Origin of the sequence: Cellvibrio japonicus Ueda107, assembly GCF_000019225.1 — a bacterium.
GTDB classification, from domain to species: domain Bacteria; phylum Pseudomonadota; class Gammaproteobacteria; order Pseudomonadales; family Cellvibrionaceae; genus Cellvibrio; species Cellvibrio japonicus.
In genome coordinates, this window is sequence record NC_010995.1 from 1,235,515 (window position 1) to 1,466,200 (window position 230,686).

Annotated in this window: 194 protein-coding genes, 1 tRNA gene, 1 other RNA gene and 6 pseudogenes (2 of these 202 running past the window's edge); 117 read left to right on the forward strand and 85 right to left on the reverse strand. The window is 51.8% G+C overall.

Translation table 11 applies throughout. The annotated features are described in order from the left end of the window. The 3 genes from CJA_RS05155 to CJA_RS05165 all read right to left on the reverse strand — a co-directional run. A protein-coding gene (locus CJA_RS05155) for a TonB-dependent receptor (RefSeq protein WP_012486698.1) crosses the window boundary here: on the reverse strand, nt 1-1,054 show its start. Its footprint begins 1,673 nt before the window's first position; 1,054 of the gene's 2,727 nt are visible here — the first part of the coding sequence; its start codon is at nt 1,052-1,054; its stop codon lies beyond the left edge, outside the window. Between the two features lie 283 nt (nt 1,055-1,337). Next, on the reverse strand, nt 1,338-2,786 hold the full coding sequence (locus CJA_RS05160) for an APC family permease (protein ID WP_012486699.1): 1,449 nt from the start codon (nt 2,784-2,786) through the stop codon (nt 1,338-1,340). A 312-nt stretch (nt 2,787-3,098) separates the two neighbouring features. Continuing rightward, a complete protein-coding gene (locus CJA_RS05165; RefSeq protein ID WP_012486700.1) occupies nt 3,099-4,529 on the reverse strand; it encodes a tetratricopeptide repeat protein in 1,431 nt (476 codons plus the stop codon). A gap of 341 nt (nt 4,530-4,870) precedes the next feature. Between CJA_RS05165 and CJA_RS05170 the strand changes: the two genes are divergently transcribed. From CJA_RS05170 to CJA_RS05195, 6 genes are read left to right on the forward strand one after another with little or no spacing between them, the layout of a single operon-like run. After that, complete coding sequence (locus tag CJA_RS05170) at nt 4,871-7,348, forward strand: DUF1592 domain-containing protein (protein ID WP_012486702.1); 2,478 nt, start codon at nt 4,871-4,873, stop codon at nt 7,346-7,348. After that, on the forward strand, nt 7,320-8,675 hold the full coding sequence (locus tag CJA_RS05175) for a DUF1552 domain-containing protein (RefSeq protein WP_012486703.1): 1,356 nt from the start codon (nt 7,320-7,322) through the stop codon (nt 8,673-8,675). The genes CJA_RS05170 and CJA_RS05175 overlap by 29 nt, the downstream gene beginning before the upstream one ends. Before the next feature lie 42 nt (nt 8,676-8,717). Continuing rightward, nucleotides 8,718-10,052, forward strand: a complete 1,335-nt coding sequence (locus CJA_RS05180) for an ankyrin repeat domain-containing protein (protein WP_238526824.1) — start codon at nt 8,718-8,720, stop codon at nt 10,050-10,052. Nucleotides 10,053-10,072: 20 nt separating this feature from the next. Continuing rightward, a complete protein-coding gene (locus CJA_RS05185) occupies nt 10,073-10,546 on the forward strand; it encodes a c-type cytochrome (RefSeq protein WP_238526825.1) in 474 nt (157 codons plus the stop codon). Between the two features lie 3 nt (nt 10,547-10,549). Next, nucleotides 10,550-11,227: a cytochrome b/b6 domain-containing protein gene (locus CJA_RS05190; RefSeq protein ID WP_012486706.1), complete on the forward strand. Its 678-nt coding sequence runs from the start codon at nt 10,550-10,552 to the stop codon at nt 11,225-11,227. Between the two features lie 15 nt (nt 11,228-11,242). Continuing rightward, nucleotides 11,243-12,121: a dienelactone hydrolase family protein gene (locus tag CJA_RS05195; protein ID WP_012486707.1), complete on the forward strand. Its 879-nt coding sequence runs from the start codon at nt 11,243-11,245 to the stop codon at nt 12,119-12,121. A 101-nt stretch (nt 12,122-12,222) separates the two neighbouring features. Here the strand turns inward: CJA_RS05195 and fusA are convergent, their stop codons facing one another. Both fusA and gcvP read right to left on the reverse strand, forming a co-directional pair. Continuing rightward, a complete protein-coding gene (fusA, locus tag CJA_RS05200; RefSeq protein WP_012486708.1) occupies nt 12,223-14,316 on the reverse strand; it encodes an elongation factor G in 2,094 nt (697 codons plus the stop codon). Nucleotides 14,317-14,553: 237 nt separating this feature from the next. Beyond that, entirely contained in the window at nt 14,554-17,463 is a 2,910-nt protein-coding gene (gene gcvP, locus CJA_RS05205; RefSeq protein WP_012486709.1) for an aminomethyl-transferring glycine dehydrogenase, read from the reverse strand. A gap of 199 nt (nt 17,464-17,662) precedes the next feature. Between gcvP and CJA_RS05210 the strand changes: the two genes are divergently transcribed. The 3 genes from CJA_RS05210 (at nt 17,663) to CJA_RS05220 (ending at nt 21,514) form a co-directional block, all read left to right on the forward strand. Then, nucleotides 17,663-18,847 (forward strand): MFS transporter, encoded by a 1,185-nt coding sequence (locus CJA_RS05210; RefSeq protein WP_012486710.1) that lies wholly within the window; start codon nt 17,663-17,665, stop codon nt 18,845-18,847. An 82-nt stretch (nt 18,848-18,929) separates the two neighbouring features. Next, entirely contained in the window at nt 18,930-20,648 is a 1,719-nt protein-coding gene (locus tag CJA_RS05215; RefSeq protein ID WP_041551135.1) for an ExeA family protein, read from the forward strand. After that, complete coding sequence (locus tag CJA_RS05220; protein ID WP_012486712.1) at nt 20,648-21,514, forward strand: general secretion pathway protein GspB; 867 nt, start codon at nt 20,648-20,650, stop codon at nt 21,512-21,514. The genes CJA_RS05215 and CJA_RS05220 overlap by 1 nt, the downstream gene beginning before the upstream one ends. A gap of 29 nt (nt 21,515-21,543) precedes the next feature. Here the strand turns inward: CJA_RS05220 and bfr are convergent, their stop codons facing one another. Continuing rightward, nucleotides 21,544-22,020 (reverse strand): bacterioferritin, encoded by a 477-nt coding sequence (bfr, locus tag CJA_RS05225; RefSeq protein WP_012486713.1) that lies wholly within the window; start codon nt 22,018-22,020, stop codon nt 21,544-21,546. Between the two features lie 153 nt (nt 22,021-22,173). Further along, nucleotides 22,174-22,383, reverse strand: a complete 210-nt coding sequence (locus CJA_RS05230) for a bacterioferritin-associated ferredoxin (protein ID WP_041551136.1) — start codon at nt 22,381-22,383, stop codon at nt 22,174-22,176. A 351-nt stretch (nt 22,384-22,734) separates the two neighbouring features. Here CJA_RS05230 and CJA_RS05235 point away from each other — a divergent pair, with 351 nt between their 5' ends. The 12 genes from CJA_RS05235 to CJA_RS05290 all read left to right on the forward strand — a co-directional run bounded on the left by CJA_RS05235 (nt 22,735) and on the right by CJA_RS05290 (nt 37,604). Continuing rightward, nucleotides 22,735-23,337: a peroxiredoxin gene (locus CJA_RS05235; RefSeq protein WP_012486715.1), complete on the forward strand. Its 603-nt coding sequence runs from the start codon at nt 22,735-22,737 to the stop codon at nt 23,335-23,337. A gap of 180 nt (nt 23,338-23,517) precedes the next feature. Beyond that, a complete protein-coding gene (ung, locus tag CJA_RS05240) occupies nt 23,518-24,126 on the forward strand; it encodes a uracil-DNA glycosylase (RefSeq protein ID WP_012486716.1) in 609 nt (202 codons plus the stop codon). A gap of 320 nt (nt 24,127-24,446) precedes the next feature. Then, entirely contained in the window at nt 24,447-27,566 is a 3,120-nt protein-coding gene (locus CJA_RS05245) for a TonB-dependent receptor domain-containing protein (RefSeq protein WP_012486717.1), read from the forward strand. A gap of 85 nt (nt 27,567-27,651) precedes the next feature. Further along, nucleotides 27,652-29,151, forward strand: a complete 1,500-nt coding sequence (locus tag CJA_RS05250; RefSeq protein ID WP_012486718.1) for a tryptophan halogenase family protein — start codon at nt 27,652-27,654, stop codon at nt 29,149-29,151. A gap of 498 nt (nt 29,152-29,649) precedes the next feature. Next, nucleotides 29,650-30,780 (forward strand): phosphoserine transaminase, encoded by a 1,131-nt coding sequence (locus CJA_RS05255; RefSeq protein ID WP_012486719.1) that lies wholly within the window; start codon nt 29,650-29,652, stop codon nt 30,778-30,780. 105 nt (nt 30,781-30,885) lie between these two features. Beyond that, on the forward strand, nt 30,886-32,061 hold the full coding sequence (locus CJA_RS05260; RefSeq protein ID WP_012486720.1) for a phosphoglycerate dehydrogenase: 1,176 nt from the start codon (nt 30,886-30,888) through the stop codon (nt 32,059-32,061). A gap of 4 nt (nt 32,062-32,065) precedes the next feature. Continuing rightward, the gene (locus CJA_RS05265; protein WP_012486721.1) at nt 32,066-32,380 is read left to right on the forward strand and encodes a YqfO family protein; all 315 of its coding nucleotides are present in this window, start codon (nt 32,066-32,068) and stop codon (nt 32,378-32,380) included. A 19-nt stretch (nt 32,381-32,399) separates the two neighbouring features. Then, nucleotides 32,400-32,993 (forward strand): NUDIX hydrolase, encoded by a 594-nt coding sequence (locus CJA_RS05270; RefSeq protein ID WP_041551140.1) that lies wholly within the window; start codon nt 32,400-32,402, stop codon nt 32,991-32,993. 330 nt (nt 32,994-33,323) lie between these two features. Then, nucleotides 33,324-34,952: an AMP-binding protein gene (locus CJA_RS05275; RefSeq protein WP_012486723.1), complete on the forward strand. Its 1,629-nt coding sequence runs from the start codon at nt 33,324-33,326 to the stop codon at nt 34,950-34,952. A gap of 85 nt (nt 34,953-35,037) precedes the next feature. Beyond that, nucleotides 35,038-35,967, forward strand: a complete 930-nt coding sequence (locus tag CJA_RS05280) for an SPFH domain-containing protein (RefSeq protein ID WP_012486724.1) — start codon at nt 35,038-35,040, stop codon at nt 35,965-35,967. Between the two features lie 8 nt (nt 35,968-35,975). Next, nucleotides 35,976-36,452 (forward strand): NfeD family protein, encoded by a 477-nt coding sequence (locus CJA_RS05285; RefSeq protein WP_012486725.1) that lies wholly within the window; start codon nt 35,976-35,978, stop codon nt 36,450-36,452. 12 nt (nt 36,453-36,464) lie between these two features. After that, nucleotides 36,465-37,604 carry a patatin-like phospholipase family protein gene (locus CJA_RS05290; protein ID WP_012486726.1) on the forward strand — a complete coding sequence of 380 codons (1,140 nt, stop codon included), beginning with the start codon at nt 36,465-36,467 and terminating at the stop codon, nt 37,602-37,604. 68 nt (nt 37,605-37,672) lie between these two features. On the opposite strand, the gene CJA_RS05295 is transcribed toward CJA_RS05290, so the two are convergent. Beyond that, on the reverse strand, nt 37,673-38,176 hold the full coding sequence (locus CJA_RS05295; RefSeq protein ID WP_012486727.1) for a DUF934 domain-containing protein: 504 nt from the start codon (nt 38,174-38,176) through the stop codon (nt 37,673-37,675). Next, entirely contained in the window at nt 38,160-39,824 is a 1,665-nt protein-coding gene (locus tag CJA_RS05300; RefSeq protein ID WP_041551143.1) for a nitrite/sulfite reductase, read from the reverse strand. The genes CJA_RS05295 and CJA_RS05300 overlap by 17 nt, the downstream gene beginning before the upstream one ends. Before the next feature lie 268 nt (nt 39,825-40,092). On the opposite strand from CJA_RS05300, the gene CJA_RS05305 reads away from it, so the two are divergent. Beyond that, on the forward strand, nt 40,093-40,758 hold the full coding sequence (locus CJA_RS05305; RefSeq protein WP_012486730.1) for an RluA family pseudouridine synthase: 666 nt from the start codon (nt 40,093-40,095) through the stop codon (nt 40,756-40,758). Between the two features lie 196 nt (nt 40,759-40,954). Continuing rightward, nucleotides 40,955-41,953 carry a glycoside hydrolase family 16 protein gene (locus CJA_RS05310; protein WP_238526826.1) on the forward strand — a complete coding sequence of 333 codons (999 nt, stop codon included), beginning with the start codon at nt 40,955-40,957 and terminating at the stop codon, nt 41,951-41,953. Between the two features lie 63 nt (nt 41,954-42,016). Here the strand turns inward: CJA_RS05310 and CJA_RS05315 are convergent, their stop codons facing one another. The 5 genes from CJA_RS05315 to CJA_RS05335 form a co-directional block, all read right to left on the reverse strand. Then, nucleotides 42,017-42,877 carry a DMT family transporter gene (locus CJA_RS05315; RefSeq protein WP_012486732.1) on the reverse strand — a complete coding sequence of 287 codons (861 nt, stop codon included), beginning with the start codon at nt 42,875-42,877 and terminating at the stop codon, nt 42,017-42,019. A gap of 232 nt (nt 42,878-43,109) precedes the next feature. Next, nucleotides 43,110-44,762 carry a cation acetate symporter gene (locus CJA_RS05320; RefSeq protein ID WP_012486733.1) on the reverse strand — a complete coding sequence of 551 codons (1,653 nt, stop codon included), beginning with the start codon at nt 44,760-44,762 and terminating at the stop codon, nt 43,110-43,112. Continuing rightward, entirely contained in the window at nt 44,762-45,082 is a 321-nt protein-coding gene (locus tag CJA_RS05325; RefSeq protein WP_012486734.1) for a DUF485 domain-containing protein, read from the reverse strand. The genes CJA_RS05320 and CJA_RS05325 overlap by 1 nt, the downstream gene beginning before the upstream one ends. Nucleotides 45,083-45,265: 183 nt before the next feature. Beyond that, the gene (locus CJA_RS05330) at nt 45,266-45,862 is read right to left on the reverse strand and encodes a response regulator transcription factor (RefSeq protein WP_012486735.1); all 597 of its coding nucleotides are present in this window, start codon (nt 45,860-45,862) and stop codon (nt 45,266-45,268) included. Between the two features lie 9 nt (nt 45,863-45,871). Then, the gene (locus CJA_RS05335; protein ID WP_238526827.1) at nt 45,872-47,011 is read right to left on the reverse strand and encodes a sensor histidine kinase; all 1,140 of its coding nucleotides are present in this window, start codon (nt 47,009-47,011) and stop codon (nt 45,872-45,874) included. 159 nt (nt 47,012-47,170) lie between these two features. Here CJA_RS05335 and CJA_RS05340 point away from each other — a divergent pair, with 159 nt between their 5' ends. Next, nucleotides 47,171-47,683, forward strand: coding sequence for a TIGR00645 family protein (locus tag CJA_RS05340; RefSeq protein ID WP_012486737.1), 513 nt, complete (start codon nt 47,171-47,173; stop codon nt 47,681-47,683). Between the two features lie 79 nt (nt 47,684-47,762). Here the strand turns inward: CJA_RS05340 and CJA_RS05345 are convergent, their stop codons facing one another. From CJA_RS05345 to CJA_RS05360, 4 genes are all read right to left on the reverse strand, one after another. After that, nucleotides 47,763-49,460 (reverse strand): FAD-binding oxidoreductase, encoded by a 1,698-nt coding sequence (locus CJA_RS05345; RefSeq protein ID WP_041551146.1) that lies wholly within the window; start codon nt 49,458-49,460, stop codon nt 47,763-47,765. Nucleotides 49,461-49,837: 377 nt separating this feature from the next. Further along, nucleotides 49,838-50,986, reverse strand: a complete 1,149-nt coding sequence (dapE, locus tag CJA_RS05350; RefSeq protein ID WP_041552017.1) for a succinyl-diaminopimelate desuccinylase — start codon at nt 50,984-50,986, stop codon at nt 49,838-49,840. A gap of 157 nt (nt 50,987-51,143) precedes the next feature. Further along, nucleotides 51,144-51,734 (reverse strand): Hsp20/alpha crystallin family protein, encoded by a 591-nt coding sequence (locus tag CJA_RS05355; RefSeq protein ID WP_012486740.1) that lies wholly within the window; start codon nt 51,732-51,734, stop codon nt 51,144-51,146. Between the two features lie 99 nt (nt 51,735-51,833). After that, complete coding sequence (locus tag CJA_RS05360) at nt 51,834-52,301, reverse strand: Hsp20 family protein (RefSeq protein WP_012486741.1); 468 nt, start codon at nt 52,299-52,301, stop codon at nt 51,834-51,836. A 482-nt stretch (nt 52,302-52,783) separates the two neighbouring features. Here CJA_RS05360 and CJA_RS05365 point away from each other — a divergent pair, with 482 nt between their 5' ends. From CJA_RS05365 to CJA_RS05375, 3 genes are read left to right on the forward strand one after another with little or no spacing between them, the layout of a single operon-like run. Continuing rightward, a complete protein-coding gene (locus tag CJA_RS05365; RefSeq protein ID WP_012486742.1) occupies nt 52,784-53,740 on the forward strand; it encodes an ABC transporter ATP-binding protein in 957 nt (318 codons plus the stop codon). After that, complete coding sequence (locus CJA_RS05370; RefSeq protein WP_012486743.1) at nt 53,730-56,621, forward strand: Gldg family protein; 2,892 nt, start codon at nt 53,730-53,732, stop codon at nt 56,619-56,621. The genes CJA_RS05365 and CJA_RS05370 overlap by 11 nt, the downstream gene beginning before the upstream one ends. A gap of 15 nt (nt 56,622-56,636) precedes the next feature. Then, nucleotides 56,637-57,635, forward strand: a complete 999-nt coding sequence (locus CJA_RS05375) for a DUF4340 domain-containing protein (RefSeq protein WP_012486744.1) — start codon at nt 56,637-56,639, stop codon at nt 57,633-57,635. 48 nt (nt 57,636-57,683) lie between these two features. Here CJA_RS05375 and CJA_RS05380 read toward each other — a convergent pair whose 3' ends face one another. From CJA_RS05380 to map, 9 genes are all read right to left on the reverse strand, one after another. Beyond that, nucleotides 57,684-57,920, reverse strand: coding sequence for a toxin-antitoxin system HicB family antitoxin (locus tag CJA_RS05380; protein WP_012486745.1), 237 nt, complete (start codon nt 57,918-57,920; stop codon nt 57,684-57,686). Continuing rightward, nucleotides 57,917-58,297 carry a PIN domain-containing protein gene (locus CJA_RS05385; protein WP_012486746.1) on the reverse strand — a complete coding sequence of 127 codons (381 nt, stop codon included), beginning with the start codon at nt 58,295-58,297 and terminating at the stop codon, nt 57,917-57,919. The genes CJA_RS05380 and CJA_RS05385 overlap by 4 nt, the downstream gene beginning before the upstream one ends. A 184-nt stretch (nt 58,298-58,481) precedes the next feature. Next, nucleotides 58,482-59,183: a YebC/PmpR family DNA-binding transcriptional regulator gene (locus CJA_RS05390; protein ID WP_012486747.1), complete on the reverse strand. Its 702-nt coding sequence runs from the start codon at nt 59,181-59,183 to the stop codon at nt 58,482-58,484. A 64-nt stretch (nt 59,184-59,247) separates the two neighbouring features. After that, nucleotides 59,248-60,279: a 2,3,4,5-tetrahydropyridine-2,6-dicarboxylate N-succinyltransferase gene (gene dapD / locus CJA_RS05395; RefSeq protein ID WP_012486748.1), complete on the reverse strand. Its 1,032-nt coding sequence runs from the start codon at nt 60,277-60,279 to the stop codon at nt 59,248-59,250. A gap of 38 nt (nt 60,280-60,317) precedes the next feature. Then, the gene (locus CJA_RS05400; protein ID WP_012486749.1) at nt 60,318-60,662 is read right to left on the reverse strand and encodes an ArsC family reductase; all 345 of its coding nucleotides are present in this window, start codon (nt 60,660-60,662) and stop codon (nt 60,318-60,320) included. Then, complete coding sequence (gene nth, locus CJA_RS05405; protein WP_041551148.1) at nt 60,659-61,330, reverse strand: endonuclease III; 672 nt, start codon at nt 61,328-61,330, stop codon at nt 60,659-60,661. Before nth ends, CJA_RS05400 begins: the two co-directional genes overlap by 4 nt. Next, on the reverse strand, nt 61,327-62,526 hold the full coding sequence (gene dapC / locus CJA_RS05410) for a succinyldiaminopimelate transaminase (RefSeq protein ID WP_012486751.1): 1,200 nt from the start codon (nt 62,524-62,526) through the stop codon (nt 61,327-61,329). The genes nth and dapC overlap by 4 nt, the downstream gene beginning before the upstream one ends. A 30-nt stretch (nt 62,527-62,556) precedes the next feature. Beyond that, nucleotides 62,557-65,244 carry a [protein-PII] uridylyltransferase gene (locus tag CJA_RS05415; protein ID WP_049765403.1) on the reverse strand — a complete coding sequence of 896 codons (2,688 nt, stop codon included), beginning with the start codon at nt 65,242-65,244 and terminating at the stop codon, nt 62,557-62,559. A gap of 102 nt (nt 65,245-65,346) precedes the next feature. After that, complete coding sequence (gene map / locus CJA_RS05420; RefSeq protein ID WP_041551152.1) at nt 65,347-66,117, reverse strand: type I methionyl aminopeptidase; 771 nt, start codon at nt 66,115-66,117, stop codon at nt 65,347-65,349. Nucleotides 66,118-66,428: 311 nt separating this feature from the next. On the opposite strand from map, the gene CJA_RS18555 reads away from it, so the two are divergent. The 3 genes from CJA_RS18555 to CJA_RS05435 are packed head-to-tail and all read left to right on the forward strand — an operon-like array spanning nt 66,429 to nt 68,515. Further along, nucleotides 66,429-66,917 (forward strand): hypothetical protein, encoded by a 489-nt coding sequence (locus CJA_RS18555; protein WP_012486754.1) that lies wholly within the window; start codon nt 66,429-66,431, stop codon nt 66,915-66,917. A 51-nt stretch (nt 66,918-66,968) separates the two neighbouring features. Continuing rightward, nucleotides 66,969-67,595: a superoxide dismutase gene (locus CJA_RS05430; protein ID WP_012486755.1), complete on the forward strand. Its 627-nt coding sequence runs from the start codon at nt 66,969-66,971 to the stop codon at nt 67,593-67,595. Continuing rightward, nucleotides 67,595-68,515, forward strand: a complete 921-nt coding sequence (locus tag CJA_RS05435) for a ZIP family metal transporter (protein ID WP_012486756.1) — start codon at nt 67,595-67,597, stop codon at nt 68,513-68,515. The genes CJA_RS05430 and CJA_RS05435 overlap by 1 nt, the downstream gene beginning before the upstream one ends. 96 nt (nt 68,516-68,611) lie before the next feature. Here the strand turns inward: CJA_RS05435 and uxuA are convergent. Beyond that, nucleotides 68,612-69,800, reverse strand: a pseudogene (uxuA, locus tag CJA_RS05440) (mannonate dehydratase). 384 nt (nt 69,801-70,184) lie between these two features. On the opposite strand from uxuA, the gene rpsB reads away from it, so the two are divergent. The 20 genes and pseudogenes from rpsB (at nt 70,185) to CJA_RS05540 (ending at nt 92,886) form a co-directional block, all read left to right on the forward strand. Further along, complete coding sequence (gene rpsB / locus CJA_RS05445; protein WP_012486758.1) at nt 70,185-70,925, forward strand: 30S ribosomal protein S2; 741 nt, start codon at nt 70,185-70,187, stop codon at nt 70,923-70,925. Between the two features lie 124 nt (nt 70,926-71,049). Further along, on the forward strand, nt 71,050-71,922 hold the full coding sequence (gene tsf / locus CJA_RS05450) for a translation elongation factor Ts (protein WP_012486759.1): 873 nt from the start codon (nt 71,050-71,052) through the stop codon (nt 71,920-71,922). Nucleotides 71,923-72,056: 134 nt separating this feature from the next. Continuing rightward, nucleotides 72,057-73,580 (forward strand): hypothetical protein, encoded by a 1,524-nt coding sequence (locus CJA_RS05455; protein WP_012486760.1) that lies wholly within the window; start codon nt 72,057-72,059, stop codon nt 73,578-73,580. Nucleotides 73,581-73,636: 56 nt separating this feature from the next. Next, a complete protein-coding gene (locus tag CJA_RS05460; RefSeq protein WP_012486761.1) occupies nt 73,637-74,176 on the forward strand; it encodes a type III secretion system chaperone family protein in 540 nt (179 codons plus the stop codon). A 122-nt stretch (nt 74,177-74,298) separates the two neighbouring features. Further along, nucleotides 74,299-75,033: a UMP kinase gene (gene pyrH, locus CJA_RS05465; protein ID WP_012486762.1), complete on the forward strand. Its 735-nt coding sequence runs from the start codon at nt 74,299-74,301 to the stop codon at nt 75,031-75,033. Further along, nucleotides 75,033-75,590: pseudogene (frr, locus tag CJA_RS05470) on the forward strand (ribosome recycling factor). The gene pyrH and the pseudogene frr overlap by 1 nt, the downstream one beginning before the upstream one ends. Before the next feature lie 118 nt (nt 75,591-75,708). Then, nucleotides 75,709-76,458, forward strand: coding sequence for a polyprenyl diphosphate synthase (uppS, locus tag CJA_RS05475; RefSeq protein ID WP_012486764.1), 750 nt, complete (start codon nt 75,709-75,711; stop codon nt 76,456-76,458). Continuing rightward, the gene (locus CJA_RS05480) at nt 76,451-77,290 is read left to right on the forward strand and encodes a phosphatidate cytidylyltransferase (RefSeq protein ID WP_012486765.1); all 840 of its coding nucleotides are present in this window, start codon (nt 76,451-76,453) and stop codon (nt 77,288-77,290) included. The genes uppS and CJA_RS05480 overlap by 8 nt, the downstream gene beginning before the upstream one ends. A gap of 8 nt (nt 77,291-77,298) precedes the next feature. Next, a complete protein-coding gene (gene ispC / locus CJA_RS05485; RefSeq protein WP_012486766.1) occupies nt 77,299-78,495 on the forward strand; it encodes a 1-deoxy-D-xylulose-5-phosphate reductoisomerase in 1,197 nt (398 codons plus the stop codon). Nucleotides 78,496-78,521: 26 nt separating this feature from the next. After that, nucleotides 78,522-79,895 (forward strand): sigma E protease regulator RseP, encoded by a 1,374-nt coding sequence (gene rseP / locus CJA_RS05490; protein WP_012486767.1) that lies wholly within the window; start codon nt 78,522-78,524, stop codon nt 79,893-79,895. Nucleotides 79,896-79,965: 70 nt separating this feature from the next. Next, complete coding sequence (gene bamA / locus CJA_RS05495; protein ID WP_012486768.1) at nt 79,966-82,608, forward strand: outer membrane protein assembly factor BamA; 2,643 nt, start codon at nt 79,966-79,968, stop codon at nt 82,606-82,608. Between the two features lie 116 nt (nt 82,609-82,724). After that, nucleotides 82,725-83,195 (forward strand): OmpH/Skp family outer membrane protein, encoded by a 471-nt coding sequence (locus CJA_RS05500; RefSeq protein WP_012486769.1) that lies wholly within the window; start codon nt 82,725-82,727, stop codon nt 83,193-83,195. Nucleotides 83,196-83,213: 18 nt separating this feature from the next. Beyond that, nucleotides 83,214-84,239 (forward strand): UDP-3-O-(3-hydroxymyristoyl)glucosamine N-acyltransferase, encoded by a 1,026-nt coding sequence (gene lpxD / locus CJA_RS05505; protein WP_012486770.1) that lies wholly within the window; start codon nt 83,214-83,216, stop codon nt 84,237-84,239. Between the two features lie 34 nt (nt 84,240-84,273). Next, nucleotides 84,274-84,711, forward strand: coding sequence for a 3-hydroxyacyl-ACP dehydratase FabZ (fabZ, locus tag CJA_RS05510; RefSeq protein WP_012486771.1), 438 nt, complete (start codon nt 84,274-84,276; stop codon nt 84,709-84,711). 74 nt (nt 84,712-84,785) lie between these two features. Continuing rightward, on the forward strand, nt 84,786-85,556 hold the full coding sequence (gene lpxA, locus CJA_RS05515; protein WP_012486772.1) for an acyl-ACP--UDP-N-acetylglucosamine O-acyltransferase: 771 nt from the start codon (nt 84,786-84,788) through the stop codon (nt 85,554-85,556). 67 nt (nt 85,557-85,623) lie between these two features. Continuing rightward, nucleotides 85,624-86,778, forward strand: a complete 1,155-nt coding sequence (lpxB, locus tag CJA_RS05520) for a lipid-A-disaccharide synthase (protein ID WP_012486773.1) — start codon at nt 85,624-85,626, stop codon at nt 86,776-86,778. Beyond that, nucleotides 86,775-87,389, forward strand: a complete 615-nt coding sequence (gene rnhB, locus CJA_RS05525; protein WP_012486774.1) for a ribonuclease HII — start codon at nt 86,775-86,777, stop codon at nt 87,387-87,389. The genes lpxB and rnhB overlap by 4 nt, the downstream gene beginning before the upstream one ends. 26 nt (nt 87,390-87,415) lie before the next feature. Continuing rightward, nucleotides 87,416-90,949, forward strand: a complete 3,534-nt coding sequence (dnaE, locus tag CJA_RS05530) for a DNA polymerase III subunit alpha (protein WP_012486775.1) — start codon at nt 87,416-87,418, stop codon at nt 90,947-90,949. A 167-nt stretch (nt 90,950-91,116) separates the two neighbouring features. After that, on the forward strand, nt 91,117-91,572 hold the full coding sequence (locus CJA_RS05535; protein ID WP_012486776.1) for a CBS domain-containing protein: 456 nt from the start codon (nt 91,117-91,119) through the stop codon (nt 91,570-91,572). A 366-nt stretch (nt 91,573-91,938) separates the two neighbouring features. Then, entirely contained in the window at nt 91,939-92,886 is a 948-nt protein-coding gene (locus tag CJA_RS05540; RefSeq protein WP_012486777.1) for an acetyl-CoA carboxylase carboxyltransferase subunit alpha, read from the forward strand. A 464-nt stretch (nt 92,887-93,350) separates the two neighbouring features. On the opposite strand, the gene CJA_RS05545 is transcribed toward CJA_RS05540, so the two are convergent. Beyond that, nucleotides 93,351-94,493 carry an L-lactate dehydrogenase gene (locus CJA_RS05545; RefSeq protein ID WP_041551156.1) on the reverse strand — a complete coding sequence of 381 codons (1,143 nt, stop codon included), beginning with the start codon at nt 94,491-94,493 and terminating at the stop codon, nt 93,351-93,353. Nucleotides 94,494-94,719: 226 nt separating this feature from the next. On the opposite strand from CJA_RS05545, the gene fucP reads away from it, so the two are divergent. The 11 genes from fucP to CJA_RS05600 all read left to right on the forward strand — a co-directional run bounded on the left by fucP (nt 94,720) and on the right by CJA_RS05600 (nt 108,266). Further along, nucleotides 94,720-96,030, forward strand: coding sequence for an L-fucose:H+ symporter permease (gene fucP, locus CJA_RS05550; protein ID WP_012486780.1), 1,311 nt, complete (start codon nt 94,720-94,722; stop codon nt 96,028-96,030). After that, nucleotides 96,027-96,905, forward strand: coding sequence for an amidohydrolase family protein (locus CJA_RS05555; protein WP_012486781.1), 879 nt, complete (start codon nt 96,027-96,029; stop codon nt 96,903-96,905). Before fucP ends, CJA_RS05555 begins: the two co-directional genes overlap by 4 nt. 97 nt (nt 96,906-97,002) lie before the next feature. Next, complete coding sequence (locus CJA_RS05560) at nt 97,003-97,827, forward strand: IclR family transcriptional regulator (RefSeq protein ID WP_012486782.1); 825 nt, start codon at nt 97,003-97,005, stop codon at nt 97,825-97,827. Nucleotides 97,828-98,022: 195 nt separating this feature from the next. After that, entirely contained in the window at nt 98,023-99,135 is a 1,113-nt protein-coding gene (locus tag CJA_RS05565; protein WP_012486783.1) for an aldo/keto reductase, read from the forward strand. Beyond that, nucleotides 99,132-99,479, forward strand: coding sequence for a UxaA family hydrolase (locus tag CJA_RS05570; RefSeq protein WP_012486784.1), 348 nt, complete (start codon nt 99,132-99,134; stop codon nt 99,477-99,479). The genes CJA_RS05565 and CJA_RS05570 overlap by 4 nt, the downstream gene beginning before the upstream one ends. Beyond that, nucleotides 99,476-100,693, forward strand: coding sequence for a UxaA family hydrolase (locus tag CJA_RS05575; RefSeq protein WP_012486785.1), 1,218 nt, complete (start codon nt 99,476-99,478; stop codon nt 100,691-100,693). Before CJA_RS05570 ends, CJA_RS05575 begins: the two co-directional genes overlap by 4 nt. A gap of 73 nt (nt 100,694-100,766) precedes the next feature. Continuing rightward, nucleotides 100,767-101,495, forward strand: a complete 729-nt coding sequence (locus CJA_RS05580; protein WP_012486786.1) for an SDR family oxidoreductase — start codon at nt 100,767-100,769, stop codon at nt 101,493-101,495. 24 nt (nt 101,496-101,519) lie between these two features. Then, nucleotides 101,520-102,365 (forward strand): fumarylacetoacetate hydrolase family protein, encoded by an 846-nt coding sequence (locus CJA_RS05585; protein WP_012486787.1) that lies wholly within the window; start codon nt 101,520-101,522, stop codon nt 102,363-102,365. Nucleotides 102,366-102,410: 45 nt separating this feature from the next. Continuing rightward, nucleotides 102,411-105,620, forward strand: coding sequence for a beta-glucosidase Cel3D (gene cel3D / locus CJA_RS05590; protein WP_012486788.1), 3,210 nt, complete (start codon nt 102,411-102,413; stop codon nt 105,618-105,620). Nucleotides 105,621-105,774: 154 nt separating this feature from the next. Next, complete coding sequence (locus tag CJA_RS05595; RefSeq protein WP_083766830.1) at nt 105,775-106,395, forward strand: DUF3617 domain-containing protein; 621 nt, start codon at nt 105,775-105,777, stop codon at nt 106,393-106,395. A gap of 140 nt (nt 106,396-106,535) precedes the next feature. Then, nucleotides 106,536-108,266, forward strand: coding sequence for a phosphate ABC transporter substrate-binding/OmpA family protein (locus CJA_RS05600; RefSeq protein WP_012486790.1), 1,731 nt, complete (start codon nt 106,536-106,538; stop codon nt 108,264-108,266). 44 nt (nt 108,267-108,310) lie between these two features. On the opposite strand, the gene CJA_RS05605 is transcribed toward CJA_RS05600, so the two are convergent. From CJA_RS05605 to CJA_RS05620, 4 genes are all read right to left on the reverse strand, one after another. After that, on the reverse strand, nt 108,311-108,682 hold the full coding sequence (locus CJA_RS05605) for a hypothetical protein (RefSeq protein ID WP_012486791.1): 372 nt from the start codon (nt 108,680-108,682) through the stop codon (nt 108,311-108,313). Nucleotides 108,683-108,721: 39 nt separating this feature from the next. Next, nucleotides 108,722-109,795: a 5-(carboxyamino)imidazole ribonucleotide synthase gene (gene purK / locus CJA_RS05610; protein WP_012486792.1), complete on the reverse strand. Its 1,074-nt coding sequence runs from the start codon at nt 109,793-109,795 to the stop codon at nt 108,722-108,724. Nucleotides 109,796-109,821: 26 nt separating this feature from the next. Beyond that, nucleotides 109,822-110,313, reverse strand: coding sequence for a 5-(carboxyamino)imidazole ribonucleotide mutase (gene purE, locus CJA_RS05615; RefSeq protein WP_012486793.1), 492 nt, complete (start codon nt 110,311-110,313; stop codon nt 109,822-109,824). A 181-nt stretch (nt 110,314-110,494) separates the two neighbouring features. Continuing rightward, the gene (locus tag CJA_RS05620) at nt 110,495-111,433 is read right to left on the reverse strand and encodes a sodium-dependent bicarbonate transport family permease (protein ID WP_012486794.1); all 939 of its coding nucleotides are present in this window, start codon (nt 111,431-111,433) and stop codon (nt 110,495-110,497) included. A gap of 115 nt (nt 111,434-111,548) precedes the next feature. On the opposite strand from CJA_RS05620, the gene CJA_RS05625 reads away from it, so the two are divergent. Next, nucleotides 111,549-112,502, forward strand: coding sequence for a LysR family transcriptional regulator (locus CJA_RS05625; protein WP_041552027.1), 954 nt, complete (start codon nt 111,549-111,551; stop codon nt 112,500-112,502). A gap of 13 nt (nt 112,503-112,515) precedes the next feature. On the opposite strand, the gene CJA_RS05630 is transcribed toward CJA_RS05625, so the two are convergent. Further along, entirely contained in the window at nt 112,516-113,541 is a 1,026-nt protein-coding gene (locus tag CJA_RS05630) for an FAD:protein FMN transferase (RefSeq protein WP_238526829.1), read from the reverse strand. A gap of 176 nt (nt 113,542-113,717) precedes the next feature. Here CJA_RS05630 and dauA point away from each other — a divergent pair, with 176 nt between their 5' ends. Continuing rightward, nucleotides 113,718-115,445, forward strand: coding sequence for a C4-dicarboxylic acid transporter DauA (gene dauA / locus CJA_RS05635; RefSeq protein ID WP_012486797.1), 1,728 nt, complete (start codon nt 113,718-113,720; stop codon nt 115,443-115,445). Between the two features lie 2 nt (nt 115,446-115,447). On the opposite strand, the gene rdgC is transcribed toward dauA, so the two are convergent. From rdgC to CJA_RS05650, 3 genes are all read right to left on the reverse strand, one after another. Beyond that, nucleotides 115,448-116,356, reverse strand: coding sequence for a recombination-associated protein RdgC (gene rdgC, locus CJA_RS05640; RefSeq protein ID WP_041551160.1), 909 nt, complete (start codon nt 116,354-116,356; stop codon nt 115,448-115,450). Nucleotides 116,357-116,536: 180 nt separating this feature from the next. Beyond that, nucleotides 116,537-117,157 (reverse strand): BamJ family beta-barrel-assembly machinery protein, encoded by a 621-nt coding sequence (locus CJA_RS05645; protein WP_012486799.1) that lies wholly within the window; start codon nt 117,155-117,157, stop codon nt 116,537-116,539. Between the two features lie 60 nt (nt 117,158-117,217). After that, nucleotides 117,218-118,381, reverse strand: coding sequence for an AI-2E family transporter (locus CJA_RS05650; RefSeq protein ID WP_012486800.1), 1,164 nt, complete (start codon nt 118,379-118,381; stop codon nt 117,218-117,220). A 218-nt stretch (nt 118,382-118,599) separates the two neighbouring features. Here CJA_RS05650 and CJA_RS05655 point away from each other — a divergent pair, with 218 nt between their 5' ends. Next, nucleotides 118,600-119,430, forward strand: coding sequence for a type 2 periplasmic-binding domain-containing protein (locus CJA_RS05655; RefSeq protein ID WP_148208808.1), 831 nt, complete (start codon nt 118,600-118,602; stop codon nt 119,428-119,430). A gap of 183 nt (nt 119,431-119,613) precedes the next feature. Here the strand turns inward: CJA_RS05655 and feoB are convergent, their stop codons facing one another. After that, on the reverse strand, nt 119,614-121,470 hold the full coding sequence (feoB, locus tag CJA_RS05660) for a ferrous iron transporter B (protein WP_012486802.1): 1,857 nt from the start codon (nt 121,468-121,470) through the stop codon (nt 119,614-119,616). Between the two features lie 48 nt (nt 121,471-121,518). Beyond that, entirely contained in the window at nt 121,519-121,812 is a 294-nt protein-coding gene (locus CJA_RS05665) for a FeoA family protein (RefSeq protein WP_049765404.1), read from the reverse strand. 264 nt (nt 121,813-122,076) lie between these two features. On the opposite strand from CJA_RS05665, the gene CJA_RS05670 reads away from it, so the two are divergent. From CJA_RS05670 to CJA_RS05680, 3 genes are all read left to right on the forward strand, one after another. Beyond that, a complete protein-coding gene (locus CJA_RS05670) occupies nt 122,077-122,925 on the forward strand; it encodes a DUF3014 domain-containing protein (protein ID WP_012486804.1) in 849 nt (282 codons plus the stop codon). Nucleotides 122,926-123,262: 337 nt separating this feature from the next. Beyond that, complete coding sequence (locus tag CJA_RS05675; protein WP_012486805.1) at nt 123,263-125,890, forward strand: TonB-dependent receptor; 2,628 nt, start codon at nt 123,263-123,265, stop codon at nt 125,888-125,890. 79 nt (nt 125,891-125,969) lie between these two features. Further along, on the forward strand, nt 125,970-127,499 hold the full coding sequence (locus CJA_RS05680; protein WP_012486806.1) for a tryptophan halogenase family protein: 1,530 nt from the start codon (nt 125,970-125,972) through the stop codon (nt 127,497-127,499). Here the strand turns inward: CJA_RS05680 and CJA_RS05685 are convergent. Continuing rightward, the gene (locus tag CJA_RS05685) at nt 127,496-128,209 is read right to left on the reverse strand and encodes a DUF6445 family protein (protein WP_083766831.1); all 714 of its coding nucleotides are present in this window, start codon (nt 128,207-128,209) and stop codon (nt 127,496-127,498) included. The genes CJA_RS05680 and CJA_RS05685 overlap by 4 nt on opposite strands. 419 nt (nt 128,210-128,628) lie before the next feature. Here CJA_RS05685 and nagK point away from each other — a divergent pair, with 419 nt between their 5' ends. The 5 genes from nagK to nagB all read left to right on the forward strand — a co-directional run bounded on the left by nagK (nt 128,629) and on the right by nagB (nt 134,149). Beyond that, a complete protein-coding gene (nagK, locus tag CJA_RS05690; protein WP_012486808.1) occupies nt 128,629-129,552 on the forward strand; it encodes an N-acetylglucosamine kinase in 924 nt (307 codons plus the stop codon). Nucleotides 129,553-129,653: 101 nt separating this feature from the next. Then, on the forward strand, nt 129,654-130,985 hold the full coding sequence (locus CJA_RS05695; RefSeq protein ID WP_012486809.1) for a sugar MFS transporter: 1,332 nt from the start codon (nt 129,654-129,656) through the stop codon (nt 130,983-130,985). Between the two features lie 61 nt (nt 130,986-131,046). Next, nucleotides 131,047-132,147 carry an acyltransferase family protein gene (locus tag CJA_RS05700; RefSeq protein WP_041551163.1) on the forward strand — a complete coding sequence of 367 codons (1,101 nt, stop codon included), beginning with the start codon at nt 131,047-131,049 and terminating at the stop codon, nt 132,145-132,147. A gap of 30 nt (nt 132,148-132,177) precedes the next feature. Further along, a complete protein-coding gene (nagA, locus tag CJA_RS05705) occupies nt 132,178-133,323 on the forward strand; it encodes an N-acetylglucosamine-6-phosphate deacetylase (protein ID WP_012486811.1) in 1,146 nt (381 codons plus the stop codon). A 34-nt stretch (nt 133,324-133,357) separates the two neighbouring features. Continuing rightward, nucleotides 133,358-134,149, forward strand: a complete 792-nt coding sequence (nagB, locus tag CJA_RS05710) for a glucosamine-6-phosphate deaminase (protein ID WP_012486812.1) — start codon at nt 133,358-133,360, stop codon at nt 134,147-134,149. 184 nt (nt 134,150-134,333) lie between these two features. Here nagB and CJA_RS05715 read toward each other — a convergent pair whose 3' ends face one another. Continuing rightward, nucleotides 134,334-135,407, reverse strand: coding sequence for a LacI family DNA-binding transcriptional regulator (locus CJA_RS05715; RefSeq protein ID WP_049765405.1), 1,074 nt, complete (start codon nt 135,405-135,407; stop codon nt 134,334-134,336). A 282-nt stretch (nt 135,408-135,689) separates the two neighbouring features. Here CJA_RS05715 and CJA_RS05720 point away from each other — a divergent pair, with 282 nt between their 5' ends. Further along, the gene (locus CJA_RS05720; RefSeq protein WP_012486814.1) at nt 135,690-136,559 is read left to right on the forward strand and encodes an SMP-30/gluconolactonase/LRE family protein; all 870 of its coding nucleotides are present in this window, start codon (nt 135,690-135,692) and stop codon (nt 136,557-136,559) included. Between the two features lie 71 nt (nt 136,560-136,630). Here CJA_RS05720 and CJA_RS05725 read toward each other — a convergent pair whose 3' ends face one another. Genes CJA_RS05725 through CJA_RS05735 form a run of 3 tightly spaced genes read right to left on the reverse strand, consistent with a single transcriptional unit; the run spans nt 136,631 to nt 139,914 of the window. After that, complete coding sequence (locus CJA_RS05725) at nt 136,631-136,948, reverse strand: DUF1244 domain-containing protein (RefSeq protein ID WP_012486815.1); 318 nt, start codon at nt 136,946-136,948, stop codon at nt 136,631-136,633. A 17-nt stretch (nt 136,949-136,965) separates the two neighbouring features. Next, on the reverse strand, nt 136,966-138,225 hold the full coding sequence (locus tag CJA_RS05730; RefSeq protein ID WP_012486816.1) for an RDD family protein: 1,260 nt from the start codon (nt 138,223-138,225) through the stop codon (nt 136,966-136,968). After that, nucleotides 138,226-139,914 (reverse strand): Hsp70 family protein, encoded by a 1,689-nt coding sequence (locus tag CJA_RS05735; RefSeq protein WP_012486817.1) that lies wholly within the window; start codon nt 139,912-139,914, stop codon nt 138,226-138,228. Between the two features lie 299 nt (nt 139,915-140,213). Between CJA_RS05735 and motA the strand changes: the two genes are divergently transcribed. From motA to CJA_RS05750, 3 genes are all read left to right on the forward strand, one after another. Continuing rightward, nucleotides 140,214-141,071, forward strand: a complete 858-nt coding sequence (gene motA / locus CJA_RS05740; RefSeq protein WP_012486818.1) for a flagellar motor stator protein MotA — start codon at nt 140,214-140,216, stop codon at nt 141,069-141,071. Nucleotides 141,072-141,084: 13 nt separating this feature from the next. After that, a complete protein-coding gene (gene motB, locus CJA_RS05745) occupies nt 141,085-142,086 on the forward strand; it encodes a flagellar motor protein MotB (RefSeq protein ID WP_012486819.1) in 1,002 nt (333 codons plus the stop codon). A 164-nt stretch (nt 142,087-142,250) separates the two neighbouring features. Then, nucleotides 142,251-142,763, forward strand: coding sequence for a DUF1993 domain-containing protein (locus CJA_RS05750; protein WP_041551166.1), 513 nt, complete (start codon nt 142,251-142,253; stop codon nt 142,761-142,763). 78 nt (nt 142,764-142,841) lie between these two features. Here the strand turns inward: CJA_RS05750 and CJA_RS05755 are convergent, their stop codons facing one another. The 9 genes from CJA_RS05755 to CJA_RS05795 all read right to left on the reverse strand — a co-directional run bounded on the left by CJA_RS05755 (nt 142,842) and on the right by CJA_RS05795 (nt 154,050). After that, nucleotides 142,842-144,575, reverse strand: coding sequence for a cation:proton antiporter domain-containing protein (locus CJA_RS05755; protein ID WP_012486821.1), 1,734 nt, complete (start codon nt 144,573-144,575; stop codon nt 142,842-142,844). Between the two features lie 227 nt (nt 144,576-144,802). After that, nucleotides 144,803-146,827: a vWA domain-containing protein gene (locus CJA_RS05760; RefSeq protein WP_012486822.1), complete on the reverse strand. Its 2,025-nt coding sequence runs from the start codon at nt 146,825-146,827 to the stop codon at nt 144,803-144,805. Further along, on the reverse strand, nt 146,824-147,405 hold the full coding sequence (locus CJA_RS05765) for an RNA polymerase sigma factor (protein WP_238526830.1): 582 nt from the start codon (nt 147,403-147,405) through the stop codon (nt 146,824-146,826). The genes CJA_RS05760 and CJA_RS05765 overlap by 4 nt, the downstream gene beginning before the upstream one ends. A gap of 44 nt (nt 147,406-147,449) precedes the next feature. Continuing rightward, nucleotides 147,450-149,405: a transglutaminase TgpA family protein gene (locus CJA_RS05770; protein WP_012486824.1), complete on the reverse strand. Its 1,956-nt coding sequence runs from the start codon at nt 149,403-149,405 to the stop codon at nt 147,450-147,452. Then, complete coding sequence (locus CJA_RS20055) at nt 149,402-150,394, reverse strand: DUF58 domain-containing protein (protein ID WP_012486825.1); 993 nt, start codon at nt 150,392-150,394, stop codon at nt 149,402-149,404. Before CJA_RS20055 ends, CJA_RS05770 begins: the two co-directional genes overlap by 4 nt. Before the next feature lie 4 nt (nt 150,395-150,398). Then, nucleotides 150,399-151,313, reverse strand: a complete 915-nt coding sequence (locus tag CJA_RS05780; protein WP_012486826.1) for an AAA family ATPase — start codon at nt 151,311-151,313, stop codon at nt 150,399-150,401. Nucleotides 151,314-151,364: 51 nt separating this feature from the next. Beyond that, nucleotides 151,365-152,624, reverse strand: coding sequence for a CapA family protein (locus CJA_RS05785; RefSeq protein ID WP_012486827.1), 1,260 nt, complete (start codon nt 152,622-152,624; stop codon nt 151,365-151,367). A gap of 123 nt (nt 152,625-152,747) precedes the next feature. After that, a complete protein-coding gene (locus tag CJA_RS05790; RefSeq protein ID WP_012486828.1) occupies nt 152,748-153,725 on the reverse strand; it encodes a GGDEF domain-containing protein in 978 nt (325 codons plus the stop codon). Between the two features lie 248 nt (nt 153,726-153,973). Then, nucleotides 153,974-154,050 (reverse strand) — tRNA-Pro (locus CJA_RS05795). 91 nt (nt 154,051-154,141) lie between these two features. Between CJA_RS05795 and CJA_RS05800 the strand changes: the two genes are divergently transcribed. Continuing rightward, nucleotides 154,142-154,945 (forward strand): TatD family hydrolase, encoded by an 804-nt coding sequence (locus CJA_RS05800; protein WP_012486829.1) that lies wholly within the window; start codon nt 154,142-154,144, stop codon nt 154,943-154,945. Here the strand turns inward: CJA_RS05800 and CJA_RS05805 are convergent. Further along, nucleotides 154,942-156,240 carry a glycoside hydrolase family 18 protein gene (locus tag CJA_RS05805; RefSeq protein ID WP_012486830.1) on the reverse strand — a complete coding sequence of 433 codons (1,299 nt, stop codon included), beginning with the start codon at nt 156,238-156,240 and terminating at the stop codon, nt 154,942-154,944. The genes CJA_RS05800 and CJA_RS05805 overlap by 4 nt on opposite strands. Before the next feature lie 183 nt (nt 156,241-156,423). Here CJA_RS05805 and CJA_RS05810 point away from each other — a divergent pair, with 183 nt between their 5' ends. After that, nucleotides 156,424-156,828, forward strand: a complete 405-nt coding sequence (locus tag CJA_RS05810) for a SufE family protein (RefSeq protein ID WP_392397693.1) — start codon at nt 156,424-156,426, stop codon at nt 156,826-156,828. Between the two features lie 44 nt (nt 156,829-156,872). Here the strand turns inward: CJA_RS05810 and tcdA are convergent, their stop codons facing one another. Continuing rightward, a complete protein-coding gene (tcdA, locus tag CJA_RS05815; RefSeq protein WP_012486832.1) occupies nt 156,873-157,706 on the reverse strand; it encodes a tRNA cyclic N6-threonylcarbamoyladenosine(37) synthase TcdA in 834 nt (277 codons plus the stop codon). A 200-nt stretch (nt 157,707-157,906) separates the two neighbouring features. On the opposite strand from tcdA, the gene CJA_RS05820 reads away from it, so the two are divergent. The 5 genes from CJA_RS05820 (at nt 157,907) to CJA_RS18560 (ending at nt 165,915) form a co-directional block, all read left to right on the forward strand. Beyond that, entirely contained in the window at nt 157,907-158,536 is a 630-nt protein-coding gene (locus CJA_RS05820) for a response regulator transcription factor (RefSeq protein ID WP_012486833.1), read from the forward strand. Between the two features lie 376 nt (nt 158,537-158,912). Beyond that, a complete protein-coding gene (locus tag CJA_RS05825; protein WP_085953164.1) occupies nt 158,913-160,553 on the forward strand; it encodes a methyl-accepting chemotaxis protein in 1,641 nt (546 codons plus the stop codon). 43 nt (nt 160,554-160,596) lie between these two features. Next, nucleotides 160,597-161,460, forward strand: coding sequence for a CheR family methyltransferase (locus CJA_RS05830; protein ID WP_012486835.1), 864 nt, complete (start codon nt 160,597-160,599; stop codon nt 161,458-161,460). A 13-nt stretch (nt 161,461-161,473) separates the two neighbouring features. Beyond that, entirely contained in the window at nt 161,474-162,775 is a 1,302-nt protein-coding gene (locus CJA_RS05835; RefSeq protein WP_012486836.1) for an EAL domain-containing response regulator, read from the forward strand. Continuing rightward, on the forward strand, nt 162,730-165,915 hold the full coding sequence (locus CJA_RS18560) for a response regulator (RefSeq protein ID WP_012486837.1): 3,186 nt from the start codon (nt 162,730-162,732) through the stop codon (nt 165,913-165,915). Before CJA_RS05835 ends, CJA_RS18560 begins: the two co-directional genes overlap by 46 nt. A gap of 31 nt (nt 165,916-165,946) precedes the next feature. On the opposite strand, the gene CJA_RS18565 is transcribed toward CJA_RS18560, so the two are convergent. After that, complete coding sequence (locus tag CJA_RS18565) at nt 165,947-167,530, reverse strand: carbohydrate-binding protein (protein WP_012486838.1); 1,584 nt, start codon at nt 167,528-167,530, stop codon at nt 165,947-165,949. A gap of 325 nt (nt 167,531-167,855) precedes the next feature. Beyond that, nucleotides 167,856-169,259, reverse strand: a complete 1,404-nt coding sequence (locus CJA_RS05850) for an aminotransferase-like domain-containing protein (RefSeq protein ID WP_012486839.1) — start codon at nt 169,257-169,259, stop codon at nt 167,856-167,858. 265 nt (nt 169,260-169,524) lie between these two features. On the opposite strand from CJA_RS05850, the gene CJA_RS05855 reads away from it, so the two are divergent. Continuing rightward, a complete protein-coding gene (locus CJA_RS05855; protein WP_012486840.1) occupies nt 169,525-170,121 on the forward strand; it encodes a LysE family translocator in 597 nt (198 codons plus the stop codon). A 67-nt stretch (nt 170,122-170,188) separates the two neighbouring features. On the opposite strand, the gene CJA_RS05860 is transcribed toward CJA_RS05855, so the two are convergent. Continuing rightward, nucleotides 170,189-171,043 carry a YciI family protein gene (locus tag CJA_RS05860; protein WP_238526831.1) on the reverse strand — a complete coding sequence of 285 codons (855 nt, stop codon included), beginning with the start codon at nt 171,041-171,043 and terminating at the stop codon, nt 170,189-170,191. 286 nt (nt 171,044-171,329) lie between these two features. Between CJA_RS05860 and CJA_RS05865 the strand changes: the two genes are divergently transcribed. The 3 genes from CJA_RS05865 (at nt 171,330) to CJA_RS05875 (ending at nt 175,636) form a co-directional block, all read left to right on the forward strand. After that, nucleotides 171,330-172,133 (forward strand): DUF4198 domain-containing protein, encoded by an 804-nt coding sequence (locus CJA_RS05865; protein ID WP_041551168.1) that lies wholly within the window; start codon nt 171,330-171,332, stop codon nt 172,131-172,133. Nucleotides 172,134-172,154: 21 nt separating this feature from the next. Continuing rightward, entirely contained in the window at nt 172,155-173,084 is a 930-nt protein-coding gene (locus tag CJA_RS18570) for an EF-hand domain-containing protein (RefSeq protein WP_049765407.1), read from the forward strand. Between the two features lie 251 nt (nt 173,085-173,335). Beyond that, nucleotides 173,336-175,636 (forward strand): TonB-dependent hemoglobin/transferrin/lactoferrin family receptor, encoded by a 2,301-nt coding sequence (locus CJA_RS05875; RefSeq protein ID WP_158304054.1) that lies wholly within the window; start codon nt 173,336-173,338, stop codon nt 175,634-175,636. A gap of 181 nt (nt 175,637-175,817) precedes the next feature. Here CJA_RS05875 and azu read toward each other — a convergent pair whose 3' ends face one another. From azu to CJA_RS05890, 3 genes are all read right to left on the reverse strand, one after another. Next, nucleotides 175,818-176,267, reverse strand: a complete 450-nt coding sequence (gene azu, locus CJA_RS05880; protein ID WP_012486845.1) for an azurin — start codon at nt 176,265-176,267, stop codon at nt 175,818-175,820. A gap of 363 nt (nt 176,268-176,630) precedes the next feature. Continuing rightward, nucleotides 176,631-177,617 (reverse strand): NAD(P)H-dependent flavin oxidoreductase, encoded by a 987-nt coding sequence (locus CJA_RS05885; protein WP_041551171.1) that lies wholly within the window; start codon nt 177,615-177,617, stop codon nt 176,631-176,633. Nucleotides 177,618-177,638: 21 nt separating this feature from the next. Then, nucleotides 177,639-177,965, reverse strand: coding sequence for a DsrE family protein (locus CJA_RS05890; RefSeq protein ID WP_012486847.1), 327 nt, complete (start codon nt 177,963-177,965; stop codon nt 177,639-177,641). A 181-nt stretch (nt 177,966-178,146) separates the two neighbouring features. Between CJA_RS05890 and CJA_RS05895 the strand changes: the two genes are divergently transcribed. The 5 genes from CJA_RS05895 to CJA_RS05915 all read left to right on the forward strand — a co-directional run bounded on the left by CJA_RS05895 (nt 178,147) and on the right by CJA_RS05915 (nt 183,023). Then, a complete protein-coding gene (locus CJA_RS05895; RefSeq protein ID WP_012486848.1) occupies nt 178,147-178,986 on the forward strand; it encodes a LysR family transcriptional regulator in 840 nt (279 codons plus the stop codon). Between the two features lie 173 nt (nt 178,987-179,159). Continuing rightward, nucleotides 179,160-179,528, forward strand: coding sequence for a DUF488 domain-containing protein (locus CJA_RS05900; protein ID WP_085953154.1), 369 nt, complete (start codon nt 179,160-179,162; stop codon nt 179,526-179,528). A 148-nt stretch (nt 179,529-179,676) separates the two neighbouring features. Beyond that, a complete protein-coding gene (locus CJA_RS05905; RefSeq protein WP_012486850.1) occupies nt 179,677-180,840 on the forward strand; it encodes a GGDEF domain-containing protein in 1,164 nt (387 codons plus the stop codon). Between the two features lie 417 nt (nt 180,841-181,257). Beyond that, nucleotides 181,258-181,713 carry a plasmid mobilization relaxosome protein MobC gene (mobC, locus tag CJA_RS05910; RefSeq protein ID WP_012486852.1) on the forward strand — a complete coding sequence of 152 codons (456 nt, stop codon included), beginning with the start codon at nt 181,258-181,260 and terminating at the stop codon, nt 181,711-181,713. Then, a complete protein-coding gene (locus CJA_RS05915; protein WP_041551173.1) occupies nt 181,710-183,023 on the forward strand; it encodes a relaxase/mobilization nuclease domain-containing protein in 1,314 nt (437 codons plus the stop codon). The genes mobC and CJA_RS05915 overlap by 4 nt, the downstream gene beginning before the upstream one ends. Before the next feature lie 51 nt (nt 183,024-183,074). Here CJA_RS05915 and CJA_RS05920 read toward each other — a convergent pair whose 3' ends face one another. Both CJA_RS05920 and CJA_RS05925 read right to left on the reverse strand, forming a co-directional pair. Then, nucleotides 183,075-183,902 (reverse strand): ImmA/IrrE family metallo-endopeptidase, encoded by an 828-nt coding sequence (locus CJA_RS05920; protein WP_041551175.1) that lies wholly within the window; start codon nt 183,900-183,902, stop codon nt 183,075-183,077. After that, nucleotides 183,899-184,222, reverse strand: a complete 324-nt coding sequence (locus CJA_RS05925) for a helix-turn-helix domain-containing protein (RefSeq protein WP_012486855.1) — start codon at nt 184,220-184,222, stop codon at nt 183,899-183,901. The genes CJA_RS05920 and CJA_RS05925 overlap by 4 nt, the downstream gene beginning before the upstream one ends. 423 nt (nt 184,223-184,645) lie before the next feature. On the opposite strand from CJA_RS05925, the gene CJA_RS05930 reads away from it, so the two are divergent. Further along, on the forward strand, nt 184,646-184,942 hold the full coding sequence (locus tag CJA_RS05930; protein WP_041551177.1) for a hypothetical protein: 297 nt from the start codon (nt 184,646-184,648) through the stop codon (nt 184,940-184,942). Here CJA_RS05930 and CJA_RS05935 read toward each other — a convergent pair. The 4 genes from CJA_RS05935 to CJA_RS05950 form a co-directional block, all read right to left on the reverse strand. Then, the gene (locus CJA_RS05935) at nt 184,935-185,894 is read right to left on the reverse strand and encodes a nucleotidyl transferase AbiEii/AbiGii toxin family protein (RefSeq protein ID WP_012486856.1); all 960 of its coding nucleotides are present in this window, start codon (nt 185,892-185,894) and stop codon (nt 184,935-184,937) included. The two genes, CJA_RS05930 and CJA_RS05935, sit on opposite strands and share 8 nt — an antisense overlap. After that, nucleotides 185,894-186,619: a DUF6088 family protein gene (locus CJA_RS05940; protein WP_012486857.1), complete on the reverse strand. Its 726-nt coding sequence runs from the start codon at nt 186,617-186,619 to the stop codon at nt 185,894-185,896. The genes CJA_RS05935 and CJA_RS05940 overlap by 1 nt, the downstream gene beginning before the upstream one ends. Nucleotides 186,620-187,160: 541 nt before the next feature. Continuing rightward, the gene (locus tag CJA_RS05945) at nt 187,161-187,763 is read right to left on the reverse strand and encodes a mobile mystery protein B (RefSeq protein WP_012486858.1); all 603 of its coding nucleotides are present in this window, start codon (nt 187,761-187,763) and stop codon (nt 187,161-187,163) included. Continuing rightward, nucleotides 187,763-188,224 carry a mobile mystery protein A gene (locus tag CJA_RS05950; protein WP_012486859.1) on the reverse strand — a complete coding sequence of 154 codons (462 nt, stop codon included), beginning with the start codon at nt 188,222-188,224 and terminating at the stop codon, nt 187,763-187,765. The genes CJA_RS05945 and CJA_RS05950 overlap by 1 nt, the downstream gene beginning before the upstream one ends. A 306-nt stretch (nt 188,225-188,530) precedes the next feature. On the opposite strand from CJA_RS05950, the gene CJA_RS05955 reads away from it, so the two are divergent. From CJA_RS05955 to CJA_RS05965, 3 genes are all read left to right on the forward strand, one after another. Beyond that, nucleotides 188,531-188,881 (forward strand): type II toxin-antitoxin system RelE/ParE family toxin, encoded by a 351-nt coding sequence (locus CJA_RS05955; RefSeq protein WP_012486860.1) that lies wholly within the window; start codon nt 188,531-188,533, stop codon nt 188,879-188,881. Further along, complete coding sequence (locus CJA_RS05960) at nt 188,878-189,198, forward strand: helix-turn-helix domain-containing protein (protein WP_012486861.1); 321 nt, start codon at nt 188,878-188,880, stop codon at nt 189,196-189,198. The genes CJA_RS05955 and CJA_RS05960 overlap by 4 nt, the downstream gene beginning before the upstream one ends. 99 nt (nt 189,199-189,297) lie before the next feature. Next, entirely contained in the window at nt 189,298-190,881 is a 1,584-nt protein-coding gene (locus tag CJA_RS05965) for an LA2681 family HEPN domain-containing protein (RefSeq protein WP_012486862.1), read from the forward strand. 120 nt (nt 190,882-191,001) lie between these two features. Here CJA_RS05965 and CJA_RS05970 read toward each other — a convergent pair whose 3' ends face one another. After that, the gene (locus CJA_RS05970; protein ID WP_041551179.1) at nt 191,002-191,514 is read right to left on the reverse strand and encodes an antirestriction protein ArdA; all 513 of its coding nucleotides are present in this window, start codon (nt 191,512-191,514) and stop codon (nt 191,002-191,004) included. Nucleotides 191,515-192,147: 633 nt separating this feature from the next. Here CJA_RS05970 and CJA_RS05975 point away from each other — a divergent pair. The 6 genes from CJA_RS05975 (at nt 192,148) to CJA_RS06000 (ending at nt 197,319) form a co-directional block, all read left to right on the forward strand. Next, complete coding sequence (locus CJA_RS05975; protein ID WP_012486865.1) at nt 192,148-193,341, forward strand: tetratricopeptide repeat protein; 1,194 nt, start codon at nt 192,148-192,150, stop codon at nt 193,339-193,341. Between the two features lie 12 nt (nt 193,342-193,353). Beyond that, nucleotides 193,354-195,057, forward strand: coding sequence for a hypothetical protein (locus CJA_RS05980; protein ID WP_041551181.1), 1,704 nt, complete (start codon nt 193,354-193,356; stop codon nt 195,055-195,057). A gap of 48 nt (nt 195,058-195,105) precedes the next feature. After that, a complete protein-coding gene (locus CJA_RS19580; RefSeq protein WP_049765409.1) occupies nt 195,106-195,738 on the forward strand; it encodes a hypothetical protein in 633 nt (210 codons plus the stop codon). Nucleotides 195,739-195,749: 11 nt separating this feature from the next. Then, the gene (locus CJA_RS05990; RefSeq protein ID WP_041551183.1) at nt 195,750-196,100 is read left to right on the forward strand and encodes a hypothetical protein; all 351 of its coding nucleotides are present in this window, start codon (nt 195,750-195,752) and stop codon (nt 196,098-196,100) included. Between the two features lie 292 nt (nt 196,101-196,392). After that, on the forward strand, nt 196,393-196,971 hold the full coding sequence (locus CJA_RS19585) for a hypothetical protein (protein WP_202944181.1): 579 nt from the start codon (nt 196,393-196,395) through the stop codon (nt 196,969-196,971). 9 nt (nt 196,972-196,980) lie between these two features. Further along, nucleotides 196,981-197,319: a hypothetical protein gene (locus tag CJA_RS06000; protein WP_012486867.1), complete on the forward strand. Its 339-nt coding sequence runs from the start codon at nt 196,981-196,983 to the stop codon at nt 197,317-197,319. Nucleotides 197,320-197,537: 218 nt separating this feature from the next. Here the strand turns inward: CJA_RS06000 and CJA_RS18580 are convergent, their stop codons facing one another. From CJA_RS18580 to CJA_RS18595, 3 genes are all read right to left on the reverse strand, one after another. Next, the gene (locus CJA_RS18580) at nt 197,538-198,107 is read right to left on the reverse strand and encodes an Lcl C-terminal domain-containing protein (protein ID WP_012486868.1); all 570 of its coding nucleotides are present in this window, start codon (nt 198,105-198,107) and stop codon (nt 197,538-197,540) included. 59 nt (nt 198,108-198,166) lie between these two features. Next, nucleotides 198,167-199,165: an Lcl C-terminal domain-containing protein gene (locus CJA_RS18585; protein WP_083766834.1), complete on the reverse strand. Its 999-nt coding sequence runs from the start codon at nt 199,163-199,165 to the stop codon at nt 198,167-198,169. A 224-nt stretch (nt 199,166-199,389) separates the two neighbouring features. Continuing rightward, nucleotides 199,390-199,773, reverse strand: a complete 384-nt coding sequence (locus tag CJA_RS18595; RefSeq protein WP_012486870.1) for a hypothetical protein — start codon at nt 199,771-199,773, stop codon at nt 199,390-199,392. A 325-nt stretch (nt 199,774-200,098) separates the two neighbouring features. On the opposite strand from CJA_RS18595, the gene CJA_RS06020 reads away from it, so the two are divergent. After that, nucleotides 200,099-200,689: a recombinase family protein gene (locus CJA_RS06020; protein ID WP_012486871.1), complete on the forward strand. Its 591-nt coding sequence runs from the start codon at nt 200,099-200,101 to the stop codon at nt 200,687-200,689. 33 nt (nt 200,690-200,722) lie between these two features. On the opposite strand, the gene CJA_RS06025 is transcribed toward CJA_RS06020, so the two are convergent. The 4 genes from CJA_RS06025 to CJA_RS06040 all read right to left on the reverse strand — a co-directional run bounded on the left by CJA_RS06025 (nt 200,723) and on the right by CJA_RS06040 (nt 204,164). Beyond that, nucleotides 200,723-201,040 carry a hypothetical protein gene (locus CJA_RS06025; protein WP_041551185.1) on the reverse strand — a complete coding sequence of 106 codons (318 nt, stop codon included), beginning with the start codon at nt 201,038-201,040 and terminating at the stop codon, nt 200,723-200,725. Between the two features lie 35 nt (nt 201,041-201,075). Further along, nucleotides 201,076-202,647 (reverse strand): hypothetical protein, encoded by a 1,572-nt coding sequence (locus CJA_RS06030; protein ID WP_148208811.1) that lies wholly within the window; start codon nt 202,645-202,647, stop codon nt 201,076-201,078. Between the two features lie 150 nt (nt 202,648-202,797). Continuing rightward, nucleotides 202,798-203,514, reverse strand: coding sequence for a helix-turn-helix transcriptional regulator (locus tag CJA_RS06035; RefSeq protein ID WP_012486874.1), 717 nt, complete (start codon nt 203,512-203,514; stop codon nt 202,798-202,800). An 89-nt stretch (nt 203,515-203,603) separates the two neighbouring features. Then, complete coding sequence (locus tag CJA_RS06040) at nt 203,604-204,164, reverse strand: hypothetical protein (protein WP_041551189.1); 561 nt, start codon at nt 204,162-204,164, stop codon at nt 203,604-203,606. Nucleotides 204,165-204,321: 157 nt separating this feature from the next. Here CJA_RS06040 and CJA_RS06045 point away from each other — a divergent pair, with 157 nt between their 5' ends. The 4 genes and pseudogenes from CJA_RS06045 to CJA_RS19980 form a co-directional block, all read left to right on the forward strand. Next, a complete protein-coding gene (locus CJA_RS06045) occupies nt 204,322-204,618 on the forward strand; it encodes a hypothetical protein (RefSeq protein WP_012486876.1) in 297 nt (98 codons plus the stop codon). A 15-nt stretch (nt 204,619-204,633) separates the two neighbouring features. Next, the gene (locus tag CJA_RS06050) at nt 204,634-206,319 is read left to right on the forward strand and encodes a type IV secretory system conjugative DNA transfer family protein (protein ID WP_012486877.1); all 1,686 of its coding nucleotides are present in this window, start codon (nt 204,634-204,636) and stop codon (nt 206,317-206,319) included. 185 nt (nt 206,320-206,504) lie between these two features. Continuing rightward, nucleotides 206,505-206,846, forward strand: a complete 342-nt coding sequence (locus CJA_RS06055) for a hypothetical protein (RefSeq protein WP_012486878.1) — start codon at nt 206,505-206,507, stop codon at nt 206,844-206,846. Next, nucleotides 206,843-207,853, forward strand: a pseudogene (locus CJA_RS19980) (recombinase family protein); the annotation flags it as partial. The gene CJA_RS06055 and the pseudogene CJA_RS19980, both read left to right, overlap by 4 nt. Before the next feature lie 502 nt (nt 207,854-208,355). Here CJA_RS19980 and ssrA read toward each other — a convergent pair. From ssrA to atzF, 9 genes are all read right to left on the reverse strand, one after another. Continuing rightward, nucleotides 208,356-208,709: a transfer-messenger RNA gene (gene ssrA, locus CJA_RS18895) on the reverse strand. 135 nt (nt 208,710-208,844) lie between these two features. Next, complete coding sequence (gene urtE / locus CJA_RS06065) at nt 208,845-209,540, reverse strand: urea ABC transporter ATP-binding subunit UrtE (protein ID WP_012486880.1); 696 nt, start codon at nt 209,538-209,540, stop codon at nt 208,845-208,847. A 3-nt stretch (nt 209,541-209,543) separates the two neighbouring features. Further along, complete coding sequence (urtD, locus tag CJA_RS06070; protein ID WP_012486881.1) at nt 209,544-210,356, reverse strand: urea ABC transporter ATP-binding protein UrtD; 813 nt, start codon at nt 210,354-210,356, stop codon at nt 209,544-209,546. 3 nt (nt 210,357-210,359) lie between these two features. Next, nucleotides 210,360-211,511: an urea ABC transporter permease subunit UrtC gene (urtC, locus tag CJA_RS06075; RefSeq protein WP_012486882.1), complete on the reverse strand. Its 1,152-nt coding sequence runs from the start codon at nt 211,509-211,511 to the stop codon at nt 210,360-210,362. A gap of 20 nt (nt 211,512-211,531) precedes the next feature. Further along, complete coding sequence (gene urtB / locus CJA_RS06080; RefSeq protein WP_083766910.1) at nt 211,532-213,250, reverse strand: urea ABC transporter permease subunit UrtB; 1,719 nt, start codon at nt 213,248-213,250, stop codon at nt 211,532-211,534. Between the two features lie 126 nt (nt 213,251-213,376). After that, on the reverse strand, nt 213,377-214,675 hold the full coding sequence (gene urtA, locus CJA_RS06085) for an urea ABC transporter substrate-binding protein (protein WP_012486884.1): 1,299 nt from the start codon (nt 214,673-214,675) through the stop codon (nt 213,377-213,379). A gap of 166 nt (nt 214,676-214,841) precedes the next feature. Then, the gene (locus CJA_RS06090) at nt 214,842-215,561 is read right to left on the reverse strand and encodes a GntR family transcriptional regulator (protein ID WP_012486885.1); all 720 of its coding nucleotides are present in this window, start codon (nt 215,559-215,561) and stop codon (nt 214,842-214,844) included. A 29-nt stretch (nt 215,562-215,590) separates the two neighbouring features. Beyond that, nucleotides 215,591-219,229 (reverse strand): urea carboxylase, encoded by a 3,639-nt coding sequence (gene uca, locus CJA_RS06095; RefSeq protein WP_012486886.1) that lies wholly within the window; start codon nt 219,227-219,229, stop codon nt 215,591-215,593. Nucleotides 219,230-219,346: 117 nt separating this feature from the next. After that, complete coding sequence (gene atzF / locus CJA_RS06100; RefSeq protein ID WP_012486887.1) at nt 219,347-221,152, reverse strand: allophanate hydrolase; 1,806 nt, start codon at nt 221,150-221,152, stop codon at nt 219,347-219,349. A gap of 331 nt (nt 221,153-221,483) precedes the next feature. Here atzF and CJA_RS06105 point away from each other — a divergent pair, with 331 nt between their 5' ends. From CJA_RS06105 to CJA_RS06115, 3 genes are all read left to right on the forward strand, one after another. Continuing rightward, on the forward strand, nt 221,484-222,851 hold the full coding sequence (locus CJA_RS06105; RefSeq protein ID WP_012486888.1) for a Fic family protein: 1,368 nt from the start codon (nt 221,484-221,486) through the stop codon (nt 222,849-222,851). Between the two features lie 17 nt (nt 222,852-222,868). Next, nucleotides 222,869-224,236, forward strand: coding sequence for a deoxyguanosinetriphosphate triphosphohydrolase (locus CJA_RS06110; protein WP_012486889.1), 1,368 nt, complete (start codon nt 222,869-222,871; stop codon nt 224,234-224,236). 80 nt (nt 224,237-224,316) lie between these two features. Beyond that, nucleotides 224,317-225,237, forward strand: a complete 921-nt coding sequence (locus CJA_RS06115) for a hypothetical protein (RefSeq protein WP_012486890.1) — start codon at nt 224,317-224,319, stop codon at nt 225,235-225,237. Nucleotides 225,238-225,378: 141 nt separating this feature from the next. Here CJA_RS06115 and CJA_RS06120 read toward each other — a convergent pair whose 3' ends face one another. Further along, on the reverse strand, nt 225,379-225,582 hold the full coding sequence (locus CJA_RS06120; RefSeq protein WP_012486891.1) for a PA3496 family putative envelope integrity protein: 204 nt from the start codon (nt 225,580-225,582) through the stop codon (nt 225,379-225,381). 218 nt (nt 225,583-225,800) lie between these two features. Here CJA_RS06120 and CJA_RS06125 point away from each other — a divergent pair, with 218 nt between their 5' ends. The 7 genes and pseudogenes from CJA_RS06125 to CJA_RS06160 all read left to right on the forward strand — a co-directional run. Continuing rightward, entirely contained in the window at nt 225,801-226,268 is a 468-nt protein-coding gene (locus CJA_RS06125) for an ATP-dependent zinc protease family protein (RefSeq protein WP_012486892.1), read from the forward strand. Nucleotides 226,269-226,299: 31 nt separating this feature from the next. Beyond that, nucleotides 226,300-227,205 (forward strand): 30S ribosomal protein S6--L-glutamate ligase, encoded by a 906-nt coding sequence (rimK, locus tag CJA_RS06130; protein ID WP_012486893.1) that lies wholly within the window; start codon nt 226,300-226,302, stop codon nt 227,203-227,205. A gap of 91 nt (nt 227,206-227,296) precedes the next feature. Further along, nucleotides 227,297-227,611: an IS66 family insertion sequence element accessory protein TnpA gene (gene tnpA, locus CJA_RS18600; protein ID WP_012485813.1), complete on the forward strand. Its 315-nt coding sequence runs from the start codon at nt 227,297-227,299 to the stop codon at nt 227,609-227,611. Then, nucleotides 227,608-227,956: pseudogene (gene tnpB / locus CJA_RS19985) on the forward strand (IS66 family insertion sequence element accessory protein TnpB). Before tnpA ends, tnpB begins: the two are co-directional and overlap by 4 nt. A gap of 32 nt (nt 227,957-227,988) precedes the next feature. Then, nucleotides 227,989-229,374, forward strand: a pseudogene (tnpC, locus tag CJA_RS06145) (IS66 family transposase); the annotation flags it as partial. Between the two features lie 58 nt (nt 229,375-229,432). After that, a protein-coding gene (locus CJA_RS06155; protein WP_085953148.1) for an IS3-like element ISPa20 family transposase occupies nt 229,433-230,589 on the forward strand; the annotation gives its coding sequence in 2 pieces (ribosomal slippage) (nt 229,433-229,691 and nt 229,691-230,589; 1,158 coding nt in all). A 31-nt stretch (nt 230,590-230,620) separates the two neighbouring features. Next, nucleotides 230,621-230,686, forward strand: a pseudogene (locus tag CJA_RS06160) (transposase domain-containing protein) (its annotated part continues 120 nt past the right edge of the window); the annotation flags it as partial.

The window sequence follows — 230,686 nt, forward strand, 5'->3', positions numbered from 1 at the left end:
CGACCTCGATACCACTGCTGATACCCACTTCCTGGGTTACCGGGTTGTTGACGAAGAAATCCAGGCCGGCATCGGTTACGGTGCGATGGATGATGGTGCCATTGCTGTCTATCGCATAGGTCTCGTTGTTGCCATAGCCGTACCAGGCCGCACTTTCGTATTCCATACCTTCCTGTTGCAGGTCGGAGTATTGGGTGTCGACGGTAATAGACAGATTGTCTACAGGCTTGTATTGCAGTACCAGGCTACCGTTCAGGCGCTCACGGCTGAACTCCTGGCGCTTAACGGCGGTTTGGGTGGGGTAGAAATCGGTATTCACTGTGCCGCCATTGCCATCGGGTAACTCCAGGTAGCTGCCCAGGGTTGCCGGGCGGCGTGAGCGCCAGTCCCAGCGGCGCACTTCAACAGAGTCAGTGCGGTAATCGCGCTCCTGGTAACTAACCGCAGCCAGAATACCGAAGTTATCGTTCAGGGTGGTGCTGAACAAACCGGAAACAGAAGGTGTTATATCGTTAAGATTGGTTTCATTCAGGCCTTTCACCGAGCCGGCCACTTTGTGGCCCAGGTCGAGGGGCTTGGCAGTTTGTACGTTGACAGTAGCGCCTATGCCACCGGATTGTGTGGTTGCGGTAGAGGTTTTGTATACCTCTACACCGCTGACCATTTCGGCAGCGATAGTATCGAAGTTAAAGCCGCGGCTGGCGTTGGCGTTGGGCATCTGGCGACCGTTTAACAGCACGGTGTTGAACTGTGGGCCCAGGCCGCGAACGGTAATCTGGCGACCTTCACCGCCACTGCGGTCAATGGAAACACCGGTAATACGCTGCAGGGATTCCGCCAGGTTGGTATCGGGGAACTTACCGATATCTTCGGAGCTGATCGCATCAACAACACCATTGGAATCGCGTTTGGTATCCATTGCTGTTTTCAGGCTGGCCTTATAGCCAGTTACAACAATTTCCTCCAGCGCCTGATCTTGCGCCTGCGCTGTCGCCGCAACAGCCAGGCTGAGTAAGCTGATTTTAAAAAAGGGGTGAGAAAGCTTTGTGTTCATAGGAAGTTCTCGTGTTGATTTATTCATTATGGATATCTAAAAAGCTGTTAAATCCAGGTTATAAAGTGCTGAGCCTTTATGCTTTTAGGTGATTTTGTGTACTTGTATACATGGATTGGGGCTAATGGTATTTCTTGTATACAAGTGTGTCAATGCGTGTTGGCGGACAAATTACGCGGGTGAAGATTTTGATGCCTGATGGCAGAAAGGCGTTGAAAATGAAGATAAACCCGGATATGAAAAACGCCCATTGAAGGGCGTTTTTTCGATGTGCTGCGAGGCGTTATTTGCGCAGGCGACTGTGGCGCCAGCCATAACAGGCGTAAATCACCACGCCCACCAATAACCAATAAATAAAACGTTCGTGGGTGTGTGGTGGCAGGAAGGCAATCAGTGCTCCGCAGCTGATGACACCCATTACCGGTAACATAATTCCACCGGGGGCTTTGAAGGGGCGCGGCAAATCCGGTTTGGTTTTGCGCAAAATAATCACGCCGATACACACCATTACAAAGGCGGCGAGTGTGCCAATATTCACCAGTTCGGCGAGCGCGCCCAACGGCACAAAACCTGCCATGGCTGCCATCACCAGGCCGCAAATCACGGTGTTTTTTATCGGTGTATGGGTTTTATCGTTAACATCGGAAAAGAAACCGGGCAGTAAGCCATCGCGCGACATGGCGACCAGCACGCGTGTCAATGCGTAATACAGTACCAGCATCACGGTGGTTAAACCGGTAATCACGCCGGTGGCCACCAGGGCCGATGCCCAATTAACACCAATCCGCTCCAATCCAAACGCGACAGGTGAAGAGACATTCAATTCGGTGTAGTACACGATGCCGGTGAGCAGACCGGATACCGCGATATAAATCAGGGTGCAGAAAACCAGGGAGGAAATCAGTCCGATGGGCACATCGCGCTGCGGGTTGCGCGCTTCGTCAACGGCGGTGGATACCGCATCAAAACCTATGTAGGCAAAAAATACGATGGAGGCGCCAGCCAGTACGCCCAGCGGTTTACCCACCTGGTCGAACGAGAGCCAGCCATAGGGCATAAAGGGGCTCCAGTTGTCCGGGTTCACATGGAAAATGGCTACCGCCAGGAAAACAGCAATGGTGAGTATTTTGATAAAAACCATGGCGCGGTTGAGGGCTGCACTTTGGCGCACCCCGGAAATCAGCAGCACCATCAGCGCAAGGACCACAATTACCGCTGGCAGGTTAACCAGGCCACCGTCCGCTTCACCGGTGACGGGATGCACGGCCAATGGGCCTTTGGTGAGCTGTTCCGGTAATCCCAATCCAATCGCGGCCAGCGCGTTATTAAAGTAGCCCGCCCAGCCATTGGCTACGGCGGCTACGGCAACACCGTATTCGAGAATCAAATCCCAGCCAATAATCCAGGCCAGGAATTCACCGAAAGCTGCATAGGAATAACCATAGGCGCTACCGCTGCCGCCGACACTGGCGGCCAGTTCGGCGTAGGCCAATGCCGCAAAGGCGCAGGCGGCGCCGGCAACCATAAACGACAAGACCACTGCCGGGCCCGATGTGGTGGCAGCGGCAACACCAGTCAATACAAAAATACCTGTACCAATAATGGCGCCTACACCCAGCATAGCCAGATCAAACGCACTCAGGCAGCGTTTAAGCCCATAACTGTTGCCGTCGTTGACGATAGGTTTTTTGCGCAGAAGCTGTTGGAAAAAAGACGGCTGTGCAGATGACATGCAGTTCTCCCGATTCTTGTCCTGGGGTTCAGGTTATTCTTAAAAGTACTCAGGGGTTAAAGCGAAATCCTTGCCAGATCTCTCGCTTTTTCAGGTGGTCGCCAGCCTAACATGAATACTGTGCTGCATCACAGTTCCTGCGCACAGAACCAGTACAGATTCTGCGGGCAAGGCCAATATTGCCGTTATGGGGGAGTGCCCGCTTTTGGTTCGAAACAGGGGTGTGTGCGCTACGTATGAGCGGGAAATACCATGGTGCCTGGTTATGGCCAGGCCGTACCCTATGGGCCGTTTTTTTTCGTCGATCCTCCTTTATTCACTCTGTTCAACCTCTTTCAACCTGGCTTGGGTGAACTCGCACAGTTTGCTGTCCAGTTCACAGGCTCTGTTGAGGTGCAGGCGCGCTGAAGCGTAGTCTTTTTTCTCTATAAAACGGGTTCCCATGACGGTGTTGATAGCCGCGTTATCCGGTTCCAGCCGGTAATACTCTTTGATATGCACAAAGGCTTGTTCCCGATTGCCCTGGCTTTGGTACGCAAAGCGCAAGAGGATATGCATTTCCTTGTTGTCGGGGTTAATAGCCAGGGCGCGCTCTGCATAGTCAATGGCGCTGCTGGTATTTGATTTTTTGTCGTTCCATCTTGAGGTTTTTTTTGCGGTTTCCCAATAGTGATTGGCGATCAAGGCGAGTGAATGTTCATCGTCGTCGTTTTGCTTGAGGGATTTCTCCGCTGCTTTCAGGGCTTGTCGCGAGGCTTCATATTGTTGATAACGATGTTGTAGTTGGATGGATTGGGGCGAGCCTTTACTGATTTTTTTGAAATATTTTCTGGCGTAATCGTATTGGCCGTGGTCGATCAGCAAGCGAGCCATCAAATAGTTGAGTTCGTCGTTACCCAGCTGGCGCTGGTGAATACTGGTTGTTTTGTTGATGAGGTGAATGGCCACGGCTTTCAGGTTAGGTTCTTGCAGATAACGTTCGTAAGAGGTCTGCAGTGTCGCCAGTGGTTGGCCCATGGCCTGCTCAAAATCCTCGCGGGATGATTGCGGCGCAGCAGATGACAAATAGTTGGCGAGTTTAGTGCGGTAATCGGGGTAGCCATTCACCGAGCCGAATAACAGGTAATGCACATAGGCATTCGCGTTAGGGCGATAGATAGGGTTATTTAGGGCACTCAGATTAAACATCAGGTCGTGGAGGTCCATGGGTTTTACTGCCGGATCACTCGTAAAACGGCCCGTGATATTGGTGTTGATGATGGCTTTGTCGTCGTGGAGCTCGATATTGGTAAAAAGGCTGGCGGCTCCCAGGTGGAACCAGGCTGGATAGCCGGTCAGGGTCCAATGCATATATGAGGGATTAAATAAGCTCAGTATCAGGCGCTTATGCTGTTCGGGAGGGTAGGGCCTGAGTTGGCGCCCTACAATCAGGTAGGTATTGTCATCCTGTGTGTAGGTGAAACCGCTGGAAAAATTGTTGGGTTTAAGCGTGTGGTACAGGCCATAGTCGCTTATCACAATGACCTTGTACGGGGAGGGGGAGGCAGGGGATGGGTGAGCAGCGGGTATCAGGTTTGCGAAAGCGTCCAGGGTGGTTACCCAATCTTCTGCTACGGCCGTTGATGCATTGGTATAGAGCTGGAAATGGGGAGTTGAGTATTCAACCCAGGTGCTAGCGGAGGTGGGCAGGGTGTAAGTGAGGAGTACAAACAGCAAGTTGACTAATGACAGGCGTATTTTCACTATTGTTTATTCCATTAAGTAAGGGGCCGGCGGCATTCTATTTGAAAATGATTATCAGGTATAGCTTGCGCGTTTTTGGTTCGAACCAGTGCTTTATGCGCCAGTCCTGTGCATGGGGGTTCCACTTGCCGGTAAATATTTATTGTTTACATGGATAGCAAATATTAATTTTTAAGTTATTGATATATAAAAAATAAAATATATAAAAAACAAAAATTGACTATGTGGTCATAAAATTGGACTGGCTTTTGCTATCACTCCGGCTGAGTGTAAATCCCGCATGGGCATAAATTGATAAGCCTGCCAGAGCAGGCAGATTCACCTTGGCCGAAGACGATATGATGCAAATACCCCCTTGTGTGATGCGGTGGTTGAAACCATCGCCCGGATGTTTCTTATTGCGCTGCCAGCCGCTGGCTACGCTGGCGTTGATTCTGGTATTGGGTGTACCAGGCACAAGGGTACTTGCCAATCCACCGGGCAGCCTTGAAGAAGCAGAAGCCTTCCTGGAAAAACACTGCGCGCGCTGCCACAACGATGAGCGCATGGCGGGTAATTGGACGCTGTCGGATGTCAGCATGGATGATGTGGCCCGGGGCGTGAACCTGAACGATTGGGAGGCGGTACTGCGTGTAACCCAGCGCGGTGAAATGCCCCCTGCCAGTCGCCCTAAACCCGGCCATGAAGAATTAGCAGGTTTTCTGGATTGGTTACAGGGTTCGCTCGACAGCTATGCCCAGGCCAATCCCAATCCGGGCCGCGCCACCTTGCGGCGCTTGAATCGCAGTGAGTACAGCAATGCGGTGCGCGACCTGCTCAAGGTGGATTTGGATCTGCGCGAGTCCCTGCCCGCGGATGATTCTGGCTACGGTTTTGACAACATTGCCGATGTGCTGTCGGTATCGCCGGTACTCATGGATCGCTATATGGCGGTGGCGGGCAAGGTGAGCCGCCTGGCTGTGGGGTTGGGCTCCAGCCAGCCTTACACGACTACCTATTCACTGCCGAAAGATGGTTCTATCCTCAACCAGGGTGTCCCTGCCTACGATGAACGGGTGAGCAGCGACCTGCCGCTGGATTCTCGCGGTGGCGGCGTGTTCCGTTATTACGCGCCCCATGATGGCGAGTATGAAATCAGCGGTTACCTCAACGCCAACACCAACAACGAAGTGGATCGCCTGGAGGAAAACCGCGTAAGCCTGCGTGTGCCCTTGAGCGCAGGTATGCACCGGGTCGGTATCAGCTTTCGCAAAAACCTGGTGCTGGATGAGCGGGTGCAAGTGCTGCGCAACACCACCGAGGAAGTGCCCCTGCCCACAGAAGCGCCAGTGGATCTCACCCTGGATTTTGTGGTGGATGGCGCCCGTGTGGGCAGCACCCAGGTACCTTCCTACTACATGTCACCGCGCTATGCGCAGCACAACTTTCCGCGCGATCTGCTGGAAATTAATGTGGCCGGCCCCTACACCGTGACCGGACCCGGTAATACCCCCAGTCGCACCGCTATTTTTCACTGCAAGCCGCTGTTTTGGCCGCTGGATGAAAACTACTGCGCGAAAAAAATCATCGGTAAACTGGCGCACCAGGCCTACCGCCGTCCGCTCAGCAACAGCGACACCGAACGCTTGATGAAGGTGTACCGCCAGGCACAGGCAGCCGAGGGTTATGAGGCGGGCATCGCCGCTGCGATTCAGGCGATCCTGGTCTCGCCCAGTTTCCTGTTTTTCTACGAGCAAGACCCGGTAGATGCCGCGCCCGGTGTGGTTCATGCCATTAGCGATACTGAATACGCCGCGCGTATGGCGCTGTTTTTGTGGAGCAGCCTGCCTGACGAGGAGTTATTAACCCTCGCCGAAAAAGGCCGGTTGCGCGAGCCCGGGGTATTGCGCCAACAACTGGTGCGCATGCTGGTCGATGATCGCGCCCTGGCATTGGAGCAAAACTTTGCCGGCCAGTGGTTGTACCTGCGCAACCTGGAATTCCACCGCGCCGATGTCAAAGAGTTCCCCGAGTTCGATGTGCCCCTGCGCCAGGCGATGAAGCGCGAGAGCGAACTTTTTTTCAGCCACATACTGCGCAGCAACGCCAGCATCCTCGATTTTATTAAAAGCGATTACACCTTCCTCAACGAACGTTTAGCGCAACACTACGGCATTGCCGGGGTGCAGGGGCCGGAGCTGCGCCTGGTGCAGTTGGCGCCGGATTCCATGCGCGGCGGCCTCCTGGGGCAGGCCAGTATCCTGACTGTCACCTCCTACGCTAACCACACATCGGTGGTGCGTCGCGGACAGTGGGTGCTGGCCAATTTAATGGCGGCGCCACCGCCGGCCGCGCCGCCCGATGTGCCCGCGTTGAAAACCGAAACTGCCAGCGGTAAAGCCTTGAATGCGCGCGAGCAGCTGGAAGCGCACAGCAAAGATCCGGCCTGTCACTCCTGCCATGTGCGTATGGATCCCATAGGCCTGTCACTGGAGAAATACGATGCGATTGGCCGCCTGCGCGAATGGGATGCCGGTCGTCCCATCGACGTGACCACCGCCATGCCCGACGGTCGCCAGTTTGAAGGCCTGTACGGCCTGCAAGAGGTGTTAATGGAAAGCCGCCAGCAATTTGCCGGGGCCTTTACCGAGCGCTTGATGACCTATGCGCTGGGCCGTGGTTTGGAAGCCACAGACCAACCCCAGGTGCGCAGGATTATTCGCGCCGCCGAAGCCAACCATTACCCCATGCACGAGATTATCTGGGGCATTTTAACCAGCGAACCCTTCAACGACAGAATGGTGCCACACGATGAAAAAACGACCGCTGCTCTCCACTGATGGTGTGTTATCGCGCAGGAGTTTATTGCGCGGCCTGGGTGCCGCTATCAGTTTGCCGGTGATGGAATCACTGATTCCCTCAGCGCTGGCGAATACCGCCCTGGAAAATCGCCCGAAAAAATTGAGTGTGTTTTACATCCCCAACGGTTTACGCATGCCCAAGTTCACGCCGGCAACGGCGGGCAGCCACTATGAAATGACGCCGATTCTGGAGCCCATTGCGCGCCATCGCGCCAGCTTTTCGGTGATCACCGGCCTGGCGCATTACAACGCCAATGCCCTGGGTGATGGCCCCGGCAGCCACGGGCGCAGCTGTGGTGCCTACCTCACCGGTGCCCACCCCAGGCGCACCGAAGGCGCGGACATTTTGTGCGGTATTTCCATGGACCAGGTGATCGCCAATCACCTTGGCCAGCACACCCAATTGGCATCGCTGGAGTTGGGTATAGAGCCGCCCAGTTTGCTCGGCAGTTGCGATGTGGGTTACAGCTGCACCTACACCAATACGCTGTCCTGGCGCAGTCCCACAGCGCCCATGCCGGTGGCGGTCAAGCCCGGCGATGTATTTGAGCGTTTGTTTGGTGACACCTCGGCGCTGGACGAAAAAAGTCGCCAGGCGCGCCTGGCGACCAAAGCCAGTATTCTCGATTTTGTGTTGGAGGATGCCGCGCGTCTGTCGCCACGCCTGGGCATGAACGACCGCCGCAAATTGGAGGAGTATCTGGATTCCATTCGCACGGTGGAGCAGCGCATCCAAAAAGCTACCCTGCAAACCAGCGACGTCGACACCAGCCAAATCAATTTACCCGCGGGTATTCCCCAGGATTTTGTCGAGCACGTGCGCATCATGATCGACCTGCAAGTGCTGGCGCTGCAAAGCGATATGACACGCGTCAGCACCTTTATGCTGGGGCGCGAGCTGAGCAACCGCTCCTATGTGGAAATCGGTGTGCCCGATTCGCACCACAGCCTGAGCCACCACGGCGGCGATGAAGCGAAAATCGACAAGCTGGTCAAGATTAACCAGCACCACATCGCCCAGTTTGGCTATCTGCTCGATCGCTTGGGCAACACTGCCGATGGCGAGCGCACACTGCTCGACAGCACCCTGGTGATGGCCGGTGCCAGCCTGGGCGAACCCAATGTGCACGACAATATGGACCTGCCCGCGATGGTGGCTGGTGCCGGCCTGCGCGGCGGTCGCCATATCCAGGAGCCAAAGGACACACCCATGTGCAACCTGTTGCTGTCGCTGATTCAGGAAATGGGGGTGCCGGTGGACAGCTTTGGCGACAGCACCGGGCCCTTGCGTGCGCTCTATGCCTAGCGTGGGCCTGGTGTGGTTTGAACGATGAACGAAAAGAGGTGAATGGTGAACCTAACATCCTTTGTGGCCGCCGCCATGTTACTCCTGGCCCAGGCAGCGGCCGCCAGCCCAGCGCAACAGGCCTTGATGCAGGCGATACACCAGGGCGATCCGGCAGGCATCAATCGGGCATTAACGGCGGGGGCTGTGCTGAACCAACCCCTGGCCGATGGTTCCCTGCCGCTTGCCTGGGCGGTGGAAAGCCAAAACCCGGCGCTGGTAAAACTCCTGCTCGACAAGGGCGCCAGGCCTGACCTGGGCGACAGCCATCTACAGAGCTTTAGTCCCCTGGTGGTGGCCTGCCAGCGCGGCGAGCCCGCGATAGTGGCGGCGCTGTTGGAGGCCGGTGCCCAGGCAAACAACACCACAGTCACTGGTGTTTCACCCCTGGCACTGTGCGCCGGGAACTCCACCGCTGCCACCGTTAAAAAATTGCTCGATCAGGGGGCGAACCTGGAGGCGGCCGATAACACTGGCCAAACGCCACTGATGTGGGCGGCAGCTAAAGGCCAGGTATTTAACCTGCAATTGCTGCTCAGCCAAGGCGCTGAGGTAAACCGCAAAACCGCCAAGGGATTAACGCCGTTATTTTTTGCGTTGCGCAGCGGCAATCCTGAAGCAGCTGAGCTTTTGCTGGATGCGGGCGCCGATGCTGACTACATTGCGCCCGATGGCACCAGCGCTGTGCAAATGGCGATGTATTGGAAACAATTTGCGATTGCCGAACGGTTGGTACAACGCGGGGTGGATTTGACCGCTTACGACCGCAACGGCAACCAATTGCTGCACGCCGCCATCATTCATAATCAACCGCAATTAGTCGCTGCCTTACTGGCAAAAGGCGCCAATCCCAATAGCCTGACAGGCACCTCCACAGTGGTGTGGCGCTACGAGGTTAACTTTACCAGCGCGCCCTATGTCAGCTATGCCAGATCGCCCTTGTTATTAGCCGCGGCCCATGGCTCGGCTGCCATGATGCGCACCCTGATTGCCGCCGGTGCCGATATAAAATTCCGCGCAGGCGATGGCACCAATGTGGTGTTGGCCGCAGCACAAAATAATCCGGATGCCCTGGCCTTTGCCCTGTCATTGGCCCCCGATGCCAACGTCACCAATAAATACGGCCAGACACCGTTACATTTATTGATGGGCTATTCCAATACCTTAAGCAATGAGCAAACCGGTGAGTTGTTCAGGTTGCTCGCAAGCCGTGGGGCGCGCATTGATATTGCCAACAAATGGGGGCAAACTCCGCTCGATTTAGCAACCGAAGAGCAATTCAGGGCAAGAGCTGAATTCGCCGAGATATTCAAACCCTCGCAGAAGGTAAAATTATGATACACCCCAAGGCTGTTGTTTTGCTTTCATCTAAAATCCGCTCACCTAAGGTGTTGTTAAGTGCAGCTTGTCTGGTGCTGGGACAACTGGCCTGGGTAGCACCGGTGGCAGCGCAACAAGATATTATTGACGAGCGCCAGGACGGTTTTAAGGAAATGGGCACTGCCATGAAAACCCTGCGCGATGAATTAAAGCGCGGCAAACCCGATGCTGCCAAGCTGAGTGCAGCGGCTGAACAATTATCAGTACTGGCTGAAAAAATTCCCGCCTGGTTTCCCGAAGGCAGTGGCCCCGCCGCAGGATTAAAAACCGATGCGCGTGATTATATTTGGGAAAACCGTGAAAAATTTGATGCTATTAGTCAGGCACTGATCGCTGAGAGTAAAAAAATGAGCGCGTTAGGCAGCAGTGGCGATGCCTCTGCGTTGCAAAAACAATTAATCGTTATTCGCGATAATTGTGCATCCTGCCACGATAGCTATCGCGTGGATTAATCCATGGAAACGATGTCTGAGCCGGCAAAGCAGCCGCTGTGGGATTGGCAAGTGCGGGTGTGTCATTGGCTAATGGTATTGTTGGTGGCTGCCTGCTGGTGGACGGCAGACATTCATGAAATCGTTTATCACAGCTACTGTGCCTATGCGCTGCTGGGGGTGGTGTTATTTCGTATTTACTGGGGATTTTGGGGTAGCAGCACAGCGCGCTTCAGTCATTTTTTACGCCGACCGGCCGCGGTGTGGCGCTATCTGGAAGCCTTGCCACAGCGCAATGTCAAACCCTCAGCCGGGCATAGCCCGCTGGGTGGCTACAGTGTACTGGCGCTGTTATTTTTGTTGCTGTTGCAGATTGTGCTGGGACTTTTTTCCATTGATGTCGACGGTTTTGATGGCGGCCCTTTGGCGGATTACCTCAGTTTCAAAACCAGCAGGATGGTAGCGGGCTGGCATGAAATCACCTTTAACCTGTTGTTGGGGTTTATCGCACTGCATATTGTTGCGGTGCTGTATTACGGATTGTGGCGACGCCAGAACCTCACTGCAGCGATGTTCCATGGCAAGGCGGCTGCCACATCGGCAATGAAACCCGCAAGCCTGTTGCGGTTTGTGATAGGCGTGTTGATTGCCGGTGTTATTGTATGGCTGGTAATGTACGCTGATACTTTGCTGAACCTGTAAACGAGGAGGATGCCCATGTGTGATGATCTGACGCTGGAAGATAATGAGCGCTATGTTAAACATCCCGGGCAGTTCAGCCGTCGCCAGTTTGTAACCGGTGTGGTCGGTGCAGGCCTGGCCCTGTATCTCCCGGTCACTGCCAACGCTTTCAGCGTGACGGAAACCCGTGTCAGTGTGCCGACACCGGACGGTAATGCCGATGGTTATTTTGTCTATCCTTCCAGTGGAAAATACCCGGCTGTTGTACTCTGGCCGGATATCCTCGGTTTGCGCCCCGCCTTTGAATTAATGGGTAAGCGCCTTGCGCAATCCGGTTACGCGGTATTGGTCGTCAATCCGTTTTATCGCAGCCAAAAAGCGCCGGTGGTTGCCGAAGGGGCCAGCTTTGACGATGAAGCGACACGCAATATTGTCATTCCCCTGGCAAAAAGCTTAAGTCCTGCGACCCATCGCCTGGATGCCAAGGCATTTATCCAATTCCTTGATAAGCAAGCTGCAGTGGATACCCGTAAAAAAGTGGGCACCATGGGCTATTGCATGAGTGGTGCTATCGCCTTTCGCGCGGCGGCGACAGTACCGGAGCGGGTGGGTGCTGTTGCCAGCTTCCATGGCGGTGGCCTGGTGAATGACACGGCGGACAGCCCACATTTATTAATTCCCAACACCAGCGCACAATTCCTGGTGGCAATTGCAGAAAATGATGACCAGCGCGACCCCGATGCAAAAACTGTATTGCGTAAAAGTTTTGCCGAGGCACATATCAACGCCGAGGTAGACGTTTATGAGGGCGCTCTGCATGGCTGGTGTCCGCCGGACTCCCGCGTGTACAACCAGGAGCAGGCAGAGCGTGCCTGGAGCCGGTTGCTGGCATTGCTGGGTGAGGCCCTGGTGTGAGTCTCCCGAATAGCGCCCGGGTACAACAGTAGTTACCTGGGCAATAAAAAAAGCCCCGCTGGCGCAAGCCAGCGGGGCTTTGGTTTAGCAACGGCTAAAGCTTATTTAGCGGCTGCTGCTTTCTTTTCTTTCTCCTTGGCGATCACTGCTTCTGCCACGTTGGTGGGGCAGGGTGAGTAGTGAGCAAATTCCATGGAGAATTGGCCGCGACCGGAGGTCATGGTGCGCAGGTGGCTGATGTAGCCAAACATTTCTGACAGCGGAACTTCTGCCTTGATACGCACACCGGTTATACCGGCTTCCTGGCCATTGATCATACCGCGACGACGGTTCAGGTCACCGATAACATCACCTACGTGATCTTCCGGAGTGAACACGTCTACTTTCATGATCGGCTCAAGCAGTTGTGGGCCGGCTTTGGGCATGGATTGACGGAAAGCACCTTTGGCGGCGATTTCGAACGCGATTGCAGACGAGTCCACGGCGTGGAAGCCACCGTCGAACAGCTCTATTTCCACGTCCAGTACAGGGAAACCGGCCAATGGGCCAGTGCCCATCATAGACTCGAAGCCTTTTTCAATGGCTGGGAAGAATTCCTTCGGAACGCTGCCACCCACCACGCTGGAAATAAACTTGAAGCCAGAGTTTGGAGCGCCCGGACGGATGCGGTAGTCGATTTTACCGTACTGGCCGGAACCACCGGATTGCTTCTTGTGGGTATAGGAGTCTTCAATTTCACGCGTGATGGTTTCACGGTAAGCCACTTGTGGTTGACCCACGTTCAGCTCAACACCGTAGGTGCGCTTCATGATGTCGACTTTGATATCCAGGTGCAGTTCACCCATACCTTTGAGGATGGTTTCGCCGGAGTCCTGGTCGGTTTCCACGCGGAAGGTTGGGTCTTCGGATACCAGCTTGCCGATGGCGGTAGCCATCTTCTCGATCATGCTCTTGTCTTTGGGTGTTACGGCAATGGAAATTACCGGCTCAGGGAAGATCATGGGTTCGAGGGTACAGGGGTTTTTCGGGTCGCACAGGGTGTGACCGGTTTGCACGTTCTTCAAGCCTACCAGCGCCACAATGTCACCGGCCTGCGCGGTGGTCAGGTCGGTGCGCTCGTTCGCCATCATCTCCACCATGCGGCCAACACGCTCGGTTTTGCCGGTGAAGGAGTTGAGGATGGTGTCACCCTTGTTGAGCACACCGGAGTAAATGCGTACGAAGGTCAGGGCGCCGAAACGGTCGTCCATGATCTTGAACGCCAGGCCGCGGAAAGGCTCGTCGGGCGAAACGGTGGCGTATTGGCCGGTTTCGTTACCTTCTTCGTCAGTCAGTGGCTGTGGGTTAACTTCGGTTGGGTCGGGCAGGTAGTCCACTACGCCGTCCAGCAGCAGTTGCATACCTTTGTTTTTAAAGGCAGAACCACAGAAGGTGGGGAAGAAGGCCAGGTCGCGGGTACCGATACGGATGCAGCGCTTCAGGTCTTCGATAGAAGGTTCTTCACCTTCCATATAGGCCATCAGCAGGTCGTCATCCATTTCCACGGCAGTTTCAACCAGTTGGCTGCGGTACAGCTCAACATCGTCAGCCATGTCAGCGGGGATTTCTTCGATTTTGAAGTTTTCAGGAATACCTGAGTCGTCCCATACAAAGGCCTGGCGGTTAAGCAGGTCAACCACGCCTTTAAAGGTGTCTTCACGGCCGATAGGCAGGGTCATGATCAGCGGTTTGGCGCCCAGCACGTCTTTCACTTGCTCGGTAACGCGCAGGAAGTCAGCGCCAATACGGTCCAGCTTGTTAACGAAAATCAAGCGGGATACTTTGGAATCGTTAGCATAGCGCCAGTTGGTTTCAGACTGGGGTTCTACACCGCCAGAGCCGCAGAATACGCCGATACCGCCGTCCAGTACTTTCAGTGAACGGTACACTTCTACGGTGAAGTCAACGTGTCCGGGGGTATCAATAACGTTAAAGCGGTTGCCTTTCCAGAAGCAGCTGACGGCTGCTGACTGGATGGTAATACCCCGCTCGGCTTCTTGCACCATGAAGTCGGTAGTGGATTCACCTTCGTGGACCTCACCGAGCTTGTGGATACGACCGGTGAGTTTGAGGATACGCTCGGTAGTGGTGGTTTTACCGGCGTCCACGTGGGCGAAGATACCGATGTTTCTGTATTTAGATAAGTCAGCAGCCATAGGACTCTCTTTAAAGGTTAAGCAGGGTTGAAAATAGCCGGGTTAGAAAATAGCGGCGTACTATACAGGAAGTTCTTCCAAAAAGCCCAAAGAAAAAGGAGTCCGGGCCTTTGTTTTACGATCGTGTGCCGGCGCTGCCCAAATGGGCCTTAATCCGGTGGTGGGTAATTGGGCGGCGGTGATACGAAAAAGGCGCAGGTGAGTGCGCCTTTTTCGCCAGGGGGAATTGCCCGCGACTTACTCCATGTAGTTGTCAATGCTCGGGCAGGAACACACCAGGTTGCGGTCGCCGTAGACGTTGTCGATACGGTTTACGCTGGGCCATACCTTGTGCTGTTTCAACCAGGGGGCCGGACGGCTGGCGATGTCGCGACTATAGGCGCGGCTCCAGTTTTCATCCAGCACGTCGTCCTGGGTGTGGGGCGCGTTGTGCAGGGGACTGGCGTCGGCACTGATCTCACCCTTGATTACCTGGTCGATCTCCGCACGGATGGTCAACATGGCCTGGACGAACTTATCCAGTTCCACCTTGGATTCGGACTCGGTCGGTTCGATCATCAGTGTCCCTGCCACCGGGAAGGACATGGTGGGGGCGTGGAAGCCAAAGTCCATCAGGCGCTTGGCAATGTCTTCTTCACTGATACCGCTGGCCTCTTTGAGGGGGCGCAGGTCCAGCAGGCATTCGTGGGCGACAAAGCCATGGGTTCCCTTATAAAGGATGGGATAGGCCCCTTCGAGCTTCCTGGCCACATAGTTGGCGTTGACGATAGCCATTTCAGTGGCCTGGCGCATACCGGCGGCACCCATCATTTTGATGTACATCCAACTGATGGGCAGGATACTGGCAGAGCCCCAGGGCGCGGCCGAGATGGTGCCGTTTTCCACGCTGGTACCGGGAACCGCCTGCACCGGGTGCGCAGCGAGGAATGGTTCCAGATGTTTGCCGACACCGATAGGGCCCATGCCGGGGCCGCCACCGCCGTGGGGAATACAGAAGGTTTTGTGCAGGTTGAGGTGGGAAACATCGCCGCCGAATTTACCGGGGGCAGCAACGCCGACCAGGGCATTCATGTTGGCGCCATCGATATACACCTGGCCGCCGATGGCATGGATCATGTCACACAGTTGGGTGATGCCTTCCTCGAATACACCGTGGGTGGAGGGGTAGGTCACCATGATGCAGGCGATCTGATCGCCATAGGTGGCAATTTTGTCGCGCAGGTCATCCAGGTCGACGTTGCCTTTGTTGTCGCAGGCAACCACCACCACCTTGTAGCTCACCATTTGCGCCGAAGCCGGGTTGGTGCCGTGGGCGGAGGCGGGAATCAAACAAATATCACGCTGGGTTTCGCCTTTGCTTTCGAAGTATTTCTTGATGGTGACCAGGCCGGCGTATTCCCCCTGGGAACCCGCATTGGGTTGCAGGCTGATAGCGTCGTAGCCGGTGCAGGCCTTGAGCATGTCCTGCAATTGTTCAAACAGGATTTTGTAGCCTTCGGCCTGATCAATCGGTGCGAAGGGGTGCAATTTGCCAAACTCAGGCCAGGTGACGGGGATCATCTCGGCGGTGGCGTTGAGTTTCATGGTGCAGGAGCCGAGCGGAATCATGGCATTGTTGAGTGCGATGTCTTTGGATTCCAGGCGCTTCAGGTAGCGCAGCATTTCAGTTTCGCTGTGGTAACTGTTAAATACCGGATGGGTGAGTACAGCATCGCTGCGCAGCAGTTCGGCGGGAATAGCGTTGCGGGCGACCAGGTTTTTGCCCTCGCGCACCTGGGCATCCAGTGCTTCCAGTTCAATGCCGGTTACCCCGAACACTGCCAGTAGTTGTTCCAGGTCGGCCGCGCTGGTGGTTTCGTTCAGGCTGATACCCAGGGAGTCGCTAGCCACCAGGCGCAGGTTGATCTGTGCATTCAGGGCCGCCTGGTAAATCGCTTTTTGGTTATCGCCTGCATTCACAGTAATGGTGTCAAAGAACTGGCTATTGCCAATACCAAAGCCTTTGGCTTTCAGGGCCGAAGCGGCAATAGCGGTTAAGCGGTGAATGCGGTTGGCGATACGCGTCAAGCCTTCCGGGCCGTGGTAAATCGCGTAGAACACGCTCATGACGGCAAGCAGTACCTGGGAGGTGCAAATATTGGAGTTGGCTTTTTCACGGCGAATGTGCTGTTCGCGGGTTTGCATGGCCATGCGCAGCGCTTGCTTGCCGCGCGCATCGATAGACACACCGATAATACGGCCGGGAGCCGAGCGCTTGTAGGCATCGCGGAATGCGAAGAAACCGGCGTGGGGGCCGCCGAAACCCATGGGAATCCCAAAGCGCTGGTTAGTGCCGATCACCACATCGGCACCCATGGCACCGGGGGATTTGAGCAGCATCAGTGCCATCAGGTCAGAGGCAACTGTCACCAGGGCATTGCGGTGATGGGCAGCTTCAATAATAGATGTAAGGTCACGCACCTGGCCGCTGGAACCAGGGTAGGAGAGCAGGGCTCCGAAGTAGTCGCCTTGTTCAAGTTGTTCGATGGGGGCTACGACCACTTCAAAACCAAAATGCTCGGCGCGGGTTTTCACGATGGCAATGGTCTGTGGGTGAGTGTCGGCATCCACAAAGAACACATCGGACTTGCTCTTTTTGTTTTGGCGCTTGCACATGGCCATGGCTTCCGCCGCTGCTGTGCCCTCATCCAGCATGGAGGCGTTGGCCATTTCCATGCCGGTCAGGTCGATGATCATTTGTTGGTAGTTGAGCAGGGCTTCCAAACGCCCCTGGGCAATTTCTGGCTGGTAAGGGGTATAAGCGGTATACCAGCCCGGATTTTCCAGCACATTGCGCAAGACGACATTAGGGACATGGGTATCGTGGTAGCCCATGCCGATATAGCTTTTGAAGACTTTGTTCTTGCTGGCAATGGCCTTGAGCTGGGCCAGGGCATCCGCTTCAGTAACTGCATCGCCGAGGTTGAGTTCGCCCTTGAGGCGAATGGCTTCCGGCACTGTTTTATCGATCAGCTCCTTAACAGAGGCAACACCCAGACTGGCCAGAATAGCGGCGGTTTGCTGGGTATCCGGGCCTATATGACGCTGTACAAACTCGTCGTGGTAAGCCAAAGCGGAGAGGGAAGCTGAACGAAAATCAACGGACATAGATACTCTCTTTAAAGATCGGACTTTAGAACGGAAATTGGCCAACAGGGTGGGGGAGACAAACGGGCTTGGCCGGAGCCTGTTCAAAAAGGCGGCAATGGTACCAATTCAGGGCACCGGCAGCAATTTTTAACTGGTGTTTAGCCCCGGATTGGCGGTAAAAAGGCGGGCCATCGCTGAGCCTCCCAAGGATTGCCCCATGACATTGATTTCAACTTTCTGGATATACCGTAATGCGGTTTTATTGGGGCTATGCCAGTTTCTGTTAATGGCATCGGCGGCAGTAGGCATCTCCTATAACGGGTTGGTGGGGCAGCAGCTGGCACAGAGTACGGCACTGGCGACTTTTCCGTTCCTGAGCATGACGGCCACGACTGCCTTGCTGACACTGTACCTGCCTGCCATCCTGAGCCGCCTGGGTTACCAGCGCCTTTTCCTGATGGGGGCGATCCTGGGTGTACTGGGGAGTTTGCTGGCGGCGCTGGCAGTATGGCAGGGGTCGTTTGTACTGTTTTGTACGGCGGGGTTGCTGCTGGGGTCTTTCCAGGCATCCGCGCTCTACTACCGCTTTGCGGCCGCCGACTCGGTTGCACCACCCCATAAAAGTACGGCTATTGCCTGGGTTTTGAATGGCGGCATCCTTGCTGCCCTGTTAGGGCCCATAATGGCGAGCCATAGCCTGCATTGGTTTGCGGTCGACTACCTGGGTTCATACCTGGCTGTGGCATTGTTGGTGCTGCTGGCCCTGCCTGTTTTGGCATGGGTAGGTTTGCCGGCGCGGCAACAGATAGCGGGTGGCGACCTGCCTTCACTGGCGCAGGTATTTGCTTATCCCTATGCCCGTGCGGCGATTATCTTTTGTGCGGGCAGCTACGCCATGATGATGCTGGTGATGCTTGCCAGCCCCCTGGCTATGAGTCACTGCGGTTTTGAAGCGCGCGATGCCGCCAGCGTCATCCAGTGGCATTTGCTGGGTATGTTTGCCCCTTCGCTCCTCACCGGGAAGCTGATTGCCCGCTATGGTGCCTTGGTGGTCGCTTTTGTGGGCGCGGCCATACTGATTCTCGGCTGTATAGTCGCTTTGCTGGGGCTGGCCCTGACCCATTTCCATTGGGCGCTGATGCTGGTGGGGGTGGGCTGGAACCTGATGTATATGGGGGGAAGCACCCTGGTAACCCAGGTGCCGGAGGTGAGCCTGCGCGCCCGGCTCCAGTCGATTAACGAGTTTGTCACCTTTGCTGTGATGACATTAACGGCGGGGACGGCGGGCGTTCTCTACCAGGAATTGGGATGGGCCCTGTTGTTGCAGTTTACGATCCTGGTGGTTGTGATATTCAGTCTCTGGGCATGGCTGACCCCGCGACATTTTTCCCGAGTTTCCTGAGCGCCGTTTCACCGGTGTCTGTTATGATTCGGCCAGTTTGACTTGCCATGATTCGATAATAACCCCTGACTTGATAACAACCATGTATCACGAGTTTTTTGGCTTAAAAGAACCTGCCTTTTCCATTGCGGTTAACCCGCGCTATCTCTATATGAGTGCGCAGCATCGCGAGGCCCTGGCGCATCTGGTCTATGGCATCCAGAACGGTGGTTTTGTGATGCTGACGGGGGAAGTTGGTACCGGTAAGACGACCATCATTCGCTGCTTGCTGGAACAACTGCCACCCAATACTGACATGGCGATTATCCTCAATCCTATGGCGAGTGCGCCCGAGTTACTCTCTACCATTTGCGATGAGCTGGGCGTGAGTTATATCGATGATGACCTGAGCATCAAGGGGCTTACTGACGCGCTCAATATTTTTCTGTTGGAAAACCACCGCAAGGGTCGCAAAACAGTTTTGCTGATTGATGAGGCTCAGTTGCTCAAGGTGCCTGTGCTGGAACAAATCCGCCTGCTTACCAACCTGGAAACCACCACTGAAAAATTGCTGCAAATTATCCTGGTGGGGCAACCGGAGTTAAAAAAATTGCTGGCATTGCCGGCTTTGCGCCAGCTCTCGCAGCGTATTACGGCGCGATTTCACCTGGAAGCGCTCACCCTGGAAGAGACCCAGGCCTATATTTCCCATCGTCTGTCGGTGGCGGGGCTTAATCCGGCCCTGAGTCCTTTTTCATTGCCGATCATTAAAAAAATCCATCGCTTCAGCGGCGGTATTCCACGCCTGATCAATGTGCTCTGCGAACGATTGATGCTGGGCGCTTATGCCAAACACCAGCACCATATCGATAATGATGTTTTTCGTCAGGCAGTCAGGGAAGTATCTGGAGCCAGCCATGGTTCAGTGGAGGAGAGCGCATCGGTACGAAAACAACCCTATTACGCTGCTTTTGCCAGTGTGTTGTTGATACTTGTTGTGCTTATTTGGTGGTTTGTGCCTGGTAAACCCCATGATGCCAAAACCATTGTACCTATCGACTTGCCGCCGGTATCAGAACTAAAACTGGTGGGCGAGGGTAGTTTACAACCCCGTGATCAAGCAGCGATTGCTGCTACCCAGGCCTCCGCAAATAACCTGTCATCAACGGCCAGTGTCTTTGAGCGTGGTTGGCGCGAGCTTACCCTCGCGCAACAGGCATTGATGGAATACAACGGTGTTGCGGAGTATCCCGCCAGCAATCCCTGCGATAGCACCGCCGGGCGCTTGAGTGTGTGTGAAAAACAAAAAGCCAGTAGCTGGAATGAATTGCGCGAAATCAATCGCCCGGCATTGCTGACATTGGTAACACCCGATAAAAAGTGGATTTATGTATTAATGGTAGGATTGGGTGAAAACGACGTATTGATTAATTACCTGGGGCAGGAAACGGTCGTCCATTGGTCGCAGTTGATTGATCTATGGAATGGTGATGTGTTGTATGTCTGGTCGCGCCCGGCAGATTTTCCCGGCGTTTTACAACTGGGTGACCAGGGGCCTTTGGTCACCTGGGTTGCTGAGCAGTTTGCGCGCCTTGATAAGCAGCCCGCACCGCTAACGCGCCAATACTACACCGATAAACTCAAAACCCGTGTGGAACTGTTTCAGGCCAGCCACAAAATGGTTCCCGATGGGATCTTTGGGGTCCAGACTTTGCGTCGTTTAAATGAGGCCCTGGGGATTGATAAAACCCTGCGCAATCCCGATCCGATATTGCCCGCTGTGCAGTCTGTCCAAACCAGTAGTACAGGGGGAATCAACTGATGTCCCTGATTCTGGAAGCGCTGAACCGCGCAGAACAAGAGCGCAAGCATCAGGATCAAATTCCTGATATCCATACCATTCACGCTACGCCGGCAGCGCCTGTCAATCATCGCAGACCCTGGTGGCTGATATTAATAGTGTTATTGCTCGTGATAGTGGCGGGTTTAATGGGCGGTTGGCTATGGCAGGTGTCGCGTTTGAATACCGCTACTCCAACTGCACAGCCTGCTTCTGTGAAAACAGAGCCTGGTGCAGACACACCTGTTGTGGAAACACCTCCGCCAGTATCTGCGCCGGTTACCAGTGTGCCTGCTGTTGACCGTGCATCGGTTGTTGAGGTTGCTCCCGCGCAGCCAGTTGTTAACCAGGGGGAATCCTCGACTGCCCAGAGCCAGTCAGGGACGGCCGTTAATGACCTCTACACCCAGGCGGCCAACGAGCCCAATGCGCTGGCTCCCGTCCAGGTGGAAATGCTGTATCAGGGCGAAGAAACTCCTGCCGCAACGTCGGTTTCCGAATCGGTGGTTGCGCCTTTTACAGAACGGCAATCACCACCAGCTGCCACTTCTCTGCCTGAGCGCCTGGCATTGGAACCACGCTATCTGAGCAGTATCCCGGGTGTTCCCTATTTCAATGATCTACCCTGGAGCCAGAAGCAGGAAATTCCAACGATCAGCTATTCCCGCCATGACTATCTTGCCAATGGTGTCAGCAGCGTCGTGATCAACGGCGAGACCCGCGGTATAGGCAACCTGGTATCTTCCGGGCAATTTATCGTCGAAGAGATAATGGCGGATGGCGTGGTCTTACGTTATCGTGACAAGCGCTTCAAGCTCAACGCGCTGAATGGTTGGGTCAACATGTAATAGTCGAGGAGGCGTAGAACAGGCGGGGCTTAGGAGCCACCGCCCATTTTGGACTGCAGGTAATTCTGGATACCGACCTTATCAATCAGGCTGAGTTGGGTTTCCAACCAATCCACATGTTCTTCCTCGGATTCCAGGATCGATTTCAGCAGGTCGCGACTGACAAAATCCTTCACGCCTTCACACAGGATAATGCCTTCACGCAAGTCGGGGATGGCTTTGAGTTCCAGCTTGAGGTCGGATTTCAGCATTTCTTCCGTATCTTCACCGATATGTAGCTTGCCCAGGTCTTGCAGGTTGGGCAGCCCCTCCAGAAACAGGATGCGCTCTACCAGGGCATCGGCATGTTTCATTTCATCAATAGACTCATGGTATTCATGGTCTGCCAGTTCTTTCAGCCCCCAGTCTTTATACATACGGGCATGGAGGAAATATTGGTTAATCGCCACCAGTTCGTTACCCAGAACCTTGTTGAGTGTGGCAATAACCTGAGGGTCACCTTTCATGGATATCTCCTTGAGGGAATGAAATAGACAGAGAGTCTGGCCCTCAAGACAGGCAGGTGTCAAGCGCTAAGTTATTGATGAGAAAGGGAAATAATTGTTAATTTAGTGCCGAGCGAAATGCGAGTTATTGCGATTTTTATCTACCTGAGGGTATCAGGCAACAGCATAGAACTGAGGTAGGCCATTTAGCATCGCGGCTTCGGCTTTACTTTCGGCCAACAATTCACGGGTACTGGCAGAGCATTTACCGCATTGGGTTGCCACTCCCAGTGTCTTGCGCAGCTTGCCCATGGAGCAAGCGCCATCATCGATAGCCGTTTTGATTTGGCGATCAGTAATACCTTTGCACAAGCACACGTACATATGAAGCGAGTCTCTTACAGAGCGATTTTTAACCGGAAATTGGTACAAATGCTAAATCTAATGAGAATATCTGTCAAATGATTGTGATCAGTATTTGTATTACATCTGGCATTACAGGTATGGTAAAGAGATCATAGCCAGAGGTTTGGCGTTGCCATATAGAAAATCAATAGGACTATCGACCCTCCCTGTGTATGATAGCCCGGCACTATCAGTGGCTTTGTCGCAATCAATTGCTGGCCATAAAAACGCCACAATGAAGGAATATCCTCCTGCGTGGTTGCTCATGGCGCGGTAATCATGATTCACAGCCATAGGTCATTCCCAACAATCTGAAATAGGAGAATTGAAATGGGCGTATTAGTAGGCAAAAAAGCACCGGACTTTACCGCTGCTGCGGTATTGGCAAGTGGTGAGATCGTTGACGGTTTCAACTTTGCGGCTGCCACCAAAGGCAAAAAAGCAGTTGTGTTCTTCTATCCACTGGACTTCACCTTTGTGTGCCCCTCCGAGCTGCTGGCGTTTGACCACCGCGTGGAAGAGTTCAAAAAGCGCAATGTAGAGGTGATTGGTGTGTCTATTGACTCCCAATTTACCCACAATGCATGGCGTAACACTCCGGTGAACGAAGGCGGTATCGGCCCGGTGAAATACACCCTGGTTGCCGATGTGAAGCACGAAATTGCCAAGGCTTACGATGTAGAATCGGCTGATGGCGTTGCCTTCCGCGGTACTTTCATCATCGATGAGCAGGGCGTTGTGCGCTCACAAATCGTTAACGACCTGCCAATTGGCCGCAACATCGACGAAACCATCCGCACGGTTGATGCGTTGATTTTCCACCAGGAGCACGGCGAAGTATGCCCCGCCGGTTGGAAAGACGGTGACAAGGGTATGGATGCCTCTCCCGCCGGAGTTGCCAAGTACCTGGCTGAAAACGCTGACAAGCTCTAAGCAGCGTTACCAGTAAAATCGGTAACGGTTTTACTTTTGGCGTCAAGTCTTGTAAAAAGCCCGACACTTTTGTCGGGCTTTTTCGTTAATGGCGGCGTGATTTATGGCAGAGACTACACGGAAAATTAATCTTGATCCCAGTGGCTAAACTACCTGCAAGCAGAGTTTGAGCAACCTTATATGCAGCAACTGCGGGCATTTCTGGTGGCCGAAAAACAGATGGGAAAGGTTATTTATCCCGCCTCAAAAAATATCTTTAACGCGTTTAACAGTACTCCGCTGGATAACGTCAAGGTCGTTATCCTCGGGCAGGATCCCTACCATGGTCCAAACCAGGCCCACGGTTTGTGCTTTTCGGTACAGCCGGGGATTCCTGCGCCACCATCATTGCTAAATATGTTTAAAGAGCTTGAACGGGACTTGGGGATACCGGCACCCAATCATGGTTGTTTACAGTCCTGGGCGAATCAGGGCGTGCTGCTGCTAAATGCCACCCTTACCGTTGAACAGGCTCGGGCAGGTTCCCACCAGGGTAGGGGGTGGGAGGAGTTCACAGATCGAGCCATTCAACTGGTTAACCAGCAATGTAATCAGGTGGTATTCCTGCTTTGGGGCAGTTATGCCCAGAAAAAAGGTGCTTTTATTGACAGGAACAGGCATCTGATCCTAAAGGCTCCTCATCCATCTCCGCTTTCCGCACACCGGGGGTTTATCGGTTGCGGTCATTTCTCCGCTGCGAATCGCTACTTGCTGGATCACGGCAAAGCAGCGATTGATTGGCGCCTCTAATCACAAAATAGCCCCTTCTTATGATCAAATAGTCATTGTGATCATAAGAAGGTGTCAAAAATAGTACAGAAATCACTGTGAAACCGTTTTCTGTACGATTGACAGCGCTGTCACATGGTAGTAATTTTAGCCGCATATGGCGTCAGCGACCGCCCAAAATGGCTGCACGCCTGTTTGTGGGGCATAGCGATAAGAACCCCTCGCAACAGAATTCGCTCTCTCCCATATGGGGAGCGAAGTGGCCTGGCTTTCGTTATCTCAAATGAAGCCCGGCATAAGTACCGGAAAATAAACCCTGACGATGATTAAAGGAGAGCTCCATGTACAAAGCGATAACTTTTAAGAAGAAGTTGCTGGCAACGGCCGTTGCCTCTGTAGCTATTTCTGGTGTTAGCAGTATTGCTTATGCACAAAGTAATGCGGTTGAAGAAGTTGTAGTAACGGGTATCAAGAGCTCGCTGGAGCGTTCTGTTGATATCAAGCGCACTTCGAGCCAAATTGTTGAAGCAATTACTGCTGATGATATCGGCAAAATGCCTGATCAAAACGTTGCCGATTCGTTGCAGCGTGTTCCCGGCGTGCAAATTGACCGCGCTGGTGGCGAAGGCACCAAAGTGCGTATTCGTGGCCTGGGTAATAACCTGACCCTGTTAAATGGTGAGGCCTTTGTTAGCGGTATGGAGTACTACCAGGCGGGTGAAGGCCGTACCGAGTTTGATGGCTCTCTTGAAGGCGTACCCTCTGAATTGCTGGGTGGCGTAGAAGTCATCAAAACTGCCCGCGCTTCGGATATCGAAGGTGCAGTAGGTGGTATCGTTAACCTCAAAACCCGCAGTCCTCTGACATTAAAAGAGCCTGTTATTGCGGGTAACATTAAAGCAGACATCGGCGATGTATCGGATGATGCCCAGCCAAGCGCAACCCTGGTGTTGGGAAACAGCTGGGATAATTTTGGTGCCATTTTCTCAATCAGTGCTGCCAAAAAGACTGTCCAGGTTGATGAAGCACAGAACCTGAACCGCAACAGTTTCGGCTGGCATGGTACTGACGTAGATCTGACTGGTAGTGGCACTGTAGGTGATGATAACCAGTGGTACGTTGTACCAGGCATGCAGTATGAAACTGACAAACAGTTTGAGCGCGAGCGTGTAGGTACCTCTTTGGCATTGGCCTGGGCGCCAAGTGACAATAGTGAAATCACTCTTGATTGGTTCCACTCATCCCTGGATATCGATGATCGCTCCTATTCAATGAAGTACACACTGAATACCGATGGTGGAGCCTTGTTGCAAAACATGCCTTACACCATTGATAGAAATGGTGTTATTACTTCAGGCAGTTTTTCTACTTCAGGTGAGAATAACTCCTATCGCGATATTACAGAAATCACTACGGATAACCTCAAGCTTGGTTTCAAAGTTGATGCCAGTGAGCAGTGGAGCTTTGATGGTGCCCTGTCATATGCCAGTGCAGATCTGAAAAAAGATGCAGCGTTTGCCGATGCTCGCTACCAGCCCTATAGTGTGCGCCGCTTGGTCGATGACGCATGGGAAGGTTCTGCGCCTAATATCAGTTCGACTGTTGGTCAGGGTGATCGTTACATCAGCATTAGCCAGGGCTCATCTGGCACGCCAAATTGGTCTTTGAGCCCCAATGCCTATGCTGCATTACAGGATCCGGAGAGCTTTCTCTATAAGTCTAATTGGGCTTATGGCGACCGCTCTACCAACGACTCTTTTGCTCTGGCTTTAAATGCTACCTACAACATTGAGTTTGGTGATGTAAAAAATATCAAGTTTGGTATTCGCCAATCCAACAATGAAGTGGATTTTGTTGAAGGGCATTATCAGGTTGACCTGAGCTGTTCTAATCCTTATGACCCCTCCTCTGGAACATTGGCCACAGATGGCAGTGTCCAAGGGGTAGGTGCTTGTATTCCGGATGGCCATAATCTGGGAGATGTTGATGGTGATGGCATCTCTGATAATCAGTTGTGGGGGCCAACTACTCGTTATGTTGATGCCAATATTGACAACCCCCTTTATGGGTCATTGACTTCTAATGGTAGTGATTTAGGGTTTTTGCTTACGGGGATAAATGCTAGTCGCTGGGATGGTACTTCACCAGGCATTATTCCTTGGCATACTTTTGTCGATAATCCCACTACGGGTGCTGTTGGTAAGCCTGGTTACTATGTGCGTTTAAATGATTTCTTCCCCTCTGGCGGCGCAATTTCATCGGGCTTGTTTGTTGATCCTTCTAAGATGAGCAATCCGGCTGCCTGGTTGTCGAGTATGGCGGCGGGCGCACCAACCCGATGGTATGAAGACAAGGTCCAATCATGGAATGTTGATCGCGATGTAACGGCTATATATACCGAAGCAAACCTGGAAGGTGATACCGTTCCCTATACCCTGAATGTGGGGGTGCGTGTTGTGCGTACGGAAACCACGACTACCGGTGGACAGACTACACCTGATGATATTTATTCAGGTACTGACTCCTGGAATGGTCCGGTTTTGGTGCAGGGAACCTTCTCGGTCAAGAAAACCTATACCGATATCCTGCCCAGCCTGAACTTCAGCCTCGATACCGCGGATAATCAAAAAGTACGTTTCGCTATGGCGCGTGTGATGTCCCAGCCGAACGCTCAGGATCTTGGTCATGGCGCTAACTATAACTTTACGCGTAATGATGCGCGTGGTGGTTATGAATTCGTAAACGGTACCGTGGGCAACCCTCGTTTGGATCCTTTCCGTGCTACCCAAGCAGATTTGTCTTATGAGGTATACCTTGATAGCTTGAGCTATTTGTCTGTAGGTACCTTCATTAAAGCGGTTGACTCCTTCCCGGCAGGTATTTCCACACCAACGGAAGTTGCTGACTCTACCAATGAAGGCTCAACTGTCGGTCAGGTGAACAGCACCATCAATGGTTCTGGCGGTATTGTGAAGGGCTTTGAAATTGCCTACCAAATGGGCTTTGATAATGGCTTAGGCTTTGCTGTCAACTACACCTACTCTGATTCAAAAACAGATCTTGAGTCAGAAACCAACAAGGCTCTCCCATTACCGGGCGTTTCAGAAAACACCTTCAACATTGTGGGTTTCTATGAAATGGATCGTATCCAGGCCCGTATCGCGTACACATGGCGCGATGAGTATTTGTCGCCAGATTACACATTGGAGCAAATCGCAGGTGTGGACGCAGCGGATGGGACAGTGTTGAAACCAATATCCCAATTTGCCAGTTTCTATGATGCCTATGGTCAGCTAGACCTGTCGTTGAGCTATGATGTAACGGAAAACTTTGCCTTGACGGCGGAAGGTATTAACCTGACCTCGGAAGAGCAAAGACGTTATATTGAGTACACTAACTTCTTCCGTAGCAATACTGCTGCTGAGCGTCGTTTTGTACTGGGTGCCAAATACAAGTTCTAATAAACGTTATTAGAACCTGATTGAGAAAGGGCAATATGAGAATATTGCCCTTTTTTTATTCGATGATATTGGGAGGGAGAAAATAATGAAAAAAATTCTCATATTAGGTGGTGGAACATCCGGATGGATGGCGGCAGCCTGTTTTGCCAAGGTATTAAGGCCACTGGGTATTGATGTTGTTTTAGTCGAGTCTACAGAGATAGGTACAGTCGGGGTTGGTGAAGCGACTATTCCATCAATACTGAGTTTTATTCAGCTCCTGGGGATAGACGAGCGCGAATTTATTCAAGCTACACAAGCCAGTTTTAAACTGGGTATTCACTTTGTCGATTGGCGCAACCTGGGTGAAGCTTATTGGCATCAATTTGGAACAGTTGGAGCCAATATTGATGGTGTTGAGTTTTATCAGCATTGGCTAAAAAGCCAGCGGCGTGGAAATGCAGCAGCGTTCACCGATTATGCTCCCGCTGTTGTTATGGCACAGAAAAATAAGTTCTCACGTGTTGGTGATGATCCCAGGCACACGTTGCATGGAGCCAAATATGCACTGCATTTTGATGCGACATTAGTGGCTGCTTACTTGCGCCGTTATGCGGAAGAGCGAGGGGTAGTCAGAATAGATGCCAAGGTGGAGAGCGTTATTTTACGTGATGGTGGCAATGTCAAATCCATTATATTGAATGACGGTTGTGAAATCGATGCTGATTTTTTTATCGATTGTTCCGGTTTTAAGGGCGTTATTATTGAAAAGGCATTGCAGACGGGTTACGAAGATTGGTCTGCTTATCTGCCTTGTGACAGCGCGGTAGTGGCACAAACGACGAACGTCGGAGCACCTGCGCCCTACACACAATCAACCGCGCTTACTAGCGGCTGGCAATGGCGAATTCCACTCCAGCATCGCACCGGTAATGGTTATGTGTTTTGCAGCAAATATTCTGATCGGGATACAGCAAAGGAATTGTTTTGCCGGAATTTGCAGGGTAGCCTGATTACCGAACCACGGTTTTTAAGTTTTATAACGGGCAAGCGTAAAAAATTATGGAACAAAAATTGTGTTGCAGTGGGCTTGGCATCGGGTTTTTTGGAGCCACTGGAATCTACCAGCATTCATTTGGCAATGAAGGCTGTGCTCAAGTTTATAGAAATGTTGCCTGCGGGAAACTCCACCCAGGCTACACAAGATGAATACAACCGAGTGATGGATGCCGAGTATTTAAGTATCCGTGATTTTATTATCTTGCACTATTGCACTACCCAGCGCCGGGATACGGATTTTTGGAAATATTGTGCTGCTATGGCGATTCCGGATACGTTGCAAAACAAATTGGAATTGTTCCGAGCCCAGGGGCGTTTGTACCGCGATGAGTTCGATCTTTTTACCCGCAATAGCTGGTATGCCGTTCTGGAAGGGATGGGGGTTCGGCCTGAGGCCCATGATCCATTGGTTGACCTTTCCCATGTGGATGAGGTGGCCAATATGATGAACAGGGCTTTGCGTTTAATGGAGCAAGCAGCAGACGGTTTGCCTGATCACCAGCAGTTTATGATGGAGAATTGCAGGGCACCTGATCCATCGAATTAGCGGTACAAGAATACGTATAAAACACCTGGAAACTGTATTTTTTGCATTGCCTCTCAATTTTATCAATTTTGTTTGACAGCGCTGTCATTTGAGCGTAGATTAACACGTGTTGATTGAGTGCATCTCTTGATTGGGTGGCACTTGGTTAGTGTGATTTTTGGTCTCTCACCGTCGATGTCTGGTTGATGCATCGACGTCTCCCTCTTACCTTCCGGGGTTTCTCGGAAGGTTTTTTTTTGCCAGGAATTTGGCTTATGAGGGGGATAGGCGCCATTTTACAGCCGGGCAGGGTGGTTGACGGGGAGCGATCGCCTTGGATTGTCGGGTTTGGCTAGGTTATTTGCGTGTCTGCTGGCATAATCGTCGCCCCTGATTTTCCTGAGTTGTCGAGCAGGACGGGTTTTTGGGTTTGTACCGGGCAGATGCCGGCGGGTACTTGCCCCGGTCGCCTTGCTGGCCAGCCGCCAGCGGCACGTCTCTGTCATCTAGAGGACTAACATGCAGCCACAAGTCTCTCCACCGCAAGTGAAACCCCGCAATCCTAATTTTTCATCTGGCCCCTGTAGCAAGCGTCCGGGTTACAGCCTGGATCAGCTGGATATTTCCACCCTTGGCCGCTCTCACCGCTCCACCATTGGCAAGGCTGCGCTGCAGCGCGCCTGCGAAGATACTGCTGCCATTCTGGGTTTACCGGCAGGCTATCGCGTTGGTGTGGTGCCCGGTTCGGATACCGGTGCTGTGGAAATGGCGATGTGGTCGCTGTTGGGTGCGCGCGGCGTGGATATTCTGCAGTGGGAATCCTTCGGTAAAGGCTGGTTGAGCGACGCCACCAAAGAATTGAAACTGACGGTTAATGCCCATGAGGCGGACTACGGTTATCTGCCTGACCTGGGCAAGGTTAATTTTGATAACGACGTGATCTTTACCTGGAATGGCACTACCTCCGGTGTGAAAGTACCCGATGGCAATTGGATTCCGGATGATCGTAAGGGCCTGACGATTTGTGATGCTACCTCGGCGGTGTTTGCTATGGACATGCCCTGGGAAAAACTGGATGTGGTGACTTACAGCTGGCAGAAAGTGCTCGGTGGTGAAGGTGCCCATGGTATGTTGATCCTCAGCCCGCGTGCAGTAGAGCGCCTGGAAACCTACAAACCCTCCTGGCCAATGCCCAAACTGTTCCGTATGACCAGTGGCGGTAAGTTGCAGGAAGGTATCTTCAAAGGCGATACCATCAATACGCCTTCCATGCTGGCAGTGGCTGATTACCTGGATGCGCTTGATTGGGTCAAATCCATCGGTGGCCTGCAAGAGCTTATCGCCCGCTCCAACGCCAACCTGGCAGTGTTGGAAAAGTTTGTGGCTGAGAATGATTGGATCGACTTCCTCGCCAAGACACCCGAAACCCTGTCCAATACCAGTGTCTGCTTCACCCTCAAGGCGACTCCGGATCAGGTGAAAGCCATGATCAAATTATTGGATAAAGAAGGTGTGGCCTACGATATCGGGGCCTATCGCGATGCGCCGCCCGGCCTGCGTATTTGGTGTGGTGCCACAGTGGATGCCAGCGATCTTGAAGCACTTTGTCCCTGGTTGACCTGGGCTTACCAACGAGCTACCGCAGCCTGATTAATCCGGATTCTCGAAAGGGCTGTGTTAACACAGCCCTTTTTACTTGCAGACAGCTTATAACCCGGCGCGTTGGGGGCCGGGGTTAAACAGAAGGAAAATCCCATGTTCAAAATCAAAACCTATAACACTATTTCGGTAAAAGGCCTTAACCGTTTTGCTCGCGAAAAATACGAAATCGCCAGCGATATTGGCCAACCCGATGCCTATATCCTGCGCAGCCACAAGTTACACGGTGAGCCATTGCCAGAGAGTGTCAAGGCAGTAGCGCGTGCCGGTGCAGGTACCAATAACGTACCGGTTGATGAGTACACCAAAAAAGGCGTGGTGGTATTCAATTCGCCAGGCGCCAATGCCAATGCGGTAAAGGAACTGGTGCTGGCAGGTATGTTGCTGGGTTCGCGCGGTATTCTATCGGGCATGGAGTATGTGCAAACCCTGACACACATGACCGACGCTGACGAGATGTCCAAGCTGCTGGAAAAAGAAAAATCCAATTTTGCCGGTTATGAATTGCAGGGTAAAACCCTGGGGATTGTAGGGTTGGGGGCTATTGGTTCATTGATTGCGGATGCTGCGTTGGCACTGGGTATGAACGTTGTCGGTTTTGATCCGGCGCTGTCTGTAGAGGCTGCCTGGAGATTACCGAGCCAGGTGGGGCGTATGGAAAACCTGCAATCGCTGCTGGCGCGCTCTGATTACATCACCTTGCACGTGCCTGCCATTCCTGCCACCAGGCATATGATCAATGCCGATACCCTAAAGGTTGTGAAAAAGGGGGCAACCCTGCTCAACTTTGCGCGTGAAGCCATTGTGGATGCCCATGCAGTTGTGGAAAGCCTGGATGCAGGCCATTTGGGCCGGTATATTTGCGATTTCCCTGAGCCGATTTTGCTCAAGCGCAAAGATGTCTATGCCATGCCGCACATAGGCGCCAGCACAGAAGAAGCGGAAGAAAACTGTGCGATCATGGCCGCTGACCAGCTGATGGATTACCTGGAGAACGGTAATATCAAAAATTCAGTCAACTTCCCGGCTGTCTCCATGGATCGCGGCCCCGGCATAGGTGCGCGTATTACGTTTTCTAACGAGAACGTGTCCGGTGTATTGGGCCATGTGTTATCGATCCTGGCCGATAACAAGGTCAACGTGGTTGATATGGTGAACAAAAGCCGCGGTGACGTAGCCTATAACATTATTGATGTTGCGGGGGCTCCTGATGCGTCGGTTATTGACGCTATCGCCAAGGTAGACCATGTCATTGCGGTACGGGTGATTTAAGCCTGTGTATAAGCTGGTGTTCTTTGTGCCTGAAACCCATCTCGACGCGGTAAAAGCAGCGGTGTTTGCGGCGGGTGCAGGGCGCATTGGCAAGTATGCAGAGTGCTGCTGGCAAGTGCCTGGGCAAGGGCAATTTCGCCCCTTGCCCGGCAGCCAGCCGTTTCTGGGTTGTGAAAATCAGCTTGAGCAAATACCTGAGTTTCGGGTAGAAATGGTCTGTGAGGACGCCTGCATTCGCGCTGCGGTCATTGCCCTGCGCGAGGCTCATCCCTATGAAGAGCCTGCGTTTGATGTGTGGCGTTTGGAGGATCTGTTTTAATCATCCCTCGCGAGGTTTCATGAAAAACGCGTTGCTTGAACCTTTGCGCCAACAGCTTTTACCTTTGCCTGACAAGCTACTGCCAGGTGAATCCCTCTACGGCCAGGCGGCTGTGCTGGTACTGATCAGCCGCACCCCGGAACCCAGTCTCCTTTACACCAAACGAGCCGATCACCTGCGCTCACACGCGGGGGAGGTCTGCTTTCCCGGCGGTCACTGGGAGCCTGGGGATCTCCATCTGGCGGATACCGCCTTGCGCGAAACCTGGGAGGAGATAGGGTTATCCTCTTACTCCATAGAATTACTGGGGTGCCTTGAGCCAGGACATACCCGTGCAGGAACTCCTGTACAGCCGGTGGTGGGCACCTATGATCCCCATGTGCCTTTGGTGGCTAATCCGGCGGAGCTGGATGTTATTTTCCAGGTTCCTTTGGCGGATTTTCGGCGTGGTATTCAGGTTCGTACGGATCGTATTTTACGGCAGGGGATTGAGTATCGGGTTCCGGCCTACCGCTATCAGCATTATGAGATATGGGGGTTTACCGCGGCGATAACCGCCCGTTTGTTGAAATATCTGGACAATTCGGCTGACGTACCTGTAGGGGTTCTATAGCGTCAGGTGTATGTCAGGGAGAGGTTGTGATTAACAAGATGATGAGGGATAACATGGGGAATTTATCCAATAACCCGTGTCTATCCTGAGCCGTGTCCGGCAGGCGCTTTACTGCGTCCTGGTGAAATCGCTACGGCATCGGTAGATTATCTCATCCATTCGGGCTATCTTTTGATGGCTCATGATGGAAACCGTCACTATTTGACGCAGTTTTTTACGATTCCGGTTGACCACTTCACCGTATCAACTGCCATCTACACAGGTGGTGAACCCGGTAATAAGACTGCCTGCGAAAATTTTTGAAAAACACAATAACAAGGGAGGCCTAGCATGCCATTGAATTACAACAGAACAATTGCTGACGTATTTGCGGAATCTTGCAGGGAATTTGCCAGTGCTCCCGCATTTACCTGTATGGGGCGTACGCTCAGCTATGCGGATCTGGATCGACTATCGGGTGCCTTTGCGGCGTATCTGCAGCAGCATACCTCCCTCAAACCGGGAGATCGTGTTGCGGTTCAATTACCTAATATTTTGCAATATCCAGTAGCAGTATTTGGCATCCTGCGTGCCGGTATGGTGGTCGTCAATACCAATCCACTCTACACAGCCCATGAAATCAAACACCAGCTCAATGATTCCGGTGCAAAAGCACTGGTTGTATTGGCGAATATTGCCAAAAATGCGGCTGCGGTTATTGCGGAAACCAATGTCGAGCAGGTTATCGTTACAGAACTTGCTGATTTACACACCCCTTTTAAACGTGTACTGCTGAATTTTGCAGTGAAATACGTAAAAAAAATGGTGCCACCTTTCCAGTTTCCTCACCAGGTTCCTTTTAATGAAGCGCTTGCCAAAGCCAGTGTGTCTTTCACGCCAGTAACACGCGACCACGAAGATATTGCAGTGTTGCAATATACGGGGGGGACTACAGGTGTTGCCAAAGGGGCCATGTTGTCCAATCGCAACCTGGTTGCCAATATGCTGCAAGTCAACGATCACATGAAAACCGTGTTTCGTCCCCAGCAGGAATTTTATGTGGCGCCGCTGCCGCTTTATCATATCTATTCGTTTACCATCCATTGCACATCGGCCATGGCATTGGGGAATCACAGTTTATTGATCCCCAATCCGCGCGATATTCCCGGATTTGTGAAAGCCCTGAAGCAGGTTCCGTTCACTTTTTTCGTGGGACTTAACACGCTTTTTAACGCCTTGTTACGCAACCCGGATTTCCAAAAATTGGATTTTAGTCATCTTCGCTTATCATCGTCTGGCGGCATGGCATTAACGACCGAAACTGCCCATCATTGGGTGGAATTAACCAAGGCACCCTTGACGGAGGGATATGGCCTGACAGAAACCTCACCGGTACTGTGTATTAATCCGGTGGATAATGTGCAGTTAGGAACCGTTGGTATTCCGGTAATGGATACAGAGTGTAAGGTCATTGATGAGCATGGAAACAGTTTGCCAACCGGAGAGGCTGGTGAATTGTGTGTGCGAGGTCCCCAGGTTATGAAAGGTTACTGGCAGCGCCCTGACGCTACGGCTGAAGTGCTGGATGCCGATGGTTGGTTTAAAACCGGTGATATTGCGATTATCCAGGCGGATGGTTTTGTCAAAATTGTGGATCGCAAGAAAGACATGATTAACGTGTCCGGCTTTAAGGTGTTTCCCAACGAAGTCGAGGATGTTCTTTGCAGCCACCCGGATATTATTGAGGCTGCTGTTGTGGGTATTCCCGATGGTGACGGCAGCGAACAGGTCAAAGCCTTTATTGTGACCTCCAATCCTGAGTTGAGCCTCGAACAAGTACGTAAATATGCCAAGGAGCAACTGACTCCCTATAAGGTGCCCCACCTGGTGGAGTTTCGCAAAGAATTACCCAAAACCAATGTGGGTAAAATTTTGCGCAGGGAATTGCGCGATCAGGAAGTCGCTGCGAAAAAGGCGTGATCAGCATTTATCTGACTGCACAAACCCGCGCGTGGTAATTCACGGGCGGGTTGTTTTTTCTGAATAACGGTTAAAAGGAGTCGCTATGTTTGACGTAATTGATAGTTCTGTCATTATTTTTGTTGCACTTGCCATCTTTCTGATTATGAAAGTGGTAAAGAGTGTACCCCAGGGGCATAACTGGACAGTAGAGCGTTTCGGAAAATTCACCCGCCTGTTGCATCCCGGCCTGAATTTAATTGTGCCCTTTATCGATAACGTTGGCCGCAAGGTGATCGTTATGGAGCAGGTACTGGATATCCAGCCCCAGGAAGTGATCAGTGCGGATAACGCTATGGTTACTGCAGATGCCGTGTGTTTTTTCCAGATAATGGATGCGGCAAAAGCCTCTTATGAAGTCAATAACCTGCATCACGCCATGCAAAACCTGGTAATGACCAATATTCGTGCAGTCCTGGGTTCTATGGAGCTGGACCAGATCCTGTCAAATCGCGATAGCATTAATACCAGCCTGTTGTTGAAGGTCGATGAAGCGACATCGCCCTGGGGTATTAAGGTCACGCGTATTGAAATTAAAGACATTACCCCGCCGCGCGATCTGGTCGATGCAATGGCAAACCAAATGAAAGCCGAGCGTGAAAAGCGGGCGCAAATCCTGCGTGCAGAAGGTGAGCGCGAGGCAGCCATTAAAGTGGCAGAGGGGGAGAAACGCGCACAGATACTCAAGGCGGAGGGCGCCAGGGAAGCAGCATTCCTGGAAGCTGAGGCGCGTGAGCGCGAGGCCCAGGCAGAAGCCAAAGCCACCCAGTTTGTCAGCGACGCCATTGCGGCAGGCAATCCCCAGGCGATCAATTACTTTATTGCACAAAAATACGTGGATGCCCTGGGTACATTGGCGGCTTCGGATAATGGAAAAGTTATTTTAATGCCGCTCGAAGCCTCCAGTGTGATTGGTTCAATCGGCGGTATTAATGAGCTTATTAAATCAGCGGTTGATTCCTCGGCTAAAAAATAGGTGTAGCCATGATCGATTTTTTTCTGAACCTGCAGGCCTGGCATTGGCTGACACTTGGCATTTTTGTGTTGATCCTTGAGCTGTTGGGCGCGGGGGGATTTTTGCTGGGGATCGGTATTGCCTCATTGGTTGTAGCGAGTGTGTTGGCGCTGGTTCCCGGACTGGGATGGCATTGGCAGTTCGTTATTTTTGCTGTGTTGTCTGTCGTTGTAACACTGGTGTATTGGAAACGCTTCCGTCGCTTTAATGAAAAAACAGAGCAGCCATTACTCAATTCACGTGTACAGAGACTGATTGGCCGCAAGGTGCCTTTATTAACGCCTATTACCAATGGTCGCGGTAAAGTCCAGATTGAAGATGCCTTATGGACGGTTTCGGCAACACGGGAGCTTGCACAGGGGACGGCCGTTGTGGTTACCGGTGCAGAAGGCATGACGCTTTTGGTGGAAGCCGTAGAAACTGTGGCAGATGAGAGTAGTACTTAACGATAAGAACCCATGAAACGAGCTTTGGTTTTATCGGGCGGTGGTGCCCGCGCTGCCTATCAGGTAGGTGTGTTGCAGGCACTGGCTGAATTAATTCCCGATTCGCTGGAAAATCCATTTCCGATTATTTGCGGCACTTCTGCAGGGGCGATCAATGCACTGGCATTGGCTGCACATTCCGGTGGGTTTAAGTCGGCGGTTAACTCCCTTGCCGGTATTTGGCAAAGCCTGGAAGTTGGCCAGGTCTATAAATACGATTGGTGGGATATTGTCAAAGGTGTAGGTTATGTCGGTATGTCGCTGTTCAACCAGGGGGTTGGCAGTGGCAGGCCATTATCGCTATTGGATAATGCGCCACTGTGGACCCTCCTTGGCAACACCATCAATTTTGAAAACCTGGATAAGGTGATCGCAGATCGAAAACTCTGGGCAGTCAGTGTCTCGGCAACCGGGTATACCTCCGGGCACTCGGTGAGCTTTTTCCAGGGGCAGCCGGAAATTGAAGCCTGGGCGCGTTATCGCCGACTGGGAATGCGCACCCAGTTGCGTCTGGAACACTTGATTGCATCCTCCGCCATTCCCACGATTTTTCCGGCAGTCAGGATTGACCGTGAATATTTTGGTGATGGAGCCCTGCGTCAGTTAGCACCGATCAGCCCGGCATTGCACCTGGGGGCGGATGCGCTGTTTGTGATTGGTGTCAGCGGCAATCGCCGTGCAAGCAAGGCGAACCGCCGTGTGCCTCTGCGCCATTCTCCCTCGATGGGACAAATTATCGGCCACCTGTTTAACAGTGCCTTTGTGGATGCGCTGGATAGCGACCTTGAGCATTTGGAGCGAATGAACGAGCTGCTTCACTTTATTCCTGAGCAGCAGCGCCTGGATGCCGGTATCCAGCTTCGCCCGGTGGACAATATGGTGATTTCTCCCACGGCGCCGCTGGATGTTATCGCTGGCCGCAATATTCGCTATTTGCCCAATAGCCTGCGTTTTTTCCTGCGCGCCATAGGGGCGACGGCTCGCGGTGGCGGTGCAACTGCTGCCAGTTATTTATTGTTTTCTAATGAGTTCATTACTGACCTGATGGAGTTGGGACGGCAGGATGCGTTGGCGGATGCCGAAAACATCAAGGCGTTTTTTGCAGAGCGTTAAGTCCCTGATTGTGAACCCTAAAAAACGCCGCGGTTGCGGCGTTTTTTAGGGTCGGTGTGCACACACTATCAGGCGCGACGGCGGAACAGCGGCAGTGGCTGATCAACAGACGCCTGATAATATTCCTGGAAGTCGTTCAGGGATTTTACGGCTTCTTCCAAACTGGTTTCACTATTGGCAAATGCAAAGGCGTTGACACCGCAGCGGCGCAAATAACACAGTTGGTCGCGGATAAAGTTGCCAATCGCGCGCAACTCGCCGGTAAAACCATAGCGTTCGCGCAGCAGGCGCGCACTGGAAAAAGCCCGGCCATCCATAAAGAGCGGGAAGTTAACGGCAATCACCGGGAAGCGTTTGGCGTCTTCACCAATCTGCTCTGCGCTTTCATCGCTGTCCAGCCACACACCTATATCGGTGCGCGCCTGCAGGCTGTCTTTCTGTGCATTCCACACGGAGAGGGGCACAATCACCTGGCCAGCAGGTACTTCTGCACTGATGGCATCCGCTTCGGGTTTGGCGAGCAGTGTCCAGGTATCATCGACGATAGCGCCATCTTTAATGAGCTTTGACATAAACTTTCTCCTTGAAGGGAGCAGCACCTATACGGCGGTAGGTGTCGATAAACAATTCTTCATCGGTGCGGTTGGCAACATAAACGTCGACAATTTTTTGAATAACCGATGGCATTTCCTCGGCGCTGAACGATGGGCCAAGTACATCGCCCAGTGACGCATCGTTACTGGCGTTACCGCCCAGTTGCACCTGATAGAACTCACGTCCGCCCTTGTCCACACCCAGGATGCCGATGTGACCCACATGGTGATGGCCGCAGGCATTCATGCAGCCGGAGATATTCAAATCGAGGTCGCCCAGGTCGTATACATAATCCAGGTCTTCAAACTGGCGCTGGATGGCTTCGGCAATAGGAATGGATTTGGCATTGGCGAGTGAACAAAAATCGCCGCCGGGGCAGCAGATAATATCGGTGATGGTGCCGATGTTGGGGGTCGCGAAGCCGGCAGCTTTGGCTTTTTGCCAGAGGCTGAACAACTCGGTTTTCTTCACATCGGCCAGCACCACATTTTGCTCATGGGTGGTACGCGCTTCGCTGAAGCTGAATTCATCGGCCAGGTCGGCAATGATTTCCAGCTGGGTATCGGTGATATCACCCGGCGCCACACCGGTGGGCTTGAGTGACAGGGTGACGGCGGCATAGCCGGGCACCTTGTGGCTGCGCACATTGCGCTGCAACCATTTGCTAAAGGCGAGGTTGTCAGCGGCTTGCGCTTCCAATGCAGCCTGGGCGGCATTGTCATCAATCGTGTCGTAGGCGGGGGCGGTGAAGAAGCCCTTGGCGCGCTCGATTTCTTCACGTGTCAACTTGTTGTAGCCGTCTTTCAGGTGCTGCCATTCATCTTCGACTTTTTGTGCGAAGACTTCCGGAGTCAGGGCGCGTACCAGGATTTTGATGCGGGCCTTGTATTTGTTATCGCGGCGACCGTAGAGGTTATACACGCGCAGGATGGCTTCCAAATAGGAGAGCAGGTCCGCTTCCGGCAGGAAATCGCGTATGACGGCACCTATACAGGGGGTGCGGCCCAAACCGCCACCCACATAGACCTGGAAGCCTACATCGCCCTTATCGCTGAGCAGGATCTGCAGGCCGATATCGTGTACCTGTACGGCGGCGCGATCCCGGGTGGAACCGGTCACGGCAATTTTGAATTTACGCGGCAGGAAGGCGAACTCCGGATGGAAGCTGGACCATTGGCGAATAATTTCACAGTAGGGGCGAGGATCGACGCTTTCGTCGGGCGCTATACCGGCAAACTGATCCGAGGTGGTGTTGCGAATACAGTTACCGCTCGACTGGGTACCGTGCATTCCCACTTCAGCCAACTCGGCGAGGATATCGGGTACTTCGGTCAGGTCGGGCCAGTTGTACTGGATGTTCTGGCGAGTACTGACATGGCAATAGCCTTTATCGTAGTGGCGTGCGATATGCGCCAACTTGCGCAATTGGGTGGAGTTGATCATGCCGTAGGGCACATTAATGCGTAGCATAGGCGCCAGGCGCTGGACATAGAGGCCATTTTGTAAACGCAGCGGCAGGAACTGTTCCGGCGGAAGCTCACCCGCCAGAAAACGGGTAGTCTGATCGCGAAACTGGGCGATACGCTGACGCAAAATGCTGTGGTCGTATTCGTCGTAGATATACATCGGGGTACCGGTTGCTTGGGTCTTAAAATAAGGCGCGCAGGATACAGGAAAAGAGCCCTTCCCGCGAGTTTTGGGGCCGAAAAATAGCAGTCCTGGCGACAAATGTGAACAAACCTTTGGCGCTAAGCATGTTCCTGAAAGTTATCCATCTGCACAGTGTTTTACGCTTATCGACTGCACTGATAAGAAGCCTCCTGGTATCGATCGATGAAGCCGGTGTATAGCGGGGCTGGTATCATGGCACTCCCTGTTAATTGCATAAAATACTATGGCCAGTCCAATCGATCAGTTGATTGTCCTTCCCCCTTGTCAGGAGGACATTGAGTTGTTGCGTGAAGATGAGGATTTCCTGCTGATCCACAAACCCACACGCTTGCTCAGCGTGCCCGGTCGCCATCCGCAAAACCGCGATTCCGTCATTGCCCGCCTGCTACCGGATTATCCGGGGGCGACCATCGTCCATCGCCTGGATTTTGATACCTCCGGGGTCATGGTCATTCCTCTGAACAAGCCGGCCTTATCCCATATCAGCAAGCAGTTCCAGGCCCGAAGTGTCAGCAAACACTACACCGCAGTGGTCGCTGGCCTGGTCGGGCAGGAGCAAGGTGTGATTGACCTGCCCATAGCATCGGGAGAGGGGCCTACCTATAAAATTTGCAGGACAAGCGGCAAGCCATCAGTGACGGAGTTTCGTGTACTGGCGCGCGATCAGGCGGCTAACACCAGCCGTTTGGTGTTGCACCCGATTACCGGGCGCTCCCACCAGCTGCGTTTGCATTTGCAGGCCATAGGTCATCCTATCCTGGGGTGTGAGTTCTATGGTGGTACCTATGCCAGTGCTGCACCGCGTTTGTTGTTACATGCCACGGATCTGGGGTTTCGGCACCCATCAACTGGTGCGTCGGTCTTTATTGAGCGGATGCCGGATTTTTAGGGGATTTTATTGGGTAAGTGTCAATTCGACACTTACAGATTTGATTAATTAAGGTTAACCCTTGTTAAGTTTCCCCGGTTTTTCCTGTTACCTGTGGACAACGTTGTCAAATGTGAAAACAATGGGCGGGCCGGGTATTGCTTTGTTAAGTGGATATCCGGGTATTCCTGTATTTTTTCACAATAAGAGAGCAATTATGAGCAACGATCTGACACATCAGCGGCTTGGGTATTGGGGCGGGTTGGCATTGATGGTGAGTGTATTGATGGGCTGCGGCTCTTCTTCCGAACCGGGCGCGCCCAGTGCATCCTCATCCGCCTCTTCAGCTAATGAAGCGACGGCTATCTTTTTCGACGATTTTAATTACGCTGACTATGCCGCTTTTGAAGCGAATGGGTGGCGGACACGTACTGAAACCGGGCATCCGGGCATACCGGGAGCGACCTGGTCAGGACAGGGGCTGAGTTTCCACCATGATATTGCGGATACCCACCAGGGCGCAGTGCGCATGAGTTCTGTCACCGATGGCACAGGCGCGAATACTCGCCATACCCAGTTCTGCCATGCGCGCAAATACCGTGAGGGAACCTATGCCGCGCGCGTCTTCTTCCGCGATGAACCGACTTACGGCCCGGATGGCGATGAGGTTATCCAAACCTTCTACGCGATCAGTCCGCTGAAAGCCCCCATGGATAAGGATTACAGTGAAACCGACTTCGAATACCTGCCTAACGGTGGATGGGGTCACCCGGAAAAGCCGGCCATGTGGGTAACCTCCTGGGATACTTTCCAGTTGGAGCCCTGGACCAAGGTTAATGAGTTCACCCGTAAAGAGGGCAGCTATGCCGGTTGGCGCACGCTGGTATTAACGGTGATGGATAACCAGGTTCGCTATTACGTGGATGGAGCGCTGTTTGCGACACATTCCAGCCAGGTTTACCCGGAAGATTTTATGTCGATTAATTTCAACCTCTGGTTTGTTCCCAAGGGCGCCGATGGTTCAGAGGGTGCGCTGGATTCAACCGGGTTGCGTGAATACCAGGAAGATGTGGATTGGGTATTTCACCAAGCCGGTGTGGCCCTGAGTACACAGGACGTGGAGTCCCTGGTCGTAGAGTTCCGCCGCCAGGGTGTTGCGTATACCGATGCGGTACCAGAGCAAAATCCGCCCCTGCCGTCGCCTTGTGGTCTTTAGTTCCGGTCTGTATGGCTTGTGTACCACCAAGGGGTTGCCCTTGGTGGTTCGACGGGTTGATTCCTAGCGTGCGCCCAGCCAGGCACCGGTACTGGTTGCCAGTAAACCGGCTATCAACCAGGCATTCAGTGTTTCGCCGAGGATCAATGAAGCTCCAATTCCCGCTATTGCAGGCACCAGGGCCATACAGGCGCCGGTCCTGGCCGGCCCGAGCCGGGTGATGGCGGCCATGTAAAACAGCATGGCGATAATCACTACAATGATGCCCTGGTAAATACCTTGTACAAGAATATCGTTTGTCGATGCCAACCCAATGGCCTTGGGCAGCAGTAACAGGTAAATCGGTAAAAAAATCATGGCGGATAAGAGCGCACCGCCAATTGCCATTTCCCAGGGGCCCAGGCCGGAGCGTTTAGCCAAAATCGTATAGGCAGCCCAAATCAGCGATGAGGTAATCATTAACAAATCACCCGGCAGGGTATTTTCACTGCGGGAAAAAATATCGATACCCAGGCAGATAATACCTATCGCGATAACAGGTAATGCCAGGTACAGGTGACGGCGCAGGGGTTCCTTTAAAAAGGCATAGGCCATCAGGGGAACAAAAAATGGCAAGAGTCCGGAAATTAATACCGCCCCATGGGCAGCCGGTGCATATTTGAAGGCGGAATAGACCACCAGCGAATAGCCGATTCCTCCAGTCAGTGCCAGCGAGAGCATGGTTTTATTCAATAGTGGAACGGGCTTCCAGAATAGCCATAGCGGCAACAACACAATGGCGGCTACCCCAAAACGTAACGCGGTAATATCGAAGGCATTTAACACACTGGTTCCACCCATACGGGCAACCAGTACAAAACCGGACCAAATTAAAATCGTACCAGCGACAAAAAAATAGCCGCTTTTTGACGGGGAAACTTGCATGGGGGCTCCGCAAAAAACCTCAGGGAGTCGGGTCACCGTAAACCGGTGAGTGCTGTGAAGGGCGCTGCCAGTATATACCCGATAGCGGGAATTGCGGGGGTAGATAATCTGTAAATGTTTGGCTCAGCAGTGCAACAAAAGTGATTGCCTTGCCAGTCTGTATTGCCAGGGTATTGGTCACAAGCTCACTCGGAGCTTGTGACCAATAGGTTGTTATCCAGGCAGGTTTATCTTAGTGGTCAGATGCTTCGGCGGCGCCTATGCCGGTTTGTGAGCGCACAAATTGGGCATCGAAGGCGGCTTGCTCCTGTTTGGCCGTGGCAGAGTTATCCAGCAGTGAGAATACCCAGATGCCGATAAAGGCAACGCTGATCGAGAAGATCGCCGGATACTTGTAGGGGAAGATAGCCTCTTTAAAACCGAAGGCATCCACCCAAACGGTGGGGCCGATAAAGACCAGCACTACGGCGGTGAGCAGGCCCAAGGCACCGCCAATCACTGCACCGCGGGTCGTCAGGCGACGCCAGTACATGCTTAATAACAGGATGGGGAAGTTGGCGCTGGCCGCGACACAGAAAGCCAGTCCCACCATAAAGGCAACGTTTTGGTTTTCAAACACAATGCCCAGCAGCACCGCCACAATCCCGAGGATAATGGTTGCGATACGCGATGCGCGGATTTCCTTTTGCTCATCGCGCTTATCCTTGAGGATCAGGGTGGCATAGAGATCGTGGGAGATCGCGCTCGAACCGGCCAGGGTTAAACCTGAAACCACTGCCAGGATAGTGGCGAATGCCACGGCGGAAATAAAACCCAGCAGCATATCTCCACCCAGCGCGTGGGACAGGTGAATTGCTGCCATATTGGCGCCGCCGGAGAGCACCCCATTGGTGAAGTAGTCCGGGTTTTTCAGCAGCAACACAATGGCACCAAAACCGATAATAAACGTGAGTATGTAGAAGTAGCCGATAAATCCGGTGGCATAAAACACGGAGCGGCGCGCCTGTACGGCATCGCGCACCGTGAAAAAGCGCATCAGGATATGCGGCAAACCGGCTGTACCAAACATCAATGCCATGCCCAGTGAAATCGCCGAAATGGGATCAGACACCAGTGTGCCGGGGGCCATAATTGCCGTGCCTTTGGCGTGTACCTGGGTGGCTTCAACAAACAGGGTTTCCATGCTGAAACCAAACTGCGCCAGTACCAATACGGCCATCAGGGTAGCACCGGACAGCAGCAGTACCGCCTTGATCAGTTGCACCCAGGTTGTCGCCAGCATGCCGCCGAAGGTCACATACAGGGTCATGAGTACCCCCACGATCACGACTGCCCACTCATAGCGCATATCGAACAGCAGCTCGATTAATTTACCCGCACCCACCATTTGCGCAATCAGGTAGAAAATAACCGTTACCAGCGAGCCGCTGGCTGCCAGTATGCGGATAGGCTTTTGTTGCAGGCGGAAGGAGGCCACATCGGCAAAGGTATATTTGCCGAGGTTGCGCAGGGGTTCTGCAATGAGCAGCAATACGATCGGCCAGCCGACCAGGAAACCAATCGCGTAAATCAGGCCATCAAAACCCGAGGTGTACACCAGGCCGGCAATCCCCAGGAACGAGGCTGCAGACATGTAGTCTCCGGCAATCGCCAGGCCATTCTGGAAGCCGGTAATGCCACCGCCCGCGGCATAAAAATCTTTAGCGGTTTTGGTACGCCGTGCCGCCCAATAGGTGATCACCAGGGTAACAGCCACAAAGGTGACGAAGGTGGCAATGGAGGTAAGGTTGACTTCGCCCCTGGCTCCAGCGCTGGCCCAGGCGGCAGAGGCAGTGATCAGGGCGAGCAATGCAGCAAAGGCGCTGAAGAGTGAAAGCAACTTCATTATTTGTCCCCCGCCTTGGTGCGTATGGCTTGCGCTAGGGGCTCAAGTACCTTGTTGGCATAGCGTACATAGATGCCGGTAATAACCAGGCAAAACAGGATAATGCCGAGGCCCAAGACAACACCCAGTGACGTGACACCCTTGCCAATGGGCTCACCCAGGGCCTGCGGGAAAAAGGCAATCGCCAGGATCAGCGCAAAGTAGGCGAGGATAGTTACGCTGGCCAGCGGCCAAAGAATACGGTGGCGCGCCCGGGTGAGGGCAGTGTATTCGGGAAGCCGTTGCAAATCGTCGAGGGTCAGGGATTCATTGGCGGACATGATGATTCCTTAATAATTGTTATTGTGGCGCGAGTCGGATACGTCGCTCTGCGTCGCTGAAACAGGCTGCTGCGGACAGCGGCGCCTGATGCCGATGAGTTGATCAGCGCAAGGATAATAGCCTGATTGTCCTGCTAAAAACTAGCGTCTAAAGCCCGCTTGCATACAAGCTGGCGGGGCGGGTCAGATCCAGCCTTTTTGGCGTGCAATACGCGCGGCGTCCACCCGGTTGGCGGCGTTAAGTTTGGCGATGGCCTCGGACAGGTAATTGCGCACCGTACCTTCGGACAAGTGCAGGGTATTGGATATTTCGGCGGTGGTTTTGCCCTCGGCGGCCAGGCGCAATGCACGGCGCTCCTTATCATTCAGTGGGTCGGTTTCCCCCAGTGCCATCATGGCCAGTTCACCATCGATCACACGCTTGCCTTCCATGATTTTATAGATAGCGTCGATCAGCTGGTCGGAGGGGGCATCTTTGAGCAAAAAGCCGGAAACGCCCATATCAATCGCGCGGCGGATATAACCTGAGCGGCCAAAGGTGGTGATGATAATGATTTTGGTGGGCAGTTTTTGCTGCAACACCCATTGGGCCAGCTCCAGGCCGGAGCGGCCGGGCATTTCGATATCGGTGAGCAGAATATCGAAGCTCTGCTGCTTCATCATCAGCCAGGCGCGGTCGCCATCTTCCGCCTGGGTAATTTCAAAACCTTCCTCCATCCCAAGCAGGGCGGCAAGTGCACCGCGCACCATGGATTGATCTTCGGCTAATAAAATTTTCATGGCGATGGCCTATTGCTGTTGAAGTTCATGGGCAGGCAGGGAGATTAAAAATTCGCAACCGCGATGGACACTGGCATGGAGATCGCCCGCCAGGGCTTGCAGGCGCTCCTTGATACCGGTTAATCCGTTGCCGGGGACCAGCTTTTCTACCGCGCCGTTATCGCGCATGCACACCAGCAGCTGGTCATGGTTGCGAGAAAACTCGATCTGGCAGTGATTGCCTTTACTGTGGCGCAGGATATTAGTGGTCAATTCGGTCAGGGCAAGGATCACAGCGGTTTCGGCGCGCGGGGACAGCTGGGGAATTTCACCCGCCAGTTCAACCACAAAGCCGTTCTGGCGCAACTTGTCACAGAGCTCCATGACTTCGCCGGAGAGTCCGCGATGCTTGTAGCCGGAGACTGTCTGGCGCACCAGGCTCAAACTGTTGCGCGCTATCTGGTGCAGCTCCGACAAATGCTGTTCGGCCTGCTCTTGCTTGCTTTGTTTGAGCAGCTTTTCTGCCAGCTCGGCCTTGAGCGCAATGCTGGAGAGGGTGTGTCCCAGGATGTCGTGCAGATCGCGTGCAATGCGCTCCCGCTCGGCGATGATCGCCAGTTGTTCTATCTCCTGCCGACTTTGTATCCAGCGCACTCGTGCATCAAAACGCAATCTTTCAATATAGCCCCAGGCGCTGATGGTGATTACCCCGGAAATGGCAGGGAATGAAAAGAAGGGCACGGGGTAATCAAAATGGAGTTGCAGGGCGAGGATCAGGGCTATCACCAGGGCCAGGATACCCAGGTAAATCCGTGTGCTGTAACAGTAACCAATCAGGAAGCCGACATAGGTAAAAAAAGTACTGGAGCCGGGGGTGTGGGGCGTAATGGCCAGGGCGAGCAGGATAATGGCCAGGATGGGCATCCACACCTGGTGGCGCCCCAGGGTGCTGGCCCAAAGGAACAGGCCGATAAAAATAAAGTAAGCCCCTACCAACAGCGCATATCCGATCAGGTTAAAGGACATGTAATAGAGCGGTACAAAATAATAGAGGCTGAAAATTAGCCAGATCCAGGACTTATCCGAATAGGGAGAGCTGGAACAGTATTGGTAGGAGCTTTTGTCATTCATAGCCTGTGTGCCGGGTGAAGCCTTGGTATTAGTCTGCATGACTCCAGGCGACAGTGCCAGTCGCAGGCGTCACAGGCTGGTTATGACAAATGTCAGCCTGGTGGATAGGGAAGACTCTTTCTGTCACTTGAAAGTCGCTATACTGCGCCCCATTTTGCGCCAACCGCTCTTCCTGTTTCTTTAGACCTTGAGGCCACCATGGAAAAACTGATCGAAAAAACGCTCTACCGTTCGCGCTGGGTCCTGGCGCCTATTTACCTGGGATTGAGCCTGGCAGTGGTTGCCCTGGCCATTAAATTCTTCCAGGAGGTCTTTCACCTGCTGGGACATGTGTTTACCGCTACCGAATCCGATCTGATCCTGACCATCCTGACCCTGATTGATATTGCCATGGTGGGCGGGCTGTTAATTATGGTGATGATGAGTGGCTACGAAAACTTTGTCTCCCAACTGGATGTGGGAGATGGCGAGGAAAAGCTGGGTTGGCTGGGTAAGATGGACTCGGCATCGCTCAAGGCCAAGATTGCTGCAAGCATCGTCGCTATTTCCTCTATCCATTTGCTCAAGCAATTTATGGCCATCAATGTAAATACCCCCAAGGAGCAATTCCCTAACGAAGCCTTGTTCTGGTATGTGGTTATTCACCTGACGTTTGTGTTCTCGGCATTTTTGATGGGGTATCTGGATACGAAAGTGGCTAAGAGCCATTGAGCCCTGAAGTAATATGGGGTATCCCTGTTAATAAAAAACCCGACAGAGCATTGTGTCGGGTTTTTTATTGGAAGGTTTTTTAAGCCTGGTTGCTAGCGGCTTCAATCTGCCGTTTTTCGATGAATGTATTTCGCGAAAACAATTCTTCCAATACAGGTTCCGTCGTCGATATGTCCTCGGCTACCAAGGGTTTGGCATGTTCATACCGGCCACTGGCAATAATGTTGTTGCTGTCCAGGGCCTGTTTTAGCAGGCGCTGCACCTGGGCGCTGGGCGACTCTGCCGGGCAGGCGATCAGCTCCATATAGTCCACGCCCAGGCGGTAGGGGGGCCAGCCGTTTTCCAGGCCCAGCTTCACCAGGGCACGGTAGCAATGTTTGGCGCGTGTGACTGCTTCGGGGTTGTGGCGATCGAACAGCAAGGGAATGGTGCCGGACAGGACGCGCGAGTTGCGTGAAGTCACTGCCAGCAGTGGATCGAAGCCGTGCTCCAGCAGGCAATTGCTCATTACCTGGCGGTATCGCTCCACCTCTTCGCCGGTGAAGGGAACCAGCGGGGCATACCAGAGGATACCTGCACCGTCTTTAGCGGGGTGGGAATGGACATCAAGTTGTTTGGCGCGTGGATCCAGTGCATAGGCAATTTTCAGGAAGGCGACAATCGGATAGCCCTCTACTGTACCCAGGGTATTGACCAGTGCGCCCAGGTGGCGACGCAGGGCGGTGAATCCCCAGGTTGGTAAATAGGATTCGATTTTTTGCAGGGTTTTTATTTGCGCCGGTGTAAAACTCCATACGCGGCACAGACGTAAACGGCGACGTATATCGCGCACGGCACCGGCCACGCTGGCGCGCGAGCCGTAGAGTGTACCCAACCCGGTCCAGGGGGAAATCTTTCGCTCTTTGGCAAGGCGCTGCAGATAATCCTGTCGCGCTTTACCGCGCAGGTTGGATGCCAGCGGTGTATCCACCTGGGTGGAAAGGATTCGGCAGTCGTTCATCATGATAATACCGCCGATGCCGGGTATATCTTCCGTGAGAGAATTCAGCAACGGTTGGCTGGCAATAAAATCAGCCTGGTTGCGCCATTCAAATACAAGGATGCGTGTTGCTTCCGGTGCCCGCGCCAGTTGGACGCGCGCGCGCGTCACAATGCCCATATTGCCCTGGCGCAATAGGCCTGCCCAGGCCGTCCCCGTACCTGCACTCCAGCGCTTGGCCATTTCCCCGCAGTGGAGATCGCGATAGCCATGACGGAATTCGGTGCCATTACCCCAATACCCTTCCAATTCGCTGAGCGCATTAAAGTGATCGGTAAAGGGGGTTAAACCATAGCCGCCATCCAGTGCATTTCCCAGGATATTGCCGTTCGGCCCGACACCGGTTGTCGGCACCAACAGCTTGGCGCCACTGCGTGCAATGGCTGAGTGTAAATCGGCCTGGGTGACACCGGGCTCAATCAGGGCGGTGGCAGAATTGACATCGATATGCACGCGGCGCAATTGTGATAAATCCAGAACCACACTGCGGCTATCGACTGGCAAGGCTGTACCGTAACCAAAGTTGCGGCCACCGCTAATTGGCCAGAGCGGTACCTTGTGGCGATTTGCCAGTGCCAGGATTTGGGGGATGGCATCCACCTCTTTTACCAGCAGTGCGCCTGAGGGACGGCGATCACTGGCGCCAGTGTCTGCGCCATAAATAACCGCTGCTTCATCGCGGCTGATAATTTTCACGCCAGCAACACTGAGCATATCGGAGAAAAATACGGGGTTCATGTTTAAGTTCCTTTCATTCAGGGTGGGATAAAGCGCCAGGTTGAAAACTATATGGCGCGAGCATTTGCCTAGGACCCCAACGTGGGTCTCCAGCAAAACAGTTGCGTACCGCAAGGGGTAGATTCGAACCTCGGCCAGACACTTGATGCGCCATAGCGGCCATGGGGAGCCGAGCAAAAATTATGACAATCCAAAATTTCCGAGATTTTTCAAATGACTAGTGGTTGATTTTTGTTCGGTTGATAATGTGGGTGACGGATTTTTGGCGAGAAAAATACAACGAAGCAATCAATACTGCTGTGTATTAAATAATGCGTATAGAAAAAATAATAACGGAAAATTAAGCCAGGCCTCCATGCCTGTCCTGGTAATGTGATTTACGCCAACAAGATTTCCAGGGTTCGCTCATAAATCGCTGTGAGCTTATTTAAATCTTCGGCACTGATACATTCATTGACTTTGTGGATGGTGGCATTGATAGGGCCAAGCTCTACAACTTGCGCGCCAGTGGGGGCGATAAAACGGCCATCGGAAGTACCGCCAGAGGTGGATAGCTCTGCGTCCAATCCAGTTGCAGTGTTGATGGCATCGACAACAGCATTAACCAGGTCACCGCGTGGTGTCAGGAACGGCTGGCCACTCAGTATCCATTCAAGCTCGTACTTCAGCTCGTGCTTGTCGAGGATGGCCTGGGTGCGCTCGCGCAATATGGCATCGGTCAATTCCGTGGAGAAGCGGAAATTGAATACCACAGTGACCTCACCGGGGATCACATTGGTAGCGCCAGTTCCACCATTGATATTAGATACCTGGAAACTGGTGGCAGGGAAAAATTCGTTGCCGTTATCCCAGTGCTCAGCCGCCAGTTCGGCCAGGGCGGGGGCCAGGGTGTGAATCGGGTTGTCAGCCAGGTGTGGGTAGGCCACATGGCCCTGGATACCCTTGACCTTGAGTACCCCCCCCAGGGAACCGCGACGACCGTTTTTAATCACATCGCCCACCCGTGTTGTGCTCGAAGGCTCACCTACAATGCACCAGGTCATTTTGGTATGGCGCGCTTCCAGCCACTCCACCACCTTGACGGTACCGTTAATCGATGGGCCCTCCTCATCGCTGGTAATCAAAAAAGCGATGCGACCTTTGTGGTTGGGGTGCCTGGCCACAAAGTTTTCGCAGGCGACCACCATGCTGGCGAGGGAGCCTTTCATATCGGCGGCGCCACGGCCATGCAGCATGCCATCGATGATAGTGGGCTCAAAGGGCGGGTTATTCCAATGGGTTTCCGGGCCGGTTGGCACCACATCGGTATGGCCGGCAAACGCCAGTATGGGGCCATCACCACCGCGTATTGCCCAAAAGTTATCTACCTCGCCAAAACGCAGGCGTTCGGTTTTAAAGCCTATCGCTTCCAGACGGCGAATCATCAGTTCCTGGCAACCATCGTCCTCGGGGGTAACCGAGCGGCAGCGAATCAGGTCATGGGCTAATTGCAGGGTGGGGGTGAGCGGTGTTGCAGGGGGCGTCATATCAATGTCCATTACAAACCATCAATCGGAATTGGCGCCGATTCTACCTTGGTTTTCCGGGGACAGCGATGTCCAATCCATCTTTGGCCACAACCGATTAGCGAAAAAAGCCCCGCACCTGCCACGGGGGCAGGGCGAGGCAGGTGCATTAAACCGGTTAATTGATCGGGATACGTTTGCCGCTGTTACCGGCTACCGGTTTGCGCGGGATACGGATGTCCAGCACACCGTTTTCCATCGCGGCGGTAATGGCGTCCTGGTCGCAGTCTTCAGGAAGGGTGAGCGTGCGCTGAAAACTGCCGTAACTGCGCTCTATGCGGTAGTAATGCCGATCGCTGGTTTCGCTTTCCTCTTTCTTCTCCCCGCGAATGCTGAGTACACCTTGATGTAACTCCAGCGTGATGTCTTTGTCGGTCAAGCCCGGGGCTTCAAGGCTGATGTGGTATTGCTTGTCATCGCTGGCCACATTCAATTTGGCCTGGAAACCAACGCGGTTAACGACGCTGTCATTGAGCCAGTCGCTGTACACAGAGGGTAAACCAAAACCGCGCAATGCCTGTTCGAACAGGTGATCAATATCGCGTTGCAATTGCAGCATGGGCCAGTGGCTGCGATAAACCGGTGGCCTGCTATCCGGTTCCGCCGGTGCGTTGGCAGCGGGTTCACTGCGTTTTACGGGGATTGTCGCGTCGTTGCGATTTTCCTCGTGTTTAAACCAGTTCCAGGGATTAAGTTGTTGCAGGTTCATAGATGCTCCTCGCGCCGGTGCGCCCTTAATCATCAATCAACATGACCGTGACCTGTTGCTCAGAAAGGCGAGGGCAATCGCTGCCCTCGCACAGACAACTTAGGCTGCTTTACTCTCTTCAGCCTTGTGCTGGATCAAATTCCCACTGCTGCTGATAGCAATGTTTTTGGGCTTCATCGCCTCGGGAATTTCCTTCACCAGACTGATGGTGAGCAAGCCGTTGTTGAGTTGGGCACCGGTCACTTCCACGTAGTCAGCCAGGCTGAATTTACGCTCGAAGGTACGGGTGGCAATGCCTTGGTGCAGATACTTGCGCTCTTTGCCTTCGTCGGTTTTTTTGCCGCGCACGGTCAGCACGCCGCGCTCAACCTGGATATCCAGTTCACCTTCCTCGAAGCCGGCGACCGCCAGGGTAATGCCGTAGCGGTTGTCGCCGACCACCTCGATATTGTAAGGCGGATAGCCGGCAGAGCTTTGGTCGGCGCGGAGCGCTGTATCCAAGAGTGAACCCAGTCGGTCAAAGCCGATGGTGCTGCGATAGAGAGGGGAAAGATCAATTGTGTTCATAAAATATCCTCCATAAAGAAGCGATAGAAAATTGACAACAATTAATAGTGTGACGGCTCTACAGGAGACGCCGGTCACGTTCGATAAATTAGAGGCAACTTTGCCGTTTTCAAGTGTTGGCTGTGCGCAGGTTTCATATCATTTTTTTCTTTAACGCCGGCCTTGTATAAAATTTGGATGTTAAGGGCTTGAACTTTTTTGGAGCGGCCCTATCTAAGCGCGCATCTTCGTCTTCTACGATTGTTTTGTGGGAATACTCCCGTTATTGAGGAAAAAACAATGTATAACGCGACCTCTCTAGTGTGTATGGCTTTCCCGCTGGGGCGACATCCCCCTCCATTTCCCAAGCCCTGATTCCTTATTGCCGATCGGATACCTGAGCGGTATCTATCCCTGTTGCTGCCATTGGCTCAGTGTGCAGTGGCGTATTGTTTTGTGACTATTGATTGGGTCATTTTTTAAATCATCCTAAGGAGGTCCTTATGCTGGAAGTAAACCGGCTCAAGCGAGCCTATGGCGAGGTTGTTGCCGTCGATTCGGTGAGTTTCTCAATTGCCAACAATGGGATAGTGGGATTGCTGGGCCATAATGGTGCCGGTAAAACCACGGTGATGAAGATGCTCAGCGGTTACCTGGAGCCCAGTGCCGGCACCATTTATTTCGATGGCCTGTCGCTGGCGGATAACACTAAGGCCTTGCAGCAAAAAATTGGTTACCTGCCGGAGAGTTTGCCTGTCTATCCGGAAATGAGTGTGGCGGAATATCTGGAGTACGCCGCCGAACTGAAGGGATTGCGCGACGCACAAAAAGCGGCAGAGGTGAAGCGTGTCATACTCGCCACCGATATTGCCAGTAAATTACTTGCGCCGATTGCAACTCTGTCGCGCGGTTACAAGCAGCGGGTCGGTGTTGCCCAGGCGTTACTGGGCAAGCCCAGCCTGCTTATCCTGGATGAACCCACCAATGGCCTGGATCCCACCCAAACCCTGCAAATGCGTGAATTAATCCGTTCCATTGCCAAGGAGGCGACCATCATTCTGTCCACTCACATCATGCAGGAAGTAGAAGCCCTCTGCGATCGTGTGTTGATGATGCGGGCTGGCAAGTTGGTGATTGATGCCACGCTCAGTCAACTGCGCCAGAGCCAGGGTATTGTGTTGCACACCAATCTTTCTTCTCATGAAATGGAACAGTACCTGGACGCAATCGACGGCATCCAGGCGATCACTGCGCTTGGCGCAGGGCAGTGGCGCTTACAATTAATGGAGGGCGCTGATGCGCGCCTACTCAGTGCAACCCTGGCAAAAACCCTGGTTGCACAGGGTGCCGAGCTTTACCAATTGCAGGCTGAACGTCGCGATCTGGAGAGCCTGTTCCGCGATGTGAACGAAGGCCGTGGTCTCGACCTGGTACAGGAGGCTATGGAACATGCAGCCTAAACACAGTATCAGCCGCATTGCGCGCAAAGAAATCGCGCTGTTTTTTTCAGCGCCGATTGCCTATTTATTCCTGGCGGCTTTTGCCGGCATCACCTTGTTTACCTTTTTTTGGGGCGAAGCTTTTTTTGCACGCAATATCGCCGATGTACGCCCGTTGTTCGAGTGGATGCCGCTGCTGTTAATTTTTCTGGCCAGCACTCTCACTATGCGTTTGTGGAGTGAGGAGCGCCGCACCGGAACACTGGAACATATACTCACCCAACCAGTGCCGCTGTGGCATTTTGTGGTGGGCAAATTTCTCGGTTGCCTCACACTGCTGGTAATCGCACTGCTGATGACGTTGCCACTGCCCATTACCGTGTCCATCCTTGGCGACCTGGATTGGGGGCCGGTGTGGGCCGGGTATCTCGCCACCTTATTATTGGGTGCGGCTTACCTGAGCATCGGTTTGTTTGTTTCGTCGCGCAGCGATAACCAGATTGTCAGCCTGATCAGCGCTGTGGCCCTGAGCGGTATTTTTTACTTACTGGGCAGCAAGGCGATTACCGACTTTTTTGGTAACAGCGCAGGTGAGTGGTTGCGCTTGCTGGGAACCGGCTCGCGCTTCGAATCCATCACCCGCGGCGTAATCGACCTGCGCGACCTGTATTACTACATCAGCCTGATCCTGGTATTTCTTGCGCTGAACACCTTCTCGCTGGAGCGTGAGCGCTGGGCTGCCAGCGGTGATAAACAACATCACCAGCACTGGCGGCTGGTTACCGCCTTGCTGTTGGTAAATGCCCTGGGTGCCAACCTGTGGTTGGGGCAAATCAACAGCCTGCGTGTTGATGCTACCGAAGGTAAACAATATTCGATCTCGCCGGCCACCCAACAATACCTGGCGCAATTGCAGGAACCCTTGTTGATACGCGGTTATTTCAGCGGCAAGACCCATCCGCTGCTGTCGCCGCTGGTACCGCAACTGCGCGACCTGATGAAAGAATATGAAATTGAAAGCAGGGGAAAGGTACGCGTTGAATTTATCGATCCGGTCGCCCATCCCGAACTGGAGGAGGAAGCCAACCAGAAATACGCGATCCAGCCCGTGCCCTTCCAGGTGGCGGATCGCTACCAGGCGGCGGTGGTCAACTCCTACTTTAATGTGCTGGTGCAGTATGGCGATGAATACCAGGTATTGGGCTTCCGCGACCTGATTGAGGTGAAATCCTCTGCGGATATGGATATTGACGTAAAGCTGCGCAATCCCGAACACGATCTGACCCGCGCTATCAAAAAGGTCTTACACAGCTATCAGGCGGGCGGCAATTTGTTCGATACCGTCAAGGGCGAACTGGTCTTCAATGCCTATGTATCGGCCGATGAGGCACTGCCGCAACAATTGCGCGACTTCAAAAATATCCTGCGCAGCGAAACCGAAAAACAACAGCAAAAGGCCAATGGCCGCCTGCAGGTTAACTTCCTCGACCCCGATGCCGAGGGTGGCAAACTGGGTGAGCAGATTGCCAATGATTATGGTTTTAAACCCATGGCAACCAGCCTGCTAAGCAATGAGCGCTTTTACTTCTATATGACGCTCGCGCAGGGCGACCAGATTGTGCAAATCCCGCTGGATGATTTGAGTAGCGCCAGTTTTGAGCGCAACCTGGCGGCAGCGGTTAAACGCTTTGCCACCGGCTTTACCAAAACGCTTGCCTGGGTTGGATCGGCACCCGCTTACGATCCGCACGGTATGGGCCATGGCGGTACGCAGTTCAATCAACTGGAGCAATTCCTCAGTGCCGAATTAAATATCCAGCGCGAGGATTTATCCGATGGCCGTGTCAGCGGCCAGGCCGATATTCTTTTCCTGGCCGCCCCTAAAGCCCTGGATGAAAAACAACTGTTTGCAGTTGATCAATTCCTGATGCAGGGCGGTACTGTCATCGCAGCAACCTCACCCTATGCCGTCAACATGAGCCAGCGCAGCCTCAGCTTACAGCGCCAGGAGTCAGGTCTGGACGACTGGCTGAAACACCATGGCATCGGCATTGAGTCCAAACTGGTGATGGATAAGCAAAATGTACCCTTCCCGGTGCCTGTAACACGCAACCTCGGCGGTTTCAGCGTGCAGGAAATGCGCATGCTGGATTATCCCTATTTTGTCGATGTGCGCGGTGCCGGTTTGAATGCCGATAACGCCATTACCGCCAACTTGCCGCAAATAACCCTGGCCTGGGCGTCGCCGATCCTTATCGATGCCGAGAAACAAAAAACACGCACTGTGATCGAGTTATTGCGCAGCTCGGATAAATCCTGGCTGAGCAGCAGCATGAATATCGTTCCGCAGATTACCGAAGGCAGTTTAACCCGTTACCTGCCCGAGGGGGAGCAAAAAAAACATCTGCTGGGCGCAGTGGTGCAAGGCCGGTTTGAATCCTTCTTTGCCGGTAAGGAATCCCCACTGCTGAAAAAAGCCGAGGACAGTAGCGCACCGGATAGTGAACACGCTGAGCAAAACGCGAGTGAAAGCCGCGCAACCATCAGCAGTGTCATCGCCCACTCGCCGGATTCTGCGCGGATTATTTTGTTCAGCTCCAACGACTTTATCGGCGATCCGGTTGTCAGCATGGCGGGCGCCGCCAGCGGTGGCCAGTACCTGGGCAGCTTGCAATTGATGGCCAATACTTTTGACTGGGCACTGGAGGATGAAGGGCTATTGAGTATCCGCGCGCGCAGCAATTTCAATCGAACCCTGCCTGCGATGGAGGAGAGTACACGCGTATTCTGGGAATACCTCAATTACGGCCTGGCGTTATTGGCGCTCTTGCTGGTTGGCCTGGTGCAGCACCAGTTCAAGCGCGCGCGCGAAAAACGTTATCAGCAGTGGATGGCTACCTGATTGGAGAAACCGTTTATGAATGCATCAATACAACCCCAGTCTACCCCGGTATACCGTGAAAACGTTATCACCACAAAGCATGGCTGGTCGCGCCAGCTATTGTTATTGCTGGTGGTCCAGGTGTTATTGGTGATCGGCATTTATGCTTACCAACACCAGGCACAACCGCAACTGGAGGCGCAGGCGTTGCTGGACATGAACATCGACAGTGTTGATAAATGGGTGATCAGCGATGCCAGCAACAGTGTAACCCTGGTGAAGTCCGCCAATGTCTGGCAGTTACCGGAGTTACACCAGTTGCCGGTAGAAGCACAAAAACTGGATAGCCTGCTCGATAAACTCAAGGGCACCAAGCTCACCTGGCCGGTGGCCACCACCGAGTCCAGCCATGAGCGCTTTGAGGTTGCGGAGAGTAAATTCCAGCGGCGTATCAGCTTGTTTGCGGGTGATAAAAAGCTGGGTGATATATTCTTCGGCACTTCACCCGGTTTTAAAAAAGTGCATCTGCGCCGCGCCGGTGAAAAAGCGGTTTATGCGGTAGAGCTGTCCAGCTTTGAGTTTTCCACAACTGACAAGGACTGGCTGGAAACAGAATTACTGGCAGCCAAACAGCCCCGCCAAATCCGCGGCAGTGACTATCAACTGCAGCAAGAGGGCGATAACTGGCGCTTTGCCGATGACGCCAGTGCCAAGGTGGACAATAACAAAGCCAGGGCGCTGGTCGATGCCCTGTCTGGTTTTATGGTCCAGGAAGTGGCAGTCGGCAAGCCGGAGGGCGAAGCCATTCGCCTGGAGGTGAACACCGCAGCAGGAGAATGGCAGTACGAATTTATCAAGGCCGGTGATGACTACTTCGTGAGGCGCAACGATAGGGATTTGTTTTTCAAGGTCAGTGCGTATGAATTTGAGCGTATAGCGCAGATCAAAAAAGCTGACCTGCTGGAACCTGTTACACCAGCAGAAGAAGGCGCCGTTGCAGGACAAGAGACTGTTACAGAAGAAAACGCGGACTAACCTATTGGCGACGCTAACAAAACGGGCGCGTGGTGCGCCCGTTTTGTTTTACAGTTTATCCTGAGGATCAGCCGATACATCAGGCACTTTATCCATGAGTTGTAAAAAAGCTGATCGATCGGCGTTGGCTGCACGCTCTTTTAGATATTCTTCTGTCAGGTAGGCTGCCATTTTTTCCGCGATAGCGGAGGCTGCGAATTGGTTAATTGAAATTCCATCTTTTTTGGCCAGAATTTTGATCTGCTCGTGCAGAGAGTCTGGCAAGCGTAAACTTAATGTGCTCATAACAACCCCTGCTCTTTGAGAAATATTTGTGGCGTCACTACGTTGATACCGAAATATTTTTCCGTACCGGAAAAATCCCGTTCGTTAAATGTCACTATGTAATCGCTTTTTGAGGCTACAGCCGCTTCCAATACGAGATCGTCTTTGGGATCTTTCAGAAAAGGACGCCATAGAAAAAAGATCTGTGCTATTTGTGCTTCACTCAGAAAATAATCCAGTAGTACATCCACATCTTTGGTATTCAGATGAGGCAATAGTCCTGTGCGCTTTAGTACGGCTTCGTATTCGATAAAAAGTGGTACAGAAACGCAAGGTCGGTAGCTGCCATCGCCCAGATGGCGCAGTAACCTGTAGGCGCTTCCTTGGCGTGAACGCAATGCAGAACCAGCACATTGGTATCAATAACGATTGATAGCCCATTTTTTGGTATTGTAGGTGATACCATTTTTACCTGCCATGGCGTCTTATTTTGTTTTTATTAATTGGTTTTTTTATTTTTCATAGCCACTAAATATAAAGTGCCAGCAAGGCTGGCACGTTGATTTGACGAGACCGGGTCAGTTATCCCGCCAATCCCACATAAACCTCATGCACATCGTCATCATTGTCGATGGCAGCGAGGAAGGCTTCGACTTCGTTGAGTGCTTCGCCATCGAGGCTTACCGGGTTTTTGGGTTTGTAGCCCAGTTTGGCGGAGACAACGGTAAAGCCTTGGCCGGGCAGGGCTTTTTGTACCAGGTCCAGGTCGGTCAGGTCGGTGTAGAAGGTGGCGGTGCCGTCTTCGTCCACTTCAAAGTCCTGGGCACCGGCTTCGATAGCGGCCATTTCGACGTCCGCGTCTTTGCTGGCAGGTGTTGCTTCGATGATACCCAGATGATCAAAGTCCCAGGATACTGAACCGGATGTACCCAGTTGGCCTTTGCGGAATAGGCCGCGGATATTGGAGATGGTGCGGTTGACGTTGTCGGTCAGGCACTCAACAATCACCGGCACCTGGTGCGGTGCAAAACCTTCGTAGACCACTTTTTCGTAGTTGATGTTGCCATCGAGTTGGCCTGAGCCTTTTTTAATCGCGCGTTCCAGGGTTTCACGCGTCATGGAGGCTTTTTTGGCCGCTTCTACCGCGAGACGCAGGCGCGGATTCATGTCCGGGTCGGCGCCATTGCGCGCGGCAACCATGATTTCCTTGGTGAGTTTGGTAAACAGTTTACCCTTGGCGTTGGCCGCCTCTTCTTTGTGTTTGGCTTTCCACTGAGCACCCATGATTGGCTCCTCTGTTATTGGTCGTGCGGGCTGGCGTGAAGCACAACCTGCACTGTGATCACGATTAGTTAGCGTGCAAGGCCGCGTTTAGTTGCAGCGCGCTTTTATTGCTGACGGCCTCGACACGGCCATTGAGCGAGTTGCGACGGAATACCAGGTCAGCAACACCAGCCAGTTCGCGCGCTTTCACGGTTTTCACTTCCTGGCCCTGGTCGTCCAGGATCACCACCTTGGTGCCGGCAGTGATATAGAGGCCGGATTCTACTTTGCAGCGGTCGCCCAGGGGAATACCTATACCGGCGTTGGCACCGATCAGGGATTCCTTGCCGACAGAGATCACAATGTTACCGCCACCGGACAGGGTACCCATGGTGGAGCTGCCGCCGCCCAGGTCGGAACCGGCGCCGACAAATACACCGGCAGAAATACGGCCTTCGATCATCGCCGGGCCTTCAGTGCCCGCATTAAAGTTCACAAAACCTTCGTGCATGATGGTGGTGCCTTCGCCGATATAGGCACCCAGGCGCACGCGCGCGGTGTGGGCGATACGCACACCGCTGGGCACGACATAATTGGTCATCTTGGGGAATTTATCCACGCAGGACACTTCCAGTTCCTCGCCACTCAGGCGCGCCTGCAATTGGCGCTCGGGCAATTCATTAATGTCGATAGCGCCCTGGCTGGTCCAGGCCACATTGGGCAGTACACCAAAAATACCGGCCAATACGGTGCCATGGGGTTTTACTAACCGATGTGATAGCAGGTGCAGTTTCAAATAAGCTTCGGGTACTGAGGTGGGGTTAGTGTCGGTTTCAAGCAGGGTGGCCACCAACGGGCGGGTACTGCTGGTGAGGTGAGTGGCCAGGGCGGCGAGACTGGTTTCGCCTGCTTCCTCCAGTGCAGTGGCAATGGCATCGGCTTGCTCGTGGTTAATGGCGATGGCCTGGTTGCCACCGCTGTAGCCGAGGATGTTACCGATGGCGCGCGCGCTGGCTTCCGCGGGCTTTAGCGCTGGCTGTGCGTAAAAGACTTCCAGCCATTCGCCTTTGGAGTTTTGCGTGCCTATACCCAGGCCGAGTGCATAAAGTTGAGTCATGATGCTTTCCTATCGTCTTTAAAACGTCAAAGGGTGAATTATGAAAATAACTGTTGGTACTCGGCCTCTTTAAAACCGAGCTGCTTGTGGCTACCGGTGTCCAGCAACGGGCGCTTAATCAGGGTTGGATTGGCCGCAATAATTTTGGGTGCTGTGGATTCGCTGAATGCCGCTTTGCTGGCATCGTCCAGTGCTTTCCAGGTGGTGCTGCGCTTGTTAACCAACTGCTCCAACCCAAGTTCGCGAATCCAGTGATTGATTTGGGTTTCACTCAGTCCGTCAGTGCGGAAATCGTGGAATTGGTAGTCAATACCATGTTGCTCCAGCCAGTTACGCGCTTTTTTGACGGTGTCACAATTTTTAATGCCGTAGAGGATTGTCATGGTTTTAATACGATCTTGGGTTTTTTACGATTGGGGTAACAGGTTCTGCAGATCTCGCACACAGTGCCATCACAGCCCCGTGCACTGCAGTGTTCGCGCCCGTAATAAATAATTTGCAGGTGCAGGTCGTTCCAGCGTTCTTGGGGAAACAGGCGTTTTAAATCCTTTTCGGTTTGCACCACGTTTTTGCCGTTGGTTAAACCCCAGCGCTGCGCCAGGCGATGAATATGGGTATCTACCGGGAAGGCCGGATGGCCAAAGCCCTGGCTCATCACCACACTCGCTGTTTTATGGCCCACACCGGGGAGTCGCTCCAGCGCTTCCCAATCTTCCGGTACCTGGCCATTGTGCTCATCCATCAGCATGCTGGATAACACCGAAATCGCCCTGGATTTTTGCGGTGATAGCCCACAGGGGCGAATGATTTCCTGGATTTTTTCCACCGGGACTTTGGCCATATCCGCCGGGTTATCGGCCAGGGCAAACAGTGCCGGCGTTACTGTGTTGACGCGTTCGTCGGTGCATTGTGCGGAAAGCAGTACGGCAATCAACAGGGTATAGGCGTCTTCGTGCTGCAATGGAATGGGTGGCTGCGGGTAGAGTTCCTGCAGTCTGCGCAGAATAAACGCGATCCGCTGGGATTTGCTAAGTGGTTTTAATTCGCTCATAGGTTTTGCAAAAAAGTTTTGATTCGTTCTGCGGCTTCCACACATTCCTCCAGCGAGGCCACCAGCGCCATACGCACATAGTCCTCACCGGGGTTGATGCCATTGGTTGCGCGCGCCAGGAAACTGCCGGGCAGTACTGTGACGCGCTGTTGCGCGAAAAGCTGCTGCGCAAATAGCTCGCCTTTTAGCGGGGTTTTGGGCCAGAGGTAAAAACTGGCATCGGGTTTGTGTACGTCCAGCAGGTTGCCGAGTATACCGAGTACCGCATCGAACTTTTGGCGATAGGCGGTGCGATTGGCAATGACATGTTGCTCGTCACCCCAGGCGGCAATGCTGGCTAATTGGGTCGGCACCGGCAAGGCGCAGCCGTGGTAGGTGCGGTATAACAGGAACTTTTCCAGGATACGCGCGTCGCCACCGACAAAGCCCGAGCGCAATCCCGGCAGGTTGGAGCGCTTGGACAAACTGTGGAATACCACACAGCGGGCAAAATCATCGCGTCCCAGTTCTGCGCAGGCCTGCAATAAACCGGCAGGTGGCTTGCCTTCATCAAAATACAGTTCTGAATAGCACTCGTCGGAGGCGATGACAAAATCGTATTCGTCGGCCAGGGCAATCAGTTGCTTGAGTTGCGCAAGACCCATCACGGCGCCGGTAGGGTTGCCGGGTGAGCAGATAAATAACAATTGACAGCGGCTCCACACCTCGGCAGGCACTGCAGCAAAGTCGGGAATAAAATGATTTTCGGGGGTGCAATTTAAAAAATAGGGTTCAGCACCGGCAAGAATCGCGGCGCCTTCGTAAATCTGGTAGAACGGGTTGGGTGATATCACCAGCGGTGCAGGCTTGTTGCGATCAACGATAACCTGGGTAAAGGAGAACAGGGCTTCGCGGGTCCCACTAACGGGCAGTACATTAGCATTGGCAGTAAAGCTGCCGGGCTGTAAATGAAAACGTGCGCTGGCCCAATTAGCAATCGCCGTGCGCAATTCCGGCAGGCCTTTGGTGCTGGGATATTGCGACAACTTGCCCAGGTTTTCAGCCAGGGTTTGCAACACAAAAGCGGGTGGAGTGTGTTTGGGTTCGCCAATCGACAGGAAGATGTCGTTGAGTGATGCCGGTGCCGCCACGGCAGCCTTTAGTGCTGCGAGTTTTTCGAAAGGGTAGGCGTGCAGGCGCTGTAAATCCGGATTCATGGTACCAATTCTATATAAATGTTAATAAGTTCAGTGTTTATCAACGCGCTTGTCCAGCTGCTCGCAGATTTCCTGCTGGAGTTTTTCGCACAGCACCGGATCACCCAGGGGTTTTCCCTGGCTGTCGACAATAAAGAAAATATCCTCAACCCGCTCGCCCAGGGTGGCAATTTTGGCGTTGAGTAGCTGGATATCAAAATCCATAAAAATCCTCCCGATACAGGCCAGCAGGCCGGGGCGGTCGGGGCTGATAACTTCCAGCACACTGCAATTGCGGATCATATCGGTGTTGAGTGAAGTGCGCGTTGGCGACGCAAAATATTTCAGGCGGCGCGGTGTGCGTCGGCCAATGACATCGCGGTAGTTATCGACCAGGCCCAATTCATCAATCAGCGTTTGCTGGATTTTTTTCAGCAGTGTCGGATTGTTGCCCAAAGGTTCACCGTCCTCGTTGAGCACAAAGAAGGTATCAATGGTATGGCCGGAATTAGAACTGTAAATCTTGGCATCCTGGATGCTCAGGTTAAGTTGCGCCAGGGCGGTGGCAACAGCGACAAAAACGTTTTTTTGATCCTTGCTGTACACAAAGATTTGCGTGGCGCCCGCCAATTCCTTATTGGCGGTTTTTTTGATCAGGACCAGTGGCTGGTCATCGGTCCTCGCCGCTATCGCATGGGTATGCCAGGCAATATCGGTAAAGTTTTCACGCAGGAAATAGTCGTCGCCCATATCACCCCAGATGGCGAGAACCTGCGGCTCACTCAACCCCTTGCGCGCCAGCTTGCGAATAGCGGCTTGCTGGGTTTCCTCAATTAGATCCTGCCTGTCGACGGTATTTTCCAGGCCGCGGCGCAGGGCGCGACGGGTATCCAGATAAAGCTGGCGCATCAGGCTGGCGCGCCAGGTATTCCACAGTTCCTTGTTGGTGCCGTTAATATCGGCCACGGTAAGGCAGTAGAGATAATCCAGGTGCAACTGGTCGCCCACGGTCAGTGCAAATTTATGGATGACTTCCGGGTCGGAAATATCCTGCTTTTGTGAGACGTGTGACATCAGCAGGTGCTTTTCCACCAGCCAGCACACCAGGCGGGTTTCGCGCGGCGAGATGCCGTGGCGAACACAAAACTCCTCGGCATCGACAGCGCCCAGGGTGGAATGGTCACCACCGCGGCCTTTGCCAATATCGTGATAGAGACCGGCGATATACAGCAGTTCCAGTTTGGGCAGGCGCGTCATGATATGTGCGGCTACCGGGAAGTCATCTTTGGCCGATGGCAACAAAAAGTTACACATGTTCTGCACTACTTTCAGGGTGTGTGCATCCACGGTGTAAATATGGAAAAGGTCGTGCTGCATCTGCCCGGTGACCAGTCCGAATTCAGGTAGATAGAGGCCGAGGATACCGTAGCGCGACATAAGTCTGAGCTGTTCTACCAGCCCGGCAGGCTGCTGCAACAATTTGATAAACAGCTGGGTGTTTTTGGAGTTGCTGCGAAAGTTGTCATCGATCAGATGGCGGCTTTCACGTATCCAGCGAATAGTGGAGGCGCGCACTCCTTCGATGTGCGGGTCCTGTGCCATCAATACAAAAATTTCCAGCAGTGCAGAGGGTGTCTCCTCAAACACATAGGTGTGGGTCGCTTCAATGTAATTATCGCGCAGTTGGAAGCGCTCATTGATCGACACGACATTCCTGGTTTTGCCTTTTTGCAGGATGGCTTCCGATAAAAATTGCAGTACCACATCATTGAGTTCGCGCAGCGCCAACACGGTGCGATAGTACTTGTGCATAAACTGTTCGACTGCCAGCCCTTCATGGCTGTCGACATAGCCAAACAATTTGGCGATTTCGCGCTGGTAATCAAAGATCAGCCGCTCTTCCGGGCGTTTGGCGACCATATGCAGTGCGTAGCGTACACGCCACAAATATTCCTCACCGGAGTTGAGCTGCGAAAACTCCTCGTCGGTAAAAAAGCCCTTGCCTTCAAGTTGCTTGAGGGTGCGCACACCAAAGAAGCGCTTGGTGACCCAACTGATGGTTTGTATATCGCGCAATCCGCCGGGGGCATTTTTGATATTGGGTTCGAGGTTGTATTCGGTATCGTTGTATTTTTTGTGGCGCTCTATTTGCTCATCGTATTTGGCACGGAAGAAATCTTCGGCGGACCAAATTTTATCTGGCGTAGATTCCTGCATGAGTTCGTAGCGCAGCGATACATCACCCACCAGGGTGCGCGACTCCATGATATTGGTGGCGACGGTAATATCGGTGCGTGCAATGTCAATGGTCTGCTTGATGGTACGCACACTGCTGCCGATTTCCAGGCCGATGTCCCACAACAGGGTGAGGAAGCGCTCGATATTGTCCTTGCACTCATCAAAGACCTCGGCGCGATGCAGGATTAACAGATCAATATCCGAAGCCGGGTGCAGTTCGCCGCGACCATAACCGCCAACCGCTTCCAGGCTGATACGCTGTGGCCAGGTGAATTGATGCCAGGCGTAATGGAGGATACAGTCGATAAACAGTGCGCGCTCATAAACCAGCGTGCGAATATCCTCGCCTTCTACAAAGCGCCGGTTGAATTGGATACCGGCAGCACTGAGGGCATCCTTGAAGACCGTGATAACCGGTTGTTCACCCAGGGCGCGGCGAAATCGGCTTTGATCAAAAAAGAACAGCGGACGTTCGAAGTAGGGCACCATGGATATCGGCATAAACTGGATGTCTTCCTCTCGGAAACTCAAATCGGCTGATGAGTGTGATTAGGGTGAATCAAGTTGTGGAGGGGCTGTTGCACCCTCCGCAAAACATCCCGGTCAGAATACTTCGTCGCTGCGCCTGGTCAGGATTTCCACCCCGTCTTTGGTAACCACCATGGTGTGTTCCCACTGTGCAGAGAGACGGCCGTCTTTGGTTTCCACAGTCCAGCCGTCAGCTTTGAGCTTGGTGTTCGGCTTGCCGGCATTGATCATGGGCTCGATGGTAAAGCACATGCCTTCTTTTAATTCCATGCCGGTGCCGGGGCGACCGTAGTGAAGGATTTGCGGATCTTCGTGGAAGACCTTGCCGATACCGTGCCCGCAGTATTCGCGCACGACCGAGTAGTAATTGGCCTCAGCATGCTGCTGGATTACATGACCGATATCGCCCAGACGGCAACCGGGCTTGACCAGCTTGATGGCTTTGTACATGCACTCCTGGGTGACATTGACCAGGCGCTCGGCATGGGGGGCCGGTGTTCCCACAAAATACATAGCGCTGGTATCGCCGTGGTAGCCCTCGTAAATCACCGTGACATCAATATTGATAATGTCACCGCTCTTGAGGATTTTTTTCTCGGAGGGGATTCCGTGGCAGACAACCTGGTTAACCGAGGTGCAGATGGATTTGGGAAAACCGCGATAGCCCAGGCAGGCGGGAATCGCTTTTTGCACATTAACGATATGGTCGTGGCAGAGCTTGTCCAGCTCAGCGGTGCTAACCCCCGGCTGCACATGGGGGCCAATCATTTCGAGCACTTCTGCCGCCATACGACCGGCAATGCGCATTTTCTCGATTTCTTCCGGGGTTTTAATAGTCACTGACATGGGTTCGGGCAATCTCGGCATCTATGGCCCCTGGCTTGGAAAATGGCCTTAGGGCGTGGCGAAAATGCCGCATTCTATACGATTCAGGCCTTTTTGGACCAAAATCAAAAGCAATTATCCCGCTTAACCATGACTATCTATATCTATTGCCTAAAATTGTTGCCATAAGCTATCAAATGGAAAAATTATTCTTTTGTTATTGATAATCACTTGTATTTGTGGGTGAGTGACGCTACCTTTGTCAAGGATGTGCTTTGACCAAAGTGGGTTTTGATCCAAGTAACGGTTCGCTATGACAGTAAGGGCCCGCCATGTATGACCACGTTGAATCGCCTGGAGATCACCAACTCGCTTTGAGTGCGTGGAAGCAGGCTATTCAACTGGGGAATCAGGCACTCACCGACAAGCTTATGGAAAAAGCGCGAATTAACTATCAGGTTGCCCTGCACATGGCACGCGCCATGGCGAGAGCGACCAGCGATTGGGGCACAGGGATTTCCGTGCTGCAGACCGACAGGATCATGGCTGCATGGGTAGTGACCCAGCATAACCTGGCGGATTTGTATGTGCAGATCGGGTTATTGGGCCGTGCCGCTGAACATCTGTGTGACGCGCACGAATTTATCTTTGGTCTACGCAATCATCCGATGGATGCAGTGGCTGATCTGGCGTTGCGGCATTTGCGCATTACCGGTATGGAGCTGATGGTATTTCTCCAAAAGTATGGCGATTATCCCCGGATTAGCCAAACGCTCTGGGCGACCCAAATACCCTTCTCCCCATTGTCACCAACGCAGTGAACCAATCCTTTATCGATACAGTTTTTATTGGGTGCAGGAATCCTGAATATTATGACTTATACACTTCCCCCGCTTGATTACGCCTACGATGCCCTTGAGCCTCACATCGACACTAAAACGATGGAGATTCACCATACCAAGCATCATCAGACTTATATCAACAACCTGAATGCGGCCATTGAAAATACCGATTACCAGTCGCTCAGCCTGGAACAATTGCTTACCGGCATCCCGTCATTGCCGGAAAAGTTGCGCGATGCGATTCGCAACCATGGCGGCGGCCATGCTAACCACAGCCTGTTCTGGAAGGTGATGTCCCCTGCGGGCGGCGGCGAGCCCGGCGGCGCGCTGGCGGCGGCAATCCAAACTGAGCTGGGTGGGTTGGAGGCGTTCAAGCAAGCCTTCACGGCAGCGGCGCTGACCCGTTTTGGCAGTGGTTGGGCGTGGTTGTCGGTTACCCCGGCCAAAACCCTGGTTGTTGAAAGCACGGGCAATCAGGATAGTCCCTTGATGCAGGGAAATATCCCGATCCTCGGGTTGGATGTGTGGGAGCATGCCTATTACCTGCGCTATCAAAACCGTCGCCCCGAGTACATTGCCGCTTTTTACAACGTGGTTAACTGGCCTGAAGTTGAGCAGCGCTACCAAGCTGCACTTGCACAAGGATCGGCAACTTAATGAGTAAGGCGACCTCTGGTGGGCATACTGGTTCAGCTGCTGCTTTTCTTGATTGGATCAAGGCATCGTTATTCCGCCGCACATTGGGTTTACTCATCAACCTGATTGGATTGGTGGTATTGGTTTATACCTGTTGGGGCAAATTGCAGGTTATGCCCAATGTGCCGGAAGCATTGGTCGGTGGATTGATTGCGGCGGGATGTACAGCATTGGGAGCCGCATCGATTGTGTTTTTTCGCAATCTATCTGCCAGGATTCTGGATAGTTTGCTGGGCTTTGGGGCGGGCGTGATGCTGGCCGCATCGGTTTTTTCATTAATATTGCCCGGCCTGGATGCCGCCAGGGGATTAGGCATGGGCAGTTGGCAGGCCGCGTGCACCCTGGGGGTAAGTGTGCTGTTCGGCAGTTGCCTGATGTTGTTTATCGACAGCCGTTTGCCCCATGAGCATTTCATCAAGGGCGTGGAGGGGCCTGTATCAATCATCAGGCGCACCTGGCTTTTTGTATTTGCCATTACCCTGCACAACCTGCCTGAAGGGCTTGCCATTGGCGTTGCTTACGCCAGCGGCCCGGAGGTTGGCAAGCCATTGATGACGGGTATTTCCATTCAGGATATTCCCGAGGGGTTGGTCGTTGCGATTGCGTTGGTTGCGGCGGGATATTCGCGTACCAAAGCCATGTTAATTGGCGCTGCATCGGGTTTGGTTGAGCCCCTGGGGGCGGCCCTGGGCGCAGGAATTGTCAGTCATTCAGTGCTCTTGCTGCCCTGGGGGTTAGGGTTTGCTGCGGGGGCAATGCTGTTTGTTGTCAGCCATGAAATCATTCCCGAGTCCCACCGCAAAGGCCATGAGATCCATGCCACCAGCGGCTTAACTATCGGGTTTATTTTGATGATGATCCTCGACAATGCCTTTCAATAAACTGCCGATCAATACATTGATCGGCAGTTTATTCAGGGCGCGCTCCTTCACGAAATAAATACGCCCTTTATGGTCGATGGTTTAATACCATTATGATTATGCCCTGCGGCGGCGCAGGCTGGTCAGTGCGTGAATAACACCGCGCAATTCCGCCAGCCCCTTCATGCGGCCGGCATAGGAATAGCCGGGGTTGATACCCGGTTTGCCTATTTCGTCGCCCATCAGGTGGCCGTGGTCGGGGCGCATGGCGATAGGCGGTAGTTGCGCCCTGTTGGCGGCGGCGGTCTTCCTCGTCCAGCAGGGCCTCCACCAGGCCAACCATGTCGTTATCGCCATCCAGGTGGTCAGATTCGTAGAAAGAGCCATCGTCCTCTCGCTTGATATTGCGCAGGTGCACAAAGTAGATGCGGTCGCCAAATTCGCGCGCCATGGCCACCAGGTCGTTGTCGCAGCGGGCGCCGTAGGAGCCGGCGCAGAGGGTCAGGCCATTGGCGGGGCTGGGTGCGGCCTGGAGCAGGGCGCGGGCGTCATCGGCGGTGGATACCACCCGCGGCAGGCCAAACAGCGAAAAGGGCGGGTCATCGGGGTGGATCGCCATGCGAATCCCCACTTCCTCCGCCACCGGGATAATCTCGCGCAGAAAGGCAAACAGGTTGGCGCGCATGCCCTCGTTGCCCAACCGGATAAACTGGTCGATAGCGGCGCGTATGCCTTCGCGATTATAGGAGCCCTCGCCCCCGGGCAGGCCGGCAATGATGTTCTTTTCCAGTAACTGCTTTTCCTCATCGCCCATGGCATCCAGGCGAGCCTTGGCCTTGGCCAGCACCTCGGGTTGGTAATCCGCTTCGGCGCCGGGGCGCTGGAGGATGTAAGCGTCATAGGCGGCAAAGTCGCTCATTTCAAAGCGCAGCGCCTGGCTCTTGTTGGGCAGGGTGTAGCTCAGGTTGGTGCGGGTCCAGTCGACTACCGGCATAAAGTTGTAACAGACATCGTAAACACCAGCGGCAGCCAGGTTGCGCAGGCTGGTTTTGTAATTCTCTATGTAGGAATGATAGTTGCCGGTGCGGGTTTTAATGTCGTTGTGCAGCGGCACACTTTCCACCACTGCCCATTCCAGTCCGTGATCCTCGATCATCTTTTTGCGCGCTTGTATATCGGCCAGGGGCCAGGCTGCGCCCGTGGGGATATGGTGCAGGGAGGTCACTATGCCGCTCGCACCGGCCTGGGCAATATGTTGCAGGGAGACGGAATCATTGGGGCCAAACCAGCGCCAGGTTTCTTTCATACTGCGGTAATCTCGTGAAAATGGTGGAAACGGCAAATGAGCAGTTGTTTAGCTACTAGTATACAAGATGCTCATTGTATGGCCTAGTATCCAAAGGGTTAGATATTAAAGAAGTATGATGACCGCCAGATAGCAGATTCCTTGGGTTCAGGGATAATTTTTGATGTATTTGTCGGTTGATTTGTGGTATAAAGCGCGCCTCTTTTCGCCCGGCCTACTTAAACGGTGGGATAAACGGTGTGAAAAGACCCCAAATCCGTCCTTGGGCGGTATCACTGAACGTCACACATGCACCGACACGCGAAACCTGGGTGCCCCCGCTGCGGCTGGGGTTGGTGAGCGGGGTGTGTGGAGGCCTAACCCGTAATAGATAGGAACTTTGCTATGCCACAAGTAAGCATGCGCGATATGCTGTCCGCCGGTGTCCACTTTGGTCACCAAACCCGTTACTGGAACCCCAAGATGGGCAAATACATCTTCGGCGCCCGTAACAAGATTCACATCATTAACCTTGAGCACACTGTACCAGCGTTCAATGAAGCCCTGAACCTGATCACCCAAATGGCAGCTCAAAAGAAAAAAATCCTGTTTGTGGGTACCAAGCGCGCTGCGCAAAAGACCATCAAAGAGCAAGCAGAACGCGCTGGCCAGCCGTTTGTTAGCCATCGCTGGTTGGGCGGTATGCTCACCAACTACAAAACCATCCGCGCCTCTATCCGTCGCCTGAGCGATTTGACTACCCAAAGTCAGGACGGCACTTTTGCCAAACTGACCAAGAAAGAAGCCCTGATGCGTTCCCGTGACATGGAGAAGCTTGAGCGCTCCATCGGCGGTATCAAGGGTATGGGCGGTCTGCCCGATGCCATGTTCGTGATCGATGTGGAACACGAGCGCATTGCCATTCAGGAAGCTAACAAGTTGGGTATCCCTGTTATTGGTGTTGTTGATACCAACAGCAGCCCTGAAGGTATCGACTATGTCATTCCCGGCAATGATGACGCCATTCGCGCTATCAAGCTCTATGCAACGGCTATCGCCGATGCCTGCCTGGAAGGCTCCAAGTCCTCTGCATCTGTACCTAACAAAGATGAGTACGTTGCTGCTGAAGATGGCGCTGCTGAATAAGTTCAGGCGTCATTAAACGACCATAAAGTTCCCGCACACTTCGTGTTCGGGAGTTGTCGGAAGAGGGGGCTAGGCCCCCTTTTTTCAACCGGTTTTTTGAACATATTTGATTGAGGAATACACCATGAGCGCTGTTACCCCCGCACTGGTAAAAGAACTGCGTGACCGCACTGGCCTGGGCATGATGGAATGTAAAAAAGCCCTGGGTGATGCCAATGGCGATATCGAGCTGGCGATTGAAAACCTGCGCAAGGTTTCCGGTTTGAAAGCGGCCAAGAAAGAAGGCCGCACCGCAGCTGACGGTGTTGTTGCTGTGAAAGTGGCTGCTGATAACAGCTACGGTGTAGCAGTAGAAGTTAACTCTGAAACTGACTTCGTTGCGCGCGATGCCGGCTTCCTGGCGTTCGTGAACAGTGTGGTGGAAAAAGCCTTTGCCGCCAAGCAAACCGATGTTGCTGCGGTTATGGCTGGCGAGCTGGAAATTGCCCGCGAAGCCTTAGTGCAAAAAATTGGTGAAAAAATCAGTGTGCGCCGTATTAACCTGGTAGAAGGTGGTGTGGTTGGCGGTTATGTCCACCTGAACAACCGTATTGCGGTGTTGGTGCAACTGGAAGGTGGCAGCGAAGACGTTGCTAAAGATGTTGCTATGCACGTAGCTGCTGTTAATCCACAAGTGGTTAGCGCTGACCAAATGCCAGCCGACGTTGTTGAGAAAGAAAAAGAAATCATCCGCGCTCAACCGGACATGGCCGGCAAGCCCGCTGAGATCGTTGAGAAGATGATTGTTGGCCGTATCAGCAAGTTCCTGAAGGAAGCCAGCCTGGTTGACCAGCCTTTCGTTAAGAATCCGGAGCAAACCGTTGCCCAGTTTGCCAAAGCGGGCGGTGCAACCGTTAAGAGCTTTGTGCGCCTGGAAGTGGGCGAAGGCATCGAAGTGGCTGTTGTGGACTTCGCTGCTGAAGTGGCTGCGCAAGTGGCTGCCTCTGCCAAGTCGTAATTTCTCCCGGTGAGATAAAAAAGCCCTGTATTGCAGAATGCAGGGCTTTTTTATTCTGGCTATACTCTGCGATACCACCCGCGGCGCGCTTTATCGCCTCTTAACCTGTTAGATGGTCGAAAGGATTTAGCAATATGCAAACCCAAGCGCACGCCCCCGCAGAATCATCCGGACAACATCTACCTCATCAGCAATCCACTCCATTATCGACCCAACCGCAAGCCAGCTTCGACGATGCCCGCCCATTAATATCACAACTCAAGGCCGCCCAGGCCGGTATGGGCGCCAGCCTCCATAACCGTGGATTGCAGTCCCTGCAGGCAAAAATGGTGTCCGGTTCATCCCTGCAAATGAAAAAGGCTGCAGCTACCGGATCGTCATCCCCGGTTGTACAAATGGGCGGCTGGGAATGGCCGTCCTGGCTGCCGTGGGGCAAGAAAAAGGAAGATCCTTATAAAGATCTTTCGCCCCAGGACAGGCGTTTGGCACAGATTACTGATTCGATACACGAGGATGAGCGGGCAGCAGACCAGCTGCGCAGACATGGCCAGCATGTGGATCATGAAGGATTAAGTAATGTCGGGCGGCTCCATGCCCATAGGGCGCGTGTGCGCGATGCTGCCGATACACCCACGAGTCGAACCCTGCTTGAAAAAGTCGATAGTGTGGGCGGTGCGGGTTCTTTTGTCGGTGGGCAGGCCGTTACCCTGGGGAATCTGCTGGGCGATGACAAGCTTGGATTTGGCGGCGCGGTTACCAAGGCGTCGGGTGAGGGAGTCGGTGTTGTTGGTTCGCTGATCAATGCGGGCATAGGCATTCATGACATAGCCACCTCAAAAGAGCAACGAGGTGATAAGGCTATAAAAGGGGTTGGGGTGGCAGGTTCCCTGGCCAGTGCAGCCCAGTCTGGTGCCAGTGGCCTGGGTACCGTTTCCGGGCTGTTGCCAAATGTTGGTGGGCTGTCCAGTGTGGCTGGGGCGGCAAGCTCTGTTATTGCGCCGGCCGCGATTGCCAAGAGCGGTGCGGATGTGATTACCGGATTGGCAACCGGAGGTCTGGCCCATTACCGGAGTAATAAATTGGCTGCCATGCAAAATGATTATGGCAACAGTCAGCATGGTATTGCCAAATATGCCAGTGATAACCAATGGACCAAGGCCAAAGCCAATTATGGCAAAGCCTTCGGTGGTGCCCTGGGGGTAGCGGGTGGCGCTGTGCTCTTGGCGGCGGGACTGTCGAATCCTATCGGCTGGGGCCTGTTGGGTGGCGCTGCTGTGGTTGGACTGGGATTGGCTGCCTACAAGGCCTACAAAAAACACCAGATGGGCAAAAAACTGAAAGAGGATGGGAATTATCGCGGCATGCTGGCCGGAAACCATATTGTGGTTCCCGACCAGGTTCCCCGGCAGGGATTTGGCGATTACTTTAAAACAGAATCGATGCGCAGGAATGAAAATGTCAGGGGGCAAATTGCCACGCACCTTGCGCAAAGTGAAGGCAGGAGGTATTCGGATGATGAGCCAAATGAGTCCGCTCAAATTGTCAATTATCTCGGTGTAAAGGAAGCACGTAAAGCCAGTGCGTTCGACAGGCTTCTGTCAGGGGGAGATGATGAGCAGCAGCGCGCCAAGGCAATTGCGAAAGGGCTGGATTTCTAAGCTGCGATAAGCGGTAGTGATAAACGTGGTGCTGATAATAGAGCAGGATTATCCCAATGGCAGTAACAACCGATTATGGCGCGCAATTAGCGCATTTTGCACAAGCCCTGGAGGGAGAGTCCTTTGCAAGTCGCCTGGTTCCGGAAACAGCGGACGGGCCTGCAACCCTGTTGGTAGCCCTGGCAATGGAGGGGCATCCGCAAGGCGGGTTGCAACTGGAGCTGTCGTTCCTTCCCGCTATGGAGTCCCAGTTGGCCGGCTTATCCCTGCTGCAATGTTTTGTCGCTATTGCGGGTGTCACCCATGAGGGTAAACCTGAATTGCGCCGCGCCCTGGCCAGTATTAACCGGTTTAGCCCTATCAATGGATTTGGTCTCCTGGAGCATCAGGGGATTTTGTATTTCCGGCATACCCTCATGCTGCTCCCCGGGCAGCAGCTCAATGTCCCTTTGGTAATCCAGACTGCCTGGCTGATCAGCTATCTGTTGGAGTTGTTTGGCCCGGGACTCAGCCAGTTAGCTGGGCAGGGCGGCTCACTGGAAGATGCCTTCAAGGGGCATGAGTTTGCGCATCTGATCCTGGGTGATCTGGCGTAACCAGATCACCCACCGGGCTTTTCTGTCATCCCCTCCTTTCCGATTTCTGCTACACTGCACCGATTTTTTGCGCCCTGGCTTACGCGGCGTCACGCGCCTAACCTTTTGTTTGGAGAGGAAATATGTCTGGCCCACGAGATAAGAAGTACAAACGCATTCTGTTGAAGTTAAGCGGCGAGGAGCTGATGGGCACAGAGGGTTTCGGTATAGATCCGAAAGTCCTCGACAAGATGGCATTGGAAATCGGTCAGTTAGTCGGTATAGGCGTACAGGTGGGCCTGGTTATCGGTGGCGGTAACCTTTTTCGCGGCGCAGCACTGAGTGCGGCAGGACTGGATCGTGTGACCGGCGACCATATGGGCATGTTGGCAACCGTAATGAATGCCCTGGCCATGCGCGATGCCCTGGAGCGCTCCAATATATCTTCCCGGGTGATGTCGGCGATTCCCATGAGCGGTATTGTTGAACACTATGATCGTCGCCGCGCTATTCGCTTTTTGAGCAGTGGTGAGGTGGTGATTTTCTCTGCCGGCACGGGTAATCCCTTCTTTACCACAGATTCTGCCGCCTGTTTGCGCGGCATTGAGGTTGAGGCTGATATCGTCCTCAAGGCCACCAAGGTCGATGGTGTGTATACTGCCGACCCCAAAAAAGATCCGACGGCTACCAAGTATGATCGCCTGTCCTATGATGAGGTGCTCGACAAAAAACTGGGGGTGATGGATCTGACGGCCATTTGCCTGTGCCGCGACCATGATATGCCTGTGCGCGTATTCCGCATGAACAAAACCGGTGCCCTGCTCAACATTGTGGTGGGCGGTGATGAGGGCACACTGATCGAAGAGGAAAAAAAGTAATGATTAATGACATCAAGAAAGACGCAGAGCACCGCATGAAAAAGGCGATTGAAGCCTTGGGTACCAACTTTAAATAAATCCGTACCGGCCGCGCTCACCCGAGCTTGCTGGACGGTGTTCGCGTCAACTACTACGGCACCGAAACTCCCTTAAGCCAGGTAGCCAATATTAATGTGGAAGATGCCCGTACCCTGTCGGTGAGCCCTTGGGAGCGCAACCTGGTGCCCGATATTGAAAAGGCGATCATGAAGTCTGACCTGGGCTTGAATCCCTCTACCAATAACGGTTTGATTCGCATTCCCCTGCCGATGCTGACCGAGGAAACGCGCAAGAATTTCATCAAACAAGCCAGGGCAGAAGCGGAAAATGCCCGGGTGGCGGTGCGCAATGTGCGCCGCGATGTGCTGGCAGATGTCAAAGCCCTGCTGAAAGACAAGGCGATCAGTGAAGACGACGAGCGCCGTGCCCAGGACGATATCCAGAAAATCACTGACAAGTTCATTGCCGAGGTAGACAAGGCCTTGTCTGCCAAAGAAACCGACTTGATGGCAATCTAACCTCCGTTGCCCGGACATGATGTCCGGGCTCCTGATTCACAGACCTTACCTGTGACCAGCCGATAACAATCACAACAGGCTTTCTATCCCTGACCTCATTCGCTGCCGGGAGACATGCGTGACCCATAACAAGCTTCGTCATGTGGCCATCATCATGGATGGCAACAACCGCTGGGCCAAGCAGCGGGGTATGCCGGGTGTATCCGGTCACAAGGTTGGTGTTGAACGCATTCGCGATGTCATGGCGGCCTGCCAGGAGCTTGAGGTTGAAGTACTCACGGTATTTGCCTTCAGCAGTGAAAATTGGCGGCGCCCCCCCAAAGAGGTGGACGCCTTGATGTCACTGTTCCAGTTGTACCTCAAGAACGAAGCCAAGGCGCTAAAAAAGAAGGACGTCGCCTTGCGTGTTATCGGTAATCGCAGCCGTTTTTCTCCCTCTATCCAGCAGGCCATTGCCAGTGCGGAAGCGGTAACCCGGGGCGGCTCAACCACCCTGGTGATTGCTGCCGATTACGGTGGCCGCTGGGATATTGCCCAGGCGGCACAACACTTGGCAGGGCAGGTAGCCAGAGGTGAGTTGTCGGTAGATGAAATTGATGAACACAAGCTGGACTCCCTGACCAGCCTTGCTGATCTCCCGCCCCTGGATTTGTTGATTCGCACCGGAGGGGAATTGCGTATCAGCAATTTCCTCCTCTGGCAGGCCGCCTATGCAGAGCTTTATTTCAGCGATAAATTGTGGCCGGACTTCGATGGCAGTGAACTTAAGCGGGCCGCAGAAAGTTTCTACAGTCGCCAGCGCCGTTTTGGGATGACGGGAGATCAAATCCTGGCGGCTGATACTTCTGTGGGGGCCGTAGATGCTTAAGCAGCGCCTGATTACTGCCTTGGTACTGGCAATCATTTTCCTGGCCAGTCTGTTTGTGCTGCCAGCGGGTTACTTTTCGTTTTTTATTGGCGCCGTGTTATTAATCGGTGCCTGGGAATGGTCATCCATGTCCGGTTTCCAGGCCATATGGCAGCGGTGCCTTTATGCTGTGGTATTGCTGGGGTTAATGCTGGCGGCGGCGACCTATTTCGGTTTTAGTGGCGAAGCCCGTCCGACCCTCGATGAAACCTCAATCCGCGATTTGCTGGTGGCGGGATGTGTGTGGTGGGCCCTGGCCCTGCTACTGGTGCAGGGCTACCCAAGTAGCGCCATCCTGTGGGGCAACCCCTGGGTGCGCCTGCTGATGGGAATCCCCGTATTGTTGCCTGCCTGGGTTGCTTTGGTATATCTGCGCCAGCAAGACTATGGCGCCTGGCTGGTATTGCTGTTGATTCTGGTGGTTGCCCTGGCAGATAGCGGTGGTTATTTCGCTGGTCGTCGGTTTGGCAAACACAAGCTTGCGCCTCATGTCAGTCCGGGAAAAACCTGGGAGGGATTTGCAGGAGGGCTGGTGGCTAACCTATTGTTGGTCCTGGTATTAGCATTGGTATCATCCTGGCAGTGGCTGCTATTGCTGGTTGTCATAGTGCCGACCAGCCTGGTATCGGTCCTGGGGGATTTGCTGGAGAGTATGGTGAAACGCCATGCCGGATTGAAAGACAGCGGCAATATCCTTCCCGGCCATGGCGGTATCCTGGACCGTATTGATGGCATCACGGCCGGCGCCCCGGTATTTGCACTCGCACTGCTTGCCTCGGGCATGGTGGCCTAGAGGTTTTTATGGGCAGACCGGAATCCATCACGGTTTTAGGCGCTACTGGCTCCATTGGAGTTAGTACCCTGGATGTGATCTCGCGCCATCCCGAGCGCTACCAGGTCTATGCCTTGACTGCAGAGCGGCGCTGGCAACTCCTGGCGACCCAATGCCTGGAACATCAACCGCGTTATGCGGTGATTCGCGATGCGGATTCTGCCGGCCTGCTGGAACAGGAATTGCGCAAGCAGGGGTGTTTGACAGAGGTACTCTATGGTGCCGACGCCCTGGCGTCGGTTGCCGGGGCGTCTGAAGTGGATATGGTTATGGCCGCCATTGTGGGCGCCGCTGGTCTGTTGCCAACCCTGGCGGCCGTTAAGGCTGGCAAAAAGGTGCTGTTGGCGAATAAGGAAGTGCTGGTGATGGCGGGTGGGTTATTTACCCAGGCTGTTGCCGAACACGGGGCGCAATTGCTGCCTATCGATAGTGAGCACAATGCAATCTTCCAGTGCTTACCCAATCACCGCCCCGATTATTTACAGCAGGGATTGATATCCAGTGGGGTCCGTAAAATCCTGTTGACGGCTTCCGGCGGCCCCTTCCGTAATACCCCGATACACGAATTAGCCCGGGTGACTCCGGAGCAGGCCTGTGCCCATCCTAATTGGTCGATGGGGCAAAAGATCTCGGTTGATTCTGCCAGCATGATGAATAAAGGGCTTGAGCTGATTGAAGCCTGTTGGCTGTTTAATACGTCCCCGCGCCAGGTTGAGGTGGTTATCCACCCGCAGAGTGTTATCCATTCCATGGTGGAATACATTGATGGCTCGGTATTGGCCCAGTTGGGTAATCCGGATATGCGCACGCCCATTGCCCATGCCCTGGCATGGCCCGAGCGTATTGAATCCGGCGTAGCGAGCCTGGATTTGATCATGACCGCACGCCTGGATTTTTCTGCTCCGGATGTGCAGCGCTTCCCGTGCTTGCGTTTGGCGCAGGAGGCGGTGGTTAGCGGAGGGAATGCACCTGTCCTGTTAAATGCCGCTAATGAAATAGCGGTTGCGGCGTTCCTGGAGCGTCGATTGGGGTTTGATCAGATTCCACGCCTGATCTCTTCCGTTATGGACGCGATTCCCTTTAGCGAACCGGAAACCCTTGAGCTTGTCCAAGCCGCCGATGCTGAAGCCAGAGCCGTGGCTATGCAGCTGTTGGCCCGTTGGTAATCGCCTATGCCTGTTGAGGTGAGTTAATGTCACTAGAGAGTCTTCTTTCCTTTATTCAGACCCTGGCTTCCTTTCTGGTTGCCTTGTTGGTGCTGGTGACGGTACATGAGTTCGGGCATTTTTATGTGGCGCGCCGCTGTGGTGTCAAAGTACTTCGATTTTCTATCGGTTTTGGGCGGGTTCTCTGGCGTCGTTATGACAGCCAGGGGACAGAGTATGCTTTTGCGGCCCTGCCTCTTGGCGGTTACGTCAAAATGCTCGATGAGCGTGAGGCACCGGTTGCCCCGGAAGAGCGACATTTAACCTTTAACCAAAAAAATGTCTGGCAGCGCATTGCCATAGTGGCCGCAGGGCCCATCGCCAACATTATTCTGGCGGTGTTGCTGTTTTGGGTGCTGCTGGTTCCCGGTTACAAGGATATGATCCCGGTCATTGATTCTGTTGAGCCCGGTTCTGTTGCTGCCGCCGCTGGCCTGGAAACAGGGCAGGAGATCCTCGCTATTGACGGTAAGCCGACACCGACCTGGCAGGCGTTAAACCAGGTATTACTGGCCAGACTCGGGGAGACCGGCCCCATCAGCTTTCGTGTGGCTTATCGCGACTCCCATTTTCAGTATGACTCCGAAACCCAGCTGCAGGATTGGTTAAAAGGCGCTACTGCCCCCGATCCGGTGGCCGGGTTGGGGATTACGCTTTACTTGCCAAAAATACCGCCTATAGTGGGCGAGGTTTTGTCGGACAGCCCTGCCCAGTTGGCGGGTTTTCAAGCTGGTGACTCTATTCAGTCCGTTGATGGCCAGGTGATTGACGATTGGCAGGCGTGGGTAAGCTATGTACGCCTGCATCCCGGGGTACCATTGCAAGTGCAGGTTCTGCGTGCGGGTGAGCCCTTGGCTATCAGCCTTATTCCCGGCTCAGTAGACGAAAGGGGTAAGAAGATTGGACGTGTAGGTATGGGAGTTCAGCCCTATACCATGCCGGATGAGTTAATCCGCCAGTATGAATATGGGGTTGGCGGTGCATTTATCGCCGGGGTGAGCAAAACCTGGGACACCGCAGGGTTTGTACTGCTGTCCATCAAAAAGCTGATACTGGGAGAAATCTCCACGAAAAACTTGAGTGGCCCCATCACCATTGCTAAGGTGGCGGGCTCTTCAGCTGAGTCCGGCCTCAAGACATTTGTTGGCTTCCTGGCATTATTAAGCGTATTCCTGGCCGTGTTCAATTTATTGCCCATACCGGTTTTGGATGGCGGCCATTTATTTTATTACTTCATTGAAGTAATTAAGGGAAAACCGGTGTCCGAAAGGGTTCAGATGCTGGGGTATCAGCTTGGGCTCTTTGTAGTCATCAGCCTTACCCTGCTGGCGCTCTATAACGATATTACGCAGTTGGGATAAAACACCTGCCTGTTTGAGCTGAGACCAACCTTCATTGATGATTAGAACAGAATATATGATGCGAGTTTTGATGCGTTTTTTTTGCTGCCTGCTGGCGTTTTTTTTATCGGTTGCTGCTCAGGCTCAAAGTTTTCGGGTTAGCGACATTCGCGTTGAGGGCCTGCAACGGGTTTCTGCAGGGACTGTCTTTAGCGCCCTGCCGATCCGGGTCGGCGACACCATCACCCAATCCGATATTCAAAGTGCTACCCGCGAGTTGTTCAAGGTTGGTTACTTTTCCGACGTCGCTGTAAAGCGTGATGGCGATGTATTGGTGTTGGTGATCAAGGAGCGCCCCGCCATCAACAAGATTGAGCTGGAAGGTAACAAGGCGATTAAAACGGAAAACCTGATGGACAGCCTGAAGGACAATAATTTGTCTGAAGGACAGATTTTCCAGCGCGCCACCCTTGAGGGGATCACCCAGGCACTCCAGCGCGAGTATGTGAACCAGGGGCGTTATGGTGCCAGCGTTAAAATAGAAATTGAGGAGATGCCGCGCAATCAGGTTAAAGTCCTGGTGAAAATTGACGAAGGCAGTCCCTCGCGCATCAAGCAAATCAATATTGTCGGCAACCAGGCATACAGTGATGAAGAACTGGTGGATTTGTTCGAGTTGAAATCGACCGGTATGTGGTCCTGGCTTAATGGTAACGACAAGTACAATCGCGAAAAGCTTAAGGGGGACCTGGAGCGTCTGGAATCCTGGTATCTGGATCGAGGCTACCTGAAATTTAAAATTGATTCATCACAGATATCGTTAAGCCCGGATAAGTCCAAAATATTTATCACTGTAAATATCACCGAAGGCGATATCTACAAAATCAGCGGTGTTGATCTGGCTGGCGATCCAGCGATCGATGAGCGAATTATCCGCGCCATGATTTTAATGCGCGAAGGACAAACCTTTTCGCAAATCCTGATGACCACTTCGGAAGAGTACATCACCAAACGCCTGGGTAATGAAGGTTATACCTTTGCCAAAGTGGAGGGTATGCCAGAGCGTAATGACGAAGAAAAAACGGTAAAAATCACCTTCTTTATCGATCCGGGCAAGCGTGCTTACGTCAACCGTATCAATTTCCGTGGCAACACCAAAACCGTTGATGAAGTGTTGCGTCGTGAGATGCGTCAAATGGAAGGGGGATCAGCTTCTACCGCACAAATTGAGCATTCCAAGGTTCGCCTTGAGCGCCTTGGCTTCTTTAAGGAAGTCAAGGTTGAAAACAAAGAAGTTCCCGGAACCTCGGATCAAATCGATGTTGAATATACTGTTGAGGAACAGCCATCCGGTAGTATGGGGTTGCAGATAGGTTATGCCCAATATTCCGGGCTGCTGTTCTCCGCCAGCATCCAGCAGAACAACTGGTTTGGTACCGGTAAGCAGGTAGGTTTCAGCTTCAGTAAAAACCGTTATCAAACTGCCTACAACTTTAACTACAACGATCCTTATTTTACGCCGGATGGGGTGAGTCGCGGATTCAGTGTTTACTATACATCCAGTGATTATGGTGAATACAACATTACGCCATACAGTACTAACGTCTATGGCGCCAAGGTTAATTTCGGATACCCTATTTCCGATATCCAGCGAATTGGATTTGACTTCGGCCTGCGCAGCCTTGAGGTTGTGCCAACCCGTTATTCGTCACAGGAGATTATTCGCTCACCCGTATGGGATGAAAGCGTTGGTTATATCTCGCAAAGTGACAACTACACATTGCTGGAGAAGTATGCTGCGGGGTATGACTTCCCCAGCGGTACCTATGAGTCGCAGGCATTTACCGAAGACATGCTTAATGCCCCAGGCTTTATCGACCTGTATGGTGATACTTTCAATGATGCACAGTTCAGTGTCTATTGGCTGAGGTCCACACTCAACCGCGGTATATTGGCTAACCGGGGTGCATCGCAAAACCTGTCCCTGGAAGTATCACTACCCGGCGGTGACCTTGAATATTACAAAATTAATTACAGTGGCCAATTGTTTGTCCCGCTGACTCGTGCACTGACATTGCGTTTACATACTCGCCTGGGGTATGCGGCAGCCTATGGTGATTTAAACGAACTCCCCTTTTTCGAGAATTACTATGCCGGTGGCTTTGGTTCTGTAAGGGGCTTCGAACGCAATACCCTTGGTCCGCGCAGTACACCGCAGCGCACCTATGTCACCACAGCGACCACCTGGGATGATATTAATGTCGATGGTATAGCCCAGCAGAACGAGATTTCTGACATGGCTTATGTCCTCTGTGAAGATCCGGATGCACCTGGTTCCGGCAGTAGTAATGCGGCCCAGGTGTGTGAGCCGGGCAAATTGATGACCGAAATCACCGGCAATACCTACATTGGCCGTAACCGTGGTGCGTTTGGCGGTAACGTACTTATCCAGGGGGGGGCCGAGGTTCTGTTCCCGCTGCCATTCATCAAGGACCAGCGCTCACTCCAGACGACTTTCTTTGTGGATGCCGGTAATGTTTTTGATACGAGTTGCGGTGCTGGCCAGTTAAACTGCTATGATATCGCCGCTGAACGTCTCAATGTCTCGGTCGGTTTCGGTCTAACCTGGATTTCTGCGTTTGGTCCTATGACATTCAGTATCGCTGAGCCAATCCGTGAAAATGAATATGATCGTAGCGAAGTATTCCAATTCTCCCTGGGACAAACATTCTAGGAAAACACAAAGCCCGGCCTCCCCGGGCTTTGGTGTAGTTAATAACCACTGTTAATTTTTATAGAGGGTAGTGTTGTGCTTATAACAAAAAAGTATTCGCAGTACTGGCGCTGACTATGATGCCGGTATTTGCCTGGGCCCAAGGCAAGGTTGTAGCGCTTGACCCGCGCGGTGCCGTTATGGCGACCGCTGTGGCTAAAACCAAGATTGAAAAAATGCAGAAGAATCCCGAGTACGCGGCAGCCAAGGCAAAGCTGGAGGGGTTAGCGGCAGATATCAAGGCACTTCAGGCAACCTTCCAGAAAGATGGCATGACCTGGAGCGAAGAAAAGCGCGCTGAATCTGAAAAGAAAATGCAAAGTATGGGTGCTGACTACCAGTTCCAGGGTAAAAAGTTGCAAGCTGAACAACAGGCTGTTGTGCAGGAAGTGATGCAGGAATTGGCTCCCAAGCTGGATGTGGTCATCAAGCAATTGATCGAAGCTGAGAACATTGCATTGATCGTTGATGCCAATGCCATTATTGCGGTTAAGCCAGAAGCTAATATCACTGCAAAAGTTACTGAACTGCTTAACAAAGCCAAATAATCGATAGCAGGTATTGGTTTGAAGCGCTCTTATTCCCTGGCCGAACTGGCTCGTTATCTGGATGCTGAACTAAAGGGCGATCCGGACTACGAAATAAGGGCGCTTGCCACCCTGCAATCAGCGAGTGCTCACCAGCTTGGTTTTATCGCCAATCCTGTCTACCAAAAGTACCTGGCTACCACCCAGGCGGGTGCTTTGCTCTTGCGTCCGGATTTTTCCGAGTACTATTCCGGTCATCAGCTACTGGTAGCAAATCCCTACCAGGCCTATGCACACGTATCGGCATTGTTCGATCCCAGTGTTGAATTTTCGCCAGGCATACACCCCACCGCAGTGATAGGTGATGGCTGCCACCTGGGGCATGGTGTGTCCATCGCAGCCCATGTGGTGCTTGGGGCCAATGTCAGTTTGGGCGATGGTGCCGCCTTGGGGCCAGGCACAGTGATTGGCGATGATTGTCACATAGGTGCCAGGACTCGCCTTGCCGCCAATGTCACCCTTTACCAGGGGGTCAGCCTGGGGGATGACTGTATTCTCCATGCCGGTTGTGTATTGGGTGCAGACGGTTTTGGTTTTGCGCCTTCAGCCGGGGGCTGGATTAAGATCCACCAGCTTGGCAGTGTCGTGGTGGGTAATCGTGTAGAGATAGGTGCATCTACCTGCATTGATCGCGGTGCACTGGATGATACCCGTATTGAAGACGGTGTTATTATCGATAATCTGGTGCAAATCGCTCATAATGTCCGGATTGGCAAAAACACCGCAATCGCCGGGCATACGGCAATCGCGGGCAGTACCCAAATCGGTGCCAACTGTACGATTGCAGGAGCGGTTGGCATTGTTGGGCATTTGCACATCACCGACGGTGTTCATATCACGGCGATGACCCTGGTAACGCATTCAATTGATAAACCGGGTTCCTACTCATCGGGTACCCCCATGAGTCAGACCCGGGAATGGCGGAAAAACGCAGCGCGATTCCGTCAACTGGACGGACTGGCAAATCGTCTGATTAAAATCGAGCGCGATCAAAGCGCCGAATAAACTATTTTTATTCATTGGCTTGGGGTCTTGGACCATGATGGATGTAAACGAAATTCGCGAATATCTTCCACACCGTTATCCGTTTCTGCTGGTAGATCGTGTGGTGGAATTGGTCGAAGGTGAGTCCATAATTGCGTACAAAAATATCACCGTTAATGAAGAAGTATTTAACGGGCACTTTCCACAAAACCCGGTATTTCCCGGTGTCATGATCCTAGAAGCTATGGCTCAGGCGTCGGGCATTCTGGGGTTTAAAACCATGGGCAAGAAACCGGAAGACGGATCTATTTATCTGTTTGCCGGTGTTGACGATGTGCGCTTCAAACGCCAGGTTGTTCCCGGCGATCGTCTGCAGCTTGAGTCGCGTGTTATTTCTGAAAAGCGCGGCATTTGGAAATTTGAATGCAAAGCAACCGTTGATGGCGTATTGGCGGCATCGGCAACTATTTTGTGTGCAGACCGTAAGGTTTAACTGTTTCCGATTCCCATCTCCACCGTGTTTCACCGGTTAGGTTTGTTGCTTCCAAAGACAGAGAGTTTTTCATCTTGATCGATCCCCACGCTATTATTGATCCTCGCGCCCGCCTTGCTCCCAATGTGCAGGTGGGGCCATGGACTTATATAGGCCCCGATGTGGAAATAGATGAAGGAACGGTGATTGCCTCTCATGTGGTAATCAAGGGGCCGACACGGATTGGTAAACATAACCGCATATACCAGTTTTCTACGGTGGGTGAGGATACTCCCGACCTGAAATACAAGGGTGAGCCAACACGGCTGGTTATTGGCGATCACAATATTATTCGCGAAGGGGTAACCATCCATCGCGGTACAATCCAGGATCGTCATGAGACAACGATTGGCAATCACAACTTACTGATGGCATATGTGCATGTGGGACATGACAGTGTCATTGGCAACCATTGTATCCTCGTCAATAACGTGGCCCTGGCGGGGCATGTGCATATTGATGATTGGGCGATCCTCAGTGGATACACATTGGTTCACCAGTTTTGCAAAATCGGTGCGCACAGTTTCTCCGGTATGGGCAGTGCTATAGGTAAGGATGTACCTGCTTATGTGATGGTCAATGGAAGCCCGGCAGAAGCTAAAAATATCAATGCGGAAGGATTGCGCCGGCGCGGGTTTAGTAAAGAAGATATTGCAACGCTGACACGTGCCTATAAAGTTATTTATCGCCGCGGTTTGACCCTGGATGAAGCTTTGCAGGAGCTGGAATCTTTAGTGGCGAGTTGTGCGCCTCTGCAAATTCTGCTGGATTCTTTGAAGCAATCTACCCGCGGTATCGTAAGATAAGTTCCCGCTGGCAGCGCAGCCGCCAGTATCGCTGTTATTAATCGACTGATAAATTCCGGAGGCTCTGGTGTCTGGACACCTGCATATTGGTATTGTTGTCGGCGAAGCGTCAGGCGATATTCTGGGGGCTGCCTTGATGACGGAACTGCGCCGTCATTTTCCCAATGCGGAGTTCTCTGGCATCGGTGGCCCGCGCATGCTGGAACTGGGGTTCCATTCCTATTTTCCACAAGACCGTTTAGCGGTGATGGGATTAATTGAACCGCTGAAGCGCCTGCCCGAGCTGCTGCGTATTCGCAAGTTTTTACGCGAGCATTTCACTGCTAATCCGCCCTCCGTATTTATTGGCATAGACTCTCCCGATTTCACCATTCCGCTGGAGGGGGCCCTTAAGGAAAAAGGTATTAAGACGGTCCATTATGTCAGCCCTTCGGTGTGGGCCTGGCGGCAAAAGCGCATTATCAACATTGCACGCAGTGTTGATTTGATGTTGACACTCTTGCCATTTGAAGCCAGGTTTTATGAAGAGCATGGTGTTCCGGTAGAGTTTGTAGGCCATCATCTGGCAGATGCCATTCCCGACAATGTCGATAAAACCGCTGCGCGCCAGTTATTAGGGCTGCCGGGGCAGGGGCGTATAGTCGCACTCTTGCCCGGTAGTCGCAGCAGTGAAGTAGAGCGTATGGCGGAATTGTTTTTCCGTACCGCCGTGTTTTGCATAGAACAAGACCCCAGTCTGCATTTTGTTGTCCCTGCGGCAAATTCCGATCGTTATCGTCAGTTGCATATTGAACTTAATGATTTTGTGGATTTTCCCATCCATCTGGTAAATGGGCATTCGCAGGATGCTATGGCGGCTGCCGATGTACTGTTAGTTGCTTCAGGTACCGTTACCCTGGAAGCCCTGCTACTGAAAAAACCGATGGTTGTTGCCTATAAGATGGCGCCTTTGACGTACCGGATTCTATCATGGCTGGTGAAAACACCTTTTGTGTCCCTGCCCAATTTACTGGCGCAGAAAATGCTGGTGCCTGAGTTATTGCAAGATAAGGCAACACCTGAGGCCCTGAGTGCCGCAGTGATGAATTATTTTGAGAATCCGGAGCAATCCATGGCTGTTAGCCAGACATTCGCCGATATGCATCGCGAATTAAAATGTAATGCCAGCGCCCGCGCTGCTGACGCTATTGCCCGTTTGATTAAACCCGCGGAGGCATCATGAGCCAGTTTGAGCCTTTTATCAGTGTGTATCAGGGCCATTTGCTGGCAGGTTGCGATGAGGTTGGACGGGGCCCTTTGGCCGGTGATGTCGTTGCGGCAGCAGTTATTCTTGATCCTGGACAATCGATCATCGGCCTGGATGACTCCAAGAAACTGACGGAAAAGAAACGTGAGCAACTATTTGATGAGATCCGTGCAAAGGCACTCAGCTGGTGTATCGCCCGCGCCAGTGTTGAAGAGATAGATCGCCTTAATATCCTGCAAGCCAGCTTGCTGGCAATGACCCGTGCTGTACAAGGCTTGGCGATACAACCGGAACATGTGTTGGTGGATGGGAATAAATTGCCCAAATGGCATTATTCCGCAGAAGCGGTGGTGAAAGGGGATAGCCGGGTGGCGGCGATCAGTGCTGCATCCATATTGGCCAAAGTCACGCGCGATCGGGAAATGGTGGAAATGGATAGCTATTACCCCGGTTATGGCTTCGCGGGACACAAGGGGTATCCAACCAAGGTGCATCTGGATGCACTGGAGCGGTTGGGGGTGTCGCCTATCCATCGCAGCTCTTATGCCCCTGTAAAAGCCCGCTTGGAACAGATGAATTTACTTTAATTTCTATTATTGACGTATAAACGCCTATGCCCGCCGCCAATTTTGTTCATTTGCGCCTACATACCGAGTTTTCGCTCAGCGATAGTTTGGTGCGTATAAAACCGCTGATCAAACGCGTAGCGGAACTCAATATGCCCGCCTGTGCGATTACTGATCAAACCAATTTTTATGGGTTAATCAAATTTTATAAAGCCGCCCAGGGGACGGGTATCAAACCCATTGCCGGCAGTGATTTCCTGATGGCCAGCCATGAAACAGATGGCAAACCGACGCTGCTTACCTTGCTGGCGATGAATAATCAGGGTTATAAAAATATTATTGAGTTGATTTCACGCGCGTGGCGTTCCGGGCAACAGCAGGGTATTGCCTATATACAGCGCGAATGGATCAGTGAATACAGCGAAGGTGTCATAGCGCTGTCCGGCGGTAAGTTTGGCGATGTGGGTATGGCGCTACTCGGAGGGCGACAGGCGCAAGCCCAGGAATTATTGCAGGGCTGGATGCGCGACTTTCCGAATCGTTTTTACCTGGAGTTGCAGCGTACCGGGCGTGAAAACGACGAAAACTATCTCCATGCAGCCGTTGACCTTGCCGCACAGATGCAGTGCCCGGTGGTGGCAACCAACGACGTTCGCTTTTTAAAAACCAGTGAGTTTGAAGTTCACGAGGCCCGTGTTTGCATTGGTGAAGGCCGCACGCTGGATGATCCGCGCCGTGAGCGACGTTACAGCGACCAGCAGTATCTGCGCTCGGCCGAAGAGATGGTTGAGTTATTCAGTGATATTCCCGAAGCGATTGCCAACAGCGTTGAAATTGCCAAGCGCTGTACCATCACGATCCAAATGGGTAAATACTTTTTGCCCGAATATCCTGTTCCGGAAGGTCTAACCGAAGCGGAGTTTTTTCGCAAAATTTCACTTGAAGGGCTTGATTGGCGCCTCGAAAAAATCCTGGATAAATCACTGCCGGATTACGCCGAGCGCCGCAAGGTTTATGAAGAGCGCTTGAACTTCGAGTTGGATATTATTATCCAGATGGGGTTTCCCGGTTACTTCCTGATTGTGATGGACTTTATCCAGTGGGCTAAGGACCATGATATTCCGGTGGGACCGGGGCGCGGTTCCGGTGCCGGCTCACTGGTGGCCTATGCGCTGAAAATTACCGATCTCGACCCCCTGCAATACGATTTGCTGTTCGAACGTTTCCTGAACCCCGAGCGGGTTTCCATGCCTGACTTTGATATCGATTTCTGCATGGACAACCGCGACAAGGTGATTGCCTACGTTGCCGAAAACTATGGTCGCGATGCCGTTAGCCAGATTATTACCTTCGGTACCATGGCAGCCAAGGCGGTGGTGCGCGATGTGGCGCGCGTGCAAGGTAAATCCTACGGTCTGGCCGACAAACTGTCCAAAATGATCCCGCCCACACCGGGCATGACGCTGGCCCAGGCGTTGGAGGAGGAGCCGCAATTAAAGGAATTCCTGGCGCAGGATGGCGATGCGCAGGAAATCTGGGAAATGGCGGTGCAATTGGAAGGGTTGACACGCAACGTCGGTAAGCATGCGGGGGGGGTAGTGATCGCACCCACTAAACTCACTGATTTTGCCCCGTTGTTTTGCGACGAAACCGGCAGTGGCCTGGTAACCCAATTTGATAAGGGGGATGTGGAAGAAGCGGGACTGGTGAAGTTTGACTTCCTCGGGTTGCGCACGCTCACCATTATCGATTGGGCGCGTATCATGATCGATAAGCAGCGGCGTAAACGCGGCGAGTCGCCACTGGATATTAACGCTATTCCCCTCGATGATGCCAAAACCTTTGGCCTGTTAAAGCGCGCAGAAACTACCGCGGTGTTCCAGTTGGAATCCCGCGGTATGAAAGATCTGATCAAGCGTTTACAGCCGGATAACATCGAAGACTTGATCGCCCTGGTAGCGCTTTTCCGTCCCGGCCCATTGGAGTCGGGCATGGTGGATGACTTTATCAACCGCAAACACGGTCGCGCCGAAGTCGCTTATCCCGATGCAAAATTCCAGCATGCCTCGCTCAAACCTGTGCTTGAACCTACCTATGGCGTTATCGTCTACCAGGAGCAGGTAATGCAGATCGCCCAGGTCCTGGCCGGTTATACCCTGGGTGGTGCGGACATGCTGCGCCGTGCTATGGGTAAAAAGAAACCGGAGGAAATGGCCAAACAGCGCTCGGTGTTTGAAGAGGGCGCTAAAAAGCAGGGCGTTGATCCCGACCTGGCGATCAAGATCTTCGACCTGGTGGAAAAATTTGCCGGTTACGGTTTTAACAAATCCCACTCGGCTGCCTATGCGATAGTCTCCTACCAAACAGCCTGGCTAAAAGCACATTACCCGGCGCACTTTATGGCGGCGACCATGTCGTCGGATATGGATAAAACCGACAAGGTGGTGACCTTTATCGAAGAGTGTCGCACCATGAAATTGAAACTCCTGCCGCCGGATGTAAATTCCGGGGAGTTTCATTTTACCGTTGATGATGCAGGGCGCATTATTTACGGTCTGGGCGCGATTAAAGGTTTGGGTGAAGGGCCGGTAGAGTCGATTATCGCGGCGCGCAATGACGGTGGTCCCTTTAAGGATTTATTTGATTTTTGTGCGCGTGTGGATGCGCGCAAAGTGAACAAGCGCGCACTCGAAGCCATTATCCGCTCCGGTGCTGCAGATAGCCTGGGGCCGACCTACGATACGCCCGAATACAATATTGACCATGATCGTGCGGTGATGTTCTCGGCGATGGCCGAGGCGGTGAAAACGGCTGAACAGGCAACGGCCAACAGCAATGCCGGCATGATGGATTTGTTCGGTGCTGTGATGGCGTCAGAGGAATCCACCAACGATGTGTACGCCGATTTCCGCCGTGTGCGCACCTGGACGATCAAGGAGCGTTTGCATGCCGAAAAAGAAACCCTGGGTTTATATCTGACCGGCCATCCTATCGATGAGTATGAATCGGAGTTGAGTCATTTTGTCAGCTCGCGTATTGCCAACCTGAAGCCGGAAAAAGGTAACCAGACCATTGCCGGTTTGATCATTTCGCAACGGATTGTGAAAACCAAGCGCGGCGACAATATGGCTATCCTGACGTTGGATGATCGTACCGGTCGCATGGACATCACCTTGTTTGCGGAAGCTTACAATAATGCCCGCGATTTATTGTTGAAAGACGGCTTGCTGGTCATTAGTGGGCAGGTACGTTACGACGATTTTAGCGGCATGCTGAAGATGAGTGCTGAAACTGTGCGCTTGCTGGCTGATGTGCGCCAGGAAAAAGCGCGCGAATTATACCTGCACCTGGATTCCGGAGCCCTGCCTGCCAATTTCGCGCGGGAACTGGGCGAGCTGCTGGACCCCTATCGCCAGTCACCGCAACAGGAGGCGCGCTGTGCCCTGGTAATTGACTACCAACGCAGTGATGCCCGTGCCCAGTTGCGCCTGGGCGATGCCTGGCGTATTCGCCCGGAAGATGAATTACTCCAGCGTTTGCGCGACCTCTATGGCAATAAATGCCTGAATTTGGTGTATTGATATTCTGTCGCTGTTTAAAAAGATTTGCATTAAATAAAATTCGCGATAGATAAACTCGATCTAAAAACCAATCACTAATCGATGAATCCTGTGCACATCGCTGTCGTCATAGGGCTACACTGTAATATGGAAATCGCTGATTGACGCTAATAATGTAGAGGTGCCTTATGTCGTCCATTCTGGTGAAAGACTATATGCAGTCCAGTGTCCAGGCAGTCAAAGCAAATGCCAGTGTGCGTGAACTGGTTGAGTATTTGTTGAAATGGAATGTGACGGGACTTCCGGTTATTGATGAGCATATGCGAGTTATCGGCTTTATATCCGAGCAGGATTGCATCAAGGAAATGCTCAATAGCGCCTTTTATGCGGAGGATTCTGCACAGGTTCGCAGCATTATGCGCAGTGATGTGCTCACCGTCACACCGGATACCAGTATTCTTGAAATTGCGGAAACCATGCTGGGTAACAAACCGAAAAATTATCCGGTCATAGAGCAAGGTAAATTGGTGGGATTGATTAGCCGCCGCATGATCCTGCAAGCATTGCGCGATAATAACGTTGCTTATTTTTCTCCGCACAATAAACCATTATCTACTGTACAGGTGCGTACGCCGTTCAATTAGATGCCTTGGTTTTTGATAGTTCTGTATACCGCTGATGAGAGGTCTGCGGTGGATGTTTTTTACTAATATTTCCTTTATCAATCTGCTTTATCTAATAGTTTATTTGCTGTTGTTGACACAAATTTCCACTGATCATTTACAGGCTTATCTCGGATATTGTTTTCTCCCTCAGTTAACAAACCCGGATAAGTTATTCGAATTGCAGTGAAAAGATCGACTAAGCCGCCCTTTTCGCGTAAGGTAGCCACCCAATTGTGCCGCTGCTGCCTGGCTGTTTATGTCTTGTCCAAGACTGCTGCTTTCGGGAGTTGGAGCGCATCAACCATAAGACATCCGGTAGTGTCCTACCCCTAGTAAGAGCCTGATATGAATCTGAATTATCTGGATTTTGAGCAGCCTATTGCCGAACTGGAAGGCAAAATCGAAGAACTCCAACTTGTTGGTAACAGCTCTGATGTCAATCTTGCCGATGAAGTCGCCAAGTTGCGCGAAAAAAGTACCAAGCTGACTGAGACTATCTACAGCAAGTTGACTGCCTGGGATATTGTTAAGGTGGCACGCCATCCCCAGCGCCCCTATGCATCTGATTACATCTCCCGTGTTTTCACCGAGTTTGATGAGCTCCATGGCGATCGCCATTTTGGGGACGACAAGGCGATTATCGGCGGTGTAGGGCGCCTGGATGGCAAGCCCGTGATGGTCATCGGGGAAGAGAAGGGGCGTAGCGTTCACGAAAAGGTCATGCGTAATTTCGGCATGCCGCGCCCGGAAGGTTATCGCAAAGCCCTGCGCCTGATGGAAATGGCGGAGCGGTTCAAGCTACCGGTATTGACCCTGATTGATACTCCCGGCGCCTATCCGGGCATAGATTCTGAAGAGCGCGGGATTTCTGAATCCATCGCACAGAATCTGGCGGTGATGTCCCGCCTGCGCACCCCGATTGTGTGTACGGTAATTGGTGAAGGCTCTTCCGGCGGTGCCCTGGCTATCGGGGTGGGCGATCACCTCAATATGCTGCAGTATTCGACCTACTTTGTTATTTCACCGGAAGGCTGCGCCAACATTATCTGGAAAACGGTCGCCAAGGCACCTGAAGCGGCTCAAGCCATGGGGGTAACCTCTAAAGTCCTGCAGGACTTGGGTATCGTGGATGAAACCATTCCCGAGCCCTTGGGCGGTGCCCATCGCAATGTCGATGAAATGGCCAGGAAACTCCAGGAGCGCCTGGTTGAACAGGTGGAGCAATTAAGCCGCGAGCCTATAGATGCCCTGCTGGAGCGCCGCTACCAACGTCTGATGAGTTATGGCAACTAACCCTGGGGGCTGCCGCTCTTCACAAAAAAACCGCCGTTAGGGCGGTTTTTTTATGGGTATAAAAAACGCCGCTGGAGGGGCATCCAGCGGCGGCACAAGGCACTGGTTGTTTAGGCCGGTGCAGGGAGAGTTCCTAAAACCCCTGACGATGGGACGACACTTTAGGAATTCGATGAGAAACCGGGTACAGGAATGGATAAACCATTGAAGTCTTCACAATTGTTTTTGTCATTTTGACTAAAAGCTATACCAGGGATGGGGGTTCGTCAAATAAAAAACATGATATTTGTATTTTTTCCGGGTTTTTATTGGGATTTTTTTGCTGATTTTGTATTTTTTCTGCAATTAATATCCTTCTTACCGGTTTTTGATGTTCACATGTATACTAGCTTGATGTCGAGTTTGTGGATGATAGTTGCTTTTCAACGTTAAGGTGGATTGCGGCGACAGCTGTGATCGGAAGGCTATGAGGCCAGGATGGCCGGTGTTATATCTTCCAGGCGGGTACAACCGGATAAGGCCATGGCAACCCGGAGTTCCCTGGCAAAAATATCCAGGATTTCCTCGACCCCTTTTTTCTGGCGGGCTGCCAGTGCGTAAACCCAGGGGCGGCCGATCATGACCATACGCGCGCCCAATGCCAATGCCCGCACTATGTCCAGGCCTGAGCGTATGCCGGAGTCCAGGATCAGTGATAAGTCGTTGCCCACCGCATCGGCAATGGCAGGTAGGGCTTTGATGGAAGACAGGGCACCGTCCAGCTGGCGGCCGCCATGGTTGGAGACAATCAGGCCATCACAGCCGATCGATTTGGCCTGGCGCGCATCCTCCGCATCGAGGATACCCTTGATAACAAAATGTCCGTCCCACTCACTGCGGATACGATCAATATCCGCCCAGGTGACACGCGGATCAAAGTTGTTACCCAGCCAGGCCCAGAATTCATCAATACCGGCCTGTTCGCCCAGGATAGGGGCAATGTTTCCCAGTGAATGGGGGCGTCCCATCAAGCCGACATCCCAGGCCCAGCGAGGCCGGCGCAATACCTGTCCGACCCGGGTAAGCTTGCGTTGCCAGAGATGGCCGCTGGATAGACCGGAGCGCATATCGCGGTAGCGTGTGGCGGGAACGGGCATATCCACGGTGAATAACAGTGTGCTGGTTCCTGCGGCCTTGGCACGATTGAGCATTTCATGCAAGAAACCGCGGTCGCGGATCATGTACAACTGAAACCAGACCGGGTGGTTAACACCGGCGCGCACTTCATCAATAGAGCAGGCCGATACGGTGGACAGGCAGAAGGGAACACCCGCTGCTTCTGCCGCCTGTGCGGCCTGTACTTCACCACGGCGCGCATTGAGGCCTGCAATACCGACGGGAGAGAGGCCTAAGGGTAGTTTGAATTCCTGGCCAAAAAGACGGGTTGTGGTGGTGATATTCGATACATCGCGCAGTACCCGCTGGCGCAGGGCAATGTGTTGCAGATCCCGCTGGTTGTTGCGCAGCGTAGTTTCGCTGAAGGCGCCGCCGTCAATATATTCAAATAAAAAGTGGGGTAAGCGCTTGCGGGCGAGGGTGCGGTAGTCCTCAATGCTGGCCAGAATCATAGATGCCTCAAATTGCACGTGATAAAGTGTTATAGTTAAAATTACCTTATGTTATTCTATTTCATGCGTAAAATAAATTTTACGCATGAGTGGCGACTAACTGGATTGCGTATAAGTACAACATTGCGTTGGATAAGTGCAAAGAGCTCGCCAGGGAGCTGTTGGTTGTCGCTATAAACCGCTGTTAATAACGATAAATGCGGCCAAAAGGCCACGCGGAGTCACTATGACGGATTCGCCCGGGACAGGTAAAAACCTGTTATTGCCCCTGATATTGATCACCAGTCTCTTTTTTTTATGGGGGCTGGCTAATCACTTGAACGATATTTTGTTAACCCAGTTTAAAAAAGTCTTTTCGCTGACTGACCTGAAAGCGGGATTGGTCCAATCGGCGTTTTATCTGGGGTATTTTCTGTTGGCCATACCGGCTGCCTTGTGGATGAAGCGTTTTGGTTACCGGGCCGGTGTGGTTTTCGGGTTGTTACTTTACGGCTTGGGGGCTTTGCTGTTTTATCCCGCTGCCCAGGTACGCGAATACAGTGTGTTTTTGATGGCATTGTTTGTCATTGCATCGGGTTTGGCCTTCCTGGAAACCTCGGCCAATCCATTGATCATCGCCATGGGCGATCCGGCAACGGCTGAGCGCCGGTTGAATTTTGCCCAATCCTTTAACCCCCTGGGGGCGATTACCGGTGTGCTTATCGGGCGCGAGTTTATCCTGTCCGGCAATGAGCCCAGTGCAGAAGAGTTGGCAGCCATGTCGGCGTCGCAACTGGAGCAGTTTTACCAGGCGGAATCCCATGCAGTGCAGGGGCCTTATATGGTGCTGGCCGCAGTAGTCCTGTGCGGCGCACTCCTGGTGTGGTTGGCGCGTTTCCCCCGCGTGGCGACCCAGCCGGCGGTGGATGGGGGGGCTGGCAGCTGGTCAGATTATCGCTGGCTACTGGCTAACGGGCGTTTTATGGCGGGCGTGATGGCCCAGTTCTTTTATGTGGGTGCCCAGGTGTGTATCTGGGCTTTTATGATCCGCTACGGCCAGGAGGCCATGCCCGGTACAGGAGAAAAGACCCTGGCCGTGTATGTCCTCGCTTCCCTGGTGGTGTTTATGTTGGGGCGTTTTGTGGCCACCGCATTGATGGCGCGAGTGCGTGCGAGCTGGTTGATGGGCGTCTATGCCGCGATCAATATGGGACTTTGTGCAATTGCACTGCTCTGGCCCAGCCATAGTGGATTGCTTGCCCTGGTGGCCAGCTGCTTCTTTATGTCGTTAATGTTTCCCACGATTTTTGCCCTGAGTGTCAAGGGTTTGGGCGAGCGCACCAAAGCGGGTTCCTCCTTGCTCATCATGGCTATTGTTGGCGGTGCGGTGTTGAGTGCCCTGATGGGCTGGGTGTCGGATTTGACCAGTATCCACACCGCCCTGGTGGTTCCCCTGGCCTGTTTTGCGGTAGTGGCGGCCTATGCGCGTTCGGCGGATCGCCACCTGGTGGCGCAGCAACCTGTAATACAGCGTCGGTCCATGGAGACCAGCCTGTGATCGATGGGCACGTGCATCTGTGGCAACTGGGGCAGCATGGTTGTACCTGGCCTACGCCAGCAGAGGCACCGATTTACCGCAGCTATGGCCTGGACGATTTGGCTCCATTGGCGCAGGCGGCCGGTATCGAAGGGGTGGTATTGGTACAGTCCCAGCAACAGGATGCGGATACCGATTACCTGCTGTCAGTGGCAGCTCATCCGCTGGTTAAGGCGGTGGTCGGTTGGGTGGATCTGCTTGATCGCGCCGCGCCGCAGCGTATCCGGGCGCTGGCGAGTGATCCCAAGCTGCGCAGTATCCGGCCCATGTTGCAGTGCCTGCCCGATGATGACTGGATCTGCCAGGCGGAGCTGGCCCCTGCTATTGCGGCACTGGAGGATAAGGGCCTGGTGTTTGATGCCTTGGTATTTCCGCGCCATTTACCGTACCTGGCCCGTTTTGCGCGCCGCTATCCCGGTTTGCCTGTGGTGATAGACCATGCTGCCAAGCCTCCGCTGGCGACAGGCAATAAACAGGGGTTTAACGCCTGGTGTGCAGCTATGGCACCGCTGGCCGATATGGCCCAGGTCTATTGCAAACTCTCCGGTTTACTGACGGAGGCGGCCGCTGACCAGGGAGAAGAAGCCCTGTATCCCTATGTGGATTGGCTATTGGCCAACATTGGCGCAGAGCGCCTGTTGTGGGGCAGTGACTGGCCTGTGGTGGAGTTGGCTCCCGCAAAACACCTGGCCGGTTATAGGGCCTGGCAGCAATTGACCCTGGCGTTGCTGGCATCCTGTAGTCCGGTCGAGCGCCAGGCCATTATGGGGGGAACCGCTCGCCAGTTTTATCAGTTTTCAGAAAGTGGCGCCTTTGCGGGCAGGGCTGCCACCTAAAATAATGATGCCCGATCGGCAACCTGGATACCTCTGGCAACCAGGACGTTACAGCAACAACAGCGGGGCCATAAGCCCGTAATAACGAGAACAAACTATGACATCCCTACATACCCATACCCTTGATGACAACGGACAGGAAACACAGGACGAGGCCCATGAAGCCGAGCGTAAATATCGCGCACCGGCATTGGAAAAAGGCCTGGATATTCTGGAATTGCTGGCGCGCAGTGAGTCGCCCATGACGACTTCGCAGATGGCAGCTACCTTGGGGCGTTCGGTCAGTGAGCTGTTCCGCATGGTGTTGGCGCTGGAGTATCGCGGCTATATTTCCCAGGTACCCGATGGGCGCGATGGCTACATCCTGACCAATAAGCTCTTCACCCTGGGTATTTCCCAGGGATCGGCCAAAACCCTGTTGGAAGCTGCCTTGCCAGTGATGAAGGAAATCAGCCGTGAACTGGGCCAATCCTGCCATTTGGTGGTGCCTTCCGGTGACCAGATTGTGGTGGTAGCGCGCCTGGAAAGCCCTATGGACCTGGGATTCTCGGTGCGTGTCGGGTATCGCCGCCGCTTGATTGATACCAACTCAGGCGCCCTGCTATACGGTTATGCACAACCCGATGTGCAAGCGGTGTGGTTGCCACAGCTATCGGCCAGTGTGGATTTGGAGCGTATTGATCGCTTTTTGTTGAAGTCACGCAAAGCCGCGGAACAAGGTTTTATCCAATTGCCCAGTGATTTTGTGGATGGCGTGACGGATTTTTGTGTCCCTATTCGCGGTAGGCAGGGGGCGCTGGCGGTATTGGTCGTACCCTATATTTCTATCAAATCCATGCCCATGGAGCCCAATCGGGTGCGCGAGCGCTTGCTGGCCGCGGCGCAGCGTATTGCCGATGCCCTGGTTGACGAGGGGCGCTGATGCGAGCTTGTCGTTAATCTTTGCCTGATAAAGCCGACTTGATGTCGGCTTTATCGTTTTTGGTGCAAACACTTTGACGAGGTTATAAATTTCACGCATCTTTACCGAAAAAGTCTTTTTAACTATATGTCTCTCGGGTAAAATTATTTTCACAGACGATGCCATTTTTAATTATAAAAAGAGGCGGTATTGGCTTTGCGCTCTCAAGCTAACGTATTTACAACATCATCACCTCCGGCGACAGAACCCCATCGTTTTGGTACCAGTGAGGTTGTCCTATCGCCCCTGGGTTTTGGGGCGGCGCCTATTGGCAATCTTTACCAGTCCATGGGGGATGAACAGGCGGCGGCGACAGTCGAGGCAGCCTTGCTGGCGGGGATTCGCTACTACGATAGCGCGCCGCATTACGGTTTTGGCCTGAGCGAAACCCGTCTGGGGCAGGTACTCAACGCCAGTGGTTTGCGCAGTCGCCTGGTGATTTCCACCAAGGTCGGGCGTTTGTTGGTCCCCACCAGCTCCACGGCGCGGGAGCGCCATGGTTTTGTGGATGCTCCCGCACTGGAGCCGGTGTTTGATTACTCCTATGACGCCGTCATGCGCTCCTTTGAGCAAAGCCTTAAACGTTTGCAGACCGATTATGTGGATATTGTCTTTGCCCACGACTTGGGGGTGTTAACCCACGGCGATCAGCACTCCCACCATTTCCGGGCGTTTATCGAGGGCGGCTATCGCGCACTCTGTGAATTAAAGGCGGCCGGCCTGGTGAAAGCGATTGGCCTGGGGGCCAATGAATGGCAAGTGTGCGTCCAGGCCCTCGCCGCCGCCGAGTTTGATGGCTTCCTGTTGGCGGGGCGCTACACCCTGTTGGAGCAGGAGGCGGTGGATAGCTTTTTACCCTTGTGTGCCGAGCGCGGTGCATCGGTCATTGTGGGTGGCCCCTTTAATTCCGGGATTCTTGCCACCGGTGCGCGCGGCACCGGCGAGGTGTATTACAACTATCGGCCCGCACCTGCCGCCGTTATAAAACAAGTCAATGCACTGGAAGAGGTGTGCGATGCTTTCTCCGTCCCCCTGCCGGCTGCCGCCTTGCAATTTCCAGCGGCGCATCCCCGTGTGTGCTGCCTCCTGGCCGGTTTTGCTACACCCCGGCAGGTACAGCAGGCTAACCATTGGTTACACCAGGCAATTGCCCCTGACTTTTGGCGCACCCTGCGCCAGCGCAACCTGGTATCCGCTGCTGCCCCCTTACCCGGTTTCCCGCCGGTCGCTTTCCAGGCGGACAAAGGGCTTGCAGGTGAGCCTCAATGAGTGAACCCCATGCTATGAATAAACCTGTCCATGCCGCTGTGGCGTCGCTGATTTTGCTGCACCCGACTGACAACGTCCTGATCTGCGTATCGCCAATTCACGCGGGTGACGCCATCGTGATTGATGGCACAACACTGGTGGCTCCCATGGCGATCAGTGTGGGCCATAAGGTCGCGCGCTTATCCATGAGCCCGGGTGACAAGGTATTGCGTTATGGCGCCCCTATCGGCTCTATCACTGAGCCGGTCAATCAGGGTGAACATGTGCATATGCACAATATGAAAAGCGATTACATCCCGAGCCATACCCGTAGTCGCCAGAGCCAATATCGGAGTGAATCATGAAGCCTGCCGTGCATTTTTCCGCCTGGTTGCGCGCTGATGGGCGCAAGGGTATTCGCAATGTGATTGTGGTTGCCTATCTGGTGGAGTGCGCGCATCACGTTGCGCGTCGCATTGTCACACTCGCCAATGATATGGATGTCCACTTGATCGGATTCCCCGGTTGTTATCCCAACCAATATGCCTACGACATGATGCGCGCTGTGTGTACGCATCCCAATGTGGGCGGTGCCCTTCTGGTTTCGCTGGGCTGTGAAAGCATGAACCGCGAAAAATTGATCGCTGATGTGGTGGCCAGCGGTCGGCCTGCCGAACTGTTGGTAATCCAGGAAACGGGCGGCACCAGGGCAACGATTGATGCAGGTGTTGCTGCCATAGCGCGTTTGCAGGCGCAAGTGGCGCAGGTAACGCGTGTGCCCATGTGCTTGCAGGAATTGATTGTGGGCACCATTTGCGGCGGTTCTGATGGTACCAGCGGTATAACCGCGAACCCGGCTGTGGGGCGTTGTTTTGATGCGCTGGTAGCAGCTGATGCCACCTGTATTTTTGAAGAGACAGGCGAGTTGATCGGCTGTGAAACGATTATGGCGGATCGCGCGATTACGCCGGAATTAGGTGCGGAGATCGAAGCCTGTGTGGCCAAGGCCGAACACTATTACCGCATCATGGGTTTTGGCAGTTTTGCACCGGGAAATGCCGACGGTGGTTTAACCACGCTGGAAGAAAAATCCATGGGCGCCTACTCAAAATCCGGTTCGTCGCCGATCAGCGGTTTGATTAAACCGGGTGATATTCCGCCGGCAGGTGGTTTGTATCTATTGGATGTTGTGCCCGATGGCGAGCCGCGTTTTGGCTTCCCCAATATTTCCGATAACGCTGAAATTGTGGAGCTGATTGCCTGCGGTTCCCATGTGATTTTATTTACCACCGGACGCGGCTCCGTCGTGGGCTCGGCTATTTCTCCAGTGATAAAAATTTGCGCGAATCCCGAGACCTATCGCCGCCTGGCGGGCGACATGGATGTGAATGCCGGGCGCATATTGGAGGGAGAGGCGAGCCTGGATGAGGTCGGCGAGGAAATTTTACAGCAAGTGATTGCGGTGGCGTCCGGCCAGCGCAGCCTTTCAGAGGAATTAGGGCACCAGGAGTTTATTTTAACCTACAAGGCGTTTGAACCTATTGGGCCCAGTTGCCTGCCGGTAAGGCAAATTGCTTGAGGCGGATGAGGGCCTTGTTCCCGCGCCAGCTGGCGCTCTCTTTTTTGGTTTTGGACAGGAAAAAGAATAATTTATGAAACGACTCAACGGTAAAGTGGCATTAGTGACCGCGGCGGCCCAAGGCATAGGTCGCGCTACAGTGGAATTATTTGCTGCTGAGGGGGCACAGGTGATCGCCACGGATATTAACCGGGAAGGATTGGCGACATTGGAAAATTGCACAACAAGATATCTTGATGTACTCAACAGTAAAGATGTGCAAGACCTGGCGCAGCAACTGGGCGGTATCGATATTTTATTTAACTGCGCTGGCTATGTGCACAATGGCACTATTCTGGATTGCGATGAAAAAGAGTGGAATTTTTCCTTCGATTTGAACGTCAGTTCCATGTACCGCACCATCCACAGTTTCCTGCCCGGCATGATAGCGCGCGGTGGGGGATCGATTATCAATATGTCATCCGTCGCAAGCTCCATTAAAGGAGCGCCCAATCGCTTTGCCTATGGCATGACGAAAGCGGCAGTGATTGGTTTGACCAAAGCGGTTGCCGCTGATTTTGTCACTCAGGGCGTGCGCTGTAATGCGATTTGCCCCGGTACGGTACAGACGCCGTCACTGGAGGCGCGTATGCAGGCAACCGGCGATTATGAATCCGCCTATAAAAATTTTGTGGCGCGCCAGCCTATGGGGCGCCTGGGCAGTGCACGGGAGATGGCGGAATTGGCGTTGTATTTGGCCAGTGATGCCGCTGCGTTTACCACCGGGGCGATTCATGTTATCGACGGTGGCTGGAGCAATTAGGTAACAATATCCAAGAGACAAATTATGAAATTACTTCGTTATGGCAACCCCGGTCAGGAGCGCCCCGGTATCGTAGATGCACAGGGGCAGGTACGTGATTTATCGGCCCTGGTCGCTGATATTGGCGGCGCTGCCTTGTCGGCCGAATCTTTACAAACAATCGCCAACACGTCTATCGATTCACTGCCGTTAGTTGATCGCGCTGTGCGCCTTGGCCCTTGTGTAAGCAGTGTGGGTAAGTTTATCTGCATCGGTCTGAATTACGCGGACCATGCCGCAGAATCGGGTATGCCGGTCCCGGCTGAGCCGGTGGTATTTATGAAGGCAACCAGTGCGATTACCGGGCCCAATGACCCTATCATTAAACCGCGCAATTCCACCAAGCTGGATTGGGAAGTGGAGCTGGGTATTGTCATAGGCAAGCATGCCAGCTATGTGGAGCTGGATGAGGCGATGGACTATATCGCCGGTTATTGTGTGATTAACGATGTGTCCGAGCGCAATTTCCAATTAGAGCGCGGCGGCCAATGGGATAAGGGCAAAGGATGCGATAGTTTTGGCCCCATCGGCCCCTATCTGGTCACAAAAGACGAAGTGGCTGATCCGCTGAATTTACAGCTGTGGTTAAAGGTGAATGGCAAAACCTTCCAGGATGGCTCCACCAAACACATGGTATTTGGCCCCGCCTTTCTTGTGCATTACCTCTCCCAGTTTATGAGCCTGCAACCCGGTGATGTGATTAGTACCGGAACGCCGCCCGGTGTTGGCCTGGGGCAAAACCCACCGGTGTATTTGCATGAGGGCGATGTGGTAGAGCTGGGTATTGAGGGAATGGGAATACAGAAACAAATTGTGGTGAATGCACAGTAAAGTAATCGCCGCATTCTTAAAAAAATGAAGAAGAGAACGTGTGTTATGAAAAAACGACATCCACTGGCGACCTTCGGTCTTATCGCCGCCGCTTTATTGACGGGGAGTGTATTAGTACAGGCGGCGCCTGATACTAATATCAAGCTTTGGCCAAAGCCTCATTCGCCTATTCAGGACTCTGCTGAATTTACGGCAAGGGTTGACGCTATCCTGCAAAAGATGACGCTTGAGGAAAAAGTCGGGCAAATCATGCAGGCGGAAATCCAAACGGTCACTCCCGAGGATGTCAAAAAATACCATCTTGGTTCCGTGCTTAATGGCGGCGGTTCCATGCCCAACCGTATTGAAAATGCCAAACCCAAAGATTGGGTAGAGTTTTACGATGCGCTCTACGACGCCTCGATGGATACCAGCGATGGTGGCCAGGCTGTCCCTATCCTGTGGGGAACCGATGCAGTACATGGCCATAACAACCTCACCGGGGCGACGCTCTTTCCCCACAATATCGGATTGGGGGCAACCCATAACGCCGAGTTAATTCGCCGGATAGGCGCCGCCACTGCTAAAGAGGTGCGCTCTACCGGTATTGAATGGGTATTTGCGCCCACCCTGGCTGTTGCCCAAAACGATCGCTGGGGCCGCACTTATGAAAGCTATGCGGAAGATCCCAAGGTTGTTGCCACACTTGCCACGGCGATGGTGGAAGGTTTGCAGGGCAAGGTAAATACCCGTGAGTTTTTAACGGAGAACCATGTCATTGCTACGGCCAAACATTTCCTGGCCGATGGCGGTACAGAAGCGGGTGATGACCAGGGTAATGCCCGTATTAACGAAAAAGAATTAATTAAAATCCATAACGCCGGTTATGTGCCTGCAATCGAGGCTGGTGTGCAAACCATCATGGCCAGTTTTTCCGAATGGAATGGGCAGAAGGTGCATGGCAGCCATTATTTGCTGACTGAGGTATTGAAAAACCGCATGGGCTTCGATGGCTTTGTCGTCGGTGATTGGAATGGCCATGGCCAGGTACCCGGTTGTACCAATGATTCCTGTGCCCAGGCCATTAACGCGGGTATTGATTTGGTGATGGTCACCTACGATTGGAAAGACATGATCACCAATACCCTGGCCCAGGTAAAATCCGGGGAGATTTCCCAGGCGCGCCTGGACGATGCGGTGCGTCGTATTTTGCGCGTTAAAATGCGCGCAGGCTTGTGGGAGAAAAAGCCATCGGCACGCGCGAATGCAGCGGATCTGGCAGTAGTCGGCAGTGCAGAGCATCGCGCTATTGCACGCCAGGCTGTGCGTGAAAGCCTGGTGTTATTGAAAAATGCTAACAAGGTATTGCCGATCAATCCCAGGCAAACCGTGTTGGTTGCCGGCGATGCAGCTGATCATATCGGCAAGCAGGCAGGTGGCTGGAGTGTCTGGTGGCAGGGGGTGGCCGATGCAAGTGAAAATTATCGCTTCCCCGGTGCGACCTCTATTTATGCCGGTATCAAGCAAGCTGTTGAACACCATGGCGGTAAGGTTGTGTTATCCGTCGATGGCAGTTTCACACAAAAGCCCGATGTTGCTGTTGTTGTCTTTGGTGAAAACCCCTATGCAGAGGGTAGTGGCGACCGCGCCACCCTGGAATTTGAACCCGCGAAAAAGAAATCCCTGGCACTGCTGAAAACCCTGAAAGCCCAGGGGATTCCCGTTGTCTCTGTGTTTATTTCCGGCCGCCCCCTGTGGGTCAATCCCGAATTAAATGCCTCTGATGCATTTGTGGCTGCCTGGTTACCGGGATCGGAAGGTGCTGGTGTTGCCGATGTTGTCATTGCCGGAGCTGATGGCAAACCCCGTTACGATTTTACCGGTCGCCTGTCTTTCTCCTGGCCCAAATCGCCTTTGCAGGATGTGCTGAATCCCCATCACAAAGGTTACCAACCCCTGTTTAAGTTGGGTTATGGATTACATTACAAATCCGGCAAGGCGGGTCCTGAAAAACTGCCGGAAAATATGCCAGGTGTAGCCAGTGATAAGCCGCAGGATATTGAGCTTTATGTGCGTCGCCCACTGGAACCCTGGCATATCTTTATTGAGAACTATGAGCGCCAGCAAATCCTCAGTGGCGCATTTGCCGCCCTGCCAAAAGGTGATGTCAAAGCCATAACCAGCGATAAAGATGTGCAGGAAGATGCACTGACGTTTACCTGGAAAGATACCTGGCGCGCAGGCTTGACCCTGGAAGGGGGCGAGCCGCTGGATTTAACCGCACATGTCAAAACCGGCGCCTTGTCACTGGATATCAATATTATCGAATTGGCCAAAGGAGGCGTTTCTTTCAAATTGGAATGCCAGCGCGATGGTTGTGAACGCCTGGTGCCCTATACCCTCAAAGCGCGTGAAATGTTGGGTAAGGGATGGCACAAGGTGATAGTACCGCTCAGTTGTTTTGTACACGAAGGCGATGACTTTAGTGCGGTTACCATGCCTTTTGCACTTGAAACCGGTGGTGCCGGCCAGGTGGAAGTGGCCAATATGCAATTGCTCCTGAATACACCCAAAGACGCATCACTGTTATCTTGCCCGGACTACAAAACCCAATCGGTCACCCCGGATATGTTGAATGAGTGGTGGGCGTTGGAGTGGTGGTTGCCTCGCCACGAGCAAAAACTCAAAGACAAGCAGGCTATATTGGATAAAAAAGGCCAGGTAGACCTGCTGTTTATTGGTGATTCCATCACCCAGGGGTGGGAGAAAGAGGGGGCAGAGGTATGGAAAAAATACTACGCCAAACGCAACGCCTTTAATTTGGGCTTTGGCGGTGACAGGACAGAAAACGTACTTTGGCGTTTGCGTCACGGCGCTGTGGATGGTCTGGATCCCAAACTGGTGGTATTGATGATCGGTACCAACAACACCGGGCACCGCAAGGAGAACCCGGCCGGCATTGCGGCAGGTATTCAATTATTACTCAGCGAAATCCAGCAGCGCCTGCCCAACAGCAGGGTATTACTGTTGGCCATTTTCCCACGCGACGCAAACGCAGATGGCCAATTGCGTCAAAACAATGAAAAAACCAATGCGCTGATTGCCGGGTTGGCGGATAAGCGCAAGGTTTTTTTCCGCAATATCAATGCACAGTTCCTGGCCAAAGATGGCGAGTTGCCGGTAGACATTATGCCGGATTTGTTACACCCGAATGAAAAGGGTTATGCCATTTGGGCCAAGGCTATTGAGCAGGACATCCAATCCCTCATGAAATAACCTGCTGCTTGTCCCTCGCTTTCTCCATTCATCGATTGTTGTAATCGATGAATGGGGGCAAGTGTTCACAACACCCTCTGCAACATTAAGCTAGTATTCATTGGCAATACGTATAAAGCTCTCCACCTATTACCTTTCCGGAAGGATGTTAACCATGAAACGCCATCTCCTTGCTGTTGTCTGCTTGTCCATTGCCTGTAGTGCCCAGGCCCAGGTTAAGGTCGATATGAAACCTGGCCTTTGGGAAAACACCATCACTATGGATGGTGAGGGAGTGAAGCAAATGGAAGCTATGCATAGCAGCCAGATGCAACAAGCCATGGAAGAAATGAAGCGACAAATGGCCAATATGCCAGCGGAACAGCGCAAGATGATGGAAGAGGCTATGGCCGCATCGGGTATACACGTGAATGAGGACAGTGTTTCACTGGCTAATGGCCAGGTGAATATCAATAAAAACGGCATGCTTGCCAAGCAATGTATTACCCAGGAAGAAATTGATCGTGGTGAGGTGGCAGATGTGGGGGATGAATGCCAATCGACCTTGACACAAATTGCTAAAAACCGCTTTAAGTCCACCCAGGTGTGTACGGGTGAAAATTCATCGACGACAGAAACCGAGATTGTGTTCCATTCGCCGACACATTATACCGGCAAGGGTTCATCATCCCAGGTGTTTAACGGCCAACAATACAGTACGAATATCACCATGGAAGGCAAGTGGATTGATAGTGACTGCGGTGACATCCTCCCAGCAACTTATGATGATGAGTAATCATATTCGCTGACCTCCACTCTCCGGAGCCTTGAACGAAAAGCCCCACCCGGGGCTTTTTTCTTACTGGTTTTGCTGTAATTCCGCTGTCACACAAGCTGCCTATAGTGCCCGCACTCCAGTATCAAGCGAGCGCTCTTATGTCCCCCAAATCCCATAAGCAGATTCACTACAATGTGGCCTTAGTCGATAAATTATGGAATTTGAAACGTTTATGTGAAGCCCATCTGAAAATGCATATACCACTCAATATGGTATTGAAGGATGAAGAGTATCGCGCGGAGCTGCTGGAAAAGGCGTTATCAACAGAGAATAGTGAATTAACCCAATTGGTATGGGATATCCGCCAAATGGAGGATGCTATTGTCTCGGCAAGCCATGAAGGAAAATCATTCAAGCCAAAAAAGAAATCCCGTAAAGGTATCCGCTTACATTATTGGGGGTTGGTAACCTCGGGATTGTTGCTGTTCCTTTGCGGTTATTTATTCCGGGCATTTTTACCCCTGGATGCGGGCCAGGTATTTATAGGGCAGGCGGTTGCCGGCAGCCAGGTACAGGCGACCGCTAATACACATACTAATAAGCCTGCTTCGACCTTTGTTGCCGGTGAACGAGCACAAGGCCCTTTGTTCCGTATTCATGGCTCCAACACCCTGGGTGAAAAACTGGCCCCGCGTTTGGTCGAGTCCTGGCTGATGGCTAAAGGAGCAACCAATATTGCAACAGAGCAGGGTGCCACTGCCACGGAAAAAATGATCAGTGCCCATATAAATGGTCGTGTTGAGTATGTAGAGATACATGCCCACGGCTCCAGCACAGCCTTCACGGATTTGATGAGTGGTAAAGCCGATATGGGCATGTCTTCCCGCCGTATCAAACTCCAGGAGCGCGAATTGCTCATGGAGAAGTTGGGTGATTTGACGGAGCAGGGCAGTGAGCAAATTGTTGGCCTTGATGGTCTGGCAATTGTGACGCACCCGGCGAATCCCATTTCCAATTTATCCCTGCCCCAGTTGGTAAATATTTTTTCCGGTAAGGTTAATAATTGGTCCCAGCTGGGCGGAAAAAACCTGCCCATTCAACTCTATGCGCGCGATGAAGCTTCGGGAACCTGGGACTCATTTAAAAGCCTGGTGCTGGACCCGGCACAGGCGAGCCTTTCTCCCACTGCACAGCGCTTTGAATCCAGTACACAACTGTCAGATTCAGTAGCCAAGGATGAAGGGGGGATAGGTTTTATCGGTTTGCCTTATGTGCGTCGTGCCAAGTTGCTGTCGATTTCGTCTGCCGAGGGTTCCACAGCGATTATGCCGACTCATTTTACGATCAGTACAGAGGACTACCCCTTGGCGCGCCGCCTGTATTTTTATTTGCCGCAACATAACCTTCATGCAGAAGCAGAGGAGTTTGCCAAATTCAGCAATAGTGAACGCGGCCAGGGCATCGTCGAGGATATAGGTTTTATTTCGCAAAACATTAAAGCGGGACAACCGTTCGCCAATAATTTTTATCCACCGGAAATGCGCGACCTGACCCTTCGCTCCCAGCGGCTTTCCATTAATTTTCGTTTTAAGGACGGCAGTGACCAACTGGATAGCAAATCCCTGTCAGACCTGGAGCGCCTGGTGAAATATGTTGAAGTCAACGCACCCAAGCGACTGCAGCTGTTTGGGTTTTCCGACAGTGAAGGTGATAAACACGAAAACCTGGCGTTATCCCTGCGGCGCGCCAAGGTGGTGGAAGATCATTTGATTAAACGGGGGATTTATCCCCTGGTCGCTAAGGGGATGGGGGACGAGGCTCCCTTGGCGAGTAGTGATACTGAAGCCGGGCGCCATATTAACCGTCGTGTGGAAGTCTGGATCTTGTGATGGGTTGAGCAACTCACCCGGCAGGAGCGGCAAGGTTACCGCCCCTATTTTTTTAATAGCCAAGCCTTGGCGTCATCGACATTCTTAAACAACTTGCCCTTGCCAATAAAACGGCTGGTCAAAACATCGCGAATGAATTCGGTGATGTCGCGTGTGCGGGGATTATTGTCTACCCAGGCGATGCGGTATTTATGGGTAATCCCTACCTCTTTAAATAACCTTGGATAATCAAACGCTTCACTGGTTGACAGGGTTCGTGTCAGGTATTGCTCGCCCAGGATATTGTAGATGCCGTGGGTATTGCAGGCCTCGATAACCTGTTTCCACATTGCCACGGCATTTTCATAGTTGCCAATACCCTCGACCTGCACATGTAAATAGCCATCCTGGGGAGTGATTACAAGTTGATAATCCACAAAAACATCCTCGGGTTGTGGGAATCGATATTGTGTTGCCTAATCCTTGAGAGCCTTGAGGCTCCAGTCAATCGCATCAGTATAAAGGGCCGCTGGCAGCAAGTCGCCTAAAAGTACCAGGGTTTCACGTACTTGTGTGACATCCGTACCCAGGATATTGATATGGCCCACTTTGCGCCCTGGCCGAACTTCTTTACCGTACCAGTAGGTGCGTGCGCAGGGAAGGTCGCGCCATGCGGGGTTATAGGTGGTGCCAATCAGGTTGATCATAACGTTTTGGCCGATGATCTGTGGCGCGGGTGTCGCCATGCCACTAATGGCGCGCAGGTGGTATTCAAATTGGCTGATACTGGCACCGGCCTGGGTCCAGTGACCGGAGTTGTGTACGCGGGGAGCCAGCTCGTTAATCAACAACTGGTCGCCCACGCGGAAGGTTTCCATGGCCATCACACCAACATAGTCGAGTGCGGCAAGGATGTTGCCCAGCATGGCTTCAGCCTGTGCCTGTAGTGGTTGCAGGCGTGCCAGTGGCGCTACTGATGCATAAAGGATGCCGTTGAGGTGAAGGTTGAGTGTCAGGGGATAGAAAACACAATCTCCTGCGGCGTTGCGCACGCCAACGAGAGAGACTTCTTCCTCAAAGTTGATGGCTTGTTCCGCAATGGCTTCACCCTGCCAGTCATCGGGCACCTGGTCATCATCGGTGCGCAGCCAATGCTGGCCGCGACCATCATAGCCACCGGTGCGGCGTTTCAGCAGCACGCGCTCGCCCAATTGGTCGCGCAGTTCATTGGCGGTGATGTCATTGGCGACATTGCGCCAGGGGGCAGTGGCTATACCGAGGGAATCAATCAGTTCTTTTTGGGTTTTGCGATCGGCCAGGCGACCGAAGACAGCTTTATTGATAAAGCGTGAATGCTGGGCGAGGGTATGGGTGACCAGTGTTTCGGGCCATTGCTCGCGTTCGGCAGTAACCAGGTCAGCGTCGGACAGGCTTGGGGCGTGGCTCTCGTTAATATCTACCGGGCGCACATCCAGCGCCAAAGGCATGCCCGCGTGTTGCAGCATTGCGCCCAATTGCCCGGCACCCAGGACCCAAACTCGTTGACTCATGCACTCGCCTCGCTGGTGAAAACGGATTACTGATCGCGTGGATCGGGATTGTCCAATACCGCCCGGGTTTGCGCCTGGCGAAATTGCTCAATCCTGGAAGACAGTGCAGGATCGGTTAGCGCCAGTATCTGGCAGGCCAGCAAACCGGCGTTAAAGGCGCCAGCTACCCCAATGGCAAGAGTGCCAACGGCAACGCCTTTAGGCATTTGGACGATGGAATAAAGGCTGTCCACACCATTCAAAGCCTTGCTTTGTACGGGAACACCCAATACCGGGAGGCGGGTATGCGCAGCCACCATGCCGGGCAAGTGCGCGGCGCCGCCGGCACCGGCAATAATCACAGCATAGCCCTGATCTACGGCAGATTCGGCAAAATCGACGAGTTTTTGCGGTGTACGGTGTGCAGAGACCACCTCAGCATGGTGCTCCACGCCCATTTGCTCCAGTATCTCGACGGCGGCCTGCATGGTGGCCCAATCGCTCTTGGAACCCATAATCACAGCAACTTTTCTAGCCATAACCTATGCCTGTTGGTGTCTGTCGGAAAAAAAGGGGCGCATCTTACCACAAGGTGAACCTATGCCGAAGGTTCTCTTTGATCGTTGGGATGTCTCTTGGTGTTGTTGAACACGCATGCCAGGGACCAGGTCAAGGATGGCTCAATAATTCCCCTGGTGCCGGCTGCGCAGATAAATGCTTTCACTGCGATATAAAAAGATTGAGCAACTGATAGTAAACCGGGATGCCCAATAACACATTGAGTGGAAAGGTGACGCCGAGCGCAGCAAAGATTGCCAGGCCTGTATCGGCTTCTTTAATGGCCGCCTCAATGGCCGCCGGTGCTGCAATATAGGATGCACTGGCTGTGAGTGTTGCCAGTATCAAAATACTTCCCTGCGGTAATCCCAAGGCAAGACCCACAAGGGTTCCCACTACAGCCAGTGCAAAGGGGGCGATCAGGGCAAAGCTAACCAGCTTCCAATGCCGCCAGGGGAAGGGATTGAGGTGTTGTGAGGCGCATACCCCCATTTCCAGCAAAAACAGGGCGAGCAGGGCCTTGAACGCCCCCAGAAATAAAGGCGCAATCTCCTTGCTGGCGCCAGGTCCGTAGAGATAGCCAATAATCACACCGCCTGCCAATAACACTACCCCTCGACTGGTCAGGGCTTCATGCCAAATCCCCTTCATGCTGCCGCTGGCACCTGTAGCTCTTTTATAGAGCAGGATAGCGACGACTATGGCAGGCAGTTCCAGTAGCACCAGGTACAGGGTGGTTTGTGGGGCAAGGCTGAGCTGCTTGGCTTCGGCAAATGCCAGGGCTACCGCAAAAGTACCGGCACTGGCCGAGCCATAGTGGGCAGCAATGCTGGCGCTGTTGGCAGCACTCAATTGCACCAATTTGCGCAATAGCGGGTAAAGCAGCAAGGGAATGGCAATACCCAGGGCGATGACGCTCATGACCTCTGGCAAGAGCTGCCAGGTTACCTGGCCGTGCAGGGCCAGGCCTCCTTTCAGGCCGAGGGTCAGCATTAACAAGATACTCAGGGTGTCATAGGCCGCCTTGGGGACTTTTAGGTCCGATTTGGCCACACCGGCTACAACCCCTAACAGGAAAAACATAATAACGATATCGGGCATGGTTTCGGCTCCTGGTGAATACAGGGCCATGATGGCGATAATTTTGAATAGAAGATAATTAATGTTTATGCTTATATACATTGATAATTATCTATATTTTATACCGGGAGCTGTTGTGAACATTCGCCACCTGACCTTTCGCCTGTTACAGGTTTATATTGCTGTCGTTCGCAGTGGCTCCATTTCCCAGGCGGCTGCCCAGTTACACCTTACCCAACCCACGGTATCCCAGCAGATCAAGCGCCTGAGTGAGGCTGTGGGAGAGGGGTTGCTGGAGTTGCGTGAAGGGGGGTATCAGCCCACCTTTGTGGGGCGCGAGCTTTTCAATGCCGCCCAGGATGCCCTCAGCCGTTTCGAAGATTTCAACAGTTTTCTCAGCGATGCGACCCTGGGGACGCGCGGACATTTCAGCTTGGGGATAGTGACCACGGCCAAATACGTATTGCCTCGCCTGCTCAGTCCCTATGCCCAGCAGTACCCGGGTGTGGATGTGACACTCAACATCGGCAACCGCGGCAGTGTATTGCAGCGTTTCCACAATCAGCTGGACGATTTGTATTTATTTAGTTATCCGCCGACCGGCGATCATGTAATCAGTGGCCGTTTACTGCGCAATCCACTGGTAGTGATTGCGCCGCGTCACCACTGGGCAACACAGCGTAGTGAGGTGTCGTTTGCAGAGTTGTTGGATGAGCGCTTCCTGATGCGGGAACCCGGCAGCGCTACGCGCATGCTGTTTGAAAACTGGTTGCGTGAACAGAACCTCCAGTTACATAAGACCCTGCAAATCGAAAGCAATGAAGCCATCCGCTTGAGTGTGGAGACCGGGTTGGGTTTGGCGGTGTTATCGGAACATACCCTGACGCAGATGGGGGATAGTGTGGCGCAGCTGCCGGTAAAAGGCTTTCCGCTACAGGGACACTGGTATTTGGTGCGCCATAGCCATCGGCGCCTGCCTGTGGCAGCGCGCCATTTTATCGAGTTTGTGAATACGCATTTGGGGGAGTGGGTCGATGAGAAGTATCTCAGCAACCAGCTCCAGGTATTGCTGGATACTTCCTCTATCTAAACCTAAACAGACATCAGGGATTGTTGAGTGTGATTCCCTGGAGGGCTTCCAATGCAGGGCTTTTGATCTCGCGCAATTCATCGCCGTGCTGGTCGATGAATAATACCGCCAGGTGATTGGCTTTAGCGACTTCCATACCTTCGCCGCTGCCCAGGCATTGCAGGGCAGTGCTCCAGCCATCGGCCAGTGTGGGGTTGGGGTGAATGACGGCAACGGAGACGGTGTTGTGTTCTACGGGCTTGCCAACACGTGCATCGAGAATGTGGCTGTAGCGTTTGCCTTCGCTATCGAAGTAATGGCGATAGGTACCCGAGGTGATCAGCGACATGGGTTCTCCCGCATCAAAGCTGACGATCTTTTGCAACTTGCGTTCGCCCGGTAGTGGCTTATCCAGGCCAATTCGCCAGGCGCTGCCATCTGCCTTTTTGCCGCGAACCTGCAATTCACCGCCGATTTCAACCAAATAGCTTACTATGCCGAAATCGTTTTCCAGTAACTTGACGACCCGCTCAACGCTATAGCCCTGGGCGATAGAGTTGGAGTCTATGCGCAATTCCGGCACTTGTTTACGCAGTTGGGTATCGCTGGGGATATCCAGCTTGTCCATGCCGACAATGGTGAGGGCTGCGGCAATTTCCTCGTCAGACGGTTTGTTGAAGACATCTTTTTTAAAGCCCCAAAGCTCAAACAGGGGCTTGCTGGTGATGTCGTAGCAACCATGGCTGGCGATATAGATATCCCTGGCGCGTTTGACCAGGTCCACCAGTTCTGCGTCGGTGTTGACAATATCGGTAGCCTGCAGGTTGTTGAATTGCTCGATGACCGAATCATCGCGATAGTTGGAAAATACCTGGTCGATGTGGGCCAGTTCCTTGCTGATTGCTTCCTCCAGTTGTGCCTGGGACACGCTGCTGGTTTCCGGCAGGTACAGGCTGATGTTGTAGGTAGTACCCTGGGTAAATCCCTGGATTTTGAGCGGTTCTTCGACTTTGGGGGTGCAGGCTATGCACAGGCTGCCAAGCAGGGTTACAACCGCCAAATGTACAAGCCTTTGGTGAGCGCGGATAAGGGTCCTGTATGCCATGGGTCTCTCTCAGTCTCGTCATTGCAATCGGCGCGCATTATAGCCCCATGTTTTATCGATTATCCCCGCCTTTTGCGGCGAATTTACGCACCTTGACCTAAGGTGTAGCTATTACCCGGCGGAGAATGCCTATGCCTCATCGCGCTCATCTGTTTTCCCTGCGCCCCGGTCATGCTGTACGTGAGGCCTGTGTGCGCGAACCCTATAACCGAAAACGCCTGACCCGTGACCTGCTCGCGGGTTTGACGGTTGGGGTCATTGCTATTCCACTGGCGATGGCGCTTGCTGTTGCCAGTGGCGTACCGCCTCAGTACGGCCTTTATACCGCCATCATTGCCGGTTTCCTGATTCCGTTGTTGGGTGGCTCGCGTTTTAGTATTTCCGGTCCGACAGCGGCCTTCGTGGTCATCCTCTATCCGGTTGCACAGAAATACGGTCTGGGTGGGCTATTGGTTGCCAGCGTAATGGCGGGGGGCATCCTGGTGATCATGGCGCTGCTGCGCCTGGGGCGTTTGATTGAATACATTCCCGAAGCCGTAACCCTGGGATTTACCGGCGGCATTGCCATAGTGATTGCCACCTTGCAGATCAAGGATATGCTCGGGCTCGATATGGGTGAGATGCCTGAGCACTATATCGATAAGCTGTGGCTGTTATTTTCCCATCTATCGCACTGGCATTGGCCCAGTGTGGCGGTGGCGGTAAGCACCCTGATGGTGATGTTGGCCTGGCCGCATTTGAAATGGCCTGTCCCGCCGCATTTGCCGGCACTCCTGCTGGGTACCCTGGTTGCCTTGTTACTGGCCCAGGCGGGTTATGGTGTGGATACTATCGGATCGCGCTTTTCCTACCTGCTTCCCGATGGTTCCCATGGCGCAGGTATTCCTTCCCAACTGCCGGAATTTGAATGGCCCTGGTTACAAGCGGGTGCCGATGGCCTGCCGTTGCGCTGGTCCTGGCAGCTCTTTCAGGATTTGCTGGCGGCGGCTTTTGCGATTGCCATGTTGGGAGCCATTGAATCACTGCTGTGTGCTGTGGTGCTGGATGGCATGACAGGCAAGCGCCACAGTGCCAACAGCGAGCTTTTGGGGCAGGGGATTGCCAATATGGTAACGCCTTTCTTTGGCGGTATTACGGCAACGGCGGCCTTGGCGCGTTCGGCAGCCAATGTGCGTGCCGGGGCTGAGTCGCCGGTTGCCGGTATGGTGCACGCGCTGGTGGTGTTACTGGGATTGGTATCCCTGGCACCGCTGCTGGCATATATCCCTATGGCTGCCATGGCCGCGCTATTGGTGATGGTGGCCTGGGGCATGAGTGAAGCCCACAAGGCGGTTCATTTGTTAAGGACGGCACCGCGCGGCGACATTTGGGTATTTGTCGCCTGCCTGGGATTAACCGTGTTGTTCGATATGGTGATTGCGATCACTGTTGGGATAGTGTTGGCTGCCTTGCTGTTCATGAAGGAAATCGCGGCTATGACCCACGCCGAAGATATAACGACCCAGGCGACAGACGCCCTGCCGGAGCACTGGCGCGTGTTTAAAATCACCGGCCCCTTGTTTTTTGCTGCGGCAGATCGCGTGTTTGGCGAGTTATCGACCCTGTGTACTGAGCGACAACATATCGTGCTGTCGCTCAAGGAAGTTTCACTGCTGGATGCAGGTGGCTTGGCGGCATTGAACAAGCTCATAGATAAATGCCGCCATAACCAGACGGAACTGATACTCACGGATATCCCGCCCCAACCTTTGAATACCCTGGCGCATGCGGATATCAAACCGATCAAGGGGGCGTTGCGTTTTTACCTTACCTTGGAGGAGGCGCGGCGGACCATTATCCAGGATAATGCCGCCGCCTAGTGTTATTCCGGCTCTGCCTCGCCACCAAACGCGGCGAGCAGGGCGGTAATAAAGTTTTTCAATTCCAGGGTCATGATGGCAAAGTCGGCATCAAATTGTTCCGCCTTGGTTTCGGGATTGCGATCATTGGCTTTTTCGCTGACCACATCCTCAAACTTCAAGCGCTTGACTCCTAATTGATCATCCAGGATGCAATGGATCGACTCTTTCCAGCAGAGTGCAATCTTGCTGACGTGCATCCCACTGTCCAAATGGCTGCGAATTTCACTCGCGGTTAAATCGAGTTTTTTACAGCGCACCACGCGTCCATCTTTAGTCGCCTGCAATTCGACCTCTTCCCCCAGGGCAAATTGATGCGGTGCTTCGCTATCGCGCAGCCACTGGGTCATGACCTGGGTTGGCAGGTGTTTGGGGGATATCGGCATGCAGCGCAAACTGCCCAGGGCTTCGCGCAGTTTGCTGAGCAGGTCTTCTGCGCGTTTGGCGGAGCTGGAATTCACGACAATCAGTTTTTCCTGTAGCGCGATATAGGCGTAATCCAGCGAGGATTTAGTAAAGGCACGCGGCAATAGCGAGAAGATAATTTCGTCCTTCAGTCCATCGCGTTCCTTGCGTCCCACCGGGCGTGATTCGGCTTCGCGAATAGCGGCGACTTTTTCTTCCAACTGCTCTTTGATCACACCGCTGGGCAGGATTTTTTCCTGCTTTTTGGCACAGATCATCATGTAGCCATTGCTGGCGTGTACGTACTGCGTACCTTCGCGCCCCAGTGGCGGTTCAAAACCATAGCGCAGCGGGTCGAGGCTGCCACAGGGGTTAAAGCAGAATGGGGCGAGTTTGTCGTTGAGCTCTTCCGGACTGAGTGTCCAGTCATCGGTGAGGCGGTAGAGGCGTAAATTTTTAAACCACATGGAAAGTCCGATAAAAACGCAAAGCGGGAAAGAAGGTTGCAAGGATGTGACTTGGACCTCTGCCTAACCGCTGAGACACGCTGTAAACCCATCCCTTGGAACTCGACGTTGGCATCCTGTCTCCGACAGTCTCAGCCATCAGGCTGAAGCCCAAGCTGGTGAGGGCGGTGGGTGGTTCACTTACCCAACAATATCAATCAACTCGACGTCAAAAATCAGCGCCGAGAAGGGTTTGATAGAGGCACCGGCACCGCGCTCGCCATAAGCTAATTGATAGGGGATGTACAGGCGCCATTTGGAGCCGACCGGCATAAGTTGCAGGGCTTCGGTCCAACCGGCGATGACACCGTTGACCGGGAAGTCGATAGGCTGGCCACGTTGGACGGAGCTGTCGAACACAGAGCCATCGATCAGGGTGCCGTGGTAGTGGGTTTTAACGCGCGAGGTGTTGGTTGGAACAGCGCCTGAGCCCTGGGTAATCACCTCATACTGCAGGCCGGAAGCGGTGACAACCACACCATCACGTTTGGCGTTTTCAGCCAGGAAAGTCTCACCCTCGGCGGCCAGGCTTTTGTGTTGCTCTGCCTCTTTCGCCTGCATACGGCGGTTGATTTCGCCAAAGGCTTCCTGCATTTGCTCATTGCTAAAGGGATTGGCAACATCGTTCAGGGCATCGAGCAGGCCCTGGGCAACAGCTTCAGCGTTGATGCCATCAAAAGGGTTATCAATCAGTTGCTGGCCCATCTGGCGGCCCACGCCGTAACTCACACGGCCTTCGATACTGGAAAAATCCCGGGACATAACATACTCACTCAGTCTTGATCAAAAGGCCGGGCAGTCTACCAGATACACCGGACAGGATCAGGTGCGATTCTCCGGTGGCTGATCCCGGTTGTCGGGGGCATGTGCCAGGGGCTCGCCGGGAATATCGACTGGCTCGGTTTGCGCGTGCGCCTGTGCTATCCCTTCATCACCATCAGGGGCAAGGATATGGATCTCGCGGATAAAAATGCCCCAAAACGCCATAAACAAAGCCGCTACCAATGGGCCGATAATAAAACCGTTAACACCGAATAGCCCCAGACCGCCGAGTGTCGAGAGCAGGACAATATAGTCCGGCAACTTGGTGTCCCGGCCCACCAGGATAGGGCGCAGGATGTTGTCGATCAGGCCTATGACACCACCGCCAAAAGCTACCAATATTGCGCCTTTGGTGAAGTCGCCGGTTGCGAACAGGTAAATAGCGACAGGGAGCCAGATCAGCGCCGGACCGACAGCGGGAATCAGTGACAATATCGCCATCACTACCCCCCATAGCAGTGCACCGGGAATACCCAGTACCCAGAAAATCAATCCACCCAGGCTGCCCTGGATCACCGCAATCACCAGGTTTCCCTTGATGGTGGCGCGGGTTACCTCCCCGAATTTGGCAAATAACAGGCGCTCGCGCGCATCACCCAGGGGGAGGGCGCGAATCAGCAACTCCAGCAACTGGGGGCCATCGCGCAACAGGAAAAATGTCAAGTACAACATCAGGCAGATATTGAGTAACAGGATAAAGGTATTCTGCCCGGCATTGAGTAGGTGTTGCGCAATCAACTTGCCGCTGCTCATGCCCAGGTCCAGGGCATTTTTCTTGAGGTTATCGATATCAATCTCAAGGTGTTCCAGCGCCTGTTGTACCGCCGGGAATGCCGTGCGCAACTGTTCGATATATTGTGCCGGGTTAATTTCCCCGGACTGCAGCTTGCCATAAAAGACAGCGCCCTCCCGGACAACCGAACTGATCAGAAAGATGGCTGGTAGTACCACAATCAGGATGCAGGCAACGAGGGTTAGCAATGCACTGGTATTGGTTCTGCCCCTGGTCAGTTCAACCAGGCGTAAGTGCAATGGATAAAAAATAATGGTGATAGCACAAGCCCAGAAGATGGTTCCGAAAAAGGGCCTGAGTACCAGAATAAAGGCGATGGAGACCGCTAGCAAAAACAACAAAAAAGTACGGGTTTCCAGTTTTTTATTCATAGTTGGCAGGTTAATCCATGGAGTGATGGGAGTGGTTAGGCTAACACTTCCGATGGGTAAAAAACATCGAGTCGCTTTTGTTCCAGCTGAGCTATGCTATGGCTATGCGTTCATCCCAATCCTCATTCCATCGCCGGACAGATTGTAAAGCTCGCTGGAGCAGAGGGTGGCTACTACTGTCACTTTGTCTGGTACTGCCCCTGCGAGCGGAAGAATCCGTGCTGACCATTGACGTCAAGGCAGTAAACCAGGAACGTCAGGAAGGTTATTACATCGACCTGCTCAAGCGAGTGCTGGAAGCGAGCAAGGCGCCCCATGAAACTATCCAATATCGCTTTGCCGATTATCAATTTGCCCAGTTGCGTTGGGTCACTGAATTGAGTCGGGAATCGCCACACAACAATGGTGTGCTCTGGACTATGACGACCCAGCAGCGCGAGCAGATGTTGCGGCCGATCAGAAAGCCTTTATTTGAGGGATTGATAGGCCAGCGTGTACTGGTCATTCGTCGTGTGGATCGTGAAAAGTTTGCGCGAATTAATACCCTTGAGCAACTGCGTGAACTGACTGCCGGGCAAGGGGTGCAATGGCCGGATCTGGATATCTTCCGCGCTAACGATTTGCCCGTCATTGAAGGTAACGGCAAGGAGCAGTTATACAAGATGCTGGCTGCAAAGCGCTTCGATTATTTCCCCCGAGGGGTAATGGAAATTGTTTCCGAGCAAACCCTGCTGGATCAATATGACTTGATCGTTGAACCGCGTTTAATCATTAGTTACCCGGCAGCCATCTATTTTTTTGTGAACAAACACAACCACACCCTGGCGCAACGCCTGGAGCGCGGATGGGAGGTCATGCAGGCCAGTGGGGAATTCCAGCGGTTTTTCTATTCCCATGAGCGGGTCGTGCACGCGCTCCGGTTTTTGCAATCAGGACAACATCACCCCATTTATCTGCACAACCCGCTTGCTCCACCCGGGCTACAGGTCAAACCCTTGAAGGACTGGCTTGCGCCAGGTCGGCCCTGGCCCAAGCCAGCTAAACCATAAGCGGGCGTCAGGATTTATGGTTTTGGGGTTGAGCAATTGCCTTTTGCCTTTGGCAAATCGCAACTGTTACAGCCGCCACAGGCGGATGGTTTCCCGCTAAACAGCCAGCGGCGCAGCAGGAAAATAATCGCTGCGATCAGGCAAACACCGACGATAATTTCCTGCCACATACATAAACCCTCATCAGTTCAAAATGGCACTGGCGACCTGGAACGTGGCCCAGCCGGCAAAGTAGGCCAGTGCGAACAGATAGACCGTAAAAATGATAGTAGATTTCAGCGAGTTGGTTTCGCGTTTAACCACAGCAATGGTCGATATGCATTGGGGGGCATAAACAAACCAGGCCAAATAAGCAAAGGCAACAGGCAGTGACCAGCTCGCCGCCAGCGTAGCCCCCAGGGCCGTCTCAATAGAGTCTTCGCCCACCGCATAAACGGTCGCCAGGGCACTGACCGCAACCTCGCGTGCGCCCATGGCCGGAATCAGGGCGATACACATTTGCCAGTTGAAACCCAGCGGTGCAAACAGGGGTTGCATAAAATGACCGAGTTGGCCAGCAAAACTGTAGTCAATAGCGGGAAGGGTTGCATCTTCCGGTGCTCCCGGAAAACTGGCCAGGAACCAGAGGATGATCGACAGTGACAATATGATGGTGCCGACGCGGCGGATGAATATCCAGGCGCGCTCGCGCAGCCCCATTAACAGGTGATAGGCCATTGGCCAGCGGTAGCTGGGCAGTTCCAGCAGCAGGGGGAATTCTTCTCGCGCCTGCTGGCGGCGCATGATCCAGGCTACCAGTGCTGCACTGACGATTCCTGCCAGGTACAGGAAAAATAATGTCAGGCCTTGCAGGTTAAAAATTCCCCACACCGTTTGCTGCGGAATAAAAGCGGCGATGATCAAGGCATAGACCGGCAGGCGCGCAGAGCAGGTCATCAACGGTGCTACCATGATGGTAACAAAGCGCTCGCGCGGATCCGAAATAGTACGCGTTGCCATAATGCCTGGCACTGCACAGGCAAAGCTTGATAGCAGTGGGATAAATGAGCGGCCGGAAAGTCCCAGCCCACGCATGATACGATCCAGCAGGAAGGCAGCGCGGGTCAGGTAACCACTATCCTCCAGCAGGAGAATAAAGAAAAACAGGATCAGGATTTGCGGCAGGAACACCAGTACACCACCCACACCAGCAATCAGCCCATTAGCAATAAAGTCTTGCAGTATGCCTTCCGGCAGGGTTCCGGCGACCCATTCGCCGAGGGAGGAAAAGGCGCCATCGATTACATCGACCAGGGGACTGGCCCAGGCAAATACAGCCTGGAAAATCACTAACAGGATACTAAACAGGAACAAGACCCCGAGAACCGGGTGCATCACTAACGCATCCAGCCGATCCTGCCATTGCGGAGCCTCTGCAGGCTGGATGACATACTGGCGCATCAGGCTTTCTATTTCGCTATACAAGGCTTCGATGGATTCCTGGCGATCACTCAGGCTCAGTACCTGTGTGTCGTCATCCTCTCCTGGCGCCCTGGTATAACTTTCCAATGCCTGGCGCAATGGCTGTACGCCCTGGGCATTGACTGCCACAGTTTCGACGATAGGGATACCTATGGCGCTACTCAGTCCGGTGACATCAATACTGATACCGCGTCGTTTGGCTTCATCCATTTGGTTGAGTGCCAGCAGCAGCGGACGATTCAGGCTGCGCAGTTCCATAACCAGGCGTAAACCGAGGCGCAGGTTACAGGCATCGACGACAGCGACCAATAAATCCGGGCGGCGCTCACCTTCCAGCTGGCCGAGGATGACGTCGCGCGCTACCTGCTCGTCGGGAGATGTTACAAACAAGCTGTAGGTGCCCGGCAGGTCGAGCAATTCAGCCGGGTGGTCCAGGCCAGTAACCCGACCGGAGCGGCGCTCGACGGTAACACCGGGATAGTTGGCGACCTTGGCGCGTGCGCCAGTCAGGCGGTTAAAAAGCGATGTTTTGCCGCAATTGGGGTTGCCAATCAAGGCAAAGCGAATAGCTGGGGTCATGGATCAGTACCTTAGGCAGGCCGGAGGAGCAGTCAACAGGTGAAGGAATCAGGGAGTCGTGGTTAACAGTTCCACATAGATTTTGGCCGCTTCGGCGCGGCGTAGTGCGAACTTGGTACCATTGACCTGCACTGCCAGGGGGTCAGCACCCAGCAGGCCAAAACCAATAATTTTGAGGGGCGCGCCCGGCAGAAAGCCTAGTTCCTTCAGGCGCAGGCTAACGCGCTCATCCTGGGCGCCAAACAAGGGTTGTGGTTTTATATCTATCACCCGAACCTTGGCGCCTTTGGGGCATTGATCCAGCCGCAGGCCAGGGGCAATAGTATTAACAGCCGTATTCATGAAGAAAATCCGCATCTAAATGAGAGTGATTATTAGGAAGAATACTGTATTTACCTGTTGGCCGCAATTTACAAGGTGTGGTGTTAGCGAGATTGATTGCCAGGGAATTGGGGGGGACTGTTAATCGTATTTGTGCTGCTATGGCTCGATGGGGAACAGCAACGGTTGTTGCCTTGTCTCAAGTTCAGCCATAATCGTTGAGACTTTTCCTGCTACCCGGCGTAAAAAGCCCGGGTATCCACTATCAACCCCTAAGGATTTGCTATGCACGATCATCAAGAGTCCCGCCCGAAATCGTCATCGACCACCCTGGTGGCGGTGGTGATTGCGCTGATTGTTATAGGTGCTATCTACTTTTTTATTAGCGACAGCAAAGACCCGGTAACACAACCGGTAACCACCTCACCGGTAACACCGACTCCCCAGGCACCGGTGGAGCAGCCCGCCGTAACACCCCAACCTGAAGTTGTCTATGAAGCGCCCCAGCCTATTGAAGAAGTAGAACCGCTACCGTTATTAAATGAAAGTGACACCCCGGTGCTGGATGCGTTGCGCGGTTTGCGCGGCGATAGCCTGTTGGCGTTAATTGTGCCGCAAGAGGTGATTCGCAAATTTGTATTAGCTGTTAATGGCGTAGCGGAAGGCAAGGTCGTTAATGAATATCGTCCGCTGGTTTCGCCTCCGCCACCTTTTATTCCTGAAACCTTCACGGTGACTGTGGAGGGAAGTGCGGTGGAACAACAGCGCATTGCCCTGGCTAATTACGCGCGTTATGAAACCTATGTAAATAATTTGGCATTACTGGATATGGATACGGTTGCGGCCATTTACCGCCGTTTTTATCCACTGCTTGAAGAGGCCTTTAAAGAATTGGGGCTCAAGAAAAGCAATTTTCACTCAGTGCTGATTGCCGCAATTGATAATGTGTTGGCGGCTCCCGATGTGCAGGGTGAAGTATTGTTGATCCAGCCCAAAGTGTTTTATCAGTATGCGGATCCTGTGCTGGAAAAAATGCCTCAAACCCACAAATTGATGGTGCGTATGGGCCCCGAAAATGCGCGCAGTGTGAAAGCCAGTTTGCGTCAATTGCGTGCAAGGTTATTGTCACAGTGATCATCTGTGGTGCGTTACTTTTTTGCTAAGACCTATCTTAAAAAGCCAGCGACTGCTGGCTTTTTTGTTGCTTTTGGTAGCAAGTGTTCCGATTTGTAAAAAAAGTTTCACTTTTTTCAAAAAAAAATTTCTGATCGTTTTTACTAAAAATACTCATCTAATTGATTTATAAGCATTTTTGCTAAAAGTCACACAAAACACAGCGCTGCCCATTCTGTTGACAACGTTGTCCGTCGGGAGTAGTGTTGAATCATCGACAACGTTGTCTTATCGACTGCAAAGTTGCCGAGTTAGTTCATCCAATACACACAAAATTGCAAATCACGGGAGAATAACCATGCGTAACAAGTTAAGTGATGCGATTAAGCTGGCAAACAAGAGTGCACTGATGTTGGGCTCTGCTGCTGCTATCGCCATGATGGGGGTTGCAACCTCAGTCCACGCTCAAGATGGAGCTATGGAAGAGGTCGTTGTTACTGGTATTCGCAGTGCGTTGAAGAACGCGGTAGATATCAAACGTAACTCCACTGCCGTGGTTGATGCCGTCTCTGCTGAAGATGTGGGTAAATTACCCGACTCTGATGTTGGCCAGGCCTTGGGACGTATTCCCGGTGTGACAGTTGGTCGTGCATTTGGTCAGGGAGCTTCTGTCTCTATTCGCGGTTCTGACCCGCAAATGACCTACACAACGTTGAATGGTCAATCCGTTGCATCCACCGGCTGGTACGATCAGCAGGCAATTGACCGCTCGTTCAACTATTCATTGCTGCCAGCAGAATTGATTGGTGGCATGGAAGTATATAAAACGTCCCAGGCTGACATTACCGAAGGTGGTATTGGCGGTACGGTTATCGTGAAAACCCGTAAACCTTTGGATCTGGATGCCAATACGGTATTTGGCAGTGTAAAAGGTAGTATCGGTACTGTCAGTGACGATTTTGCTCCTGAACTGTCCGGTCTTTACAGCTGGAAAAACGATGCAGAGACTTTTGGTGTCCTGGTGGCTGCGGCAGTAAGTGAAGGCGATTACATCCGTCGTGGTATTGAAGCTGATACCCGTTGGTCTGGTGATGTTGCGCCTACTACGTTTGTACAAGAACGTGAGCGTAAAGCGTTTGATGTAAATATTCAGGCAAGGCCATCTGACAATCTGGAAGTAGGCTTGCACGTACTCAGTATGGAATTGGTTGGCGACAACTCCAATACCAGCCATTACATTTTTGCCGGTAATGCTCCCGCAAGTACTTGTTCCGTGACTAACGCTAATGGTATCTGCCTAAAGAGCAATATTGGTGCTGCTGATGCTACCGATGCCTTTATTCAAACCTGGGCTCGTGTAGGTAAGATGACATCAGATACCTATGAGTTGAATGCAACTTATACCGGCGAGAACTTTAAGTTGTCAGGTGTGGTTGGTAAGACAGAAGCAGAAGGTGGTACTGATATGACCACCAACTATTCCTACTATGCTGGCCTGTTGCCAAAATGGACCGGTAGTATTGATGCCACTGGCAAAGAAATAAAAGTTCGCCCCTCCTCTGATCAGTCAACCACTGTTGCAGATTTTGGTACAACAGCAGGTCCAGCCGGCTCATGGGCGACAACCAGAGGCCCAAACTCTGACGAAGAAACTTTTTATCAGTTCGACCTGACCGTTGATCTTGAGCTTGGCTTGATTAACTCTTTCAAAACCGGTATCCGCTCTACCGAGCATGAGTTTGAAAAGCGTGTAGATCGCTCAGTCTTTAAGGCTACTACCACGGCAGCACAAACGTCATCCTTGTATAGCGGTACTATCGACATGGGCACACCGGGCTGGTCATCACCAAAACCGGACATTGGTGCGATGATGGCGAACACCCGTGCCAATATTTCCGGCTGGGTTGAAGAGCGTGGTGGTTATGGTTTGCTGAATGAGCAAAACAATTCATTCTACGGTATGTTTACCTTTGAAGGTGAGGGCGTAAGAGGTAACTTTGGCCTGCGCTACATCCAGACAGATGTTTATGGTATTGGCTACAAACTGGATGGTACTCCACTGTCTGTGGGTGACGTTGATCAGAACGCTGGTTGGGGCAAGCAAAAAGTCAAGGAAAAAGCCGATTACGATGATGTCCTGCCCAGTGTAAACGTTGCATTTGACTTGACTGATGATCTGGTATTGCGCGCGTCCGCTTCACAGGCCATTACCCGCCCCAATTACGACAACATGTTCCTCGAAGTGCAAACTGGCTTCCAGGATACTGTTGCCGGTAACGAAACCTATACCAAGGGTGATGTTGGCCTGCAGCCAATGAAATCCAGCCAGGCTGAAGTCGGTCTTGAGTACTACTACGGCGATGGCAACCTGATATCGTTGACATACTTCACCAAAGACATTACCAACTTCATCACTACAGAAACTGAAGTTGACCAAAGCATTGGTGTGGTAAGCCCTGACAGCGGTCTGGATAGCTGGACTGTGAACCGTTACATCAATGCCGGTGGTGGTGAGATTGACGGTATCGAACTGCAACTGAATCATGCGTTTGATAACGGCTTCGGTGTGTTGGTGAACTACACTTATGCCAATGGCAATGCGCCGGCTGTGAGTTATCAGGATAATATCGGTGTGTTTACCCTGTCATCTAACCACAATGCCAACCTGGTTGGTTATTGGGAAAATGAAGAGTTCTCAGCGCGTGCGGCATACAACTGGCGTTCCAAGTACATGGTTCGCGAAACGGGTTGGTACGGCAATCGTATGCATGACGACTTCGGTACCTTGGATCTGAGCTTCGGTTGGAATGTCAATGACATGGTTACCCTTTCTCTGGAAGCGACCAACGTTTTGGAAGAGGATGATATCCAGTACGGGGCAGCTGATAACTCAACAACGGTAAAAGCACCACTCAAAGACGGTTACCCAGCCTGGTCTTTCATGGGTGAAGCAACCTACAAGTTGGGCGTAAGCTTCAAGTTCTAATATTTCTCTGGAACTGACAAAAAAGCCCGGCGACTGCTGGGCTTTTTTGTTTTAGTAAAGATGAATCCGGATTGGGCTTATGAAACCTTTGCGTATAGCGATAGTTGGGGGCGGGACAGCAGGCTGGTTAGCGGCTAACCATTTGGCCGTTGAGTTAAAGGCTGAGCCTGGGATAGAGATTACCGTCATTGAATCGCCGGAAATAGGGATTGTTGGCGTGGGTGAGGGGACGGTTCCCCATATCAAAAAAACCTTGCAGAAGTTTGGTATACCGGAAGCCGATATGCTTGCCGCTTGCGATACCTCCCTTAAGAATGGCATCAGGTTTGCAAACTGGATGCAGCCATCCCGGCAGGGAAAGGCGCATGTTTATTATCACCCGTTTTCATCTCCTTTTCCTGCCGGTTATGATGTAACACCTTACTACTTAAAATATCGTGCAGCGTTGTCTTTTGGTGCTGTTTCTCATGCCCCGGATATTTCTGAGTTAGGCTTTTCACCTAAGCGTATTTCGTCTGTGCCTTTTGAAGGGGTAGTCGATTATGCTTATCATTTTAATGCGTATAAGTTTGGCCAATTGCTGGCAAAAAATGCAACGCAACGTTTTTCTGTTCGACGAAAAGAAGCCACTATCTGTGCGGTTACACGGAACGAACAGGGAAATGTTGAAGCTTTACAGACGAAAGAGGGGGAGTCACTTGCCTATGATTTTTTTGTGGACTGCTCAGGTTTTCATGCGCTGTTACTTGGCAATACCTATCAGGTACCTTTCGTCGATATCAGCGATCGCTTATTGACGGATACGGCTTTGGCGATTCAGGTTCCCATTAAGAATAACCAGCCAATACCACCTTATACCCAGGCGAGTGCCCATGGTGCAGGTTGGATTTGGGACATTCCCCTGACTACCCGGCGCGGAGTGGGATTTGTCTACGCCAGTCAATGTCTGTCTGAGAATGATGCTATCGCAGGCCTGGCAGCCTATTTGGGTGAATTACCAGAGAATATGGCGCCGCGCAAAATTACCATGAAAATGGGGTATCGCGAAAAGTTCTGGGTGAATAATGTCGTTGCCCTGGGGCTGGCGGGTGGCTTTGTTGAACCGCTGGAAGCAACATCAATTCTGGTGACTGATTTTGCCGCTGAACTATTTGCACGTAATTTGCCGCGTGATTTATCGGCACTCCCGGCAGTGACGAGTTATTGCAATAAGGTTATGGCCTATACTTGGGAGCGGGTTATTGATTTTATCCAGTTGCATTATTGTATCTCCGACCGGCGTGACACAGAATTTTGGATTGCGAACACTCACAGTGGAAATCTTTCTGAGGTGTTAGCGGAGAGATTGGCCATCTGGCGAGTGCACTCTCCCAAAAAAGCCGATTTTTTTAGCCGGTTCGACTTGTTTGACGTAGATAACTATCTTTATGTGCTATATGGCATGGAGTATCCGACATCACCTAAGTCTATGACTGCTTATGAAGAGCAGGTTTATCGTGAGGTTTTATTGGGCGTTCGCCACCATAGTGATGAACTTGCCAGGCAACTGGTCGGACATAGAACCTGGTTGGATGGGTTTTCTCAGGCTTACAAACAGAAGGCTATTTAAAAATCATAAAATGTATTCACTGTCAGCCGGCCGCTGCGAGGGTTGGTATCGATACTAAGGGCAGGATTGATATAAGGGCTATGCAGTAATGAACCGCGATAGGCCACCAGGCGATTAAAGCGGGCACTGATCATGCCAATCTTGGTGAAAAACTCGGAAGATTCACCAAAATACTCCTGCCTGGGACGCAGTTTATTGATTTCGTCATAGTAAACGTCGAGATAGTGTTCGCGATTTTCAGCGGTAATTTGTTGTAGTCCGGTAGCATTGTGGCGATAAAAGGCAGTGCCACCATGTTCTTCCCCGCAGAGATACAGCAGGACTGCAATATGGTTGGGAGTGCTTGCATCAAAGTGGGGTGTCCTTTGTTGTGGACTTAGCACTTCCGGGGCAAGTGCAATCAGGGAAAAAACACAAACGCTTTTACGAATATCCAATTGGGCTGGAATATTGAGTTCTTGTTTTAAAATAGGCTCCAGGTGCGTCGTAATATTATAAGAGTAGTCTTCCGGGGCTTTGAGTCTGATACCGGGATATCCTTTTTTTTCTGCCAGGCCAGGATAGGGCTCAAAACGATAGCGACTGGCAAAATCCACCATGGCTTGCGGGTTTTGCAAAAAATTATCGATGCAAAGTAGTGTGTGATCTCCCAGCGTAATTCGCTCAATGGTTGCGTGAGGGTTGATGGCATACAACAATTGCTCATTCATGGTGCATAGGCTCACAATAAATACTGGGCGGACGTAGAACCACTGTTACAAAACCAAGCCTATCAGATCATTTCCGGGGGTGTATATGCTTTTGGTGAGGGTTTGATGCAGGTCAGTAAAATGATGACTGGCGTCTAAATATATTTTCAAAAAAATACACAATAATCTTTGACAACGTTGTCTCGCTGGCGTAACCTTAGTCTGTCCAGTGAAAAACCTATAGGCAAATCTCCGTGTTTATAGGCTTCAAGGGGCATGAGTTCTCTAGAGCTGTAGTAGTGGTCTTGTGGTTAGTGCTCTACGGAGCACTAACCGTTTTTTTGAATGTCCATCGACCCAGCTTGTGAGAAAATCCGGATTTCTGGATGTGTCCGGCGGAAGTATGCCGTGCATTGGCACTAACAATAACGGGGTAGATCATGGGTAAGGTGCCTCTCGGCGAACAAACCTTATATATTGGCATCGATGGCGGCGGGACCAAATGCCGTGCACGTATCATTACCGACGATCAGCGGGTGCTGGGAACGGGTGTTGGTGGCCCAGCCAATCCGTTTCATGGTGTCCAGCAAACTAAAGATTCCATTCGTACCGCTGCCGAGCTGGCGGCCCAGGAAGCGGGTTTGTCGCCTGCTGATATGGGTCGATTGATTGCCGGTGTCGGTCTGGCGGGTGTTAATGTGCCCAGCCTCTATACTGTGATGAACCAGTGGCATCACCCCTTCAAACAGATGTTCCTGACAACCGATCTGCATATTGCCTGCCTGGGGGCCCATAACCGCGATGAAGGTGCGGTGATGATTGCCGGTACCGGTTCCTGTGGTTATTCCTATGTGAATGAGCGCGCCCTGTTTCTGGGGGGCCATGGCTTCCCTATCGGCGACAAAGGCAGTGGTGCCTGGTTGGGACTGGAAGCTATCAAAGCTATTCTGTTGGCGTCGGATAACCTCGGTCCACAAACATCCCTGAGCGATCCTATTGCCGATCTGCTGCAAGCCAAAGGCGTGATGATTGTTGATAAATTATTTGGCGCTCGCTCTGCTGATTATGCGCGTTTTGCTATCTATGTCATGGACGCCGCTGATGCCGGCGATGAAGTGGCAGTACGCATTGTAAAAGACGGCGCCACCTATATGAGTGATGTCGCCCGCCGCCTGTGGGCAACCCAGCCGGGGCGTATGTCGATTATTGGCGGCCTTGCTCCACGCCTGGTTCCCTGGATGGATGCCGATATTGCCAATCGCCTGTCACCTGCATTGAATCAACCTGAATTCGGTGCAGTGTATTTTGCCCGGCAGGCGATGAAAAAAATGCTATCTATCGAGCCTGTCAGCAGCTTTTCCTGATGGCCAGGTCAAGCCGGAAGCATGACGGAACATTTGTTTGAGGAATAATAACCATGTCAGAACAAACATTAGAGCCTAATGCCACGACAGGAGCTAACTTTATGAGTCCTGAAATATCTGCTAGCCGCTCCAGTCAGTCAATCGTGATACCCATGTTGATCATTGGTACCTTGTTTTTTGTATTTGGCTTTGTGACCTGGCTGAATGGTTCATTGATTCCTTTTTTGAAAATCGTTTGTGAGCTGAATGAGTTCCAGGCGCTGCTGGTAGCAGCAGCGTTTTATATTGCCTACACCGTGTTTGCATTGCCCGCTGCTGCCGTATTGCGCCGTGTTGGTTACAAACGTGGCATGGTGGGTGGCCTGGGGGTGATGGCGGTCGGCGCCCTGTTGTTTATTCCCGCCGCCCAAACCACTTATTACGGTTTGTTTTTGTTTGCATTATTTGTATTGGGAGGGGGGCTGACGCTACTGCAAACAGCATCCAATCCTTACATCGTGTGTATAGGCCCACGTGAAAGCGCCGCTATGCGCATCAGTATTATGGGCTTGGTGAATAAAGGTGCAGGTGTGGTTGTACCCCTGCTCTTTACCGCACTGATTTTAACCGGCATGGACCAGTTTTCAGATGAAGTGTTAAGCGCACTGGAGCCAGCCGCTCGCAATGAGCGCCTGGCAGAGTTGTCGGCGCGCCTGGTATATCCCTATGTACTTATGGCGATTGTCCTGATCGGTTTGATGGTTTTTGTGTATTGCTCTCCTTTGTCTGAACCTGTGTTGGATGACGAACCTGGCGAAGGGCAGGATGCCGACCTGGATAAGTTCGGTGTTCTGCGCTTTCCCCAATTAATCCTCGGTGCTCTGGCACTGTTTACTTATGTGGGTGTGGAAGTTATCGCCGGGGACACTATCGGCCTGTATGGCCAAAGCCTGGGGCTTGCCCATTTTGGTTCGCTCACGTCTTACACCATGGCATTTATGGTATTGGGGTATATCCTCGGGGTTCTTGCTATTCCCAAATACCTGAGCCAATCCAATGCGCTCCTGTTATCGGCGCTATTGGGGATGGTATTTACAGCGGGTATTGCCCTGAGCTCCACTAGTGATATCGGCATCTCCGAAGCACTGTTTGGCTGGATGGGAATTGCGGTTGTGCCTGATTCGGTGATGTTCCTTGCACTGCTCGGATTTGCCAATGCCTTGGTGTGGCCAGCGATTTGGCCATTGGCTCTGGAAGGCTTGGGCAAATATACCAGTACGGGGGCGGCATTATTGATTATGGGGATTGCCGGTGGTGCACTCTTGCCATTGGTATACGGTCATCTGGCCCATTCCGGTGGCGACAGCCAATCGGCTTACTGGATGATGTTGCCCTGTTATGCCTTTATTTTGTTCTATGCCATTAAGGGCCATAAATTGCGCCGTTGGAAATAATTGCCATTGGTATCATACGCCGGGACGCGCTCAGCAACCGTTTGATGCTATTGAGGTTTATATGGTAAAGCAGCGCTTCCTGGCCCTGGATGTCATGCGTGGTTTAACGCTTGCACTCATGATTCTGGTAAACACGCCAGGTTCCTGGAGCCATGTCTATGGGCCTTTACTCCATGCGGATTGGCATGGTGTCACCCCCACGGATTTCGTCTTCCCTTTCTTCCTGTTTATTGTTGGCTCGGCAATGTACTTTTCGGTGCGTGGCCTGGCGCAATTAAGCTTGTCCCAACAATTGCGCAAAGTGGGGCGTCGCGTCCTGCTGTTATTCGTGATGGGTATTTTATTGGCGGCTTATCCATTCACGGCGGATGTACATGATTGGCGCATTATGGGCGTATTACAGCGCATTGCGTTGGCCTATGGTGTTGCTGCCTTGATTGTTCTCTATGCGGGTTTCAATGCTCGCCTGTTAATGGCTGCCGGTTTGTTGCTGGGTTATTGGATATTGCTGGCCTTGGCGGGCAGTGACCCCTATAGCCTTGAGCACAACCTGGTTCGCCAGTTGGATATTACCTTGCTGGGCGAGTCCCACCTGTGGCAAGGCAAGGGCCTGGCGTTTGATCCGGAGGGGTTGCTGAGTACCTTGCCTGCCGTAGTCAATGTGCTGGCAGGGTTTGAAGCAACCCGTGTGCTCCTGGCGAGTGACAATAAACCGCAGGCGATTCGGACATTATTAATAGCCGCGCTGGGCCTGGTATTGCTGGCACTCTTGTGGAACCTGTGGATGCCCATTAACAAGTCCCTGTGGACCAGTCCTTTTGTGCTGTTAACATCGGGTATTGCGATTGCGTTTTTGATGTTGCTGATTCGCCTTGAGCAGGTAACAAGTCCGCTGGTATCGAGTTGGCTGCAACCGCTGTATCAAGGCTTTGCAATCATTGGAAAAAACCCACTGTTTATTTATTGCCTATCGTTTGTATGGGCCACCAGTATGTATTTGATTCCGGTGGGCGATACCACACTTTATGGTGCAATCTACGAATTTTTTAAACGCTTTGCCGATCCTTACCTTGCCTCGCTGTTGTTTGCGTTGTTGCAGGTGGCAATTTTCTGGTTCATTGCCTGGGTATTGCATAAGCGCAATATTGTGATCAGTCTCTAGCGCATTGATATTATTGTTTGAGGTAAACGCATGAAACACGCACTGGTAGGTGCACGCTTGTTTGATGGTGAAGTGTTTATCGATGGGCATGCACTGGTTATCCATAATGGTTTGATAGAACAGCAGTTGCCAATCAACCAGTTGGATACTTCAATCGAGCGTATCGATTTGCAGGGGGGAGTGCTGGCCCCCGGTTTTATTGATCTGCAAGTGAATGGTGGTGGCGGTGCTTTTTTTACTAACGACACCAGTTTATCCGCCTTACAAAACATGCTGGACGGCCATCGCCCAACAGGCACTACTTCCATGTTGCCGACCCTGATTAGCGACACCCGCGCTGTGCATCAAGCCGGTGTCGATGCCGTGGCTCGTGCAATATCAGCGGGAATGCAGGGTATTTTGGGGGTACATGTGGAGGGCCCGTTTTTTGATTTAGCCCGCCGTGGCGCACATAACGAGCGCTATATCCGTACCATGGAAGCGGCTGATATTGAATGGCTCAGTGAGTCCCGGCCTTTCAAGGTCATGCTGACCCTCGCACCTGAGCATGCCTTGCCCGGACAAATCAAAGCCTTGAGTGATGCCGGTGTTGTGGTTTGTGCCGGCCATACCGATGCGCACTATGAGCAAGTAGTGGATGCCATTAGTGAAGGGCTTGCGGGTTTTACCCATTTGTACAATGCCATGCGCCCAACCACGGGACGTGAACCCGGGGTAGTGGGTGCGGCGTTGGATTCTGCCAATACCTGGTGCGGCATTATTATCGATACCTATCATGTGCACGCTGCATCGGCACGTGTTGCCTATGCCGCTAAACCGCGCGGCAAGGTGTATCTGGTGACCGATGCCATGTCCACTGTCGGCTCGACAGAAAAATCCTTCCAGATTTACGGCGAAACCATTTATGAAAAAGAGGGCTGCCTGGTCAATGCCGAAGGACGCCTGGCGGGCAGCGCCATTGGCATGATTGACGCTGTGCGCCTTAATACCCGATGGGTGGGTATGGATTTGGCAGAAAGCTTGCGTATGGCGTCGCTCTATCCCGCGCAATTTATGCAAGTCGATTCTTACCTGGGGCGTATAGCGCCGGGATTCCGTGCGGACCTGGTCCACTTTACCGATGATTTCCAGGTGACGTCTACCTGGGTTGCCGGTGACTACCGTCAACATGCGTGAAGCGTTAAAACACAAACACTCACTGGAGTGATGCATGAAAGTTGTTATTCTCAATGATGCTGCTGCCGTAGCACGCTATGGTGCAGATTTGTTTATCCGGCAAATCCACAAAAAACCGGATTCGGTATTGGGCCTGGCAACAGGGTCTACACCGGTAGCACTTTATAAGGAACTGATCCTGGCCTATCGCGAAGGGCGCGTGACCTTTAAGCAGGTAAGCAGTTTTAACCTGGATGAATATTTGGGGCTGGATGCTGCCCATCCCCAAAGTTATCGCTACTTTATGAATGAGCAATTGTTCAACCACATTGATATTGATAAGGCTCACACCCTGGTGCCACCGGGGGATGCCGCTGACCCTATTGCCGCCTGTGCGCTCTATGAAAAAGCCATTGCCCAACGGGGAGGGATTGATGTGCAATTGTTGGGTATTGGCCGCAATGGGCACATAGGTTTTAACGAGCCATCGTCATCCTTAATGTCCCGCACCCGGGTAAAAACACTGACCCGTGCGACCATCGACGATAACGCCCGTTTTTTTGCACCGGATGAATACCAGCCGCACCTTTCAATCACTATGGGAATCGGTACGATTCTCGAATCGAAGAAAGTGGTGTTATTAGCCACTGGGGAAAATAAAGCTGATGCGATCAAAGCTACTGTTGAAGGGCCTTTGACCGCTGCTTGTCCGGCCTCTGCGTTGCAATTGCATGAGCAGGCAGTGCTGATTATTGACGAAGCGGCTGCATCCAAATTATCGGATGTGGAGTTTTACAAGCACATCGAGCGCGAAAACCAAAAGCTGTTGGATCGGCTCGGTTATTAATCTGCATAAAACCCGCCCGGTTTTCGCCAAGCCGGGCGGGTGCCATCTACAACCACTGTTTCCCTTTGGTATTGGCAGATCCCGGGGATTTGCCATCAACCGGCCGGCCTGGTGCCGCCGGAGCTCTCCCTCACCAATGTTCAAGCTGCTGCATGCCCGGCCAGGTATTACCGCGCATAGCCATTCAGCGCTTGCTGGGGGCAGGGCAGGTGGAGTCGCGCACAATAAGTTGCGGATAAAAACCTTCACTATCGACATCGCGGCCATCCTTGCGGATAGACTCGATCAGCAGGGCCGTTGCCCGTTCGGCAATGGTTGTGTTGGGCTGCTGTGCCGTCGTCAGGTTGGGCCAGGCCTGGCGAGAAAACGGGCTGTCCTCGAAGCCGACAATCGATAATTGTTGTGGCACATCCACGCCCTGGATACGGGCTGCAAACAGGGTACCTGCGGCTATTTCATCGTTACAGGCGAAGACGGCGGTAGGCTTGAGGTTAGAGGCCAGCAGTTGGCGTGTACGCTTTACCCCGGACTCGAAGGAATATTCCCCCGGCAATATCAATTTCTTATCCATGCTGATCTTGTTCGCTTTGAGCGCGGCTTTATACCCTTCAAGGCGCTCCCCGCTGGATTTATGCGCCTCCTCACCACCGAGGAACGCAATCGCTTTGTGACCCAGGTCAATCAGGTATTGGGTGATCTTATAAGCGGCGGTACGGTCGTCAATAAAAATACAGGGGGATTTCTTGTCGGGCGCCTGGGAGCCTGACAGGATGCGCACAAAGGGGATTTTACGTTTGCCAAGGGCGCTAAGCACTTCGGGCATTTCTGACATGGGGGGGGTTAATACCAGGCCTCCGACCTGGCTGCGATCCACCATATTAAGCACCTCATCGATGATATCCGGCGCTTTGGAATCGCAGGGGTGGATGACCAGCTCATAACCCTGGCGGCGGCACTCGCCCAAAATACCCCGCTGCATGTCAATCACATAGTTGCTGTTGGGGTTGTCGTAGATAAAGCCGATGGAGGAGGCTGCACCACGCAATAAGCGGGCAGACAGGTTGGGTTGGTAATTGAGTGCCTTGACGGCCTGCATGACCTTTTCCTGCAACTCGGGGCCGACACTGGCTTCCTTGTTGATTACCCGTGATACGGTCTTAAAGGACACGCCTGCCAGCTTGGCGACGTCCTTGATGGTTGCCTTGGTTTTTCCTGGGGCTTTCTCAACACTGGTTCTTTTTTCAGACGCTGCTTTCATACTGGGGCACACAGGTTATTTTTTGATAATTGCGCAGGGGCAATCTAGGCTCAAGATATGGATCCGTATGGGGTGTAAGGGTAGAGCTTCGCCGTTACAAGCGCAATCCCGCTGCGGGGCCAGAACACCTGTTCGTCGCTCAAAACAGGCCGCAAGTTTTGTAAAAAGGCTTTGGCTGAGCTTTTGATGTTGTTAGCCTTACTCCAAGCAGAGCCCTGCATTCATGCACAGGCTTGCGTAAATACTCGATCATCGAGTGAATAATAAATGAGGCACTGGTTTATGAACATCATGCATTTATCACGGTTGCAACTCTGGTTTTTACCCCTGTTTCTACTGGCGGCAGCTTTGGTCCTGGCGATATCACCCGCCGCTCGCGCTGAACATTCACTGACCCAGGTATGGAAGACCGAGGGTTTGGCCGTTCCTGAGTCCGTTCTTTATATGAAGGACAAGAAAGAGCCTTATCTACTGGTTTCCCTGATTGATGGTGTCCCCACCGAAGTTGATGGTAAGGGGGGAATCGCCAAGTTGGGTACGGATGGTGAAGTGCTGGATGCTGAATGGATTACTGGCCTCAATGCCCCCAAGGGCATGGGCACCGATGGCAAATTGCTGTATGTGGCAGATATTACCGAACTGGTGGTTATTGATATCAAAAAACAACGTGTTGTTAAAAAAGTCCCGGTACCTGAGGCGGTATTTCTGAATGATGTGACCGTGAGTTCTTTAGGTGTAGTGTATGTTTCTGATACACGCACACACAGGGTACATATGTATGATGGCAAGAAAATCCATCTGTACCTGGATGGGGTGGATAATGCCAATGGTTTGTTTGCATTGGGCAATAGCCTGGTCGTTGGTTCAGCCAAACAATTGCTGATATTTGATGCAAACAAAAAGCCACTGGTACTGGCGCAAGGCTTTGCTGAAAATATCGACGGCGTGGAAATGGTTGCACGCGGTGAATTCGTGGTGTCTTGCTGGCTGGGGTTGGTTTATTACGTCTACGGCGATGGGCGCATCCAGCAAATGCTGGATCTGCGCGAACAAAAAATCAATACTGCAGACCTTGGGTTCGATCCTGAACAGCGTGTGGTCTTGGTTCCCAATTTCTTTAAGAATTCAGTAACAGCGTATCGCCTGGAGTAATTTTTCCTCTGTAAAGAAGCCCCTGTTATTTTATGGATAACAGGGGCTTCTTTATGCTCGGATTCACGAGATCAAGAATGCTTGTCTGGCGACTGCCTGGCAAAGGCCGCCAGTTGTTCGGCACTGGCTTCCTGTTGGTATTGGGCTTTCCATTCACTGTAGGGGATACCATAAACACGCTCGCGTGCATCTTCATAGTCAATATCAATGCCCTGGTCTTTTGCGGCAGCGACATACCATTTACTTAAGCAGTTGCGACAAAATCCGGCAAGGTTCATTAAGTCAATATTCTGTACATCCTTGCGAGCGTCCAGGTGTTCCAGCAGGCGGCGGAACACAGCGGCTTCCAGGGTTTGTTGGGTGGTATCCGGTAGTTCTTTAATGTTCATCAACGATTTCTCCTGCATCAGGACTGGCGCGAACGGCGCATATCAATCACATAGGTTTTGGTCATGCGGTCATGTATCAGCTTATCGCCCATCATGGCGTTAATGATGAGTGCAATATAGGTAAACAGGGCAGTGATACTGAATACCAGGCTGCGACAGAACCCCTGGAAGGGTGTCATGCGCTCAAAGTGTTTGTTGGTGACAACCAGGCCCATAATCAATTTGCCCAGGGTTGCCTGGGTTGATGAACACTCACATGCCCAGAAATAAAAAAATCCAAGCACGAGGGGAATGATAAGCACAGCATTATTAACGTTATCACTACCGGTTTGTCGCGCCAGGTCACTGAGCAGGAGCGATGAGATAAAAAACATACCCACCAGATCAATAACCAGGGCCGCAAGGCGTTTCATCGGGCTGGCGTAGTAAAGGGTTTCCGGTTGCAGAACCGGTTTAGCCATTTTGATGCTGCTGGCACCGCGTACACCTTCCACTGCCTGCCGGGATTGCTCCAATGGCTCAGTTTCACTGATTTGCGCGAGTAATGGAGCGTATTCCTCCTCCTCGAAGAAACGATAAATATGATGCTGGTTAAGCTTCCAGTTAAAGATGCTGTCCAGGTAGGTGAGTACGCGTGAGCCAATCAGGATCAGCGGCTTATTATGGTTGCGTTTGTTGTGTTCCTGGATGACTTGCAAGATGCCCAGGCCCAAACGCCAATTGAATTGATCGTCGAGGATAAACGGGGAGCGCATCAAAAACTCCCAGGATTCAGGCATATGCAACTCGCTGGTGGTATTGAGCAATGCCTGGGCCAGTGCTACCAAACGTTCGCCTTCTATTTGGTAGGGGTTGGGCTCTTCCGCCAGGGATGGCTCGCCAGGTGTTTCGGCCTGGCCTTCCGCCGATGATAACCCTGCCGATGGTGGCAGCGCGCTTGACTCGGGTTCAGCCAGCGGGACTTCCGGTTGTGGTTGTGTGCCAATGTTGTCAGAACCTGTGCCTGCGGGGCTGCTCTGTTCTGCTGAGGCGACGTGAGCGGAGGCCTGGACGGTGTTTTCTGCGGGAGATTCGTCTGTTACCGGTGGTTGCTCTTGCTGTGCTTGGTAATGCTGGTAGGCAGCGTAGTCCAATGCCGTTTTATAGGCGTGGTGTAACGCCTGAAAGGCCTCTGGTTGTTCATCCGGTCGCGTTGTTTTTAGCTTGCGCGCATAAGCGCGTTTGATATCGCGGCTGTCACTGGTGGGCTCCAGCTCCAGTATTTCCCATATGTTCATTTAAAACCATTCCTCGTTATCCAGGCGATTGAGGATGGTCTCCAATTGTGCAGCGGCTTTTTGGATTTCCGGCGGGTTTTGGCGCTCGAGGACTTGGTCAAAGTCGGCCAGCAGTTGCGCAATTTGCTGGCGTTTTTCTCCCAGGCTGGACTCGTAGAGTCGCTCGCCGCGGGCGATGAGCGCGCGGTTGCTCTCCTGGTCGCGCGGATGGAATTTGAGTGCTGCCAGTTTCTGGCGCGACTTTTCAATTTCTTCTGCCGTGAGTGCGCCGGGTGAGTGTTCAATCACCTTGTTGACAGCTTTTCCGGTGGAGATAACCGTGACATCCACTTCCAGTAAGCCATTCATATCGTAGGAGTAGCGTACATCTACGCCCTCTTTACCGGCAGGAGCCTTGGGAATATCGATGGACACTTTGCCAAGGAACACGTTTTTGTTCACCAGGCGATTTTCGCCTTGGTAAATGCCCACACTGATTTGTGCCTGGTTGTCGTGCACCGTCACCAGGCGGCGTGTCACGCTGATGGGAACCACCGAATTGCGCTCGATGATTGGCAGGAAATAACCGCCCTGGTTATTGCTTTCGTTAACCACATCGGTGCCCAGGGTGTAGGGACAGACATCGGTGAGGACAATATCGTTGAGCGCCTGGTCTTTGGCCTTCAAGCCCGCCTGGATAGCGGCGCCCATGGCAATGGCACAATCGGGGTCCAGGTGGCAGGAGGGCAATCGGCCAAACATGCGTCCAATCATGGAGCGGAATACACCCATACGCGTGGCGCCGCCTACCAGCACTACGTCATCGATGCTTTGCGGTGACATAGTGGCATCGTTAAGCGCGCGCTCAATAGGGCGCTTGGCGCGCAGTAATAAAGGTGTCACCACCTTGGTGAACCATGCCTCATCCGGCTGGAAGTCGATCTGTTGGCCTGCCAGGGTGATTTGAATGGGGTTTAGCGCTTTACTGCTGATGCGGCGTTTGGCGGTTTCCATCTGCATCAATAGCTGGTTGAGCTGTGCAGGTGCGAGGCTTTGGCGGTTGATACTGTATTGGTTCAGTAAGTCATCGACCATTGCATCGACAAAATCCTCCCCGCCGAGGAAGTTGTCACCTGCACTGGCATGCACTTCCATAACACCTTCAAAGAATTCCAGGATAGATACATCAAAGGTGCCGCCGCCCATATCAAGGATCAGGAAAGTGCCCTCCTGCTTTTCGTGCAAGCCATAGGCGATGGCGGCAGCAGTGGGTTCATTAATCAGGCGCTCGACTTTAAAGCCCGCCAGCTCGCCTGCCATTTTAGTGGCGTGGCGTTGGTTGTCATTGAAATAGGCCGGTACACTGATGACCGCTTCGACGACCGGTTCTCCCAGGAAGGTTTCAGCATCTTCTTTCAGCGAGCGCAGTACAATTGCCGAGAGTTCGGTGGCACTGAAAAAACGGTTGCCAATTTTGATTTTGTGCTCGGTCCCCATCAGGCGCTTGAACACGGCAACGGTCTTGTCGCTATGGCTGATCAGGCGCTCCTTGGCAATGCGTCCCACACTCAGGTTGCCGCTGTCATCCAGACCGACGACTGATGGAGTCAGGTAATCGCCGAGGCGATTGGGGATTAGCTTGACTCCCTCTGGAGTCCAGATGCCACAGCTGCTGTTTGTTGTGCCTAGGTCTATGCCAATAATTGCCATTGTGTTGATCCTGTTGCGACGGAAATCCATGAACCACTGGCGAGCGCTTAATCGGGCTCAAGCCATTGATGGAGACGGGCGATTTAAGCGGGTTTGGCACGAAATGTCCATGGCACTGTGGATAGCATTTGCTATCAAGTTCTGTGAACCCTGGCCGCTAACAGCGCAGGGGCTCTTGAAGCCCCGGCGACTCTGCCTATACTCAGGAAAGACTTTTTTACGACAAGGGTGTTGTGCAAAAAACAGGCGATTTTGCCGCCTTTTTCGATAAATAGCCGGGTTTTGTTGGGAGAAACTGTGTGAATATTATTTTGGGGATCATTGTTGTCCTGGGCTGTGTGATTGGTGGTTTTGTCATTCACGGTGGTAATGCCCTGGCGCTGATGTCGCCGATTGAAATTATGATTATTTGTGGTGCATCGTTTGGCGCCATGATTATTGGTAACCCGCTGTCGGTGACGATCAATGTCGTCAAATCAGCGGGGGCGCTGATGACCCCTTCCAAATACAACAAAATCTTCTACCTCGACATGCTCACCCTGCTCTATGACATCCTCAATAAAACCCGCCGCGAAGGTTTAATGGCGATTGAGGGAGATATCGAAGAACCGGAATCCAGTCCTATCTTTGCCAACTACCCGGAAATTCTCAAAGATCACCATATTGTTGAGTTTATTTGTGACTATCTGCGCATTATGGTGGCGGGCAATATGGCTCCCCATGAACTGGAGTCACTCATGGAGCAGGAACTGGAAGGGCATCATCAGGAAGCATCCATTGTGCCCGGGGCTATCCAGAATGCAGCGGACGGTTTGCCGGGTTTCGGCATTGTGGCGGCTGTACTGGGGGTGGTGATTACCATGGGCAAGATTGGCGGCCCGCCTTCAGAGATCGGGGCATCGGTGGCGGCGGCCCTGGTCGGTACGCTTCTGGGGATTCTCTTTGCCTATGGTTTTATCGGACCTTTTTCGAGTTACCTCAATCACAAGGTTCGCGATGAGTCCCGCGCCTTTGAATGCATCAAGGCGGTGCTGGTAGCGTCCATGAACGGTGTGCCGCCCCAGGTTGCTGTGGAGTTTGGCCGCAAGGTGTTATTCCACAGTGTTCGTCCCAGCTTCAGCGAGTTGGAAGAACAGTATCGCGCCAGTAAAAAATAGGGTGGTTCCATAAATGGAAAGGGGTGCGCAACCGCTCATTATCAAAAAGAGAAAAGGCCGTGGCCATGGTCATCACGGTAGCTCCTGGAAGGTGGCCCTGGCGGACTTTATGACTGCCATGATGGCCTTCTTCCTGCTTATGTGGTTGCTGGGAGGTACGACGGAGGAGGAGAAAAAGGCGATTTCACAATACTTCCAGGATCCGGGTAGCCAGTATGTGATTGGTGAGGGCGGTGCTGACTTGGGACTGATTAATCAGGATAGGCCCATACAGCAATCCCAGGCCGAACAGGACACGATGGAAACAGCCAATACCCAGGAGTTTACCCAGGATGATCAGGAGGTTACCGAAGACAAGATCAAGCGCGAGATGGAGCGTATCGAGAATGAACAGCTGCAAGAGTTGAAAGAGCAGCTAGAGACGGAAATCAATCAACTGGATTCGGTATTCCAGCAGATCAAAGATCAAATCCTGATTGATTTTACGGCCTTGGGCTTGCGCATCCAGATTGTGGATAAAGATCAGCGACCCATGTTCGATGTGGGCAGCGCCAATCTCAAGACCTACTCCAAGGAAGTCTTGCAGGCCCTGGCGCCTATCCTTGATAAAGTGCCCAACAAAATTAGTATTACCGGCCATACAGATGCAACGCCCTATGGCGCCAATGCAACCTACACCAATTGGGAACTTTCGGCGGATCGCGCCAATGCAGCGCGGCGTGCAATGCTTGAGGGCTCCTACCCGGAAAATAAGGTGGCGACAGTGCAGGGCATGGGATCCGTTGCCCCTCTGCTGGTGGATAAGCCGCTTGAACCTATCAACCGCCGTATTGCGATTATTGTGCTGAAAAAAGCGGTTGCCGATGCGCTGGGTTCCGGTGCAGGTATCAGCAGTGATCAATTGCTCCGCGCACCCGATGCTCAACTGCCGGCACGACAACCGACACCGCCGCCGCAGTTTATGTCGCCGACCCAGATCGATGATGCTATCGATGCATCCAGTTCCTCGCCATAACTCTGAAACCCGACAGTCGTCGGGTTTTTTATTCAATGTGTCGTTACGATTGAGGTGAGCCGGGTGTTGTTCGGGTTACGAATGTCACTGTGTTTTCACGGGCGATGGTCTACACTCTCCGCCATTCGCCACGCTTGTGGCATCGTTCTGTGAAGGAGACTGTCATGCTTTATGATTTAACCGTTGTACAATTCAGCAAAATGCTCAATAACCTGAATGCTGTCCTGGATAAGGGCGCAGCCTATGCTGAAGCCAAGCGAGTTGATGTCGGTGTCTTATTGGGCTCGCGTTTGGCCCCGGACCAATTTAATTTGATTCGCCAGGTGCAAATTGCCTGTGATACCGCCAAGTTGGGTGTGGCACGGTTAACCGGTAAGCAGGAGTCTGCCCCGGTTCATCCCGATGTCGAGACTTCGTTAGCTGAACTCAAGGCACGTATCCACTCTGTAATTGAATATTTGGCCCAGTTTTCACCCAGCGATTTTGAGGATGCTGCAGAGCGCAGTATCAGCCAACCGCGCTGGGAGGGAAAATATCTCACAGGGTATGAGTTTGCCATCCAGCATGTGATTCCCAATTTGTATTTCCATATCACTACGGCTTATGCAATTCTGCGTCACAATGGTGTGGACATAGGCAAGAAAGATTATCTCGGGCCTATGCCCTATAAGTCCTGAATGGCAGCTACAACAATTGTTACCCAATAAAAAGGGCTGGTATTAACCAGCCCTTTTTATTGGGTGTAACCGGAGCATTTAGTGATGAGCAGCCGGTACAGTTTCTGCGGGCTGTAATTTCCCCATACGTTTCAACACATGACCGGCCATACCTTGCGCCAATTGTTGTTCGCTCAAAAATATCTTGCCGATTTTTTCTTGCGTCCACATCTCGGCTTCTTCCTCATTGTGGGTGCGAATCACTGCTTCAATTTTTGGATTGAGCTGGCGGGCCACATCGACCATTTGCCTGACGTGAACAGTATTGGATGTCGCCGCGACTAATAGGCTGGCGTTGGTAATATGCGCCTGAATCAGTACATTGGGATCTGCTGCATCACCGCAGACTGCCGGGATATTCTGGCTGCGCAGTTTTTCAACCAGCTCGCGATTAGCTTCTGCAACCACGTAGGGAATTTTCTGTTCGTCCAGGATGCGGGCGATACGCTTGCCTACACGCCCGTAGCCAACCAGGACAACCTGGCCGGATAAATAAGCTTCGTCTGTTGTCATGGGCAGGGTTGCCAGTGGGTCGTCACGGGTGTCCAGGCTGCGCGCATAGGCAGAGCGCGCTTTCAGCCATTGCTGTAAGGGATCGAGTGTGGCAAAAAGTGCTGAGTTCAGCGCGATCGATGCCAGGGCGCCTGCCAGAATCAAATTCTGGGCTTCGATACTCATCATCCCCAGGCTCATGCCCAGCCCGGCGAGGATAAACGAGAATTCACCAATCTGTGCAAGGCTCGCCCCTACGGTAAGGGCCGTGTTCAGTGGATAGCGGAATGCCAGCACCAGTGCAACGGCTGCAAGGGTTTTACCAAACATAATAATCGCCACAACGGCGAGCACTTTCAGGGGATGTTCGACAAGCACATGGGGATCAAACAACATCCCGACAGATACAAAGAATAAAACGGCAAAGGCATCGCGCAGTGGCAGTGAGTCATCGGCTGCGCGGTGGCTGAACTCAGATTCACGCAGCATCATGCCGGCAAAGAACGCACCCAATGCAAAGGAAACGTCGAACAGTGCCGCTGAACCATAGGCAACACCCACTGCCGTAGCGATCACACAGAGGCTGAACATTTCGCGTGAGCCGGTTCCCGCTACCCACCAGAGCAACTTTGGGAGCAGGCGTTTACCCACCACCAGCATAAAGGCAATAAACGCAATCACTTTCAGCATGGTAATGCCCAGGGTAATGCCGATGTTGGTATCGCTAACCCCATGTTCGGCATTGGTTTGGCCACCCATGACACTGGCAAGGGCGGGTAGCAGTACCAGTACCAACACCATGACCAGGTCTTCGACAACCAGCCAGCCAATGGCGATTCGCCCATTGATACTGTCGACAACCCCCCGGGCTTCCAGTGCTTTTAGCAGTACCACTGTACTGGCAACAGAGAGGGCGAGACCAAAGATCACGGCTTCACCCCAGTGCCATCCCCAATAGATGCCAACGCCTGCACCCAATGCGCTGGCAACGGCAATTTGTGCAATAGCACCGGGAATAGCGATACGTTTTACCGAGAGCAAATCATTAACGGAAAAGTGCAACCCCACACCAAACATCAGCAGCATGACGCCAATTTCTGCAAGTTGGGGGGTTAATTCAGCATCGGCGACGAATCCGGGCGTATAAGGACCAACGATAATGCCCGCCAACAGGTAACCTACCAGTGGGGGCATTCGCACACGTGTGGCAAGAAAACCCAGAATCATCGCCAGGCCGAGACCCGCGGCGATGGTAGTGATCAAGCTGATGTTATGGGGCATAGCCTATCCTCATATTGGTATAAAAAAGTCATTTTCCGGACTATAAAGGCCTGTATCGGAGGATAGCAACCCGTTTTTAACAGGCGTTAACACTTTTAATGAGGCGTTTACGAATATAAAACCTGTACTGCCCGAGGTATTTGGCAGTGACATGCCCCCTGGTAGTTAACCCGGTATCAGGGGGCACGATGACGTGGATGTTTAACGCTTTACACGAGGACAGATATTTACAATTCCCTGGCGATTTTGGCTTTTCTTACCAGTTGCACAAACTCTGTGCGATAGCCGTATTCATCGTTTCCCTTATTGGCTTGCGCCAATTCAATCACCTGGTCATAGGTGAAGTCGCCTGTGTATTTGCCGCCTTTCAGCAATTGGGCAAAACCGGCAACCGCCGTTGCAAACCTGGCTTCCTGTTGCAATTCGGGCGTGGCCTTGTTGTTTTTAAGCACAGGTTGTTCCAGCAATTGTGATTTATCGTTAGTGGGTAATTTGTAACGCAAGCGCACCAGGCCATATTCATTGCCGCTACTGTTGGCAGCGGTTGTCGGCGTTTGGTAGCGACCGGCTTCAAGCAGGCCGGAGTCTGTACCGACCGGGGTAATTTCATAGATAGCCGTAACCCGCTGGCCCGATCCCACGTCACCGGCATCGACCTTATCGTTGGCAAAGTCTTCGCGCTTGAGCGCGCGGGTTTCGTAACCGAGCAGGCGATATTCCGCGACGGTAGCCGGGTTAAATTCCACCTGGATTTTTACATCCCTGGCGATAGGGAAGAGGGTAGAGGTTGCTTCGTTGACCAGAACTTTTTGCGCCTCACTGAGCGTATCAATATAGGCAGCGGTGCCATTGCCGTTTTGCGCCAGGGTCTGCATCAGGGCGTCCTGGTAATTGCCCTGGCCAAAGCCCAGTACAGAGAGATAAATACCCTTAGCACGTTTGCGCTCGACAAAATCCTGCAGTGGCTCATCGCCGGTTTGGCCCACATTAAAATCACCATCGGTGGCCAGGATAATGCGGTTGACCCCCTTGGGGTTAAAGTTGGCTTCCGCTAATTGATAGGCGAGTGCAAGCCCTTCGCCACCTGCCGTGCTGCCACCGGCTTGCAGGTTATGTAAGGCCGCAAGGATTTTGCTTTTTTCCCTGACCTTGGTGGGTTCCAATACCGTGCCTGCTGCACCGGCGTAGACCACAATAGCAACCGTATCTTCGGGTTTGAGTGTGCTGAGCAATAACTCCATGGATTGCTTTACCAGCGGCAATTTGCTGGGCTCGTCCATAGAGCCGGACACATCCAGCAAAAATACCAGATTGGATTGCGGGATATGGCCGGCCGGTAATTGATAGCCCTGGATACCTATGTGCAACAGTTTGTTACCGGGTTTCCAGGGGGAATCCAGCACAGTGATATTGGTGGTGAAGGGGGTTTGCGCACTGCTGGGTAGTGGATAGCTGTAATCAAAGTAGTTAACCATTTCCTCAATACGCACGGCGTCTTTGGGGGGCAATTGGCCCTGGTTAAGCAGACGGCGGGTAAAGCTGTAGGCGGCTGTGTCCACATCAATGGAAAAAGTCGAGAAGGGATTGTCGCGTGTTGCGATCACCGGGTTGTCATCGACCTGATTAAAACGATCGCGATATTCCCGGGTGGTTGCCTGGAGGATATCTGCCGGTGCATAGGCATCGGCATGGACTGCGGCGGTAGGGGCAGCTGCCATAGGTTTTGCAGCCATTTGTGCTTCGGCCATGCGACGCTGGCGATCTGCTATGGCCTTGGCTTTGTGTTGGCGCTCTTCTGCCTGTGAAAGTTCTGCGCGCATACCTGTTACAACGATCTCCTCGATGTCGCTATGGGTATCGGCCAGATGTGCTTCCATCGGTGGTGTGGCCAGGTAACCGGGCTGGTAGTGCTGCATGAGACCCAGGCCGGCGATAACGGCAATACTGGAAGCGGCTATGCCGGAGAGGAGCGCCGGTCTTTTCCAAAAGGGATGGGGGTTGTGCGTGGAGTTTTTCATTGTGTCATTCCCGTGTTGAGTGGATTCACGGGTAAGACGCAGGCGCTGTAAAAATCCTTGGCGGTGTGCTGAAATTTTTTCGGTAGCAGAAGTTTTTTCGTCGGCCGCCGCCGATGGCTCGCTGGAAAACGCTTCCAGTGCAGCTGCGATATGGCGCGCCTTGATGGTGGCGTTAGGTGTGGCGTTGAGAGTAGCCAGCTCGTCCAATGGATGTTTTTCAGGTGATTGGGTCATAGGTTAACCCCCTCGCAAGATTGAAGGGTTTGTAGGTATTTGCGAATTTCATGCAGGCGCCAGGAGACGGTCGCCTCTTTGATATTCAGGATACTGGCCGCTTCGGCGTGGCTGAGACCTTCGCCGTGAACCAGCAGTGCGGTTTCCTTAAACCCGTCGGCCAGGGTTTCCAGTTGTTGCAATACCTGGCGTAAGTACACCGGGATATGGCTGGCATCGTCGCACAGGGCTTCGGGCACTGCGTCCAGTGGCTGTGCATCGCGTGCATGCCCCTGGCTTTTGTACCAGTCTTTGGCGCAATTGATGACCAGGCGATACAACCAGCTGCTGAAGGCCGATTCAAAACGGAATTGGCCAATACTCCGCGCCAATTTCAGGCAGGCATTCTGGGTGATGTCTTCGGCATCACTGCGCTGCCCACTCCAGCGAAAGGCAAAGCGGAACATCAGGTCATAATAATGCCCGAGCAATTGTTCAAAGGCGCTGGCGTCGCCAGCCTGGGCGCGGCGGATGAGCAGTTGCTCATCGGGCGGTGATGACATATCAGCTCCGGCAGTTGCAGCCTCCAGACTTTTCATGTGTTCCGGTAAGACGAGGGCTGTAGTGGATTCCTTGGGTAGCACTAGATTTTTTTTATCGCTTGCCGTAATGCATCCAGATATTCGTCCTGCTCCCGGTAGGCAATCTGTTCATAGAACCGGCAAATCTCCTGCAAAAGTTGCTGTAACGGCGGCTCTGCATGGGCCACGCGCGCCAGGAACTGGCCCAGGGGTTCGTCGCGCGCGCGGGTAAAGCCGCGCGGTGCAAGTTTACGCTCCAGCCGCTGGATTAAACGGGTTTCCGGGCGCAACGGATTCCAGCGGCGACGGCGAGTCATCAACCAGGCAAAAGCACCGGCAGCGACTAACCCCAGCCCGATAAGCCAGAGGGTGATACGCCAGGGTTCGCTGCCACCGAGTAGATTTTTCAACAACCCTTCCTGCGCTTTTGCGTCATAACTCAATACCCGGCGATGCCATAGGTAGACGGCTGCATCCAGCTGCATTTGCAGTTGGCGCAAGAGTGCCAGATGTTGCCATGGGGACTGAACAAGGTTTAATTCTGTGTCCGGGAGCGCGTTGTTGATGCCCTGTTCAATGCGGTTGGGTGCTACGGTTGCGGTGGGATCAATCATGTACCAGCCGCGCTCGGCGGACCAAACCTCAACCCAGGCATGGGCATCGGATTGACGTACCAGCAAGTAGTTCTCCAGGTTATTCCACATACCGCCCTGGTAGCCCACGGCGATGCGCGCCGGAATGCCTGCGCTGCGCAGCATAAAGGCAAAGCTGCTGGCGAAGTGTTCGCAAAATCCCTGTTTCGTATCGAACAGGAACTCATCAACGCTGTGCTGCCCGAGGGCTGGCGGGCGCAGGGTATAACGGAATTGTTGGTTAAACAGTTTCAGTGCGCGCTCGATAATTGCGGAATTGTCCGCCCCCTGGCGACGCCAATCCCTGATAAGTGCCTGGGTGCGTGGATTGGCACCAGCAGGAAATTGTGTGTGTTGCTGTTGCTCCGGGGGTGAGAGGTTGAAAGGGCCTGCGTGGGCGCTGTCCAGCACCGAGCTGACCTCGTAGCGCAAACGCTGGGCGATTGGGTAGCGCATCATGAGCAGGTTGTTATCGGTAATCCAGCCGGTGTGGGCACCGGTATGCAAGCGCACCGGTGTGACAAGTCCAAACAGCCAGCGCTGCCCATGGGGCTCGATGATGATACTGTAATTGGTTCGTTTCCCATCATTGGGGGCAAGCGTTTTAGTGGCCAATGGGAATTTGTCCCGTTGTGTCCAGCGGCGGCCATCGAAATGATCCATGACTAGGCCGCGCCAATAGAGTCGGGTTGGCGCCAGGGGCTCTCCCTCAAATTCCACCCGGAAGGCCGGTGCCTGGCTGGTAACCAGCTCGCTGATATCGCCTGGCTCAAGGCTGTCGCTAAAACCGGTTTGGGCTGCTTTCTGATTGGGAATCGCCCAGAGTGGGCCAAGGCGGGGAATAACTACAAACAGCACCAGCATGACCGGCAATGTATGCAGCAAGATGGCTCCACTCCGCTGCAACCCCTTACCCATGGGCTGTGCATAGTGCAGGTGGATGGCGCGCCAGCTGGCTATCAGCAGCCAGCAACAGCCAAGGCTATAAAGGGCTGCCAGGGGGGATTGGTTGAACAGTAGCTGGGTGCCGGTAGTGACAAAACCAATCATGATTAACCATTGGGCATCGCGATTGGACTTCACCTCCAGCAACTTGAGCACGAAGGCACTGAGTAGCAGTGCAACCATGGTCTCCGTTCCGACCCTGCCGGAAAAGCTGATAAAAATGCCCAGGGCACAGAGACCGATCACAATCCCCTTCAGCACCATGCCGGGTGCCCCCCAGCGGCCCAGGTACATCTGGATTCGCCAGTAGGCCACCAGGCCCCAGATAACCAGCAACCAACCTGGCAGGAAAAACAACAGCGGCAGGATAACCAGCGCCTGGGTGACCAATAGCCAGGCGAGCTTGTCGCGGCTGAGATAATCGACCCGGTGACGGTTCATGCTGCCTCCGGCAGGTTAAACAGGGCCAGGGCACTGAGCACGGCATCGAGGTGGTGGGGCCCCAGATTAGGAGAGAGTTGCAATCCGGGTAGGCGCAGGCCATAGGGAATTTGCTGTTGCTCGTAGGCCAGTGCCCAATAACACAAGCCACCCAGGCGCTCTTCCTGCGCGAGCGTGACGCTGTACCAATCCAGCCACTTTTCTGCCGAGAGATACTCCCGGTATTCCTTGGTGAATAGCCCTTTTTCCTGGGCATATTGCTTCCAGGCAATGTGCTTGGGCGAGTCACCTGCAATATAGGTGCGCAAACCGCTGAATTCATCGCCGCCAGGGCGCTCACCGGCACCCTGGTCCGTGCCATCACCCAGGGCGGCCTGGGGTTCGTCTATCGGCCGTGGCTGCGGGTAAACCAGTACCCTGGCATCCAGGCGTAGCCAGGTCCAGCAGCGAATAATCCCCAGGGGAAAGCTGCTTTGTACCAAAAGGCGCGTTGGTTGCAGGAATCCTCGATGATGGCTATCAAGCCAGAGCGTAATGCGTTGGGGCTCGCCCGGTTTAAGGCTGGCTGGCTCGGGTTCACCTTCCTCCCAGCGCAATTGGATGGCTTCACTGCCTTGTCGGTGGTCGCTGTCCAGTTCAATAACAAAGCCGGCCTTATCACCCGCAAACACCGGTTGTGCGCCGACAAAGCGGATATGGATACCGGCCAGGTTGGCATAGGCGTGAAGGATGCTCACCACCAACAAACTCACCAGCAGGTAGCTGAGCCCGAGAATCAGGTTGTTCTGGTAATTGGTACCCATGACCCAGATCACCAGGATCAATAACAGGAATAGGAAACCCTGGCGATTGGGAAAGGTATAGAGATTCTTATGGGTGAGTTTATGGCGGTGTGCCAGGGGCGCGCGGCGATCAACCCAGGTAAAAAAACGGCGGCGCCAGTACTGGCGCCAATGACTAAGGCGGGTAGTGGTGGTGTCGGCAGGCATGGTCTTAGCCCAGCACGTCCACGCTTTCGCGCAGGCGCTGTACCAGCGGTTCGCCCTGGCTGCTATGGCCGGTACCGCGCACCCGGTGGCTAACCACCGACGGCAATACGGCTTGCACGTCTTCGGGAATCAGGTAATCGCGGTGATGGATATAGGCCCAGGCCTTGGCGGCTCCCACCAATGCCAGGGCGCCGCGCGGGGACAAGCCATAGCTGAATTGACCGTCAGTGCGGGTAAAAGCCACCAGTCTTTGGACATAATCGAGCAGGGCAGGGCTGGCTTTTACCTGGTGAACCTGGTGCTGGATTGTGGCGAGCTGGTCCTTATTGACCAGGGGCTCCATGGCGCGGATACGGGCGCGCGGGTCCACCCCTTCGAACAGCAAGCGCTCGGAAGCCGGGCTGGGATAACCCAGTGAAATACGCATCAGGAAACGGTCGAGTTGGGATTCAGGCAGGGGAAAGGTACCGCTTTGCGATAAGGGATTTTGTGTGGCAATCACAAAGAAGGGCGTGGGCAGGGGGCGGCTTTTACCCTCGATAGTGACCTGGCCTTCTTCCATCGCTTCCAGCAGCGCACTTTGGGTCTTGGGTGAGCTGCGGTTGATTTCGTCGGCCAGCAATACCTGGGTGAATACCGGTCCCGGATGGAATTTAAAAACCCCTTCGTTTTTTTCGAAGATGGCAACCCCCAGGATGTCAGCAGGCAATAAATCGCTGGTGAATTGCACCCGCTCAAATTCAAGCCCGAGCACCTTGGCCAGGCAGTGGGCGAGTGTGGTTTTGCCCATGCCGGGCAGATCCTCGATCAGCAAATGGCCGCGTGCAAACAGGCAGGCGAGCGCAAGGCGCACCTGCTGGTCTTTGCCGAGCAGGACCTGGTCGATCTGGTCGATAACCTGGTTAATCAGTGGTTGCATGAAACCTTCTTACGTCAGGGCGTGTTAATCGGAAAGTGTAGAGGCAGGCTTTCAGGGTTTATACACCCAGCCATCGCCCAGGATACTGGTCGCGCGCTTATGGCGTAATTGATAGGTCTCCAGCTGTTTGCGCAAGCGAAGTTCCTGGGCCGGATCGGTAACGGATTTGAGTTGCTCGCGCAGTTGCGCGATGCGGGTATCGTTGGGGATTACACGGATAATGGTTTCTTTACTGTGACCCCTCTGGCGCTCTGCCCAATTGTTTTCGGTCCAGAGCGGTTGCGCAGACAGGTTGGCGATTTCCACGCGTTTTACACCCTTGCCGTAATCCTTGCGCAGTAAATCGAAGCGCAGTATGGCACCGTCGCGCGGATCACCCACAGCATCCTGGCTCAGTCCGGTGCGATAGAAACGGCTTTGGTTGCTGATGAAATTCCCCAGGCTGTAAATCACCGCCGCAATGCGCCCATCGCGGGTTTCATAGGCTTCTACCGGTTGCAGCACATGGGGGTGATGGCCGAGTAACACGTCGACACCGCCTTCCATTAATACGTGGGCTTCGTCGATCATGGTTTGTTGCGGTGCTGTTTCATATTCAACACCCCAGTGCAGGGAAAAGATCACCGCTTCGGCACCGGCCGCGCGTGCAGCGGCTATAGCCTCCAGGGCGGCCTTGCGCTCATAGACAAACACACAGGGCTCATTCACCCCTTTGTTAAACAGGCTGTTAAACACCTGCGATGCACCGATAAATGCCACCTTGATACCGCCCAGGTCGCGGATCTTGGCCTGGCGTGCCTCGGCGCAGCTGTTACCGGCGCCGATAAAGTCCAATGGCGATTTGCCCAGCTCGCCCAGGGTTTCGAGAAACCCGGCCCGACCCTGGTCGTACACATGGTTGTTGGCAAAGGAAACCATATCAAAACCGGTGTCGGCGAGGGATTGCAGCACGGCCGGATCGGCGTTGAACATAAAGGCTTTACTGCCCAGGTTATTAACGGGTGCTATAGGGGTTTCGAGGTTGGCAAAGGCCCAGTCAACACTGCTGATTTCATCTTTCACCCCGGCCCAGAGCGCATCGTGCCCGCCGTTGCCCCAACCCTGCCGAGCCGCTTCAGCGGCCGATTTTTTGACATCGCCATGCATCAGGATATCGCCAACCGCGGCAAAGGTAGCGCGGGCTTCCAGCTTGCCCCAGTGTTCAGGGGCGGCAGTGGGAGTTGTGCCGGGTGTTACCGGGCGGTCGCCGGGTTGGCTGCAGGCAGCGAGTAGCGTGCACAGGCACAGGAAGTAAATACTGGGCAACTTCATGGACGATCCTTGGGGGCGATAAAGGGAAGAAATCATCAGTGACAATTTGGCGAGAATAGCAGGCTGGCCACCAGGGGCGTGGGTAAAAGTTCAAAGAAAGGTTAACTGCCGGTTTGCTATGCCCTAGTGGGCGCAGACAACCCGATTGCGTCCCAGCTGCTTGGCCTGGTAGACAGCCTTGTCGGCGCGATTAAACCAACCGTCCAGCGTCTCGTTGGGCTTGAGCTCGGCGCAGCCGAACGACGCCGTGATTTCGCCTTCCGGGGCGTTGAGTTCGAGGCTGATATTCACACGCAACTGCTCCGCGAACAGGCGCGCTTCCTCAAGCTGGGTATTGCGTGCCAGCACGATAAATTCTTCCCCGCCGAAACGGAAGGCGCGATCGGTAGTGCGTATGCGGCGGGTTATCAGCTGTGCAAGGTTTTGCAATATCTCGTCGCCGATACTATGGCCAAACTTGTCGTTAATTTGCTTGAAGTAATCCAGGTCAAAAATAATCAGGGTGGCGGGTGTCTGGTTGCGTTGGAAATCATCCAGGCACTGTTTAAGCGTCTGGTTCAGTGCGCGGCGGTTAGCCAGCTCGGTGAGAGGGTCCTGGCTGGCGGATTTTTCCAGGAGTGCGCGCTGGCGCTCGGTTTGGAGGGCGAACACATAGGCGAGCGAAGTAGAGAAAAGCAGGCTGGCAATCATGGCCATTGCATCGACCATATTGGGCAAACGCAGAGCGAGAGGGACAAGTGCACTGATTGCCAACAGATTGGCAATGAGAGCATTAAGGGCTCGCAGTAAAAAGACGTTGGCAAAGATTGCAGGAAAAACCCAGAACACAAACAGTGGGCTGTTCAAATAGGCAACTACAACAGCACCGGCGGTATAAAGGGACGCAGCAATTGTCAGGTTGGATTGCGCCACACGGCGTTGATGATGGGCAACCCAGGCATTTAACAGGGCAACGCTCACAATGCCCACATCCAGAAGGGCATGCAGGTATTCGCCCTGCAGGTAGCGCATCACCGCAAACGGACTGATACCCACCAGTGACAGCAGGCCAAAAAACTTCACCAATCCCAATTCAAATTTCAGGGTGCGCTCGTCGAGCATGGGCATGTATCCTCTGTACTTCCATGGATGCTGGCCCGCAAAACCGATCGGTCATGGCGAGCCAATGCTCACGCCAGCAGTAATAACTGCCCGGGTATCCTGAACCACTGATAGGGTGGGCGATGCTGGTGGGCAGATGTTATGGATTATGTCTGCCAGGGCAAATTGTATTTAGTGTTTTACGTTTGCCGGCCGGTAACCCCGGTGATACTGGGGCTGGCCTGTGGGGGTGAAACCCGGTGTAAAAATGGTCGGAGTGAGAGGATTCGAACCTCCGGCCCCTGCTTCCCGAAAGCAGTGCTCTACCGGGCTGAGCTACACTCCGCAAAAAAGAGCGCAGATTCTAGGGGCTTTCCGGCGATTTTTGTAGCCCCTGGGGACAAGATTTTTATCGGTCGAGCCGACGGGAGCCCTCGATGTTGTTTGATACCCATTGCCACCTGGATTTCGACGAGTTTGATGGCGACCGCGCCGCTGTGTGGCAATCCTGTCGCGATAGCGGGGTGGTGAAATTGATGATTCCGGGCGTGACGCCGGGCAACCAATGGGACAGGTCCGGGCGTTTGGCAGAGCAGGAGCCTGGTATTTATTACAGCCTGGGGGTGCATCCCTGTTGGTTGACCCCCTGGCACAATACCCCGGTGGGCCAGGTGATGGCTGGCTGGTCTGCCGATATTGATCGACACCTGCAATCTCCCCAATGCCGGGCACTGGGGGAAACCGGCCTGGATAAGCGCATAGAGACTTCCCTGGCGGTGCAGGTGGACTGGTTTGAGTGGCATCTCACCCTGGCGCAGCAGCATCGGCGCCCGTTAATACTCCACTGCGTTCACGCCCATGCCGAATTGTTGGCATTGCTCAAACGCAATAAGCCTGTAGCCGGTGGCGTGGTACACGCCTTTAATGGCAGCTATGACATTGCACGTGAGTATTGGAGCCTGGGGATTTATCTGGGTATTGGCGGCACCATTACCTACGCGCGCGCCAATAAAACGCGCAATGCGGTACAGCGGATGCCATTGGAAGCCCTGGTGCTGGAAACCGATGCGCCGGATATGCCGCTGCAGGGGCGGCAAGGCCAGCGCAACAGTCCGGTGTTTTTAACCGATGTAGCCACTTGCCTGGCGCAATTACACAACCAGTCCCTGGCGGTGATTGCGCAGCAAACCTACAGCAACAGTTGTCGCCTGTTTGGATTAACGGAAAACCATAACCGTTAAGGCGAGGTTGCTGTTTTTTCCCGATAGAGAATATCCAGCAGGCCTTCTTTATCCTTATCGCCCGGCAATTGCCAGAACATAACACCACCCAGCCCGTGCTGTTTGGCATAACGCATTTTTTGCGTCACCGAGCGTTTATCATCAAAGGTGGCAAAGGTTTTGGTTGCAGCGTTATACACATAAGGGGCTTGGGCTGTCTCGTCCCAAAAATAGCTAAAACCCTGTTCGCGACCGAAATGGGTTTCATAGTCCTTGAAGTTGACCCCGTCTACATGGGTGCCTGCTTGATAAAGCCCGTTATTGGTCGGTTCAACAGCTTGCCAAACCCGCGCATAAAACGCTGCACCTATCACAATTTTTTGCGGAGGAACCCTGTTCCTTAATAAAAAGCGCACGGCATTATCGGTGGAATCCTTTTGCTGGTCGGTGGAGAACAGCGCTGTGTGATGGCCAGTATGCGGTGTGCCGCCATTGACCATGTCGTAACTCATCAGGTTAACGCTATCCAGCAGCGGCATAATCACTTCCCAGTCCACGGCCTGTTCCAGGTAGCTATCAAAACCGCCGGCGGCAAAACTCAACTCATAATGCTCGCCCAGGGTTGCACGCAGTGCTTGTATCAGTGCGGTAAAGTTGGGTTTATCCTGTGGACCATAGGCATGGCCGGGATAACCCGGTACGGTGGGATATTCCCAATCTAGGTCCAGGCCGTCGCCGCTGTATTGTTTGAGCAGCGCGAGGGTGGAGTCAGCAAAAGCCTGGCGATTCTCCGCGCTGCCGAACACGGCAGAGCAGGTTTCACAGCCGCCCCAGCCACCCAGTGACAGCAAAACTTTGAGCTGTGGGTGTTGCTGTTTTAACGCTACCAGCTGTTTAAAGGTGCGGATATCCTGCTCGTTATCAAACGCCAGCTTATTGCCCTGCAAGTGTAAAAAGCTATAGATGATGTGTGTTAACTGGCTAACGTCATACCGCTCCAGGTCACTGCCATCGCCCATGTAGTAAGCAATGATTTTGACTTCATGGGCTTTATATCCATGATGGTGGTGGTCGTGATTGTGATCATGGTGATGGCCATGGTCATCGTGGTTAGCCTGTGTTGATGCAACACTGGTTGTTGATGTGAAGGATGCTTGGGTGGGGTTCATCGCAGAATCGGGGGTATCGCCCTGGCAGCCGCTGAGTAATGCCAGTACACCCAGGCAGGTAGCCAGGTATAGCCAGCGCAAACGATAAACAACATTGCCTGGTTTCGGCGTTGAACCAAATCCGGGCATGGGTGGGTGAATTTGCATAATATCCCTCGAAAGTCAGTTGCTAGATGCACGCTCGAGAGACAGTAGTGTGGTATTCGTTGTTGTAATAGTGGCCGTATTCTACGCGATTATTGCCTGCGGGTGAAAATCCATTAGCGCGTAAAGATTATTAAAGTCCTGGTGGTTTACCCCCTATAATCTGCCCCTGTTTTTATAGTGTGGATGCTCCCTGTGATTGATAGCGATGACTTTTCTGCGGTTTCGCTCACCCTGTTGGCAAGTGCCGAAGGATGGCAGCAGCAATATAAATTGATTATCGATTGGGGTAAGGCAATTCCAGCCAAACCGACTATTCGAACGCCCGAACATCGCATCCAGGGGTGTGAACTTCCGCTTTGGCTTGCACATAAACAATGTAACGGGGTGCATTATTTTGCCCTGGACGCAGACAGTAATGTGATTAAAGGCCTGGCTTCGCTGGTATTAGCCCAGGTGAATGGCACCTCGCCGGTTCCACATCCAGCGGCCGCACTACAGCAATTGGGTTTGGAAAAACACCTGACACCTTCGCGCAATAATGGATTAAAGGCGATTATTGCGCGGGTTGAACAACTGCTGGCTGGATAATCGAAAGCTGCCCATGATGTTTTGCAGCAGCTTACCGAAACGCGTTATTCCTGCCCCGATACTTTTGCCAGGTACCGCTCAATCGCCCGCGTGGCTGCCAAAAATCCGAAACTGCCGGTAACCATGACACTGGAACCAAAACCGCCGGTGCAATCCAGCTTTACGCCGTCTTGTAGAACCTGTTTGGTCATGCACACGCTGCCGTCGGGTTTGGGGTAGACCATTTGCTCGTCGGAATAAATGGCATCCACGCGAAATTTGCGATTGGGGTCGCGCGAAAAATGGTAATGGCGAAATAATTGGGTGCGAATCTTATGCAACATGGGATCGCCCTGGGTATGCCCCAGGTCTGCGACACGCACCCGCTGGGGATCGCGCTTGCCACCGGAGGAGCCCACCGTGACCAGGCGCACTTTAATTGCCAGGCAATAGGCCACCAGTGCCGCTTTGATATGCGCCGCGTCCATGGCATCAATCACTACATGGTGTTGGGGGCTGATAAGTTCGCGCACATTGTCGCGTGCCAGGAAGTCCTCGATGCAGTGAAGGCGTATGTCAGGATTGATGTCGCGCAAGCGCGCGGCAATCACCTGGTTTTTGGACTGCCCGAGGTTGGAAGCCAGGGCATGGGATTGACGATTGGTGTTGGTAATACAGACTTCATCCATTTCAATCAGCGTCAACTCGCCGATGCCCGAGCGCGCCAGGGCTTCTGCCGCCCAGGTGCCGACACCGCCGAGGCCAACCACGACAAAATGTGCCTGAGCCAAAGCCGCCAGGGACGCCTGGCCATAGAGCCGGGCGATGCCGCCAAAGCGCTGCAGATAGGCGGGTGACAGGGAAGCGGGTGATAGGGTTGGCGTCGAAGTATCGGGCATGTTGAAACCTGCTGGATAAGGGTGGCGTCGGTGGCCAAACTAGCCGTGCGGCGCGCGTTTTAACCAACTCAGGCGACAAATGCAAGCCATTCCCGGCAATGCAGGCCGCAGATAAACAGCACTGCGTAGATTTGGGTGCTAAACTCCAGGCATCTGATCTGTACCCATAACAATATCTTGCGGGTTGCGATAAACCAGCCATGACCTATAACCCTCTGCTGCCACAGGTTTACCTGATTGACGATGACGCCATCACCCTTGCCCTGATGGAAGGTCTTGTTGACCCCCTTGGTGTCCAGGCCCAGTGTTTTGCCCGCGCCGAGGACTTTCTGGTCAACTATCGTCCCGGTTTGTGCGAGTGTGTGGTCACGGATATGCGTATGCCGGGGGTGAGTGGGCTGCAATTGCACAAAAGGTTACTGCAGCTGCACGACATAGCACCGCCACTGATTATTGTGACCGGCTATGCCGAGGTCAGTGCGGCGGTGGAGGCTATGAAGCAGGGCGCTTTTGATTTTGTGGAAAAACCTATCCAGGGGCATCAGTTCCTGGAAAAAATCCAGGCGGCCCTGACGCTTAGTCGCGAACTCCACCAGCAGCGCCAGGCATTGGCCACGCGCCAGGCGCGCCTGGCACTGCTTACGCCCAAGGAGCAGGAAATCCTGCAGGGTATTTTGCAGGGGTTATCCAGTAAGGAAATAGCAGCTGGATTGGGTTTGAGTGTTCGCACAGTAGAAAACCACCGTGCACGTTTGATGGACAAATTGCATGTCAAATCTGCCATTGAACTGATGCGTGATTTTATGCAGCCTGCCGGTTCGCTGACCTGAATCTATTGTGTCTGTAATTCCCCCCAGATCATTCCGCTTAAACCAACGCGGGGGATAATCCCCCAATTCCGCTGAGTAATTTTACTCTAACGACCCCAGCAGTGATTTCGGGATACTGGCGTTATTGTCATGAACTGCGCCAGGCATAGGCCGGCAACCCGAGTACAAATATTCATGATGAGTTTTGCGCCATTTTTTTGTGCAACCCTATGAAAAGCCTGTCGCCTGTATTTCCCTGACTATAGTTATTGAATCGCCGTTTAGGGGCTGATATGGCAGGGGGTTATTCCTTGGCCATGTTTTGCTCTTCAGGGATATTCAGTCAGCGACTGAATCGTCAATAACTAATGAGGATAAGTTCAAGATGAAATGGTTTATGAAGCTCAGACTGGCGCAGAAACTCCTGACAACATTTGTAACCCTGGCATTGATTACTGCCGGTGTCGGATTTTACGGTTTGCAAAATATTGTCCATGTCGGTGGACTGATGCGCGCCATGTATACCGATAACTTGGTAGCAGTGGATAACCTCTCTAACTCCTATGGTCGTTTTCTGGTGTACACCCGCGCTGTGACACGGATGCCAACCCAGGAGCCGGACGATATTCGTGCAACCCAGGAGCGCATGGTAAATCACTGGGCTAATTCCGAAGCGGCCATGGAAAAGTTTCGCCAGAGTCCGATCAGTGCAGAGGAGCAAGCATTGCTCGATAAGCTGGAGGCCAACAAAAAAGTCTATCTGCAATATGTGGAACAGCTTGGTGCATTATTGATCGGCCGCAAAATTGCCGAAGCTAACGAACTGAGTGTCAATGAACTGCGCCTGACCAGCTATGAAATTGAACAGGCTTATACCGAGTTAATTGACAACAACAACAAACAAGCGGCAGCGGCAGATCAGGAAGGCCAGGCAACTGTGGCTGAAATGCGTGTGGTCATGATCAGCGTTATTGTGGTTTCCATGTTGCTCGCCATCGGTTTTGGTTTATTGGTCACGCGTATTATTACCCGCCAGTTAGGGGGAGAACCGGATTATGCCAGTGATGTTGTGCGTCGTATTGCCGAAGGTGACCTCACGGTAGATATCGCATTGCGCAAAGGTGATAGCGCCAGCTTGCTGGCGGCTATGGGCAATATGGTGAATCGCCTGACGGACGTGATTGGCCAGGTGGCCAGTTCGGCTGATGCCTTGGCAGCGGCCTCGGAACAGGTATCCGCATCTTCGAGTACGCTTGCACAAAATGCGACTGAACAGGCAACCAGTGTTGAGCAGACCAGTGCCTCCATGGAGGAAATTTCGGCAACGGTTGCGCAAAACGCCGAGAATGCCAGTGTGACTGATGGCATCGCTTCCAAATCTTCCCGCCACACACAGGAAGGCGGTGAGGCCGTGCGTCAAACGGTAGATGCGATGAAATCCATTGCAGACAAAATCGGGATTATTGATGACATTGCCTACCAAACCAATTTGCTGGCATTGAACGCTGCTATTGAGGCAGGACGTGCCGGTGAGCACGGGCGCGGTTTTGCGGTTGTCGCTGCCGAGGTGCGCAAGCTGGCAGAGCGCTCCCAAGTGGCTGCGCAGGAAATTGGCACCTTGGCAACGTCCAGTGTGCAAACGGCAGAGCAGGCGGGGCGTCTCTTGGGCGAAATGGTTCCATCGATTGCCAAAACGGCTGATCTGGTAAAAGAAATTGCCGCTGCATCCCAGGAGCAGCGCGCCGGGTTGGATCAGATCAATCTGGCTATTACCGAACTCTCACGCACGACGCAAACCAATGCTTCTGCCTCGGAAGAATTGACGGCGACTGCTGAAGAAATGAGTGCCCAGGCATTACAACTCAAATCGGTGATGGGGTTCTTCCGCACTGAGCGCAGCCTGGCAGAGCAACACTACCAGGCCCGCGGTAATTTCCGCCCCAGGCGCAATGCCCCTGCACCAGCCGACACCCGGACCACACGCGCCAAACGCGACCTGGATGATGACGACCTCAATGACAAGTTTGTGAATTTTTAATCGGCCACCTGACTAAATATCAATCGGAGTTAATCACTGCATTATGAACAAGGCCATCAGCCCAGCCAGCTTCCAACAGATCCGCGATTATGTGTACCAGGTCGCGGGGATTGTGATTGGCGCGGAGAAGACCGCTATGGTAACCAGCCGTCTCTGGCGTCGCCTGGAGGCAACGGGCTGTGCTGATTATGAGGCCTATCTTGCTTTTCTCCGCACCAATGCCGGTGAAAGGGAGCGCAGTTTGATGCTGGATTTACTGACGACCAACGAAACCTATTTTTTTCGCGAACAGGCACATTTCAAACACCTTGCGGAACAGATCCTGCCTGCCATCCACCATCGCCCGGTGCGGATCTGGTGTGCAGCGGCCTCTACCGGCGAAGAAGCCTATAGCCTGGCGATGGTGTTGGCCGAGCAATGCGGATGGGATGGCTGGGATTTATTGGCAACGGATATTTCCAGTAAAGCCTTAACCCAGGCCGAGCACGGTTTGTATCGCATGGAGCGGCTGGAAAATATGTCGCCGCATTATCTCAAAACCTATTGCTTGCGCGGTGTTAACGAATTCAACGGGCAGATGGCCATCAATGCCAAATTGCGCGCACGTGTACGTTTTGCCCGGCACAATTTATTGCAGCCACTGATAGGCCATAACCTGTTTGATGTTATTTTTTTGCGCAATGTATTGATTTATTTTGATCAGCCCACCAAGGCGCGTGTGATTAATCATGCGTTGGCCCGTTTGCGTCCCGGCGGCTGGTTGATTCTCGGCCATTGTGAGAGCCTGATGGGAATGCAGATGTCCCTGGTACAGGAGGCGCCTTCAATTTATCGAAAACAGCCGCATAGTGGTGATAGTGCTGCTGTTATTAACACAAGGCGATTACCTGCCTGTGAGTCAGCCTGAGCAGGTCCTGTTAATGATTTCATTTAACCAATCTCCGCTGTTGGTGGCAGATATCCAGTTGTCATCCGAGATCCTGGCGCAGGGTGTCCTGGTGGTCGATGATTCCGGATTGCAGCGTGCCAGTGCGGTCAATTGCTTGCAGCAATTGGGCATTGACAAGATTTATGAAGCCGGCGATGGCCAGGACGCGCTTACAATTCTCTATAGCCTGCCGCAACAGCCAGCCGTTATGTTGTTGGATCTGGAATTGCCGGGGCTGGATGGTATTGAAGTATTACAGCGTTTGCAGGGTGCAATACGGCGCCCCGAAATTATCCTGGTGAGCAGTTCCGATGAGGTATTGATCGGCGCAGTGGCAACCATGGCGGAGGCAATCGGTATTCCATTGCTGGGTGCCTATCGCAAACCCATGACACCGGATATGTTGGCTCGTGCACTGGAACGTTATGGCCAGTGGCATCCGCAAACAAAACCGGTCGCTCAGCCGCGGCCAGCTCCCGGGTCGGATCAATTGCAGCAGGCAATTGCACAGCGCAGGATAATTCCCTATTACCAACCCAAATTAAATTTGCAGCAGCCGCAATTAGCGGGATGGGAAGCTCTGGCGCGTTGGCCCCTTGCTAACGGCTTTGGTTATTCTCCGGCAGAATTTATTCCCCAGGCTGAGCGTGAAGGTAAAATTGCCGAATTGACATTGAGTCTGCTGGAACAAGTGCTGGAAGATATACAAACCTGGCAGGCTCAGGGAATTCATACGTCGGTAGCGATTAATTTGTCCGCCAGTTCATTAACCCAGGTCGATCTGGCCAATGATATTATCCAGCGTGTTGCCGCTGCCGGGATTAACCCGCGCCAACTCAGCTTTGAGATGACCGAAAGCGCACTCATTATGGATTTACCGGCAGCGCTGGCAACGATTAGCCGCCTGCGCTTGAAAGGTTTTGGCTTTAGTATTGATGACTATGGCACCGGTTTTTCATCCATGCAGCAGTTGTCTCGCTTTCCTTTTACCGAATTAAAAATTGATCGCAGTTTCGTACAGGAAGCACCGCGCCAGCAGCATGTGCGCGAAATACTCCAGTCGGCCGTGGATATGGGACGGCGAATGGGGATTACCAGCGTAGCAGAAGGGGTAGAAACGCTGGAGGAATTGCAATTATTGCGCGCTATCGGATGTCGGCAAGTACAGGGTTTTTTAATTGCTCACCCTATGCCTGCCGCACAAATTCCCCTGTGGTTGGCACAGGAACTTAATAATAAACTCACTTTATGCAGACCACAGAACATGGAGACTCCCGCGTCTTCCGGGCATTAAATCCAACCATTGTTCTCGCCGGTTTGGCGATGGGATTGCTGTTACTGATCAGCGGATTATCCCTGCGCCATATAAAAAACAACCAGCAACAGGTTATTGGCGAACACCTGCAAGCCTCCCTCAATTCCGTAACCGAACAATTATTATTCTGGCAGCGCCAGCATCTGGGTGGACTGCGTATTATTATCCAGTCTCCTGTCGGGGCTCCGCTTATCCGGGAACAACTTCGTGCCGGAGTACCAGACAATACGCAGCGCAAGGCATTGCATGACTGGCTGTGGCCGATCCTTGATGGACAGCATATCGATGGCTTTTTCCTGGTGAATATGGAGCACTATTTAATTGATGCCAGTACCGAATCCTATATTGGGCGAAAGGTACAATTGGCGGAAACCCAATTAACGCTCAATAAAGCGCTTGCCCGACGCCCCAATATTTCCCATCCCGCTGCAGTACCCTATGCCATGGAGGGGCCCCGCGGCCACAAGCCTGCGGGGACTTTGATCCAGAATATGTGTGCCCTGGTTGAAGAGGATGGGCAGCCATTGGGTTATGTGTGTTTGCGATTTAATTCACAAAGCAGTTTTTTTCCGTTGATCAGCAGTGGCCGTGTCGGTCAGAGCGGTGAGATTTATGCCATTGCCGCAAGCGGTAAATTAATCAGCCCCAGTCGGTTTAACAACACTGCGAATATCCACGTGAGCGAGCAGGGCGATGCAATCCAGGTGCGCGAACTCTATGCGCGTGAACCGGGTATCCATGGACAGCAGAGGCCGCTGACGCGCATGGCGGCAGCATTGATTGCGCGCAATGATGTATCGCTGTTAATGGATTATCGCGACTATCGCGGGGTTGCTGTAGTGGGGGCGGGCCGTTGGCTGGAAGACCTGGATATGGGCATTATTGTTGAGCAGGATTTGGATGAGGCATTTGCTTCCTATACCGTTGCACGTAATTTGGTGATTGGTTTAAGCCTGAGTGCAATTACCCTGATTCTGTTGCTAACCCTTAGTGCCATGATTAATCGTCGGCGCCTTGCCAAGCGGGAGGGGCATTTTCGCTCCTTGTTAAACCATATTCCCGCACCCGTGTATATGTGTGCCCTGGATGGTACTTTGACTGTGGTTAATCCCGCATTTTGCGCGTTGGTCAATATTGTAAAAAGCGATTTGCTTGGGCAACCCTTGCGGGCTATGGCGGCTCCCCGTTGGTTATCGCCGTTGTTGTCAACCATGGAACGGGCGATTGCAAAAAGGGGCTTGAGTGATGTTCATCTGGTGCTGCGAACACCGACCGGTGAGCAAAAATATTTCCATGTGCTGCATTTCCCGGTGGTTTATGAAGCCAGTGGGGCGTATGAGGCCCTAGCCTGTTTTATTCTCGACGAAACCGAACGCCTGGTTGCCAATCAACATATGGAGAATATCAACCAGCGTTTGGAACAATTGGTCGATGAGCGCACGGTTGAATTAATCCAGGCCAAGGAAGAGGCCCTGGCTGCGTCCCGTGCCAAGGCGGATTTCCTTGCCAACATGAGCCATGAAATCCGCACCCCCCTGAATGCCATTATCGGTTTGGCCCACGTAGCCCTGGCGATGGAGATGAATCCAAACCTGCGCAATTATCTGCAGAAAATGCGCGCCTCGGGTGAACACTTGCTGGAAGTGATTAACGATATCCTGAATTTCTCCCGCCTCGAAGCGGGCAAGCTCAAACTGGATCAGGTGGAATTTGCCCTGGTGGATGTCATCCAGCGTGCAATTAATCTGGTGTCTGATAAAGCCGAGGCCAAGGGACTGTCATTGCAGGTAGAAATAGCACCGGAAATTAGCCCCTGGCTCAAAGGTGATCCGCTACGTCTGGGACAGATATTAATTAACCTCTGTGCCAACGCTGTGAAGTTTACGGATCAGGGGTGTATACAACTGCTTGTACAACAAAAAGCCCGTCGTGGAGATGCCATCAACCTGATCATTGACGTGCGCGATACGGGAATTGGGATTGCCCCCGGATTGCTGGCCAGCCTTTTTCAGCCCTTCCACCAGGTGGACAATTCCAACACCCGCCGCTTTGAGGGCACAGGCTTGGGATTGGCGATTTGCAAAAGTCTGGCTGATTTAATGGATGCGCACTTGTCAGTTGAGAGTGAAATGGGAAAGGGGAGTTGTTTCCGGTTGGATATTTGGCTGGATGCTGCAGAGGGCCGCGGTCAGGCCAATGGCCTTGAGCGTGCACTGCTTTCCACACGGGAGCAGGAATGCGCACTGTGTGGTCGGGTATTGGTTGTAGAAGATAATTCACTCAATCAGGAGATTGCCCAGACATTACTGCAAACCTGGGGATGCGCAGTCACCCTGGCGGATAATGGCAGTGAAGCGCTGGCGCTGGCAGCACAGGCGCTGCCGGACCTGGTGCTAATGGACATACAACTGCCGGGCATGGACGGCCTGGAAACCAGCCGCCGCCTGCGCCAGTTACCGGGAGCCGCCAGGCTGCCCATTGTTGCCCTGACTGCTAACGCCTTGCCCGGGGACCGTGAAGCCTATCTGGCGGCAGGTATGGATGATTACATCGCCAAGCCCATAGATCCCAGGCAATTGTATCTATTGCTGCAGCGCTGGCTAAGTCCGCGCCAGCCATCCCAACCTGACACAAGGCCTCATCAACAAGGCGCGTCGCCCTGGTTGATTCGCCCCGGGAGTGCGATTCCCCCTAATGCGGTAATGCCTGAGCCTGTACTTTCGCTCCCGGTGTTCAGCCTTGATACCTTTGCGGCATTGGAACAAGCCGGATTGGATACCCGGGGAGCCCTGGGGCGATTGATGAATAAATATGGTCTCTACTACAAGTTGCTGGTGCGCTTTGCCACAGAGCGTAACCAATTTCCTGCTGAGTTGACCCAGGCATTGGATGAGGGCGATAACACGGCGGCACTCAATCAGGTGCACGGCCTGAAGTCATTGGCCGGTAGTCTGGGAATGCTCGAACTGGCAGGCATTGCTGCCGATTGTGAACAGCAATTAAATCAGGGGGCCCTCGCGCCGGATAGTCTGGATAAGTTGAGCATATTGCTGCGCGATATGGTGACCTTGATCAATGCCTGGTTACAGCAATTGGACGCTGTAGAATTGCCTGGCTGAGCGCGGCGAGTGTAATGATTCGCCAACAGCCCTACAGCGGCTTCAAGGTTACAAAATTACTGTAAAGCCCGTTTTTGTCGAACGCCGCAATCTGAAATTCATAATTACCTTCCAGGTTATTCAGGCTGTATTGCACCTGCCAGGGATCCTCAATACTGATATAGGTGTAATCTGCATCGCCTACTTTGCGATAGCGCAGTTCGTAACCTCCCAGTTCTGTGACATCCAGATAGTCCCCATTTTCACGATAGACCGGCACCTCCCAGCGAAAAATGGCTTGTCCTTGAACACTGCTGCTTGATGTCGAAGAAGATGTTTGGGTATTGGAGGGGGCGGATGAACTACTACTGGATGACACAGAAGAGGCACTGGAGGAAATAATGGCTGGTGCCGATGAGCTGCTGGATGAGATATTGGCCGTGCTGGAAGAACTGGATGAATTGGTGGTGGTGTTCGAAGGCAATGCGGCGGTGGAACTACCATCCAGGGTTTCCACTTTAAACCAGTTGATATTAAAGCCCGATCCACGCGCGAGAATATTGATACCAAATTTGTGGGTTCCGGCGGGTAACTGCACCTGGCGAGTTACATCGACCCATTTTTGGCTTCCGCCGGTTGCTGGCACAGGTACTAGATCGTATTGGGTGCTGCCGTCTGCCTCCTGGAACGCAAAGCTGCCACCACCACTGGTGCTGGCCACGCGATAGGTAATTTTGTAGGTGCCGGTTGCGGGGATATCCACCAGGGTGTTGGCATAAGTCATCCAGTCGGCATCGTGCAGCCAGCCCACGTTCAAGCCACCGCCGGTATCGCTGGTTTTTTCAGTTTGCACACCATACATGGTGTCGTAACTTTCAGCTTCAATTTTGGTGGGAAGTGGCAAGCCTTTTACATCCAGTTTGAACCAGTTGATGTTGAAGCCGACACCGCGATTCACAATGGTAATTCCAAAGGCGTGTTCACCCGCTGGTAGGTAAATCGTTTTTTCGACATCAACCCATTTTTGGGAGCCACCGGTATTGGGGACTTCAACAACGCCGTATTGCTTACTGCCATCGGCGGAGTGAAATGCAAAACTGCCGCCCGCCCCTGCACTGGCAAGCCGGAAGACTACTTTGTAATTGCCGCTGATTGGCGCGTTAATGACGGTATCGGAATAGGACATCCAGTCGTTGGCATGTACCCAACCAACATTTAAACCACCGCCGGTATCGCTGGTCTTTTCCGTTTGAATGCCATACATGGCAGTGTAGTTTTCGGCTTCGATTTGCAGAGGCAGCGAGTAGCTGGTTTTATTATTGGTGGGAGTGATTTGTGCGGCAGCGCCGGAACCCAGGGTCATCAGTGGCGCACAGAGTGTCATTGCCAGGGTCATTTTGCGCAGGATTCTCTGCCAGTTGAGGCTGCGTTTTAATTGCAGGCGAGTAATAAAGCCCAAGCCAATTAATACTTCCCCCAGTTGTGTCGCCTCTATTTGCGACGCTGTCGGCGTAAAGCCTTCGAGGGCTTTGCGCATCTCCTTTTGTTTACGGATGGCAATGTCCAACTGTTCCCTGGTGATAATTCCCTTATCAATCAGGATGTCACCAATTTTCACGGTGCTGTTCTTATCCATTGCAAAAACCTCCTCAATAACAGCGAGTCCATGCCAAATAATCTATGAGAAAAAGTGAGATAGCTGCATATGATCGCAAGCCGCGGCAGCAAACCAAACTAAGTCTAGAAGATATTGAATTCCCTGGGTGAATAAGGCGAAAAATAATTACGCTAACTGCTAATTTTTAGGAATAGTAAAAATTCGATTTATATTCTCCGCGCCAATTGGTTAAAAATTGACGCTATAAAAATGACGAAAAAAAGCAAAGTAACTAAAAAAAAATTTCTAATGAACAAATTTTATTCTTTCGTGCAGCTTGTGCAAGCTATAGGCAGTGTGCGATTTACAACAGTGATGCCAGTGCTTTCAAACCCTGTTCCAAACGCTCATCCCATTGGCGTGCACAGGAAATGCGCATGAAATGGCGATATTTTCCGGTGGCCGAAAACAGCGGGCCCGGCGCAATACTGACGCCTTTTTGCAGTGCACGCTGTGCGAGGTCAATGCTATCGACATCTTCGGGCAATTCGACCCAAAGTACAAAACCGCCCTGGGGTTGGGTCATGCGGGTCTCGGCAGGAAAGTAGCGCGTAATGGCTTCGCTCATACGCGCTACGGCACTGGCGTAGGTTAGGCGTATTTCGCGCAAATAGCGCTCGTAGCGGCCGCTTTCCAATAAATCCGCAACGGCCAATTGGGGCAGGCTGGCCGTGGCTATGCTGCTGACATATTTCAGCTGTTCAATGCGCCGGTGATGGCGACCACCGAGAATCCAGCCCACGCGCATACCGGGTGAGAGTGTTTTGGAGAAGGAGCCGCAACTGATGATATCGCTATTGGGGGAAAGTCCTTTACACAGCGACGGCCGCCGCACCTGGAATCCCAGGTCGCCATAGACATCATCTTCAATCAGGGTAACGCCGCGAGCATCGAGTAAATCGATCAGGGTGCGCTTGTGGGGATCAGACATGCAATAACCGATAGGGTTACTGAAGTTAGGTACCAGTACACAAGCTTTGATGGGCCAGCGATCCAGCGCAAATCCCAGGGTATCGACTGAGATACCCCGCTCCGGGTGAGAGGGTATCTCGACCGCTTTCAGGTTCAGGCTTTCCAGCACATGCCAGAGCCCGTAAAACGCCGGTGATTCTATGGCGACGGTATCGCCTGCCTGGGTGACTGCACGCAACGCCAGCATCAGCGCTTCCTGGCAGCCATTGGTAATTACCACCTCATGGGGCGATAACTGGCAACCGGCCTCTGCCAGGCGCCGTGCGATTTGCCGGCGCAACTCGGGAGCACCGGGGGGCATCATATAGTTGGCAACTGTGTGTCGTTGCTCGCGCAGTACCCGGCCAATAGCTCGCTCTACATCCCGGGTTGGCAGGAAACGAACCTCAGGTACTGCCGCTCCCAATTGCAATATGCCCGGTTCGTTAGCTGCTTTGATCATGGCCATTGCCAATTCCTGGCCGCTGATCTCGCAGGGACCTGTAGCACTGGTTTCAACCGGGGTATCAATACTGCGTGTCTGAGCCCAGGGGCGCACGTAAAACCCGGAGCGATCGCGCACATCGAGAAACCCCTTGTCTTCCAGTTGCCGATAGGCAGCCACCGCCGTGGCAACACTCACACCGCGCTGTTCGCTCAGGCTGCGTACACCGGGCAAACGCTCCCCGGCACGGTAGAGTCCGGCGTATATTTGCTCAACCAATTCATCGGCCAGTTGCTGGTAGCGGTAGTTCATGGATTGCCTGCTATCTGTATCTTGGATATGGATATATAAATAATCTGTACCATAGCTGGAGCTGTGGCGGCAATAGACTTCAAAAAATAAATAACTTATTGATTATTAAACAATAAAAAACAGTACAGATTGAAAAAGTGGCATAGGTACAGTTTTTATAGAAGTTTATCTGTATCTATTAAAAACATTTTTTCTGAATCTGTATCTATTGTGCTGTGTACACATAGACTGGGAGTTCCATCCTATCCCTGTGCAGAGAAATACCATGCTTGAAACCGCCTCCCTCCTGATGTTGGTCAGCTATGCGACGGTGATGAGTATCACCCCCGGTCCCAATAACCTGTTGCTAATGTCATCCGGCCTGCTCTTTGGCTTGCGCCGCACAGGTTGGCACATGGCAGGTATTACCCTGGGGGTCGTGGCGCTTATCGGGTCGGTGGGGGCAGGGCTGGGGGTTCTCTTCGCCTGGGAGCCGCGTTTGCAATGGGTACTCAAAATACTGGGCAGCCTTTACATGCTGTGGCTGGCTGCCAGGTTGTGGCACACCGATAATCTGGGGGAGGTAGCAGCGGTGAGTCCGGTTCGTTTTTGGGAGGCATGGGGATTTCAATTTATCAATCCCAAGGCCTGGTTAATGGCTACCACGGTTGTGGCGGTGTTTGTTCCGGATGGGCAGGGATACTGGTGGCGTTTGCTGCAGGTGAGTGCGATTTTTGGTGTAGTGGGGGCTCCCTGTATTTTTGTGTGGGCGGCCTCCGGCGCCGGTCTGCGGGCCTGGTTGGGTAGCCCTTGTGTTTTGTTGTGGGTTAATCGGGTGATGGCTGCGTTGGCAGCCATGACTGCGGGGTTATTTTGGGGGTGATGGTATTCATGGTGCGGGCATTATATTCGCCGGGAAATCATAAGGCCCGCCCAGGGTGGAGCCGGGATTAATTAGGTGTTTCGCCCGGCAACATCACCATCCAGCCAACACCAAACTGATCTGTGACCTGCCCATACAGCGGTGACCAGAAGGTTTGCATCAAGGGCATATCAACCTTGCCGCCCTGGCTGGCCAGGGCGGCAAAAATACGCTCAGCTTCATCGCGGGCAGGCACTGTAAGCGCCAAGCGGAAACCGCTAAAACTGGAGGCATCGTTACAGCCGTCCGATGCAAAAATGGCAATATTGCCAATACCGATTTCAGCGTGCATGACCTTGTTTTCAAAGCCGGCTTGCAACGTGCCTTCGGGCATGGGCTCGGGACTTTCGTTAAAGCGAATCAGGAATTTCACCTGCGCACCCAAATGCTGCTGGTAGAAATGAATAGCCTCGTCGCAGCGGCCGGAGAAAAACAGGTAGTTGTTCACTTTTACTTTTTGCATGGCAATTGCCTGGCGCAGGGCATCCTCCTGTTCGCGCACTTTGCCATCCGGGTCCATTTCTGCAAAATCGTCCATTGTGTAAAAAGTACGTATCTCGATATCGGACTCTTCCTCCATGGGGTTCGGGCATTGCTTTACCCATTCCAGAGCTTCTTCCAGGGAGCTGACATTCCAGATCCAATAACCGGCAATCAGTTCATGGGTTTCGATAAAGGGGCCGGTGGTGACTATGCGTTCATCGCCGCGAAACCTGACCCTGATGCCCTCGCTGCTCGGTTTTAAGCCATCGCCGGATTCCATAATGCCAGCCTTGACTAACTCCTCATTAAAGTTGCCCATGGCAGTTAACAGGGCCTCGCTGGGCATTTTGCCCGCTTCGGAACTGGGGGATGCTTTCACGATAACCATAACTTTCATCATTTTTCTCCTTTGTTGGGGATGGGGAGTGTTGTGGGGTGTTCATACTATCGAGTCGTTGCAAGCCTAGTCGTTGCAGCAAAGGATAAATCGACAACACTCCATTAATTTTTTAAGAAAAGTGCCATGGGGTAAAAATGTATTGTTTCCCCTCCCGGGATTTGTCAGGGCTGTCATGGGAACACCTGGTTTAAATGTTATTGATTATTAATTGTATTTGATATTGAATTTCATTCGTGGTAATTTCCCGCTTGTTGGCATATTAATCATCAAGACGGGGAACTGTCCCATGAACAATCTCTTTAGACTTTCACTCCTGGTGTTATCGCTGTTTTCTATAGTTTCAATACCAGCCCAAGCCCATACCCCCTACCTGGCACCTGCAAGTTTTGAACCTCTGCGTGAAGGCTGGGTTACCCTTGACGCCTCTTTCGCTGAAGAATTTTTCGTACCTGAAGTGGTATTTGATAATAGTGAATATGCGGTCCGGGATGCAGAAGGCAGGTGGGGTAAGCCTGCTACAGTGCAATTGTTCAAGACCCGTGCGGTCATTGAACATCAGTTGGATCAGAAAGGTACTTATCGTTTTAGCACGGGTGTTCGGCACGGAGCCGTATTTCGTCTGTATGAATTGAACGGGGAGCGCCGCGGAACTCGCGATCCTAATGAAACCCTGCCTAAAGGGGCGAAACTCCTTGACCATTTCCAATCCGTTACATTGGCAGAAGCCTACATCACCCTGAAAACCCCCACGCAAGCGGCATTGAAACCTTATAACAACGGCTTGGAAGTAGTGCCGACAACACACCCCAATGATGTGTATCACGGTGAAGATTTCCGTGTACAAGTGTTGTTTGATGGTAAGCCACTGGCCGGGCAGGAGTTGCATGTCTTTATTGCCAATGATGGGCAAAGCGATGAAAAACCTGCGCTTGTAGCCAAGACTGATCAGCAAGGGTTTACTGACCTGAAATTGCCTCGCGTCGCGGTGTACTTACTGCAGACCCGCTATCGTCATGCTGCACCAAAAGAAGCTCCCGCGCCCAATTACAGTTACACCTATACACTGGTGTTTAATGTGGCTGAACAATAATTCATGTGGAAATCGCAAGCTATGAAAATATTAAAAACACTCGGTATTTTTATTATTGTTGCTGTGGTGGGTTGTGAATCAACAACACCTGCAAAAAATACAGACGCAGTTAAGGCACAAAAACCGATGGAGCGTGTTGCCGGCCATGGCACTAGTGAGGCGGACAGGAAGGAATATATTGCAGAGCATGATGTGAATGCGGATGGCAGTGTAAGCCGTGCCGAAGTTGAAGCGTTCCGCAAATCCCGGTTTAACAGCGGGGATACAAACCAAAATGGTGTATTGGATGAAAATGAATATATTGATGAGTTTATGGGGCGATTGGATCAGCAAATTGCTGACGAGCGAAAAAGTCACATAAAGCAAACGCATATCCGCTTTAAATCACTCGATAAAAATAATAATGGCCTGATTAGTTGGGAAGAGTATCAAGCGTCAGGTGATCGGGCATTTGCCCATCTGGATAAACAAAATACGGGACGTGTGGTGGCGCAGGGTGATGAACGGCAAACCCGGGGGGCACGGTCAGTATTATCCATGCCGACATCTCATTCGGTGAGTGGCTTTCTGGCGCTTTACGACGAAAATGCTGATGGTGTGGTGACGCGGGAAGAATTCGATTCACATCGTAAACAGGCTTTCATTGCAACAGATCTGGATAAGGATGGGGCATTGAATTTCAATGAATATTTGCTGGAATTTGAAGGTCGCCTGGAGCAACAGGCAAAACGTATTCGGGATCAGCAACGCAAGCAGGCACATGTACGTTTTGGCGTCCTGGATAAAAATAAAAGCGGTGCGATCGAATGGGATGAATACCTGGCGATGGGATTGAGTGGGTTTGATCGCTGGGATGTAAACAGGGATGGCCTGGTTTCGGCAGCTGATCCACTACCCAAAAATGAAAACTGGCGAAGTGATAGGGATTCTCGTAAGAAAAAATCGGAATAAATTCATCAATCGCTGGCAGATTTAAAACGAGGCGTATCATGGAGGCTATGCCAGGGAATAACACTCCCCCTCTCAGTAATGAAGGGGGATTTTTTTGGCTCATTAATGATACTGATTATCATTAATATTTGTGTGTATGTCTCATCAATAGAATTGGCGTGTAGGAGCGTGTAATGAAACATCGATTCCCTGAATTATGTTCAATCCGGCGGTCGTCCGGCAGGTTAATCCCTTTAGTGCTGATGATCACCATGATCAACAATGCCAACGCGCAGGACAAGCCGGATGAACCACGAAAGGTGCTCAATAAAGTAACGGTGGAAGCTGCAGCTATCCAGTCGACTACAGAAAATACCCAAGTGACGTCGAGTGAGGACATCGAGGATAACCAGGTACGTAATCTGGATGATTTGGTGCGTTATATTCCAGGTGTTGCTGTAGATGATATAGGGCGCTTCGGCAGTAATGGCTTTAACATTCGCGGCATGGATGGTGACCGCGTTGCCATTACGGTTGATGGCCTGAGTTTGGGGGAAACCTTGAACCCGGCAAGCTATGCCCCTTATGAGTTTTTCAGCAGTGGGCGTGGAGGCGTGGATATCGATGCGATGAAGGCCGTTGAAATTGTGAAGGGTGCCGACTCTATTTCAGCGGGAAGTGGTGCGCTGGGTGGCGCAGTGATGTTTGTCACCAAAGATCCGGCTGATTATTTAAACCCCAGCGGCAACGATACCCATTTCGGACTTAAGTTTGGTTACTCCAGTGCCAACGATGAAGCGCTTGCTACAGCGACTCTGGCGAATCGTACAGGCAATTGGGAATCCCTGCTGGTTTATACCGCGCGCGAAGGCCATGAAACGGAATCATTCTTTTCGGGTTCCCGTCCTGATATTTCCGGAACTGCGCGCGAAATTCCCGACCCCGTGGATTATGATAACGATAATGTGCTGTTCAAGCTTTATTACCGTCCTGCAGATGGCCATCGTCTGGGTTTTGTTGCGGAAAAATACAATTCCAATATTGAGCTGGATAATCAGACACGCCTTAATGATTCCTATTTAATGCGCACCACCGATGATAAAACAGAGCGTGAACGCTATGGGGTGAATTATTTATGGCAAGCCGATAATGCCTTGTTTGATGAGCTGGATTGGCGCTACGACTATCAGACCGCTTACACCCTTGGGCATACACTTATGGTTGTGCCCACCGGTTGCCCTGCCGGTGCAAACTCACCCGCAGTTGCGCCATGCAACCGTACCGAGCATCGCGATTATGATCAGGAAATCCATAAGACGGTATTGCACCTGGATAAGACCATTGCAAACCATACACTGGGTTATGGGGTGAGTATTGAAGAAAAAAGTGTGACCTATGCCGATGTCAAAACGCGCTATGTGGGCACTACCTCGGAAGTTGGTGTCGGTTGGCCACAGTTAGGCGGTGATTTTGTGCCAGACACAGACGTGGGGTCATACGGTATTTATGTACGCGATCAAATTAGCCTTGTAGACAATCGTTTGTTGGTCAATACGGGCGTACGTTTTGATCATTATAAGTATTCACCATCATTGAATAATTCACAGTTTAACGATAATTCCGGCACTGTGAACGATGTGACCTTTTCATCACCTACCTGGCAATTGGGAGCAAGCTGGAACCTCACCGCGCAGCATATATTATGGGTGCAAACCGGTTCTGGTTTCCGCGCACCTACAGTAGAGAATATGTATTTCTCACCATCGACAGCTATTGCTACTGAAGTCAGTAGTGGTCAGCAGGTGGATTTATGGAATACAGTTTCCAACCCGGATCTGGAAGCGGAAGAAAGTCGCAATATTGAAATCGGCTATCGCTGGCACGGTAATAGCCATGTCTTCGGCATATCCACCTATCGCAACGACTACAGTAATTTTATTGATTACAACACCTTTATACGCAATGCCGATGTGGAGTACCAGACTTGTAATACTGCGGGTACCGTTTGTAATAATTTCTTCGGCGACGAATACGACTCACTGGATAATATTGGTGAAGTGACTGTAAAAGGCATTGAAGTGGAAGGGCTGTGGGCGATCACTGAACAAGTTCGTCTGCGTTTCGCTTATGCCTGGAGTGAAGGTGAAGAAAAAGATGGAACACCGCTACAAAGTATTGTACCTGCATCCGGTATTATTGGTCTGGGTTATGATGCACCGAATGGACGTTGGGCTGTGGAAACCAATGTGGTGTTTGCTGATGGCAAGGATAAAAAGGATGCAACAGCGGTTGATCCTGTTAATTTCACCCAGATACCGGAGGATTATTTTACGGATTATGGTGATTACACCCTGGTGGACCTACAGGCGCGCTACAACATTACACAAAATCTGAAACTCAATGTTGGTGTATATAACCTTTTTGATGAGGAATATATTCGTTGGCAGCGTATTCGTTTTGTTAACCAGGGCTCAGCCGCTGGTGGTGCACGTGGTGGTGTGAGTGAAGATGGCATTCACCGCTACACTGAACCAGGCCGTAATTACCGTCTGACGTTGGCTTATACATTTTAAAGAGCACCTTCAGGTAAAAAGTAAAAGGTCTGTGAGGACCTTTTACTTTTGCGGTCGATAAGCACAGGTGTTTTAAGCTATTCAACGAGGATGGGAAGACGCTATATTCCTCGAAGCGGCATCTGTTGGCTTTTATCAACCGAAGCGACGCAGGGTTCAGCGTCCCTTTTTTCAGGGGCTGTTATTTCAATGTCAGGCCACCTTGCATAATCGCATTGTGACCTGGGAATGAACAAAAGAATGAGTAGGACACGCCTGCCTGGAGTTTGCTAACCGGGAAGGTTGTTGATGTACTTTCTCCTCCACCAATAATTGCTGTTGATGCGATGATCCTTTCATCGTCCGGTTTGAGATAATGGTTATCCAGTCCCGCAGCCATGCCATCGGTAGTAATAGCTTGTTTATCATCTGCTTTACTTAATACCCAGTTATGCCCCATGACATTTTTGGGGAGTTTTCCGGTATGTGTCAGGTTGACGGTGAATGTTTTGCAGGCACTGTTGACTGTAATGGATTTGGTGTCAAATTGCATGGCATCGTTGGAAGTAATAGTAATGCTGCAATCTTCTGCCAATGCAGGTATTGTCAGTGTGGAGAATAAAAAAGTTAATGCCAAGTGTTTCATTTTCATAATGTAACCTCCATACAGGATTGAATAAAAAGTGTTAATCGGCTGTTCTTCCCAATTGTTTTAATGCTGTTAGTCTGATGATATAGCTGATTTTAAATAGGGCTGGAAAAATAATCATACCCACATGAAGCATTACCTGGACTGGTATAGTTAACACGGTGTGCCTATTGTAGGCAACATAAAAAATCGACAGCGATAGTACAGATGTGATTGCCATTGCCCAGTGGGCAGACACCAATAATGTTTTTGGGTTCATAAGTCAGACCTGTGAATGTCAATGATTAACGTCATTGAATCATTAATAGGGTACATAAAGTGTTGGCATTCATGATGGCATTATTTCAAGTAGATATTGGTCACCCATTAAAAACGATTCAAATAAAGATCAGCCTGCTGCATAAGGTCGGTTATCGTGGCTGCGGCGCTTTTAATGTGCTTCACACTGCCACAGCCCTGGCCACAGTAAAGTGCCATGGATGCAAGATCGCCCACAGCGCCTGTTAGTGGTGAATCAGTTGAAAAAGAATAGATGGGGGCTCCATCCTGTGTGCCGATGGGTACTTCCGGGGTTGCCTTATAGTGGTGGGTGGCAGTTTCAGTGATACTGTTTTTTAGCACGCGAACAGCAGCACGTATGGGCCAATTCCGCTGGAAGTCATAGCAGAGCGTTGTGTCACTTGCTGTTGCTGAAATAATTTTTTCTTTGTGGAAGTCATGTGCATTTGATTCTGTTGTGGTTAAAAAAAGTGTTCCACAGCTAATCCCTTGTGCACCCAAAGCAAGGGCTGCAACCAGGGCTTCTCCTGTCGTAATACCGCCAGAGGCGATAACCGGTACAGCACTGAGCGCACATATTTCCGGCAATAGGCCAAACAGTGCTGTTTCTCCACGCACATGCCCTCCTGCTTCAATACCTTGAACAATTAACATATCTGCACCAGCTTCCAGTGCATTCTCTGCATCACGTCGACTACCCACCTGATGAATAACGTGTATGCCATTGTTGCGGCACTGTTCGATCGTTTTTTTATCTACATCCCAAAACAGCACAATATGTCGAATTTCCAGTGCAATACATTCTGCAATTTGATGGGATAACAACACCGGGTCTGTGGCCGCAGGAATGAGATTAACTGCAAAAGGCTTGTCGCTGAGGGAGCGGTAAAGGTTTACTTCCTTACGAATAAACTCTGGCCGCTCACGCACCATGCCAAGACAGCCAAATCCTCCGGCATTGCTTACAGATGCTGCCAATTGGTGCCTTGCAACACCTCCCATCCCCGCACAGAGAATAGGAAATTTACAACCCAATATATCGGTTAATGGTGTGTATAACGCAGGATGGTACATATTTTTCCACAATAGTTGTTATTAAAACCAGATGACATCATCGCCGTTTAACCTTGCATGAATAATGGCATGCAGATCGGTTGATTGGATATTTTGTTTTAATTCTGTTGCTTTGATTCCTCGCTGCTGCAATGAAAAAATATCGGCATAAATTGTAATGGCGCTCGCCAGGAGTTCATCGAAACAGGGAAGATGTGCATTTTTAATGGCGGGAGTGATACCGTTCTGAACTAAAAATACCGAGACGCCATTGCCCTGCTGTGAAAGCTTGGTGATGTGTATGAAATAGTCATTGGCGGAACTGTTGGTAAAAGGATCTTGAGTCGTCACAAAAAAATAACGCTGCACCGGGTTTCCCCTCAAGGTCACACATCTGAACGGTTATGTGTGGAATCAATAGAGCATTAGGCGTGCTTCCACATGCCAAACAACGTATTGGCGAGATACAGGTTTTCATCTTATTGATTAAAAACTCTATTGAATAATGAATTTAAATGCACTTTAATATCAAAAATTTTGGTATTAAACGATGGATATTGAATTAGCAAAGACATTTCTGGATATTGTGCGTTCCGGCAGCCTCATCGCTACCGCTGAGCGCTTACATGTCACACAAACCGCCGTTACTGCCCGCGTTAAAAGCCTTGAATCACAACTGGGGTGTCAATTATTGGTACGTAATCGTGCAGGAGCCTCGTTGACCCCGGAGGGAGAACGCTTTGTCAGCTATGCCTCGCAGATTGTGCAACTGTGGGAGAATGCAAAATACGATGTGCCCTTGCCCGAGGCAAAGACGGATACCGTCGCTATTGGCGGAGAGATGGCCTTATGGAGTCCTCTGCTACTGAACTGGATTGCTGATTTGCGGACCTTTTTTGAGTCATTGGCGATTCATGTGGAAACGGGGATGGCCAGTTCACTCATCGATCGCGTGCATAATGGTGTCCTGGATATTGCAGTTGTATATCGACCCGAATACCTTCCCGGTTTAAAGATAGAGCAGTTGCTGGAAGAGAAGCTGGTTATGGTATCTGCGGTGTCTCCTGAGCCTTATATCTATGTTGATTGGGGGCCAGCTTACGAAAAACAGCATGATGCTGTATTTCCTGGTAAACGCAGGGCAGGGTTGTCGATTGATTTTGGTTTGCTGGCACTGGAATACTTGCTTCAAAATTCAGGTACCGGTTATTTCCGCGCGCGTGTAGTGCAGCGTTATATTGAAGAAAAAAAGCTATTTCCGGTCCCCAATGCTCCTGAATTTACTTACCCCATATTCGCCATTTATCGCGATAGTGATAAGGCTGAAACGGTACGGTTGGCCATCCAGAGCTTACGCACTATTGCCCGGCAAAAAATTGTCTGGCGGTAAGTCTGGAGGGGCATCGGCTTATTGCCGATGACAATTGGCAAGCCATATCCATAATATGGTTATCATTTTGCAAAATGTGAGTATTGCATCGCAGCTGGACGGGGGGGGCTTGGCGTAGGAGATGGCCTGTAGTAGGGGGATTATTGTGTGCCAGCCTGAACAAGAGGGGAAAAATGATGGGGCAATCATTGCTCATTCACTGCAGGCGTGTTTATGATCCATTATTGATGGATGGCGCCTATCGAGTGCTGGTGGATCGAGTCTGGCCCCGTGGTATCAGGAAGCAGACATTGATGTTGGATGAATGGTGTCGTGAGCTGGCGCCTTCGCCAGACTTGCGTACCTGGTTTGGGCATGATCCCAAGCGTTGGAGGGCCTTTTGTGAGCGCTACTATAAGGAATTGGAGGCATCCCATAACGATATTCGCCAGTTATTGGATCATTGTGGCTCAAGGCCACTCCTGTTGCTGTATGGAGCGCGGGATACCGAGCACAACAATGCGAAAGCACTACAGGCGTTTATTGAGGCTTCCTTTTTTTAGGCCGTCCAATATATTCTCTGGTATTGCTTAATACTTATTCTAATATGTCGATACAGACTGGGTGGTTTTGGCCGTACCACCTTAATTAAATAATAAAACCTAACCGGCATGGCGATAGGGGCAGGCTGAGATTCGTGGAGATACCAAGTTGCTATTTCAGACCATTCATACCAGTGGAACCACCATTTATTTCGTTTTCTTTATCCTGTTTTACTGGATAAGTCACATCCCCAGGACTAACCCCGGTGCTGGCTGGTGGGCATGTGCGATTCTGAGTGCTGCCATTGCACGCCTGCTTTTATTGATATTGTCGAACAACGGTGATATCCAATTAACTATTTTTTCTTATTCTACCTTTCTCATTTTAGAGAAAATATTTTTGGTGATTGGCATAAGTCGATTCCTGAAAGTAAACCTCTGGAATCATTGGGTATTTTACCTTGCCGGAATCTGTAGCTGTTGGATGTTGCTCGCCTGGTACACCGCTATGCCATTATGGATTTACAGTATTGGCCTTGCGGTATTCAATGTTGTGGTGTTGGGTTTTGTGACTGTGGTTTGTTTTATAAAACGGAACGAGGTATCACAGCGACTAATGCTGGTAGTTTCTGTTGTATGCGGATTGTTAGTTTTACATTGGGCAACATTTCCGTCGATTTTCTTTTTTCCAACCTGGAAGGTGATTGGGTTTGGTGTTGGGACACTACTTGTGTTGGTACAATACCTGGGGCTCCTGGCGAGTGTCCTTTTGCAGTTTCAAAAAAGGTTGTTGGATGCCGAAGAAAAGGCGCTTGAACTGGCCTACCGTGATCCTTTGACCGGACTCAATAACAAACACTATCTCAGCAACTTGTTTGAGCAAGCATTATTGCTGGCCACGCGTCCTCATCAGTTGCTCGCCGTTATCTACATTGATCTGGATAATTTCAAACCTATCAATGATAGTGCTGGCCATAAGACCGGGGATGAGGTGTTAAAAGAGGTTGCCAAACGCCTTAAAGAGTATACGCGCAGTACCGATATCAGCGCGCGTATCGGTGGTGATGAATTTATTGTTATTGCAACGCAGCTTGATCATATTGATCAAATCAACACGATTGCCAATAAATTACTTCAACAACTTACTCGTGAAATTCAGGTAGACGATAATACTTATGTATTGGGTGCCAGCATCGGTATTAGTTTTTACCCGGCTCATGGCGATAATCTTGCTTCGTTAATAGAGGCAGCAGATGAAGCGATGTATCACGTTAAGCGTAGTGGTAAAAATGGATATGTTGTTTATGGGGAAAATATGAGTCTGAAGGAATAGTTGCTTGAATAACTGACATTTTTTATGAATGAGAATATTGATCTGTTCCAGGCTCTAGCCTCATTTCTTGTCAGTGTGTTGTATCTTGATCATCTGACCATTTTTGCATCACGTCTCAGTATTGCGGCATGTGTATAGTATGGTTATAAACTCACACCCCAGTGAGTCCCTTACCGAGTATTTGATACCCCCTTATGTACATCTGAGAAATACTGGATGTTGGGGTACATCACAGAACAGCATGGACTGGCAGGCAATAAAAAACCCGCGTGGTTAGCGGGTTTCAGGACTATCTTGGATTTTGTTGGATCTTAAGTTGGTGGACTTCGAGGGAAATGCCTCGAATGAACTCTTTGAAACTCTTGAAGACTGGAACCATCAACTCAAACACCTTTCGCCTAAGCCGTAGGTGTCGCCATGGATCATTCAAGCGATACCGCAACGCCGCCATTGGCGGCGGATTTCCGTGCTGTGGCCGAGGGGAAAGCCGCCAAGAAGGGCAAACAACGCAAGACACCGCCACCGTTCTCCCTGCGCCTGACGTTCGAGGAGCGAGCGCAATTAGAGCGGGAGGCCGGGGATATGCCCCTTGGGGCCTATATCCGCTCCCGGCTGTTCAATACGGCCACCGCTCCCCGTAAGCGGGAGCGACGGCCTGTTAAGGATTATCAGGTCTTGGCCAAGGTGCTGGGTGAACTGGGGCGTTCCCGGCTCGCCAATAACCTGAACCAGCTTGCCAAGGCAGCTAATTCCGGCTCCCTGCCCGTAACCCCGGACACCGAACGGGAACTGCGCGTGACCTGTGAGGCCGTTCAGGCGATCCGCTATGACCTGATAGAAGCCCTTGGGCTTCATGCGGAGGATACGCCATGATCCTCAAAGCCAGCCAGCGCGGGGGCAGCAAACAGCTTGCCCTCCATCTGCTCAAGACCGAGGAGAACGAGCATGTCCATGTGCATGAATTGCGGGGCTTCATGGCCGAAGACCTGCAATCGGCCTTTCAGGAAATCCATGCGATTAGCCGGGGCACCCGCGCCCGGCAATTCCTGTTCTCCTTAAGCATGAACCCACCACAGCAGGAAAATGTTCCTGACCATGTGTTTGAAACCGCGATTGAGGACATTGAACAAAAACTGGGACTGGACGGCCAGCCCCGTGCGGTGGTGTTCCATGAGAAGGAAGGCCGCCGCCATGCGCATGTCGTCTGGTCGCGGATCGACACTGAGAAGATGAAGGCAATCAACCTCCCGCATTACAAACTGAAACTGCGGGATATCGCCAAACAGCTTTACCTTGAAAACGGCTGGCAGATGCCACGGGGTTTTGCGGACAGGCTTGAACGCGCCCCGGCCACCTTCTCCTTGAGCGAATGGCAACAGGCCAAGCGCGGCGGCCACGATCCCAAGGCATTAAAGCGGATGTTTCAGGAATGCTGGGCCATGGCTGATTCACGGGACAGCTTTGCCCAAGCCCTGAAAGAACGGGGCTACACGCTGGCCCGTGGCGACCGTCGCGGTTTTGTGGCGGTGGATTTCCGGGGGGAAGTCTATGCCGTTGGCAAATATTCCGGCATGAAAGCCAAAGAGGTCAAAGGGCACCTTGGGGATGAAAAAGAGCTGCCGTCCGTCGATCAGGTCAAGCAAGCGAACGCCGCCCGGATAACGGTAATGCTGCGGCAACATATCCAGACCCTTGAGGAACGCCAAAAGCGAGAATCCCGTATCCTTCAACAACGCCGGAAAGAAACCGTCCAGAAACAACGGGAACAACGCGACCAACTGCAAAAAGCCCAGCAAGCCCGCTGGCAAAAGGAGTCCCATGATCGCGCAAGACGGTTTTCAACCGGGATGCGTGGCCTCTGGGACTGGATGACAGGAAAGTCTGCCAAAACCCGTAACTACAATGAGCAAGAGGCTTTGCTAAACCGTCAACGTGACCGCGCCGAACGGGAACGCATGATATTCAAACAACTTGAAGACCGCCGTTTACTGCATCAGGAAATCCAACGGCTCAAGCAGGAACACACCAAGCAGATTGCGGAACTGCACCGGGATATTGCCGAATATCATGATCGGTCGGCTTCAAACGCGGCTGATTTGAAGGGGCATTTTAAACAGGCGCAAAAGGGGCGGGAAAAGGCTGCTGGCCGTGATCAGGGCTGGGGGCGAGAGTTGGAGCGGTAATGAAAAGTGTTCTTGAGTCGCAAGTAAGAAACCAGAGGGAACATTCTGGCTCTATAGAGCAAACTGAATAATGGATATTGTGAGGTCGTATTGATCCGCAAAAACAGTTATTTCTTCACTGGGCTCTTTAAACCAAACACCCGGCCCATGCTTCATTCCTTTTTTAGCTTTTTCTATGTCGAAATCAGCAGGGCGAGCCGCTATTGAGTTGGCAGGAACTTCTATTGGTGGGGACGAAGCAGTTCTATAGAAAATTCCTGAACTAAACGCTGACTTACTGGGTTTTGCCCATAATATAAAGCCGCTTCTTGAAACAACAACAATAGCTCTTTTGCTTGTGTAATCAATCCAACGAATTAATGCTGCCAACAGGGAAACCGCATATCGTTGAGTAACGACGTCCATCATTTCCATTGTAATTTTTATATTATCGGGAATTTGTCGGCGATAATCATCCAAGGGCATTAATAGATTGGCAGCAAAAACATTAGCCTGATGCTCTATCTGGCCTAACTCCGAATCCCAGCGGACTAAATCACTTTCACTGCACTGGATTCCATTTGGATATCTCACCCGATGAATCAAGTAATGACCAAATTCGTGTGCTAGCGTGAAATTGATGCGCCCTTTTGATTGAAAGCTATTGTTAAAAAAAATTGCCCATCCTTTTTGGCCAGAAGGATCTTTAAATAAAGCGCCCTCAAATCCCGGAATATTTTTGCCTTGTATCTCTGTTATAGGATCATCACGATACATCTGTAATGAGAGTTCCTTGGCGACCTCTTGAACATTAATTGGAAAATGTTCTGGCCCCAAAACGGTATTGAGAATATGTGTAATATTAAAAGCCCAGCGAGCAGGACTCAGTTCTTCGCTCATTTGTTTTCGAGCCACTTTTCCATCATTGCTTTCAACATGGCTTTAGATGCCGGGTCCATTTTTTGATAGTTCCGATAAAAAAGTGCATCTTCAGCATTTTCTTGAGTTTGATCGGAATCCTCATCAATTAGAAATCCGAGTGTCACGCCTAAAGCATCTGCAATTTTCGATAGTTTATCTGCCGATGGTCTTGGCGGCGCCTTATTTTCTAGTTCCCATATATACGATTTGCTGGAGTCAGATAATTCTGCCAGCTTGTCGAGGGTATATCCCCTCTGGTCACGTAATTGCTTAATTTTTGTACCTAATGCGGTAGGCATGGCTAGGGTGCTCCAGTAATAAACTTTATAAGTTCAGAATAGCGGCAAAAAATAGGCTTGACTACCGAATATTCCCGGAGCATTATGTTCGCTGTTCCGAACAGAAATTGCCGCTATTCCGGTCGTCCTGTTAGGGGCAGGGTCAAAAGTCGAAGCAATCAACGGCATATTGGAGGAATCTCATGTCGAAGAATAAAGGTCTTACACCGGGGACATCAGCCCCCAAATCCGGACAGTATCAAATTATAGGCCCCAAAGGCGGGAAAGGAGCAGAGCGCACGGTAGTCAAAGGTGAGCCCTTGCCCCCTACGCCTACGAAGGGTTCTACTTATACTTTGGTCGATCCGACTAAGCATTAAGCGTCATCAAATCATAATACCCTTCCCGTGAGGGAGGGGTATTCTAACAAAAAGGTACTTTGATATGAGCTATTTGGTTTTCTGCACATTTGATCTAAAAAACGCCAGCAGCCAAGACTACAAGAATGTCTATTCGGATCTGGATAAATTGGGGCTAAAAAAAATCGTCAAGTCCGGTAATGGAGGAGATGCAGTAATTCCCACTACGTCTGTGATGGGCGAGTTTAATGGCACAAGTGCAGAATCTGTAAGAGATCATGTGAGATCACAAGTCAAACAAGCGATTTCGAACAGAGGGTTAAAATCCGAAATTTTTTTGATTGCAAGTGGTGATTGGGCGTGGGTTGGCACAACTACATAGTGCTGCCTAGATAACGCCTGATCTCGATGAGTGCTCCCCCTACATCTCCCATGGGAGGCAAAGTTCCATATACTAACTCAGAAAATACTCCCGTATATACGGTCTCAAGTTCGGGCTGCCATGCTGAAAAATTGTGGAAAATAGGCGCGTCTTTTAATGGGGTTTGCAAGTGCTCTGCATTTTCAAAAAAGCCATTTTGTTCATCCGCTATACAAGCAGAACATAGAGAGTGAAATTCTTCGGTAGCTAAAAAATTCTTATATTTATCGACCTGTAAAATTTTGCAGATGTCATAAAGGTGACGAATTCTATTCGACAGCCTTCCTACAGGGTCTGTGTGATAACTATCCTTGATGACACCAAGAAGCTTTTCCACTAGCGTCCGCTTGATTGACAGAACGTTGACTGGAAAGCTTTTTAAATCATACAGATCAGTCAAATCTGTTCGACCCAAGGAGTCCAACACGTCAGCAATCAATGTCTGTATGGACATTACCTCAAAAGGCTCTGGCCTTGTGAAAGCATTCACTTCAATCAAAAGCTCCGGCGATGCTTGTCCAAAGCTGTCACCATCAATGCTGCGAGGGTATTGATAAACCGTTCTGCGGAAAGATGAGCCTTTGGATACGCGAGGATCGTCAATTGCTACCAGCCCTGTGGACGCAGACTGCTCAACTCTTTTCAGAAGCTGCTTGCGTTGGTTATCCGTAATGACACCCGTCAATACAGCCAGGTCAACGTCCTCTGAAAATCGATGGATCAACTTGTAGGCCTTGGAAAGTGAAGTGCCTCCCTTGAATACGGCAGAATCAGCGAAAGGGGATTTTGATAGGTTTTTCAGGGCACTCGTTACCCAATAATCTTTTTCGACGTAAATTTGCGGCAACCCAATTTGTTGGGCTGCTTCACTGACTAATTCGGAAAAGGCCTCCGTGTCCTCGTGCAATCTCATTATTGAATGTTCCAGTCTTTGGCGGCAGGCCAGAGTTTTATATTGAGGGCTAATTTATATGTTGTCGTAGGATTCAGAGTTGTTTTCAAGAGCTTTTTCTCATCCCATTTGAGGGTGGTGGCAAGCAACCCAAGCAATGCCCGGACTTGTGGATTGTAGTATTCCACTGCAAATTGAACCAGCCTCTGACGATCACTTATATCAAGCTTGGCCAGCTTTTCTTTCATGGCTCGAATTGACTGATTGATATCAGCATCAGGGATTCTTTTTACGTCTCGCAATACATCCAAATACTGGAAAAGAGGGACATTCTCCTCGCTGACAGGCAAGCGAGTGATAACCGTTTTGATGCTTATTGTGCCAAAGTTTTTTTCCTGACGCCCACCGTTGACCGCAATAGTCACCGTGCGGGGCATTTGTGTCGTAAGCCCTAAACGATTGAAGAGCGCCAGCCCGGTGATATACCCCCGTAGGCAACCGTTCTTATACAGGACAGAGCGGATCAACTCGTCATCCGATGGCCTGCGCTGTCCCAACAGCCCCTTTTTAGGGATGTAAAACTTTCCTTTCGATAGGCGTTGAAGGGATTTATCGGCAACCAAACGATTCACCGCTTTGATGACGGCCAAAGGGGCCTGCGGATATTCAGGCAATTCCTGATACCCAAAGACCTGCCCAGCAGGCATGTCGCTGACACGGTTTTGAATAGTTTGTGCAATGCTCATAAATAGACCTCTTCATATTTAGGTTGCATCCACCTATCCATAATGTCAAGTTTTTAATGATAAAAACATGACATATAGACCGAATAATAAAACGCAAGCAGCACAAAACCCTAGAAACCACACAACGCAATAACCTAGAAACGGCTTATTCAGCCCCTCCCCCGATGGTGCTCCGGGGACAGCGGAAATCTCCCCGGTCGCGATCCAACCGCGATGAGGTTGGCGCTCATCCAATCCGCGCAGGGTTGGCCGATGGGGATGCAAGGGCGGCAGCAGGAATGCCCTCTGCTCGATGGGGTTCCAAGGGGAGAGCCGAATTCGCCCCTTGGTCATGGGGTGTCGGGGCAGCATGAAAGCTCCCTGACTGGTGATGCAACGGCCAGACGTTGACACTGGCGCAGATGGCTTAATGCCTGAATGCGCCAGTATGCAGGGGGTATCCAACAGGGGGCGGCACGCCCCCTTTGGCAAGAGGTGTTGTAGTACAACACACATCTTGCGATCAGCAGATCGGGCTTTTCAGGCTGTGTAGTACATCCGCTTATGTTTGTTGATGTCCGACAAAGGTAAAGAGTGCCCCATAATCACCAGCATCGGCAGAACGCAGGGCTTGGATATACTGATTACGCCTGTCATTCATTTGCTGTAGATCATAACCACCAGCCCAGTCTATCGCCGGATGGCCATATTTTTCATGGAGAACCACATCGGCCATGATCCGGGAAAACCGTCCGTTGCCATTCGGGAAGGGATGGATAAAGACCAGTTTATGGTGCAGACGCGCCGCCAACTCCAACGGAGCAAACGTGTCATTTTCCACCCAATACTGCGCATTATCCAAAAGCTGGCGAAGCTGGACACCAATCTGAACAGGATCAATGCCAATGTTTTTCTCGGTACGGCGATAGGTTCCCGCCCATTGCCAGACCTCACCAAAAAGCCGCTTATGCAGGGTGCGGACAAACTGGTCATCCAGTACCTCGCCTTTCCGGCCCCGCTTGAGCCAGAGAAGACCGGACTCAATATTTGCCTGTTCCAGATGGTCAAGCTCTCCCCGCGTCGAGACATGGGGGAATTTCAGCCCCGCCAATTCATCAGGATCTAAAGGGGTCGCTCCATCCGGGTATTCAATAATGTCCGGCATCAGTCATTCCATAGGTCAGTAAAATGTTCTTTCAGATAGTCCTGCTGTAGCCGCTTGATTTCGTATTCGATCTGCTCCGATGACAGCGATTGCGACTCCAGGGCCATGTGCTTGTTGGTACGGTTTACGATATCCAGTGCTTTTTTTCGAGCCTGGGCATCAAGAATGTCTTCTAACTGTTTTTCTGGAACGATGGCATAGACAAAGCGGCAACCAAGCCCTTCCGCCATTTGCTGCATATTTTTTAGGGTTACACCGCCGACAAGCTCCGCCTTTTCAGTGTTGGATATGGCAGCCCGTGTCACACCCAGCCGCCGCGCCAACTGCGCACCAGACATGCCGAGGGCTTTTCTGACCGTGCGAATCCAGCCCTCTTTAGGCATAGCAAGATTGCCCGCCGCGCTGGCGGCATTGTTCACGCGCTTCTGATACTGGGCGATAACGATATTCTTGATGCTCATTGTAAATCCATAGCTATACTAATTCTGTTTGTTTGTATATTAATAGATATACAGTTACTCAAGAAATGTCAATTAATAGATTGACATGTGAGCCTGTACCACCCTCACGGGGTAATGTCACATAGGGCGAACGGCACACCCAACAGCCTTAAAAACAGCCAATCCTCCCATCCCATACAACTGTATTACAACCGCATAAAGGCTGGATTTGTCCAGTGCCGCTTTGCTATGCCTCCGTCTTGAATAGCGATAATTAAGATTGACAGCCGCTGTCAGATATGACAACAATCAAGAAAGGGCTTATGGATGAGTACCCGGAAAACCCGCCCCATATCGTGGATCGCCGCCGCCCGCAAAGCGTTTACGGCGTTCCCGGCAGAGAGTCAGAACATCATTCTGAACGCCCTGACGATTGCGGCAGAAGGCCAGAAAGCGGATATAGCCAAACCGCTGGCCGGGCTGGGCAGTGGGATTTTTGAGGTGGCCTTGCCCTATCGAGGGGATGCGTACCGGGTGGTTTACGCGGTACAGCTTGGCGATGATCTCTGGGTGCTTCACGCCTTCCAGAAAAAATCGACCAGCGGCATTAAGACCCCGAAGCATGAAATTGATCTGGTGAAAGACCGTTTGAAACGGCTGAAAGCGATGCTGAAATGAAAGACGATCCGATTGAGATTGTACGCGGTAGCGGGAATGTGTATCGGGATTTTGAAGATGCCGATGCGGACATTAAGCAACTGAAAGCCATTCTGGCCGCCGCCATTATCAAAGAACTGGACGCGCAAGGTTTAACCATGCGGCAAGCCCATGCCCAAACGGGCTATGCAGCGGCGGACTTCTCCCGTATCAGAAAAGCCAACCTCGACCGATTCAGCATTGACCGTCTTATGGGCATGCTGAACGGCTTGGGGGCGCGGGTTGATGTGCGGATTAATATTCGCAAGAGCGTTACGAATCCCGGCTTGCAGCTGTAATCGCAAACACCGCCCCATTGCCGTCTTGCGGGAACCCACACAAGAGGGGGTGCGCACTCGATATCACTTTTGTCCTGATACAATCTTTGGAGATTCAATGTGCAGGCCAGTCAAATAAATAAAGAAATATCTAAGCTAAGTCGCTTGATAGACGAAGGAGAGTTTGAAAAATGCTTCATCAAAGCTAAGAAAACTCTCAAAAAAGCAGAAAATCTTGAAAACAAAAATATACAGGCGCATTTCCTCTTAAATATCTCGGCAATTCTCGTTGATCTCGGCGCAATGCAGCCTAATCAAGAAGCTGCAAAATTTGGCTTGAAAATCATGGAGGAAAATAAAGATACCTTTATGAGAATTTCAGGCGACGGGGATTATTATTACAACTTAAGCAATGCCAAAGTTAACCTAATAACTGATAAAAACCCTTTCAACAACACGTTTAAAACCATTGAGCATTTGATAGAAATAAAATCGCTCCTTTGGCGATCGCTAAAGTCACATAAAAAGCAATCGGACTTTATCCCCCCTCAAGTCCTAGTTAATTTGGCAAATATACTAAAACGACAGTTTCGTATAACAGAGTCCCTTTATTTTTATGATCATATAAATAGCCTTGACCTTGATATCCCTCAGTCTTGGATCAATCGATCCGAAACTCTTATGATGCTCAATCAGATTTCTGGGTCTTATACATTTCAGATGATGCATGAAGTTAAAGCGGGATATGAGAAGATAATTTCATCAAAAAGAGTCCCGCCTCCATGGATAGATTTATACAGACAATACATTGATTATCACGAACAGAAAATTACTCAAGCTCATGAAGACGCTGGTATAGATATAACATCCCGCGATTCAGAGGAGCACGAAACCCGGAAAGAGTTTGATAGTCTTTCTCATTTTAGAAGGTTTGTTTTAACAGAAAAATTGTCACTGTCAGAACACGGGTTATATTGCGGATGTGTTGGCAGTGCGCGTGACAATCTCGTAATACCTACGCCATCAGGTGTCTATGGTGATTTCATTCCGGCGATGGAAATGGTTCTTAATCGTCTAAAGTCAGAATTTTCTTTAGCAAGAAGATTTTATTATGAGTATCTGCACGATAAAGTGGACGCAGAAAGCCACCATGAATCATGCTACTCAGAGCTTTTTAATGATGAGCTGCTAGGCATAGACATAGAAAAGCTGCGCACAGCTTTCAGGCTTTGTTTTGGTATTTTGGATAAAATTGCTGCGGCAATCTGCGACCTGTACGACGTACACCCTCCTAACGGCAACGTATACTTCCAAAGCTTTTGGCAGTTAGATAGAGAAGATAGACGTGAAAAATTTGAAGAAATAAAAACACCGGGTCTTCTGGCCTTATATAGCTTAGCTACGGATTTAAATGAGCGAAAAGATGGCGAGTTAGCTTTCTTCAAGCAATGGAGGAATGACTTGGAGCACAAATTTCTTGTGATTCATCAGTCAGCAACGCCAGCCGATTTATACGGCTCGTACAATCTTAAGGACAAAATCATCATGATTAGTGAGGACGATTTCGTCTCACATCTTGAGCATCTTCTGCAAATAACGAGATCGGCGATATTTTCTTTTGTATTTTGTGTGCGCGAAAAAGGCCGTCATGGAAAAGAGGATGGTGCTTTTTATTTTCCGAACCCAATAAGCAGCAAAGATTAGTTACAAGGCGGGGCATTGCCCCGCCTCACGGGTGGGGCTGCGCGGGTGTCCACCGGACAGGGGCGCACAGAAACGAAAAGCACCGGGGTGGCCCGGTGCTTTCTGCTATCTGGAGCCAGACTAGCAGCTCCAGAATACATGGACTTGCTCGTGCCCGGTTTCGAGGGTGAACACATTCCCGCTATAGTCCATGTCGCGGGCCATGGATTCATAATCGATATAGAATTTCAGGCTTTCGGGGATTGTGGTTGTTTCCTCGGTCAGTTCCTGGGCGTAGTCGGCCAGTGAGGTATAACAGCCGCAATAGCAATCCTCCGCCGCTTGGCGGGCTTCATCCAGATTGCCAAAATGCCCCAATAACGCGCTGCCGAAGTCTGGATATTCTTCTATAAAACAGGCGATTTCATGGGCGGATTTAATACCCGCATATTCGCCGAGGTCGTAACCCTCGAACCCCTCGTAATCATGTATGGCGTATTCTTCGGCGGCCTCAACGGGGGACGCGGCCAGCATGGTATTAATCTGTTCCTGAATGTCTTCAACGTCCAGCGTGGCATCAATCCAGACCCCGTGAAGGTATCCGGCGTTATAGGCGGCAAGGTCAGCGACATAGATATTGATTGCGGCGGTCATAGTCTTTTTCCTTTCATCGGCTTTTGAGGTTCTGCGCTTTGCGTTGCGCATGAACCTCTGCCGACTAGGGCGACTAAGGCGGTGGTGAAAAAATCCAGAAAAATCGCGGAGGCTCCGCCCAGCGAAGCGACCGGGTGGAAACCGTCTATTTTTCTTGATTTTGAGGGGGAAAGAACCCCTGCTCTTTGCGAAAAGGATCGTTACCGCATGGCCGGGACAGAGCGAAGCGGTTGGCCCGGTGCGCTTCGCGCATAGAGCCTGTTCCGGCTGCATAGCAGACGGATTTGCCGATACAAATTTTTATAGAAGATAGCTTTTTAATGCTTTTTTATTCTTCTAAATTCGATTTTAGAATCACTTTTATACATGACCAAGACTTTTGTAATTTCGTGACATCTCATTCATCTTATTGGTGTGGTTTGGCGCCTTATTTATCCATGTTTTGGAATAAATAATTTAAAAATAATAACCTTCAAAAATTTGGGTGAGTTTTTTATCACTGCAATCGCTAAAAATTTCGCCTCTCAGATATGGCGCGCATTTGAAAATAAAAACGATGCTGCTAGCCTTGATGTGATTCATCTCACAATTCCTCATTAAAACAATATTCGATAATTCGAAAAAGGAGTCTTCATGAACTGGAAGCTCGCCCTTGTGCTTTTATCTTTATTTGTTTCGAGTTGCAGCAAAGAAAATTCATCCCAAGGTGGATTTCAAGCCGTTCATCCCTGCGATGAATTCGCTGCGCATCCAAATGATCCTGGGCGTTGGGCAAAGGGAGTCGAGGAAGAAGAAATTGTCCCCGGCCCCAGCATAAAATCCTGCCGTGACGCCGTTGCAGATTATCCAGATACCCCCAGATTTCATTTCCAGCTAGGACGCGTTCTTCTCAAAAATGAACAATATGAAGAGGCAATAGAAAGCCTCACCACCGCCGCAGAATCTGATTACGGGCCAGCCTTTGCTTATCTTGCTGATATTTATCAATCAGGATTACTGGGTGAAGCCGATCTTGAAACCGCAGAATCCTATTACGACATAGCCATTAAAAGTGGATTTGAGCCTGCAATTTATGCGAAGCAAGGGCTTCATGATACCGATCAGGAGGCAGACGGTTTCGATGCATCTAAGTTTACGAATGGCCCCATTCTTAAGGCGCTTTACGATGGCGATTTTGACTCGCTTCTTCAATCAAACCAGTTTTTCATATCCAAATACTTGGTTTCATTGAATAGCTATTTCTCTGAACCCTTCAATTACCATGATGAGTCATGCTCATCCTATGCTCACCCACGGATCGTAAGATCACTGGGGACTAACCAGTTAGAGTATTTGGGGGTTGGGTTAGATGGAAGCATGGAAGAGAGGGCGGAAAGCGGGCTTGCTCTAACCCTTAAAATATTTGCAAGCATCGCTCAGGATGGAGGCAGCGAGTTAATGAAGGCTGGAATGGATATTGCGGAATTAGAGGCCGCCGCAAATCGTGACGGCGTTCTTTTAGCACGGACATATGGCTGCGAAAATCCGGTGTTTATACGTCTCTACGAAAACCTTGAATCCTATGCCACGAAGCAGCCTCCAAAGCACTTTTCGGGGCTTCCCAAATTAAATCATGAATGCCAGAAAAGTGCCGCTGAAAAAGGCGGAAATGTCACGAACGCGAAGCGTATCTGCACATGTTTTACCAACCAATTCCTCAAAAATAATGTTGATGAAGGGGATATAAATTGGCTCGCACAAAATTATGATCAAGGCGGTAACTTTAAAAAAACAATTAAAAAATATCCCGGCCTCGACAACGCAATAACCGCTTGTTTAATAAATTAAGGGATCAATTTAATGAATGCCAATCGTATTTTTTTAGCATTTTTTCTGATTATTTTTTACGTTCCGCTTGTCGCTTCGGAAAAAGCTTTTGCATCGGCTGATATTTCCGGTGCATGGCGATTCAAAATGATGTGTGGCCAGATAGAGTACAGAGGGTTCTTTTCTTTAAAAACACCATCGCCCCAAAAAGCGGAAGCATTATTTGAAGTCATGATAAATACGCACAACGTTGGCATGCTGAACACAGCGGGGAATTACAATAAAAGCTCGAACGAACTGGCCTTAAAATCCGCCGGGTTCATTCCCGGTGCTGGCCAGTTTGGGCCGTTTGATTTTACATTAAGAGTTAACGATAAAAGGAATGAAATCACAGGAACCGCTCAAGGATCAGCGCAATGCTCTGCGTTCAAAGCATGGAAAACCACAATTGATACGCAGCGCAATCCTGCCGGTATTATAGCCAATCGCGCCGATGCGCTAACCAGAGTTGCCGATGTTCGCAACATATTCCAAACAAGGCCGCTCACATCGCAGGAATGCGTCTCTTTAATGCAGTGGCACATAGATACCACAGTCATAAATACCCCGGATGGGGCTGTATCATCCGCTTTTGCGGATGCAGAAAAAATGCGTAATGTTCTGGGATTTGCATACGATGAATTTACAGACATTGATTCAAGAGCATACGCAACAGCCAGCAGGAACTGTTCCCGCCTGTTCAGCCAATCACCTGATGCCACACATGCGGCATTAATTAATCAATACAACAATCATTTCAGAAATGTACCGGCAGGATTCACTCCATATACGATTGGCAATAGTGGCCCTAAAATCAGGAAGACAAGCAATAACAGCTTTCGCGTAAACCCTGACTGGTACCGAAACATGTATATCGCCACATCCATCCGCGATGCCCGTGCATATAAAAACGACCTTATAAGACAAATAGAAACGAAAAATAACAGCCCTGAAAAATTAAAAATTCTGGCAGGCGCGCTCCAAGAAAGCCAATCAAAATCAGGCTGGTTTGCATATCTTTCAGAAAGCGAGTTAAAAAGCGTGTCGATTCACCTCGACGAACTATACAGCAAGCAATATAAATCGCTTGTTAATGTGACACTTGATGAAATCCCTTGGTCTAATTATCAACCTACACTGGACGGCTTAAAAGCATTAAAAGAAAAGCAGGATGAAATAGAAAACTCATTAAAGTCTTCACTGCCGGACAGCGGTATGAAATATGTAGCCGATCAATTTGATATCAAGAAGGCCCCGCTTTCAAAAACACTGACAGACAATATTATCTCATCCTATCCGGGCGTGGATATAAGTCTACAGGGGCTTCGCTCGTATCGTTCAGATAAGGAACGTTATTACGATTCTCATCAAGAATATTTACATCCAGACGATCAAAAACGGCTTTTAAATCACTTCACATCCTCCCTGAATGAATCTTTGTTGAAGTCTTCGGGACATTTTTCTTTATGGCTAGAGCAGGAAATCCCCGGCGGTGGTGATGGGGTTTCTGCGCTGAATCAAATATCACTCGATCTGCTTGGTGTACCTGTGGATCAAATCAATGGCAGCAACTATCCATCAAATTTGAAATTTGTTGCAGATGCACTGATATCGCATAGCAATAAAGTAAAAGTGGCGGCGTGTGTCGTTCCTGAAGGCTTTGAGGATATGAAAGATGTCGTGTGCCAGAAATCCTGACTTTGAAAAATCATCGTTAACTTTTTGTAATGCAGGGAGGAGTAATCAATGCTCAAGAAGTTGACGACTTTAGCAATGGCGGCATTTTTGTTTGCCGCCTTTATCCCGGCTGCGTCAGTCTTAATGCCATCAGAAGCATATGCCAACAACTATAATAAACCGCCACCGATCAAAAAAGACATTCCAAAAACAAAGCCTGCCCAAAAAACCATCAAGAAAGATGCTGTAAAAAAAGGTGGGGTTTCTGGCATTAAATTAAAGAATTCTTCAAAAAAAGGAACTAAATTAAAGTCGAACGATATCATTAAAAACAAAAATACAGCCATAAATCTGAAAAAAGAACCAGCCATTCGGCTAGATCTTCTTAGAGAAAAGTCGGTCACGCAGAATGTAAATGTTACAAAGGGGATAACTCCTACCGCAGAGCAAGCAGTGAATATAAAGCGGTTTGAAAAAAAGATACCTTCAAATTCAAAAGACAGTGTCGAACTGCACAAATTGCCTAATGATGGTGTAGCTGTTCAGGCGACTTCACCCGGAAGGGTTCCTGGCTCAAAAGCCGTTTACGAAAAACAGATAGACGTCAACGGCCAAACGATTCGAGCCACAAAAACAACGTATGATCCACAAGGAAATATTGTTCACGTTAAGGACAAACTTAACGGTGGGACATATCCGTAGGAGGTTATGGTATGAATCGATTTGACGCATTAAAAGATTTAGTTGCATTCAATAAGCCTGTAAGTGTGTTATCTGCTAGCTTGTCAAAGTTTGATTGGGATTATGAAGGCCAGCTCTTGACTGTTATGGCATCACAAGTTCAGGAGGTATTGAAGCGGTTTCTTGCTGGAAAATATTCGGTTCAAGAACTCGAAGGCTGGGCAAATTTAATTGAATGTCGTGAAGATTTAGAGTTTGAAGAGAAAAAGCATGAAGAAATTGCGAATGTAATATATTGCCTCGCAAACCCAGTGCTGGAGGGGGAGATTACTGCTGATTCTTGTAAAGCTCTTATAACCTCTCTGGATTGCTCAGATGATTAAAGCCCTCTTCATATCCCTTTTGACCTTTTTCGTCATTCTCAATAGTTGGCCAAGCATGGGCATCCGTTCTCACTCGATTTGCTTGGCGTGCCTGTGCATCAAATAAATAGTAGCAATTATCCATCAAATTTGAAATTCGTCGCAGATGCACTGCTGTCGCATAGCAATAAAGTGAAGGTGGAAGCGTGTGTTGTTCCAGAAGGTTTTGAGGATATGAAGGATGTCGTGTGCCAGAAATCCTGACTTTGAAAAAATCATTGCCAACTTTTTGTGATGCAGGGAGGAGCAACTAATGTTCAAGAAGTTGACGGCTTTAGCAATGGCGGCAATTTTTTTTGCCGCCCTTATCCCGACTGCATCAGTCTTGATGCCGTCGGAAGCATACGCGAACAGTTATAATAAACCGCCACCAGTAAAAAAAGACATTCCAAAAGCAAAGCCTACCCAAAAAACTATCAAGAAAGAGGTGATAAAGAAAGGTGGGGTTTCTGGCATTAAATTAAAGCCGAAATATACCATTAAAAACAAAAATACAGTCACAAGATTAAAAAAAGAATCATCGCCTAGACTAGAGGCTCTTAGAGTCAAGCTAGCCACAAAAAAAGTTAATGAAATAAAAAGGCCCGCCGGAATTCCTCTGAGCTGGATAGTAAAAGCATCAGATAAAGGTGGCGGTATTCAATATATAAATCCCAAAAACAAACATGACAGAGTGCGCATAATGCCAGGAAATCCAAATAGTCCGAATATTGCACAAAGAAAACCGTATGTTAAAAGACAAATAGATGGAAAATTTTATGATAGAAATGGTAGGGTTGTTGCGGGAGATAGTATTGAAGCCCATATTCCCTTGGAGAGCTTTAAATTTTGAGGATAGGCAGTGGACAAAGAGCTTTGGAAAAATAACATTTTTAACGTTATTCGAAAAATTTCTGACGAATTATATCAAAAAGATGCGTGGTTTGGCAGTGGAGAAAAAATCTCATCTCCGGAGGAGCTTTACTGCGAACTTTTCGATGATTATGCTTACGATGATTTTCTTCATTCATTAGATATTGAAATTACTGAAAATCAACGATCTATCGGATTTAAGCTTAAAGATATAATGAGCCGGTATGCAAAATCCGTTGATTACCTTAACGATGCCGAGAAAGTTTTTTTTGACCAAGAGTGGGATTTGGTCAGGACAGTGGCTTGTGAGTTTCTTGATGGCTCTTGAATAGCTTTTTACGAAAACAATTCGGCTTTAAAAGGCCCTCGAATCGGTGCGCTGTAAATAGCTCATCAAAAAGTAATAATGTAGCCAATCGCTTTCTCAATGAACGCCATAGATAAATCCCTGCGTGATGGATTATTCCAACGCCTGTGTTAATTTTTAGGAGAAAAATGGTGAATGCCATTTTTTGAAATGGCATTCACACTCATTAGCTGTGATGACTACTGAACATCTCGCACAAACCGTGCAAACGCCGGGGTTGTTGTCACCCCTTCATCCCAACTTCCATCATGGGGATTGGCGTAAACCGCACCATCAATAAAATCCACCACCCAAACCCCAAACAGCCCGTTTATCCCGTACAGGGATGGCATGGGTGAGGATGACAGGAACGGCATGTATTCATCCACGGGAACCAGCGGGAATATGGCCGTATTAAGTGCGGGGTTATAGCATTGGCGTTCGACCAGAGAGGCCAGTTCGTTTTTATTGGGCAACCGCCAATCGCTGTACCCGGCAAAGTCATGGGCTTCTGCGGCTTGCAGGGCTTCTTGCCAGATATAGCCTTCCAGCGTTCCGGTGCAAGTTCCGTTATCCCATATTTGCCCAGCCGCACAACGCATCCACATTAGCCCGGTTCTTTTGTGGGTCACTGTGCCGTCATCATGCACAATAAAATCATCGCCGGGCGCGGTGGGCGCTATGGCGTTGCTGCACTCTGCGGCGGCGTTTTGGGTTACGGCCAGCAGCAGGCACAGGAAAAACAGTGAGAATTTTTTATAAAAAATCATGGCAACACCTCATTCCTAAAATGAAATCTGAAAATTTTTTTTGATTGAAAATAATTGTGCTATTCCGTTGCATTGCGAACGAGATAGATGCCACCGCTTGACTCTTGGTATTCCGGTTCGTTATTGACGCAATGTCCCCCGCTTTTTGGAAATCGCTCTATACCGCCATTGTAGAAACTGACCGCATAGGCAATGTTGATCCCGGTCGTATCGTTTTCGCATTCGGTTGTGTGCGGATTCCAGATCGTTAAAAACGTGGTAGGGCCAAGTGCGGGAGTTGATGTCCAGACCCGTGGTGTGCTGCCATCCTCCATTGGAAAATAATCCGTATCTATCGCGGGTGATGTGCGGCCATTGTGGGCAATCGACAATAGCTCTTCGACCGTTGGAAGCCGCCAGTCATTGGCCCCGCACAAGCCCGCCGCGTTCACGGCCAAGGTATAGGCATGGGTGTCACAGGCGGAACCAGCGCACCAGCCTGTATCCTGAATGCCTGCGTCCCCGCCATTGGTGGAATTGTCCGGATTGAACCAGGAATAGGTATGGGATTGATCGCGCAAGCCGCCGTCATGGGTTTTTACCTCCCATATCAGCCCTGTGTGATTGTCACGGACACAATGCCATTCGGTCGCATCTGCGCTCAATGGCTGGCCGTCTGCATCCAGCTTTGTGAAATCAAAGCCAGCAACCCCGCCGCCTGTTTTGGTGAGGGTGGCTGCATCGCGGCCATGCTCACCATCCTGTCCGGGGAAGCTTGCCACCGGGCAAGGGATATATGTGTTGTCGCCGCCACCCTCTATGGCTACGCACCCGGTGATGCCTGTGTCATTCAGCGGGTGTGTGGCGGTTACGGGCTGGATAGATGATGAACTGCTGCTGGAACTGGATGGCTCACTGGATGCAGAGCTGGAGCTTTCCTCTACAGAAGAAACGCTGGATGAAACGGCGACAGAACTGGCCGCGCTGGATGATGGCTGGCTATTACCGCCGCCTCCACTTCCACCACACGCGACCAGACCAAAAACAAAAAGCAATAAAACGGAACGGGAAATCATCATGGATGCTCCTGAATAAAAAACGTGCCTGAAAATATTTTTTAGAATGTGCGGATGTGGCCCCGGTTAAACGGGGCAATTGGCTATGTCGGGCATGTGGATTCCTCCTTATTTATTCAGGCTGCCGATTGAGCAGGAAGCGTCATATCGAAAACGGTACTGTTGCGAGATAAAACTCGTTACCGCTGTTCGTCAGTTTTTGATGCAGTGAAGTTTTAAAAAAATTTTTAGGTTCCCCGGTGACACCCCAAATGGCCACCACTGTTTCTGGCACAAGTGCAGCCGACCATCGGCTGCTCACTCGATGCAGTGAAACGCCAGTTTGTCGGGGTGGTTGAGGCGGGATCAATTTCACTTTTCTTGCGCGGGACAATGGTAAGTTTTCGCCCCTCCGCATCTGTCAGTTCAGTGAGTTCTTCGTCCTCGGCCATTTCAAAATGCTTGTGAATAAGACACATGCCGAAGCGATCCAAGGCATTGTGCTTGATGAGCACATCGCGAATCTCTTTGAAGCAGGCAGCATCCTTTTCGGTAAAGACGTCCAATTCCTCACTCCCCATATAGGGAATATCTCCCCATTGCATGGGCTGGATTTGTATTGCGGCGGACATAAGTAAAGCTCCTTCAATAGATTGTGAAGGCCGCTTTTGCTCCCTGATAAGCGTGCGTGTACCTCGGCACTTTTTCAGGAAAAATGCGGCGCGTGTGGATCACGGAATGTCGAGAATAGGTTCACAGAAATCGCAAGATGATTTCAAAAGGGAACCTTTTTGGAACAAGGTTTTTTGCGGAAGGGCGGCCCAGCTTTTCTACCGCTTTCGTGTTGCAATGAGAGATGATTTGACTATAATCCAAAAAGGTTCCTTTTCGGAACGCCCGCCTCCTGCACGTCTTTTCCGCCTCTATTCCCCCGACCATTAAAGAGCAGTCTTTGCGATGAAGATTGGTTATGCCCGCGTCTCCACAGACGACCAGAATCTGGATTTACAAGCCGACCTGCTGCGCAAGGACGGTTGCGACAAGGTATTCATGGAGAAAATGACCGGTAAAGCCGGATCGCGCCCGGAGCTGACCCGGCTGCTGGGGCAGCTTCGGGCGGGTGACGTGCTGGTGGTGTGGAAGCTGGATCGGCTGGGGCGGTCGCTGAAACATTTGATCGACATCCTGCAAGAGCTGAAAGCCCGGCAGATCGGGTTTCGGTGCATCACTGACGGCATCGACACGGAAACCGCGTCGGGAAAGCTGCTATTCCACATTATTGGGGCGATTGCAGAGTTTGAGGGGGTGTTGATTTCTGAACGCACCAAGGCCGGATTGCAAGCCGCCCGGAACCGGGGCAAGCGGATTGGCCGCCCGCCCGCGATTGATGCAGTTCAGATTGATATAGCACGGCAACTATGCGCATCAGGAAAACAGAGTCGCGCCGACATTGCGGCACAGTTAAATATTGGAAAAACGACTCTGTGGCGGGTAATGAAAAAGCATCCGGATGAAATCATTAAAAATAAAAATATGTTTGTTACCTAATTAAGAGAGCACATAATAATCTAGACCATAAAGCTATTTGTTTTTATGGTCTTTTAGCTTTTCAATCCGCTTTCCGATTTTATCTACGGTTTTTTGTAATATTGTAGCCTGCAGTTCGTTTGACCAAAAAACTGCTATAAGAATCCAATAGCCCGCTATCGAGGCAATGAGGGCATAAATACCCTCATTGAGAGAGAAATTTTTTTGATAGTGAAAATAATAAACAAAAGCAAGATACAGCCACAAAACAATAGTCACCAAAAATGAGCATATAATCATAAGCTTAATGCCTTTTTTATGGGCATAAAATGCTGTGCCAAATAAAGCTAAGACATAAGGAGCTATCAACATAGAGTTTTCTGGCAATATTCCCTCCATTCATAAATTTATCTAAAGACTAATGAAGCGGTTTGGCGACTTACTTCAACACCATCTTTTTTTAGAGAAATTATAATAGTGTCTCGAATTCCAGATAATGCTCCCGGAACAAACAAGTCATATTCTGACGAAGGATCGACTGGATAGGTAATGGAGTCAGTATAATTGTCTGTGCCAGAGACGGATATGCTAACCATATACTCCGGAGCAGATGTGCAGTCAACGCCAAAAGAAACAATGTAACTTTGTCCTTCACTTGGGTTTGGTGGTGACAGGGATATATTTATTATTTTAGGATCTTTATTTTCTGAGTCTGATATTAGAAATGTAGCCACTTCATTGCCGGGATGAAGGACATATTTAGATGATTTTTCATTGACCCCTTGGCCTATATAAACCACATCTATTGTTACAGGAAATATTTCACCTTCAGATGCAGTTGCCTCTAGTGCATTGTCGCCTATTTCCCATCCAGTAGAAAACCCGTCAGAAAATTTCTCTACCTTTTTTGCAAGGTCTATAGCGTTTTTTATTTTCGGAAGATTGAGCAATAACAATGTTGGAAGAGACGCTTGGGGAAGAAGAAAAATTATGGAAGATGCTGCAATTGAGGCTCCTTTGGTTATAAAAAAATCTATGACTTCACCTATAACAACAGATGCACTACCTGCCTTTAAAATTTCTAAATCTGTATTTAAATCAGACAAGGGGACTTCCCCCCAAAAACCTTCTTTATCCTGATTGTAAAGAAGCTCTAACGAAATGGGTGGTTTTGAAAATAATTTTCCGCCGAGGGTATTGGTTACAAATTTCGAATCCGGTTTAACAGTGGCGTGAACTAAACCACTATTAACCACTCCGCAGTGATTGGAAACTTTCAATAATATCTGCTGTGCTGATGGCGCTGAAGTGTTTTTCGATAGAAATAAATTTGGTTTCTTAATTTCTTTATTGCCGGTAACGATTTTTGATCTTGTTAAAATGTAAGATTTTTTATCTCCCCTGATGCCGCTTGTTTTTTTCTTGAGGTTGGAAGTTGGTGGTTGCTGCTCCTCAAGAGTTTTTAACGTGCTCGAATAAATTTCAGACGAATCAGGAGAGCTAATTGTAAAAAAGTAGTCGTCTTCACTCTTTCCAACATGAAATTTACTGCCATCTGCAAGAGCAAGAAATAACTCATCCTCATCTGATTCCAATGTCAATATAAATCTCATGCTGGGATCATTGACATCTTCATATTCAACGCGAGTTACTTCGGAAATGTGCCCGCCACTATCTAAGGCTCCATAATATCGACTGCTCCGTCCTTCAATATCGGAGAAAAAAATCAATCGTCCATTGTCTCCCTCTGGAAATATAATCGCATGCTCTGCCTCAGAAATATCGCTGGAAGATGAGCTTCCATTGGAGGATGAATGGCTAGATAAATTATTACTGGATGAAGAAGTATTTGGCGTAGTATTTTTTGACTGTCCATTACCTCCGCAAGATGAAAGAAAAAAGGCTGAGGGCAATGCTAGTGTTGCAGCGATTGCCTGAGAAATCCGACGGCGTTCAAAGTTCACAATTTGCTTGGTCATATTAATTTCTCTGAGTTATGGTTTCATAAAATTAATATGACTCTGCATTTGTAAAGGCAGAGTCATCACTATATAAAACAGAGAATATTGTAAAATAGTCTTCTGGCTTAATTACCTACGTGATTTCGTAGGTAATGGAAAAAATTTTTATCACATATGAATTAGAGAGAGATTGAGAGCGCGACTTACAGCATGCGTAATGTTCTGTGCTTCCAATTTTGCAAGGCAGTTTCGTACATGAAAATCCACTGTGTGTACAGAAATACACAATTTGTGCGCTATCTGTGATTTTGTATATCCCGCTGCTGACCACGTTAATATTTCCTGCTCTTTTGCGGTCAAATGAACCAGCGTAACTTTTTTCTCCATTAGCCGCCAATAACAAGTATAAAACTGAACAGACATGAGATTAGCTGCATCTAAAATATCCTTATTTAAATTCCCATTCTTTACACTACATGCCGCACCAACAGCTGCAATAGCTCCTCCAGGGCCTCGCATGGAAACGCCAACGCCATTGAATAAGCGAGCATCTTCCGCTTCATTGAACATCTGTATTTGCTTGTTCGATAGCTGCATTGATGCCTTTAACTCATCCCATGTGTACGCACCTATCGCGTCATAGGCTTTATGTCTCACAGGATCTATATGAACATATTTCTGATCAAAATAGCGTTCTACCCAATCCGCTGGATAATTTTTTAAAAATCCGTGCTCTGCTTCTTTTTTTAGCCTAGGATGATCTGTCATTAAACCTAAAATCACACGATCAAAACCTATATCAGACATATATTTTTCGAAGAGGTTAAAAAGAGATTGAATGTTTTTAGAGTTATTAGTTTCACAAATATAATCTTCCATATTCATATAAACATCCTCATCATCATTGATGACTACTAGATTGTTTTCACATCGAAGATATAGAGAAATGTAATATTTATTTATATTTCACTTCTCTATCGCCCCGACGGCCTCGCCCGCAAACTTTTCTCAAGATTGTTATAGACCTGATTGGCCGCTGACTTCGCCACATTGGGCGAACAAATATCATCCGTGCCAAACAAAAACATCCAATCAATTCGATACTCCGCCGTGCGTTTAATCAGCGCATAGTGAAACAAGAACGCCTTCTCTGATATTTTGCCCCAGCTTGCTTTTAATTCCTGCCCGACAAGGTAAGGGCCGTATTGATCTGGGGCCAGCATCTTTCCTGCGCGGGTGGTGCGGTATTCCTCGATGGAGGCTCCGTTGAGGTAATGTTCGTAGGCTTCGGCGATTTCCGCCCGGTCAAGCCATGTGTCGATGTTGGGATTGTCTCGTTCTTGCGTTGAGCGCGTCCAGTTGCGTAATTCATGCAATCGATGGCTGAATTTCAAATACAGGCTGCTGGTGGTCTGGCGGGAAACGCCCGTTTGGGCGGCAGTTTCCTTGGGCGATACAAAGCCCGCATAGCAGCGCAAGATGTCCTGCACCTGTGTTTCGGTGAGGGTGGAGTTGTGGATATAGGGGTTTGCCATACCGTACCGGAGATGATGAATTTGTCTTTATGGTAGCAGGCCGTTTGGCGGGTGTGGGGCCAAACTGCTTTACATTGCCCTCCTGAACTTGCTGCAAACTTCTGTTATCGCTATAGAGTAAGAACCTCCTTAAGAAATGACCCTTTGGAGGTTTCCCATGTACCAACAACCCCAATCCCGTGGACTTGCCAGTATTATTTACGGCCTTGGCAATGCGCTTGGCGTGATTGCCGCCGTCCTCCTGACCCCAATCTTTTTCCGGTGGGGCAGCAATTCCTTTGTGATGGATCATGTGATTGCCCTGTGGGGGCATGAAGCATCCGGCATCATGTTTGTGGTGATTGGCCTGTCTTCGGCCTATATCGCTTTTGCCTCTGTCAGTCTGGTGTTCAATTTCACGGTGACCTTTCTGGTCGCGGCCTTCGCCGCCCGCCGTCTGTCAAAACGGCCATAGGCGCAGGAGGCGATCATGAAAGACTTCTATGAAGATTATCGGTTCGGATCGGCGGACTGGGCAACGTGGCATGAGGCGTATGAATGCGGCCTGTTTGATAACCCCGGCCCCGTGCTGGGGTATATGGACGGCAAGCTGCTGATGCTGGACGGGGATGCCCCCATGATTACCATCGGCGGGGCAGGATCGGGAAAACTGCGGGATTTGCTGGCCTATAGCCTGTGCGGTATCCAGCATGAAAACTATGGCTGGCTTGCGCCGCCGCGCTTGCTGGTCAATGACCCGCGCGGGGAATTGGCGGCAATCTCTGTTCACAATCAGGTGCGATTTGGCAAGGCGGCCTATTGCATCAATCCCTTTGGACTGCATGGCCTGCCGCAGCACAGACTGAACCCGTGGGATTTGATAGACCCGGCTTCACCAACCTTTCACGCGGATTTAACCCTGCTGGTCAATGACCTGATCCCCCTGTCCGGCAGTTCCAATGCCGAGTATTTCGAGATCAGGGGGCGGCAATGGTGCGAAGCCTTGGCGCAGGACTATGCCGTGACCTTCGGCACAGTCACCTTGCTAGCACTCTACGACATGGTGAACGCGGTGGAAGACCCGGACGCTTGGCCTGTCCTATACGACCGGATGGCGGCTTCGCCGTCGATGGACGTGCGGCGCACCGCCACAGAAATCCAGAACAAGCGCAAGAAAGTCCCCAAGGAATACAGTGCGATTATGGGGGAGCTGTTCAAGTATCTGGGGTTTTTGAATGACCCGACCATCCGCGACACCTTGAGCGGATCGGACTTTTCGCTAGAGGTGTTGTGCCAGCGGGATTGCAATGTGTATTTGATGATCCCGGCGGAATATATCCACCAGCTTGCGCCCATGCTGCGGGCGATTATCGGCGCGGCCATGCTGTACAAGCAGCGCAATCCGTCCGCGCCGCGTGTGCTGTTTCTGGTGGATGAAGCCGCCACGCTGGGGCGGTTTGAATCCCTGCTCCGGGGTTACACCTATGGGCGTGGCATGGGTATTCGGGTGTGGAGTATCTGGCAGGATATCGGCCAGATCAGCCGCAACTATGGCCGCGATGCGCTCTCCGGTTTTATCGGGTCATCCCAAATGCGGCAATTCTTCGGGGTGCGGGATCTGGATACCGCCCGGATGGTGTCGGCCATGCTGGGCAGCCAGACGCTGGAATACGACCAGGAACTGGATCAGATGCGGGCGCAGGTCGCGCAAGCCCAGATTATCAGTGAATTGTTTTCCGGTGGTGATCCCTTTGCTGCTGGCATGAATTACAGCTATCAGGCGCAAGCCGCTATTCACCGGGTCAAGCAGGCCCGCCTGCTTATGACCCCGGATGAAGTCCTGAACATGCCGGAAGACAAGCAAGTGATTTTTATCAGCGGCAAAAACCTCATGCCGATCCATGCCGACAAGGTGCGGTATTTCACCAACCCGGATATGGCCGGGGCGTTTATGCCCAACCCCTATCATCCCCCGGTGGATTCCGTACAGGTCATGACAGAAGCAGGGGCGAAGCGCAGGCCCGTTATCACTGAACGGGTTCCGGCAGAATTCGCGCATTATCCGCAATACGAATCCGGCAACTGGTCGTTCATCAAAGGCTATCGTCCAGCGAACAACAAACCGCCACACAAACGGAGGAAATGGAAAGATTTTATCGTGCCGGGTCCATGGTAATCGGACTCTCGAATGACGGATTGAACGCAGTGGTATGCGACAAGTTTTTGAAATGCAGTGCCGCGTGAACACGATGATGTTCGTGAGGGATTTTTCATTGCATCGCAAAATAAATTATGTCTATACCCACGGCCCACTTCAACTTTTCGATGTCATCGAAACAACATCCTCAAAAGGAGAAGACCATGAGCAACGATAAAATTTTAAGGGAGGGAAGCCAAACCAATAACGAACTGACAACACACAATAATTCGTCTCCCGTGTGTTTGTTTGATATCGAAAAATACCGTCAAGACCTTGAAGGTTTTGATTTAACCGACGAACAGGCGCGGGAATTACTGCAAACCTTGTGGTCGATCATGACCACCTTTGTCGAGCTGGGTTTTGGTGTGGATTCTGTCCAATATTTATTGGCACAAAACAGCCAACGCCATTGCGATGAAGACTCAAGGTTGCTAACAACAAATGATGCAGCGCAAGAATTTAATCGCGCCGCATTGGATAAACGAAAGAAAGGCACATCATGACCAGAAAAGCAGAGCAAAAGGCCGTGATTTATTGTCGTGTGTCCACGACAAAACAAACCAAGGAAGGCAACGGCCTTGATTCACAAGAAACACGCTGCCGCGAGTACGCCAAGTACAAAGGCTATAGCGTTGAAGACGTGTTTCAGGATGATAAATCAGGCAGCCTGATTGACCGCCCCGGCATGAAAGCCATGCTGGGGTATTTAAGCCGTCATCGCAAAGAGGCGGTGGTGGTGATCATCGATGATATTTCCCGGCTGGCACGAAGCTTGGACGCGCACACGCGGTTGCGTTCGGCCATTGCCAGCCTTGGGGCCAGACTGGAATCGCCCTCGATTGAATTTGGTGATGATTCGGATTCGCAGTTGGTTGAAAACCTGCTGGCCAGCGTGTCGCAACACCAACGCCAAAAAAACGGTGAGCAGGTTAAAAACCGCATGTGGGCACGGGTGATGAATGGGTACTGGGTTTTCCAAGCCCCGGTCGGCTATCACTATGAAAACGTCAGGGGCCACGGCAAATTGTTGGTTCCCAAAGAGCCGCAAGCATCGATTGTCCGCGAGGCATTGGAAGGATTTGCGTCGGGTCGGTTCCAGATTCAGGCCGAGGTGAAACGCTTTCTGGAAGCGCAGCCGGAGTTCCCGAAAGCAAACAGCCGTTACGTTCGCCCCCAGCAGGTTACAGACATACTGATGAACCCTGTTTATGCAGGTTATATCGCCGTTCCCAAGTGGGACGTGCAGCCACGTAAGGGGCATCATGAACCACTGATTAGCTTCCAGACGTTCAAGAAAATTGAAGAACGCCTGCATGAAAAAGCCAAGGTTCCTGCCCGCATGAATTTGACTGCGGATTTTCCGCTGCGTGGAGCTGTGGCCTGTGGGGATTGCGGGTCGCCTTTGACCTCCTGCTGGACGACGGGGCGCAACAAATACTACCCCTATTATCTGTGCTGTAAAAAGGGCTGCTCAAGCTACGGCAAGTCCATCAGGCGTGATGTGATCGAGGGTGAATTTGATGCTCTGTTGCGGGCTGTTCAGCCCACGCCGGGATTGTTCAAAGTTGCCAGCAGGATGTTTGAGGATTTATGGAATCACCGCCTGTCGGCAGGGCATGAACGCATTCATCATTTGAAAGCGGAGCTGACCAAGGTGGATCGCCAGATTGAGCAATTCCTAAGCCGCATTGCGGACACAGAAATCGAATCAATCATCCAGACCTATGAAGACCGGATCAGAAAATTGGAGGAACAAAAGATCATGGTAAAAGAAAAAATCGTGGAATGCGGTCGCCCAGTGCGAAGTTTCGACGAAACACTTAGAACCGCTTTTGAATTCCTCGGAAACCCTTGGAAACTCTGGGCTTCCGACCGATTGGAGGATAAGAGAACAGTCTTGAAATTGGTGTTTGCAGACAAGCTTGTTTACGCACGGAACACTGGGTTTAGAACCGCCAATTTATCCTTGCCATTCAAGGCTTTAGCGGATCTTTCCAGTGGTCATTTTAAAATGGTGGAGCCGGGGGGATTTGAACCCCCGTCCGCCAGCACTCCATCCTCGGCTCTACATGTTTAGGTCCGTTGATTGATTTAACGCTTTACAGCCCAACGGGCAGGACGTGAAGCGCGATCCTGTAAAGATTTAACAGCTAGGCCCCAGGCATGCTTCGCTGCGATCCAGTTCTGTATGACGGGCTCTATCGCGGTACTGGCACCTTGGCAGAGACCGTTAGCGGGCTTAAGCCGCTAAAGCGTATGAATCGTCGTTTGCGACTATTCAGATGCAGCTTTGGATTAAGGTGATTGGCTGCCATCACCACATGCACCTCGGGCTTCGTTACCAGCGTCGAATCCAAATCGGCCCCAGTCGCGCCGGACGCAATCGCCCGGTATGTTGGGCGGCTTTGTCCAAGCCAGCGAGTGGGCGGTATTCTATGCCTTTGTGATACGAATTTCTAGCCTAGTTGGCAATCAAGGGAGGAATAGAATCGCGTTGATGATTAAACACTCAAATAACGCTGAATCAACTCATCGTTTAATCCGGCAATCGCGCCGGTGGCTACTACACTGCCTTTTTCCATAATAAAGAAATCATCGGCTACACGGCGGGCGAAAGGCAGTTTTTGTTCTACCAGCAGGACAGTTAAACCTAATTCGCGATTGAGCTTACGAATGACTTCGCCAATGTCGCGTACCACATTGGGCTGGATGCCTTCTGTGGGCTCGTCGAGGATGAGTAGTTTGGGGTCCAGTACCAGTGCGCGGCCAATCGCAAGCTGTTGTTGCTGGCCGCCGGAGAGATCGCCGCCACGGCGGTATTTCATTTCCTTAAGGACGGGAAACAATTCATAAATCAGGCCGGGAATAAAGCGCGATTTATCTTTGCGTGCGCCCAGGGAGATTTTCAAATTTTCCTCTACGGTCAGGAGTGGGAAAATCTCACGTCCCTGGGGTACATAACCTATACCGCCACGAGCGCGGTTTTCCGTCGATAGCTTATTGATGTCTTGCCCATTCAGTGTGATAGCACCATCGCGCACGGGGAGTAAGCCGGTAATGCATTTCAGCAGTGTAGTTTTGCCTACACCGTTACGCCCAATCAGACAGCCGCAGGTTCCCTGCTTCAGCTTGAGTGAAAGATCCCACAGGATATGGCTTTGGCCGTAATATTGATTGATATTGTTGATTTCAAGCATGATCTATTCACCCAGATAGACTTCAATGACTTTGGGATCATTTTGAACCTGATCCATAGTGCCTTCGGTCAGCACTGAGCCCTGGTGCAGAACAGTGACTTTGCGTGCGATGGAGCGCACGAATTTCATGTCATGCTCTACCACAATCACCGAGTGATCACCGGCGAGGGAAACCAGTAGCTCTGCCGTCTTTTCTGTTTCTTCACCGGTCATGCCGGCAACGGGTTCATCCACGAGCAGCACACGCGGGTTTTGCATCAGTAACATGCCGATTTCCAGCCATTGTTTTTGACCGTGGGAGAGAGCCCCGGCATTTTTGTAGCGATGCTCTGCCAAACCGATTTGCACCAGGACTTCGTCAATACGGTATTTTTGAACACTGTTGAGTTGTCGGGTGAGTGTCCACCAGACACGCTTGTCAGCGGCGGTAGCCAATTCCAGGTTTTCGTAAACACTCAGCGCTTCAAAAATGGTGGGCTTTTGGAACTTGCGGCCAATGCCGCCGCGGGCGATCTGGTGTTCAGACAACTCCAGCAAATTAATTTGTTGGCCGAAGTAAACGCTGCCGGCGTCTGGTTTGGTTTTACCGGTAATCACATCCATCATGGTGGTTTTGCCAGCGCCGTTGGGGCCGATAATACAGCGCAGCTCACCTTCGTCGATATAGAGGTTGAGATTGTTGAGCGCACGGAATCCATCGAAGCTGACGGTGACACCTTCTACATACAGAATAGTGCGGTGCGTGGTGTCCAGCGGCGCTCCGAAATTGGGGTCCGGTGTACCCAATGTACGCCTGGCTTGCGCGAGAATATTCATGGGTTACTCCTTGGTGGCGGTCGCGGGTACAGCGGCACTGTTGTTTTCGGTTTTTTGATCCGACTTGTGGATTTTGGCCGTTTTGTGTTTAAACAATCCCACCAGTCCCTGTGGCAGTATCAAGGTAACCAGCACAAAGAGGGCGCCCAGCGCAAATAGCCAGGTTTCCGGTGAGTAGGACGTGAACAGGGTTTTGCCGTAGTTCACCGAAAATGCCCCGACGATAGCACCGAAGAGCGTGCCGCGTCCGCCTGTGGCTACCCACACCACTAATTCAATGGAGTTGAGCGGAGAGAACTCGCCTGGGTTAATAATGCCAACCTGGGGCACATAGAGGGCGCCGGCAATACCGGCCAATATTGCTGAGAAAACAAACAGCCAGAGTTTGTAGGATTCAACCTGGTAGCCACAAAAGCGTGTACGGCTTTCCGCATCGCGAATGGAGACAATAATTTTGCCCATGCGCGATGTGACTATGTAGCGGCATGCCAGGTAGGCCAGGATCAGCATGACGCCGGATGCCAGGAACAGTGAAATGCGGGTACCATTGGCCGAGATGGAAAAGCCGAGGATATCTTTAAAGTCGGTAAGGCCGTTGTTGCCGCCAAAGCCCATTTCGTTACGAAAGAAGGCGAGCAGCAAGGCGTAGGTGAGTGCCTGGGTGATGATGGAGAAATAGACGCCGGTGACGCGTGAGCGAAAGGCCAGCCAGCCAAACACAAAGGCGAGCAAACCCGGCACCAGTAACACCATCAACATGGCAAACCAGAACATATCAAAACCCAGCCAGTACCAGGGCAATTCCTGCCAATTCAGGAACACCATAAAATCGGGCAGGACAGGGTCGCCGTATTGACCGCGCGGGCCAATTTGACGCATCAGGTACATGCCCATGGCGTAGCCGCCCAGGGCAAAAAAAGCACCGTGCCCCAGGGATAAAATACCGCAATAACCCCAGATCAAATCCACTGACAGGGCGAGCAGGGCATAGCACAGGAATTTGCCGAGCAGAGTAACGGTAAAGGTTGAAATGTGCAGTGGCGAACCTTCGGGAATTAACAGGTTGCACACCGGGACTATCACCATCGCGAGTGCAACCAGTCCAAGGACAATCATGCCGCCGCGATCACTGAGTAATAAACGTTGAGTTAACATGCGAATCTCTCTCGGAAAAATTAATCGGCAGCAGCACGGCCTTTTTGTGGGAAGAGGCCTTTGGGACGTTTTTGGATAAACAGGATCAGCAATACCAGCACCAATACCTTGGCGAGTACCGCACCGGCATAGGGCTCAAGGAATTTATTGATAATGCCGAGACCCATAGCGCCTACCAGCGTGCCCCACAAATTACCCACACCACCGAACACCACGACCATAAATGAATCGATGATGTAGGCCTGGCCGAGGTTGGGGCCGACGTTGGTTAATTGTGAGAGCGCAACGCCCGCAATGCCGGCAATGCCGGAGCCCAGGCCAAAGGTCATCGCATCGACCCAACTTGCACGTACCCCAACAGCACGCGCCATGGCCCGGTTTTGCGACACGGCGCGAACCTTGAGTCCGAGAGAGGTTTTTTTGAGGATGGCCAGCAGTGCAAAAAACACCAGTAGGCCAAAGATAAAAATATACAGGCGGTTATACGTGATCGAGAGTACAGGATTAATTTCCAGGGAGCCGCTCATCCAGGCAGGTAATTCCACCGCGCGATTCAAAGGTGAAAAAATACTGCGTGCGGCCTGCTGCAAAATCAGGCTGAGGCCAAAGGTGGCGAGCAGGGTTTCCAATGGGCGTCCGTATAAAAAGCGGATGACGCCGCGCTCAATCGCGATACCGACCAGGCCTGCCACAATAAAGGCCGAGGGAATGGCGATCATCAGGCTGTAGGCGATTTGGTTGGGAAAGAGCTGCTGTACAACCCAGGTGACGTAGGCACCGATCATCATCAGTTCGCCATGGGCCATATTGATGACGCCCATAACCCCAAAGGTAATGGATAAACCAATTGCTGACAGCAGGAGAACCGAACCGAGGCTAAGGCCAAAGAAAATATTTTCTGCCAGGCGAAACGTGGCGATGCGATCATCAATGCTGTTTAACGCTTTCTGGGCTTGCTGTTTCACTTTGTTATCGGGGTCATTGCTGGCAATGGTTTCCAGGTTACTGCGCACTTCCGGCAGTAAGCTTGCACGCAAAATCTGGACGGCATCCAAGCGTATATGGGCGTCGTTATTGTGTAAATTAAACAGGGCAACGGCAGTGGTGATATGTTCGCGCACCGCATCGTTGGCTTCAATTTTTTGACGCTCAAGGAGCAGGTTGATACTGCTTTCCTCGACACCATCGGCAATCATACGTTTGACGGCGCTGAGCCTTTTGGCAGGTTCTTTATGATTCAGGTTAAGTTGTGCGAGCAGGCTGCGTAACTGGGTACGCAGCGTATTGTTGATAGGGACGCGTTTCAGTTCACTGCGGATTTCTGTAGAAAAAGCTTCGCCATCAATAACATTGAATTGCTGATTATCGCGTTGGATAGCGACATATAACTCGCCGCGGGTGTTGGCATAGAGGGAGCCCTGTTGCAAGGCTTCGAGGATATCGAAGGTACGGTTATCATCTAGCTGGACCAGGGCACTAACGGCTTGGGATCGCTTGGGCAAACTGCTGCGTACCAGTGATGTCAGTCGCTCGACAAACAATACATCTGCGGTTACTCCTGCGTCTGTCGCGCTACTGTTATCCACGGTCGATGTGGTTGTCGATAAGGATTCCGTCGGGACTTCTTCGGCACGCAAACTTAAAGAGGTGCCAAAGCAGCTAAGTAGTATGCAGAGAGATAACCAGCGAACCCCCGGTAAAGTCCGGTTGCCGCCGCTCTTGATCCAATCGAGTTGCATAGTCTGGTCTCGGAAAAACAAAAAGAAAAAATGCAAAGGAATCCATTCCTGTACCAGTGGGCACTGGCCGCCATCCCTGGCCATGCTATAGGTGTTGTTGACAGGGGCTCGCGGTTATCGTTGCACTTAGTGTGCAGCGGCTGCACCCAGGCATTTTTTGGTTTTGGTGTTGTAGTTACCGCACTTCAGGGTTATCCAGTCAGACTCCAGGTCTTTGGAACCATCCAGGTAGTCAGACCAGGCATCACCTGGAACCAGGCCTTCGGTTTCCCACACCGTGAGGAATTGGCCGTCTTCCTGGATCTCACCAATCAGTACCGGCTTGGTGATGTGGTGGTTGGGCAGCATTTTGCTCACACCACCAGTCAGGTTGGGTACTTCAACACCGACGATAGCGTCGATCACTTTGTCCGGATCAGTAGACTTGGCTTTCTCAACCGCTTTTACCCACATATTGAAACCGATGTAGTGCGCTTCCATGGGGTCGTTGGTGACACGCTTGTCATTTTTGATAAAGGATTTCCATTGCTTGATAAAGGCTTCGTTGGCAGGGCTTTCGACGCTCATGAAGTAGTTCCAGGCTGCCAGATGGCCTACCAGTGGCTTGGTATCGATACCGGAGAGCTCTTCTTCACCCACAGAGAAGGCAACCACAGGAATGTCTTCTGCCGTCACTTTCTGGTTACCCAATTCGCGGTAGAAGGGTACGTTGGCGTCACCGTTGATGGTGGATACAACGGCTGTTTTCTTGCCGGCTGAGCCAAAGCGCTTGATGTCAGATACGATGTTTTGCCAATCGGAATGGCCGAAAGGGGTGTAGTTAATCATGATGTCTTCTTGCGCCACGCCCTTGGATTTTAAATAGGCTTCCAGGATTTTATTGGTGGTACGTGGATACACATAGTCAGTACCGGCCAGTACCCAGCGCTTCACTTTCATGTCGTTCATCAGGTAATCCACGGCTGGAATTGCCTGCTGGTTTGGTGCCGCACCGGTGTAGAACACATTGCGCGAGGACTCTTCACCTTCGTACTGCACGGGATAGAAGAGAACACCATTTAATTCTTCAATAACGGGCAGTACGGATTTGCGCGATACCGAAGTCCAGCAACCGAAGATGGCCGCGACCTTGTCTTTGGTCAGTAACTCGCGGGTTTTCTCTGCAAACAAAGGCCAGTTGGAAGCAGGATCTACTACCACAGCTTCCAGCTTTTTGCCGAGCAGGCCACCTTTTTTGTTTTGCTCTTCGATCAGCATCAGCATGGTGTCTTTCAGCGTGGTCTCGGAAATCGCCATGGTGCCAGAGAGTGAGTGGAGTACACCCACCTTGATGGTTTCAGCGGCAGTAGCGCTGAATGAGGCGATGGTTAAGCCGCAGGCGATACCGAGTGCCCCGACGTGTTTTGCTATTGTCTTCAGCTTCATGGGTCTTGCTCCTAGTAGGTTTACTGACTCAGTGGTTTTCGTTTTCTGGTAAGTACCAGGTCTTTCCGGTAACGCCGTAACGCTTATGGTGAGCGATATTGTTTCTTCCGTGATGGCCACTTTGTTGCTTCAGGCAAAATGGCGCTTTCGCTCTCGGTAAAACTCCCTAATGGCTCGACGGGTGCTGTTGTTGCGCTTCGTAGAGCATATGGAGAGTGATCTTGCGCACTTCGGCCTTGCTGGCCTCTATGTGCGTTTTTAAATAGCTTTTTACATCTTCAGCGCGCCGCTCGATAATCGTTCTCAGGATTTTGGCGTGCTCTTCATAGGTGGCTTCAATACGATTGGCCTGGGTAAAATCGATGCGGCGCACAATGCGCAAACGCTCGGTAATTTCGTGGTGTATGCGCGCCATTTCGGCATTGCCGGTTGCTTCAACCAGTTGCTCGTGGAAGCGCTCATCCAGTGCACAGACACTGGGACCGTCTTCCAGTCGGTCCTCCGGTCTCACCAGCCAGATGCGTTTTAAATCTTCCAGGTTGGGTGCCGGTTCCATTTCGCAAAGTTTCTTTACGGCTGCCAGCTCCAGCACAATGCGCACATCGTAGAGCTGTTCAAATTTCATAAAATCAAACGGTTTGACTTGCCACCCGCTGCGAAAGGAAACCTCTACAAACCCTTCACGTTGTAAGCGGGCCAGTGCTTCGCGCACGGGGGTGCGGCTGGCGGCTACACGCTCGGCAATTTCGTTTTCACTAAAGCGCTCACCAGGCAGGAGGCGAAACGAGAAGATATCGTCCTTAATCGTTTGGTAAATTCGTTCGGCCACATTCGTTCTTGGCTCGTCGGTTTTTTTCCGGACTTTTTCGGTTTTGATCAGTTTCATCGTCTCGTCGCTTTGTTAACCCGGGATGATTAATCGATTTCCAGCACCAGCAATAAATCGCCTGCATTCACCTGCTTGCCCGGCTCCACGTGGATGGCACTGACTTTGGCATTGCGGTCGGCATAGACCGAGAATTCCATTTTCATGGCTTCGACAATCAGCAGGGGTTGATCCGGCTCTACCAACTGGCCGGGCTCTACCAGCAATTTCCAGATATTGCCGCTGATGTCGGCAGTGATAGGGTGACCATCCACTTCAATAGGGCCGGTGTTAATTTTGATTTGCAGGGCAGCGTCTACCTGCTCGGCTTCATCGGCTTGCCAAAGTGCCACTTCACGGGTGAAGGCCTGCTGTTGCTTGGCTTTGAATTCAGCGATGCTGGCGGCATTGTCGTGCAGGAATTGTTCGTGTTCGGCCAGGCTGAAATAGGCCTCTTCGATCTTCAGACTCAGGCGGCCTTCACGGAAGGCTTCGCGCTGTGCGGTTAACTCCTCTTCGCTGACCTCGTAATAACGCACCCGGTCAAAGAATTTCAGCAGCCAGGGCTCGCCGTTAGTGAATACCGGGTTTTTCAGGAATTTATTCCAGATAGGCAGGGTGCGTCCCACTAATTGGTAACCGCCGGGTGAGTCCATGCCGTAAATACACATATACACGCCGCCAATGCCCACCGTACCTTCCGCCGTGTAGGTGCGTGCCGGGTTGTATTTGGAGGTGAGCAGGCGGTGGCGTGGATCGACGGGCACGGCGCAGGGGGCACCGAGATAAACATCGCCGAGGCCCAGTACCATGTAGCTGGTGTCGAATAGAATTTGTTTAACCTGATCGACAGAGTCCAGGCCGTTAATACGGCGCATGAATTCGGTATTGCTCGGCAACCAGGGCGCGGTATCGCGCACGGATTGGCGATAGCGGGCCACCGCATCCAGGGTGGCGGAGTCTTCAAAGGCCATGGGCAGGTGAACGATACGGCTGGGCACTTTGATATCGCGTGCATCGCCAAGGGTTTCCTCAATCGTTAACAGTTTGGCGATTAAATCCTGCTGGTGGATGACACGGCTGTCGTAATTAATTTGCAGTGAACGCACGCCGGGTGAAAGTTCGATAATTCCCTCAATCGGCGAGGTCTTGAGCGTCTCCATCAATGCATGGACGCGCAGGCGCAAACTCAGTTCGAGAATATTGTCGCCGTATTCCAGCAGGATATATTTGTCGCCTGCCTGGCGATAGCTGACCAGTGGGCGACTACCTGCAGGAGCAAGGGATGCGAGGATACATTCTGATAGGCCATGGGGGGGGGCAGCAATCGGGGTAGCGGCAAAGTTGGCGAGCGGTTGCAGTGTGGCAATGGCTTCATCCTGGGCTTTTTCCAGGTTCAGTGCATCGTCAAAACTCATGCGTACAAAGCGGATTTTATCGCCGGGTTTGACCTGGCCGACTTTCCAGAGCTCGGCTTTTACAATGGTCACCGGACACACGAATCCGCCCAGGCTGGGGCCATCCTTGGTTAGGATAACGGGCATGTCACCGGTGAAATTGATCGAGCCAATGGCATATTCGGTGTCGTGGATATTGGAGGGGTGCAAGCCGGCTTCGCCACCGTCACTGCGGGTCCAGGTGGGCTTGGGGCCGTTCAGGCGAATCCCCAAACGGTTGGAGTTGTAGTGCACCTCCCAGGCGGTGGAGAAAAACATGTCAATCGCTTCGGGTTTGAAAAAATCCGGTGCGCCGTGGGGGCCATAGAGCACACCGATTTCCCATTCGCTTATCCCGCCTGCCGTTGAAAAACAGGAGGGAATTAATGCTGCGGGTACCGCAGCAGGTTCGTATACCGGTGCCGGTGTTGTACAGGCGGCGATAGCGGGATTGCTGATGGGCAGCATATCCGTGGCGCGCAGGGTGCGACCCGCATGGCCGCCAAACTGGCCCAGTGCAAAGGTGGAGCGGCTGCCGAGGTACACAGGCACGTCGAAACCCTGGCGCACCGCCAGGTAGCCGCGACAGCCGTTTTCGGTTTTACCGATGTCGAGAATTTGTCCGGCTTTAATGGCTACCGGTCGCCAGAAGGGAATGAACTCGCCGTCGAGTTTGGCGGGGGATGAGGCTCCGGCGAGTGCAATAATCGCATCGCTGTGGAATTTTAATTTGGGGCCGATGATGGTGTATTCGAGTGCAGCGGCGCTGTCGTGGTTGCCGACAATGCGGTTGGCTAAACGGAATGCGTAATCATCCATGGGGCCGGATGGGGGAACACCAATACTCCACAAGCCAACGCGACCGGGATAATCCTGCACACTGGTATAGGTGCCGGGTTGCAACACTTCGACAACGGGGGGCAGGTAATTAAAGCCGGCCAGTTTGTTGGTGGCTACGTCGCCATCGGCGAAGAAGTCGGAGCCGATAATCTGGCGCAAATAATCCAGGTTGGTGGCAATGCCTGCGGCACGGGTTTGGTTGAGTGCCGCACCCATGTTGGCGATGGCATCGGCGCGGTCTTTGCCATACACAATGATTTTCGCAATCATTGGATCGTAATAAGGTGACACTTCGGTGCCGGTGGCTACCCAGGTATCGATACGCGCAAACTCAGGAAACACCACATCGGTTAATACACCGGGAGATGGCTGGAAATCGCGCACTGGATCTTCAGCGTACAGGCGCACTTCAATAGCTGCGCCCTGTGGATTAATAGTGATATTTAAATTGGGCGGTGTTCCTGCAGCGGTAAGAATCATCCATTCCACCAGATCTACCCCGGTGCAGGCCTCGGTGATGGGGTGTTCCACCTGCAGGCGGGTATTCACTTCCAGAAAGTAGAATTCATCGCGCGCAGGATCGTAGATGTATTCAATGGTGCCGGCAGAGCGGTAGTTCACCATCTTGCCCAGGCTGACCGAAGCCGCGAGTAATTGTTCGCGGGTCGCTGCAGGCAGGTTCGGCGCCGGGGTTTCCTCAACCACTTTTTGATTGCGGCGTTGCAGTGAGCAATCGCGTTCACCCAGTGCCAGCACATTGCCTTTGCCATCGCCAAAAATTTGCACTTCCACATGGCGGGCGTTATCCACAAAGCGTTCGAGGAATACACCGGAGTCGCTGAAAAAATTTTGTCCCAGGCGCTTTACACTTTCGTAGGCATTAACCAACTCGGCTTCGCTGTTACAACGAGTCAAACCGATACCGCCACCGCCTGCGGTACTTTTGAGCATCACCGGATAACCCAGCGTAGCGGCAGCATGGGTGGCTTCCTCAACGGAGCCCAATAAGCCGGTACCGGGTGTCAGGGGAACGCCAGCTTGCTCGGCGAGTTCACGCGAGGTGTGCTTTAAGCCGAACTGGCGAATCTGTTCCGGCGTGGGACCGCAAAAGGCGATACCTTCGGCTTCACATTTTTCGCAGAAGTTGGCATTTTCAGAGAGGAACCCATAACCGGGAATAATAGCTTGGGCACCGGTTTCTTTAGCCGCGGCGAGAATCAGATCCACTTTCAGGTAGCTTTCTGCCGCGGTATTGCCGCCCAGGCATATCGCTTTGTCGCAGGCGGTGACATGGGCTGAGTTGCGGTCTGCGTCGGAGTAGACGGCCACCGATTCGATACCCATTTTTTTCAGGGTTTTAGCGATACGCACCGCGATCTCACCGCGGTTGGCAATCAGTACGGTCTTTAGCATGGTGGTTCTCCGACTCTAATGTGTGTTGCCTTGGGCATGCTGTATCTGTCGTGATGCGTGATAAGGCGAATCAATATCTAAAAAACGAACTTGTTTTTGAGTAGCACTGGTGTATCGCTATTTTTTTAAGGAGGCGATATAGGCTCGCCATCCACCCAGGCGGGTAATTTCTGTTGCGCCTTCTATTGCTGCGCCTTCACAAATAAATCCCTTTACCTCGCGCCCGTCTTTCAGGGTGAGTGTGCCTATCCCCAACGGGGCGGGAATGAGTGCGACAAAACTGCCGAAGTGCTGCAGGGGCACATCCCATAGCTCCACAATAATTTCGGCTCCTTTAACGGCTTGGTCGGCACCGCTTGTGCGAATTAATCCGGGCTTGGGTGGGGTGGTATTGGGGAGTGCAAATAAACGGTAATGGCTGGCAGTAAATGTACTTTCCACAAACAGCGCCTTGCGCTCTTGCAGTTGTACATTGAGCGGCATACCGGTGAGGTGGGCACCGACAACTGCCAGGCGCACATAGCCGGCAGGTGTATGGTTGCGCGGGTTAATTGCCGGCGCTTTGCGATCGGTAGCACCCAGGGGCAGGTTCAGGCTGGCGTGCCAGCGGCGGCCAAAGTCCACCAGCGCATCGTCCTGCCAGGCGGGAGCGATCAGGGTGATACCAAAGGGCAGTCCATCGCTGCGCATACCCGCAGGTACTGCCAGGGCCGAACAATCGGCCAGGTTGACGAAATTGGTGTAGGTACCCAGTTGGCTGTTAACTCCGACCGGGTCAGTTTCTACCTGGGCGATGGTGGGATGGCGCGGCGCAGTAGGCACCAGCAGTGCATCGATATCCTGCATCAGGGTTTGGATAACGCGCGCGAAGTCGGCGCGGCGATATTCCGCGCGATACGTATCGGTAGCGGAAAAGTTCGCCGCGTTTTCGATAATGCCGCGCACGACGGGATTCATATCGGCAGCATGGTCGCGCATAAATTCCGCGACCGCCGCGTGGCGCTCGGCCACCCAGGGGCCACCGTAGAGCAGTTGGGCGAGGGTGAACATGGGTGTGAAGTCCAGTTCTACCAGTTCAACACCGAAAGCCTGTAATTTTTGCAGGGTGGTTTGCCAGGCTGCTTCGGCGGCACTGTCGCCATACCAATCCGGCTTGGCAGGAATGGCAACACGTGGTGTTGCAGGGAAGTAGTGAGCGGGTTCCGGTTGCTGGCGCGAGTAGCCATCGGCCTGGTCAAAGCCCTGCAGCAACTGTGCTACCAGGTTTGCATCATCCACTGTCAGCGCAAATATCGATACGCAATCCAGGCTGCGGCAGGCGGGGACAACGCCCTGGGTACTGAAGCGGCCCTTAGTCGGTTTAAGGCCCACTACATTATTAAAGCCGGCGGGAACACGGCCGGAGCCGGCGGTGTCCGTACCCAGGCTAAAGGGCACCAGCCCTTGGGCGACACTGGTAGCGGAACCGGAACTGGAACCGCCGGAGACATACTCTGCCTTAAAAGAATTGGGCACAGCGCCGTAAGGCGAGCGCGTGCCCACAAGGCCAGTAGCAAACTGGTCGAGGTTGGTCTTGCCCAGGACGATGGCCCCTGCGGCCTTCAGGCGCGCTACGCTGGTTGCGTCTGCAGAGGGAATGTAAGTAAAGGCCGGGCAAGCCGCTGTAGTCGGAATACCGGCGACATCAATATTGTCTTTAACGGCGAAAGGCACGCCATAGAGGGGCAGGGCGTTGGCATCGCCCAGCTGGCTTAACGCATCCAGTTGCTGATTCAGCTCGCTGGCAGACAGCACATAAATCCAGGTGGGGTCAGCGGGGGTAATCTGGGCGCGCAATGCCTGCAGTGCGGCGCGGGGTTCGATGGATTGGCTGCGATAGGCTTCAAGCCATTCAGTAATTGTCCAGCCGTGGGTCAGATTCATGGTTATTCCTGCACTCGAAATACAATCTTGGATACAAGTTTGTATTCAGCAGAAACTGTGCCAATTGCAATTGGCTCTCCGAAAGAGGCTGGGGGATATGCACAAAATGCTTGATATTCAATGGGTTAAATGATGTAGAAAAATAGGGTGACGCATTTTTTGCCGCAAAAATCTTCCAGTTTTTATGCGCTGAATTTGTGCGTATGAGGTTGGTATGGGAGTCAGGATGGTGCGGAGGATAGTTGTTTTCATATCTCAATTATTTGAAATATTGAGATATATAAGGTGATGCTCTATGATGTTTCAAAATTTCATGTTTTTGAGATGAAGTATGATTAAGCGACCGCCTTCAAGTGACCAATTACCTAAAAGTGCCTGGGCATGGATTAGTGAGTATCAACCCGAGCGGCGATTGGAATATTTGGATTTCTATACGGTTGTCGATAGCAAAGGGCGTTATCTGCCATTTGATGAGTTTCGCCATCGGATACCTAAGGGGTTGGCAGTGGATATCGCCTGGGCCTTAACAAAAGAAGCGAGATCCCGGACGCGTCAATGGATTTTGGGGCTGGGAGAGCCTGCAAGGTTCTGTTATTACAATGACATTCCGGCTATTCAAAAAACAAAGACACTCGTTGATCAAGCGACTACAACTGCCGCGTTAGCGTGGGCCAACAGGAAAATAGGGGAAGAGCAAAACTTCTCCTATATGCTTGAGGATTTGATAGAGGATGAAGCAATCAGCAGCAGTCAATTGGAAGGTGCTGCCACGACGACCCTTGTTGCCAGGGAAATGATAAAAAGAAGGCGTGAGCCACGCACTATGGACGAACGCATGATTCTTGGTAATTTTAGAATGATGCGGTATGTGTGGGATAAAAGATCATTGCCTTTAACAACTGAGCTTATCCGGGAGTTACACGCTATTGGCGTGGCAGGGATAGATGACGAAAAATACCGGCCTGGTATTTTTCGCTCTGCTGATAATGTTGTTGTTGAGGATAGCGATGGCAATATTGTACACCAGCCACCCATATGGACGGGACTTGAGGATAGGTTGAATAGGTTATGTCATTGGGTAAATACGGATCACGATGAAATAGAAAGCCAAAACTATATTCATCCCTTGATCAAAGCAATATCGATACATTTTGCTATAGGTTATGAGCACCCATTTAACGATGGCAATGGCAGGGTTGCGCGCGCGTTGTTTTATTGGTTTTTGTTTAAAAAAGATTATGGGGCATTCCGTTATATATCCATTAGCAACCTTCTTAAGGAAGCGGCTACCCAATATGGAAAATCTTATCTCTATACTGAAACCGATGAGATGGATTTAACGTATTTTGTTGATTATCAATGTTCTGTGATCATGAGAGCGATAGCCGCATTCAAGGGTCATTGCCAGAGAACCATTGAGGATATTGAACGATTTAATAAATGGCTGTTTAACGCAGGTATTTATGCAAAACTGACTGAAAAGCAAAAAATTGTCTTTCAGGTGGCTAAAGGTAATAGCAATAGTATCTTTACGGCCAGGTATGTCGAGGAGCGTTTGGGGTGCTCTTATAATACGGCTGCCTCGGTGCTCAACGGCCTGGTCGACTTGGAACTGTTTGAGAAACGTAAGGATGGAAAAGAGTGGGTTTACCGCCTGCGCAGTAAAAACGATATTCAAAATAGCTGGACTGCCAGCTGATCCAAAGGAATTTAGTCATGGCTATGAACTGGAACCAACTTCTCTGTGCTGACCGCCTGGGCAATCGGGTGGCCAAGCATGAAGAGGGGCGCTCGCCGTTTCACTCGGATCACGACAAAATTGTGTTCTCCGGTGCCTTTCGCCGCCTGGCGCGCAAGACCCAGGTGCACCCGCTGGCCACGAATGACCATATCCACAATCGCATGACCCACAGCCTGGAGGTTGCCTGTGTCGGGCGTACCCTGGGGATTCGGGTTGGGCAGGCGCTGAAAGACAAGGGGGATTTACCCGCGTTTATCTGGCCGACAGACATCGGCGATATTGTGCAGGCGACCTGCCTGGCCCATGACATCGGCAATCCACCGTTTGGCCATACCGGTGAAGATGCGATTCGCAACTGGTTCCAAAAAGAGGGCGCTGCCTTCCTGCGCGACCTTTCACCCTCAGAGCAGGACGATATTCGCGTCTTTGAAGGTAATGCCCAGGGCCTGCGGGTATTAACCACTTCGGAGTATCACCAGTACCATGATGGTATGCGCTTGACTTACGCCACCCTGGCGTCCTCGATCAAATATCCCTGGACCTCCACGCCGACGGTCCTGGGCAAACGCCCGAAAGATAACAAGTACGGTATTTTCCAATCCGAACTGCACTACTTCCATGAAATTGCCCACAGGACAGGGCTGATTGAGCGAGGTAATAATTGGTATTGTCGCCATCCACTGGTGTATTTAATGGAAGCGGCCGATGACTTTTGTTACGGCATTATTGACCTGGAAGATGGCCTGGAGATGGGCATTCTCAATTGGACTGAAATTTATGAACTCCTGCGTCCGGTGATTGCAGACTCTCCGCAGATGGATGACCTCGAACGCTTATTGAAAAAAGTCAATGACGGCCGCAAACCGGCGCTGGTGCGCGGTAAGGTGATTGATGCGTTTATCAATGCGGGTACCCAGGCGTTTATCAAACACCAGGAAGCCTTTTTAAATGGCGAAGTTGAAGGCGACCTGATTTCACTCTGTGCTCCGGAAGTACATAGTGCGGTACAGGCTGCAAAGGATTTGGCCAAACGCAAAATTTTTAATCACTCACGCCGTGTGGAATTGGAAATCGGTGCATACACTGTGATCGGGACACTGCTCAATACTATTTGTGGCGCTGTCTATGCGTCGTTGGGGGATCCGGCACAAATGACCTACAAAGATAATCGGGTCATGGCGTTAATTGGCGAAAACAATTTCCATCCGCTGGTCAGCCAGAAAGCGCAAAACTACCAATACCTGGCATTGATGGCAGTCATTGATTACATCAGTGGTATGACGGATAACTATGCTACCAATCTGGCCAAGCAATTTAACGGTATGGGTTATTCCCATTATTGATAACAGTGCCTCAATTAACCGCCTTACGATCTTCAATATGTCTGTAACAAATCGTAAAACTTGTATGGGGTAAACTGGCGATGCAGCTGGTAACAACACGCCAGTTATTGGTGGGCTTATTGGTTGTGCTGGTAAGTGCTACACCATTGTTTTTTATAGGTGGCCCCGATGGGGTATCGCCACCTTTGTACCAGGCGTTGTGGGATTGCGGGCATATCCTGTTTTTCGCGTTTCTGGGGGCCGCTATTCATTTGCTGTTGAGCCTGCGCCAGTCGGCCCTGACCCTGCCTCTGGTTGTTGGCTGGAGCCTGGCTGTCCTGTTTGCGGGAGGGTTGATCGAGTTGGCGCAAGGGTATGTGGGGCGCAACGCCGATTGGCAGGATGTCTTTAATAACCTTGTGGGGTTATGGTTGGGAATGGCCTGGATCAGGCCGGAGCGGGTGCACTGGCGTTGGCGGCTACCGGTGTTGTTACTGATGATTCCGTCATTGATGCCAGTCGTGGTATCGGCATTGGTGCAGTGGCAACAGGCGCGCACATTCCCGCTTCTGGCGGGTTTTGAGTCATCCCTGGAGTTGCAGCGCATCAATGGTCGGGTGGAAATATCCCCTGAGCATTTCATCCAGGGAGAGCATGCCCTCAAGGTATCTCTGGGAGGGACTGGCTATTCAGGTGCCCATGTAAAGCTCTTTCAGGGGGACTGGTCTGTTTATGCTGTGCTGGCAATGGAACTCTATAACCCGGGAGCTACGCCTTTATCGATGACCCTGCGTATCAGCGATCGCCAGCATGAGCGGGGAGAGCAGGCTTATAACGATCGCTTTAATCGATCCCTGGTGCTATTACCCGGCTGGAACCGGATTCGCATTCCCGTTAAGGACATCCGCAAGGCACCGGCCAAACGCCAAATGAACCTGGGGGAGATACACCGGATTGGAATCTTTGCAACCCGCTTGCCGGCGCCTGCGGTGGTGTATTGGGATAACCTGCGCCTGGAATAGTAGATAGCGGTTGTAATAGGCTGGCTATAAAGATGCCAGTTTTAGAAGAACCGGCTATGAGGCAAAAAATTAGCCCCCAGGCTCTTCACCTGAGGGCTGGAATGTGAGTGACTTGGCGAGACCGTTTACGGGTGAGACACGTTAGAAATCAAGGTCATCGAAATCGCCGTAGCCCAACTGATCCTTAATGCGGCGACGCTCCAGGCGGTCTTCAATCTTGCGGCGCATTTCCAGAGTGTGTTGGCTAGCTTCTTTGCCAGTGAGTTTCGGGGTTGCCTCATCATCCTCGGTTTCGATGTTATCACTAATGAGATCGGCATCTTGCGAATCTACATCAACAGACATAAGACTACTCCAGTATTGACAGAGATATTGGGTGGCTGACGGCTGCTTTGGGGCACCCGTTTTAACCCGCGCTATTTACCATAGCCAATGCCAAAACAAAAGCAAATTATGGTGCCGAAATAAAAAATATTCGTTTTGCCAGAGCCCCTCAACTGGGGTACAAAGCGCACCCAATCCACCGGGTATGATTTTTTGATAAAACATGAGCGAGAAGATAAATGTTGAGCCAACAACAACCGGATATTATCGGCTGGCGCGAGTGGGTAGGATTGCCAGATTTGTCGATCAGCCATATCAAAGCCAAGGTGGATACCGGGGCGAAAACCAGTGCCCTGCATGCCTATTACGTCACCCCGTTTGAACAGGACGGAAAAACCTGGGTCCGGTTCGGGTTGCACCCCATGCAAAAGGACAGCCTGACCTGTATCGAGTGCAGCGCACCGGTCAAAGATGTTCGCCGGGTAACGGATTCCGGCGGCCATGCCGAAGAGCGCTATGTGATAGAAACCACCCTGGTGATTCAGGGAGAAGCCTTTCCTATCGAAGTGACCCTGACCGACCGGGAGAATATGCGTTTTCGCATGTTGCTGGGTCGCAGTGCACTAAAGCGTCGCTTCCTGGTTGATAGTGGCCAATCGTTTATCCTGGGCGGCAACCGCCACCTGCCGCCGCAACCCTCTCTCTAACCCTATAGCCCCACGCTAGATCAGGTCTGTTATGAAAATCGCTATTCTGTCGCGCAACCGTCGCTTGTACTCTACCCGCCGCTTGGTGGAGGCCTGTACCCAGCGTGGCCATGAGGTGCGGGTGATCGATATCCTCAAATGCTATATCGACATTGCGTCTGCCAGCCCGGCCATTTGGTATATGGGCGAAAAGCTGGAAGGGTTTGATGCGGTGATTCCCCGCATCGGTGCGTCGGTGACTCACTATGGTCTGGCGGTTATCCGCCAATTTGAAATGATGGGCGTCTATTGCCTGACAGAGTCGATTGCCCTGGGGCGCTCGCGCGACAAGCTGCGCGCCTTGCAGTTGCTCTCGCGCAAGGGGATAGGCCTGCCCAAAACCAGTTTTGCCTACAACGTTTACGATGCTCGCGAGCTGATCAAACTGGTGGGTGGAACACCGCTGGTTCTCAAACTGTGTGAGGGCACCCAAGGCAAAGGCATCGTACTGGCAGAAACCCAAAAAGCGGCAGAGAGTGTAATCGAAGCATTTCGCGAATTGCGCGCCGAATTTCTGGTGCAGGAATTTATCAAAGAAGCTAATGGCAGCGATGTGCGTTGCTTTGTGGTGGGCGATAAAGTCGTCGCGTCCATGGAGCGCACTGCACAGGATGGTGAGTTCCGCTCCAACCTCCATCGCGGCGGTACTGCCAAAGTCACCAAGCTATCACCCACAGAGCGTCGCACTGCAATCAAAGCAGCACAAACCATGGGATTGAAAGTTGCGGGTGTTGATTTACTGCGCTCGTCGCGTGGCCCACTGGTAATGGAAGTAAATTCGTCACCCGGACTGGAAGGCATTGAAAGCGCAACCGGTAAAGATATTGCGGGATTAATCGTGGCTTATATGGAAGAAAATGCCAAGCCAGTTACTACAACTCGGGCAGGTAAGGGATAGGCCAGTTATTCGTAAGCGCCTAACTAACCCCATCTATCGAGTTAATTGTTTTTTTACTAAGGTACTTTTCCTAAATTCACCAGGAGGCCTTATGAAAAAACGTAACGAAGAACAATGGCGAGCACTGTTTGCGCAGCACGACGCCAGCGGTGTATCAGCAGCCGTTTTTTGTAAGCAGAACGAGCTGTGCCCCAAATACTTCAGCTTGCGCCGCAAACAATTGGCAAAGATGGCCAGTAAAGAGGAAGCCGGTTTTGTTCGTGTAAAAGTAAAGCCCAAAATACCGCACGAAGCTTCTGGTGTGAAGGCTGCATCACTGACCATTCGCCATCATGTAGGCCAGCTTGAATTTGGCACACTACCGCCACCTCAGTGGCTGGCCCAATTGCTCAGGGCGTTGGCATGATCCAGTGGGATGATGTACCGGTATACGTACACCGGCAACCGGTGGATTTTCGCAAATCCATTAATGGGTTGAGTGTCTTGGTGCAGGAGTCCATGGCACTGGAGGTATTTTCCCGATCCGTGTTTGTGTTTGGCAATCGCACCCGCAATAAAATAAAAATCCTCCTGGGATAAAACCGGGTTTTGTCTGTGGTACAAACGATTGGAAAAAGATAAATTCAAATGGCCACGCCGGGGTGATGCTGTGTTATCACTGACTCACGAACAGTTTGATTGGCTGTTGCGCGGGTTAGATATTGAAAAGCTTCAACCACACACAGAAAAATATTTCTTCTCGGCGAATTAGTGCTATCAACCTGCGCAGGTTTTTTATAAGATGTGTGGATGGAAAACAAACCCGATCTTCTGCAAGAAAATATTGATCTGCAAAAAATAGTTGCCGATAAAGACGATATTATTTCAGCGCAGGAAAAGTCCCTTCAAAGCAAAGAAAAACGCATTCGTATTCTTGAAGAATATATCCTCTCGCTTCAGCAAAAACAATTTGGCAGTTCCAGTGAAAAGCAGGAAGTGCTTCAAGCGGAGCTGGTCTTTACCGAAGCGGAGGATACCGCGGAAGCCGAAGCCCCTGAACAAGTGGATGCCTTTGCCGATGACACGGTTGTTGTAGCGGAGCATAAACGCAAGAAGAAACGTGCATCCATTCCCAAAGAGCTACATCGTATCGAGATTACCCACGATCTGCCTGAGGATCAAAAATGCTGTCCGCACGATGGATCGTTATTAAAACCCATCGGTTTTGAATCCCACGAACAATTAGACATTATCCCCGCCAGTGTTCGGGTGTTACATCACAAACGATTGAAATACGCCTGCCCCTGTTGCGAAAACTATCTTGTGACCGCAAAGAAACCCGCACAACCGATTGAAAAAAGTATCGCCTCACCCGGGCTGTTGGCCCATATTGCCACGCAAAAATATGTAGATGCCATGCCGCTGTATCGCCAGACGGACATTTTCAAACGTATTGGTGTGGAGATGGATCGCACTACACTCGCCAACTGGATGATCCGTTGTGGAAACCTGGTGCAGCCATTAATTAACTTGCTGCACGAAAGAATGTTGGAACAAACGATTCTTCATGCGGATGAAACGCGTGTGCAGGTGTTGAATGAAACCGGTCGTGCGGCTGAAACACAGAGTTTTATGTGGGTATTGCGCAGTACGCAACCCACGTGTGCAGCAGTGCTTTATCGCTACGAACCGACACGCAGTGGAAAAGTAATCACGGAATTGCTACGTGATTTTAATGGCGCACTCATGACCGATGGCTATGCAGCTTACAACGCACCTTGTGAAAAAAAGGGTATTACCCATTTAGCCTGTTGGGCACATGCGCGTCGCAAGTTTATCGAGGCACAAAAAATCCAGGCGAAGGGAAAAACCGGTAAAGCAGATCAAGCGATTGCGTTTATCCAGCAGCTCTATGGAATAGAAAAGGCGATTAAGGACAAAACGCCGGAAGAAAAATATCAACTGAGACAAACACAATCGCTGCCGGTGTTACAAAAAATAAAAGTCTGGTTGGATAAAGGCTTGGCACATTCACCGCCACAATCGTTGATTGGAAAGGCATTGCATTATTTGCATGAACAATGGCCGAAGCTGGTTCGCTATGTGGAATCGGGGGATTATCCGATTGATAACAATGCAGCGGAGAATGCAATCCGCCCGTTTGTGATTGGGCGAAAAAACTGGCTATTTGATCTTGCCCAGCACGAGTGGACACCCCGTTAAGCGATAAACTGCAACGAGGTGAACCATGGCAAGAACCGCTACCCCGATGAAACAGAACCGTACCCGTCACTCCCAAGCCTTCAAGAATGAAGCGTTAGCGCTGGCCGAGCGAATTGGCGTTAGTAAAGCGGCCGAACAGCTTGGTCTTCATGCGTCTCAGCTCTATGGATGGCGCAGTAAGCAGCAGCAGACCCTGAGCAGCAGTGAGCGCGAACAGTCACTGGCCGACGAAAACGCCCGCCTCAAGCGGCTCCTGGCCGAGCAAGCCGAAGAACTGGCCATCGTAAAAAAGGCCGCGGCGTACTTTGCGAAGAGCCTCAAGTGAAGTACGCCTTCATGAGGACACATGCCCCAGCGTTTTCGGTGAAAGCCATGTGCCGTGTTCTGGGTGTCGCCCGCAGTGGTTTCTACGCCTGGTGCTCACGCGAGCCATCCACGCGCCACCAGCAACGGGCCGAGCTGGATCAGCGGGTCGCGCAAGCGTATAACGCCCGTAAGGGCCGCAGTGGCGCCCCGCGGCTGTGCCATGACCTGTGGGAAGCCGGGCTGCGCTGTAATCGCAAGACGGTTGCAGCCTCGATGCAGCGACAAGGCTTACGCGCCAAGGCGGCCAAGAAGTTCAAGGCCACAACTAACTCCCGACACTCGCTCCCGGTGGCAGAGAACCTGCTCAAGCAAGACTTCACAGCATCAGCACCCAATCAGAAATGGGTGGGCGACATCACCTACCTGCACACGGACGAGGGCTGGCTGTATCTCGCCGTAATCATTGATCTGTACTCGCGCATGGTGGTCGGCTGGGCCATGAGCGAACGCATGACGGCTGACCTGGCCTGCGATGCTCTGCACATGGCGCTGTGGCGGCGAAAGCAGCCAAAGGGAGTGATCGTACACAGCGACCGCGGCAGTCAGTACTGCTCAACGGCTTATCAGGGTCTAATCCGCGCTCATCAGCTGCGATGCAGTATGAGCGCGAAAGGCAACTGCTACGACAATGCGTGTGCAGAGAGCTTCTTCCACAGCCTGAAGGTCGAATGCATCCATGGCGAGCGCTTCATGAGCCGCGCCCAGATGCGTGAAACCGTGTTTGAATACATCGAAACCGACTATAACCGCCAGCGGCGACATAGCACGCTGGGGCACATCAGCCCGCAAGCCTACGAGGCCCGGATGAGTGCTTGAAACTGTGTCCACGGTTGCTGGGCAAGATCAATTCTCCACAAGTCCCAAAGGGGCCACGGCGAGTGCAAATTTATACAGTGTGATTGAAACCGCCAAG

Bases quoted from the DNA above. Each gene is read 5' to 3' on its own strand.
- rseP (WP_012486767.1), top strand. From the start codon at position 78,522: ATGTCACTAGAGAGTCTTCTTTCCTTTATTCAGACCCTGGCTTCCTTT.
- urtB (WP_083766910.1), bottom strand. From the start codon at position 213,250: ATGCAACTCGATTGGATCAAGAGCGGCGGCAACCGGACTTTACCGGGG.
- CJA_RS05920 (WP_041551175.1), bottom strand. From the start codon at position 183,902: ATGAGCGAAGAACTGAGTCCTGCTCGCTGGGCTTTTAATATTACACAT.
- CJA_RS05805 (WP_012486830.1), bottom strand. From the start codon at position 156,240: ATGCAAATTCACCCACCCATGCCCGGATTTGGTTCAACGCCGAAACCA.
- CJA_RS06020 (WP_012486871.1), top strand. From the start codon at position 200,099: ATGAAGATTGGTTATGCCCGCGTCTCCACAGACGACCAGAATCTGGAT.
- CJA_RS06040 (WP_041551189.1), bottom strand. From the start codon at position 204,164: ATGGCAAACCCCTATATCCACAACTCCACCCTCACCGAAACACAGGTG.
- CJA_RS05765 (WP_238526830.1), bottom strand. From the start codon at position 147,405: ATGAAAAGTCTGGAGGCTGCAACTGCCGGAGCTGATATGTCATCACCG.
- purK (WP_012486792.1), bottom strand. From the start codon at position 109,795: ATGAGTCAACGAGTTTGGGTCCTGGGTGCCGGGCAATTGGGCGCAATG.
- CJA_RS05295 (WP_012486727.1), bottom strand. From the start codon at position 38,176: ATGTCAAAGCTCATTAAAGATGGCGCTATCGTCGATGATACCTGGACA.
- CJA_RS05850 (WP_012486839.1), bottom strand. From the start codon at position 169,259: ATGAACTACCGCTACCAGCAACTGGCCGATGAATTGGTTGAGCAAATA.
- CJA_RS05335 (WP_238526827.1), bottom strand. From the start codon at position 47,011: ATGCAGACTAATACCAAGGCTTCACCCGGCACACAGGCTATGAATGAC.
- CJA_RS05860 (WP_238526831.1), bottom strand. From the start codon at position 171,043: ATGATGAAAGTTATGGTTATCGTGAAAGCATCCCCCAGTTCCGAAGCG.
- CJA_RS05255 (WP_012486719.1), top strand. From the start codon at position 29,650: ATGCAGCCACAAGTCTCTCCACCGCAAGTGAAACCCCGCAATCCTAAT.
- purE (WP_012486793.1), bottom strand. From the start codon at position 110,313: ATGGCTAGAAAAGTTGCTGTGATTATGGGTTCCAAGAGCGATTGGGCC.
- CJA_RS05270 (WP_041551140.1), top strand. From the start codon at position 32,400: ATGAAAAACGCGTTGCTTGAACCTTTGCGCCAACAGCTTTTACCTTTG.
- CJA_RS05735 (WP_012486817.1), bottom strand. From the start codon at position 139,914: ATGGCAATTATTGGCATAGACCTAGGCACAACAAACAGCAGCTGTGGC.
- CJA_RS05210 (WP_012486710.1), top strand. From the start codon at position 17,663: ATGACATTGATTTCAACTTTCTGGATATACCGTAATGCGGTTTTATTG.
- CJA_RS05900 (WP_085953154.1), top strand. From the start codon at position 179,160: ATGATGGGGCAATCATTGCTCATTCACTGCAGGCGTGTTTATGATCCA.
- CJA_RS05960 (WP_012486861.1), top strand. From the start codon at position 188,878: ATGAAAGACGATCCGATTGAGATTGTACGCGGTAGCGGGAATGTGTAT.
- CJA_RS05780 (WP_012486826.1), bottom strand. From the start codon at position 151,313: ATGCAACCACTGATTAACCAGGTTATCGACCAGATCGACCAGGTCCTG.
- CJA_RS05990 (WP_041551183.1), top strand. From the start codon at position 195,750: ATGAATCGATTTGACGCATTAAAAGATTTAGTTGCATTCAATAAGCCT.
- CJA_RS05355 (WP_012486740.1), bottom strand. From the start codon at position 51,734: ATGAACCTGCAACAACTTAATCCCTGGAACTGGTTTAAACACGAGGAA.
- CJA_RS05275 (WP_012486723.1), top strand. From the start codon at position 33,324: ATGCCATTGAATTACAACAGAACAATTGCTGACGTATTTGCGGAATCT.
- CJA_RS05785 (WP_012486827.1), bottom strand. From the start codon at position 152,624: ATGAAGTTGCCCAGTATTTACTTCCTGTGCCTGTGCACGCTACTCGCT.
- mobC (WP_012486852.1), top strand. From the start codon at position 181,258: ATGGATCATTCAAGCGATACCGCAACGCCGCCATTGGCGGCGGATTTC.
- CJA_RS05955 (WP_012486860.1), top strand. From the start codon at position 188,531: ATGAGTACCCGGAAAACCCGCCCCATATCGTGGATCGCCGCCGCCCGC.
- CJA_RS18560 (WP_012486837.1), top strand. From the start codon at position 162,730: ATGCAGACCACAGAACATGGAGACTCCCGCGTCTTCCGGGCATTAAAT.
- urtC (WP_012486882.1), bottom strand. From the start codon at position 211,511: ATGTTAACTCAACGTTTATTACTCAGTGATCGCGGCGGCATGATTGTC.
- CJA_RS05825 (WP_085953164.1), top strand. From the start codon at position 158,913: ATGAAGCTCAGACTGGCGCAGAAACTCCTGACAACATTTGTAACCCTG.
- CJA_RS05320 (WP_012486733.1), bottom strand. From the start codon at position 44,762: ATGAAGTTGCTTTCACTCTTCAGCGCCTTTGCTGCATTGCTCGCCCTG.
- CJA_RS05345 (WP_041551146.1), bottom strand. From the start codon at position 49,460: ATGAACCCCGTATTTTTCTCCGATATGCTCAGTGTTGCTGGCGTGAAA.
- ispC (WP_012486766.1), top strand. From the start codon at position 77,299: ATGGGCAGACCGGAATCCATCACGGTTTTAGGCGCTACTGGCTCCATT.
- CJA_RS05195 (WP_012486707.1), top strand. From the start codon at position 11,243: ATGTGTGATGATCTGACGCTGGAAGATAATGAGCGCTATGTTAAACAT.
- nagK (WP_012486808.1), top strand. From the start codon at position 128,629: ATGGGTAAGGTGCCTCTCGGCGAACAAACCTTATATATTGGCATCGAT.
- CJA_RS05215 (WP_041551135.1), top strand. From the start codon at position 18,930: ATGTATCACGAGTTTTTTGGCTTAAAAGAACCTGCCTTTTCCATTGCG.
- CJA_RS18595 (WP_012486870.1), bottom strand. From the start codon at position 199,773: ATGTCCGCCGCAATACAAATCCAGCCCATGCAATGGGGAGATATTCCC.
- CJA_RS05390 (WP_012486747.1), bottom strand. From the start codon at position 59,183: ATGGGTGCTCAGTGGAAAGCCAAACACAAAGAAGAGGCGGCCAACGCC.
- CJA_RS06110 (WP_012486889.1), top strand. From the start codon at position 222,869: ATGGCTATGAACTGGAACCAACTTCTCTGTGCTGACCGCCTGGGCAAT.
- urtA (WP_012486884.1), bottom strand. From the start codon at position 214,675: ATGAAGCTGAAGACAATAGCAAAACACGTCGGGGCACTCGGTATCGCC.
- CJA_RS05865 (WP_041551168.1), top strand. From the start codon at position 171,330: ATGAACAATCTCTTTAGACTTTCACTCCTGGTGTTATCGCTGTTTTCT.
- CJA_RS06120 (WP_012486891.1), bottom strand. From the start codon at position 225,582: ATGTCTGTTGATGTAGATTCGCAAGATGCCGATCTCATTAGTGATAAC.
- CJA_RS05545 (WP_041551156.1), bottom strand. From the start codon at position 94,493: ATGATTCTGGCCAGCATTGAGGACTACCGCACCCTCGCCCGCAAGCGC.
- CJA_RS05500 (WP_012486769.1), top strand. From the start codon at position 82,725: ATGATGCCGGTATTTGCCTGGGCCCAAGGCAAGGTTGTAGCGCTTGAC.
- CJA_RS05245 (WP_012486717.1), top strand. From the start codon at position 24,447: ATGTACAAAGCGATAACTTTTAAGAAGAAGTTGCTGGCAACGGCCGTT.
- dauA (WP_012486797.1), top strand. From the start codon at position 113,718: ATGCCTCATCGCGCTCATCTGTTTTCCCTGCGCCCCGGTCATGCTGTA.
- CJA_RS19585 (WP_202944181.1), top strand. From the start codon at position 196,393: ATGTTCAAGAAGTTGACGGCTTTAGCAATGGCGGCAATTTTTTTTGCC.
- CJA_RS05760 (WP_012486822.1), bottom strand. From the start codon at position 146,827: ATGACCCAATCACCTGAAAAACATCCATTGGACGAGCTGGCTACTCTC.
- CJA_RS05725 (WP_012486815.1), bottom strand. From the start codon at position 136,948: ATGAACATTAAAGAACTACCGGATACCACCCAACAAACCCTGGAAGCC.
- CJA_RS05755 (WP_012486821.1), bottom strand. From the start codon at position 144,575: ATGCCCCATAACATCAGCTTGATCACTACCATCGCCGCGGGTCTCGGC.
- cel3D (WP_012486788.1), top strand. From the start codon at position 102,411: ATGAAAAAACGACATCCACTGGCGACCTTCGGTCTTATCGCCGCCGCT.
- nagA (WP_012486811.1), top strand. From the start codon at position 132,178: ATGAAACACGCACTGGTAGGTGCACGCTTGTTTGATGGTGAAGTGTTT.
- rpsB (WP_012486758.1), top strand. From the start codon at position 70,185: ATGCCACAAGTAAGCATGCGCGATATGCTGTCCGCCGGTGTCCACTTT.
- CJA_RS05415 (WP_049765403.1), bottom strand. From the start codon at position 65,244: ATGCCGATATCCATGGTGCCCTACTTCGAACGTCCGCTGTTCTTTTTT.
- CJA_RS05800 (WP_012486829.1), top strand. From the start codon at position 154,142: ATGTTGTTTGATACCCATTGCCACCTGGATTTCGACGAGTTTGATGGC.
- CJA_RS05375 (WP_012486744.1), top strand. From the start codon at position 56,637: ATGAATGCATCAATACAACCCCAGTCTACCCCGGTATACCGTGAAAAC.
- CJA_RS06115 (WP_012486890.1), top strand. From the start codon at position 224,317: ATGCAGCTGGTAACAACACGCCAGTTATTGGTGGGCTTATTGGTTGTG.
- CJA_RS05600 (WP_012486790.1), top strand. From the start codon at position 106,536: ATGTCCCCCAAATCCCATAAGCAGATTCACTACAATGTGGCCTTAGTC.
- ung (WP_012486716.1), top strand. From the start codon at position 23,518: ATGCAGCAACTGCGGGCATTTCTGGTGGCCGAAAAACAGATGGGAAAG.
- CJA_RS05325 (WP_012486734.1), bottom strand. From the start codon at position 45,082: ATGTCCGCCAATGAATCCCTGACCCTCGACGATTTGCAACGGCTTCCC.
- CJA_RS05855 (WP_012486840.1), top strand. From the start codon at position 169,525: ATGCTTGAAACCGCCTCCCTCCTGATGTTGGTCAGCTATGCGACGGTG.
- tcdA (WP_012486832.1), bottom strand. From the start codon at position 157,706: ATGCCCGATACTTCGACGCCAACCCTATCACCCGCTTCCCTGTCACCC.
- CJA_RS05560 (WP_012486782.1), top strand. From the start codon at position 97,003: ATGACATCCCTACATACCCATACCCTTGATGACAACGGACAGGAAACA.
- CJA_RS18570 (WP_049765407.1), top strand. From the start codon at position 172,155: ATGAAAATATTAAAAACACTCGGTATTTTTATTATTGTTGCTGTGGTG.
- rdgC (WP_041551160.1), bottom strand. From the start codon at position 116,356: ATGTGGTTTAAAAATTTACGCCTCTACCGCCTCACCGATGACTGGACA.
- CJA_RS05170 (WP_012486702.1), top strand. From the start codon at position 4,871: ATGCAAATACCCCCTTGTGTGATGCGGTGGTTGAAACCATCGCCCGGA.
- CJA_RS05285 (WP_012486725.1), top strand. From the start codon at position 35,976: ATGATCGATTTTTTTCTGAACCTGCAGGCCTGGCATTGGCTGACACTT.
- CJA_RS05730 (WP_012486816.1), bottom strand. From the start codon at position 138,225: ATGAACATATGGGAAATACTGGAGCTGGAGCCCACCAGTGACAGCCGC.
- CJA_RS05940 (WP_012486857.1), bottom strand. From the start codon at position 186,619: ATGAGCATTGCACAAACTATTCAAAACCGTGTCAGCGACATGCCTGCT.
- CJA_RS05935 (WP_012486856.1), bottom strand. From the start codon at position 185,894: ATGAGATTGCACGAGGACACGGAGGCCTTTTCCGAATTAGTCAGTGAA.
- CJA_RS05315 (WP_012486732.1), bottom strand. From the start codon at position 42,877: ATGCAAGTTTCCCCGTCAAAAAGCGGCTATTTTTTTGTCGCTGGTACG.
- CJA_RS05750 (WP_041551166.1), top strand. From the start codon at position 142,251: ATGCTTTATGATTTAACCGTTGTACAATTCAGCAAAATGCTCAATAAC.
- nagB (WP_012486812.1), top strand. From the start codon at position 133,358: ATGAAAGTTGTTATTCTCAATGATGCTGCTGCCGTAGCACGCTATGGT.
- CJA_RS05770 (WP_012486824.1), bottom strand. From the start codon at position 149,405: ATGAACCGTCACCGGGTCGATTATCTCAGCCGCGACAAGCTCGCCTGG.
- CJA_RS05720 (WP_012486814.1), top strand. From the start codon at position 135,690: ATGAACATCATGCATTTATCACGGTTGCAACTCTGGTTTTTACCCCTG.
- CJA_RS05810 (WP_392397693.1), top strand. From the start codon at position 156,424: ATGCTCCCTGTGATTGATAGCGATGACTTTTCTGCGGTTTCGCTCACC.
- pyrH (WP_012486762.1), top strand. From the start codon at position 74,299: ATGTCTGGCCCACGAGATAAGAAGTACAAACGCATTCTGTTGAAGTTA.
- urtD (WP_012486881.1), bottom strand. From the start codon at position 210,356: ATGAATATTCTCGCGCAAGCCAGGCGTACATTGGGTACACCGGACCCC.
- CJA_RS06025 (WP_041551185.1), bottom strand. From the start codon at position 201,040: ATGTTGATAGCTCCTTATGTCTTAGCTTTATTTGGCACAGCATTTTAT.
- CJA_RS05400 (WP_012486749.1), bottom strand. From the start codon at position 60,662: ATGACAATCCTCTACGGCATTAAAAATTGTGACACCGTCAAAAAAGCG.
- urtE (WP_012486880.1), bottom strand. From the start codon at position 209,540: ATGCTTGAAATCAACAATATCAATCAATATTACGGCCAAAGCCATATC.
- CJA_RS06045 (WP_012486876.1), top strand. From the start codon at position 204,322: ATGTACCAACAACCCCAATCCCGTGGACTTGCCAGTATTATTTACGGC.
- CJA_RS05570 (WP_012486784.1), top strand. From the start codon at position 99,132: ATGAGTGAACCCCATGCTATGAATAAACCTGTCCATGCCGCTGTGGCG.
- CJA_RS05430 (WP_012486755.1), top strand. From the start codon at position 66,969: ATGACTTATACACTTCCCCCGCTTGATTACGCCTACGATGCCCTTGAG.
- CJA_RS05980 (WP_041551181.1), top strand. From the start codon at position 193,354: ATGAATGCCAATCGTATTTTTTTAGCATTTTTTCTGATTATTTTTTAC.
- CJA_RS06030 (WP_148208811.1), bottom strand. From the start codon at position 202,647: ATGACCAAGCAAATTGTGAACTTTGAACGCCGTCGGATTTCTCAGGCA.
- dapE (WP_041552017.1), bottom strand. From the start codon at position 50,986: ATGACGCCCCCTGCAACACCGCTCACCCCCACCCTGCAATTAGCCCAT.
- CJA_RS05175 (WP_012486703.1), top strand. From the start codon at position 7,320: ATGAAAAAACGACCGCTGCTCTCCACTGATGGTGTGTTATCGCGCAGG.
- motB (WP_012486819.1), top strand. From the start codon at position 141,085: ATGGAAAGGGGTGCGCAACCGCTCATTATCAAAAAGAGAAAAGGCCGT.
- dapD (WP_012486748.1), bottom strand. From the start codon at position 60,279: ATGACTCAACTTTATGCACTCGGCCTGGGTATAGGCACGCAAAACTCC.
- rnhB (WP_012486774.1), top strand. From the start codon at position 86,775: ATGAGCCAGTTTGAGCCTTTTATCAGTGTGTATCAGGGCCATTTGCTG.
- CJA_RS05380 (WP_012486745.1), bottom strand. From the start codon at position 57,920: ATGAGCACATTAAGTTTACGCTTGCCAGACTCTCTGCACGAGCAGATC.
- fabZ (WP_012486771.1), top strand. From the start codon at position 84,274: ATGATGGATGTAAACGAAATTCGCGAATATCTTCCACACCGTTATCCG.
- CJA_RS05370 (WP_012486743.1), top strand. From the start codon at position 53,730: ATGCAGCCTAAACACAGTATCAGCCGCATTGCGCGCAAAGAAATCGCG.
- CJA_RS05480 (WP_012486765.1), top strand. From the start codon at position 76,451: ATGCTTAAGCAGCGCCTGATTACTGCCTTGGTACTGGCAATCATTTTC.
- CJA_RS18585 (WP_083766834.1), bottom strand. From the start codon at position 199,165: ATGATGATTTCCCGTTCCGTTTTATTGCTTTTTGTTTTTGGTCTGGTC.
- CJA_RS05620 (WP_012486794.1), bottom strand. From the start codon at position 111,433: ATGCCCGATATCGTTATTATGTTTTTCCTGTTAGGGGTTGTAGCCGGT.
- CJA_RS05460 (WP_012486761.1), top strand. From the start codon at position 73,637: ATGGCAGTAACAACCGATTATGGCGCGCAATTAGCGCATTTTGCACAA.
- feoB (WP_012486802.1), bottom strand. From the start codon at position 121,470: ATGACCCCAGCTATTCGCTTTGCCTTGATTGGCAACCCCAATTGCGGC.
- CJA_RS05715 (WP_049765405.1), bottom strand. From the start codon at position 135,407: ATGAAAGCAGCGTCTGAAAAAAGAACCAGTGTTGAGAAAGCCCCAGGA.
- CJA_RS05585 (WP_012486787.1), top strand. From the start codon at position 101,520: ATGAAATTACTTCGTTATGGCAACCCCGGTCAGGAGCGCCCCGGTATC.
- CJA_RS05670 (WP_012486804.1), top strand. From the start codon at position 122,077: ATGCACGATCATCAAGAGTCCCGCCCGAAATCGTCATCGACCACCCTG.
- CJA_RS05885 (WP_041551171.1), bottom strand. From the start codon at position 177,617: ATGTACCATCCTGCGTTATACACACCATTAACCGATATATTGGGTTGT.
- nth (WP_041551148.1), bottom strand. From the start codon at position 61,330: ATGAGCGAATTAAAACCACTTAGCAAATCCCAGCGGATCGCGTTTATT.
- rimK (WP_012486893.1), top strand. From the start codon at position 226,300: ATGAAAATCGCTATTCTGTCGCGCAACCGTCGCTTGTACTCTACCCGC.
- CJA_RS05340 (WP_012486737.1), top strand. From the start codon at position 47,171: ATGGAAAAACTGATCGAAAAAACGCTCTACCGTTCGCGCTGGGTCCTG.
- fucP (WP_012486780.1), top strand. From the start codon at position 94,720: ATGACGGATTCGCCCGGGACAGGTAAAAACCTGTTATTGCCCCTGATA.
- CJA_RS05650 (WP_012486800.1), bottom strand. From the start codon at position 118,381: ATGAATAAAAAACTGGAAACCCGTACTTTTTTGTTGTTTTTGCTAGCG.
- CJA_RS05895 (WP_012486848.1), top strand. From the start codon at position 178,147: ATGGATATTGAATTAGCAAAGACATTTCTGGATATTGTGCGTTCCGGC.
- CJA_RS05300 (WP_041551143.1), bottom strand. From the start codon at position 39,824: ATGTATATCTACGACGAATACGACCACAGCATTTTGCGTCAGCGTATC.
- CJA_RS05915 (WP_041551173.1), top strand. From the start codon at position 181,710: ATGATCCTCAAAGCCAGCCAGCGCGGGGGCAGCAAACAGCTTGCCCTC.
- CJA_RS05820 (WP_012486833.1), top strand. From the start codon at position 157,907: ATGACCTATAACCCTCTGCTGCCACAGGTTTACCTGATTGACGATGAC.
- CJA_RS05310 (WP_238526826.1), top strand. From the start codon at position 40,955: ATGAGCAACGATCTGACACATCAGCGGCTTGGGTATTGGGGCGGGTTG.
- CJA_RS20055 (WP_012486825.1), bottom strand. From the start codon at position 150,394: ATGCCTGCCGACACCACCACTACCCGCCTTAGTCATTGGCGCCAGTAC.
- CJA_RS05365 (WP_012486742.1), top strand. From the start codon at position 52,784: ATGCTGGAAGTAAACCGGCTCAAGCGAGCCTATGGCGAGGTTGTTGCC.
- CJA_RS05645 (WP_012486799.1), bottom strand. From the start codon at position 117,157: ATGTCCCGGGATTTTTCCAGTATCGAAGGCCGTGTGAGTTACGGCGTG.
- CJA_RS05675 (WP_012486805.1), top strand. From the start codon at position 123,263: ATGCGTAACAAGTTAAGTGATGCGATTAAGCTGGCAAACAAGAGTGCA.
- CJA_RS06125 (WP_012486892.1), top strand. From the start codon at position 225,801: ATGTTGAGCCAACAACAACCGGATATTATCGGCTGGCGCGAGTGGGTA.
- CJA_RS05290 (WP_012486726.1), top strand. From the start codon at position 36,465: ATGAAACGAGCTTTGGTTTTATCGGGCGGTGGTGCCCGCGCTGCCTAT.
- CJA_RS18555 (WP_012486754.1), top strand. From the start codon at position 66,429: ATGTATGACCACGTTGAATCGCCTGGAGATCACCAACTCGCTTTGAGT.
- CJA_RS05950 (WP_012486859.1), bottom strand. From the start codon at position 188,224: ATGAGCATCAAGAATATCGTTATCGCCCAGTATCAGAAGCGCGTGAAC.
- CJA_RS05190 (WP_012486706.1), top strand. From the start codon at position 10,550: ATGGAAACGATGTCTGAGCCGGCAAAGCAGCCGCTGTGGGATTGGCAA.
- CJA_RS05305 (WP_012486730.1), top strand. From the start codon at position 40,093: ATGGCCAGTCCAATCGATCAGTTGATTGTCCTTCCCCCTTGTCAGGAG.
- CJA_RS05975 (WP_012486865.1), top strand. From the start codon at position 192,148: ATGAACTGGAAGCTCGCCCTTGTGCTTTTATCTTTATTTGTTTCGAGT.
- CJA_RS05180 (WP_238526824.1), top strand. From the start codon at position 8,718: ATGGTGAACCTAACATCCTTTGTGGCCGCCGCCATGTTACTCCTGGCC.
- CJA_RS05830 (WP_012486835.1), top strand. From the start codon at position 160,597: ATGAACAAGGCCATCAGCCCAGCCAGCTTCCAACAGATCCGCGATTAT.
- CJA_RS06050 (WP_012486877.1), top strand. From the start codon at position 204,634: ATGAAAGACTTCTATGAAGATTATCGGTTCGGATCGGCGGACTGGGCA.
- fusA (WP_012486708.1), bottom strand. From the start codon at position 14,316: ATGGCTGCTGACTTATCTAAATACAGAAACATCGGTATCTTCGCCCAC.
- CJA_RS05680 (WP_012486806.1), top strand. From the start codon at position 125,970: ATGAAACCTTTGCGTATAGCGATAGTTGGGGGCGGGACAGCAGGCTGG.
- CJA_RS05945 (WP_012486858.1), bottom strand. From the start codon at position 187,763: ATGCCGGACATTATTGAATACCCGGATGGAGCGACCCCTTTAGATCCT.
- CJA_RS05260 (WP_012486720.1), top strand. From the start codon at position 30,886: ATGTTCAAAATCAAAACCTATAACACTATTTCGGTAAAAGGCCTTAAC.
- bfr (WP_012486713.1), bottom strand. From the start codon at position 22,020: ATGAAAGGTGACCCTCAGGTTATTGCCACACTCAACAAGGTTCTGGGT.
- CJA_RS05330 (WP_012486735.1), bottom strand. From the start codon at position 45,862: ATGAAAATTTTATTAGCCGAAGATCAATCCATGGTGCGCGGTGCACTT.
- CJA_RS05930 (WP_041551177.1), top strand. From the start codon at position 184,646: ATGAGCTATTTGGTTTTCTGCACATTTGATCTAAAAAACGCCAGCAGC.
- CJA_RS06105 (WP_012486888.1), top strand. From the start codon at position 221,484: ATGATTAAGCGACCGCCTTCAAGTGACCAATTACCTAAAAGTGCCTGG.
- CJA_RS06090 (WP_012486885.1), bottom strand. From the start codon at position 215,561: ATGAAACTGATCAAAACCGAAAAAGTCCGGAAAAAAACCGACGAGCCA.
- CJA_RS05580 (WP_012486786.1), top strand. From the start codon at position 100,767: ATGAAACGACTCAACGGTAAAGTGGCATTAGTGACCGCGGCGGCCCAA.
- CJA_RS05250 (WP_012486718.1), top strand. From the start codon at position 27,652: ATGAAAAAAATTCTCATATTAGGTGGTGGAACATCCGGATGGATGGCG.
- map (WP_041551152.1), bottom strand. From the start codon at position 66,117: ATGTCAGTGACTATTAAAACCCCGGAAGAAATCGAGAAAATGCGCATT.
- CJA_RS05835 (WP_012486836.1), top strand. From the start codon at position 161,474: ATGATTTCATTTAACCAATCTCCGCTGTTGGTGGCAGATATCCAGTTG.
- CJA_RS05790 (WP_012486828.1), bottom strand. From the start codon at position 153,725: ATGCTCGACGAGCGCACCCTGAAATTTGAATTGGGATTGGTGAAGTTT.
- atzF (WP_012486887.1), bottom strand. From the start codon at position 221,152: ATGAATCTGACCCACGGCTGGACAATTACTGAATGGCTTGAAGCCTAT.
- CJA_RS18580 (WP_012486868.1), bottom strand. From the start codon at position 198,107: ATGATTTTTTATAAAAAATTCTCACTGTTTTTCCTGTGCCTGCTGCTG.
- bamA (WP_012486768.1), top strand. From the start codon at position 79,966: ATGCGTTTTTTTTGCTGCCTGCTGGCGTTTTTTTTATCGGTTGCTGCT.
- uca (WP_012486886.1), bottom strand. From the start codon at position 219,229: ATGCTAAAGACCGTACTGATTGCCAACCGCGGTGAGATCGCGGTGCGT.
- dapC (WP_012486751.1), bottom strand. From the start codon at position 62,526: ATGAATCCGGATTTACAGCGCCTGCACGCCTACCCTTTCGAAAAACTC.
- CJA_RS05925 (WP_012486855.1), bottom strand. From the start codon at position 184,222: ATGCCTACCGCATTAGGTACAAAAATTAAGCAATTACGTGACCAGAGG.
- tsf (WP_012486759.1), top strand. From the start codon at position 71,050: ATGAGCGCTGTTACCCCCGCACTGGTAAAAGAACTGCGTGACCGCACT.
- CJA_RS05700 (WP_041551163.1), top strand. From the start codon at position 131,047: ATGGTAAAGCAGCGCTTCCTGGCCCTGGATGTCATGCGTGGTTTAACG.
- dnaE (WP_012486775.1), top strand. From the start codon at position 87,416: ATGCCCGCCGCCAATTTTGTTCATTTGCGCCTACATACCGAGTTTTCG.
- CJA_RS18565 (WP_012486838.1), bottom strand. From the start codon at position 167,530: ATGGATAAGAACAGCACCGTGAAAATTGGTGACATCCTGATTGATAAG.
- CJA_RS05230 (WP_041551136.1), bottom strand. From the start codon at position 22,383: ATGTACGTGTGCTTGTGCAAAGGTATTACTGATCGCCAAATCAAAACG.
- CJA_RS05235 (WP_012486715.1), top strand. From the start codon at position 22,735: ATGGGCGTATTAGTAGGCAAAAAAGCACCGGACTTTACCGCTGCTGCG.
- CJA_RS05685 (WP_083766831.1), bottom strand. From the start codon at position 128,209: ATGAATGAGCAATTGTTGTATGCCATCAACCCTCACGCAACCATTGAG.
- CJA_RS05280 (WP_012486724.1), top strand. From the start codon at position 35,038: ATGTTTGACGTAATTGATAGTTCTGTCATTATTTTTGTTGCACTTGCC.
- CJA_RS06035 (WP_012486874.1), bottom strand. From the start codon at position 203,514: ATGAATATGGAAGATTATATTTGTGAAACTAATAACTCTAAAAACATT.
- CJA_RS05160 (WP_012486699.1), bottom strand. From the start codon at position 2,786: ATGTCATCTGCACAGCCGTCTTTTTTCCAACAGCTTCTGCGCAAAAAA.
- CJA_RS05595 (WP_083766830.1), top strand. From the start codon at position 105,775: ATGAAACGCCATCTCCTTGCTGTTGTCTGCTTGTCCATTGCCTGTAGT.
- gcvP (WP_012486709.1), bottom strand. From the start codon at position 17,463: ATGTCCGTTGATTTTCGTTCAGCTTCCCTCTCCGCTTTGGCTTACCAC.
- CJA_RS05540 (WP_012486777.1), top strand. From the start codon at position 91,939: ATGAATCTGAATTATCTGGATTTTGAGCAGCCTATTGCCGAACTGGAA.
- CJA_RS05535 (WP_012486776.1), top strand. From the start codon at position 91,117: ATGTCGTCCATTCTGGTGAAAGACTATATGCAGTCCAGTGTCCAGGCA.
- CJA_RS05360 (WP_012486741.1), bottom strand. From the start codon at position 52,301: ATGAACACAATTGATCTTTCCCCTCTCTATCGCAGCACCATCGGCTTT.
- CJA_RS05970 (WP_041551179.1), bottom strand. From the start codon at position 191,514: ATGACCGCCGCAATCAATATCTATGTCGCTGACCTTGCCGCCTATAAC.
- CJA_RS05575 (WP_012486785.1), top strand. From the start codon at position 99,476: ATGAAGCCTGCCGTGCATTTTTCCGCCTGGTTGCGCGCTGATGGGCGC.
- CJA_RS05220 (WP_012486712.1), top strand. From the start codon at position 20,648: ATGTCCCTGATTCTGGAAGCGCTGAACCGCGCAGAACAAGAGCGCAAG.
- CJA_RS05695 (WP_012486809.1), top strand. From the start codon at position 129,654: ATGAGTCCTGAAATATCTGCTAGCCGCTCCAGTCAGTCAATCGTGATA.
- CJA_RS05435 (WP_012486756.1), top strand. From the start codon at position 67,595: ATGAGTAAGGCGACCTCTGGTGGGCATACTGGTTCAGCTGCTGCTTTT.
- CJA_RS19580 (WP_049765409.1), top strand. From the start codon at position 195,106: ATGCTCAAGAAGTTGACGACTTTAGCAATGGCGGCATTTTTGTTTGCC.
- azu (WP_012486845.1), bottom strand. From the start codon at position 176,267: ATGAAAATGAAACACTTGGCATTAACTTTTTTATTCTCCACACTGACA.
- CJA_RS05665 (WP_049765404.1), bottom strand. From the start codon at position 121,812: ATGAATACGGCTGTTAATACTATTGCCCCTGGCCTGCGGCTGGATCAA.
- CJA_RS05875 (WP_158304054.1), top strand. From the start codon at position 173,336: ATGATCAACAATGCCAACGCGCAGGACAAGCCGGATGAACCACGAAAG.
- CJA_RS06055 (WP_012486878.1), top strand. From the start codon at position 206,505: ATGAGCAACGATAAAATTTTAAGGGAGGGAAGCCAAACCAATAACGAA.
- tnpA (WP_012485813.1), top strand. From the start codon at position 227,297: ATGAAAAAACGTAACGAAGAACAATGGCGAGCACTGTTTGCGCAGCAC.
- CJA_RS05455 (WP_012486760.1), top strand. From the start codon at position 72,057: ATGCAAACCCAAGCGCACGCCCCCGCAGAATCATCCGGACAACATCTA.